The organism is Metabacillus rhizosphaerae, from assembly GCF_037201795.1.
Lineage (GTDB): Bacteria > Bacillota > Bacilli > Bacillales > Bacillaceae > Metabacillus > Metabacillus rhizosphaerae.
This window is the reverse complement of sequence record NZ_CP147403.1, coordinates 4389533-4620218: the sequence shown is the minus strand read 5'-3', so window position 1 is coordinate 4620218 and position 230686 is coordinate 4389533. Positions and strand designations below refer to the sequence as shown.

Genomic DNA, 230686 nt, shown 5'->3' with positions numbered 1-230686 from the left:
CAGAGCCCTATAAGTTTTTTATTGTACTTGCACCGTTATTAATGGCGTTAGAGGTAACGATGGATCTCTTACAACCATTGATTATGCAAAAAATAATAGATAACGGGATAGCAAATGATGATACGACATATGTCGTACAAATGGGACTATTTATGATTGCTGCTGCAATTATTGGGCTAGCTGGTGGGGTAGGATGTACGATTTACAGTACAAAAGCAGCCGTGAATTTTGCAACAGATATAAGACGTGATGTGTTTAAAAAGGTAGAAGATTTTTCAAGTGGAAATCGTGACTCGTTTGGCACTGGAAAATTAATTACGATCGTGACAAGTGATATTTCATTGGTTCAAACAGCGTTAATGATGACATTGCGAGTATTTGTAAGAGGTCCGCTTCTTTTTATTGGTAGCATTATTATTGTCTTTTTTCAGGCTAGAGAGCTGTTTCCGCTTTTATTTTTCCTAATCCCTATTTTGTTATTTTTCATTATTGTTCTGTCAAGAAAAGCCGGTGTATGGTTTAAACGAGTACAAGAAGGAATCGACCAGCTAAATACGAAACTACAGGAAAGCATTGCTGGGATAAGAGTTGTAAAAGCGTTTGTGCGTAAAGATTATGAGATTGGTCTGTTTAAGAAGGTAAATGATTCGTTAACGAAAACGACGATGACAGCTGATCAGATTATTACGATCCTGATGCCGATTTTATTGTTTGTGATTAATTGTGGAATTGTTATTGCACTCATACTTGGAGTGATACGTGTGGAAGAAGGATCAATCCAGGTTGGGGTGATTCTTGCATTTATCAACTATTTAAATATTATATTAATGGCGTTAATGTCGAGCAGTATGGTTCTTATGCAATTAATGCGCGCATTTCCATCAGCCGACAGGATCCAACAGGTATTAGAAACAAAAAATGAGATTGAAAGGTTCGAAGATTTGCGGCAGGTTACTTCTGTTGAGGGAGATATAGAGTTTAAGGATGTATCTTTTTCCTATAGTAAAAGTGGTGAACACGTGCTAAAACACCTCTCATTTACTGTCGCCAAAGGAGAAAAAATTGGCATAATTGGACCAACGGGAAGTGGGAAAACGACGCTAGCAAAGCTTTTGCCAAGATTGTACGATGTTGGCCAAGGAGAAATTCTCATTGATGGCGTTAATCTGAAGAATCTCAATCTAGAATCCCTTCGTTCGTCGATTGGCTATATTACACAAAAGCCGATCTTATTTTCTGGTAGTATCGAAACCAATCTTAAATATGGTAAAACTTCAGCAACTAATGAAGAGCTTAAAAATGCAGCTAAACATGCTTGTGCTACAGAGTTTATCGAGGGGTTTGAGGACAAATATGCCCATCAACTAACCCAAGGAGCGACAAACCTGTCAGGTGGTCAAAAGCAACGATTATCGATTGCGAGAGCCTTTATTAGAAAACCATCAATCCTAATTTTAGATGATGCTACATCAGCAGTTGATGCTCGATCAGAGGCAACCATTCTACAAGCCTTGGAATCTGATTTTCATAACACAACCACATTTGTGATTGCTTCGAAGATTTCATCGATTATTAAAGCAGATAAAATTCTTGTCATGGATGATGGAGAAATTATTGGCAATGGGACACATCAACAACTGCTTGAGAACTGTCCTTTATACCAAGAAATTTACAATACACAAGCTGAGAAAGGAGGGGTAGTTGTTGAGTAATCAAACCAATAGTGTAACCAAAATGCAGCAATTAACAGGTGGGGGAGGTCCAAAAGGAAGAATACCTGGTCCACCGGTTAAAACAAAGGACCCGAAGGGGACTTTGCTTCGAATTTGGAACTATATGGAGAGACAAAAGACTGGTTTGTTGTTATCAACACTATTTGTCATCCTTTCTTCTTTATTAAGTTTACTAGGTCCATATTATATTGGGGTGATCATTGACCACTATATTATTCCCAAGGATGTGTCTGGTACGATCAGAATGGCTGGTCTACTGCTTGGGATTTATTTTTTTACATCCCTTTTTACTTGGCTACAGGCCTATATAATGGTTAATGTTTCATTAAAAACGATAGGTTCCCTTCGTGAGGATTTGTTTACAAAGCTTCAGACACTATCCTTACATTTTTTCGATCGCCATAAGCATGGGGATCTAATGAGTCGATTCACGAATGATATTGAAAGCCTTAATCAAGCGCTAAGTCAAAGCGTCATCCAGATCATTTCATCGATTTTAACTGTTATAGGTGTGACGATTGCTATGTTTTCTTTGAACTGGGTCTTAGCAATTGTATCCTTTATAACAATTCCCCTGATGCTTTTTGTGACGAAAAAAATCGTTAGTATAAGTCGGAAGAACTTTTCAAAACGACAAAAGGATATGGGGGACCTAAATGGATTTATTGAAGAATCAATTAGTGGTGGAGAGGTTATTACGCTGTTCGGTAAGGAGGATGATACGTTTTCTGAATTTCATGTGGTCAATGAACGACTACGTCAATCTGCGATGCGCGCGGACATGTTCTCAGGACTTCTTGGTCCGTCAAATAACTTTCTCAGCAACTTAGGTTTAGGGCTAGTGATTGGTGTGGGAGCGATTATGGCGTTAAAAGGAATGACAACCGTTGGAATCATTGCTTCATTTGTAACGTATTCACGGCAATTTTCAAGACCGATTAACCAGATGTCAACCTTACTTAATGCGATTCAAGCAGCACTAGCTGGAGCTGAACGTGTTTTTGAAACGATGGATGAAGTGCCTGACTTAAAAGATAAAAAAAATGCTATCTCTATAAGCAAGTTTCTAGGGGATATCGAGTTTTCGGATGTTGAATTTAGCTACGACAATGAAAAAAAGATTCTTAAAAATATTGATTTTTCAGCTAGTGCCGGTGAGATGATAGCCTTAGTCGGGCCAACTGGCTCTGGGAAAACAACGATCATTAATTTACTTATGCGTTTTTACGATAACGATTCAGGTGAAATTCTTATAGACGGCAAAAATAGTAGGGATTATAAACTAAGAGATTTACGAAAAAGAATCGGAATTGTGCTACAGGATCCGTATTTATTTTCTGGAACAGTCATGGAAAATATCCGTTATGGCAGACTTGATGCAACCGATGAAGAAATTATTCAAGCTGCCAAAACAGCATCTGCTCATGGGTTTATTAAGCATTTGCCAGCGCAATACCACACAATGATTACTGCTGGTGGATCCAATATAAGTCAAGGGCAAAAACAACTGCTATCAATCGCAAGAGCAATCCTAGCAGATGCCGATATTCTAATTCTAGATGAGGCAACATCTAATATCGATACGCGAACTGAGGTTGAAATTCAAAAGGGACTTCGCAATCTAACAAAAGGAAAAACCAGCTTTGTTATTGCTCATCGATTGAGAACAATCGAGCGTGCGGATCAAATTTTAGTCATTAAAGATGGGGAATTAATTGAGCAAGGAAATCATGCAGATTTATTAAAACAACGTGGATTTTATTATGATCTTTACGCAAATCAGCTTAGTATTTAGATTAATAACAAATATGGATTTACGACCGAAAAATAAGCATATTTACTAACGAACAAGAACTTATTTTGCAAAACAAGTAAATGACAAACCACAATATATTTGAAAGGATGATACAAATGTTTGTAAACACAGCAACCTTTGAAATTGAAAAAGCGTACGAGGAGCGACTTGTAAATAAGCGTAAAAAAGACAAAGCACAGATAGCGGAGGCGAAAGGAATCCTTTCCTTTGAATGCTGGCGTAGAGAAAACAAAGACACAGTTGAATTTGTCTATGTATCAAAATGGGAATCACAAGCTGCCTTCAAAGCATGGATTTCAAGAGATGAACATGTTAACGAGCATAAGGAAATGAACAAGCGAAAAAAGGACAATGAGGAAAAAGAGCAAGTGAAAATGAAAAAGACTTTACGAGCATTTGAGCTTTATGATAGCTCTGATAATTAAATGAAGGTTGTGCTTTACGGTGTTGCTTTTTAGAGCAATGCCGTTTTTTAATTATAGGATAAACATTAAATATTTGTTTTCTTAAAATAGAAAAATTAACTAAAGGGGAAAACTTTAGTAAATTAATGGATTGCCATTTCTTACGTGGTATGGAAAATCAGGAGAGGTAATTTTTAGAAAAAGTTTACTAATGTTTTTTGAAATTATTCTTATAATATTAAATATATTACTATAAACCTTTGTTGTATTACGGTAAATTAATTATAAAAATTATTAAAAAATATGTTGAAAGCGCTTTAATAATTTGATAACCTTTAAATATAAAGTAAATATTTGGTGAAAAAATACATGGCATTGCCTTTAAATAATTCAAATGTAGTGAGGTAGTTCAAAATATGGCAACGATCAAAGATATTGCAGCAAATGCGAATGTCTCGAGTTCAACGGTATCAAGGGTATTAAACAATGATCCTACGATATCAGTAACTCATGAAACAAGGGATCGGATTTTAGAGGTCGCAAAGCAATTAGGTTATAAAACGGTAAGGAAGCGAAAGACTGAACAAAAGCTTACGCAATCAAATAGCCCACGGATTGGAATTTTTTTACCACATACCCTTGAGGAACAAGAAGATGGTGTAGATGATCCTTATTTAACTTCCATTAGGCAAGGTGTTGAGAGTGAGTGTCTCAATAGAGGGATTTTCACCAACAAGGTCATGCGTTTATCTGATGACCATCAAGAGCAGATCATTGACGACATTGATGGATTGATTGTGATTGGTAGTATAGATATTAATGTGATGCACTTAGTAAGAAAATGTTCAGACAATATTGTATTTGTTAATTGTTCTCCTGATGAGGATAAGTTTGATTCGGTTGTCATTGATTTCGAAAAAGCGACTACCAGCGCATTAAAACACTTATTAGACCAAGGATATAAAAAAATTGGTTATATCGGCGGGAAAGAGAGATTTAAGAATCAGGTAATTGAGGATAAGCGTCATACGACTTTTGTGAAAATATTGAAATCAGAAGGGCTTTACAACGAAGATCACGTTTTTATTGGCGAATATACAATGACACATGGATACGAGTTAATGAAAACGATCATTAAAAAGGGAAATCTTCCTGAAGCGTTTTTTATAGGGAGTGATTCTATGTCAATCGGGGCTATGCGTGCTTTGCGTGAGGCAAACTTGAAAGTTCCTGAGGAAATCGCGATTGCAAGCTTTAATGATATTCAAATGGCGAGATTTGCAAGCACGCCATTAACAACAGTTAAGGTTTATACCGAGCAAATGGGGCGTACAAGTATTCAATTGCTATTAGATCGCATCGCTGGTCGTGAATTACCACTTAAAGTAACGGTCCCGACTAAGTTAATCGTTCGTGATAGCTCAGGGTTAAAATAGGAAATTAACATTAGAGCCTTTTTAGGAGGTGATGTTAGGCGTTGAAAAAGTGTCATTTTACTAGTAAGCAATAAGCAAGGGGGATCCTGTCAACAGAAAAAAGAGATCAAGAAGTCATAGAATACGAGAAAATCAATTTTGTAGAATTAACGCGATGGGGGCTGTCCTCCATTTTGATTATTTTTCGTCCTTCTGCTTTATATTTCTGAAATCTTCTTCTTCAGCAACTCTGTGGGGAACGAATTTAAGGTGGTGATGTACATACAAGGAGTAAGCAATGAACAGGTAACGTTTCTGTTTCACACTATAGTTATTTAACATTAGATTGAATCGAATGCTATATTGAATTTAAATTGGGGGGAAATGTATGAAGAAAACGAAACTTGCATTTTTATTTCTTGCTTTATTGCTAGTAATGGTACCAGTTCTACAAGGTTGTAGTGATTCTAGTAGTTCAAGTTCGACAGGTTCCGATTCAAAGGATTCAGGTGAAACAGTTAATTTAACGTTTTCTGCTTGGGGAAATCCAGCTGAAATCAAAGTATATCAAAAAGCTGTTGATGGCTTTATGAAAGAAAACCCAAATATCAAGGTAAAACTTGTACCAATCCCAAGTGATGGTTACATTCAAAAATTACAAACACAACTTCAAGGTAGTCAAGCTCCAGATGTTTTCTACGTCGGTGACGGTGATATTTCAAAAATCATTGAAACTGGTAAACTTGCTCCACTTGGTGAATTCATGAATAGCTCTGAAAGCTATGCAAAACCTGATGAATTTGCTGAAGGTTTATGGGGTGCCGCAAAAAAGGATGACGAAATTTATGGGATTACAGTTGATTGTAATCCAATGTTACTCTACTACAACAAAAAATTACTTTCAGAATTAGGTATTAAATCTCCACAAGAATATTTCGATGCAGGTGAATGGAATTTCGCAGCAATGGAAGAAGTAACAAGTCAGTTACGTGAAGGCGGAAAATATGGATTTATCGCTGATAATGGATGGGCTTCATTATTTAGCTGGATCTGGGCAAATGGTGGAGAAATTTACAATAAGGAAACAGGCGAATTTGTATTAGATCAAAATGAAAAAGGTATGGAAGCAATGGAATTCCTTGCAAAAATGGTAAAAGATAAAAACTTTACGTATACTGGGTCCCTACCAAAAGGACAGGGTGCAGAGGCAATGTTTATGTCTGGACAAGTTGGTATGGTAGCTGCAGGTAGATGGTTTACTCCTTTATTCAATGAAAACAAATCGTTAGAGTGGGATTATATTTCTTGGCCATCAAACACTGAAAATAAAACTGAGCCAGTAGGTATCCCAACTGCTTATCTTGCTGCAAACAATGATTCAAAGCATAAAGAAGAAGCAATGAAGTTCGTAACATACTATACATCTAAAGTTGGCCAAGAAATGCGTCTAGCTGGTGTAGGTAATGCGATTCCATCAATTGGTGGTATTGACGAAGCTGTAACAGATTCGAAGGTTCCTGAACATGTTGACGTAATCATTCAAGCGCGTGAACAAGGTTTTGCAAATGCTATCCAATCGACAATTCCAGGATTAGATAAAGAGGTAAATGACATTATGGACTTAATGTATCTTGGAAAAGATGATGCGCAAACAACAGTGACAAAATTAGCTGAAAAAGCAAACACAATGATTGCTGAGCATAAAGGTGAGTAACTAATTCAGGTAAATAGGTGGAGATCGATGTTTAAATAGGCGCCTTTCTCCACCGCATCTATTACAGAAGAAGGTGAAATCATTGGGAAAACGTCAAAATCTTTGGGGTTATACGTTTTTAGCTCCGCAATTAATTGGTTTACTAGCATTCTCTTTAATTCCAGTTCTTTTTACATTAGCTCTAAGCTTTATGAAATGGGATGGGTTTGGTGCAAAAGAATTCATTGGTCTCGCAAACTATGTTGATCAATTCACAGAACCTGATTTTTGGAAGGCATTAGTAAATACAGCTTATTATACGATTTTAGTTATTCCATTTAGTATTGGGATCTCTTTAGCCGTCGCGATTGCCCTAAACAAAATTAAAGGGAAGGATTTTTATCGCCTGTTCTATTTCATGCCTGTTGTAACAAGCTCAGTATCCATCGGTGTGATTTGGATGTGGATTTTAAACGGTGATTTCGGAATTTTGAACCAAGTTTTAGCTAACATTGGAATCGATGGACCGATGTGGTTAACGGATACAAAATGGGTGATGCCTTCAATTGCCATATTAAGTATATGGTGGGGATTAGGTCATAATATGGTTATTTTCTTAGCTGGTCTTCAAGGAATTTCAAGGTCCTATTACGAAGCGGCAGATATTGATGGTGCAAATAAGTGGCAGCAATTCCGCCATATTACATTACCTTTATTATCACCAACCACTTTCTTTATTACAATCATGGCGATCATTTCTTCGTTCCAGGTGTTTGACCAAGCTTTCGTCATGACAAGTGGTGGACCGGCAAAATCGAGCTACACATTTGTCTATCATATTTATGAAGCTGCATTTGTAGACTTCAAAATGGGTGTAAGCTCTGCAGCTGCGATGATTCTTTTTGTTATTATCTTAATTTTCACATTAATCCAGTTTAAGATGTCGCAAAGGTGGGTTCATTATGAAGATCAGTGATGCTCAAACGAAAACGATCCCAAATCAACAAGTATCGATAAAGCTAGGGAAGAAAATAAAACCAACAAGAATTTTGCTTCATATTGTGTTAATTTTCGGGGCATTTTTGATGGTAGCTCCATTTTTGTGGACAATAAGTAGTTCTCTTAAGGATATGTCACAAATTTTCCTTGTACCACCAAAATGGCTTCCAGATCCAGTAACATTTCAAAATTATCCGAACTCATTAACTGCGATGCCATTTGGAAAAGCATATTTTAATAGCTTTTATATAACAGGATTAGTCGTCTTTCTTAATATTCTAACATGCTCTATGGCTGCATATGCATTTGCAAAAATCCGTTTTTACGGCTCTAATGTTTTGTTCATTTTGTTTCTAGCAACAATGATGATTCCTAAGCAGGTTACAATGGTTCCGCTTTATTTGATCATGGATAAGCTCGGATGGATTGATACTCACTTAGCGATCATCGTTCCTGCTGGTTTATTTAATGCATTTGGAGTGTTTTTATTACGACAATTTATTAGAGGGATTCCAAATGAATTAGAGGAAGCAGCTGTGCTTGATGGAGCAAATCCATTACGGATTTACTGGAGTGTTATATTACCATTAATTCGACCAGCATTAGCAGCATTCGGTATTTTTTCATTCATGGGTATATGGAATGGCTTCTTAGAACCATTAATTTACCTGTCAACACCTGAAAAGTTTACTGTACCTTTATTATTAAACACGTTTAAAGGTCTTTACTTTACAGATTGGTCACTTATGATGGCAGGAACGACAATTTCTATTATTCCAGTAATTGTTGTGTATATCATTGCACAGAAACAAATCATTGAAGGTATCGCTTTAACTGGTTCGAAGGGTTAAAAAGAACAAAAGTGGAACGGGGTGGTTCGTGTGAATAAATTAATGTTATTTTTTGATTGGATCTATCGTTTACTCTACTTAAATGCTTTGTGGGTACTGTTTACTGTTGCAGGTTTGGTTGTTTTTGGACTATTCCCTTCCACTACTTCAATGTTTTATATTGCAAAAGAATGGTTAAACGGAAACAAAGATTTTCCCGTCTTTAAGACATTTTTCACTAAATTCAAAGAAGAATTTGTAAGATCTGAAATAATAGGAGCGATTGTAGTAGGAATAGCCGTTTTACTTTATTTTGATCTTCAATTCTTCTTTCAAAAAGATGGAACAATCTTTTACATTTTAAGATATCTCATGCTAACTGTAGCGTTTTTATATGTAATGATTCTCGCATTTTTGTTTCCACTTTTTGTCCAAATGAAAATACCACTTGGAGAATTTTTTAAGAATGTCTTGTTTATTAGTATCACACGAATCCTACATAGTGTGATAATGGCAGCCGGGTGTTTCACAATATTTGTTGTTTTTGCAAAGTTCGCTGGGTTATTTATCTTCTTCTTTGGAAGCACTATTGCTTTCTGGTTAACATGGAACGCGAAAATTGCATTAAACAAGATACACCAAAAGCGGGAGATTTATCAATAAGAATGTAAAATGAAAAATGGAAGGAAGATGAGCATTGTCAAAAATCACTTTTATCGGCGCAGGTAGCACAGTTTTTGCAAAAAACGTATTAGGAGATTGTATGTTTGTTCCTGCATTAGCAGGCTTTGAATTTGCCCTTTTCGATATCGATGAGCAGCGTTTAAAAGATTCAGAAAATATGTTGAATAATTTAAAGAATAATTACAACAGCAACATCACGATTAAATCCTACTCTGATCGTAAAGAAGCGTTACGAGAAGCGAAATATGTGATCAATGCAATCCAAGTTGGTGGCTATAAACCGAGCACAGTAATCGATTTTGAAATTCCTAAAAAATACGGCTTGCAGCAAACAATTGCTGACACAACGGGTATTGGTGGGATTTTTAGAGCACTTCGTACAATTCCAGTTATGTTGGATTTTGCAAAGGATATCGAAGAGGTTTGCCCAGACGCTTTATTCTTAAATTACACAAATCCAATGGCGGCTCTAACTGGAGCAATGCTACGTTATACAAATGTAAAAACAATTGGCTTATGCCATAGCGTTCAAATCTGCACTGAGCATTTGTTTAGAGATTTAGAAATGGACCATGAAGGAATTGAAGAGAGAATCGCAGGCATTAATCATATGGCGTGGTTATTAGAGGTGAAACGAGACGGGAAGGACCTCTATCCAGAAATCAAACGTCGTGCAAAGGAAAAACAAAAAACAAAGCATGATGATATGGTACGTTACGAATTAATGGATAAGTTCGGCTACTACATCACAGAGTCGTCCGAGCATAATGCAGAATACCACCCATATTTTATTAAGAAAAACTATCCAGAGTTAATTGAAAAATTCAATATTCCGCTTGATGAATACCCACGTCGCTGTGTTTCTCAAATTGAGAGATGGGAATCGATGCGTGAAGAAATGGTTAATAACAGTCAATTAACCCATACTCGTTCACATGAATACGGCTCACGCATCATCGAGGCAATGGAAACAAATGTCCCATTTAAATTTGGCGGAAATCTCCTAAATACAGGTCGTTTAATTAGTAATCTACCAGAAAATGCGGTTGTAGAGGTACCATGTGTCGTTGATCGTAACGGGATTATGCCAACATACATTGGTAATCTACCAGAGCAATTAGCAGCTCTAAATAGAACAAATATCAATACACAGCTATTAACAATCGAAGCAGCTATTACAGGGAAACGAGAGCATGTATACCAAGCAGCAATGTTAGATCCGCACACAAGCGCAGAACTATCCATGGACGACATCATCGCAATGTGTGACGAACTAATTGAAGCACACGGTGAAATGTTACCACAGTTTGTGAATAATAAAGTAGAAGTTTAATTGATTTTGTGATTTTGGGGACAGTCCCTCACCACTTTAAAGCTTTAAAACAGTGGGGGACTGTCCCTATTTTTTTAAAACACTCATTTTCTTCAGCAAATTTCAAGGATTCCTAGTATACTATTAAATAGTAAGATATTGGATGAAGGGATGAAACAATGCGACTACTTAAACATAAGTGTGTTGTCTCACAGAATAATCTTATTGCTTACAAAAAACACTTATTAGGCAGGTCTACATAAAATGAATATTGAAACAGTTCAACAAGTTCGTCCTAAGAGAAAATACATACCCCTTCCTTTTCTAGTAATATTTATTGGTTATTTAGTTTTCGGATTCTCAGAGAATATTAAGGGTCCTGCAATTCCGCGTATACAAACTGATTTTGCAATTGATGAATTACAAATTGGTATGCTTTTAGCCTTTAACTCGCTCGGGTTTTTACTCGCTTGTAGTTTTACTGGGGTATTAACATCAAGGTATGGGATAAAACTATCTAGTCTATTGGCGTTTGGTTCTATGACAGCAGCTGGACTATTTATTTATTATTCAAGTCATTATTTTACGTTTTCACTTTCTTATTTCTTTATGTATATTGGAAATGGCATGCTTGAAATTGCGTTAGCGATCTTAGCGGCGCGTGTTTTTACGAAGAATACAGGATTTATGATGAATCTATCACATTTCTTCTATGGATTAAGCTCCACTGTTGCCCCAATTATGGCAACTGGATTAATGGGGATGCATGTTTTTGGAGGTGAATTAGGGTGGCGTGGGATGTATGTCCTTATGCTTTCCTTATGTCTTATTCCGATGATCCCGACTATTTTTAGTAAATTCCCAGAGAATAATGCAACGGTAGAAGAAAGGATTCCATTAAAAGTGTATATTAAGGATCCTGCTGCTTGGTTCATTATTATCATCCTTTCTTTAGGGGTTATTGCAGAGTTATCAATGGCGGGTTGGCTTGTTAATTTCTTGGAAAAATCCTATCATTGGAGCTCAACTGCATCATCAGCAATGTTATCTGTATTTTTTCTCTGCTTTATGCTAGGGAGACTTTTATTAGGAGTAATTACAGATAAAATTGGGTTTATGACATCACTTATCATTTTTTCTGCGATTGCAGGAATTGCGACGATTCTTGCTACTTTGATTGGATCCTCTGGAGTATGGTTATTTGCTTTGGCGGGTATTGGGATCGCGCCGATCTATCCAACAGTCATGGCGTTATTAGCAAAGCGCTACCCGAATGGAATTGATGCTGCAATTTCATTTACAGTTACCTTAATGGGAATTGCGGTTGTGGTAGGTAATTTTATGATCGGGGCGATAATCGACTTTTTCAAGGAATGGTTCAGAAGCCTCCATGGGGCCGAAATTGGCTTAACACGTGGATTTCAAGCAGGGTTTATTTTTATCGGATTATGTGCGTTGCTTTGTTCGGTAGCGAGTGTTATATTGTATCGTTATTTGCAGAGAAAAAACGAAGTGATTTAAGGTAGGGTGCATACTTATATAAACAGTCTAAAATCTCATCGATTTTAGGCTGTTTTTTATTTGACGCTCAAAAGACTAGTATCAATAAATATTTCAATTAAGTTGCGAGGTAATATTTAGGTACTTATGAGGAATAAGAGAAACTAGTTAAATTGTGAAATAAAGAATGTAATAAAGAATAATTGTATTTTTAGAATAGTAATATTCACTCGCGTTCTTGTAAATGGGTATAAGTGAAAAGTGTTAAATAGTTTGTTTGTTATGAATATTAAGATTAATATTGCTGTTTTAATTGAATTTTACAAATTTTTAATAACTGTTAAAATTTTATTTTAATCATGTAATTATTATGTTAAGATACTTTTGTACATAAGAGGTGGTTAGGTTTTCGGCCTTTTATTTTTTATTCTTTCTGAAAGCGATTACAGAGTAAAGGAGTGTTTGAGTTTGAGAGATCATAATAAACCAATTTTTGACTTGGCAATTCGGACAGCCGATATGCTAGTGAAAATGTATGGTACAAGATGTGAAGTGGCTGTTCACGATTTTAAGGATTTAAAAAAATCACTCATTTATTTAGCTGGTAATGTGACGGGAAGAAAAATTGGATCACCGATTACCGATTTAGTCCTAAAGGAATTAGCGAAACCAGAAGAGGGAATTAAGGATATTCCTAATTATAAAACCCAGACCCCAAAAGGTCAGATTATGAAGTCGTCAACCATCTTTTTACGAGATTACGAGGAAAAGCCGATTGGTGCTCTCTGTATTAATTACGATATTAGCCTTTTTGTCCAGTTCGGTGGTGAAATTGAGGAATTTATTCATTTTGACACGAATGAGACAACAACAGAAAGTTTTTATTCTACTGTTCAAGATGTTATTCATGGCATGGTAGATGAAGTTCTTCTTAGCTTTAAAAAGGCTCCTTCAAGTATGACGATCGAAGAAAAAGTTGAATGTGTCCGGATTCTTGACAAAAAAGGAACGTTCTTGATTAAAGGTGCCACTGAATATGTTGCACACGCCTTAGGTGTTTCAAAGTTTACAGTCTACAATTATCTTCAAAAAATAAGAATGATCAATGACTATCAACTTGGGGAAGCTGAAAAGGCAAAAATTTAAACCTTAAATAAGCGAATTCACTAAAAAATATAGATTGTAAGAATACAATATAGAGGAGAGAGACACATGGAAATTTTAAAAGGTACTGTTTTATTATTACTTGTTTTAGCTTTCTTTACATTATTCAGCTACAAAGCTCCTAAAGGAATGAAAGCGATGGGAGCACTTGCAAATGCAGCGGTAGCAGCCTTTTTAGTTGAAGCATTTCAATTATATGTAGGTGGAGATTTATTAGGCATTGAATTTCTTGGTGAGGTAGGAACTGCTGCTGGAGGTATGGGAGGAGTTGCTGCTGCAGCACTTGTTGCTCTTGCTTTAGGTGTTTCTCCTGTGTATGCTTTATTACTTGGCGTTTCTTGTGCAGGAATGGGTTTATTACCTGGTTTTATTGCAGGCTATCTCGTAGCCTTCCTAGTGAAAATCATTGAGAAGAAATTGCCAGCCGGTTTAGATCTAATTGTAACGATACTTGTTGCAGCACCACTTGTACGTTTAATTGCTAAATATATGAGTCCTGTTGTAGATGCAACCTTGCTTAATATTGGAGGAATTATTTCTGAGACAGCAAATAGTAATCCAATTTTAATGGGGATTATTTTAGGTGGAGTTATCACAGTTGTAGCAACAGCACCTTTAAGCTCAATGGCATTAACTGCGATGCTCGGATTAACAGGCCTACCTATGGCAATTGGGGCGTTGGCAGTATTCGGTTCTTCATTTATGAATTATGTTTTATTTGATCGTTTGAAATTTGGAAATAGAAGAACAACGATCTCTGTTGCGATTGAACCGTTAACACAGGCAAATATCATTTCTGCAAATCCGATCCCGATTTATGTAACAAATTTTATCGGCGGTGCAGCTGCAGGTATTGTTGTTGCGCTGGCAGGATTAATTAACAATGCACCAGGGACGGCAACACCGATTGCTGGGCTTGCGGTTATGTACGGATTTAATGATCCTTTAAAAGTAACCGTAACAGCATTAATTTGTGCGGCAGTTGGTGCGCTTAGCGGATTCCTAGGTTCAATTATTTTCAAAAACTTTAAGATCCGTACATTGGCTGAATTGACTAAAGAGGAATCACAACCTGTACAAGAGGTAGCATAAATTACAAAAGGGTGATAAAGAAATGAAATATAGATCAGCTTTTGATATTATCGGGCCAATTATGATAGGCCCTTCGAGTTCACATACAGCTGGGGCAGCTCGAATTGGTCGTGTCGCAAGAACATTATTCGGAAAAGAACCAAAAAAAGCAGTAATTTCTTTATATGGTTCGTTTGCGAAAACATACAAAGGCCATGGAACAGATGTAGCTATTGTTGGAGGTTTACTGGATTTTGATACTTTTGATGAACGAATTCCACAGGCGATCCAATTGGCTGATCAAGCAGGAATCGAAATTGAGTTTATTGTTGAAAATCTAGTGACTGACCATCCAAATACAGTCAGAATTCATTTGTTTGATGATGAAAAAGAACTCGATGTCGTAGGCATTTCGATCGGTGGTGGAACGATTGAAATAACGGAATTAAATTCCTTTAAGCTTAAATTATCAGGAGAATATCCAGCCATACTCGTCGTTCATCAAGATCGATATGGTGTGATTTCAGGTGTGACAAATATTTTAGCAAAGTATCAATTAAATATTGGACATATGGAAGTATCTCGGAAAGAAAAAGGCAATATGGCAATGATGGTGATCGAAGTTGATCAAAAAATTGAAGATATCGTTATTCAGGAAATTGAGAGTTTACCAAATATTACTCAGACAATCAGAATGGTAGAGTAATTATGGGGAACAGGGAGGTTTAGTATGTTTAGAAACGTAGCAGAGCTTGTCGCGCTTGCAGAAAGCAAACAAGTGAAAATAGCAGAAGTGATGATTCAACAAGAGATAGAGGTTACGGGACTTACACGAGAAGAAATAATAGAAAAAATGGACCGAAATCTAACTGTCATGGAGCAGGCAATTGAACGGGGTCTAAAGGGTGTCCAATCTTTCTCAGGACTTACAGGTGGAGATGCTGTATTATTACAAAAATATATAAAAAGTGGAAAATCTCTAACTGGAACTATTTTGTTAGATGCAGTAAGTAAGGCGGTAGCCACGAACGAGGTTAACGCAGCGATGGGAACGATTTGTGCAACACCTACAGCAGGCTCAGCAGGAGTGGTACCAGGTACATTATTCGCTGTGAAGGAAAAGTTAAACCCAACTCGTATGGAAATGATTGAATTCTTGTTTACATCAGCAGCATTCGGATTTGTCGTAGCAAATAATGCTTCCATCTCAGGTGCAGCTGGTGGCTGTCAGGCAGAAGTGGGTTCGGCTAGTGGAATGGCAGCTGCAGCAATCGTTGAACTTGCTGGTGGAACACCTGCACAATCAGCAGAAGCAATGGCCATTACACTGAAAAATATGCTCGGTTTAGTATGTGATCCTGTTGCTGGTTTAGTTGAGGTGCCATGTGTCAAGCGTAATGCAATGGGTGCTTCAAACGCAATGACTGCAGCCGATATGGCATTAGCGGGGATTAAAAGTAAAATTCCTTGTGATGAAGTCATCAATGCAATGTATTTAATCGGACAATCCATGCCATCTGCACTAAGAGAAACAGCAGAAGGCGGCCTAGCTGCAACACCAACAGGCAAGCGACTCGAAAAAGAAATATTCGGATAAACCCTTTTAATGATGTAGAAGATGAATATAAAATCATAAATAAAAGGATATTTATTATAAAGTATGAGGGGTAGCTGGTTGTTAGGAAACTTTTTCTAGTACATCTGGTATGTGCCATACCACATACAGATAATCGATTTGAACTTGTTGTAATGCCTATTAAACTTATATAATGGAGAATATGAACAATAAGGACTAATCGATTTCTAGGAAAGGGGGTTGAGCGTGTTGGCAGTTACAATAAAAGATGTGGCAAAGGTAGCAAACGTTACCCCTTCAACAGTTTCAAGGGTCATCTCAAACAGCCCAAGAATAAGTGAAAAGACTAAAAGGAAAGTTCGTCAGGCAATGGAAGAGCTTGGATATTTGCCAAACTTTAAAGCAAGAAGTCTAGCAAATAGATCGACTCAAACAATTGGTTTAGTCATGCCTAATTCAACAGATAAGGTATTTCAGAATCCATTTTTTCCTGAAGTTATTCGTGGGATTAGTAAAATTGCACATAGTATGGAATATGCTTTACATATATCTACAGGAGAAACAGAGGAAGAGATTTATGAAGGTCTTGTCCGCATGGTACAAAGTGGTAGGGTAGATGGCGTTATTTTACTTTATTCTCGGATCAATGACAATGTTATGTCTTTTTTAGAGGAAAAGAAATTCCCTTATACAATCATAGGGAAACCGTATCTTAATAGTGATGGGATTTCTCATGTTGATAATGATAATTTTAGTGCAGCAAAGGAAGTAACCAAGTACTTGTTGAAGCTTGGACACAAAAGAATTGGATTTGTTGCTGGTTCTTTGAATTTAATGGTTACTTTAGAACGAAAACGTGGATATGAATCGGCACTATTAGATTCAGATATAACAATTAACAATGATTATATAGTTCATGAAGAGTTTCTAAGAGAAGGTGGGCAAGAGGCTATTTCGGAATTATTATCTCTAAAAGAACCTCCTACTTCATTAGTGGTGGCAGATGATTTAATGGCATTTGGTATGCTTAATACATTGGATGAAATGGGTCTTAGAGTACCTGACGATATTTCAATCATTAGCTTTAATAACCTCTTATTATCAGAGGTATCAAGACCACCTCTAACTTCAGTGGATATAAATATTTATAATTTAGGGTTACAATCCGCAAAATGCTTGATTGAAAAAATTAAACAACCTGATGAACCAGCAAAACGAATTATTATTCCTTATAAGGTGATTGAAAGAAACTCCTGTAAAAAACTGAGTTAAATGATGATTTAGAATTTAAATTAAAAAGACAGATAAGTAGAAACTCTGTCTTTTTGCTGTATAATTAATTTTTCACTAGAATAATTGAGAATCCATAAGGTGTAAGTTCAATTTTAGATGTATCCTTTTGCTTTGAATAGTCCCATAGATTGACAGGTTCTTTATTTGTAAAGTCATATGGAATGTTAACATCAATGTGATCACTTGAGTTATTTATCGTAATAATGATTGTTTCATCAACTGATTGTTTTGAATAAATAACATAGTTTTTATCGGTGTTTGTTTCTAAAAATGTAAATTCTCCCTCATTTCCAAATGCTGTATGTTTATTTCTAAGCGAAATTAATTTTTTTACTATGTTAAAGAGCTCGCTATCCTGTTTACTTTCCTCCCAAATCATGCACTTACGACAACCTGGATCATTTTCCCCTGTTAATCCAATTTCATCTCCGTAATAAATACATGGTGTCCCTATAAAGGAGAGTTGGAACAAGAAAAGTAGCTTTAACTTCTCTTTATTTTCATTACAAATTGTTAAAATTCTTGGAGTGTCATGACTGCCTAATAAATTAAAAGCAGCTTCATTTACATTCCTTGGGTAAGAGGTTAATACCTTTGATAGCTGGTGAGCAAATTCATCTGCATTTATTTTATCTTTTGCAAAATATTCTAATGATGCATTTGTAAACGGATAGTTCATTACAGCATCAAATTGATCCCCTTGAAGCCAAGGCATTGAGTCATGCCATATTTCACCTAGTATATAGACATTAGACTTTATAACTTTTACTGCTCTTCTAAACTCTCTCCAAAACTCGTGATCGACTTCGTTTGCAACATCAAGACGCCAGCCATCGATATCAAATTCTTCTATCCAATATTTTGCTACATGTAAAAGATATTGTTTTACTTCGGGGTGTTCTGTATTTAACTTTGGCATCATGTGGGTAAATGCAAAAGTATCATAATTTGGTTCGGGAAAGGCTTGAACAGGAAATTCTCGTAAATGGAACCATTCCTTGAATTTAGATTTTTCTTGTTTTTCAAGGACATCCTGAAATGCTTCAAAATAAAAACCGCTATGATTAAAAACTGCATCCAACATAACACGAATACCATTTTTATGGCACGTTTCAATTAGCTGTTTAAATGTTTTTTTATCCCCAAATTGCGGATCAATTTCCATATAATCTATCGTGTCATACTTATGATTTGTATTTGCTTTAAAAATGGGTGTTAAGTAAATGCCGGTAATTCCTAGCTTTACTAAATGATTAATATTATTAATGATTCCTTCAAAGTCACCGCCAAAATAAGTGTCGGGTTCAGGGTCAGCACTACCCCAAGGGAGGGTTCCTTTGGGATTTAGTTCTGAATTTCCATTTGCAAATCGTTCAGGGAAAATTTGATACCATACAGTATTTTTTACCCAGCTTGGAGCTTCAAACACATCAACTGAGTTTAAAAATGGAAAACAAAAATAAAATCCAGAATCTCTGGGGTCTTTATCTGAAAAGCCTCTTTCACCATATACAGCTGATTCAGTATTCGAATAAATTTCAAATCCGTAGCGCAAGCGTCTGAATTCTGGCTTTATTTCTGCAAACCAATAATCAAATAAATCATCTGATCCTTCCAGGGTCATTGGTTTAGTAGTGTTAGACCAACCAGCCGCTGTCCATTGGTAAGGATCTCCATGGATTAAAAATACTTTAACCAAATCACCTTTTTTAGAGCGAAGACGAATATGTAACGTCTCTTTGTCATAAGCGTATGCAAAATTATTTTTCGGTCTATGGTATATAGCTTCTTTAAGCAAATTAATTCCCCTTTCGATTTTCCTTTTATAGTGCAAACGTTTGCAACCAAATTGAACTATAACAGGAATACAAAAAAATAAAAAGAGAAAAAATCGACTATTTTTGTAAAATTCCGACTTCCCTCGTGGCCGAAACATCAGTAACGATGATTGTTTTGTGTGAGAATGTAATTTAAGTTAGAGCAAAGTTTATTAAAACTTAGTGTATTTAACGAAAAATAAGAAAAAAGAACTAAATAGTGTGAAAAAGAAAATGAATATTCAAAAAATATTGACAAGGCCAAACTGCCAAAGTAGAATAATGCATAACAAGTGTAAACGTTTGCACATTTTACTTTTCCTAAACACCTTATAAAAGTATATATTTTTAATAGTTATGATGACATTTAAAAGGTTTTGTCGTATTTATTTATGTGATTGAATACAATCGTTTGCACAAAGAATTAAATATTAACAACTTAATAGAATAATAAGATTCATGATATAAAAAATTTTACAAAGTAGTATTCATTTTATTTGTGCAAACGTTTGAATTTTTTGGTTTTCGACAGTTCTATTTTGGTTGTAAGGTGACCAAATGAACGTTGAGATAAATCTACTAATAAAAAAGGGTGGGGAAACATGAAAAAGCTTTTCACTTTATCGATGATTTCTTTATTGATTTTTGTTTTGGCAGCATGTAATAAACCGGGTGCTCCTACAGCTGGAGAAACTTCAAATGAAGCATCTGAAGGAAGTAAAACAAATGAAACTGCTACAGAAGAAATAGTACCTGAAGAAGACGCTAAACTTGTTTTATGGGATAACGGGGATGAAGAAGGTGAATGGGCAAAATATGTTGCCAAGAAATTCACAGAAGAATATGGGGTTCCAGTTAAATATGAAACTGTCTCCCATACTGATGCACCTGGAAAGTTGAAAACAGATGGACCAGCAGGGATAGGTGCAGATGTATTTAATGCAGCACATGATCATGTCGGTGCTATGGTTACCTCAGGACTTATTTATGATAATTATTTTGCAAAAGAATATAAAGAACGCTTTTTGGAAAGTGCGGTTACAGCGGTATCTGCTAAAGATGAAGACGAATTAAAAATGTATGGTTTTCCTTTAAACATCGAAGGAATTGCACTTTATTATAATAAAGATTTATTAGCAGAAATGGGATTTGAGCCAGCAAAAACAATGAATGAATTAATCGAACAATCAAAAGCATTTATGGATAAAAATCCAGGTTCATATGGTTTCATGATCGAACCAGGTAATTTCTACTTAGTTTATGGATTTGTTGGAGGATATAGTGATTTTATTTTTGGTGACAACAACACGGATCCAAGTGAAATTGGATTAAACAACGAAGGATCACTAAAGGCTGCAAGCTTAATGGAACGTATTCGTGATGAAATCTTGCCTATGAAAAAAGAAGATATTACAGGTGATGTTATTACTTCACATTTTAATGAAGGAAAACTATTATATTATTTTTCTGGTCCTTGGGCTGTTAAAGGACACGAAGAAGCTGATGTTAATTTTGGTGTTTCAACATTACCAAAACTCGAAAATGGTGAAGTTCCACAAACCTTCACAGGAACAAAAGGCTATTATGTAAACGCTTATAGTAAATATCCTCAGGCTGCTACTTTATTAGCAAAATTTGCTACAAGTGATGAAATGCTATTAAAACGTTATGAACTTACAGGTCAACTACCTGCATCAAACGGATTAGTCGAGAATGAAACCATTAAGTCAAATGAATTAAATAGTGCATTCTTAGAGCAGGCGAAGTATTCAATTCCAATGCCAAATATTACTGAAATGCAAACTGTCTGGGGTGGAATGGAAGTGGCATATACAGCAATTTGGAATAATGCCGCTGAACCTAAAGCTTCACTTGATAAAGGAGTACAGCAAATAAAAGAAGCAATTGAATCACAAACAAAATAGGAATGCAATGAGAGGGAGACTCGGGTAAACAAGGGTCATATCCATTGAGTCACCCTCTCATTTCCATTAAAAGGAGGGTGAACCATGAGTTCTTTAGCACGTGATCGAAACTATGAACAAAAAATCCGTAAGGAAAGCAATGCTAAAAAAGCAAACAAATCTTTAAAAATACCAACACCACCTAATCGAACTTTTCTAACAAAGCCAAGAATTAGTGCTTTTCTATCTTTAATATTTATGGGGCTTGGCCAGTTGTATAATCGACAAATCGTAAAAGGTTTAATTTATATTGCTTTGGAATTATATCTACTTCTTTTTTGGACTGTTCCTTTTCAATGGGCTATGTGGGGGCTAACAACATTAGGAGAAACTCCACAATCAAGAGATGGATTTAAAATTGTTCAAGGTGATCACTCTATTTTCTTAATGATCGAAGGGATTTTATTTTTAATTTCTTTCTTGCTATTCCTATGGTTCTACTATTTGAACATCCGCGATGCGTATAAGGTTGCGGTAAAGAATGAAAAGGGAATAAAGCCTAACGGAGCAAAAGCGATGTTTAAAAACATATGGGAAAACGGCTTTCCCTATATTTTATTAACTCCGTCTGTCTTGTTTACTTCTTTCTTAACTATTCTTCCCTTGTTATTTGGAATCTTAATTGCTTTTACGAATTACTCAGCACCCAATCATTTACCACCAAAGCATTTAGTTGATTGGGTTGGTTTTGATACATTTATTCAGCTATTTCAAATGAAAACTTGGAGTACAACTTTCTATGGTGTTTTTTCATGGACAGTGGTATGGGCAGTAATATCAACAATTACAACCTTCTTCTTAGGACTAATATTTGCTGTATTACTAAATCAAAAAGGAATAAAATTTAAGAAGTTTTGGCGCAGCATGTTTATCTTACCTTGGGCAATTCCACAATTTGTTTCAATATTAATTATGAGAAATATTTTTAATGGTGAATTTGGTCCATTAAACCGTTATTTAATAGAATTAGGTGTTATTCAAGGAGCAATCCCTTGGCTGTCAGATCCGTTTTTGGCAAAAGTAACGCTAATTGTTGTAAACATGTGGTTTGGCTTTCCCTTCTGGATGGTTTTGATGAGCGGTGTATTAACTAGTATTGATAAAGAAGTATATGAAGCAGCAGAAGTTGACGGTGCGACACAATTTCAAAGGTTTTGGAAAATTACCATGCCATTAATCATGTTTGCTACAGCACCTCTTGCAATCATGTCTTTTGCAGGAAACTTTAACAACTTTAATATTATTTATTTAATGACTGAAGGTGGACCGGTTAACATGGATTATTCGTATGCGGGGTCTACTGATATTTTAATCAGTTGGATTTATAAATTAACACTTGATAATAGTCAATTTGCAGTAGCTTCTGTTGTCTCTATCTTAATCTTTATTGTGATTGCTACTTTCTCAATTATTAACTTTCGAAGAACAAGAGCATTTAAAGAGGAGGATATGATGTCATGATGGATGTTAGTTTAAAAAAGAAACTTAGCCATATAATGATTTATTCAATTTTAACGATTACAACTATCTTAATCCTATATCCTGTTATTTGGATTATTACTGGCTCATTGAACCCAGGTGATTCCTTATTCTCAACACGAATCATACCAGAATCATTATCACTTGCACATTATGAGTATTTATTTAAAGAAACAGATTATTTATTGTGGTATAAAAACACACTTAAAATTGCATTTTGGAATATGGTTTTTTCAACCTTTTTAGTGGTTACTGCAGCATATGCCTTTTCAAGATTTCGTTTTCCAGGTAGAAAGCAAGGGCTAATGACAATGCTTGTTTTGCAAATGTTTCCTGGGTTTATGGGGATGATTGCAATCTACATTCTATTATTGCAAATGAACTTATTAGACAATCATTGGGGGTTAATTCTTGTATATGCAGGTGGATCCATTCCCTTTGGTGCATGGCTTGTTAAGGGGTACTTTGATGGTCTACCCAAAAGTCTTGAGGAAGCAGCAAAAATTGATGGTGCAAGCCATGTGAAGATTTTTTATAAAATCATGATGCCACTTTCAAAACCAGTTTTAGTATTTATTGCAGTAACAAACTTTATCGGACCATGGATGGATTTTATCTTTGCCCAACTAGTCCTAAGATCGAGTGAAAAGAAAACATTGGCTGTTGGCCTATTTGAAATGGTCACAGGACGTGGAAATTCTGAATTTACAAACTTTGCAGCTGGTGCCGTACTAGTTGCTGTACCAATTACAATTTTATTTTTTATCTTCCAAGATCACCTAACTGAAGGACTGAAAGCGGGGGCAAATAAAGGGTAATTGTTTGAGGAGAAATTTTTGGGGACAGTCCCTCAATGCGTTAACGTTGTAACGCAGTGGGGGACTGTCCCCCATTTTTTATTTATCCTTTTTCGTTAAATCTCTAATATCTTCTTCTTCCGCAAATTCCGTACCAAACGCCAGCGTAGGATTCATACCGGTACTTCTTCTTTCAGTCGTTTGTCCAACAGTAATGCGATCCTGTAAAAATAAATGAACAAAAACTTCGGCTACAGTCACGATTGTTGCAGAGATAATACTTCCCCAGCCAATTTGTAGATAATTGTCTAAAAGGATACTCCCGAATATCCACACGCTCAAGTAGGTTAACAAGAAATCTGTAACGGCAGCTGCTCGTTTCCCTAGTTGTGGTAGGATAATTAGCTCACCTAATACATAAGAAGCAATCGTAACAAATAAACTGAAAGTGAGAATATCAACAAACGTCGCGTCAAAGAATAAGTCAAGACCAAGTCCAAAAGCAAGCAAACAGGTCACAAATTTTATAAGTAATATTGTTATTTGTCTCATGATAAAACCTCCCGTTCATAGTTTAGATCAAAATTTGATTGTTCATACATTCCAAGAGACAAATTAGACGAAAGATTAATACGAATCTCTCTCAGTGAGGTAACGAGGAATAATTATTTACACCGATTAGATATATAATCTTTCAAGGTGGAAGCATATTTCCTAATTAAGATACCCTTTAGAATAGCAGGATTTTTGATAATATTGAAATGGCTAAAATGCACCAAGATCACAAATACTATATATACTCTATGGTTAATAAGGAGCTTTATATGAAAATAACAAGTATTATCATTTTATTGTTTTTTTTAAGTGTTGGAACAAATGTTTTTATGGACAAAGGTATCGGTTTGAGTACTTCACAGCTACTAGCCCATCAACTAAGTCCATTTTGGACGATGGGTGTAGGAGAATATTTTATGCTTATATTTCTTTTTGGAATTATAATAGGCCAGCCAATTTATTACAATATTAAAAATAAAGCACGTAATGAAGATGGATCTAATTAAGCTTATTTTTAAATCGATTTCGAACTGTTGCAATGATTAGCAGTATCAATGGGATTATAAAGAAAAATAAGGGATGATAATATCGTAATACATTCCTTGCTTCTTCCATGTATTCTGAAAAATTAGAAGCAATCATCATGGATGAAAAGACGATAATACCACCAATAGGAAATAAAATTTGTTGATGGTTATCCAACTTGAATAGATCAACTACACTAATAACCGTAACATATAAAAATATGGAAGCTTTGAAAAACACCGTTATAAATAGCGTGAAAACAACAATTGCATCAAGCCTTTGAATAAATTCTAAGAGGTTCACCTTGCCAATTGTTGTAAGCGTAGGGAAAGTTGTTCTCTCCATTACGTCTACTCCAAGAACGGCAATATTAATACTTGCTGTCCAACTTAAAACAAGCCCTCCTGCTATCAATGCAGTCAGCCATACTTTTCTTACAGATTCTGGTTTATTTAAATAAGGAAGGATCATGGTAAATACAATTAATTCACCAAATGGAAAAGGGGTTGTATCATGGATAGCTGTTTCGATGATTGGTTTCCAGCCCTCCTCTAGAAAAGGTCGTAAATGAGTTATATTGATACTTCCTGAAACAAGGATGAAAAAGTTTGCTGCAATGCCAAACAAAAGTAAGATGATAATAAATACTTCCGCTGTTCTGCCAAGTACTTCTATACCTAGATAAAGCACATAACAAATCACAAGAACAAATGAAATATGAATAGCTAATAATGGTGTTTCAGTCATTGTCGATGATACGAGCAATTCGCTGAAATCACGAACCTGCCTAGATGTAATGTATAAAAAGTATATGATATACAAAAAACCAACAAACCACCCTATATATTTACCGACTATTTTTTGAGTATATCTAGTAAGTGATAATGTTGGATATTGGAGAAATAACCGATAATAAATAAAGAATATGACAATTCCATTGGACATACCTAAAAGTATGGCTAACCAGGCGTCTTTTTTTGCGCCTATCCCATAACTTACAACTAGGGAAGTACCCATTTCAAACATAAACATCATAGCAAAGAGTTGAATAACACTTAACTTGGCTTTTTCCATATTCCAGAACCCCAATTTCCTAAAAATCTAAGCTTATTTTATATATGATTTTGTGCTCATGCCTGTCCGACGTATGATTGATTGTACAGAAACATTAATTTCTGTTTCAGGAAAGATTTCATCTTCCCATTTGTCTTCTATTTCTTTCCATAGTTGTTTATCTGCAATATTCACGTATTCACTAAAACCAAAAATATCGCTCTTTTCCTCTTGAGCCACTTTTAAAGTTGATATGATTTCTTCCTTTATTTCTTCATTTAACTTCTTTTCAAGCTCTTCAATCGTTTTATTTTTACTTAAATCAATGGAACAAAGATTCTCAGAGACAACTCCTTCAGTTTGAATTGAAACGTTGAGTATTGGTGTTTGGTTTTTTATTCTAACTTTAATGTTTGTTTTTGATGAAATAATCTCAATACCGATTGCTTCTTTTTGCTTCTGACAATTAAGAGTCATAATAGTTCTATTTAATTTATTTTTGATCCAAGTAACACCATGTGCAGCATCTTTTTCAAGCCATTTATCAAGTTTACCTTCTTTCATAATTGCTAAACCACGTGTTTCAATAATTGTTTCAGGAGATATTTGTTGTATATTTGTCCCAGAATTCCCTTTTTCGGCTGAACCATTAATTTGAATGCCTGGAATCGTTAGACTACCATTATTTAATTTTGCAATGACCTCATCAGCGCGTATAGGTAAATACTCTCCCCATATTATTTCAGAGGATTCTAAGCTTGCAACCATTTTTGCAGTTGGAATTGGTATTAATGAAGTCGATATTTTTAAAGCATTTTCCGCTGTATTATCCCTTACAATGACAATTGGAAAAAGTTCACGAAAATAGGCATCACGCTCTATTAGATCCAACAAATCCAAAATTCCTTCTTTCGCTAATTCTTCGCTAATAATCATGATTTGGATGTGAGGGAAAAACAGTTCATTTGGTGCTTTTAATGATACTTTGTGAAATGCTTCTTTCAGAGTACTCCCTGTAGCTGAATATGTTGTAACAGGTGTAGCTTGAACTTTCCCTCCTTGTTGGCCTCCGGCGATCTGAGAAGGATTGATAATTTGAACAGTTGTACGATATCTATCATCGACTGAGTCACTACCTTTATCAATCCCGATCCCCGAAACTATACTAAGATCTTGTAGCTCGGCACTATCCCAGCAGCCTGATAAACAGATAAGTGATAGTGCTAAAACAAACATATAAGGTTTATGTTTCATTAAAATCCCTCTCTGATCCAATGTTTAATTTCTATTTTTTCTCTTTTGACTAATAAGTTGTGGACGCTTGGACATAAAAGGTTTTGGTAAGCGTAAAATCGCATCCTGTTGATCAGTAATAATTAAGGGAGCAAATGGAGCTAAATATGGAATTCCAAATGACCTCAGACTCACTGTATGTGCAACCAATAGTATGACACCTAATCCAATCCCATAAAGTCCAAAGGTACTTGCTAATATCATCATCATAAATCGAAGTAATCGAGTTGCATCTGTTAGTGAATAATGGGGGATTGTAAAGCTGGCAATTGCTGTTGCAGCAACAACAATGACCATCGCACTTGACACAATCCCAGCAGAAACCGCTGCTTCCCCTAATACGAGTGCACCCACAATTGAAACTGCTTGGCCAACAGGTCGAGGCATTCGCACACCAGCTTCACGTAACACTTCAAAAGTAAATTCCATTAGTAGTGCCTCGATAATAATAGGGAAGGGAATAGATTGTCTTTGTGCAGCTATATTAATTAGCAAGGGAGTTGGAATTAATTCAGGGTGAAACGAAACAAATGCAATGAAAAGGGATGGACCAAGTAAAGTGATCAAAAAAGAAACAATTCTAATAAATCTTAAAAACCCAGAAATACTCCAACGTAAATAATAATCTTCTGCTGTTTGAATAAATTGATTCCAGGTTGCTGGAACGATCAAAGGTATCGGTGTTCCATCAACAAAAATAGCCACACGTCCTTCAAGTAAGTTACCTGTAACCACATCAGGACGTTCTGTCACAAAGATTGTAGGCCAGGGAGTGTACACATCATCTGTAATCCATTCTTCAATAGTGTTGGAACCAAGAATTTCATCAACATCAATCTTATCAAGACGTTCTCTTACTTCGTTAAGTAGCTTATCGCTAACAATACCGTTTAAATACATAATGCCAATCTCTGTTTGCGTAATCTTTCCTAGCTTTCTTGTTTCTAGCCATAGATTTGGACTTTTAATTCTCCGACGTACCATGGATGTATTTGTAATAAGAGATTCAGTAAAACTCTCTTTTGGTCCACGAACCGAAGATTCTGCAGTAGGTTCTGATATTGAACGTAACTCTCCACCTTGAGAAGCACAGTTCAAAGCCTCAGATGAACCGTCAACTAGAACAATTGTTTGTCCAGAGAGTAGATTTGAAAGCAAGTTTTTCATATCTGAAACAATTTCAACACTTGTAATTGTAATAATATGATCTTTTATATATGTCCCTAATTTATTTGGTGACAAAGGCTCTTCAAGATTATTGATATTAGTATCATTCATGAGTTTTTCAATAATAAAGTTTCCCATGATTTCCTTATCAATTAATCCGTTTACATAAATAGAAGCAACATTATGTAACAATGGTTTTCCCATACTAAATTCACGAATGATTAAATCACCGCTATTTCCAAAAGCTTGTTTAATGTGTTGAATATTGGTATCAATTGAAGAACTTAGCTCTTCTGGATATTGTGTATTATTTGTATCATCAAAGCTTACCTTTTGTTGCATCTTTTCTTTTTTTTGTATTTTGAATAAACGGTTCCACGCACTTTTCATTTTTTTCAAACACTCCACTTAAAAAACTAATTGAATAATTATCTTATCTTGTCCTTTTTTTGTGTGTTCATACATTTTTTTCCTGTGGGTTATGCTTAATTCTTGAAGAATCCTATATAATGCATAATAGCGTTTTCATCTGCTATAATTAACTAAATTATTTGCATTATTACTAGAAGGAGTTGTCCAAAATGATCAATATAGAAAGCATCCACCATGTTAGTCTTTCAGTGACCGATTTACAGAAGGCAAAACATTTTTATGGTACACTACTAGGTTTCCAAGAATTGGAAAGACCAAATTTTGATTTTCCAGGAGCTTGGTATCAAGTAGGAAACCAACAGCTTCATTTAATTGTTTACAAAGATTCTTCAACGTTACGTACAGAGCAAACGATTAATTCTAAAGATGGACATTTAGCTATACGTGTGAAAGATTATGGTGAAACATTGAACCATTTAAAGGAGTTAGGAATTGAAATAACAGAAAAACCGAATAGTAAAAGTGGCTTTGCGCAAATTTTCTGTATGGATCCCGATTTGAATTTAATTGAGTTTAATGTTGATCAAAAGGATTTTGTCGAAATCTAAAAAACTATAAAGTTGATTATTTCTTAGGGTAAACTTCCTGCTTTTTTCCTTTTACAATTTAGAGTGGAGGTGTTTTACAATGGTACCAATTCATTCTCAATCTCTTTTAGATAAACTCCAACAATGGCTCGGAACAAATATTTATCTTCACATTGAGATAAATCCTGGTGGTTACTTTAGAAATGGAAAAGCTACTTTATCAAATGTACATGTAAAAGGAGATCAATCATTTCGTGTTTTTTTAGAGATGGATCAGCAACAATCAATTATCCATGTTGATGATCTAACCCATATGTCAATATCCGAAGAATTGGTTGTAATCAGTGGTTATGATCATGTTGACCGCCTTGCTCGGACACTTGAAATAAGTTCTAAACCATTTGTAATTTAATCAATAGGCTTCATTAATTTAGGGAAAAGAAGGGGTTTAATGATGGCAACAATCTTGGTAGTGTTTGCTCACCCTGATGATGAGACATTCATATGTGGTGGAACGTTGGCTAAATATGCTTATGATGGTCACCGAGTTGTACTTGTTTGTGCTACAAAAGGGGAAATGGGCAGGAGAATGGGAGTTCCGCCAATTGCAACGAGAGAGAGTATTCCAAAACTACGAGAACAAGAGCTAATTAATGCATGCAAAGCATTACATATCGAGGAGTTACGTTTTTTAGGAATTCGTGATAAATTGCTAGAAATTCATCCATTTGAATCACTCACACAGATAGTTTATGAGCAGATGAATGATGTCAAACCAGATGCTGTGATAACCTTTCATGAAACACTAGGTGGTCACCCTGATCATTGTACAATCGGGCTTGCAACAAAATCAGCATTTGCAAGATATGATAAAATAAATCGGGAAGCAGAACTATACTATGTTTGTTGGTCAAATGTAGCCCAAGATCCAAAAGTCTATGGTTTTTTACCGGATCAAATAACAGAAATCAATGTCAAAAACGAACATTTACATAAGCTGCGTGCATACCGTGCTCATAAGACACAATCTGAAATGGATGCATGGGTGTGGGAGGATGATCAGAAAAGTGTAAGTCACTTTCAATCACATGAATATTTCATCAAAGCGCACGAGCCGTTTATCTTAAACAAGCATTCATTGATTTAGTTAAATAAAAAAGTTGAAAAGGCAAGCGCTTAAAGTGCGCTTGCCTTTTCAACTTCCAACAATGTGAATCAGAGTGTTTTTTAAGAATACTCAACACTTAAGTAATAGATGGAGCTTTAAAAATCCATCTTACCCTATATATTGCTTTACGTAACAAAATTGTTACAGGTAATATCGCAAATGACAAGCTAGGGAATAAGTGAAAAAGTATCATTCTCAAAGTTTCTCCCTCCACATTGCAGTTTTTTGGTGTAATACACCATTTTTAGCTTTTCCTCAACCTATAAATTATGTATCACAACTCAAAACTTATAAACCTATAAGATAACTTAGTGATCTATGTAAAAATAATTATTTTTATGATAATGTATAAAAGCAAGATTCTGAAACTTTTAACTTAGCGTTTTTGAGAGGTTGAACTTATATGAGGTTAAGATTAGGTAAATATAATACATTGCGAAACCAAATTTTATTTGTCTTTTTAAGTGTGATGGTTATTGTCCTTTGTATTGTAGGAATTATGACATATAACATTGTCTCTAGTTTGTTGAAAAATAATGGTGAAAAACAAATTCAACAAACAGCAATCGAAGCAAACGGACGTATGGAGTCACTGTACCAGCAAATTGACATGCTGACAAAGCAAGTTGCAACAAATTCTTATGTTCAACAGCTGCTATTGTCTGAAAAACAAGGTCAATATGCAACTTTTAAAGAGAGACAAGCATTGATGCAAGTAGGAAACACCTTTCAAGTGTATTCAGATGGAATAAATGCATTTGAGCTTTATTCAACAAATTATCGAAAGCTTATTCCATTAGACGAGGATGGATTGTTTCACCGTGTTGATAACAGATGGATTGAAGCAGCAGATCAGGCTGAAGGTAAGTTAGTATGGATTGGAAAGGATCCAAATGAACCTGAATTTTTCCTGGCAATCAGACGTGTTAGTTTAATGGACCGCTGGTTTACAAATGGCGGTTATTTATTAGTGCAAATACACGCAAAATATTTCGAATTCACTGAGACTAGTAAGGATCATGGTGAATATATGATTCTAGTCGATCAAAATAATAAGGCGATTACTTCCAATTATAAAGGTGAAATAGGGCCAATTATCTCTAAAAATGAAACAATGATTTCATTTAATGGAAACGATTACATGTTAGTTAAACAAAAATCTTCGATTACTGGTTGGACGTTACATATTTTAACACCTGTTAGTACCCTAATGGAAGGGATCTCTGTTTTACGTGCAGCCATTATTTTATCAGGCGCATTTGGATTTTTGATTTTTGTAATTTGCTCAGTTTTCCTGTCAACAATGATTGCTAATCCGATCCTAAAATTGACGAAAACAATGAAAAAATCAGAGGGTGGAGAATTAACGTTAAATCCTGAAATCGCCTCAACGATTGAAATTAATGAATTAAATCAAACCTATAATCAATTAGTGGAACATACAAATCATTTAATTCAGGTTGTTTATGAAAAAGAAATCGTCAATAGTCAAGCCGAGTTAAAAGCATTGCAATCACAAATTAATCCACACTTTTTATTTAATACATTAGATGCATTATATTGGTCACTTGATGAAAAGGGCGAAGACGAATTGGCTGATTCGGTTATTGCCATGTCAGAGCTTTTTCGCTACACAATTAGCAGTCATAATCAAGATGAATGGGTTACATTAAAGCAAGAGCTAGAACATGTTGAAATGTATATGCAATTAATGGAAATGAGATTTGGAGAGCGCTTCACTTGGAGTGTTGATATTCCTTCAGACTATGAAAGTGTTAAAATTCCTAAACTAATCATTCAACCAATTGTTGAAAATGCTATTTTACATGGTGTTGGAAATAAACACGGAAAAGGTTTTGTCACGGTAAGTGTAAAACCTTCACCATCTACGAGCAATTTGATCATATTAGTAAAGGATAACGGGCCAGGGATGGACCAGGTAACGATTGATAAGATTATGACAAAAATAGAGGCTGGTAAAGTTACTTCCTTAAAAGGGAATGGGATGGCCATCGCAAACGTTAATAAGCGGTTACAACTATATTATAAAGAGTATGAGATAAGTAGAATTGCTATTAACAGTATAGTTAACGAAGGAACTTGCTTTACATTTGAGGTGCCAATAAATGGGGGTATTTTCTAATGCATAAAAAGACGATTTTAATTGTTGATGATGAACCAAAAACAAGACAAGGGTTGAAAAAGACACTTGAAGGTTGGGCAGATGGGAAATATGAAATTATAAGTTCTGATGGTGCTAGTGCAGCGATAGAAATCCTAAAAGAAAGGAAGATTCATATATTAATAACCGATATTTCTATGCCAGAAATAAGTGGGATTGACATGTTGAAAATCTTAAAAACACAACAACAAAATCCAGTTGTCATTATTATTTCTGCCTATTCGGAATTTAGCTATGCCCAAGAAGCGATCCAATTAGGAGTACTGAATTATCTGCTCAAGCCGTTGAATAAACGTAAATTAATAGAAGCAGTCGAGCAAGCCGTAGAGGTACAGGAAAAGAGAGAAAGAGAAGGTAAGATTCATAAAATCGTAGATGAGCGACTAGTAGATGTGAAGGAAGGCGAACGAAGAGAAGACACACCTATCAAAAGAGCGATGAATTATGTTGATGAATCCTTACATGAACAGCTCTCGTTAAAAGAAGTTGCGAGTTTAGTGCATTTAAATCCAAGTTATTTTAGTGTGTTATTTAAAGAGCAGGCTAAAATGACATTTAGTGAATATGTGACTAGAAGCAGGCTTCAAAAGGCAAAAAATTTATTAATCGTTTCGAACCTATCTGTTACTGATATTGCTGAAGAAGTAGGCTATAGTACCTCAAAATATTTTATTAAGCTTTTTAAAGAGTACGAGGGGCAAACGCCAAGTCAATATCGAAAAACAGCAATCATTAGTGAAACAGAAAACTAAAAAAAGTAGTACTTTCCCCAAACATTGTTACCTTATCGCTAAATTTATCCGATGCTATAATGAGCTTGTAAACGTACAACGAATCAAATCAAAGGGGGATTTTATACATGAGAAAGAAAGCGATTTCAATGTTGTTTGTACTTACAATGATGCTAGGGCTAATATTGTCTGGTTGTTCGAGTTCAAGTGAAACAAGTAATGAAGGTGGATCAGGCTCAGGTGATAAAGTAACTGTAAAGTTAATGCACTTATGGCCAGCTGGGAGTTCTAAGCAGCATAATATGATTGTCAACGATATTGCTGCAGAATATGAGAAGGCTAATCCAGGTGTGAAAATTGAACAAGAAATTTTAAGTAATGAGCAATACAAAGAAAAGTTGAAAATATTATCTGCTTCAAATGAACTGCCTGATGTTGGAATGACTTGGGCTGCTGGTTTCTTAGAACCTTATGTAAAGGGGAATAAATTTGCTCCACTGGATGACATACTAGAAGGTGAGCTTGGGGAATCATTTATTTCAGGTACAACAGAAGCATATGCTTTAGACGGAAAAACATATGGTTTACCACTAGAGTTGAATATTGCACCAGTCTACTATAATAAGAAGATTTTTGAAAAATACAATCTAGAAGTTCCAGAGACATATGAAGAATTCAAAAATATTGTGAAAACACTAGCTGATAATGGAGTAACACCAATTACGTTAGGAAATAAAGATCGTTGGACAGGTTCATTGTGGTATATGTATTTAGCAGATCGCCTTGGTGGTCCTGAAACGCTAACAAATGCGATTAACCGTACAGGTACGTTTGAAGATCCAGCGTTAATTCAAGCTGCTGAAGAGATTCAAAGTTTAGTAGGTATGAATGCTTTTGTAAAGGGTTTCAATGGCTTATCGAATGATGAAGCGAAAGGACCGTTTATGAATGAGCAAGCTGCGATGTATTTAATGGGATCATGGGAATTGCCAAACTATACAACTAACGAAGATGTCCCTCAAGAATTCAGAGACTCAATCGGTTTCTTTAAATTTCCAACTGTTGAAGGTGGAAAAGGTGATATCAACAGCTTTGTTGGCGGGCCTGGTGTTGGTTTATTCGTATCAGAGAAATCTGAAGTAAAAGAAGAAGCAAAAAAATTCGTTGAATTCTTTGTACAAAAATGGGGAGAGAGATCTGTAACTGATGCTGGTGTGATTCCTGCTACTAAGGTTGATACTTCAAAGGTTGATTTACCACAAATGTATATTGATGTATTAGATGAACTGAACAACGCTAGCAATATTACGTTGTATGCAGATGTACAAATGAGTGCATCAGTTGCACAGGAGCATTTAAATATGATCCAAGCATTGTTTGGCGAACAAGCAACACCAGAGGAATTTGCGAAGAAGCATGAGGAAGCTCTTGCTAGTGAAGAGTAACATACAAGACGTTCATGTAAGGTTGTAATGTGGAAAAGGACATATCGATCATTTCAGGATATGTCCTTTTCTGTATCAAAAAGGTCATTATCGACCTTTAGTTTTTCATAGGAAAGGGGAGATCATAATGGATAAAGTAATGTCCAATAAATTAGTGATTACATTATATGTTTTGCCTGCACTTCTATTAATCTTAGTTTTAATCTATGTACCGATTATTTTAACTGGCTACTATGGACTAATGAAGTGGGATGGAATTGGAGAGATGTCATTTATCGGGTTAGAAAATTATACAAAGCTGTTAAAAGATGCTGAGTTTTGGAAAAGTGCCTTTCATTCGTTTTTACTAGCCATTTTTTCCGCGATTAGTTTAATCGGTTATCTTATAATTTCATTAATTCTAGCAGGCAAAATAAAGGGGGCAAACTTTTTAAGGAAGATTTATTTAGTTCCGATGCTGTTATCTTCGGTAGCGATTGCACAGCTTTGGCTAAAAGTCTACCATCCAACGAACGGATTAGTTAATAGTTTGCTAATTTCCTTTGGGATAGACAATCCACCAGCATGGTTAGCAGAACCAAACCTAGTTTTATCTGCACTATTCGTTCCAATTATTTGGCAATATGCTGGCTTTTATATTTTAATCTATTATGCCGCTTTAAAGAACATCCCTGAATCATTAATTGAAGCTGCGAAAATTGACGGGGCTAATGCGTTTCAAATTGCGTACAAAATTAAAGTTCCATTAATTGCAGGTGTTATTAAAGTAACGATTGTCTTAGCAATTGTTGGTTCATTAAAATATTTTGATTTAATTTACGTTATGACAGGCGGAGGACCAAATGGTTCTAGTGAGGTTATGGCATCTTATATGTATCAAAAAGCGTTTGGAACATATGACTTTGGTTACGGAAGTGCAGTAGGCTTCTTCCTATTATTGATTTGCCTAGTTGTGACATGGTTGATTCGTAAATTAACAGCAACTGATGAAGAAATTCAGTATTAAGAAAGGAGTAATGAAGATGAGCGTGGTACAACAACAAAAACAACCAAACGTATCTACTCCATTAATAACTCAAAGACCTGCTAATGGAATTGTAAATCGCCTTGGGTATGGACTGCTATATTTAACATTAGGCATCATTGCAATCTTTCAAGTTTATCCACTGGTTTGGTTGTTCTTTTTCTCATTAAAGGATAATCAAGAAGTTTTTAACAATTCACCGTTTGCATTACCAACAAGTCCGAAGTGGGAAAATTATACGAAGGTTTGGACAGAAGGAAATATTAGTCTTTACTTTTTTAACAGTGTTTGGATCACAACTATATCAGTTTTATTAACTGTGCTTTTGGCAAGCTTTGTAACGTTTGCCATCACAAGAATGAAGTGGAAATTTAGTAAACTAGTCCTTGGCTTATTTATGGTAGGGCTGATGATTCCTGTTCACTCAACACTGATTCCACTATTTAGCTTCTTTTTAAAGGTTAATTTAATTGATCACCCATTATCTGTAGTTTTATCGTATACAGCATTCAACCTTCCAATTACGATCATGATTTTAATGGGGTTTTATTATACGCTACCTCGTGAGGTAGAAGAAGCAGCAATCATAGATGGATGTTCGATACACCGGATTTTCTTTCAAATCACACTACCAATGACAGCACCAGTTTTATCAACTACTGTCATCATCAATATGATTTATAATTGGAATGAATTTGTATTTATTAACACATTTATTAGTTCTGATAAGTATAAAACATTAACAGTTGGAATTCAGAACTTTATTGGGCAGTACATGACCGAGTGGGGTGCAATTGGTGCAACACTTATGATTAGTATTATCCCAATATTAATTGCCTTTTTCTTCTTTAGTAATCGAATTGTAGAAGGAATTGCGGCAGGCTCTGTCAAAGGATAATAAGTAACATACTAATATGGTAGAAGGAAGGGATTCGATGGTTAAAAATCAATACTTTAATGCACATCACTCTCCAATTGGAGCTTTTTCTAGCTTTACACTTGGGTTTCCAGGAAGTGGAGGTGGATTGGATCTAGAACTTGGTCGATCTCCACGGAAAAATGTGTTTATCGGAGTAGAGTCATTAGATCAAGCTGGAATGTATCATGCTTTGCCATTTTTTGATTCTGGTGAGGACGAAAGTAAGCGCTATGATATTGAAAATCCTGATCCTGAACAAGATAAACCAAAAATGATTTACCCTTTTGCAAAAGATGAGGTTGTTCGAGATTTTAAACTAGGAACTGACACATGGAATGCAGGGGATTTAACCTTTAAAATTTATTCTCAAGCACAATCAGTACCAGATCCAGCTTCAGCATCTAATGACGAGCTAAAGCTTACACTTGTCCCTGCTGTCATCGCTGAGGTAACAGTTGATAATACGAAAGGAAGCAAAAGCAGACGGGCATTTTTCGGCTATGAAGGAAATGATTCGTACAGTTCAATGCGTCGTTTAGATGATACGTGTGAAGGAGTTACTGGTGTTGGTCAAGGACGCATTACAGCCATCGCTTCAGCTAATCCTGATGTAAAATCAGCCATGCACTTTAGTATGGAAAATATTCTAACAACGCCGTTCGAAGAGAACTGGACATTTGGTTTAGGACCAATTGCAGCAATGATTATGGACGTTCCAGCGGGAACTAGACGTACATATCAGTTTGCAATTTGTTTCCATCGTTCTGGATATGTTACAGCTGGATTAGATGCTTCTTACTACTATACTCGCTATTTTAAGAATATTGAAGAAGTAGCAGTCTTTTCATTAGAAAACGCTGTGAAAATCGTGGAACGTGCAGAAAAAGCGAATGAATTGGTTGACAATGCGAATCACTTATCAGATGACCAACGATTTATGATGGCCCACTCCATCCGGAGTTATTATGGCTGTACACAGCTACTTGACATTGATGGAGAACCATTCTGGATTGTCAATGAAGGCGAATATCGAATGATGAATACGTTTGATCTAACTGTTGATCAGCTATTCTTTGAAATGAAAATGAATCCATGGACAGTGAAAAATGAATTAGATATGTTCGTGGGGCGCTTCAGCTATGAGGATCAAGTTCGCTTTCCAAACGACGAAACCGTGTACCCTGGAGGGATCAGCTTTACACATGATATGGGTGTAGCCAATACCATATCTCGACCACATTATTCATCCTATGAGTTGTACGGATTAGATGGCTGTTTCTCACATATGACACATGAACAGCTTGTGAACTGGGTTTTATGTGCGGCTGTTTATGTGGAACAAACGAATGATATAAAATGGCTTCAGGATAATATCGATATTTTCATTAGGTGTTTTGAAAGCATGCTTAATCGTGATCATCCAAATCCAGAGGAACGCAATGGAATTATGGCATTAGATTCAACTCGTGTTATGGGAGGAGCTGAAATCACAACTTATGATAGTTTGGATGTTTCGTTAGGCCAGGCAAGAAATAATATTTACATGGCTGGAAAGTGCTGGGCCTCTTATGTTGCGTTAGAAAAATTATTCGCAGGAAATGGTCTAGAAGTACTTGCGAGGCAATCAGGTGTACAAGCAGAAAAATGTGCCGAAAGCATTGTCAGCTTCGTAACAGAGGTTGGGTATATCCCAGCAGTTGTAGGCGAAAATAATGATTCGAAAATTATTCCAGCAATCGAAGGCTTAATTTTCCCGTATTACACAAATTGTGAAGAAGCCCTTGATCCTAATGGCCGTTTCGGTCCTTACATTCAAGCATTGAAAAGGCACCTAGAAACAGTTCTTGTCGATGGTGTCTGCTTATTTGAGGATGGTGGTTGGAAAATCTCATCCACAAGCAACAACTCTTGGCTAAGTAAAATCTATCTAAGTCAATTTATAGCTCGTAAGCTACTAGGCTGGACATGGGATGAAAAGGGTGCGAAAGCAGATGCTGCTCATGTTGAATGGTTAACGCATCCTACACTTTCTGTTTGGAGCTGGAGTGATCAAATTATTTCCGGAGAAATTGCCGGCAGCAAGTACTACCCAAGGGGAGTAACGAGTATATTATGGCTTGAAGAAAAAGAAACATCTCTCGCTGATATTGAAAAGGAGCAAGTTAGTAGTTTATCGTAAGTGGATTTGTTGAAGATGGAAGGGTAAATCTCAGAAATGGGGTTTATCCTTTTTTATATTGGGTTGCTTGCTGATGTAGATTAAGCAGGTTCAATCCTAAGCGGAAGGAGGTTAAAAGTAGAATTTGTTAAGTCTTGTGATGCTTTTGGTAGCTTGTTTTTATTTCACACGATTTCCATAGTCTATTCATAAGAAAAGAGATAGCGTGTTTAAAAAAAACAAAATAAGAGAAATAATATAAGGGTAAAAGTAAGCTAACATTTTCTTTACCAGATGCAAAAATCACAATCCCCTATATGGAATGAAAAGTGAAACTTCTATTGGGGAAAATCAAAAAATGGTGATAATAATGGGATTTTTGGACAAATTATTCAAGGGAAATTCAAGTGATAAGGAGTCAAATCAAATGACAAATGTAAAATTAGCGGTGATTTACTACAGTGCAAGTGGGACAAATTATCAATTAGCACAGTGGGCAGAAGCGGGAGCGAAAGAAATTGGTGCTGAGGTAAAAGTCTTAAAGGTACCAGAAACAGCTCCACAAGCAGCTATTGATTCAAATCCAGCATGGAAAGCACATGTTGAAGCTACGAGTAATGTTCCTGAAGTAACCTTAGATGATTTAGAATGGGCTGACGCAATCATTTTCAGTGTGCCAACTAGATTTGGTAATATGCCTTCACAAATGAAAGCATTCCTAGATACTACAGGTGGCCTATGGTTTAACGGTAAACTTGTGAATAAAGCAGTTAGTGCCATGTCTTCAGCACAAAATCCACATGGTGGTCAAGAGGCTACGATTTTATCCTTGTATACTACAATGTATCATTGGGGAGCAATTGTAGCAGCTCCAGGTTATACTGATCCAGTTATTTTTGGCTCTGGTGGAAACCCATACGGAACAAGTGTAACAGTTGATCAAAATGGAAAAATGATTGAAGATGTCGAAGGAACAGTTAAACATCAGGCAAAACGGACTGTTACAGTTGCAGAATGGATTAAAAAAGCGAATCAATAATCACTTTTTAAAGAGCAGACTCGGATAAATAACCGGTTAGCTCTTTTTTTTTGCCTTTCTTAAAGCTTTGTGGTTTATTGAATATAGGATTAAACGATATAATAAAGCTGTGTAAGAGTAAAAAGAAAAGTGAGGTGGATTGAAATGAATGCGCTTTCTGAAATACTAGAAAATAAAATCATTGCTATCATTCGAGGAGCTAATCCTAATGATGTAATAAAAATCTCTCATGCCCTAAAAGATGGTGGCATAAAATTGATTGAAATTACGATGAATTCTCCAAATGCCTTATCAGTCATTAAGCAGGTATCAAGTGAACTTGGTGACAAAGTGTTAATTGGGGCAGGGACGGTACTAGACGCTGAAACCGCCAGAAGTGCGGTCTTAGCAGGAGCAACGTTTATTTTATCACCTACTGTTGATATTGAAACAATTAAACTAACAAAAAGATATGGTGCAGTTAGTATTCCTGGTGCTTTTACGCCAACTGAAATTCTATCAGCCTATCAGAATGGAGCAGATATTATTAAAGTCTTTCCGGCAACTTTAGGACCTAATTATATAAAGGATATTTTAGGTCCGCTCCCACACATTCCACTTTTACCAACAGGTGGTATAGATCTAAAAAATCTCAATGACTTTATAGAAGCAGGTGCAGTTGGCTGTGGAATCGGTAGTGCATTAGTGAATACAAAACATGAAATAACAGATGAATATTTACAACAACTAACGAAAAAAGCGAGCCAATTTGTATCAGCTATAAATTCTGATTACTAATTAGGAGAGGTTAAAATGAAAATTACAGGATATGAATTATTTCAAGTGCCACCTCGGTGGTTATTTTTAAAGATCGTAACAGATGAAGGAATTGTTGGGTGGGGAGAACCGGTTATAGAAGGAAGAGCGGAAACGGTGGGCACTGCTGTAAAAGAGCTTATGGAAAATTTAATAGGAAAAGATCCTCATAGAATCGAAGATCATTGGAGCATGATGTATCGATCAGGTTTTTATCGTGGCGGTCCAATTTTAATGAGTGCAATAGCGGGAATTGATCAAGCTCTATGGGATATAAAAGGGAAGTATTTTAATGCACCAATCTATGAATTATTAGGTGGTGCATGCAGAGATTCCATTCGTGTTTATTCATGGATTGGTGGCGATCGTCCAATTGATGTAGGCTTGGCTGCACAATCGGCAGTTGAAGCAGGATTTACTGCTGTTAAAATGAATGGAACAGAAGAACTCCAAATAATCGATTCTTACGAGAAAATTGATCAGGCTGTTGAACGGATTGCCGCTGTTCGAGAAGCGGTCGGTCCATATATTGGAATTGGAATTGATTTTCATGGCCGTGTACATAAACCAATGGCGAAAGTATTAGCAAAAGAGTTAGAAGCATTTCGACCGATGTTTATAGAAGAACCGGTTCTTTCTGACAATAATGAAGCACTAAGAGAAATAGCTAAAGCCACAAGTATCCCAATTGCAACAGGTGAAAGAATGTTTTCTAGATGGGAATATAAGAATCTATTAAAAGATGGCTATGTTGATATTATTCAACCAGATCTATCCCACGCAGGTGGAATTACTGAATGCAAAAAAATCATATCAATGGCAGAGGCATTTGATGTTGCAGCAGCTCCTCATTGTCCTTTAGGACCAATTGCATTAGCTGCATGCTTACAAGTTGATGCAACCTGTCATAATGCATTTATACAGGAACAAAGTCTGGGTATTCATTACAATCAGGGAAATGATCTATTAGACTATATTGTTGAGAAAAAAGTGTTTGAATACAAAGATGGCTATGTCAAGATTCCTACAGGACCTGGATTAGGCATTGAAATTGATGAGGATCATGTAAGGAAGCTTGCAAACGTGGGACATAATTGGAGAAATCCAATTTGGAGACATAAAGATGGAAGTATTGCCGAGTGGTGAGTGGTAATTAGAAGACATGGTCTGTCTAACTGTACTTTAACGAATAAATAGTTGTTAAGTTTTCAAATGGTTTGAGGAGTGGCATAGTTTGCTCGAAACCTAATTTGTTTCATAAGAAAGGATGAGTATATTAAAGCTCATCCTTTGTTATATAAACAGTTTAAACGTTTAGGAATTTGACACAAACAGGATCAGGAACCGAAACATCAGATTGTATCAATGTCAGTTTCCCTGTTTCACTATCTCTAGAGAACAACACAAGATTGCTGCTTTCCTGATTTGAAGCAACAATGAAGTTTTCCGATGGATCTAATACAAAGTCACGAGGCCAGTTGCCTTCAGTAGAGGTATATTCAACAAATGCGAGCTCGCCATTATCTTGATTAACACTGAATACAGCAATGCTGTTATGTCCGCGATTTCCTGCATAGACGAAACGACCATCTGAGGAAATATGAATGGCACTTCCTTGACTATTTTCAGTGAAGTCTGCAGGAATTGTAGGTATGTATTGTAATTCCGTGAATATGCCAGTTTCAGCATTATAACTTAGAGTGATAACTTCATTACTAAGCTCTGTCATAACATATGCAAACTTTCCATTGGGATGGAAGGTAATATGTCTTGGACCACTACCAGCCTTTACCAATAAACTGTGAGCTTCTTCTAGTTTTCCACTTTCATTTTTATATGTAATGACTTTATCAATCCCTAAATCAACAGCAATTACATATTTCTCGTCTGGTGTAAATCCTGAGAAATGAGTATGTGGTTTTTCTTGTCTTTCATGTGGACCTTTTCCTGTGTGTTCCATATTTGAAACAGCAGGATTTACTGTGCCATCTTCATCTACTAAGTAAGACTCGATCGTTCCCTTGTGATAGTTTGCAGTTACAACTTGGCGATTTTCACTGTCAACACTCACATGGCATGGTGATGCACCATCGATGACTTGACTATTTACCTTGGAAAGCTCACCAGTTTGGGTATTAATTGTGTAAGAAGCGACACCACCCTCATTATCTTCTTTTAAAACTGCATAGAGAGTTTTGTTGTCGTTGCTTACCGTTACGTATGTAGGGTTGTCCAATTCAGCAACTGCTTTTACATCACCTAGCTTAGAAGCTTCTGTGTCTAATGTAAAACTGTAAACCCCTTTACTCTCACCTTTTGTGTATGTACCGATATATCCAATTAATTTTGTCAAAATATTTTTACTCCTTTCCAGATTTGATACCATACATTATATCGTTTGTTTGCTGGAATCTACAACATTTTGATATATCTATTTCTAATTAATGCTAATATAATATGTTTATATGATGTGAAAAAAAGGAGAAGAAGTAGATGCTAAGGCGTTTTTATTCGTATTACATACCTCATAAAAAGCTTTTTATTATTGATTTTAGTAGTGCTATTATCGTAGCCCTTTTAGAATTAGCATTTCCACTTGCTGTACAATGGTTTATTGATTCCTTGCTACCAAGTGAAGACTGGGGAGCAATTGTTTCAGTAAGTATAGGGTTATTACTACTGTATATTATTAGTACTTTTTTACAATTCATCGTGAATTATTGGGGACATAAGCTTGGCATTAACATTGAAACCGATATGAGAAGACAGTTGTTTCAGCATGTGCAAAAGCAATCATTTAAGTTTTTTGATAATACAAAAACCGGTAATATCATGAGCCGTGTTACAAATGACCTTATGGATATTGGTGAGCTTGCACATCACGGACCTGAGGATTTATTTATTTCAATTATGACATTTTTAGGTGCATTTTGGATCATGTTCACCATTAATGCAAAGCTTGCATTAGTGGCGTTAGTAATATTACCATTCCTTGGCTGGCTTATCGTTGTAAGTAATATGAAAATGAATCGTGCATGGAAGAATATGTATACTAAAATAGCAGATGTGAACTCTCGGGTAGAGGATAGTGTGTCAGGGGTTCGTGTAGTGCAATCATTTACAAACGAACATTTTGAAAATAACCGTTTTCAGGCAAATAACCAAAAGTTTCGTAAAGCAAAGCTTGCTGGATATAAGGTTATGTCCTTTAGCCTGTCTGGTATATATATGATGACGCGATTTGTCACTTTGGCTGTACTGGTAGTTGGGGCGTGGTTAAGCTATACGGGTCAGCTTTCATATGGAGAACTAGTTGGATTTGTTTTATATATAAACGTATTATTTAAACCGATTGATAAAATTAGTGCATTAATGGAGCTTTACCCGAAAGGAATGGCTGGATTCAAACGTTTTACTGAGTTGATGGATATGGACCCAGATGTTGTAGATGTTAAGGATGCTGTAGAAGTTTCCTCACTACTGGGTGACATTAAGTTTGAGGGCGTGTCATTTGGTTATGATGAGCATAAACGAGTGTTAGAAGGGATCGATTTAACGATTTCTTCAGGAGAAACGATTGCTTTTGTTGGACCATCAGGTGCCGGAAAAACAACAATTTGTTCACTTATTCCACGCTTTTACGATGTAGAGGGTGGTTCTATCAAAATTGACGGGATCGATATTCGTAACATGACGAAGCATTCCCTACGCTCACAAATTGGGATTGTTCAACAAGATGTTTTTCTATTTACAGGAACTCTTAGAGAAAATATTGCCTATGGAAAATTACATGCAACACAAGAAGAAATAGAAGTAGCCGCGAAACGAGCTCATTTAGAGAGCTTTATTGAATCACTTCCATTTGGCTATGACACACAAATTGGTGAAAGAGGACTAAAACTTTCAGGAGGTCAAAAGCAACGAATTGCTATTGCGAGAATGTTTTTGAAAAATCCACCAATTTTAATATTAGATGAGGCAACCTCAGCCCTTGATACAGAGACTGAATTAATTATTCAAAAAGCATTAACTGAGCTTTCAAAAAATCGTACAACGCTCGTCATTGCGCATCGATTAGCAACGATTCGCAACGCTGATCGCATTGTTGTCGTTACAGAGAACGGGATTGCTGAAGAAGGAAATCATGATGAATTAATTGAACAAGATGGGATTTTTGCCAATTTACATCGGGTGCAGTATCAGAGGTAGGTAACTCAATTAACAATTAACAATTAACAATTAACAAAAGCAGCAGTGGGTATTATCCCACTGCTGTTATTTTAAGGTGATCAGAAGGTCGTCCACCTGAGCAAATAAACTCAAGAAATAGTTTGACACCATTCTTATTCTTATGTATCTTATTTAAGTATGTTTTTTTAGGAGGAAAGAATGGATATTCAGAATACACAACAAGTAAAAGTAACAACAGCAGATCCATCAGCATTAGGTCTATTTGGTTTAGCAATGGTAACTTTTGTGGCATCTTCGCAAAAGTTAGGGTTAACAGAAGGTCTTTCATTTATCTTACCTTGGGCGTTCTTTTTAGGTGGAATTGCACAATTGTTTGCTTGTGTTCAAGATGCTAAGCATAACAATATTTTTGGAACAACAGCATTTGGGGCTTTTGGGTTATTTTGGTTTGGAGTTGGAATGTCTTGGTTAATTCAGTTAGGTTTTTTTGGTGAAAAACTAGCTGCAGATGCAGACCCGAAGCAACTTGGTGTTGCGTTTATTGGGTATTTAATTTTTAGTATTTATATGACAATCGGTGCGATGGAAACACATAAAGTACTATTTTTTATTTTTGTCTTTATTGATTTTTTATTTATTGGTTTATCATTAAGCACATTTGGAATTATGCACGAAGAGACACATATGCTAGCAGCTGTCTCTGAGTTTATTATTGCTTTACTTTCGTTTTATGGTTCTGCTGCAGTTGTATTAAATACACACTTTGGCCAGGTAGTTTTGCCAGTGGGAAAGCCATTTGGTATTTATAAAAAATAATAATAAGAGAAGAGTCGTTTGATGAGGTGAGATATTTTTTATCAAAGGGAATTTCACTTAGGCATTCGAAAAAGCCCCGTTTCTGAACGATCAGAAATGGGGCTTTTTTATTCGTTACCATCTTCCAAATTTACCCAGGTTTGAGACCATTTTTCAATATCTCTTAAAAGTGGTTCTAAGGATAATCCTTTTTCAGTTAAAGAATATTCAATTCTAACTGGAGTTTCAGGGTAAACTTCTCTACTCACAATTCCTTGATTCTCCAAGTCCTTTAATCGATCTGAAAGAACTCTTCCTGTAATTCCAATAGAAGTTTCGATGGTAGAGAAACGCTGTGGGCCATTAAGTAGTTGGTAAATAACAAGCCCTGTCCATCTTTGGCTTAAAATACCCATTGCTTTTTCAAACCTAGGACAGATTAGAGATTTATTCATATTTCATCACTCCTCTATAAGATATTATACCAAATTATAAAAAATTATGTAGTTATGTATCGTAAATTAGTTACTTGACATAAGTCGTTTACTAAAATATAATCACTTACATAAAGTAACTGATTTGTTAATATAGTAAAGTATATAGGTAAAGGAATTTACAAAAGGTATTTTAGGAATATTGATGACCAAGTAAGTGGTCCGGTAAAAATATCCTTTTAGTAAATCAAGCACCAACAAGTAATTTGGAGGAAAAATCCTATGATAGACAACACAGACATAAAGAAATCAAGATTCGAGATAGGGATTTACACACTTGGCGATATAGGTTCTGATCCGCATACAGGAAAAGTCATTTCTGCACAACAACGATTACAAGAAATAATAGCAGCAGCAAAGCTGGCTGATGAAGCGGGAATAGATGTGTTTGGAGTTGGTGAGCATCATCGTTTAGACTATGCTGTATCTGCAACACCTGTTGTCTTAGCTGCAATAGCCCAAGTCACAAAACAAATTAAGCTTACAAGTGCAACTACTGTTTTAAGTACAGTGGATCCGGTAAGATTGTTTGAAGACTTTGCTACATTGGATTTGCTGTCAAACGGACGTTCAGAAATAATCGCTGGTCGTGGAGCGTTTCTAGAATCCTTTCCACTTTTCGGGTATAACCTTGATGACTATGACGACCTTTTTCTAGAAAATATTGAACTATTTCAAAAGCTCAACCAAAACGATAAGATCTCTTGGACAGGTCATTATCGTTCAACACTACAAAATGCAGATATTGCCCCTCGTCCTTCTCAAGAAACACTTCCAATATGGATTGGGGTTGGTGGTACACCTGAAAGTGCAGAAAGAGCTGGCCGTTTAGGGACAGGAATGGCACTTGCAATTTTAGGAGGGAATCCCTCTCGATTTAAACCACTTGTTGACATCTATCGAAAAGCAGGTATTGAGGCAGGTCATAACTTGAATGAACTTAAAATTGCTGTCACAGGTCATGGTTATATCGCTAAAACAACTCAACAAGCAAAAGATGAGTTCTACCCTTATTATTCAAATTATAAACAATATGTTAGCAGTCAGCTAGGTGGCAGTACGACAAAGATGTCTCGCGCTGATTTTGAAGGAATGTCAAGCTCAGAAACAGCATTATTCGTAGGAAGTCCACAACAAATTATTGAAAAGATTCTCCATCAATACGAATTGTTTGGTCATCATCGCTTTATTGCACAGATTGATATTGGCGCAATACCATTTCATAAAGTTGCAGAAGGGATCGAACTTTTAGCAACAGAGATAGCTCCTGTTGTACGTAGGGAAACGAGTAAGTAATGCTTATTTTTAACATTTCTCCTTAAAAAATGATGATGACTAAGTAGGGACTGCCCGAGCTGAGTCATCATCGTTTATAGATAGTATTCATTCATTGATAAATGGCTTATTCACATAGTAATACATCCATCCCATTAAAATACCACCACCTATTAAGTTTCCTAATGTAACGGGAATGAGATTATGAATCACTCCTGCAATTGTAAAACTATCTGGAGGATTTGAAACAAATGCAATGGCGAAGGTACACATATTTGCAATACTGTGCTCGTAACCAGAAATAAAAAAGCAAAATACAAACAGCATCATTGTAAACAATTTTGGCCCATCACCTTGAAGCCTCATCGGAATAAAAAAAGCAAGACAAACGAGCCAATTACAAAGAATTCCTCTGAAAAATAATTCTGATGTTGAAAGATGAACCTTTTTATCAGCCACACTTAATAAAAAGCTAGTTGATGAATCATCAGCAAACAAACCGGTGGAAAGTATAAATAGAGCAAAGAAGCAAGCTCCTAAAATATTCCCAGCATAACTTGTCAACCAAAGCTTTAACACTTCAAACCAACTAATCTTTTTCCGAAATGCTGTATAGGAAAAATAGAAGGTGTTTCCTGTAAATAGATCTCCTCCACCATATGCGATTAAAATAATCGCTGCACCAAATGTCAACGCTGCTATTGGATAAGCGAACGGGGAATGCTCGATAAAAAAGAAATTACCTGCTTTAAATGCGACGATCACACCAAAACCGATAAACATGCTGGCAAGCATAGATCGTAAAATGAAAATAAATGGACTCTGACGATATATTTTTTGTTTCTTTAATGCTAATTCCTCAACAAGAATTAAAGCTTCATTTTCCAACGTTTCTCACACTCCATGATGTGTTTTATATCTATTATTTTATTTAGAATGTGATAAATTAACCGTGATGAATGTCACTAAATAAGGAGGCTTGAAAAAAATTTTCTATGTAAAAGATGAAAGATGAACTTTTTTGTTCGAATGAAATTATATTTAAAAATTAAAAATCTATCTAATTAAGTATTAATTAAGTATTTATATTTGTTTTTTATATATAAATATAATGGTAATATATTTATAATTGTATACTTGTGTATATTTATACATGGTTGTGTAGAGTTGAATCATCTCCCTATCCTAAGATACAATTGGGGCAACTAGCAAAGGGGGAGTATCTCAGGTGAAAAAACATATTTCAATAATTGGAGTTCCAATGGATTTAGGACAATCAAGACGTGGGGTTGATATGGGACCTAGTGCGATTCGATATGCTGGTGTTGTTGAGCGCTTAGAAAAGCTAGATTACGAGATTCATGATAAAGGTGATATAGAGATTGGTAGACCTGGTAAAGAGGAAGAAGTTTCTGAAGGGAATTTAAAATATTTGAAAGCGGTATCCAAGGCTAGTGAAGAACTTGCCTCTGCGGTTAATAAAGTTATAGAGTCTAATTCATTTCCACTTATTTTTGGAGGCGATCATAGTATTGCGATAGGAACACTTGCTGGAGTATCGAAGCATTACAAAAACCTCGGTGTGATTTGGTATGATGCCCATGGGGATTTAAATACTAGTGAAACATCACCTTCAGGCAATATTCATGGGATGCCACTAGCTGTAAGTATAGGTGTAGGACATTCTGCATTAACTAATATTGCGGATTACACTCCAAAGGTAAAACCAGAAAACATCGTCATAATTGGAGCTCGTTCATTAGACGAGGGAGAAAAAGAGTTGATTCGAGAAAAAGGAATCAAGGTGTATACGATGCATGAAATTGATCGACTTGGTATGACGAAGGTGATGGAGGAATCTGTTGCTTATTTAAAGGATAAAACAGATGGCGTTCATTTATCCCTTGATTTAGATGGGCTTGATCCAGGTGATGCTCCTGGTGTTGGAACTCCTGTATTAGGTGGGATTAGTTATCGAGAAAGCCATTTAGCAATGGAAATCCTTGAGGAGTCAAAACTTATTACTTCCGCTGAATTTGTAGAGGTTAATCCAATTTTGGATGAAAGAAATAAAACAGCAACTGTTGCAGTAGCGTTAATGGGATCACTTTTTGGGGAAAAGTTATTATAGTAAATTGTTAGAGGTTTGTGAATAAGATTAGATAGCCTATTTGATTATGTATATATAACAATAATTAGGAGGTTAATAGATGATTAATGAATCAGCAAAAGTGATTAACCTAACTGAAAAATACGGTGCAAAAAATTATCATCCACTCCCAATTGTGATCTCAAAAGCAGAAGGGATTTGGGTGGAGGATCCAGAAGGAAATAAATATATGGATATGCTAAGTGCTTATTCAGCGGTCAATCAAGGACATCGTCATCCGAAAATTATTCAAGCGCTCAAAAATCAAGCAGATCGAGTAACCCTAACATCACGTGCTTTTCATAATGATCAGTTAGGACCATGGTACGAAAAAATTGCTCGAATTACGAAGAAAGACATGGCATTACCGATGAATACAGGTGCAGAGGCAGTTGAAACGGCAATCAAAGCGGTTAGACGTTGGGGCTACCAAGTAAAAGGAATTCCTGATAATCAAGCGGAAATTATTGCCTGTGTTGGCAACTTTCATGGTCGGACAATGACAGCGGTCTCACTTTCATCTGATGAAGAGTATCGCAAAGGATTCGGTCCTATGCTGCCAGGAATAAAATTAATTCCATATGGTAATATTGAAGCATTAAAATCAGCGATTACACCACACACTGCTGGATTTCTTATTGAACCGATTCAAGGTGAAGCAGGTATATTGATACCGCCTGAAGGGTTCTTGAAAGAAGCGTTTGATTTATGTAAAGCAAATCAAGTTCTTTTCGTTGCTGATGAAATCCAAGCAGGACTTGGTCGGGCGGGAAAAATGTTTGCCTGTGACTGGGAGAATGTCATTCCTGATATGTATATTTTAGGAAAAGCACTTGGTGGCGGTGTGTTCCCGCTTTCATGTGTAGTAGCAAATAGTGATATTCTAGGCGTTTTTAATCCAGGATCACATGGTTCAACTTTTGGCGGAAATCCACTAGCATGCGCCGTATCAATTGCTTCACTTGAAGTAATTGAAGAGGAAAACCTTGTAGAACGTTCACTAAAACTGGGAGAATATTTTGTTGAACGCTTAAAACACATCAAAAATCCAATCATTAAAGATATTAGAGGACGAGGCTTATTTATTGGTGTTGAGCTTACCGAAGCTGCAAGACCTTATTGCGAAAGACTGAAAGAAAACGGATTATTGTGTAAGGAAACACATGACACTGTCATTCGATTTGCCCCACCTCTCGTTATTACGGAAACAGAATTGGACTGGGCAATAGAAAGGATTAAACGCGTTTTATCGTAATTTCTAAACGTGATGAAGGGGAAAAAACGACTCTTTAAAACAATGAAAAAATTCAGTTGAGAGGCCATGCACAATGTGTGTGGCCTTTTTTCATTTATAGGGAAATCGTTTTAACAATTCATAAGACCCATTCCTTAGATCATTTGAACCAATCATTTTAAAACAACGGTTCTTTTTCTTAGGCACTTGTAATTAATTTCACAGAATGTAATTGACTTTGATAATCATTATCAACTATGATGACATTATGAAATTAATTGAAAATCATTATCAATTAAAAATTCAGATGTGATTTTTCAAATGATCATAAAGGAGTGAACAATATGGAAGCAATTATACCGACTCAATCAAAGAATCAAACGTTATTGGCTTTGCAAGAGAGGAGAGAATCTAATGCGAGGTCGTATCCAAGAAGATTGCCTTTAGCCATTGAACGCGCAGAAGGTGTTTATGTTACAGATATGGATGGTAAAAGCTATATTGATTGCCTTGCTGGTGCAGGAACACTGGCTTTAGGGCATAACCATCCCGTTGTTCGTGAAGCAATTGAAGATGTTCTCCATTCATACTTACCGTTGCACACTCTTGATTTAACAACACCAGTGAAGGAGGCCTTTGTGGATGAACTATTCGACTCATTGCCACAAGCTTTTGCCAAAAAAGCAAAAATCCAATTTTGCGGCCCGACCGGTGGTGATGCGATCGAGGCAGCTTTAAAACTAGTAAAAACAGCAACGGGTAATCGGGCTATTTTATCCTTTCAAGGTGGCTATCATGGGTCAACTCATGGGACTTTGAGTATTAGCGGAACAATAGGTCCGAAAAAGAAAATCCATGCACTTGTTCCAGATACACACTTTCTTCCATACCCCTATGAATATCGTTGTCCATTCGGAATTGGAAAGGAAGGACATCAAATAAGTAGTACATATATTGAGAATTTACTAGATGATCCTGAAAGCGGAATTGTATCTCCGGCAGCGATCATAGTTGAAGTTGTTCAAGGTGAAGGTGGATCAATACCTGCTCCAGTTGAGTGGTTAAAAGAGCTTCGCCGGATCACAAAAGAAAGAAAGATTCCGTTAATCATTGATGAAGTGCAAACAGGAATTGGTCGTACAGGCAAAATGTTTGCCTTTGAGCATGCGGGAATTGAACCAGATGTTCTTGTCTTATCAAAAGCTGTTGGAGGCAGTCTTCCACTTTCAGTTATGCTTTATGACCGAAGTCTTGATCATTGGGAACCAGGTGCACATATTGGAACCTTTAGAGGAAATCAAATGGCTATGGCTACTGGTCGTGCAACATTACGTTATGTGAAAGAAAATAAACTACCTAATCATGTAGAAAAAATCGGTTCATACTTAAAGAAACAATTACATTCCTTGCAAAGGGAGATGTCCTCAATAGGTGATATAAGAGGTCGAGGACTAATGCTAGGGATTGAAATAATCAATCCGACTAAACATTCAAATCAACTTGGAAGCTTTCCGGCATATCCGGAGCTTGCGAGCTTGATTCAGCAAGAATGCTTTAAGCGGGGCGTAATTTTAGAGGTTGGTGGTCGATTTAGTACAGTTATTCGCTTACTACCTCCACTCATTATAACGAAAGAGCAAATCGATGATGTCCTGCAACGTTTCAATGAAGCGATTAAAAGCGCAGAAACTCAACTAGGATTGCGATTAAGGTGAAAAGTATGAATGCTAATTTTAACCAATGGTTTTTGCAACCAAATGATCAAAGTGAAAAAACGTTCTTTGAACTAATGAATACAACCTTAACGTTAATTGCAGAGGAAACGAAAAGAACAAACAAACCGTTTTCTGGTGAAACTCGCAAAAACATCAAATCCATCGTGAAAAAGATAACCAACTTCACGTGTATTGGCCAAGAGCTGGATGTTGTTATGAAAGAAATTCAAGAGGTGATCGTAAGAAACTCGTTACAGATTTCTCACCCTTCAGCAATGGCACATCTTCATTGTCCGCCATTGCTGCCATCGGTTGCAGCAGAGATACTAATCAGTGCAAGTAATCAATCGATGGATTCATGGGATCAAAGTCCAGCCGCTACTTATGTTGAGGAAGAGGTCATTAAGTATTTCACAAAAAATATTGGCTATTCATCCGAAGCAGATGGAGTTTTTACAAGCGGTGGGACACAATCCAATTACATGGGGCTTTTGCTTGCACGAAATAAAGCTTGCCAAACATTATTCTCTGTTCAAGTACAAGAAGATGGTCTTCCTGCTGAGGCAAATAAATTGCGAATACTATGCTCAGAACATGCGCATTTTACTGTTCAGCAATCAGTGGCACAACTTGGGCTTGGCATCAATTCTGTTATAAAAGTGAAAACAAATGAATCTCAACAAATGTGTCTCAAGGATGCAAAGTACAAGGTGAATGAACTTCTCAAGCAAGGACTACTTCCCTTTATGATTGTCGCTACAGCTGGAACAACTGACTTTGGGAGTATAGACGATTTAACTGAACTTGCAAACCTAGCAAACGAATATCATTTATGGCTGCATGTAGATGCTGCATATGGAGGAGCCTTATTATTTTCCCATAACTATAGCCATCTGCTTAAAAATATTTGCTTAGCTGATTCGATCACAATTGATTTTCATAAGCTTTATTACCAATCGATTAGCTGTGGAGCATTTTTTGTGAAACGTAAGCAATCTTTTCAACATATTGCTTACCATGCTGATTACTTAAACCCTGAAGAAGATCAGAAGGACGGAATTATCAACCTTGTTGAAAAAAGTGTCCAAACGACAAAACGATTTGATGCACTAAAGCTGTTAATGACCTTTAAATTAGTGGGTACAAATGTTTTTGGAGAAATGGTTGACTATACTATTCAGCTTGCAAAAAAAACAGCACAGCTATTAAACCGTGATACACATTTTGAAGTACTAAACGAACCAACCCTTAACGCTGTCTTGTTCCGTTACCTTCCTTTAAACCAGGTGGAGGATGACAGCTTTGCAGATGAATTAAACCTTGAACTCCAGCGTTATTTTTATCAAAGCGGTGACCTTATTATGGCTAAAACAAAGCAAAATGGGAAAGTGTATTTGAAATTTACGATGCTAAATCCACTAAATTCGATCAGTAACATGGAAGATCATATTATAAAAATCAAACAGATTGGTGAAAAAATAGCGAGTGAGAAAGGAGAGAATAGCTATGAATATTCCGTTCATTTCTAATCATCTTACCATGCAAAATCTACTTAATTGTTACATAAAGGAAACGAGGCAAGGTGTGCTGAAGGACGCTAACGAAATAGACTTTAAATTAGATAATGAGAATTGCAAGGAAGTATATGTCATTACTTTAAAGAGTCAGTCTGTGACATTGTTCGCTCCAGTTCGTTACATATCGATAACAGAGCGGCATATATTTTCATCTTCAATGTACTATCAAGTGAAAAACGAGGAAGTTAAGGCGCTAGATTATTTGACATTAATTACGTATTTGCAAAAGGAGTTAGTCGAAACATTAAATAAATCTGTTCATGCCGAAGAACTTATCCTTAGAACAATCTTAAGCTATCAAACAATTAAAGGAATTCTTTTACACCGTAGTAATGATCTTGATGAATGCTATCAAACGAATAAAACATTTTTGCAATCTGAGCAGTCTTTGTTAATTGGTCATCAAGTTCATCCAACTCCAAAAAGTCGACAAGGAATAGATGAGGATGAAGAGCATATTTTTGCCCCTGAGAGAAAAGGATCATTTCAGCTTCATTATTTTTATGCAAATAATGACATTGTTGAGGAAGATTCGATTCTATCCCAAAGTGCTGCAGCCCTTATAAAAGAAGAAGTTAATAAGGACTCTTCAGTTTCTAAAGATTTTAAAGATACGTATTGTCAAGATGATAGCTATTCCTTGATCCCTGTTCATCCATTACAGGCAAGAAAGCTGCTTGGCAAGGAAAACGTATGCCAGCTTATTCAATCTGGAAAGCTTTCATATCTTGGTCCACAGGGACGAAAATTTTCCCCAACCTCTTCTGTTAGAACGGTCTATAGTCAGGATACAAGGTTTATGTATAAATTCTCGATTCCAGTGAAAATCACCAATTCATTACGGATAAATAAACGGAAAGAGCTTGATCGGGGTGTGGAGGTGAGCCGATTATTAGAATGTGTACAAAATGACAAGCTAAACGTCCATCAGGGCTTTAAAATCATTCAAGACCCTGCCTATATCACATTAAAACTAGATGGAGAAGAATCTGGGTTTGAAGTAGTGATCCGAGAAAATCCGTTCCAACAAGGAGAAGCAGAACGGACAACATTACTAGCAGGTTTGTGTCAGGATCACATAGCAGGCGGTACGTCCCATCTAGCAAACATCATTCATAATCTGGCAAAAATCGAGAAGCTCTCGATTAGACAAGTAAGTGAGGAGTGGTTTCGCCGTTACCTAAAGGTAAGTCTACAACCACTTTACTGGATGTATGCAACATACGGGATCGCGCTCGAAGCACACCAACAAAACTCAATTATTAAATTAGATGAGAAGGGATACCCTCAAACATTTTATTACCGTGATAATCAAGGCTATTATTTTATGGAATCAAAAGCAGAGATTCTAAAACAGATTATCCCAAATTTAAATGAAAAAAGTGACACCATTTGTGCTGATACAGTGGCAGAAGAACGCTTTCGTTATTATTTCTTTTTCAACCATTTATTTGGATTAATAAATTCATTTGGTGTTAACCATCTTATCGATGAGCAGCGATTACTGTTCGTCCTTAAAGATGAATTGAGGCGATTACAGGAACAATATGGTGATTCAACAAATTTATTAAACTCTTTATTAACTGAAGAAACACTCCCTTGTAAGGCCAACCTGCTCACAAGGGTACATGATATGGATGAACTTGTCGGCTCTCTTGAAACACAATCAGTTTACACTCATGTTAGCAATCCTTTGTACAAACTAGTAGGTGAATTACATGGTGTCTAAACTTTTCATAAAGCAGACGTTTCCTTTTCAAATATACGATTCAAATATAAATAAAACGATTTCGTTCCGTGAGGTTGATTTTGACCGCGATGTCAAATTACTTCATTCATGGATGAATGAAAATCATGTTGTCCCATATTGGAAATTAGATCTTTCATTAACTGATTATAGCATTCATTTACGGAATTTTCTGAAATGTGAGCATCAAACACTTTTGATTGGTGAAATAGATGGAGTACCGATTAGTTATTGGGAGTCATATTGGGTAAAAGGCGATATTATTGAAAACTATTATGAATTCAATGAATATGATCAAGGTGTTCACTTGCTTATTGGGGATAAAGACTACCTTGGTAAAGGGTTGATTTATCCGTTACTAATGACGATCTTGTCTCAAAAATTTCAAGTTTCACTAACTGAAAAAGTGATTGCAGAACCAGATGTTCGGAATGAAAAAATGATCCATGTGTTTAAAAAGTGTGGTTTTACACCTATTAAAGAGGTGGAACTCCCTGATAAAACAGGGCTTCTCATGTTTTGTGAACGGAGCACATTTGAAAGGAGGTGGACTGATTGGCAGTAAAACAAATTTTAGATGTCATTGGTGTAGGCATTGGTCCGTTTAATTTAGGATTAGCAGCACTGCTAGAAAAAACGGAGTGTAGCTCTTTATTCTTTGATAAAAAGCCACAATTTGATTGGCACCCTGGAATGCTACTCGAAGGAACGACACTACAAGTCCCGTTTTTGGCTGATGCCGTAACAATGGTTGATCCTACAAGTCGGTTTAGCTACTTAAATTATTTGCATATGCAAAAGCGATTGTATCATTTTTACTTTCTTGAAAAGTTTCAAATTCCACGAAATGAATACAATCACTATTGTAGGTGGATAGCCGAACAGCTTCCACAGCTTCAATTTGGTTTTGAAGTAGAGAATATTGAACGAACGGAACAAGGGTATTACTGTGTAACGGTTTTTTCTGTAGAGACTGGAGAGCGTAAAATTTATGAAACAAAGCATATTGTGCTTGGGATTGGAACAAGGCCATTTCTCCCGGAGAAATTTAATTGTGAAAGTGAACGAATCTTTCATTCATCACAATACAAAAATAAACGAGACGATGCTTTACAAGCTAAATCAGTTACGATCATAGGTTCTGGTCAAAGTGCTGCAGAAATATTCTATGATCTTTTATCAAGGCAGCCAGATCATTCCTATCAATTGTCTTGGTTTACTAGGTCAAAAGGCTTTTATCCGATGGAATATTCAAAGCTAGGATTAGAGCATTTCTCACCAGACTATACGAGGTATTTTTATCAGTTACCAAATGAAAAGAAAAGGACCGCCCTAAAAAATCAGGCCTTACTTTATAAAGGAATTAGCTTTACAACGATTGCCGATATTTATGACTTATTATATGAGCGGTCGGTAGGAAACTGTAAACCAAATGTACATCTCCAAGCATTAACCGAGCTTGTTTCCATAGAAGAATGGAATGATCAATTACGCTTGTCACTCTATCAGCACGAGCAAGAATCAAGTAAGCAGGTAGACAGTGATGTTGTGATTCTTGCTACAGGCTATCATCCGTTTATTCCTGATTGTTTAAAAGGAATTGAAGGCTTAATTGAGTGGGATGAGAATGGGCAGTTAATGATCCAAGAAGATTATAAAGTGAAAACAAAAACGGATAGTGAACACCATCTATTTGTCCAAAATGGTGAACTACATACACATGGGGTTGGTGCCCCTGATTTAGGTCTTGGCGCATTTAGAAGTGCAACAATTATCAACCAGCTAGCAGGAAAAGAAGTGTACAAAATATATGACCAAAATAATGTGTTCCAACAATTTGGAATGTAAGCAAATTACAATTAAAGGGAGTTGGGAAACTTGAAAATATGTGAAACACCACTAACGATGTTAACAGAAGAGAATTGGAAGCTTGCAGATAAACAATTAGTCGCTAAAATGCTTCAAGAATTTATTTATGAAGAAATTTTAGTACCTGAACTGATTACTGAAGCAAATGGAATTTATGAGTATAAATGGACAGATAAGAAAGGAACGGTATACAAATTTCAAGCAAAGAAACGGCTTTTCGATAGTGTTTCAGTTGTTTTTGATCGGATTGAAATTGATACGAAGGACGAAAATAATATGCCATTGTCACTTACTCTATTACAAAGTATCCAAGAAGAAGGGGGGATGTCAGGGTCTACAGCAGGACATTTAGTGAGAGAGTATTTACATACATTGGTGGCAGACACTCATTTAAAAGAACGCTCAAAACGTTCTGAAGAGCTTGTTGTTTTGGATTATGCAGAGCTAGAGGGAGAAATGACAGGACATCCATGGATTACCTATAATAAAGGACGGATTGGTTTCGGGTATGATGATTATGTTCAATTTGCTCCAGAACAAAAGAAAGCAGTAAAGATATCTTGGATAGCTGTTCATAAAAAAATAGCGACCTTTCATGCGATAGAAGGGCTGGATTTTGATCAGGTAATTAAGCAAGAACTTGGTGAGGATACGCGTCAACGTTTTACTAATCGGTTGAAGGCAATGAACTTACCATCTGAGCAGTATTTATTCATGCCAATCCACCTATGGCAATGGAATCATTCGATTGTGACGATGTATGCCGCAGAGATTGCTAGAAAAGAGATCTTTCCGTTGGGAGAAGAAGAGGATCTATACCTTCCACAGCAATCAATCCGTACTTTCGTGAATGTGACCAATAAAGAAAAGTTTCATGTGAAATTACCAATGAGCATATTAAATACACTGGTCTATCGTGGTTTACCTGGTGAGAGAACCGTCATTGCTCCTGAAGTTACAACATTTATGAAGAACATTCTTGAAAATGATTCGTTTTTAAAAGATGAATGTCGTCTTGGATTATTAGGGGAGGTTGCAACGATGAATGTTGACCATCCTACGTTTAAAAATATCACCGGATCACCCTATCAATATCTTGAACTACTTGGTGTCGTTTGGCGAGAAAGCATTTATAAAGAATTACAGAACGAAGAACGTGCAATCACACTAGCAGCTCTCTTGCATGTAGATCATGAAGGGACGCCCTTTGTTACTAAACTGATTGAAAAGTCTGGGCTATCTGTAGAAGATTGGGTAAAGCAACTTGTAAAGGCCATTCTACCACCATTGCTCCATTACTTATATCAATATGGAACAGTCTTTTCACCACATGGGCAAAACACAGTGCTTGTGCTGAAGGATTATGCACCAGAACGTACGATCATGAAGGATTTTGTAGATGATGTAAATATTAGTGATCAGCCATTTCCTGAGCTGTCAGTTCTCTCTGATGATTTAAAGAAAGTGTTAAGAAGTGAGGCTCCTGAGGGATTAACTCAATTTATCTTAACAGGCTTGTTTATTTGTCACTTCAGATATTTAAGTAATATTCTTGAAGAGGAGGAACGATTTTCTGAGTTTTATTTTTGGGAGATTGTTCGTGAAGAAATCATTTCGTATCAATCGAGATTTCCCCAATTAAAAGACCGATTTGAACTATTTGATTTATTACGACCGACATTTACAAAACTAACGTTAAACCGTAATCGAATGTTTGATTATGGATATGGAGATGGTGAAGACCGACCACATGCAAGTGAGTATGGCGTGGTTACCAATGCCCTTCATTCCATTACTGTGGAAAAAGATTATTTAGAAGTTTAAATTGTTTATTGGAGCTTATTAATCCTGGAGGCATTACTTTTATCGTAATGCCTCTTGTTTTTGTCTAAAATTGCTAAGATGATTTTATTATATATGTCAACTTAGTTTAATAATAGGTTGACATATTTTTGTTTTCATAGCTAAAATAGAAAATAAAAATATGTAACCTTTTGGAGGCAAATGATGAAAATCCAGGAAATAACGTACATAGCAATTTTTACTGCGGTTATGGGAGTGCTAGGGTTGGTCCCACCTATCATGTTATCTTTTACACCTGTTCCAATTACTTTACAGACATTGGGTGTATTACTTGCAGGCGGAGTTCTAGGAGCAAGACGAGGCTGCATTAGCCAAGTTGTTTTTTTATTAATCGTTGCTGCAGGAATGCCACTTTTATCTGGAGGCCGAGGTGGAATCGGTGTGTTTGTAGGACCAAGTGCAGGCTACTTAATTGCTTATCCGATAACAGCCTATTGTATTGGCTATTTCTTGTCACGTATACAAACTTTAACATTACGAAAGATCTTACTAATCAACCTTACTGTAGGGATTTTTTTCATTTACTTAATTGGCATACCTGTACAAGCTTTTATGATGAATATTCCACTAATTGAAGCGATAAAATTGAGTGCAGTGTATTTTCCGGGTGATGTGTTGAAGGCGATATTAGCTTCTTATCTAGTTTATCGTTTACGAAGGTCACCTGTAATTGCTCGCGGGTTATCGAAAATAGCCTAGAACTCTTTTAATCTCAGTCTTAACGGAAGTAAAATGCCGCTGAGGTAGACTCACTTAGAGAAAGGAGTAAATTCATGGCAACTATTACAAAAACATATAGTCAACACGTGAGAGATTTCCCTGAAAAAATTGCTATCTATACTAAAAAAGAAAATATTACATATCGTAATTGGTATGAACGGGTTACGAAGACTGCAAATTGGTTGGATTCTTTCGACTGTTCTACTAACACTTTGGGGATTTTACTTCCAAATGGTATCCATTTTCTGCAACTATTTACGGGAGCTTCTACTGCAGGCTGGATTTGTGTACCGCTAGATTTAAGGTGGAAGGAATCAGAGCTTCAAAAAAGACTTGCCCTTTCCAAACCGTCTATTTTGATTACAACGAAAGATAAATACCCTATGATTAAAGAACTCTATCAAAATGTATTAATATGGGAGGATTGTTTAGAGGGAATAAGCAATCAACCAGTTGAACAGGGTAGAATCATAGATACAGATCTTCCGTTTTATATGGGATTTACCTCAGGTTCAACTGGCGAACCGAAGGCATTTATTCGTGGTCAACATTCTTGGATTAACAGCTTTGACTGCAATCGTTTTGATTTTCTCATGAATGATAAAGATCATGTACTAATACCAGGTTCGCTTATTCATTCTCATTTTCTATACGGTGCTATCAGTACATTGTTCCTGGGAGGGACTTTATATCTTTTAGAAAAGTTCTCTTCACTACAAGCATTAACATCTATACAAACACAACCTATTTCGGTGGTCTATGTTGTCCCAACTATGATCGAAGCTGTGCTGAAAGAGAAATGTAAGATAGGAAAAAAATTAAAATTAATTTCGTCAGGCGCGAAGTGGGAAGCACATTCTAAAACAAAGATTAGAGATATGTTTTATCACTCAACCATGTATGAATATTATGGAGCTAGTGAGCTTAGTTTTGTTACGGTTTTATCTGATCGTGAAAACAAGCAAAGGCCTGGATCAGTTGGCAAGCCTTGTTACAGTGTGGAAATTCAGATACGAAATTCAAATCATGAATTAGCAAAGGTAAATGAAGTTGGCAAAATATTTGTAAGAAGTAAAATGATTTTTATGGGCTATGTATGTAATGATACACAAGTGATTCGATCAAATCGGGATAAAGAAGGTTGGATCACGGTTGATGATATGGGATTTGTAGATAATGAGGGATTTCTATATATTGTTGGTCGTGAAAAGAACATGATCTTATACGGGGGAATTAATATTTACGCCGAAGAGGTTGAAGCGGTTTTAACTTCACATCCAGATGTTCATGCAGCAGCGGTTATAGGGACATATGACAAGTATTGGGGACAAATTGTTACTGCTGTTATTGAGGGGAATGCTTCTAAAATGGAATTAAGAAAGCTGTGTAAAATGATATTGGCATCATATAAGATCCCACGTAAATGGCATTTTATGAAAGAAATCCCACTTACGACAAGTGGAAAAATAGCTCGTCCGAAAATACAAGAAATGGTAGAAAGCAAGGTGAATGGTCATTAAAAGAGCGGTGATCGTCCAAGCGAAGCGTTCTCCTATAGGCAGGAAAAATGGGATCCTACAAAGGTTTGGTCCACACGAATTGTTAGCACCTCTACTTCAACAAGCAGCAAGTATGACAGAATATGAGGTTGATGATGTGATAATGGGAAATGTGGTTGGACCTGGAGGGAATGTAGCTCGCTTAGCAGCATTAGAGGCAAATCTTCCCGATACAATTCCTGGCCTCACGCTTGATCGGCAATGCAGCGCTGGTTTAGAAGCGGTACGAATGGCGTGCTATCTTATTCAAGGGGAAGCGGGTAAGTGCTATATAGCCGGTGGGGTAGAAAGTACGAGCACCTCTCCCTTTAAAGCTAGAGCACAATTCTCACCAAAAAGAATTGGAGATCCCGATATGGGTGTAGCAGCCGAATCTGTAGCCAGTAAATACCGAATTACAAGAGAAATGCAGGATGAATATACATTATTAAGCTACGAACGTAGTGTAAATGCCTTTAGAAAAGGGCTGTATGATCAAGAGATCTTTGCTTTAGAGGAAGTTAATCAAGATGAAGAATTTTTTAAAGATCGTTCTATAGATAAGCTTGTAAAACGAGCTAGACCAGCCTTTAAAGAAAATGGAACAGTTACAGCAGCCAATAGCTGTGGCATTAATGATGGAGCCTCTGCAATACTAGTTATGGAAGAAAATACGGCAGTCGAACAAGGTCTTAAACCTGTATTGCGGTTTATTGATAGTGAGTTATGTGGAGTAAACCCTTGGTATCCAGGTATTGCTCCTGTTCCAGCCATTCAACATTTAATAGAAAGAAATAAACTAACAATTGAGGATCTTGGTCTAATTGAAATAAATGAAGCGTTTGCTGCCAAGATTGTTGCTTGTGCGCAACAGCTCAAGATTCCTTATCGTAAATTAAATGTCCAAGGAGGTGCACTAACCATTGGACACCCATACGGAGCATCAGGTGCAATCTTGGTAACTCGCTTATTCCATGAGGTTCAGAGAAGAAAGAAACTCAAATATGTAGTCGCTGCGATTGGAAGTGGCGGAGGAATTGGAGTTGCGCTGTTATTTGAAGTGGTGAATTGATAGAAATACTGCTTAGGAGGTATTCCTAGGCACTTTTTTTGTGCGTGTTTTTCGGGAATTGTTTGTATTGGTTCAATTATTAGAGGAATAGGTTAAATAAATTAAGGAAGATGTTCAATTTATAAGATAAGTGGTTCAATTCAAGAGGTAAATTATTCAATAGATAGAAATGTGGGTCATTTACTTAATGTAACTGTTCAACAGGTATATAAATGAATCAAACCTGAAAAACCCTCATTTATTTAGCTCATCCTTGTAACAAATTCAAATTCAAATTCAAATTCAAAAAAAAGGCTTAGGATTCTCCTAAACCTTTTTTAAAAAATCAGTAAAGTTCTTTTTAATCAAAAATTAACTAGTCACCTAAAAAATAAGATGTGCCATTAAAACTATAATCGGTAGTGATATGATCGTACGTTGTAAAAAGATTACGACTAAATCAATAAAGGAAACTGGTAATTTTGATCCTAGTAGTAAACCACCAACCTCTGACATGTAGATTAGCTGTGAGATTGAAATACAGCCAATGACAAAACGGGTCATGTCACTTTCGATTCCACTTCCGATAATGGCTGGTAGGAACATGTCAGCAAAGCCTACTACCATTGTTTGCGCAGCTTCATTTGCTTCCGGTATTTGCATAAATTCTAAGATTGGAATAAATGGTGCACCTAGTATTTTGAAAACTGGTGTGTATTCCGCGATAATTAATGCGATCGTTCCAATAGCCATTACGATTGGAAGTACGCCCAGCCACATATCGAATACATTCTGCATACCACTTTTTAGCATATTCGCATAGTTATTATTCTTTTTCGCCTGCTTTACTGCATTCGTAAGTCCCCATTTGAAGGCAGAAACATTAGTAGGTACTACCTCATCAATTGCTTCTTTATCACCATAATAGGTATCAGGTTTTCTTGACAGCGGAGGAATTCGTGGGCTAATAAATGCACACGCAAGACCTGATAATACAATTGTTAAATAAAAGGGAGCAAAGTAGTTATCAAGTTTTAAATAACTAATAATAACGATTGTAAATGTGATGGAAACAACTGAAAATGTTGTACCGATAATCGCTGCTTCGCGCTTTGTATAATAGCCATCTTCGTATTGTTTGTTTGTTAATAACACGCCAATTGTTCCGTCGCCAAGCCATGAAGCAAGACAATCAATAGAAGATCGACCAGGAAGTTTAAACAATGGTCTCATTACCTTTGTAAATAAAGCTCCGCATAATTCAAGTAGACCAAAATCAAGTAGTAAAGGTAAAAATAGTCCTGCAAAAAGGAACACTGAAAATAGCACTGGAATTAAGTCATAAAGTAATAATCCAGCTGTGTTTTCAGACCAAATTGTTTCTGGCCCAATTTTAAATAAAGCCAAAATTGAGAAGATCATTCCGAAAATCCGTGCAATTTGCCAAACCCATGTTACGCGAAATAATTTATCAAGAAAAGGAGAGTTAACAATATATTCCGGTTTCACTAATTTGGCCTGTAAAGATAATAAGGCGGTGACAGTCATAATGATTGTCGCGATATAAGGTAAATAACCTGACAAAAGACCTTCTACAAAATTTGCCAAAATCGCAACTGGAATTGTAAACTTCCCATTAATAGAAAGTGGGATAACAAATAGAAAAATTCCGATTAATGAAGGAATCATAAATTGTAAATAGTCTGTTATACTATAAGGCTTTCCTTGTTCTCTTTTCGCAATGTGTTGCTGTGGTTTTTCCATAGTATATACCTCGTCATTTATTAATAAAGTCATGTTTTAAGCATTGAATATGCAATTTAAGTGTATAAGAATGCAAAAAAGACCTGAATTCAAATGATAACATAAAATGCAGTTTACTTTTAAACAAATTTATAACAATTTAGCAAATTGCTTTTATTGGTGATACCCGGATAGACTACGTTCAAACATTAATACCATATTAAGTGTATTATGTCCTTATATTTCCTTAATTCTCTATAAATGCAAAAAATATTCGAAAGGCTACTTACTTAGGAAAGCTTTATAGAGTTAATTAGTTAAAAGGGTGAATTAATTAGGGTGAAGCAGTTACAAGCATAATCCTAAAAAAAGATAGGTTGACACGCTTAGTGTATCAATCTATCTTTTTTAATAAGGGTTTGTATAAAAAGAAAGGTTGGTGGATAGTCCATGCAAAAGCTCTATAGAAGTGGAGAGCCTTTACTAAATGAGGTTTATCAAACACAAGTACCTACAAATGCGGTTGCTTTTTGGAATTTAGGTCAGTCTGGAATACTACTCAAGGGTAAGCTGGATGATGGGTGGATTTGCATAGACCCATATCTGACTTCAAGTATTGAAGAAACTAATCCACAATCAGAGTTTAAGAGAGCATTCTCACCACTGTTAAAACCAGCTATGTTAAAGGATATTGATGGTATTCTAGTAACTCATGAACATGATGATCATCTTGACTTAGCAACAATAAAAGAACTAGCACAGGTGTCAACGGATACGACATTTATTTTGCCGGCACCAAGTGAGCCTTTAATAGGACATGGGTTAAGTAATGCAGAAATTCATTTAGCTAAAGCAAATCAAGCTTTTTCTGTCAAAGGGTTTAACATTAGCCCAGTACCAGCAGCACATACAACTTACGAAGTAGATGAAAAAAACGACCATCTGTATTTAGGTTATTTTATTGAAGTTAATGGCATAAGGATCTATCACAGCGGAGATACGGTGATCACCCCATTACTAATAGAAAAAGTGAAAGCGTTTAAACCGGATGTAGCTTTCCTTCCAATTAATGGTGGTGACTTTTTCCGGACCTCCAGAGGTATAATCGGAAACATGAGCTTCCGAGAAGCTGCTGACTTTTCTGTAGCAGTCGGAGTAGATCTGGTGGTCCCCATCCATTTTGATATGTTTCCTACTAACCGGGAGAACCCAGCTTATTTTGTCGACTATTTGTTTCATCAATATCCAGCACAGAAATTTCATATGATGGTTCCTGGTGAGCGGTTTATTTATCATAAATAATGAGTGATTTATTTTTTAGTAAAATAGGAAGACGATAAGATTTAATAGTTACTTTTTTAGGGTCAAAATGAAATTTACAAGGTATTGACGATCGAAATCACAAGACAATTCAATATAAACAATGAGCTTAGAGTCTTTTTTCCAAGCTCATTTTATTTAGCTCGTTTCTAAAATGTATGATATTCATATCATTGGCAAGCAAAAAGATTACATATGAGTGGTACAATCTTGGACACTGTAAATTCCAGATGCAAGATTGTACGTACAAGAGTATAATAAGTTGAACTTACTAAAATAATAGCTTACTTTATACTGAATTTCACAACTAGAGGTGATTTGCAAGTGAAAAAACTTTTAATTGTTTATGTCTTCTTATTTTCAATCTTTTTCATTTACTTGTATAACTATCACTTAAAGGAGCCTCATTCAAGTCCATTTGGTCAGAATGAAGAGCGATTACAAGGTGAAATTGGAGAAAAATATGTCTTGGTTACATTTCAGGCTGGAATCGATTATTGGAAGAGTGCCATTAAAGGTTTTGAGGATGCGGCTAGTGAACTAAACGTTTCAGTTGAATACCGTGGTGCAACTCAGTATGATTCCCATGAACAAATTACAGTTTTAGAGCAAGTGATCGCTAAGAACCCAGCTGGCATTGCATTATCTGCGATCAATCCATATGAATTAAATACTACGATAAATAAGGCAATTGAAGCAGGTATTCCCGTTGTATTATTTGATTCTGATGCCCCTGCAAGTAAGGCTTACTCATTTTTGGGAACAAACAATTATGAAGCAGGTGTAACAGGTGCACATAAAATGGCAGCTTTACTTGATCATAAAGGAAAAATTGCCGTTGTCACATTGCCTAATCAACTTAACCATAAAGAAAGAACCGATGGCTTTGTTGAAACAATTCGTAATGAATATCCTGACATGGAAGTTGTAGCCATAAAAGATGGGAAAGGTGACCAGCTCCTTTCGGAACAAGCTGCTACAGAAATAATAAAGCTCTATCCAGATTTAAAAGGGGTATTTGCAACAGAAGCAAACGGTGGAGTTGGAATTGCAGATGCAACCCGGTCATTGAAAAAGGAAAAAGCGATCAAAATTATTAGCTTTGATACTGACAAACAAACACTTGATAAGATAAAGGAAGGCGTTATTTCTGCTACATTAGCTCAAGGTAGTTGGAACATGGGGTATTGGTCCTTACAATTCCTGTTTCAGCATAATCAAGAAACATCTACTCAGCAACAGAGTGTCCAATCGGCTATTTTACCAAAGTATGTTGATACAGGAATTTCAATTGTAACTGATGAAAATGTCGAAGATTATTATGCAGACTGAATCTACCCGAGAACGAGAGATGAAATATGATGAAGCAACGAATCTTAAAATTAAATAACTTTCCGATTAGGCATAAAATCATTACTTTATTGCTATTAATAAGTATTTTACCTTCCATTGGTTTAGGCTTACTGACTGGATTTACGGTTGATCGTATTATCGATAAACAAGCAACCCAACATACACTTCAACTAATCGGACAAGTTAATAAAACATTGGAATCCTATGCAAGTAATATGCAGAATATAAGCTATTTACTTTCAATGGATCCAGAAATAGAAAATTTCCTCAGCCAACAAGAGATAGGGAGCAATCAAACAGAGGAAGAGTTATATTCAATCCGCCAATTTATGCAAGGGCTTTCAACGTTGTATCCAGAAGTTGCAGGGATTTTAGTCGTAAATAGCCAAGGAGATTACCTAAGTAATGAACTGTACTCAAGGTCTGAAACAAATCTGACAGAAGAATCCTGGTACAAAGAAGCGGTAAAAAATGAAGGGATATTTAAAATTCTTGGTCATCCTTCTAATCGAAAAATTACAAGTCATGTAAATTATAAAAATAGTGAAGTGGTTACAGTTGTTCGAGCAATCTTAGAGCCTGAAACACAGAAGGTTACGGGTGTAGTTTTAATTGACTTAAAACTACGCGTAATCGCAGAAGCAACAAAAAATGTAACACTAGGCAAGTCTGGGTACTTGATGGTAATCGATGAAAATGGAGAAGAGATCTATGCTCCTGCAAAACCACTAATTAACGAAATCCCAAAGAGAATACTGAAAAGTGGTGATTCAGGTTCATTTTCTGAGAAGGTTGATGGAAACACGCTGCAATTTATCTATCAAAAGCAGCCGTTTACAAATTGGACAACTGTAGGGATCTTTTCAACAAGAGAATCTGTCATTGAAGTAAGAACAATCCATTTATTTGTCATATGCTTTGTCTTTTTTGTCTGTTTATTTGGTGTAACAGCATCCTATTATCTTTCAAATTCAATGTCAAAGCCAATTGTTCAGCTGATGTCATTTATGAAAAAAGTAGAATCTGGCAATCTAACTATCCGCTATAAAGGTGTTCGAAAAGATGAAATAGGGATGCTTGGGCGTAGTTTTAATAAGATGATTGTAAAAATAAATCGTCTTATATCTCTGGCAGAGAGACACGAACGTCAAAAGAGAGAAGCTGAACTCCGAAGTCTTCAAGCACATATAAAACCACATTTTTTATACAATACGTTAGACACTATTAGCTGGATGGCAAGGAAAAGAGGAGCAGACGATGTTGCAGAAGTGGTTGCTTCCTTATCAAGATTGTTTCGTATTGGTTTAAGTAAAGGTAATGATATCATCCTTTTGACTGACGAAATAACACATATACAAAGTTATTTAAGCATCCAAAAAGCTAGGTATCGCGATAAACTAAATTATTCAATTAATATTGAACCAGAGATTCATGATGTAATGATTTTAAAGCTTGTATTACAGCCAATTGTAGAAAACGCAATATACCATGGAATAAAAGAAAGAAAAGGACCAGGCTTTATTTCTATACAAGTAAAAGGTAACCAAGAATTTATAATTATTACCGTAACAGATGATGGCAAAGGAATACCTAGTGATAAACTTGAACTTCTTAGAGAAAAGATGGATACCCTATACAATCTAGATGTAGAAAAAGGAAAACCAGTGGACTTTGGTTATGGGATGATGAATGTTCAGGCAAGAATTAAATTAACATATGGGGACCAATATAGCTTAAGCATTGATAGTCAATTAGGCGAAGGGACAACCGTCACGATTCATCTTCCTATCCAAAGGAATAGTATCAATGCTGATAAGTCTTAAGGGGGGATAATGTGAATAATCCATTTTGGAAAGTGTTAATTGCTGATGATGAGCCAGTGATACGGGAAGGAATCAGAGATTCGGTAAATTGGTCTTCTCTGCAGATGGAAGTAAAAGCTGAAGCTGAAGACGGAGAGGAAGCTTTGGAGCTAGCATTGGAACACTCAATTGATATTTTATTAGCAGACTTAAATATGCCGATAATGGATGGAATTGCTTTAATAAAACAGATTAGAGAAAAACTACCCCAATGTAAAATAGTCATTATTACTGGCCACGATGAATTCACATATGCTCAGGAAGCAGTAAGATTAAATGTGACAGATTACATCTTAAAACCAGCTGATCCTAATCAATTAAAACAAGTATTAGAAAGTGTTCGACTAGAGCTCGAAACGTCTGTCAAGCAGGATCAGTATATAGAAATGGCGTCTAATCAAATTTCTAAAAACCTTTCTATGTTACGAGAGCAATTTTGTCGAGATTGGATAGAGGGACGTTTAGAAATTGCTGATATACAAAAGCAATTACAATTTTTGGAGCTGCCATTAAGAAGTCCCGAACTTTTTGCTGTCCTACAATGCCCAGAATACTTTGCAAATAAACCGTTAATGAAAGAAAAAGAAAAACAGATGTTTATGTTTTCAATTGAAAATATCGTTTCAGAATTACTTGATCCATACAATAAAGTGATTTTTCGCGATGAAACCGGGCTAATTATAATTATTTTATGGAAATATGTACCTGATGAAATGTTTAAAAGAATTGAAAAAGTTATACAAGAGTATTTAAAAATGACAATAAACATGTATGTTGAACTAGTTGAGGGAGAGTTGGAAGAAGTTTCAGTCGTATATAGACAATGCAAGGATTTAATGAAAAATGAGTTAACCATCTCTCCAATTGTCCGACGTGCCAGACAATATATTGAAACACATTTTGCAGAACCGACAATTACGCTTGAATTAGTTGCAAAAACTTTACAAGTATCACCTGTCTATTTAAGTAGGATGATTAAGCAGGAGCTCGGAATGTCTTTCGTTAGTTTAGTAACCAATATGAAAATGAAAAAAGCGATCCAGCTGTTAAACTCTACTGATCTACCAATTGTAGAAATTGCTGAACAGGTTGGATATGATACTCAACATTATTTTAGCACAGCATTTAAAAAGGTGATGGGGGTTTCGCCGATTAAGTATCGGAAAAATTCAGGTGAAATTAAGTGGGACAATAGTTATTAATTGACCTGCAGGTGAATAGAAATTATAATAGTCATAAATTTCATTCCTTTTTCCTTTTAAAGGGGAGTAGCTGTACAGCAAAGTCGTCAATACAGGTTTAACCTCGGCTATGTTGGCAACGGGAGTTGTTTGCGAGACCTTTACCACTATTTGGTGAGGTCTTTTTTTATACTTTCTTTTTAAATTAAACATCTTGTTAACATATAACAATGATAGATTTGAGAAAGGAGATGATTCGATGAATAGTCATGATTATGCACATAGCATTGTATTTGTATTTAAAAAGGGAAGCATACGAGTAAAACAGCATCACACAGACCTTGAACTAATCGGAACAGGTAGAAGTGCCTGTGTATTTAGAATAAAGGGTACGAAAAAAGTTATAAAAATATTTCCACCACAATTTATTCATATTGCCCAAGTAGAATCTGATATTTATAGATTGTTAACACACATCGACTATTTTCCAACCGTATATGAAACAGGTCCAAATTTTCTTACAATGGACTATATTAAAGGAGATACTCTTTTTTCTTGCTTAAATAAAGGTATTCCTATTAATGAGAACCATATTAAAGAAGTTGAACATATATTAGAACTTGTTAGAAAAACAGGGTTAAACCCTTCTGACATTCACTTGCGAAATATCATTATTACCCCAGACAACAAAATAAAAATGATTGATGTTGCCAGATTTAAACAACAAAAGCATTGTACTCAATGGGAAGATCTAAAGAATGCTTATGATCGCTATTATAAGCATCGCTTCTTTCCAAAAAGATTACCTGAATTTCTTTTGAATTTTATTGCAGCATTATATAAAAGAAAATTACTAGTTCTAAATCTAGCTAATAAGAAGAAGGTATCAGGTTGAGATTAGTTTAGAAGTCTGCTTTCATAAAAGCAGGCTTCTTTTATGTTACGAAAAATGAAAGCGGTTTAAATAAAGTTAAATTTTTATAAAAATAGTTGTTTTATTAAAAAGACCGTCCTATTGATAGGTGATATATTTTAAGTATTATCAGAGTTTTCAAAAAGATAGCGTAAGAAAAATAGGGCTCCGCCATCCGAAATTGGCGACCCTACGTTTTTCTAACCAACTATTTAAGAAAATTTGCCACATGAGAATAAAGAAAGGGGGAAGCCCACATGAAAAAGAAATCGCTTACTATAATGTTAGTATTCTTAATTGTATTGACTTTGACTATGACAGGATGTGGAGTCAAAGAAACAAGTGGGGAATCAAAAGGGTTTATTGGGATTTCAATGCCAACAAAGTCGTCTGAAAGATGGGTTAATGATGGAGAAAATATGAAAAAGCAATTTGAAGAGCTTGGCTATGAAACTGATTTGCAATATGCAGAAGATATTATTGAAAATCAAACTGCCCAAATTGAAAATATGATTACTAAGGGTGTTGATGTGCTAGTTATTGCTCCAATTGATGACCGATCTGGGTTAACAAGTGTACTAGAAAGAGCAAACAAACGTGGGATAAAGGTCATCTCATATGATCGTTTGATTCAGCATAGTGAATATGTTGATTACTATGCAACCTTTGATAATTTCAAGGTAGGGGTTTTACAAGGAACATATATTGAAGAAAAATTAGGGTTAAAGGAAGCAAATGGCCCTTTTAATATCGAAATCTTTGCTGGTTCACCAGATGATAATAATGCATACTTCTTCTTTGACGGGGCGATGTCGATCCTAATGCCTTATATTGATTCTGGTAAGTTGGTTGTAAGAAGTAATCAAATGAAGTTTAATCAAGGAGCCACATTAAGATGGGATGGAGCACTTGCTCAATCAAGAATGGATAATTTACTAAGTGCTTATTATTCATCAGAACGGGTTGATGCGGTTCTTTCACCATATGACGGTATAAGTATTGGAATTATTTCTTCCTTAAGAGGGGTTGGATATGGCAGTGGAGATAAACCGATGCCAGTCATCACCGGTCAAGATGCTGAGCTTGCTTCGATAAAATCAATCATTAACGATCGACAAACACAAACCGTGTTTAAGGATACAAGGGAGCTAGCTAAGAAGGCTGTAGAAATGGCTGACGCTCTCATCAATGGAGAAAAAGCTGAGGTAAATGATACAAAGACATATAACAATGGCAAAAAAATTGTCCCGGCGTATTTATTAAATCCAGTGTCTGTTGATAAGACAAACTATGACACTGTATTAGTAGAAAGCGGCTATTACACGAAAGATCAGCTTGGACAATAAATTAGAAAATTCTAGAATTCTAGTGAAAAAGACGAATGTAGGTGTGGTGAAAAATGTCAAATATAATCCTAGAAATGCGGAATATTACGAAAGAATTTCCAGGTGTTAAAGCACTTGAAAACGTAAACTTACAGGTCAAAGAAGGAGAGATTCATGCCTTATGTGGTGAAAATGGGGCAGGTAAATCTACGCTAATGAAGGTGTTAAGTGGTGTATATCCACATGGCTCCTATACAGGTGACATTCTGTTTCAAAAACAGGTTTGTAGCTTTAAAAATATTAAACAAAGTGAAGAATTAGGGATTGTTATTATCCATCAAGAACTAGCCCTTATTCCTGAATTATCAATAGCTGAGAACATTTTTTTAGGCAATGAAATATCTAATAGCGGTGTGATCAATTGGAATATGACGACAATGAAGACGATGGATTTACTTAAAAAGGTAGGTCTTACTGAATCTCCAAATATGAAGGTTGATAATATTGGGGTAGGGAAACAGCAATTAGTCGAAATTGCGAAAGCACTATCAAAGAAAGTGAAGCTTCTTATTTTAGATGAACCAACAGCTTCCTTAAATGAAGATGACAGCGAAAACTTATTAAATCTTCTATTAGAATTTAAAAAACAAGGAATGTCAGCTATTATTATCTCACATAAATTAAATGAAATTGAAAAGGTTGCAGATTCGATTACGATTTTACGAGATGGCCAAACAATTGAAACTTTAAATATGAAAAAAGACAATGTGACAGAGGATCGAATCATTAAGGGTATGGTAGGTCGTGATCTCACAAATCGTTATCCAGCAAGAACTCCCAAAATTGGCCAAACCATTTTTGCGGTGAAAAATTGGAATGTTTACCATCCATTGCATTCAGATCGAAAAGTAATCGATGATGTTAATTTTCATATTCGCAAAGGTGAAATTGTCGGTATCGCCGGTTTAATGGGTGCTGGTCGAACCGAGCTTGCGATGAGTATTTTTGGTAAATCGTACGGGAAGAAAATTAGCGGTCAAATTATGAAGGATGCGATTGAGGTTCAATTTAATGATGTAACCTCTGCAATTGATCAAGGAATAGCCTATGTTTCCGAGGATAGAAAAGGAAACGGTCTCATTTTAATGGAAGATATTAAACAAAATATTACCTTAGCAAGCTTAAATAAAATTTCAAAGCAATCGATTTTAGATAAAAACAAAGAAATCATTGTAGCAGAAGAATATCGCAAAAAGTTAAGGATCAAAACACCAAGTATCTTTCAAAAAGCTGGGAATCTAAGTGGAGGGAACCAGCAGAAGATTGTCTTAAGTAAATGGATATTCTCTGAACCTGATATTTTAATCTTAGATGAACCAACACGTGGGATTGATGTCGGAGCAAAATATGAAATTTACTCGATTATTAACGATTTAGCGATGGATGGAAAAGGAATCTTAATTATATCATCAGAGCTTCCAGAGCTATTAGGAATGTGTGACAGAATCTATTGTCTGAATGAAGGTAGCATCACAGGTGAGGTAACGAAAGCGGAAGCTAACCAAGAAAAACTGATGACATACATGACAAAAAGTAAGGTAAGGAGGTAATTATAATGCAAACACAACTAAAAAATAGTCAATCTAGTCTGAACAAAGAATCTGCATTGAAATCAATGATACGAAACAATATGCGTCAATATAGTATGGTCATTGCACTTATCTTTATTATGGTGCTATTTCAAATATTAACAAATGGTCTATTGTTGCAGCCTTTAAATATCACAAATTTAATTTTGCAAAATAGTTATATATTAGTTTTAGCAATCGGTATGGTGTTAGTCATCATTACCGGACATATTGATCTATCAGTAGGGTCTATAGCAGCATTTGTCGGAGCAATATCAGCGATCTTAATGGTTAATTATGAAATTCCAACCTTTCTTGCGGTTATTATCTCGTTACTAGTAGGTGCAATAATCGGAGCATGGCAGGGATTCTGGGTTGCCTACGTGAAAATCCCAGCTTTTATTGTTACATTAGCAGGAATGCTTCTTTTTAGAGGGTTAACAATGATCGTCCTAGAAGGGAAATCGATTGCACCCTTCCCAGAATCTTTCCAAAAAATTAGTTCTGGTTTCATTCCTGACGTTGCAAGTAGTGGTTCACTCCATTTATTAACAATCATTATTGGTCTTGCCTTATCAGTCATAATTATTTTTACTGAGCTGAAAAATAGACGAACAAAATTAAAGTTCAACTTTGAAGTCCAGTCTGTGGGCATGTTTGTTTTAAAACTAATTGGTATGGTTGCGTTGCTTAATGTATTTACTTATATCCTTGCTACGTATGAAGGAATTCCGAATATATTAATCATTCTTGCAGTATTAATTGTGATCTATACATTTGTCACAAATAAGACGAAAGCAGGACGACATGTTTATGCAATCGGAGGAAATGAGAAAGCAGCACAATTATCTGGTATTAAAACGAAACGAATGACATTTTGGGTATTTGTTAATATGGGCGTTCTATCTGCCTTATCTGGACTTCTCTTCGCAGCACGTTTAAATGCTGCAACACCGAAAGCAGGTAATTTATTTGAGCTTGACGCAATTGCTGCTTGTTTCATTGGTGGAGCTTCAGCGTATGGTGGAATTGGCACAGTTCCAGGTGCGATAATCGGTGGATTAGTTATGGGTATTATGAATAACGGTATGTCTTTACTAGGCTTAGGAATTGACTGGCAGCAAGGAATTAAAGGGTTAGTCTTATTAGCTGCTGTTGCATTTGATATTTATAATAAGAATAAAGCTTCTTAACTTCTTAAAATAAGAGTGGGCTGACTCCAAATGAGTCAGCCCACTGTTCATTTTTTCAATTGTTGCTCAGCCATTTTTACCATTTCACGTACCATGTTTCCACCGAGATTTCCACCGATTTTTCCGGCTTGTCGAGAGGTTAAACTACCATTGTAGCCTTTTTTAAGAGGTACACCTAGCTCTTTTGCTATTTCATATTTGGCTTCCTCAGGTTTTTGTGTATTAGCAACCTTTGCTTTTAATTGGTTTACTCCTTGCTTGGCACTAGGAACAAGCAATTTATTTCTATTGGCCATGATTTATCCCTCCTTTAATCATAGTTTCTTCAAAATTAGCCATTTATATGAAACGGTCAACTCTACGATATTTTTTAAATGGATATGCTATAGTAAAAGCAAATAATGAGTGCAAAGGTGAGTGTAGGTACAATGTCAAAGAGAAAAGTTTATTACCAAGAGCCATACAAACAAACAATAACAACAAAGCTTGTCTTGCAAGCTCAAGATGAAATCGGCCGTTTTTATGTTGTATTAGAAGAAACAATCTTTTACCCAACAGGTGGAGGACAACCACATGATACAGGAACTATTAATGGTGTTCATGTGTATGAAGTAGAGGAAATTGATGGAGAAATTCGTCATTATGTTGAGCAACCTATTGAAATACATAATAAAATCGTTGGAGAAATTGACTGGGATCGTCGTTTTGACCACATGCAGCAACACTCTGGGCAACATATATTATCAGCAGCTTTTGAAGAAGTTTATGGCTATAAAACAGTTAGTTTTCACTTAGGAAAAGAACTGTGTACGATTGACCTTGAAATTAAGAATCTTAATGAGGAAGAGGCGAATCGAACAGAGGCATTGGCAAATAAGATCATTCTTGAAAATCGTTCAATTGAAACGAAGTGGATAACAGAAGCTGAGCTCTCACACTATTCGTTAAGAAAAGTTTTGTCTGTATCCGAAAATATTCGTCTTGTCATCATCCCTAATTTTGATTACAACGGTTGTGGGGGAACGCACCCGAACTCAACCGGACAGGTAAGTGTCATTAAAATTTTAAATTGGGAGAAACATAAGAACTATATTCGACTATATTTTGTTTGTGGTAACAGAGTACTTAAGCAGCTTCATGAAAAACAGAGCGTTATTCAAAGATTGACTTCCATATTAAATTCTCCACAAGGGCAAATGAAGGATGCTGCAAACCGGCTAATACAGCAGTCTAAAGATCTTGAAAAAACAGTTGTAGAATTAAAGACCGAGCTTCTTCAGTATGAGGCTAGGTCTCATATCGCAAATATACAAATCATTCAAGATCAAAAAGTAGTTCAAGCCATTTTTAAAAACCGTCTGATTTCAGAATTGCAACAGTTAGCACGATCAATTACAAGCCTTACTAATGATGTTCTAGTTCTATTAATAAGTGAAAATGAAGACAAACTACAACTTGTCTGCTCTAAAAGTAAAGAGGTAAATGGAAATATGAATCAACTACTAAAAGGTGTGTTGCCTGTTATAAATGGGAGAGGTGGAGGAAATGATTCGTTTGCTCAAGGTGGTGGTGAACGAACGATTTCAGCTGAACAGTTAATGAGAGAGCTAATGGAGAAAAGTATGTAATGTAACTTGTTCGCACAATATTTAGAGTAAGTATTAAATTTTAAGATAAGAGAAAAAAGTAAACTTTTACATAAAATTAGATGTAATATATAGTCTCCAAGGAATTACTAATAAAATATATATCAATATTTTATAAAGAAGCTGAAAGAGCATTTTAAAATTGTATGTTCATAGTGTATAATTAATGTAGTTGTACGAATGAGTTAATTCGGTAGCATACAAGCTGAAAGTGGTGACATAATGGCTCAACAAACGAAAGCCAGCATGGTGAAGCAAAAAATTAAGGCCTGGATTATCGAAGGAAAAGTTTTGCCAGGTGAAAAAATATATTCAGAAAATGAGCTAGTTAAGATGTTTGAGGTTAGTAGGCATACCGTCCGCCAAGCTGTTGGGGACCTTGTTCATGAAGGATGGTTGTATAGAGAGCAGGGAGCAGGTACGTTTGTCTCAAATAAACCCGCTCAAGCTCAAAGTCAGCCCGTTAGTTTAACTGGGAAAAATATAGGAGTTATTACAACCTATATATCTGATTATATCTTCCCGTCCATTATTAAAGGGATAGAATCGTACTTGTCGGCACATGGCTATTCATTAACATTTGCTTGCACGGATAATGATCCTGAAAAAGAAAAGCAATGCTTGGAAGCGATGATAAACCGTAATATAGATGGATTAATCGTAGAACCTACAAGAAGTAGTAGTTATAATCCAAATCTTCACTATTACCTAGAAATGGAACAAAATAATACTCCTTATTTAATGATCAACCAATACTATCCACAATTAAATCCTCCAAATATTATTTTAAATGATGAAAAAGGTGGATTTGTTGCAACTGACCATTTAATTAAGCTAGGTCATCAAAAAGTAATTGGTTTATTCAAAAGCGATGATATTCAAGGATTAAATCGGATGCAAGGATTTATTAGAGCATTTAGAGAAAATAATATTCCGTTTTTTTCAGAGATGATAGTAACCTATACAACGGAAGAAAAAGAGGAAACATTGCCCCATAGATTAAAAGAAATCCTTTTGTCTGAAGAAAATAGACCAACTGGAATCGTTTGTTACAATGATGAAATCGCGATTAATGTATTGAATTTATTAAGGGAGCTTGAAATTAAAGTTCCTGATGACATCTCTATCGTTGGTTATGATGATTCTTATTTAACTGAAGCGTCTGAAACGAAGATTACCTCTGTTACCCACCCGAAAATGGATATGGGAATTGAGGCAGCAAAATGGATTGTTGCAGCTGTAGAAAAAAGAGATAAAGAATCTATTGAAAAATGGCAGAAGATCTATGATCCTGAATTAATTATTAGAAACTCAACAAGTGCTGTTAAAAGGAATCATTCTGAAAACAAACATGTTATTTAAGGACTAACCCCCTCAACAATTAATATAAAATACTTAGTTTGAGGGGGTTGCTGTAGCCTTTTGTCAAAGCAATCTAAGCAAAAAAATAATTATATATAACAGCCTTTTAGTAGTTCTCAGTCGAATAGGGGGAAATAATATGATCGCTTTAAACGAACTTTCGAACCTGTCCAAAGCATGTACGTGTGGTAACCAGCATTATGAGATTACGATTGATAAAATTGTTATTAGCCATGAAGCGTTAAAGCAAGCTGTCTCTTATACAATAGACCAATCGTTTCAAAACATTGCTATTATTGCTGATCAGACAACATTTAAAGTAGCAGGAGAGAGGTTGGCAAACCTGTATAAGGAAGCAAATGTAAACCATGAAGTAGTCATCATTGAAGCAAATGAAATAAATGATGTGATCGCGGATGAAGTTTCTTTAATTGAGGCAATGCTAGGAATCTCTCAGAATACAGATGTTGTCATTGCGGTAGGATCAGGAACAATACATGATATTGCTAGATTTGCAAGCTTTAAAATGGGGAAGCCTTTTATATCAGTCCCAACCGCTCCATCTGTAGATGGTTTTAATTCAATGGGGGCACCTGTTGTGATAAAAGGGGTAAAAACTACATATCAAATGCAATCTCCAATTGCGTTATTTGCTGATATTTCCATTTTACAAGAGGCTCCGAAGGAAATGATAGCTGCAGGCTTTGGTGATATGATCGGCAAATATACATCCCTAGCAGACTGGAAGTTTTCGCATCTTATTGCAGGTGAGTCCTATTGTCCTCTTACTGCACAGCTAACAGAGGAAGCGTTAGAGGAATGTGTAAAGCAAGTTGATAAAATTTCCGAAGCCGACGAAGAAGGAATTAAGATCCTAATCGAAGCACTTATACAATCTGGAATGGCGATGCTTTTAGTAGGTCATTCTTCTCCAGCTTCTGGTGGAGAACATCATTTATCCCATTATTGGGAAATGGAGTTCCTTAAACAGGGAAAAGCACAAGTACTTCATGGAGCAAAGGTTGGCGTTTCAGCACAACTTATTTTAGATTTATATAAAAAAGAGGTCCTTCAGCTAGTATCTTCTACAAAGCGTTTAGAAGAGTTAGATGTTAATACTGAGGATAAACTTGATAATGTCATAGCAAGACAGAAAGAAGTTGTTGAAGTATTAAACTCATTACCTGACGCAAGCATATTAGCAAATTTATTACAAAAATTAGAAGGTATTGTACGTCCAACTGAACTTGGAATTAGTACTGAACTTGTACGAAACAGTTTGCATGAGGCACACCTTCTTAGAAATCGTTATACAATGCTTAAATTTTGGAATGAGCACGTCGGGATTCATCAATATGCATAGCTTAAGAGAAACTGAGGCAGTTTTTTTTGATCTTGACGATACATTATATGATCAATTAACTCCTTTTCAATTGGCATTAGAGCATTGTCGTATCGATTTAGCAAACACTAAAGTAGAGGATGTATTCAAAAAGGTACGATATTTCAGTGATGTTCTTTGGAAAGTACATATAAGGGGAGAAATTAGTCTTGATCTCCTAAGGATCGAGAGGATCAGATGCGCTTTTAACGATTTCGGTCTTTCGTTATCAAATCAACGAGCAAGTGAAGTACAGGAACGCTATGAATTTGAGCAACAGCAAATAAACCCCTTTCCCGATGTGCTTAAAATAATAAAGGATTTACAATCAAGGAAATTAATTGTTGGTGTCTTAACGAATGGCCCTGTTCAGCACCAAATGAATAAAATCAAATCACTTCAAATTGATCAAATCATTCCACCAGAAAGGATTTTTATCTCTGATGGAATCGGTATAGCAAAGCCTGATAAAAGGGTGTTTGAGTACGTTCAAAGACAGATAAACATAGAGTCAAATAAATGCTGTTATATTGGTGACACTTGGGAAAATGATGTTGTGCCACCAATTGAAGCAGGTTGGACTAGTATTTGGTTTAATCATCGAAAAAGGAAACCTCAATCGAACCATATTCCGCTTGAGACCATTATGAGTTATGATAACTTTATGCTTAAGTTACCTTGATCAATTCTTTTAAAGAGCTTTACCGTACAGGGATTATCAGGGGTAATAAATGAGTAATATATGTAAAGGTCAGATTTCCATTGAGAAAACTGGCCTTTTTATTTGCTTAATTTTATTTAACTAAGATAAAACTATAATTCACTCTTACTTTAACTTTACCGGTAACCATTAGAAAATAAGGAAAAATAAAACATAATTTTAATAAATGTACGTACATATAAAATGGTTTCGGATTTAACATGTACTACTTTTCTTAAAAAATGATTGACATGTACGAACAGGTATAATACTATTATCATAGAGAAGCGCTTACATGACAAAACATTAAATAAAGGTAGTTTTGTCGAATAAACAACAATTGTTAAGTAAGTAGCCCTTCTATCAAACAGTTTTGGGGGGATTAAATTGTTTAAAAAGTCAAAAAAGAAACTTAGCAGAATGATGATAATGGCTATGTTGGTTGTAGTTATTATTGGTGCACTAAGTGCATGTAGCAGTGGTAGTTCAGGTGGTAGCGAAGATGGGAAAGTTAATCTTACATTTATGTTTAGTGGACAACCTCAAGAACAAACAGCTTACAAAAATGTTGTGAAAAAGTTTGAAGAGGCACATCCAGATGTGAAAGTAAAAACAGTTGTAACAGCTGGTGATCAATATGATACTAAATTACAGGCAGCAATTGCTGGGAAAAGTGTTCCGGATGTATTCTTCTATAATCCTGGTAATCTAAAAGCGTATGTTAATTCAGGTGTTTTAATGGATATTACTGATTTAGTTGAAAATGCTGAAGGTGCTGACTTAACAAAAATTTGGGAATCAGGTGTTAATAAATACCGATATGACGGCGAAGTTGCTGGACAAGGTGCGATTTACGGTTTACCAAAAGATTTAGGGCCTTTCGCATTTGGTTATAACAAGACTATGTTTGAAGAAGCTGGTATTCCATTACCAGATCCAGACAAGCCTTATACTTTAGAAGAATTTTTAGAAGTAAATAAACAGTTAACGAAGGATAAAGATGGCGACGGCAAACTAGATCAATGGGGAACAGGACTTAATGTTAACTGGTCATTACAACCATTTGTTTGGAGTAATGGTGCAGATTGGTTAGATGAAACACATACAAAAGTTACGGTTGATGATCCAAAATTTATTGAGGCGTTACAATACTTTGCTGATTTGCAAAACGTTCATAAAGTAACTCCTTCCATTGCAGAAGGTCAAACACTTGATACGTACCAAAGATGGATGCAAGGTCAAATTGGTTTCTTCCCAGTTGGTCCTTGGGATATGGGAGCTTACAAAGATTTAAAATTTGAATATGATTTATTACCATGGCCAGTTGGTTCTACAGGTGAAACACAAGCTTGGATTGGTTCATTAGGTATTGGTGTATCTAGTAAAACGAAACATGCGGAACTTGCAGCAGAACTTGCGTTATATTTATCATCTGATGAAGAGGGACAACAAGCATTAGTTGATCAACAAGTTCAATTACCTAATAATACGGATGTTGCAGAAAAATGGGCTGCAGATACATCAATCAAACCAGCAAATAAACAAGAATTCTTAGATATCATTGGTGAACATGGTCGCGATTTACCGACAAACTTTACGTATACTGGCGAGTGGTATGATGAATTCTTTAAAAATATCCAACCAGTTATAGATGGTAAGAAGACTGCTGAGGAATATGTAAAAGAAGCACAACCTAAAATGCAAGAATTATTAGATAAAGCAATTAAGCAAGAAGAGCAAGCAAAGAAATAAGACTAAAATAAATCAGTCAATTCCAAGTGGTGCTAGAGAAATAGGCTAGCACCCTATTAACTTAATAAACTCTCTAATGGTAGATTAAGGTTTATCATGTAACCTTTTAAAGAGAAATGGGGAGAAAAGATGAAAACTACTTCTAAGCTTTATCAAAGCGAAAGACGAAATGCTTACTTATTTGTCGCTGCACCTGTCATAGGATTTTTAATATTTACATTAGCTCCAACGCTATACTCTCTTTATGGGTCATTTACAAACTGGAATGGTTTAGGGCAAATGAATTTTATCGGTATACAAAACTATATCGACTTATTAACAGATGAATCTTTCCATAAAACAATGTATAACACATTGTTTATGATGTTAGGTATTCCGATTGGATTAGTATTGGCACTTTTGCTTGCGCTAGGGTTAAATAGAGCGATCATTGGAACCCAAGTATTTAGAGTCCTTTACTATGTTCCTGTAATCTCATCTTTAGCTGCGATATCGATTCTATGGCAGTGGGCTTACAATGGAGATTATGGATTAGTTAACCAGTTTTTAGGAATCTTTGGTATAGACGGTCCAAGCTGGTTAATGAATAAGGATACAGTAAAACCTGCGTTAATCCTTATGACGGTTTGGAAGGGCTTAGGATATAGCATGCTTTTATATTTAGCAGCTCTGCAAAGTGTACCGAAAACATACTACGAAGCAGCAAGGCTAGATGGAGCAAATGCTTTTCAAGTCTTCAAAAATATTACATTGCCAATGGTTAAACCAGTTACATTTTTCATCGTTGTAACATCGATAATTGGTGGTGCGCAAATCTTTACAGAAATCAATGTCATGACACCAACAGGTGGTCCGGAATATTCATCAGCAACTGTTGTATTTTATATTTGGCAGAAGGCTTTTGGAAACTTTGAAATGGGTTATGGTTCTGCAATGGCAGTCGTACTAGGTCTTTTTATTTTTGCAGTCACTTACATTCAATTTAAAGTGAATGAAAAGTCATCATATGATCTTGATTAATTTTTGTTATGCTCAGCTTAGAAAGGAGTGGAAGTAATGGAGGTTGTTTTAGAAAAAAAAGCAGAGACTAAGGTGAAATATAGATCAGAAAAGCAAAACAAGAAAATAACAAATATCATTATTTTCATCTTATTATCAATCGGGGCTATTTTTATGGTGGCACCACTTTTGTGGATGGTTTCTACATCCTTTAAAGATATTCAAGAAGTGTATGCACTTCCTCCTATATGGATTCCTGAGTCATTTGATTTTATTAAATACAAGGAAATCTGGGAAAAGGGTCCACTATTAAACGGGATTTTTAATAGTTTAATCGTCGCAGTTTCCGTAACAGTTATTGGAACATTTACTTCTGCTTTAGCAGCATTTGCTTTTGGGAAAATGAATTTCCCATATAAAAATCAATTGTTCCTATTATTATTAACGGCAATGATGATTCCATATCCAGTTGTGATGATTCCGCAATTTATGATTTTCTCACAAATTGGTTGGGTTGATACGTTATTACCATTAATTGTTCCTGGCTTGTTTGGAAACATTATCATGATTTTCTTCCTAAGACAATATTTATCGAGTGTTCCAAACTCAATTATTGAAGCAGCGAAAATCGATGGTTGTTCTTACTTTAAAATATTCTATAAAATTATCTTTCCATTAGTTAGACCAGCAGTTGCTGCACAGTTAATTTTATGGTTTATGGCTATTTGGAATGATTATCTTGGGCCGATTTTATACTTGAATTCTCCTGAGAAACAAACATTACAACTTGTTATCGCAAATTTTAACTCAACTTATGCGATTCAAAGTGATTATCCATTAATCATGGCTGCATCTGTAGTATCTTTGCTACCAATGTTAATTGTATTTATTATCTTCCAGAAGCAGATTATCGAATCTGTTGCAATCTCAGGGGTTAAGGGATAAAGGTATAAACAATGTAGTTATACGTACTACTTTCAACTCTGTAAATTTAGAATGAATAGTCGGAATATTAAACAAACTAAAAGTCAGTGGCGGTGTTAACGGGTAAACTAGCTAGCCTAATCTGCTTATAAAGCTAGACTAGATTAGGCTAGCTAGTTTACCAACTCCTGCCACTTTTTCTTTGTTGAAAGTAATCACTGATATGATTTGATTCGCCGGAAGGAACCATAAATAACAAGTAAGAAAAATAAAACTATTTTTTGAGGAGTGTCATTATGACTGAATTTAATGTAAATAATCCACTTATTGAACAACGTGCAGATCCTTGGATTTATAAGCATACTGATGGATATTATTATTTTACTGCTTCTGTTCCTGAATATGATAGAATCGAGCTTCGTCGAGCATCGACTATCCAAGGTTTAACAGATGCTGATGCAAAAACGATTTGGGTGAGGCATGAAACAGGTTTAATGAGTGCAAATATATGGGCACCTGAAATTCATTTTATTGATGGAAAATGGTACGTCTATTTTGCAGCGGCAAGAACATCTGAAACAAAAGACGGATTATTTGATCACCGTATGTTTGTGCTTGAAAATTCATCCGCTAATCCTTTAGAGGGGGACTGGATTGAAAAAGGCAAAGTGAAAACGAAATGGGAATCATTTGCTTTAGATGCAACAACCTTTGAGCATAAAGGGATTAGATATTACGTTTGGGCACAGAAGGATCCGGAAATAGTAGGGAATTCCAACCTGTATATCGCTGAAATGGAAAATCCATGGACACTTAAAGGTGAGCAAGTATGTATTACTACACCTGAATATGAGTGGGAAAAGATCGGCTTTTTAGTAAATGAAGGTGCAGCAGTTCTTAAGCGTAATGGGAGGATATTTATTTCATTCTCAGCAAGTGCAACAGACTACAATTATTGTATGGGATTATTAACAGCTGATGAAAACAGTAATTTATTAGATCCGAGTTCTTGGAAAAAATCCACTGAGCCTGTATTTACAACGAATGAGGAAACAGGTCAATATGGACCAGGGCATAATAGCTTTACTGTATCTGAAGATGGTTCACAAGATATTCTTGTTTATCATGCACGAAATTACAAAGAAATTGAGGGTGATCCATTGTATGATCCTAACCGACATACACGTGTTCAAGCCATTGTATGGAACGAAGATGGAACACCTAATTTTGGCGTACCGGTTCCAGATACGAAACATGTTTTAAATAGTAAATAATCATTTTAAGGCTGATTAGTGATAGTCAGCCTTTTTTTTAACATTAAAAATAGTTTAAGGGTGGGGACTTTGTTAAATAAAAAAATAATGATATCGCTTTCTTCAATTATATTCTTACTTCTTTCAGCTTTTGCAATAATGTTCTTTTTTAACAACGATCAAAAGCCAAAGACACTTCAGGCATCACAATATCCTTCTCCTCCTGCAGAAACACCGATTGAAAAAGTTACTACTGACATCATTCATGATGAATCAAAATGGACAACAAATAATACCCATGATGCTGAAATCATAAAGGTTGATGATTGGTATTACACCTTTTCAACCGATTATAAAGTAGCTGGTACACCTCTGCCAGGTATTCAAATCAGAAAATCCAAGGATATGATTAATTGGAAGTTTGTAGGGCGAGTGTTTGATAACGTTTCAAACGAAGCTAAAGCTTGGACGAATGGAGGCTCTATGTACTGGGCCCCAGATGTAATAGAAATCAATGGTACCTTTTATTTATACTACTCAGTTTCTGAATTAGGTACAAGAAACTCATATATTGGATTGGCAACAAGTACATCGATTGAAGGCCCATGGGATGATCAAGGATCTGTTATTAAGACAAAAGAAGGCGATGAGTTTACTGTAAATGCCATCGATCCAGGCATTATCATTGATGAGGACGGTAGCATTTGGATGGCTTATGGTTCTTATTTCGGTGGGATTTTTATTACCGAACTCGATAAAGCAAGCGGTAAGCTGAAAAATACTGAAGAAGAAGGAAAACTCATCGCACAACGGCAAAATAATGACTATGCGATTGAAGGTCCAGCAATTATGTATAATCCAGATACCGACATGTATTATTTAACTGTTTCTTATGGTTGGCTTGAAGATACATATAATGTTAGAGTAGCAAGATCTGAAAGTATCCAAGGGCCATATTTAGATTATAACGATAAAAATATGATTGATATCTCAGATGAATCTTTTGACACTGGAACAAAACTCGTAAGTTCCTATTCATTTAACAATGACAGTGGCTGGTTAGGAACAGGGCATAACGGATTGCTGCAAGATGGTGATACCTACTATCTAACACATAATGCTAGAGTTGGAGATGATCTATATTGGTCACACCTTCACGTAAGAGAAATTATCTGGACTTTGGATGGTTGGCCTGTTGTCTCACCTGAGCGTTATGCTGGAAAACCGAAAAAACCTGTTGAATCATTAAAAACGGAGAATATTATAGGGCAATGGGAGCAAATTGTCTTAAGTAGGTTAGATGATAGCATGACTACTTCTACGACTCTTCATCTATATAAGAATGGAAAAATTGACGATGAAAATGGAGAAGATTATTGGGAGTTAAAAGGTGATTCTTTAAAGCTTTATTGGTATGCACCAGATGATGCACCAAACGATTATTGGATTGACACAGTAACTGTTTTACCACAATGGGATTGGGAAAATTGGCAACCAACTCTTGTATTTACTGGATTAAGTCAAGATGGGACCGCGGTATGGGGTAAACAACTACCTTTAGAGGATAAAGAGTAATTTTGTCATGCTTTAAAGCATATGATTCTATGCTTATTTATCAGTCCTTTAAAAATAAATGAAGTACAAATGTACTAGTAAAAAGAGACTCTTGAATTGTATATGCATTATAAAAAACCTCAAGTCCGATTGAGGTTTTTTATATGGCATTAAGGTTAGCTGAATGCGTTAATTATATAATACACGGGTTTGAGCTTGAAAGTCCCAGTCTGTTAACATATACTGATAAGTTGATTTCATTTATCAGAAAAATAAAAAAATAATTATTGAAAAAAGCAAAGTAATTATTTACAATAAACTTATACGGATGAATTGAGGCGGATGTTACCTTTTTTAATATACATTCGTACAACATCTGATACGAGTTAAAAAATAGTATATTATCTATTAGTTTAGTAGCAAGACTAACTACTTAATACAAACTATATTAATAAATAGCTAGTTTGTAAGCGTTAACAAGAGTGGAGTATGCTAATGTTAATTTTTTAAGTTGTTAGTACAATATATTGATTAACTATTTTGAAGGAGGGGAGCATAATAAGCTGGTTATTACATTACTTTTAATGCTGTTCATGAATTAAATAGAACATCAACAGCAAATGAACTTCCAAAAAGCAATATCGATTTAATCATCTCGTCAACGATTTGATTCACTTATTCTTTAAGTCTTCTTTAAAACCTACATCTATCAAATTTCACCATGGACTCAACAAAAATAAAAAATATGATGAACGATCACAGGTAATTTTTTGTCTGAAGCTATATTTGAAAAAGTAAAGTAGGGGGAAATTACAATGAAAAAGAAAAAGTTATTATCATTGTTATTAACAACTTGTCTAGCTACAACTACATTGGTGGCATGTAGCGATAAGACAAGTAAGGAACCAGAGAAAACAGAAGATGGAAGAGTAGTATTAACTGGACTTATTACTAAACACCCGCTAACAAAAGATGTTAACAAAATGGAATGGTTAGAAGAAGCAGAGAAACGTGCAGGTGTAGACATAAAATGGGAAGAGGTATCTGCAGACTGGGATCAGAAAAAAGGTGCAATGCTTGCTGGTGGTGATATTCCAGATATAATCGTTGGACCTAACGCTATTACAGATGCAGACTTTTCGAAATTCAAAGGATTGTTTGAAGATTTAACACCATTAATCGAGGAGCATGCACCAAATGTTCAGAAAATGTTTGATGAAAAGTCTGAATTAAAAGTCATTTCAACACAGTTGAATGGCGAAATTTACGGTTTACCTAAATATCAAAGGTATTGGCCTAATACTGGAACAAGACAATTTATCAATCAACAATGGTTAGACAATTTAGGTTTAAAACAACCAACAAATTGGGATGAATTATACGAAGTTTTGAAAGCGTTTAAAGAAGAGGATGCAAATGGTAATGGTGATCCAAATGATGAGATTCCAATGGACTTTGCTCCTATAGGCACAGGAGGATTTGGTTTCTTCCAACCAACTGTTCTACTTGGTAGTACAGGTATGACGATCGTTGGTGGCGGTGGCCAAGGCTATTTCGCTGAAGATGGCGAAGTGAAAAACTTCTTTGTAGATGATCGTTATAAACAAGTTGTTACATTTTTGAACAAGCTTTATAAAGAGAAATTAATAAGTACTGAGGCATTTACTCAGGATTATACGAAATATCAATCAGTTGCCCGTGGTCAAGGAGAAACTGCAACAGTTGGATATACGTATGGTTGGGAACTTACAGATAGATTTGGTAATGAATTAGCACCACAATATGCCTCAATTGCTCCATTAAAAGTAGATGCAAGCTCAACAGTACAGCCATCATGGACCTACGATTATAATGTATTAAACTATGGAGTTAATATGGTTCAAATGTCATCAAAAACGAAAAACAAAGATGCAGCAATGAAGTTTATTAATGAATTGTATGATCCAAAGGTAAGTATGCAGGTACTATTTGGTTCACTAGGAACGAATATCAAAGATAATGGAGACGATACATACACTGTACTTCCTCCAGAAGATGAAAAAATGGATCCAGGTACATGGAAATGGACATCTACATGGGCAGATAATGGTCCGTTGTATATTTCAGATTCATTAAAATTAACATTAGGTACTGATATGCAATCAGTTGGTAAGCAAACAGAGGCCCTTCAGAGTGCACTTGATGCGGTTGATACTGTAAATGATGTATTACCTGATACATTTTTAAAGTATACGGAAGAAGATAATAATGCAATGAGTCTAGTCAATACAGAATTAATGAATCTAGCAATGGCGAACTTCTCTAAATGGGTTACAAAAGGTGGAATTGATAAAGAGTGGGATGCCTACGTTGAAAAAATGAATCAAATTGGACTTACAGGAAACTTAGAAATCACTCAAAAATACTATGATGATTACAAATCTAAGATGGAATAAACTGTAATAATAGGTTGATGGAATCAACATAATGTTTAATAAAAATTTGGAAGATGCTATACCGTATTTTTATCTGGTATAGCATCTTCTAAAAATAAAGGAGAATTTTTTATGCCCTTTATAAACACTCAAACCAATAAAGCGGAAAACATTCCAACCATTCCTTTGCAAAAAAAGAAGACAATTTTTAATACATTTAAACGAGATTATCAATTATGGTTATTAATTCTTCCTGCAATTGTTTGTGTAATTATATTTAATTACATTCCGATGTACGGAATTCAATTAGCCTTTCGTGAATATGACTTTACTGCTGGACTTACTGGTGGAGAATGGGTAGGGCTAAAATACTTCGAACAATTTATTAATAGTCATATGTTTATAGACCTATTGAAAAACACTGTTGTGCTAAGTTTAACAACGATTCTTATTGGTTTTCCAGCTCCAATAATACTGGCTTTGTTAATTAACCAAATTAGATGGAAGAGAGGAAAAAAAATCCTCCAAACAACAGTCTATTTACCACACTTTATTTCAATCGTGGTATTGGTTGGGTTGTTAAATGTCCTTTTATCACCAAATACTGGTATTCTCGGTCTCTTAGTCAATAAATTAGGTTTTGAGGATTTAAATTTATTAGCGTCTACAAAATCATTTGTACCGGTTTACGTGTTATCTGATGTATGGCAGCATGTTGGATGGAATAGTATTATTTATTTGGCGGCGCTCTCTAGCGTTGATCCTCAATTATATGACGCTGCTAAAATTGATGGGGCGAATAGGTGGCAAATTATTCGCAATGTAGAAATACCAGCGATTATTCCTACAATTATTATCCTTCTCATTCTCAATATGGGTCATATCATCAGTACAGGATTCGAAAAGATATTTTTAATGCAAAATTCATTAAACCTTCCAGTTTCAGAAGTAATTGAAACGTATGTTTATAAAATCGGTATTATTTCGAATCAGTTTAGCTATGCGGCAGCTATTGGTTTATTTAATACACTAATTAATTTCACTTTATTGCTATTAATGAATTATATTGCAAAAAGAACTTCAAAAATTAGTCTTTGGTAATCGGATATCGGTTACTAAATGCTGTTATTATGAGATGTTCATTATACTTTGCAAGGAGGGAAGGTCATGGGCTTTTTAAAAACGAAAAATAAGTCAGAATTGATTTTCGATATTATTATCTACACAGTATGTGCTTTGGTATTCTTAGTCATTGCCTATCCTTTGTATTTTGTCATTATTGCATCTGTTAGTGATTCAACTCTTGTTTCCACAGGGAAAGTGTTATTATTCCCAAAAGGTTTTAGTCTCTTTGGATATCAAGAGATTTTTCAGGATTCAAGAATATGGATCGGATATAGAAATACAATGATCTACGCATTAGGTGGTACGTTTGTAAATCTATTATTCACATTACCAGCAGCATATGCACTATCAAGACAAGAGTTTAGAGCAAGACGTCCTTTAATGTTTTTCTTTGTATTCACCATGTTTTTTAATGGTGGTTTAATACCTACGTATTTATTAATGAAAGATTTATCGATGATCGATACAATGTGGGTCTTTATCTTTAACCCAGTTACAGTAAATGTCTTTAACCTTATTATTACAAGAACGTTTTTTGAAAGTACGATTCCAAATGAAATGTATGAAGCTGCCATTATGGATGGCTGTAATCACTTTAAATTTTTCACAAAAATAGTTTTGCCTTTGTCTAAAGCGGTAATATCAGTAATTGGACTTTATTACTTAGTTTGGCATTGGAACGATTTCTTTACTGGTTTGATTTATATTAGAGATTATAGTTTACAACCATTACAAATCGTGTTGAGAGATATCCTTATTTCAAATCAAGTATTCGCTGAAGGTGCAGGTAGTACCGGAAGTGGTTATGCACAAAGATATGCAGATCAAATCAAATATGGGGTTATCATTGTTTCCACATTACCGATTTTAGTCGTGTACCCATTTTTACAGAAATATTTTGAGAAGGGCGTTATGATCGGATCTGTTAAGGGATAAAGAAATAGAATGATGTAGTTTTCAATTGTATTGTTATCTTCTAACAAAGCAGGATCAAATAGCCATCAATCGTTAAATTGATGGCTATTTGATGTTTTCACTTTTTAATAGTATAAAAGCTATTTAATTTGCCTTTAAAAGATTAATAATACTTCTAAAAAGAAAAACGCAATTGGAATCTGATAGTAAATTCCAATTGCGTTTTCTATGTTAATTATCAAGCAAAACGACACATCTTTATTAAACGATAAATTATTTTAATCACGATTGAGGCTAGGGGAAGCTGCGTTAATTTCTGGGAAAGAGCCAGATGATACTTTCATAATAATGAGACTGGTTAAACTTACCCCGAAAACAGGGATCAATCCAGGTACTTGAATTAATAGCACGATCATAATACCTAATATTATGATCATAAGTAAGGATTGTAATGGTCTACCTATCGATAAGATAAAGGCATATTTGATATAATCTCTAGTTTTAAGATTGAAATGAACAAAAATAGGAAATACATGTAACAAAGTTAATAGATAAAGTAGTCCTATAATATAAGTAATAATAGTTATGAGTAAGTTGAAAAAGTTGGTATCTAATTGCTGTAATACTCTTAAATCGATATACAAAAGAACTCCTACAATTAAAAATATATACCCAATAATATTTGCTTTGATAAACTCGACTTTAAATGTTTTCCAGAATAATTTAAGTATAGATACGTTTTCTGTTGACATTATTAACTTTCTCATTACAGCAAATAAAGCTACCGTGGCCGGAAAAATTCCAAGTACAAAAAGCCCTAATAAAGAAAAGAAAAGCCATAAAATATTTAATAAAAATAAATTAAAGGCCCATTCCCCAATACGAATATACCAACTTGTTACACTTTTCATATCTACTAGTCCTCCGATATTTTTTTGTAAACGCTATTAAATTGAATATTATTAGTAAAAAATTAAAGTGATTTCATCGAGTTACTTCAAAATGAAGTATAAGGCAAGAATACACAAATTTTTTGAATTCGTAAATGAATTTCCTTCATAAATATAAATACTTGTCATTATAACTTTTCTATTAATTCATTAGTAGAGACGTATAAATATATGTTAAGTTTGAATTTCTAGATACAATCTTGACAAACAAAAAGAATTTCCTTAATCTAAATGTACGTACAAATAGTATTAGTGCAAAACATATTTGTTCAACTGATTGGAATCAAGGTTCCACATTGAATAACACACAATTTTGAAAGCGTTTTATCTTTTTAGACAGCGATTAGATTGGAAGATTTAAACTTTAAGTATAGTCTTTCATGGAAAGAACCTATCAAACTAAATGAAAGCTTTTTACAACCTATTTAACTGAAGGGAAGGGAAAAACATGAAACATCATCAATATGCTTTAACGCCTCCAATGGGGTGGAATAGTTGGGATTGCTATGGAGCAACAGTAAGAGAAGATGAAGTAAAAGGCAACGCAGATTATATGGCAACAAATTTGAAAAAATATGGTTGGGAATATGTTGTTGTTGATATTCAATGGTCAGAACCAGGGGCAATTTCTTCGGCATACCGTCCCTTTGTTCCATTGGAGATGGATGAATACTCAAGATTAATTCCGGCTGTAAATCGGTTTCCTTCAGCAAAGGATGGAAAAGGTTTTAAACCATTAGCTGATTATATACATGGGCTTGGCTTAAAATTTGGAATTCATATTATGAGAGGAGTTCCTCGTCAAGCAGTCCATCAAAATACAAAAATACTCGGAACAGAAGTAACAGCAAGGGACATTGCTAAACCTAATTCGATATGTCCATGGAATACAGATATGTATGGTGTAGATTGTTCGAAAAAAGGCGCTCAAGAATACTATGATTCTATATTCAAACTTTATGCAGAGTGGGAAGTGGATTTTGTTAAGGTTGATGATATAGCAGATTCAAAGCTTTACGGCGCACATACAGATGAAATAAAAATGATTCGGAAAGCCATTGATTGTTGTGGTCGCCCAATGGTGTTAAGCCTTTCACCAGGACCTGCACCACTAGAACAAGCAAGTTTATTAGAAGAAAATGCAAATATGTGGCGAATGACCGATGATTTTTGGGATCTTTGGGAATTGCTTTATAACATGTTTGATCGTTGTTATAAATGGAGTAAAAATATAGGACCGGGTTATTGGCCAGATGCAGACATGCTGCCATTAGGGCATATAGGAATTCGATCGGTTGATGGAGGAGCAAGTGATCGTTACACAAGATTTACGAGGGATGAGCAGGTAACGATGATGACGTTATGGTCAATCTTTCGTTCACCATTGATGTTTGGTGGTGAACTAAGAGATAACGATGAGTGGACATTATCGCTATTAACAAATGAAGAAGTACTAGATATGCATAAAAATAGCCATAGTGCTCGCCAAGTGTATAGGCAAGATGACAAAGTTGTATGGACAGCAAAAGGAGATGAAGAAAACCTCTACGTTGCATTATTTAATATTGGAAATGAAAAACAGAAGGTTACTGTTAATTTGAATCAATTAGACTTGCCTTCATCAAAGCAAGTGCATTTAAGGGATTTATGGAAGTGTGAGCATCTAGGTTCGGTAAGTAATGAAATAAGCTATGAGCTATCACCACACTCTGCTAAACTTCTAAAAATATCTCTTTAGATTTGTAATAATGTAGTCAATTTTCTTGACTATTTGGATCTGTAAAAGCACGGCACTATGTTGATTGGATCGAAAGTATGCAGCGGAAATCAACAATCAAATTTAAAAGAACCAATTATTTAGTTAGCACTACTAATTTTTCTCTACTAATTTTCTACTATTTCATGAGTCGATAAGTGATTAAGCTTGTCGACTTATTGAATTAGTAATAACCGAATGCGATCGATCCGAATATTACCTTTGACGAAGAGGGGACACCTTGGATGGTTTACGGTTCTTTTTTTGGAGGGATTTATCTTTCTAAAATTGACCCAACAACGGGAAAGTTAGTTGAACCAGACGAGGGGGAATTAATTGCTAGGCGACCACATAGTGTTGAAGCAGCAGTAGAAGGTCCATATATCGTCTTCCATCCAGAGTTGAAAAAATACTATTTATTTGTTTCTTATGATTCACTTTTTAGAGACTATAATATTCGCGTCGCACGGGCTGATCGAATTGAGGGTCCATATCTCGATTTTAACGGGAATGTGATGACAAATCTAGAAAACCATCCAAATGAATCAGGTATAAAAGTACTTGGTGGTTATAAGTTTGGTCAAACAGAAGGATGGATCGGACCAGGCCATAATTCTGTATTGAAAGATGGAGAGCAATATTTCATATGCCATCATGCAAGAGGTGAGAGAACGGAAAAACATCACGCTTTACATATAAGAAAAATTGTTTGGACGGAAGACGGGTGGCCGCTTGTATCACCTGAGCGTTATGCAGGAGAACAAGAGCGGGCTATCGATCAGGAGGCTGTTGCAGGAAAGTGGGAAGTTATTTTATTAGATAAGCATGAAAATAATCAAGTCTCGTCCAGTTCCTTTGAATTACTTGCAAATGGAAAAATTGCTAATGATGAAAAAGGATATTGGAGGCATCTAAACAATAATCTATACGAGTTTTTTATTAGTCATTATAAACTCAAAAGAGACGTTATTATTTTACCGGCATGGGATTGGAGCAACTGGAATCCAACTCTTGTTTTTACAGGTAAGGATGAAAGCGGACAAGTAATGATCGGTAAAAGGATAGATAAGTAAATAAAAATATTAATAGTAAAGCTTTTTGTTAACTTGTAAGGATGAGTTTGTGTGTAAAATCATAATAAAAGTACAAATTTGGGGAAAATATAAAAGAATTGTTAAATTTGTATTGAAATTATTTAGATAAGTGCTAAAATTAGTTTAAGGTTATACGTATAAGTTGAGTTTTTAGAGGAAAGTTTAGTATATGTAAGCGTAATTATAATAAAAAATATACGTTTTTTGTCAAAACTTGTACGTATGATGTAAACGTGAATTTGTTAATCTTATAATTTTAAAATTAATTGTTTAATAGAAAGAGGCTGGGGGGATACAAATGGCTAAATATTCGATTGGTGTTGATTATGGTACACAATCCGGAAGAGCAGTACTGGTTGAAATAGGTACTGGTAAAGAAATTGCAACTGCGGTGAAACCGTATACACATGGAGTAATGGATGAATTTTTACCGAATGGCAAAACAAAGCTTGAAAACGACTGGGCCCTGCAACATCCAACTGATTATATAGAAGTGTTGGAGACAACAATTCCAGATGTTCTAAATCAAGCAAAGATTTCTGCTGATGATGTGATTGGAATTGGAATTGATTTTACAGCATGTACAGTTTTACCAATTAACACGTATGGAACACCTTTATGTTTGACAGAAGAATTTAAGGATCACCCACATAGTTTTGTAAAGCTGTGGAAACATCATGCAGCACAAGATGAAGCAAATCGTTTAAATGAAATCGCTGAAGCAAGAGGCGAAAAATTCCTGCAAAGATATGGTGGGAAAATTTCCTCTGAGTGGTTAGTACCAAAGCTTTGGCAGATTTTAAATGAAGCACCTGAAATATATGCAGCAACAGATCAATTCGTTGAGGCTACTGATTGGGTTATTTATCAATTAACTGGTGATTTGAAAAGAAATAGCTGTACAGCTGGATATAAAGCAATCTGGCATAAGCAAGACGGATATCCATCTCAAGAATTCTTTAAAGCACTTGATGATCGTTTAGAAAATGTAATTGAAGAAAAATTAGCTAGTGAGATTGTTCCGATTGGATCGAAAGCAGGAGAGCTTACAGAACAAGCGGCAAAATTAATCGGTCTTAATCCAGGAACAGCAGTTGCCATTGCAAACGTTGATGCACATGTTGCTGTACCAGCTGTTGGGATCACTGAGCCTGGTAAACTATTAATGATTATGGGAACAAGTACATGTCATATTTTACTAGGTGATGAGGAGAAGGTTGTCCCGGGTATGTGTGGAGTTGTTGAAGATGGCGTAATTCCTGGGTTAATGGGCTATGAAGCAGGTCAGTCCTGTGTAGGGGATCACTTTGAATGGTTTACTGAAAATTGTGTTCCTGCAAGCTATTATGAGGAAGCCGAAGCAAAGGGCGTTAACATTCACGTGTTATTAACGGAAAAAGCAGCTCAGCTTCAAGTAGGTGAAAGCGGTTTAATTGCATTAGACTGGTGGAATGGTAACCGTTCAACACTGGTTGATGCCGATTTAACAGGTGTTTTATTAGGGGCAACCTTGCTTACAAAGCCTGAAGAAATCTATCGCGCTCTTATCGAAGCTACTGCATATGGAACACGTACAATTGTTGAAGCCTTTAGAAATAGCGGTGTTCCAATAAATGAAGTATATGCATGTGGTGGTATTGCTGAGAAAAATGCACTAATGATGCAAATTTACTCTGATGTATTAAAAATGGACATTAAAATATCTGCATCATCTCAAACACCAGCATTGGGATCAGCAATGTTTGGAGCTGTTGCTGCTGGGAAAGAGCGCGGTGGATATGATGATATAAAAGACGCTGCAAAAGAAATGGCTAGATTAAAAGACGATATTTATCAACCAAAACAACAAAATGCGCAAATTTATGATCAGTTGTTTACGGAATACGCACGTCTGTACGATTACTTTGGCCGTGGTGAAAACAACGTAATGAAGAACTTGAAAAAAATCAAGAAAGCAAGCGTATCTCAAGCTAAAACTGAAATTGCACAATAATCAAAAAATAAATCAAACCAATTTGTGGTGGACTAGTTTACCCAACTGCTCCACCCTTCTAAAAAGAGGGGAGAGATTAAGATGCTTGAAGCTTTAAAACAACAAGTACTTGAAGCAAATTTACTTTTACCTAAGTATCAAATGGTAACGTTTACGTGGGGAAATGTAAGTGGCATTGATCGTGAAAAAGGTCTTGTCGTCATAAAACCGAGTGGTATTCCTTACGATGAGCTTAAAGTAGAAGATTTGGTAGTTGTGAATCAAGAAGGAGAAATTGTCGATGGTGACATGCGTCCCTCTTCAGATACTGCAACACATCTAGCACTCTATAAAGCATTTCCTACAATTGGTGGAGTTGTTCATACACATTCACCTTGGGCAACAAGTTGGGCACAGGCAGGCCGCTCCATTCCAGCGTTAGGAACAACACATGCAGATTATTATTATGGAGAAATCCCTTGTACAAGAACATTAACAAAGGATGAAATTACACGTGCATATGAGCTAGAAACAGGAAATGTCATTATTGAAACTTTTGAAACAGGTGGAATTGACCCAGTAGCGATGCCGGGTGTATTAGTTTCAGGACATGCACCATTTTGTTGGGGAAAAGATGCTATGCAAGCGGTGCACAATGCTGTTGTGTTAGAGGAAGTAGCAAAAATGGCCTTACACACATATCAATTGAATCCTGGAATTGATCCAATTGATCAATTCTTACTAGATAAGCATTATCTACGCAAGCATGGTGCAAATGCGTATTATGGTCAAAAAGATTCAAAAGTAAATCAATAATCCAATCGACTAGGGGGAAATGAACATGTTAACAGTTAAACCATATGAATTCTGGTTTGTAACAGGAAGTCAAGACTTATACGGAGAGGAAACTATCAGAGAAGTAGAGGCAAATTCAAGAGTTATTACAGAGGCGCTTGATCGTGACCCTTCGGTTACATATAAACTTGTATTTAAATCAGTATTAAAAGAAGCAGATTCAATCCGTAGATTATGTTTACAAGCAAATACAGATGAGAATTGTGCTGGCATTATCACATGGATGCATACATTCTCTCCTGCAAAAATGTGGATCGCTGGACTTACAGCTCTTCAAAAACCAATGCTACATCTTCATACTCAATTTAATCGTGATATCCCTTGGGATAGCATTGATATGGATTTCATGAACACAAATCAATCAGCACATGGTGACCGTGAATTTGGTTTTATGGGCAGCAGACTGAATGTTAAAAGAAAAGTTGTTGTTGGTCATTGGGAAAACAGTGATGTAAGAAGTAAAATCGGTAGCTGGATGCGCACTTCTGTTGCATTTTCTGAAGGTCAACACCTAAAAGTTGCACGCTTCGGGGATAACATGCGCAATGTGGCTGTAACTGAAGGCGATAAAGTTGAAGCACAAATTAAACTTGGCTGGACAGTTGATGGCTTTGGGATCGGTGATCTAGTTCAACGAATGAATGATGTAACTGAACAAGAAGTAGATCAGCTAATGGAAGATTATGAAAGAGAATACGACATTGTACCTGAAGGATTGGTTGAAGGATCTGCTGTTCGTGAATCCATTCGTTACCAAGCAAGAATTGAGTTAGGAATGAAAGCATTTTTAGAGGAAGGAAATTATACTGCTTTCACAACAACCTTTGAAGACTTGCACGGAATGAAGCAATTACCAGGACTTGCTGTTCAACGCTTAATGGCACAAGGATATGGATTTGCCGGAGAAGGCGACTGGAAAACAGCTGCATTGCTTCGTACATTGAAAATCGTTGCAGATAATGAAGACACGTCATTCATGGAAGATTACACATATCATTTTGAGCCAGGCAATGAGCTTGTATTAGGTTCACATATGCTTGAAGTTTGTCCAACCATTTCAGCTACAAAACCGAAAATTGCTGTATATCCATTAGGAATTGGTGGGAAAGAAGACCCAGCTCGCATGATCTTTGATGGGAAAACTGGTGCAGCATTAAATGCATCAATTATTGATTTAGGACATCGTTTCCGTCTAGTTGTCAATGAAGTTGATGCTGTGCAACCTGAAATTGAATTGCCAAACCTACCAGTTGCAAGAGTCCTTTGGTCTCCACAACCATCACTAAGTGAAGGTACTGAGAATTGGATTATCGCTGGTGGTGCACACCATACTGTATTCTCTTATAAAGTAACAACGGAACAATTAAGAGATTGGGCTGAACTTGTTGGAATTGAATGTGTACTAATAAATAATGATACAAATAATCATGCATTTAAAAATGAATTACGCTGGAACGATGTTATTTTTAAATAATTAGAACAGAAAAAGTGTAACGAGATTGACTTTCATTCTTCAATTAATTATCCAATCTCGTTGCTTTCTTTACTTTCATAACATTATAAAAGAAAGATGAGGTCTAATAGATGAAAAATTCAATCGTTATTAATGCAGATGTAGAAAAAGGAACGATAAACCGTAATATATATGGTCATTTTGCAGAACATTTAGGTCGTTGTATTTATGAAGGGATTTGGGTTGGAGAAGATTCACCGATTCCAAATACTAAAGGAATACGAAATGATGTTTTGGAAGCACTAAAACAAATTAACATTCCAGTGCTTCGTTGGCCTGGTGGCTGTTTTGCCGATGAATATCACTGGAAGGATGGAATCGGTCCTAGAAGTGAACGTAAACGTATGGTTAACACTCACTGGGGTGGTGTGGTTGAAAATAACCATTTTGGAACACATGAATTCATGCTGTTATGTGAATTGCTAGATTGTGAACCATATATTTGTGGAAACGTAGGTAGTGGTACTGTTCAAGAAATGTCTGAATGGGTAGAGTATATGACATTCGATGGTGAATCTCCAATGGCAAACTGGCGTGGAGAAAATGGTAGACAAGAGCCTTGGAATGTAAAATATTTTGGTGTAGGTAATGAGAACTGGGGTTGTGGTGGGAATATGCGCCCTGAGTATTACGCTGACCTTTACCGCCGTTATCAAACATATGTAAGAAACTATGGTGATAATAAAATCTATAAAATTGCTGGTGGAGCAAATGTAGATGATTATAATTGGACAGAGGTATTAATGCGTGAAGCTGGTCGTCTAATGGATGGCTTAAGCCTGCACTATTATACAATTCCAGGTGAATTCTGGACAGGAAAGGGCTCCGCAACTAACTTCCCTGAAGATGAATGGTTCATTACGATGCAAAAAGCACTTCATATGGACGAATTAATTACGAAACACGGTACAATCATGGATAAATATGATCCAGAAAAACGTGTTGGGATGATTATCGATGAATGGGGAACATGGTTTGATGTTGAACAAGGAACAAATCCAGGATTCCTTTATCAGCAAAATACCATTCGTGATGCATTAGTGGCTGCAGTTCACTTCCATATCTTCCAAAAGCATAGTGATCGCGTCCAAATGACAAATATTGCGCAAACTGTAAACGTTCTACAAGCAATGGTGTTAACTGAAGGGGATAAAATGATTCTGACACCGACCTATCATGTGTTCGATATGTACAAGGTTCATCAGGATGCAACACTTCTATCAGTTGACGCTACAGTTGGTAGCTATAAATACAATGACCAGGAAGTGCCACAAGTAACGGTTTCAGCATCTAAAGACAAAGATGGAAAAGTAAATATTAGCTTATGTAATATCGATCACAAGGAATCTGCATCATTATCAATTCAGCTTCGTGGAATTGCTGAGCAAATTTCAAGCCTAACAGGTACAATCCTTACAGCTGATACGATTGATGCTCACAATACTTTCGAGCAACCAGAAGTGGTTATACCAACTGAGTTTACTCAAGCTTCAATTGAAAATGAGCAATTAGATGTTACTTTACCGCCAATGTCAGTAGTTTTGTTAACAATTGGGTAATCAATAAAGGAAGAGTTGATCTGATGGCTACCAATGTTTGTAAAAGTTGTACAAGAAACGTCATCATAAAAAAACAAGAAATTGATCAAATCCTTTCAAAAAGCAAGGTACATGAAAGCCAAATGGTTTCAAATGAATTGTTTGAACAAAGAATGACTTTATGTAAGTCTTGTCCATCTTTAATTTATGGTACAACATGCACGCATAGTGGATGCCTTGTAGAATACAGAGCAAAGTTTTCAATTAAGAGATGTCCAAATCCAAGTGGATCTAGATGGTAAAAAGGCAAATTAGCTATTTGATAAAAATACTCTTGCATTCATCTAGCAAATCTAGTATTATAACAATACAAGCTGCGCTGTTCGCATTTTTTATAAAGTTTTAACCTTTAAGCTGATATAGGGAGTTTTATATTGAAGTCGGAATATCAAGCCTTCATTGCGTAGAGGAAGATATGAAACCTTCTGCAAACACCCACTTTTAGGAGTGGTGGTTTAAAACTCTATAATGTTGATGCGGCAATCGCGGCACCTTATTTTACCAATCAATCCGGTTTCCTTTTGGGAGCCGGATTTTTGATTTTTATCCTCAATAATTTGAGGAGTTATACGACTTTGCAATGAAATGCTACCATAAGGATTAATTAACAAAATCCAATCTCTTTTCTAAAAGATTGTTGTTTTTTTAATAGTTTCCTGAAGAAAAAACGTTTTAGGTTGATTGGCGCGGAAAGCGAGCATCCTGGAGCAGAAATCAACCTTCACCAATACTTGTTATATAGCAACAAAGTTTGCGAAAACAGCCAAAAATAAAAAGCTGGCTTGTACGATACAAACCAGCAATAAAAATTAATATTCTTTTAATTCTCGATTAATAAAGCTCTCAGCAGTAAATGCAGCTACCCCTAAAGCAGCTGAATGGGTTGAATGCTCTGAGAAATTTATTTGTAAGTCCTTTTGTTGAAAGGAAAGAGCATGAGAATACACGATATCTAATAGCGGTTGCTCAATCCATTCTTTTGCCTTTGCTAGGCGATTTCCGATGATGATTTGTTCAGGATTAAAGGTATTGATGATATTGTTAATACCATAACCTAAATATTGTCCGATTTCTTTGAATAACTCAATTGCATTTACATCATTTTTTGTGGCTAATTCTATCAATAATTCAAGGGTAGCATCCTTTTCTACTCCGGCTTTGTTAAGAAGCGCATGTTCAGATGCATATGCTTCCCAACAACCTTTGCTGCCACAGCTGCAAGGTGCACCATTCATTTGAATGACCATATGGCCCATCTCACCAGAAAACCCACTTAAACCTTGGTACAAATTATTATTTAAAATTAATCCTACACCAATTCCGATACCTGCGCTTACATAAATTATATCGTTGGACTTTTTGCCAACACCAAATTGTTTTTCACCGTATGCACCAGCGTTTGCTTCATTTTCTATGATAACTGGAAGCTCGAATTCTTTTTCAATAAGCTGTTTAATATCACAGTTTTTCCAGCCTAAATTTGGGGCTAGTAATACTTTTCCTTGCTTATCAACAATACCTGGTATTCCTATGCCAATTCCAACAACTCCGTAAGGACTATTTGGGAGATCCTTCATTAAAGTTTGAATTGTAGCTTTTACTTGTTCCATAACAAATTCGAAAGAAGAATTTTTCATATTTACATGATGTTCAGCTATGATTTTTCCTTTTAGATCTGTTACAACCCCTAAAATGTAATTTACACCCACATCAATCCCGATTGAATAGCCAGCAGCATGATTGTAATGTAAGAGGACAGGACGGCGACCACCACTAGATTCCCCTGGACCAGATTCATATACAAGTTGTTTATCTAGCAATTCATTGACTAGGGAGGAAACGGTTGCTTTATTTAAACCTGATGCTTGTGCAATATCAGCTCTTGAAATCGGTTCTTGTTGAGTAACAGTACGAAAGACAAGAGATGTATTGTTTTTCTTGACTACTTGTTGATTCCAAGTAATTGTTTTCAAATAGCTCACCTAATTTCAGCATTCTTTTCTATACTATGTTTATTCTTATATTATAAACTTAGTTTATCCAATAGACAAACATTTTTCGAGGTGATATAATTTTGGTAGTGAAATAATGTAATTTAATTATACATATAAGTTTTTTTACCACCCTTTATGAAAGAAAGAATGCTAGATTATCATTTTGTAAGGGTTTTCTTAAGGGGTGTTAATATATATCATACCCATCATTTTAATATAAGGAGTTTTTACTATGAAGTATGTTATCGGGATTGATTTAGGCACAAGTGCTGTTAAAATTTTATTAATGGACCAAGAGGGAAATGTTGCTCAGGAAGTTTCAAAATCCTATCCATTGATCCATGAGAAGTCTGGGTATAGTGAACAAGAGCCAGAACAATGGGTTGAAAAGACACGTGAAGGGCTTTCTGAGCTTGTGACTGAATTTAAAGGTAATGTGGAAGATATCGAAGGGATAAGCTTCTCAGGGCAAATGCACGGACTTGTACTTTTAGATGAATCAAATAATGTATTACGAAATGCAATTCTTTGGAATGATGTAAGAACAACACCACAATGTAAACAAATTTATGATGTTGTTGGTCAGGAACGCTTACTTGCTATTACAAAAAATCCTGCATTAGAGGGATTTACGCTTCCTAAGATTTTATGGGTGAAAGAACATGAACCAGAAATCTTCGAAAAATCTGCTGTGTTCATGCTTCCAAAGGATTACTTACGCTTCAGGATGACGGGACAAATCCATAGTGAATACTCTGATGCAGCTGGAACATTATTATTAAATGTTGGGGAAAAGCAATGGAGCACTGAAATATGTGATCAATTCAATATTAAGCATGAGCTTTGTCCACCACTTGTTGAATCACATGAATGTGTAGGGACAATCACAGAAGAATATGCTAGTCTAACAGGACTTTCTCCAGCTACCAAGGTTTTTGCTGGTGGAGCTGATAATGCGTGTGGTGCAATCGGTTCAGGAATTTTATCTGAAGGAAATACGCTTTGCAGTGTTGGAACTTCTGGTGTTGTACTATCGTATGAAGAGAGAAATGATCGTGATTTTGAGGGGAAGGTTCATTACTTTAACCACGGTAAACAAGATGCATTTTACACAATGGGTGTTACGCTTGCAGCTGGATACAGCTTAAGCTGGTTTAAAGATGTGTTTGCTGAAAATGACTCTTTCGAAGCATTATTAGACGGTATTGAACACATTCCAGTTGGGGCAAACGGGTTATTATTCACACCATATTTAGTTGGTGAAAGAACGCCGCATGCTGATCCAAAAATCCGTGCGAGCTTCATAGGTATGGAAGGCTCACATACAAAGAAGGATTTTGTTCGTGCAGTGTTAGAAGGAATTACGTTCTCTTTACATGAATCAATTGAGATTTTCCGTGCGAGTGGAAAAACAATTGACACGATTACTTCAATTGGAGGCGGAGCTAAAAATGATACATGGCTGCAAATTCAGGCAGATATTTTCGATGCAAAAATCATTAAATTAAAAAGTGAACAAGGTCCTGGTATTGGTGCTGCCATTCTTGCAGCATTTGGTGCTGGATGGTCAAACTCACTTCAAGAAATTGCAGATCTCTTTATTCAACCAGCTACAACCTATGAGCCAATTCCAGAAAATGTTGAAAAATATCAAAAGCTTTTTACTTTATATAAAGGTGTTTATCAACAAACGAAAGAATTAAATGAAGGATTAGCGGCGTTTAGAAAATAATAAATTTAAATTTGAATCATATATGCTTGTCATTGAAGTAGCTCGAGAAATAGGATTGTCCAAATAAAAAGGTAGCTCTGGCGATTTTTGTCAGAGCTATTATGTAGTATCAGAATTTATAATTTTTTCTTACTTAGATTTGGTGTCTAGCTCCAGCGACTAGACCCAATTAGGTCTACGGCCACTCAGGAATTGAAGACAAAGAACGTCTTCTATTTCTGAGCGGTCTTATGCCTGTCTTAGTCTGATCAAGGAACTTGCGCTTATCTTAGAAGTTATCACCACTAGTATGTATCTCTTTTGGTAACTCATGTGGTGCACTTGGAACTTCTCTTTTATAATGTTCAAACGTATCGGAGGAAAGAATCACAATAATTAATTGGCCGCCAACTACTTTAGAACGAATGAGGAGAGGTTGGGTGTGGCGATTTTGAAAAGTGAAATCCGGTCCGTACCAGCTTACTGTTGCATCTCGATTTGGAGGAACATAAGGAACCCTCCTACTATGGGAATAGCGTTCAATGATTTTTACTCCTGCTTTGTCTACAGCATTAAAAAGGGTGGAGGAAACTTGGCAAATACCTCCTCCGACTCCTTCAGCTAGTTCGCCCTTTACAATAATCGGTGCAGATAAATATCCTTTCTCAATGGTTCGTTTACCGACAACATTATTGAATGAAAATGTTTCTCCTGGAAAAACAACAAAGTTATTTATTGCTTCTGATGCTAAAAAAATATTATGTGTGCGTTCTTTATTTCTACTATTAAAATAGGTAATATATAGGCTTATTCGTTTCGTACTAATGCTTGCTAGCAACTCACTATCAACCTTTGGATAAAGGGTTTTGATTGGAATTTCCATTGAAGTAGCACCATTTTTATAAAACTTTGTATAAAACACTTCTCTAAATTTTTCTCGGTTAAGCGCATATCCCATTTGTTCACTAATTAAGGATCCGTTTTTGTCAAAAGATGCATTAATGGGTTCTTTATAAATTTCTGTTTCAAGTGATTCAATAAGCTGGTTATATTTCTTCTGATTAATCATTGATTTATCAAAGGGAGGTAGAGCATATTCTGAGCGATTTATGACGTTCACTTTTTCACCTTGAAAAGTTAATGATATGTCATCAGTTTGATTGCTCGGATATATGGATAGAAAAAGTAACATTAACATTATTTTCATCGATAACTCCACCTTTGATAGTCTCTATTTTAATTTACTTAACGGATGATAAGAAAGGATCAATATTTACTTTCCAAGGGGAAATTGGAGATGCTCTCACCAACGTAAAGGTAAGGTTGGTTTTAACAGGTCCTCTATCTTTAATAAACAATTTAACCTCAACAGGGATTTCTTTTACTAATGATGAGGATGAATCTGTTTCCTTTGTTTGGAGTATGGACCATTGCATGGCTTCAATTTTCTCTATTTTATTTAGCTCCCTTTTTATATTCCTGTGTTTACTTATAGAAATTTTTTTAGCTAAGCCTTGATCACCATTTTTAATTGTAACTAGAAAAACATTGAGCAGTTGGGATGATGGAAGATTGTTCATATATTCATCAATTCTTCCTGCAGCTTTTAGAATCATAACATGATGTGATATGTCTGATTTACCTGTTCGATGTGTCGTGCTTCCTGCAAAATGAATGCAAAAATGACCAGGAAATCCGTTCTGAAGAGCACCTGCACCATGTGGCATTCCATGCATAGAAGCAGGAATTAAGCTGCTGTCATGTGCTAAAATTAAAACGGCTCTACGGTGCCAACTCCATGTTCCATTATAAATAGCCTTCATTATCTTTGTGTCTTTTTTAGTTAAAGGCTGAACATCAGCATGACCACTTCCTGCTCTCCTTTGAACATCAAAGCTCATACCGCTTTCCACATCGATCACAGTAAATGTCGATTTTCTTGGAAGTGACTCGTCTATAGAATCCCAATTTTGCATGTCAATTTGAAAGCTTATTGGAGATGGAGGATATTCGACTGTTGATGCATATGTATGTTGATGATCAAGTGAAAACAGTAGCAAGTATAAAATGAAAGTTAATAAAGTATATTTCACAGCTAGATGTCAACTCCGATATTTTGTAGATACATCTATTTTGTGTATTTTTTGTAATAAAATAGCCTCAAAAAAATGGAAAATTTAGTATCAACTTTTCTGACCCATAGAAGAGGAATAGGAGCAGAGTAGTTTTAATGGAGGATCACGAAAGTGTACCTGTAGTTTTCATTAGTTTTAAAGAATGTGCATCTTTCAATACAATTAATCACTTGTTCCTTCTAAAATTTGTTACAATTGCATATACATAGGTTTCATCATTAGAATAGGAGAATGCATCATGCTTCAAACCGTAAATCGGCAGCTTGAAAGGTCTATGCCATTCATTACGCCAGTGAGTGTTATTCTCGGTGTTTTATTTGCCGATCATTTACTAATTTTCTCATTTTTAATTCCCTGGATTTTTGCATTCATTACGTTTTCAGGAAGTCTCAATTCTAATTTTGCTTCACTAAAAGGAGTTATTAAAAGTCCACTTCCATTACTCATTATTCTATTACTATTGCACATCGTGATGCCAGTGATCGCTTGGTTTGCAGGGCATTTTCTCTTTGCAAATGATCACTTTACTGTTACTGGATTGGTGTTAGCTTCTGTAATTCCAACTGGGATTACTAGTTTTATTTGGGTCACAATATATAAGGGGAACATTGCCTTAGCCTTATCAATAATCTTATTTGATACAATACTTTCCCCATTCCTAGTGCCGCATACACTTTCATTTCTTGTTGGGCAGAAGGTAGAGATCGATACTTTTTCAATCATGAACGGGTTGATATATATGGTGGTTCTTCCTTCCATAATAGGTATGTTCATAAACCAATTATCAAAAGGGAAAAGTGTAAATGTCGGCAAAACATTAGCACCGTTTTCTAAATTAGGGCTAGCTTCTGTAGTCATGATTAATGGTGCAGTTGTTGCCCCTTATTTAAAAGTGATTACAAGTAAGTTAGTTGTTATTGCGATAACTGTTTTTATTCTCGCTTTTATAGGGTATCTTCTAGCTTGGTTAGTGGGGAATTGGTTAAACAGAGATCGAGAAACGAAAGTAGCATTGATCTTTACTGGTGGAATGCGCAATATTAGCGCCGGTGCTGTTATCGCAGTTCAATATTTTCCACCTGCAGTTGCGGTTCCTGTTATAGTTGGAATGTTGTTTCAACAAATTTTAGCTTCTATTTTTGGTTTTTTATTTAAGAAGATTGAAGATCGACAAGTCCATACTAGAAAACAGCTTGCTGACAATGTAAGTGCTTCATAGTATTGATTTAAGGTCATGTTATGTATGAAAATCAAGCAGATAAATGAATTCTGTTGCTAAATATAACATATTGTGTTAAAAATAATGTAATCAATCTAATCGTTATTTGATAATTTAATAGATTCACCACTAGGGGGGCTTTATGAAGCTGAGAGAGACCAATGTCTTGACCCTTATTACCTGATCTAGATAATACTAGCGTAGGGAAGAGGTGTTTGAAAATAAGCGCGAAAATGAAAGAGTTATTTTTTACAAGCGTTTGTACATATATTGTTCATTCAAACCACTTCTTACCAAGAGAAGTGGTTTTTTTATGTTCAAATTATGGTTTCACCTACATGATTAGGCAATTTGCCTGATTTTGCACTACTTAAAAAGGAGGCATAACATGACAAAGGAAATTGATCTGCTTGTAGAGCAAATTGATGTAAGAAAAGATGAACTTATTGAATTACTTAAAAGGCTGATTGAATATAAAACACCTGCACCCCCTGCAAGAAACACAATGGAAGCACAGCAGTTTGTTGCTAACTTTTTAAGAGAAAATGGCTTCTCCATCGATATGTGGGATGTTTACCCAAATGATCCGAATGTTGTAGGTTTTCTAGAAGGTAAGCAAGCTGATACTTTTAATAGCTTGATCATTAACGGACATATTGATGTTGCTGAGGTTAATGAGGATGAGAAGTGGGAAGCTAATCCGTTTATTCCTATTGTAAAAGACGGCGCAATCATCGGTCGTGGTGCATCAGATATGAAGGGTGGTTTAGCTGGTGCTCTGTTTGCTATTAAGCTTTTACATGAAGCAGGAATTGATCTGCCAGGTAGCTTAACTTTTCAGTCTGTTATTGGTGAAGAGGTTGGTGAAGCAGGAACACTTGAATGCTGTAAGAGAGGGTATACGGCAGATTTCGCTGTTGTCGTGGATACAAGTGATTTACATATACAAGGCCAAGGTGGTGTGATTACTGGCTGGATTACGGTTAAGAGTTCACAAACCTTCCATGATGCAACAAGAAGACAAATGCTTCATGCTGGTGGAAAGCTATTTGGCTCAAGTGCTATAGAAAAAATGATGAAAATAATCCATGGACTGCAGGAGTTAGAACGCCATTGGGCAGTGATGAAAGGCTATCCAGGATTTATTCCGGGAACAAATACAATTAATCCGGCAGTTATCGAAGGTGGTAGACATGCTGCATTTATTGCAGATGAATGTCGACTTTGGATTACTGTGCATTATTATCCAAATGAATCTCATGAACAAATCATAAAGGAAATTGAGGAGCATCTACTTCATGTAGCTAAAGCTGATCCATGGCTTCGGGAAAATCCGCCGACATTTGTATGGGGTGGGAAGTCAATGATCGTTGATCGTGGTGAAATCTTCCCTTCATTAGAGGTTGATCCTACCCACCCTGGTGTGAAACAACTAGCGTCTGCTCACCAAGGAATTATAAATAGTAAGGCAGTTGTTGATGTTTCTCCAACAGTAACAGATGGTGGTTGGCTTGGTGCTGCTGGAATTCCAACAGCAATTTATGGACCAGGAAACTTACAAAATGCACATTCGGTAAATGAGCAGGTTTCAATTGAACAGCTTATCGAATATACGAAAGTTATTTTAACGTTTATATATGAATGGTGCCATACGAAACGCACTTGAAAATAGGGGATGAAGTGACACTACCAATAGTGTAAAAGTATCTTCTATCCATGTACGACTACCCTAGGCAAAATCAAGGTGTTTTAGGCTTATCTAATAGGAGGTAATTTAATGAAGTTCAGTCAAAGACTTTATGCAAAGGTTCTACCGATATGGAATCGGAATCATACCCATCCATTTGTCCTTCAAATGGGGGATGGAACATTAGAAAAGGAAAAGTTTCGCTTTTACATGATTCAGGATTATATATATTTAATTGAATATGCAAAGGTTTTTGCATTAGGTGCAGTGAAGGCAACAGACCTTGAAACAATGGGGAAATTTGCTGCATTACTTCATTCTACACTGAATGAAGAAATGGAACTTCATCGTCAATATGCAAAACGATTCGATATTTCTGTTGAAGAGCTTGAGACAGCAAAACCGTCACCAACAACATTGGCTTATACACATTACATGCTCCATGTTAGTCAAAATGGAACACTTGCTGAGCTTGTTTCCGCACTACTTCCATGCATGTGGAGCTATTGGGAGATTGGTAAAGAGTTAAATCAACGAAAAGGTGCAAGTGACAATGAGTTTTATGGTGAGTGGATAAGTATGTATGCTTCAGATGAGTTTGGTCAGCTTGCTACATGGTGTATTGACTTAATTGATCAATTAGCTGAAGGAAAGCCAGAATCAGAGCTTGAGAAACTGGAGGACATTTTTCTTAATACAACTCGTTTTGAATATATGTTTTGGGATATGGCCTACCAAGAAGCGATGTGGCCGACAGATGAATAAGTCAGCCTTAACGTTTCAAAATGTTAGCTTTCACTATGAAGAAGGAAATAACCCGATCCTCCAAGACTTTGATATACATATTAGCAAAGGTGAGTTCGTGAGTATAATTGGACCAAGCGGTTGTGGGAAAAGTACATTATTTAAGTTAGTCACAGGGTTAGAACAACCCACAGAGGGTGAGATTTTTCTAAGGGATCAGTTGGCTACTAATCGTCTTGGGCAGGTTGGCTACATGCCACAGCAAGATTTGCTTTTACCTTGGCGGACAATTATCGAAAACGCTTCCCTTCCATTAGAAATAAAAGGAATTAAAAAGCGTGAAGCACATCAGCGGGTTCTTGAATTATTTGAGGCATTTGGCATAAAAGGTATTGAAGACTGTTACCCGAGTGATTTATCAGGAGGGATGAGGCAAAGAGTTTCGTTTTTACGTACTATTTTAACTGGTTCTCAAGTCTTACTGTTAGATGAGCCTTTTAGCTCCCTTGATGCGATCACGCGAATTTCTTTGCAGGAATGGTTAATAGCTCAATGGCAAAAGCGGAAGGAAACAATTCTTTTTATTACACATGACGTAAACGAGGCGCTGTTTTTATCGGATAGAATCTTCGTTTTTACGGAAACGCCATCTAGTAAACTAGAAGAAGTTAAGGTTCCTCTCGAACGTCCGCGAAACTTAAAGGATTTGAATAAGCCTGCATTACTGGAGATGAAGGATTACTTGATTGACCAGCTTCGAAAGAGGGTGAAGCTATGAGTTTTTTGAAAAAATATGCAGCAGCAAGCCTTCTTGTTAGTTGCTTTTTATTAATCTGGGAGGTTGGGGCAGGGCTGATAGATTTAGTGTTTATTCTACCAGCGCCAACTGATATAGTTCGTAAACTATGGGAATTAAAAGGTCCATTGTTTGTTAATCATTTACCTTCAACATTGTTAATTATCATTATCGGTTTATTCCTATCAATTGTTTTTGGAGTCGGCTTAGCGGTGTGGATGAGTGTAAGTAAAATGGTTGAAAGAACGTTTTATCCGATTATCATCGCGTCTCAAACGATACCGATTATAGCTCTTGCACCAATATTTGTTCTTTGGTTCGGTTACTCGATCTGGAGCAAGGTTGTCGTGACAGTTCTTATTACGTTTTTTCCGATAACAGTAAACACATATGATGGTCTTCGCTCAACGAGTAAGGAATACAGGGATCTATTATTAACAATGGGGGCAAGTAAAAAGGATCTTTTCTTTAAACTACAAGTACCCGCAAGCGCCCCGCATTTCTTCTCTGGCTTGAAGGTTGCAGTTACACTTAGCGTGATTGGCGCAGCGATTGGTGAATGGATTGGCGCTCAAGCTGGTTTAGGCTATTTTAGTAGACGAATGATGACACAGTTCGATGGGGCAGGAGTTTTTGCTCCGATTGTCTTGCTATCTGCAGTAGGAATTATCTTATTTATTTTCGTTGTTTACTTAGAAAAAAGAACATTAAAATGGAGGAAAACAAAATGAAAAAGTTTTTATTACTAATTTTATGCTTTATGCTCGGAATACTGACAGCATGCTCAGGTGGTGAAAGTACTTCTACAGAACAGGCAGGAGAAGGAAAGGAAGAAACAGAAGAACTAAAGAATGTTAGTATTATGCTGGATTGGTATCCAAATGCGGTTCATAGCTATTTATATGTTGCCCAAGAAAAAGGATATTTTAAAGAGGAAGGACTAAATGTAGACATTCAATTCCCAGCAAATCCAACTGATCCGATAAATTTAGCAGCTGCAGGTCAAATTACACTAGGAATTTCTTATCAACCTGATGTGATTATTGCTCGTGCTAATCAAGATGTAAAGATTAAATCTGTAGGTGCAATTGTACGCTCACCATTAAATCGAGTAGTTTTTCTTGAGGATAGTGAGATTCAGTCTCCAAAGGATTTAGAAGGAAAAACTGTTGGTTATCCAGGGATACCGCTAAATGAATCCCTTATTAAATCTATGGTAAAAGCAGATGGTGGGAATCCTGATAATGTTGAAATGGTTGATGTTGGCTTTGAATTAGGGTCATCCATTGTTAGTGAAAAAGTCGATGCAGTGATCGGAGCATATATCAATCATGAGGTACCTGTATTGAAGCATGAAGGCTATGAAACTCGTAATCTTAACCCTACCGAATATAGTATTCCAAGCTACAATGAGTTAATAGCAGTAACAAGTGATAAAACATGGGAAGAAGAACAAGATAGCATTAAAGCATTTTGGCGTGCTGCTACAAAGGGTTATGAATTTACAGCCGAAAATCCTGAGGAAGCATTAAACATACTATTAAGTAATCAGGATGAAGCCAACTTTCCACTAGTCGAAGAGGTGGAAGTACAAAGCTTAGACATACTATTACCACTTATGGAATCAGATGAAGGCTTTGGAAGCCAAAGTAAGGAACAATGGGAAGATACAATTAACTGGATGAAAGAGGCTGGCTTAATTGAAAAAGACCCAGCTGTGGAAGATATATTTGTGAATATTTCTGAGTGATTGAACGTAGGCTTCAAATGAAGAAAAAAATAGAAATTAAAACAAGGGTATAAGTTTACAGTTATCCATCTCTGCTTTGTAATTATAAACTGTTGGTAATCTTTTGAAAAAGTGCTTGTCCATCAAGAGAATTTTGTAATACTATATATATGTTAGAGAAATTTCATAATTAGAGGAGAGAAGAGACGAGATGAGTAGAGTTGAGCTGAGTAATAAGTTAGATTTAAACCGAATTGTGTTTATTGGTAGGACGTATGAAGAATATGTTCAAATGTTTTCATTAAAAGAAAATGAGCTTAAGGGAAAAAGGATTTTAGATTGTCCTTCAGGAGCGTGCTCCTTTACTGCAGTTGTAAAGGAAAAAGGGTTTGATGTAACAGCCTGTGATATTGCATACTCAGTTCCAGTAGAAAGCTTATTAAAAAAGGGTTTAAATGATATTGCTCATGCCATGGAGAGTATGGAAAAGATAAAACATGGATATAAATGGGATTTTTTTAGTAATATAGAAGAGTTGAAATATCAACGAATCAGAGCATTAAAAGATTGCACAGCTAGTATGAAGAAATTTCCTAGGCAATATGTAACAGCGACATTACCTCATTTGCCTTTTCAAAATAATGAATTTGATCTCACTTTATCTGCACATTTTCTATTTATGTATGGAGATAGACTAGATTATTCTTTCCACCTAAAAACACTGAAAGAGCTGTTAAGGGTTACAAAAGAAGAGCTCCGTATTTTTCCGTTGGTCGATTTAGAGGGGAAAAGATATGTACGTTTAGATGAATTGCTAAGTGAACTTGGTAGTGGAATTAGGTTTAAAGAGGAAAGGGTTTCATATGAATTTCAGGCAAATGCCCATACTATGTTAAAAATATATAAGAAATAAAGAACAAAAGCTTAGGGAGACAGCTTATTGACTTTAGAACTGGGAGTCAAAGTGTGATTTACAAAACAAGAATTTTATAATTATTTCAGATAAAAAATGCTGTGTGACATTCACACAGCATTTTTTATTCTAGGATTATAATTTCAACTCTATTTTAGCGTCTTTTCGAAGTTCTTCTACTTTAGCACCAAGTTTTTCTTGCGTTTTTTGTTGCTCAAGCTGAACTTTTAACGTTTCTTTAACATCTTCGTATTTCGGTGTTTCTTGACCTTCTGCAACTGAACTAACCATAGAGTCATAATACTCTTTCAACTCTTCTTCTTTAACCTCTTCAACTTTTAAGTCTTTTTCTACATATTGGCTATATCGAACTTTATCAGCAATTTGACTTTTAAGTTCTTCAAGTGATAGGTTAGTATCTTTTAAAGCTTTTTCAAATGCTTCGTCATTCTCATATTGAGCTTTGATCGTATCTAAATCTTTATTAATAGCCTCTTCAGTCGCTTTATATCCTTTTTTATCAATTTCTTGCATGAGCAAAGTCTGTCCTACAAGGCTTTCAAGTGTATAGTCTTTTAATTGTTTTGCTGTTTCATCTGTCGTTGGGTCTTGTCCCATTTGTTGAAATTGAGTTTGCGAAATACTTAATGCTTCATTGTATTCAGAACCCTTAATCTCTTGACTATTAACAATAGCAACTACACTTTCATCCTTAACTTTTTGAGCATCAAGTTTCTTTTGCATTTCTTTTGCATCAGCTGCAGTTTGTTTTTCGTCAGCCTTTTCCTCTGTTGATTCTTTAGATGTTGCTGTTTCCTTCTCTTTGTCTTCATCATCATTACATGCAGCAAGTGAGAATGCTAATAGCCCCATTAATAATGTAAGTAGTAATTTTTTCATCATCTGTCGTTCTCCTTTCGCTATTAAGGGAAGAAAATCTCCTTAACTAGACGTACATAATTGGAATTGTATAACAATTAGGAGGAAAATGAAAGCTTCTTTACTAGGAAAGTAAGAAATAATTCAATATTCCTAAAAAAAGCATTCGGTATTTATTAAGCGTTTTCCTTTTAAGACTTGTTAGAAGGAAGCTAAATAAAGTAGTAGAGCTTAACGTTTTGAATAACTGCAACTGTTTACTCCTTAGGTGAATATCATAAAAATTTTGAATTTTTGATTATCATCATTCTTGAAAATAAGGGATGAGAAGCGATAAAGCTTCCTGAGACGCTTTTAAGAAGATATAACTCCTAATGGTAACGCTTACACTAACTAATTGAAAGAAATGCTTACAACATATCCTTAAGACCTTGAATATGAAATTCAGCGTGTTAGTATTAAACCGTTAGCAAAAATACGAACAAAAATACGAACGATATTGGAGAGATGAGATGTTATACAATAAAACAATTGCATTTTTGGGTGCGGGGTCAATGGCGGAAGCAATGATCTCTGGTTTAGTAAAATCAGGGGAAATCCCAGCGGAACAAATCGTTGCGACAAATCGTTCCAATCAAGAACGATTAACTGCTTTAGAAAGCAATTATGGAATTAAAGGGGTTAAACGAGAAAATCTCCAGTTTGATCAAATAGATATTTTTATCTTAGCTATGAAACCTAAAGATGTTGATAATGCATTGAACGACATAAAGAGTCATATCAAGCCAAATCAGCTCATATTATCTGTTTTAGCGGGAATTACAACATCATACCTTGAACAAAATCTCCATAAAGGCCAGCAAGTAGTTAGAGTTATGCCGAATACGTCCAGTACAATCGGAGAATCAGCTACTGCAATTTCCCCAGGTCATGAAACAGCCGATGAAAATGTGAAATTAACGAAAATCTTACTTGAATGTATTGGTGAAGTATACAAGATTGAAGAAAAAGATATGGATATCTTTACAGGACTTGCAGGAAGTGGTCCAGCCTATTTCTATTATTTAATGGAACATATGGAACAACAAGGCGTTCTAGCTGGACTTAATATTGAAACAACAAGACAAATTATTGCACAAACTATTGTAGGTGCTGCAAAGATGATTCAAAAGCAGGATAAAACACCAACTGTTTTACGGGAAAATGTTACGTCTCCAAATGGTACAACAGCTGCTGGACTTGATGCGCTTGATGAAAATGGTGGAGGAATCGCAATTTCTAAGGCTGTTGAACATGCTGCGAAACGCTCGAAAGAGATTAGCGAGCAGATACAAGAAAGTCTGTTAGTTGGTTCTTTGAAATAATAAATAGATAGTAACCTCACTTGCTTAAAAAGGTGAAGTGTTCATTAGACTAAAATATCGTACTAAATTTTTTTGTCTTGCGTAAGCGCCTAGCACTCGATCATAAGCCATCCATAAATGAATTCAATGAAAAGTCATATAAGATGGATAGTCCGTATGATTCAAGGTGCTAGCGCTTCGGACTAAAAACTGACTCAGGAGTGATAGAATGGCGACCCTAGACAATGAGAAAAAACGGGTTGTAATAAAAGTAGGAAGCAGTTCCTTAACTAGTCGACATGGAGAAATTAGTCGACGTAAACTAGAAAAATTAGCAGATGAAATAGCTTTACTTAAGGATGAGGGGCATGAAATTGTATTTGTTTCATCTGGAGCTGTCGCTGCAGGCTATCGAAAGCTAGGCTGTATTGATCGACCAACATCATTACCAGAAAAACAAGCCGCAGCTTCTATTGGCCAAGGCTTATTAATTGAAGCCTATTCAGAAATATTTTTATCACACGGTTATGTAGCTTCACAGATATTAATCACGCGTAGCGATTTTTCTGATGAATCTCGTTATAACAATGTTCGAAACACGTTAAATGTCCTATTAGAGCGTGGGATTATTCCGATTGTCAATGAAAATGACACGGTTACAGTTGATCGCTTAAAATTTGGTGATAATGATACGTTATCTGCTAAAGTTGCAGGTTTAATAGAAGCAGATCAATTGATTATCCTTTCTGATATAGATGGTTTATATGATTCAGACCCTCGCAAAAATGATGAAGCGAAACTGCTTGAAAAAGTATACGAAATTACACCTGAAATAGAAGAAGGTGCCGGTGAATCAGGAAGTGAAGTTGGCACAGGTGGAATGAAATCAAAAATCGATGCAGTAAAAATTGCGATGGCTTCAGGAATTTCGACTTTTCTAGGTAAAGCAAGCATACCGAATATTTTAGGTGATGCAGTAAATGGAGAGGCACGAGGAACGTATTTTGAAGTGACAAATGAGACAATAAACTTAAATCAGAAAAAGCAATGGATTGCGTTTCATTCTGGTCCTGAGGGTGAACTTGTTATTAATCAAAATATTAGAATGTCAATTGCTGATCATAAACATAGTATTTATTCATCAGATATCGAGGAAGTAAAAGGACAATTCGAAAAGGGTGCTGTAATTCGAATTATTGATCATCTAGGTGAAAGGATCGGCTTAGGAGTTGTAAATTACTCAAATGAAGATTTGGAAAAATTAAGTGAAATAACAGGTGAAGAGGTAGAAAAACTCGAGGTTGTTCATTTTGATGACCTAGTATGCGAGCTTGAATTGTCCTTACCTGTTGGAGTTTAAAAGGAGGAATTGCATGAATGTAACAAAAGAACAAACAAACGTTGAAGCACAAGCGATAGCAGCAAAGAAAGCAGCGAAAAAAGTTAGTTTATTATCAAATGAAGAAAAAAACGAAGCATTACACATTTTAGCTGATACATTGGAAAAAAATATTCAAGTCATTTTAAATGCAAATGAAAAAGACTTACAAGCAGGTCGTGAAAAAGGCTATGAAGAGGCGTATTTGGATCGTCTCGCCCTTTCGAAGGAACGCATCACAGATTTTGCAGAAGGTCTACGCCAAGTTGCAGAATTAGAAGATCCTACAGGGAAAATACTTTCGAACTGGACACTGGATAATGGATTACTAGTAGAAAAAGTATCCATTCCTTTAGGTGTCATCGGAATGATTTATGAAGCTCGTCCTAATGTAACTGTCGATGCAACAGGTCTTGCGCTTAAATCAGGAAATGCCATTATACTAAAAGGCGGATCATCTGCTTTATCATCAAACAAAGCCATCGTGGAGGTCATGCATGAGGCATTAATTGAAACGAAAATCCCGCAGGAAGCTGTTCAATTTATAGCAACTACAGATCGTGTGGCAACACAGCAGCTCTTTACAATGAAGGAACACATTGATGTGTTAATACCTAGGGGTGGAGGTTCATTAATAAATGCAGTTGTAAATAACGCAACAGTTCCAGTTCTTGAAACAGGTGTCGGTAACTGCCATTTATATATTGATGTTGAAGCAGATGTTGAAAAAGCATTAAACATTCTTGTGAATGCAAAAACAGACCGTCCAGCTGTATGTAATGCACTAGAAACAGCTATTATTCACAAGGAATGGCTTGATAAAAACAGTGAAGCACTCAATACTACCTTCAAAAAACATAATATTACGGTTCATGGAGATGAAACGGCACTTAGGTATTTCCCTAATGGAGTATTAGCAACTGAAGAAGATTGGGCTAATGAATATTTATCTTTAGACATTGCTGTAAAAACTGTAGCCAATATTGAAGAAGCAATTGATCATATTGAAACATATGGAACGAAGCACTCTGAAGCAATCATTACCGAAAACAAAGATACAGCAAAGGCGTTTATGAGTTTAGTAGATGCTTCAGCGCTTTATCATAATGCTTCCACTCGCTTTACAGACGGTGGGGCACTAGGTTTTGGTGCGGAAATTGGAATTTCAACCCAAAAGCTTCATGCTCGTGGACCAATGGGATTACCTGCATTAACAACTGTTAAATTTTTAATGTCTGGTAATGGACAGATAAGATAAGCTAATAATAGCTAAACGAAAAAGATGATTGACATATTGATGTCAATCATCTTTTTTGTCGTTAAAACATTTGGCAAAAAATCTAGTTTTCTACTTTATAGTTTTCTAAAAATTTTAATAGCTTAAACTGTTGACTCTGATTCAATTAATGTTATAATTTTTAACATAATAATGTTAGGAAACCTAACAATGAAAAGGTGAGGAGCATGAAAAAGATTGAAGCAATCATCAGACCTCAGAAGATTACCGAGACTATTAAAAGTTTAAAAAATATAGGAATAACAGGTTTTACAGTTTCACAAGTGGTAGGAAGAGGGAAGCAAAAGGATACGCAGGGTGTATATCGTGGAAAGAATTATAATGTGACATTACATCCGAAGATTAAGCTTGAAATCGTCCTATCCGATTACATGGTTGATCAAACGATCAAAACAATCATTGCTAATGCTCAAACAGGTGAAGATGGGGATGGGAAAATTTATGTATATCCAATCATAGAAGCCTATAACATTCGTACAGGTGAATCTGATGAAACGATCGATGACCTTACAGTAAAGGAGGGGATGTAATATGGAGCTAATTCATTTAAATACAGTTTGGATTGTGATTGCAGCAGCGATGGTTTTATTTATGGAAGGCGGCTTTAGTTTATTAGAAGCGGGTTTAGTCCGCACGAAGAATGCTGTTAACGTTACAATGAAAATTTTCGTTGACTTAACCATAGGTGCCTTAGCATTTTGGCTTTTTGGCTTTGGGATAATGTATGGGCAAGATGCTTTTGGCTTTATCGGGACAAGTTTATTTGGAAGTCCGGAAAAAATTTCTCTTAGTATTGAGCTGCCAAGTGAAGCATTTGTGCTTTTTCAAATGGGTTTTGCAATAGCCTGTGTTTCGATTATTTCAGGTGCAGTTGCTGAGCGAATGAATTTTAAAGCGTATATTATTACGGCCGCTTTGATAACACTTATTATCTATCCATTATCAGGTCATTGGATATGGAATAGTGAAGGTTGGTTGGCAAAGCTTGGTATGAAGGATTTTGCTGGTTCAGCTGCCATACACGCAGTTGGAGGTTTTGCAGCATTGGCAATGGCTAAACTATTAGGTGCAAGAAAAGGGAGATTTAATTCAGATGGTACGGTGAATGTTTTTGCACCTAGTAATATACCATTAGCATCAAGTGGTGCATTTATTTTATGGTTTGGTTGGTTTGCATTTAATAGTGGAAGTACACTAGATGCCACAAATACTTCCTTAGCATCAATTGCAATTAATACAATGCTTGCAGGGGCAAGTGGTGGAACTGTCACTTTATTATTGACAATGAAAAAGTTCGGAAAAGCAGATCCAAGTATGACGATAAATGGTGTTCTTTCAGGTTTAGTTGCGATCACAGCTGGTTGTGCTTTTGTTGATCAGTGGAGTGCGATTATCATTGGTGGAATTAGTGGAATCATTGTTATTTATGCAACACTTTTAATCGATAACATAAAAATTGATGATCCTGTTGGAGCGGTAGCGGTTCACGGCTTTAATGGAGTATTTGGAACTATTGCTGTTGGTTTATTTGATACATCAGCAGGATTATTTACAACAGGTCAGGTTTCCTTATTAGGTGTTCAGCTTCTAGGTGCAGCTGTCGTAGCGGTGTGGGGGTTAATTGGTGGAGCTGTTATAGCAAAAGTAGCTGAGGTAACTGTTGGCTTACGTGCTACAGAAGAAGAGGAAGAAGAAGGGCTTGATATGTCCTATCACGGTATTCCTGCATACAATGAACTTGAGCGTTTTACAGACTTACCTACAAGTCTTTATGATTTTGAAGAATCTACTGGGATTACTATTGCTAGGACTGAACAAAAACAGGTAGTAGGAAAGGCCGTTGCGGATTAGATTTGGATTGAAAAATTAGATTCGAGAAACATGTTTAATCTTAAAAGCTAATAAATACTAAGTAAAAAGAAGCTAATCTCCTAAAATAAGGTGATTAGCTTCTTTTATGTCTTTATGGCGTGGTATTACTCAATATTAAGAGGCATTACTTTGCCTGCCGCCTTATACTTAAGTACTTTCCTTTTTATCCTACAACTATCGACATCATCAATCCAAGGTAAGTGGCGATCATAAAAATGACGCCAAACACTAATGCAAGCCAAGGTGATACCCTTCTGTAAAAGCTTATAACGATCATGGATAAAAACATGATAGCAATAACAAGGAAGAGAATTGCTTGGAATCCTACAGAGAATTGGACTGTAAACGGAGCAACAACCTCATGCCCAAGCAATAACTCTACCCAGACGGCGCCTCCTTCTTGTATGACAGTGGCATTAACTTGATGGGGAGGTGGTAAAGTACCTAAAACACCAGTTATGAAAAAAACAATCATCAGAATAACAGTCTCAGTTTGAACCCACTTTTTTACATCAAATTCTGAATCTTTTTTTGTTTTTCTTGAAAGGAAGCCATTTATAAATGCAAATGCTAAAACAGGGATAATGCTAATATGCTTTACTAAAAGCATTTGACCATACGGCAATACCCAAGCATTCGCATAATCTCTCGGTTCAATTACAAAGAGCATAAGGGAAATCCCACTAATTGTTGTAATCAAAAATAAAACGATTGAGAGTGGTGTAAACCAACGTAAAAAGGAATGCCAATTTTCAATACTGTGAGCTAACCAGCCTACATGAATAAGAACTCCAACCCAAATGGTAATGGTTAAGAAATGAATTGAATGCGAGAAAAGGCCTGGCAATAAATCAAGTGTTGAAGCATGGCTTGCATAGCCTACAGAAACAATCATCAATAGTAAAAATAGTGCCTGTAAGTATTTGGAGCCTTCTACATAAATAATCATCCATAAAAACACAGCGAAAAAACTTCCATATAGCCAGGCAATTCCTACTTGAAACTCAGTTAAAATGGCATATGCACTAAAACTTAATAGTCCTTCAGTTGCAAAAAATGAAATGACCTGAAGGACTGGAAGAAACGTTAAAATGATAATACCTAAAACAGATAATAATAAACTTTGTTTTGAAGCTATTATGATTGGCTTTTTTGAAGCAGGTACAAATTGAAGCACAACATAGCCAACCAAATAAGAAAATAGCATGTACGTGACATATTCAGTCAATGGGATAAGTTGATTCATAAATTACCTCTTTTTACGTAAAAGAATCCAAATACCGAACGCTAAAAGGATGACTAATATGATAACAGATATAGTAGAAATCAGGGAACTGTTATCCTTAACAGTCTCGGGTGCAGCTTCTATTTCAGCTTTTTCTTCTACGACTGCATCATTCTTTTCCATATTCTCTTTAGTTTTGTCTACTTGTTCAGTTTCTTCTTGAACTTCTTCTTCAATTTCTGCATCAGGAATGTCCACTGTAAATGGAATATCCCCTGTTAGTACATGCCCGTCAGTTGAAGCAACTTTCCAAGTTAATAGATAGTTACCATTTTCGAGTGGTGCTGTTAATGAACCGATAATTTGTTGATCGATGACTGATATGGAATCAATTTTTATTGCTTCTTGTTCCTTAACTAATGTCAATGTGCTTTGATTTTCAATAGCCTCAGCGAATTCAACTTTAAGCTCACGTATCTCCTCTGTGATGGTTTCTCCCTCATTTGGATTTGAGGACGACACAGTAGTATGTGCTGAGGCATAAATTGGACATACCAAAATCAAGCATATAATAAATAAAAACTTCTTCATAAACTCACCCTTATTTTTTAATCTTCCTTACCTAGTTTCATTTTAACATTAATTGCTTTCTTCATTTTTAATACATTTCTTACAATTTAGCAAACAAGCCCTATAGGATAAGGTCTGTCTAATTTAAAATACCTAGAATTTTCATTTTTCTGCTTAGTTGAATTATTGGATGGATTTATACGATAAATAAGAGAAGAAATGAAATATACCTAGAAAACTGTGCGAATGCCCAACCGTACAAGTCCCTATTTTCATATTGTAGTAGTACAACGAAAGGGAGGTGTTGTTTATGAGTGGTGCAACTCCAGGTTGTGGTTACGGTAGTGGCTTTGCTTTAATCGTTGTTTTGTTCATTCTATTAATTATTGTAGGTTCGGCTTTCGTTGGCTATTAAGAAGAATTGGAATTTCTTTTAGATAAATCACTTAAAGGAGGATTTATAATGGGTTACGGTTATGGATTCGGTGGCTACGGCGGCGGCTGTGGTGGCGGTTATGGTTACGGCGGTGGCGGATATGGCTATGGTAGAGGTTTCGCGCTAATTGTTGTATTGTTCATTCTTTTAATTATTGTTGGCGCAGCTTGGTTTTAATAAAACCTAGTAAAAGAGGTCTGACGAATTCGTCAGACCTCTTTTACTTATCTTGATAAAGCTGGCAATGGAGATGATTTCTTAATGATAAACCAATTAATGATCAATAGAATAAAGCTAAAAATGATTAAGAATACAAAATTGATATTCATATCTTCATTCAAAAACCCTTGAAAGAAATGGCTGATTGCGTCCTGTACAAATGGTAAGAAATTAAAAAGTAGAACACAAGCTAATGTGATGAATCCACCAATTTGACCAAATCGATAGACAATCGAACCTAATAAATATCCAATCGTTAGTACAACAAAAATGATAAAACTGTCAAACAAGATTGAAAATCCAAAGCTTGGAGTATTCACAAGTAGTTTTGCAGGTTCAAAAATCAAGATTCCATCAACTAGTAAAAGATCTTGAGTATAATTTACGATAGATGTAACGATTTCATTTACAATTGCTAATCCGATGGACAATAGTAAGAGAAAAATACTTGCTGAAAGATGGAAAGAATTACGTGTTGCACCAAACTTTATACAAAATGGTAAGTTCTTTTTTGTGACTAAAAATCCAACAAACCCACAAAATACATAGGTAGCTATACTTGTAGAAATAACAACATTTCGAAAAGCGAAATCTGCCAGTACGAAAAGAACAACTATGGAAGAGAGAAGAATTGACCAGAAAATCATAAGTGAGAATTTCATTTCAGTGAACATATAATATAAAATTGCTTTTAACTCTTCCTTCAAATCGAAACACTTCCTTTAGAAGATGATGTGAGATAAACCATTAAATCTTGGATATGAACAGGTTCAACGGTTAAGTCTTGATTATATAGATCAGATTGATGAAAGGATTCTCCATATAACACAGCTGTTTGCTGTCCAACAAATTCTTTAACATGCAACACATTTTTCCCTTTGCAAAAATCTTGAACAATGTCCTTTTTACCTGTTACTGAAATGCTTTTTTCGATTAACACTTCAGCCTGCTCCTGGAGAACTAGCTTTCCTTCTTGTAAAATAATAACTTCCTCAAATAGGTTACTAACTTCATCAATTAAATGTGTAGAAAGAATAAACGTTCTTGGTTCATTTTCATATTCTTCTAGGAGCAATTCATAAAAGCGGGCACGTAATGCTGCATCAAGTCCGATATATGGTTCATCAAAAATCGTGACAGCTGATCGACATGCCAGACCAATCAGGATACCTAAAGCAGATTCCATCCCTTTGGATAAAGACTTTATACGAAGATTACGGTCTAAGTTAAATTCAATTAGTAGATTCTCTGCAATTTCTTTATTCCAATTTGGATAAAAAAGGGAAGAGATTTTTAAGACATCCTTGATTTTAAGTGATTGATTAAAATTACCACTTTCGTTAATTAAGCAAATATTCTTCAATACGTTTCGGTTGTTAAAGGGATTTAGTCCATTCAATGTTACACTACCATCAGAAGGGGAAATATGTCCTGCAATCAAATGCATAAGGGTTGTTTTTCCAGCTCCATTTCGACCTAATAAACCGTAAATTTTATTCTCCTCTAATTCAAAGGAGATATTGTTCAAACTTATTTTTTTACCGTACGTCTTTGTGATGTTCTCGATTTTTATTTTCATGATCTTGCCTCCTTTTCGATCAGTTCAATTAGCTCATCCTTTGTAATATTTAAGTTTTGAGCTTCTTGTTTCAATGGAATAATAAAGCTGTCATAAAATTCTTGTTTTCTTCTATTAACTAAAAGATCTCGTGCACCTGTTGATACAAACATACCTATCCCTCGCTTTTTATATAGAATCTCTTGTTCTACTAATTGATTAATCCCTTTTGCTGCTGTAGCTGGGTTTATTTGATAAAAAGAGGCAATTTCATTTGTTGATGGTGCTTTGTCTCCTTCTGTTAAAGATCCATTCAAAATGCTTTCCTCAATTTTTTCTGCGATTTGTTGAAAAATAGGTCGTTCTTGATTTAGAGAACGATTCATGAAATACCTCCTTACTCATTTGGTTAATTACTCATGTAACTAACTATATAACCAATTGGAAAATAATGCAATAGTTTTTTGGGGAAAGGAAAATGAAACCAATTTGAATGTTGAAACGTAAGTAAGATATAAGAATTAAAGGGAGATGGAATACATGAGTAGTAAAGGTTGCATAAAATGCGGAAGTCAAGATGCAGGGAAAAAAGAAGTAGCGATGACAGGAACGGGATTGTCTAAAATGTTTGATGTGCAAAACAATCAATTTATTGTTGTATATTGTAACAATTGTGGTTACTCTGAGTTTTACAATAAAAAAGCCTCAACTGCTTCAAATGTTTTTGACTTCTTTTTCGGGGGATAATAGGGAAATGGATCACAATCATTAGAGTGTTGAATGGCCTCTTTTTGAAATATAAAAGTAGATACAAAAGAATCTGATTGCTACTATATTGTTAATTCACTGAGTAAGATTAAGATGCTCATTAATTCATGAGCATCTTATTTGTCCAATAGGTTCAAGTTTCTAAAATGGGGAAAATTCACAGTTGAGATTTAATTACATATCCCAAAACGGTTAAGACGTTTTTTTCTCATTCTCTCCAATATGGATTAACGAATTTCTTTTAATCCAGTATTGGAAGCTATCTAAAGGAAATATTCCTCTCCGTTTAGAATTGTTCATTTGTATCACTACACTACCTTCTGTAACTTCTAAAATCTTTAATTTGTTCGAGTTGCTAATATTAGGAATAAAACTACCTTTCAGTTCAAATTCCATATTGTTGTATAAATCCATACTTAAAAACCTCCAATAAAAATTAATATTTATCATTAAATTTCCCTGAATTTCATTAATTATCCATTTAATTATTGAGTTTGTTTTCCTATTCTTATCATGCGGAAATAACCCCATCTAAAGAAGCTAAAGAAGGGAATAAGGTCGGTGCTAATCCCTTCCAATACGTTTTGTTTTTTTGTCAAAAGGAATATAAAAACATTTAGAGAATATGTAGATAGTCTCACATAAGAAAAGTGTGACGATTTTATTCAACTTCTAAATCTAAAAAAAGGTGGGATAGCATGGAAAAAATGATGGAAATGAAAAAAGTAAATATGGAGAAAAACTCCACTTAGTATCAACAAACAAACTGTTGCTTGAAAGGATAAGTAATCATGAAAATAGAAACAAAGAAGGATTATACCTTTGAAAAATTATATAATTTCCGTGATATTGGAGGGGTACAAATAGACGATGGGCGATGGATGAAAGCCGGAGTACTGTATCGCTCAGATGACATTTCTCGTTTGTCAAAAACTGATTTAGTCTTACTTCAGGAAATAGGATTAAAGCTAATCTGCGACCTTCGAACTGTGAATGAAAGGAAATCAAAAATGTATCAAATCCCCCAAAATTGGGGAACGGGATTTAAGCATATTCCGATTTTTCATGATAGTCAGGATTTATCACATCGAGAGTTTTTTCGTCTTTTAATTGGTAAATCAAAAGAATTAAATTTTGAAGAAATGATTCACGAATTTTATCAGTGTATGGTCAATGAAAGGAAGGCAGAGATAAAAGAAGTGATCACATCTATTGCAAACAATGAGAATGTTCCAGCGCTCATCCATTGTACAGGTGGTAAGGATAGGACAGGGTTTCTTTCTGCACTTATCCAGATGTATTTAGGGGTACCATATGAGACGGTCATTGATCAATATTTACGATCCAATGTATTAGTTGGCCCACGGATGAAAAAGGTAGAGCGATTTATTCGAGTTATGAGTATGTATCGAATCTCCTCTGATAGGATTAAACCATTGTTAATAGTGAATATAGATTATTTAGATAATGCTGTAAAAAGCATATTAAATCAATACAATTCTGTTGAGACCTATTTAATCAAGGGTTGTGGAATTGACGAAAGCTCCTTGCTTAATCTGAAAAAAATGATGATTGAATAATTGTAAATAATGCTGTTACATTCGAAGTGCCGGTTTTTATTTGATAAAATGTCAATATTGAATCACTCACTATGAAAGGAGTACAACTATGACAGCTAATAATGAGACAATCCAGCTAATCAAACAACTCGTGGAAACACCGAGTCCATCAGGTAATACGAATCAAGTTATTACATTCGTGGAGAACTATTTGAAAGATTTTCATGTTGAAATGAAGTGGAATAAAAAGGGGGGCTTAGTTGTAACGATTCCTGGTAGCAATAAAGAGCAGCATCGAATGCTTACTGCCCATGTTGATACATTAGGAGCAGTAGTCAAAGAAATAAAATCAAGCGGACGTTTAATGATTGATTTAATTGGTGGTTTTAACTACAACTCTATTGAAGGTGAATATTGTCAAATAGAGACAGTAAGTGGAAAAATTTATACAGGTACAATCCTTATGCATCAAACCTCAGTACATGTTTATAAGGAAGCAGGAAAATTAGAGCGGAATCAAAAAAATATTGAAGTAAGAATTGATGAAAAAGTACATAATGCAGAGGATACACGTCTACTAGGTATAGAGGTTGGCGATTTCATATCGTTCAATCCAAGAGTTGAAATCACAGAAAGTGGTTTTATTAAGTCACGTCATTTAGATGATAAGGCAAGTGTGGCATTATTGCTCCAGCTTATAAAGCGAATTTCAGATGAAAAAATCAACCTTCCATATACAACTCATTTTCTAATTTCAAACAATGAAGAAATTGGATATGGTGGGAACTCAAATATTCCAGCTGAAACAGTTGAGTATTTAGCTGTTGATATGGGTGCAATTGGTGATGGTCAAGCAACAGATGAATATACTGTTTCAATTTGTGCGAAGGATTCAAGTGGTCCTTATCATTATGGATTTAGGAAAAAATTAGTAGAGATCGCAAAGCAAAACAACATCGAATATAAAGTAGATATTTATCCATACTACGGTTCAGATGCATCTGCAGCCATTCGTGCAGGACATGATATTGTTCACGGATTAATCGGTCCTGGAATTGATGCCTCACACGCATTTGAGCGAACACATTTATCTTCATTAGAAAATACTGCAAGACTGCTGTATTATTATGTGCAGTCGGAAATGACATTTTAATGTTATAACGAAAAAAGGCTGGCTCAATTTTGGCCAGCCTCTAATTATGATCGGTTAATTAGCTTATATGTAAGTAATGTACCTCCAAGAAGGAGAGCGGATAGTAGTAAAACAAAACCAAGACCTATATCATCAGCAATTGTTAGTAAATAGATGATAAGGGCTATATCTGTAATAATTGATGCGATGAAAAGTACTTTAGGTGAGCGCATAATGTTCTCCTTTTTAAAATAATCATGACTATTTTTACTTGCTAAATAATAATAAAAACGAGGGTTAAGCCCCTCGTTTCATTCTACATAAGCGATTACACCTTCATCTTCATCAAGAACAAGCTCAAGAGCAGCTGAAAAAGGATCTATTTTCAATTCGGTTTCAAGCCAGAAGCGAATTGCCTCAATGATATTCGCTGTAATTAATATTTGTTTGCGGTTATTTACATAAGCTTCAGCTGAAAATCCATAATCATCATCATATAATAATTCGATATCTACATCATGAGGTGTAATTTGTCTTTTGTGCGCAATGTGTAGACATAAAGCATTAACGATATCTTGTTCAGAAACCTTTATTTTCCCCATACAGTGTCATCCTCAGATTTACGTTTCTTTTTGAATAAAGTAAATAATTTGCGAATAATAAAGATAACAGCAATGATAGCTAATACATTGATAAATAACCCAATGATTGATCCTAAAACGCCTAAAGAACTAAGTAATCCTCCTAGTAATAAACCAGCTAGTCCACCTAAAAATAATCCCTTCATAATTCCGCCCATTTTTGGTTTTGCTGTAGTGCTGTTTTTTGTCGTTGTAGACGACTTCTGCTGAGTGTCTTCTTTTTTAAACAGAGACGGGCTATTATTATTTGTATTAGAGTTAAAGGACTTTTTACCAGATTTATAACCTTTCGCACTAACTGTTGTCAATTGATCGCCAAGCATAAAGCCACCAATTGGTGTAAAAATAATTGTTAGAACAAGCATTGCAGAAAATAGTTTTTTGAACATTGTGTAATTTCCTCCTACAGTTTAATGTCATGCATAGAGTATGAATCTATCTCCATCCATGACAGATAGTAATACGTATTAGAAAAGAAAAAGTTCCATAATATTTTCTTTTCTTAATTGTAATTGATTAATGGAAATTACACAAAAAATAAATCGTTTTGAATCAGTTTAAGTTTTGAACTGATTCAAAATGATCTATTTACTATTCGTTACATACCCATTTTATTTCACCAGATTTGTCCTCATAATCAATTTCAACCTGGAAATCATGTTTTTCGTAGAAATGAATGAGGCGATCAACATGATCCCAATCTCTTTCAGCAATGTCACCGGTTATTTCAGGGATGTTTTGTTCGACTGCCAGATCTTTTAAATAATCCATACAAATGGAGCCGTAGCCTCTATTTGCTGGGCCCTTTATATCTCCTATATGGATGTTTTGTTCGTTAGCATATGTTGCCTGAATGGAGAAATCCCATTTTCCGTTATAGGAGGTTTCACAATCACATAACATGATTTTACACGATTGACTGTCCTCTGGTGTGTAAACAATAACGAGTTTATCCTCTTTTGCTTGGTCAACACCAAGTACCTTACTTCTTTTAGCAATTTCCTTTAGATTATCCTGCATGCGAAAGACCTGGAATTCTAAATCCTCTAACTCTTCCTTTAATTCCTCAGGGTCATTTGTACGAGTGTCTTCATCAAGCAATTTACTAAACATGTTGTACTCCTACTCCTTTTCTAATTCTTATCCATCTATTAATTATAGATTCTTGTATTCTTACACTAGATTCGTAAATGAAAGAAATGTTTTTACTACAAACAGTCTAATATTATAGAGGTTTTCTGAAGGTTTTTCAATAGATTAATTGATAAACTATTGTGCACTTTGAGGTTTCTTGCATTATCCCAATGGTTTACAATCTGTAAAATCGGGAAATAAAACGATAACAAAGTGATAAATAAAGGAGGAATATTCATGGGACAAGCAATAGTAAAGGAAAAACAACAGAATAATAAATTAATAAAAGGTATGATCATTGGTGGTGTGATAGGTGGTTTTCTCACTCTATTTGATCGAAATACAAGAAGTGCTGTAGCGACAAAGGCCGTTGATATAAAGGATTCTTCCAAAAATGTTATCATGCATGTGAAAGAGAATCCTGGTGAAGTAAAGGAGCAACTCCTAGAACAGGTAAATCAAGCAACAGATACTTTAAAACAAACAATTCAAGAAGCAAAGAATTTGGCTGAACGAATCAATCGTGATGTTATAAAGGAAGCAAAGGAAATCTCACATGAAGCAGTTTCTTTCGCAGAGGATACAAAAGAGGAATACTTAGACATCCAATCAAATGTGAAGGATACTAGCTCCAAACTAACAGAATCTACAAAAAAAACGCTGTCACAAGCTGAGCTAAATGCAAACTTATATTCTTATTAATTAGCATAAAAAGGAGGAATAAGCATGGATCTTCAAAATGAAGTAAAGCATTCAGCCCACATTAATAAGGTTGAAAGAGCGGTGAATGGTATAGGTCAAGAAAAAAAGGAAGTAATCCTAGCTAATTTTGAATCATTTAAAGAATTCCTAGGTAACAAGGTAGCACTGGGCAAAAAGATGGGATTAACTGAAGAACAGTTGGCACTAGCAACACAAAAAGTAGCGAATTTCTTAGCTGAACACGAATACCCACGAAACAGAGAGGAAAAGCTTCTTCAAGAGCTTTGGAGAGCAGGCTCTGATGACGAACGACATATGCTTTCACATATGTTAATTAAACTAGTGAGATATTGAGTACTCAAAAAAATATAAAAAAGATATAAGAACAGAGGCTGACTTTTAGATGTTAGCCTCTTTTCAATAGAGACGGAGGAAAAATGAAAGCTATATTAAAAAGAAAGAGTACTTGGATAATTCTCTTTTTTGTCATGTTATTATCAAGTGTAAGTCTCTACCATAGCAAAAAACCATTACCAGAGGGTATTTCATACGAAAGTCAAACATATATGGTCGATAATGTGAATTTTTTATATGATTTAAGCTATAAGGATACTCGAAATAATACGATTTATGAACAGGAAATTTTTCAGGAATTTTATCAATTGATTGAGGTAGCAGAGGAATTTATCGTACTGGATATGTTTCTTTTTAACGGATATGCAGATGGAGAGCGAAAATATCCAGCTATTAGTGAAACATTAACAACTAAGATCCTCGAGCAAATAAAAAAGAATCCGAATTTACAAGTGTATTTGCTTACAGACGAAATAAATACAACTTATAATTCACATAAATCAGGGCATATTGAATCATTAAAAGAGCATGGTGTACAGGTAATATTTACAGATTTAAATAAATTAAGAGATCCAAATCCAATATATTCAGGACTTTGGAGAGTAGCTTTCAAATGGTTTGGACAAGAAGGAGCTGGTTGGCTCCCTAATCCGATAGCAAAGTCAGCCCCAGAAGTTACGTTAAGATCATATTTGAAACTTTTGAATATAAAGGCAAATCATCGAAAGGTCATTGCCACTGAAGATGCAGCAATTATTTCGTCTGCAAATGCTCATGATGCTAGTGGTTATCATTCTAACATTGCTTTTAAGGTAAACGGCAATATAATTGGTGATGTGCTTAATACAGAACAAGCAGTAGCAAATTTTTCTGGTGGGGGCATACTTCCTCAATGGAATAAAGAAGATCATCGTAAAGGAAAGATTAGACTTCAGTTAGTAACAGAAGGGAAAATCGAAGAGAATATCATTGATGAGATCAAATCGACAGAAAAGGGTGATATAATTTGGCTAGCAATGTTCTATTTAGCTGACACAGATGTTTTAAAAGAATTAAAAAATGCTGCATCCAAACGAGATGTAAAAATCAAAATGATCCTTGATCCAAATCAAAATGCGTTTGGATCTGAAAAAATGGGCTTACCAAATTTACCTGTAGCTGCTGAGCTAACCCAATTAGCTGAAAAGAACATTGAAATTCGTTGGTATCATACTGGGGAAGAACAGTTCCATACTAAATTATTGTATATAGAAAAACAAAAGGAAGCAGTAGTTATTGGTGGATCTGCAAATTTTACTGAGAGAAATTTAAATAACTATAATCTTGAGACAGATGTAAAGATAACGGCCTCAGATCAAGAAGAAGTTATTCAAGAAATAGATTCCTATTTTCATCGTTTATGGAAAAATGAAAATGGAGAATATACAATCGATTATAAGCATTATCAAGATCAATTGCCTGTAGTTAAATATATTCTATATCTGATTCAGAAGCTTTTTCATTTCACAACCTATTAAATAAAAAAACTATTATTACTAGTGACTTTATACCTATGAGGTTTTTGGATTTTGGTCCTTAGGACCTTTTTTTTATGTCTTCGAATATAATATGCTTTATTTAAGAGAATTGTATGATATTGTCGTTTTTTTCATTAGTGTAAATATTAAATCAGTATTATGAAAATTATGGATTTTCCTTGACTTTAATTGTTCTTTTTGCAATGTTTTAATTGAGTCATATTTTTATGGTGCTGTTTACTAGATGTCTTTTAGGAAAATAGGACAAGTGATCTTTGCTTAAAAGTGATCGTTAATTTGGAGGGTACGGAATGATTGAAGAACACACGAGGTATTCACGTCTCGCACAGACTACGAAGCTGATTAATACGAAATTAGAGTTACGTGAAGTGTTAGAGCACGTTGTTACTGCCATATCTGATGAAATATTTCGATGTGATTCCGTAGGGATTTATTTACCACAGAATGATGGGACATACAGAGGTTATGTAGGAAAACCAGAATTTTTAAATAGTATGACCCTTGATATGTTAGTAATTAATCCTGAAACCGATTTGTTAGCTAAAGAGGTACTTGAAAAGAAAGAAAGTATTTACATACCAGACACCTCTAAGGATTCTAGGCCAGATCCTGGACCGATAAAGGCATTCAAAATGAATTCCTTATTATCTTTACCAATTAATTATGAAGATGAGGTATATGGCCTTGTTTTTTTATTTAATCATGGTGAACATATGAATTTAACAGAGGCTGAAATACAGGCAGTAGAAGCATATGTTAATATGGCAGCGGTTGCGATTCGAAACGCGAATCATTTATCGAGGAAAGAAAATCTAATCTTGGAAAAGCAATTACTATTAGATGTTACAAGAGAACTTTCTCTATGTTCAACCATGAATGAGGTTCTTGATAAATGCTTCTATTATGTTGGTAGAGTATTAAAAAATACAAACATTGGTGCACATTTGTTAGATCCAATAGCCGGAAATCTCTTTAAACCAGCAAGTTTGAGTAAGGAAAGTGACTGGACAGAAGAGGCGTGGAAGAAGACCCATAGCATAATAAAAATTGATCAAAGTACTGATCGTCTATTTCAAGAAGTAATCCATACAAAAAAAGCTTTATTCATTCCAGATGTATTTTCGGATCCTAGGCCAAATCATAAAGCCTGTCGTACGTTTGGAATAAAAGGAGTTCTAATGCTACCTATTGTAACAATGGGGGAGATTCTTGGATTATTAGCAATTGTGAATCTAGAAGGGAAGGATAGGCAATATCCACAAGCAGATATTCAACTTGCGCAATCGATCGTTGAAGCGACTGCATCAGTCCTTTCACATTTGATATATATGGAAAAACAGGAACTCATTATTAAGGAACGAACGATAGCGCTTATTGAAAAGAACCAAGAGCTAGAGGATGTAGTTGGCGAGCTACAAAGGTTAAGTCGAGAGAAGGAATTGATTCTTAATTCTGCTGGTGATGGAATTGTAGGTCTAGATATCAAAGGGAATATTACATTTTGCAATCCTGCAGCAGAAACCATTTTAGGATACATAGAAAAGGAATTAATCGGAAGATCGTATGAGTCATTCTTTTTAAAAGCATCGACGAGTAAAGATACTTCTTATTTAAAATGTTCCAAGAAAGTAACGATTTATACCGATGAAACCTTTATTCGGAAGGACGGTTCTAAATTTCCTGCTGAATTTGCCATCACATCTATTAAAGAAGAGCAAATGGTAATTGGCTATGTTGTCACATTTAAAGATATAACCCTTAGGAAACAGATGGAAGAAAAAATAAATTATCATGCTTATTATGATAGCTTAACTAACTTACCGAATCGTCTTTTATTACAGGATCGATTAAATCAAGGATTAAATTATGCTCAACTCCATAAAGAACAGCTTGCTGTATTATTCCTAGATTTAGATCGCTTTAAAACTATTAATGATACATTAGGTCATAGCTATGGAGACTTATTACTTCAAAAGGTTGCTGAGCGTTTAAGTCATTGTGCGTATAGGGGGTGTACTGTTTCTCGTCAAGGTGGAGATGAATTTACAATCATTTTACCGATTGTCCACTGTGAAAAAGAGGTAAAAGTCTTCTCAGAAAGCATAATAGCAGCATTTGAAGAACCTTTTGATTTAAAAGGAAATGAGATCTTTGTAAAAACAAGCATTGGAATCAGCTTGTATCCACAAGATGGTGTAGATGCAGAAGATTTAATAAAAAAGGCTGACACTGCTATGTATAAGTCAAAAGAGTTAGCTGGAAATGAATATCAATTTTATACATCAGCAATGGATAATCATACGCTCGAAAATGTGAAGTTAGAGAATTCATTATACAAGGCACTTGAATTCGATGAATTAAGGATATACTATCAGCCACAGTATGATAATAAGAATAAGCAAATCTTCGGTGTTGAGGCACTGCTTCGCTGGGAGCACCGAACAAAAGGAATGATTTCCCCTGGAGAATTTATTCCACTTGCAGAGGAAACTGGCTTGATTGTTCCGATTGGTGAATGGGTACTAAGAAATGCATGTAAGCAACTAAAAGAGTGGCAAATGAAAGGTTATCCTGAAATTACTGTATCTGTGAATGTTTCTGCCCAGCAGTTTAATAAACCGAATTTTGTAAGCATGGTAAAAGAAATCATCGAAGAAACCCAGTTATTACCTCGTTTTTTAGAACTTGAGCTAACAGAAAATCTAATTATTCAAAATACAGAGGAAACCTTACATAAAATGTCTAGATTAAAAGGTCTAGGGATTAAGATATCAATTGACGATTTTGGGACAGGCTACTCTTCTTTAGGTTATTTGAAGAATTTTCCGATCAATACCTTGAAAATAGACCGATCTTTTATCAAGGATGTTTGTCATGATCCTAAAAATGCTGCGATTACCAATACAATCATTACATTAGCTCATAATTTAAACCTACACGTTATTGCTGAAGGGGTAGAGTCATTAGAACAAATTGAATTCTTATCTTTAAATGATTGTTATCGTATACAGGGTTATTATTATTCCCGTCCTATTAAGCCTTATGATTTGGTTCAAACCTATTTTTAATTACATAATATATCATCATTTTGTTCTTTCATTCTACAACCAAACAGGAGGCGTTAAAGGTGAAAGCAATACGTGGAGTTCTTAATTATTTAAGTAATGGTGGAGTGAAATATGTCTTTGGAATACCTGCAGGCTCTGTAAATGCCTTTTTTGATGAACTATATGACATCCCAGAAATGACACCGATTGTTACAAAGCATGAAGGTGCGGCTTCTTATATGGCGGCAGCTTATGCAAAATACTCTGAGTCTTTAAGCGTTTGTATTGGTTGTAGTGGCCCCGGAGGAACAAACTTAGTCACAGGTGCTGCAAATGCAATGCGGGAGCATTTACCTTTATTATTTTTGACAGGTGCTGTTCCAGTTCATACAAATGGACTTAATGCATCACAGGAATTAAATGCGCAGCCGATATATGAGTCAGTGACAAAATATAGTGTAACAGTTAAGAATTCAAGTGAGCTTTTGCCTACGATTGTAAAGGCAGTTGAAATTGCTTTAACAGGAATACCTGGTCCGGTTCATGTAGCAGTTCCTATAGATGTACAGCTTGACTTAATAGATGATCCTGATATTCCAGCTTTTCCAAATGTGAAGGTTCAAGAGCCTGATTTAGAAATTATTAACAAAGTAGTAGAGAAAATTTCCGAGCATCAAGATGGAATTATTTTTGTCGGTCAAGGGGCGAGAGGTGCAGTAAACCAAGTCATTGAATTAGCCGAATTGTTGAATATGTCGATCCTAACTACTCCTCAAGCGAAGGGTTTAATTAGGGATGATCATCCATTATTTAAAGGAGTATTCGGCTTTGCAGGTCATGAGGAAGCGTCAATCTTAGTGAATGAAGGAAGCGGAGATACTCTTCTTGTTATTGGATCAAGTCTAGGGGAAACAGCAACTAATAACTGGAATCCTAATTTAACAAAAAATCGTCATGTTATTCAAGTAGATATTGATGAGTCAGTGTTTAATAGAAAGTACTATGTTGATCTACCTGTAGTTGGGGATACAAAACTGAGCCTACAAGCGCTCATAACTGAAGTGAAAAAAAGAATAACAGATAAGCATATTTATTCTTATAGAGAACAACCATTTGAAGATAATCAAGATATTAAAGAGTTCAATAGCCAGAATGTATTAGTCGCTTTGCAAAAGTTGTTACCAGACACGACACGATATACAATTGATATTGGTGAGTTTATGTCTTATGTGATCCATTATATGCATGTTAAAGCTCCACACACGTTTGATATTAATGTGCATTTTGGTGCTATGGGTACAGGCATTGGTTCTGCAATAGGAAGTAAGCTAGCTGAACCAGAAAGAGACGTAGTTTGTATAACAGGGGATGGCTGCTTTTTCATGCACGGAATGGAAATTTTGACGGCAAAGGAATACCAGCTTCCAATCGTATTTGTTGTTATGAACAATGCGCGTTTAGGAATGGTTTACCATGGTCATAACTTACAATATCAACGTTCACATTCCCGATTTGAACAGCAACCGGTTAGTATCTCTGCAATGGCAGATTCCTTAGGGGTTCGAAGTGCTCGTGTTCAGCGATTAGACGATATAACTCTTGAACTAATCCATTTTCTTCGATTAGAAAATGGACCGGTTGTTTTAGAGGTTGAATTAGTTGACCACAACACTCCACCGATGGGAGATCGTGTGAAATTTCTTTCTTCATTTGGGAAATAATTGATTAATCTTACCTAATAGAAAATGCTGACATGAATGTGATTTACCACACTCATGTCAGCATTTTTTATTTCAACAGTTAAGAAAGTATAAATTTTTTGGTGTCTAGCTACAGCGCCTAGCCCCTCTTGGGTCTAAGTCACAAATGAATTGAAGACAAAGAACGTCTTCTATTCATTTGCGTCTTATTGCCCGAGGCTGATCAAGGCGCTTGCGCTTTTCTTAATTCCATCTTTGGTTTCAAAAGGAGTTCAGCTTCAATGATATATCTCTGTGGTGCTGGACCTATAAAGGTAAAGGGATAGCAAGTTATTAAAGTTAATGTGTGTCTTGGTTTAGGTACAATGACAGTACTATCATCCTTTTCAACAATTCGAATTTTTTTAATCTTATACATGTAATATGTATTAGACCTCTCGACAATAAGCTTATCACCTACTACCAATTGTTCGAGATACCGAAAAAAGGTATCTCGATGACCTGCAAGAACAGAGTTGCTTGCTTCCCCAGGTAAAGCCGTACCTCTAATGTGACCAATTCCCTTTTTTAAAATCGTCTCACTATCTCCATGAAAGATCGGAAAGCTTTGCTTTAGCTTAGGGATCGATAGAGAACCTAGTTTTTCACCATTCTGAGGTGTAGAAGTAACGACAGGTAGCAAGTGTGCACTATTTTTTTGTTTTGTAATGACTATTTGTTCATCTATGTTTTCATCTGTATCTAGGCCAACCCAAGTCCAGTATGCATGATAACTAAATACACTTAAACCAATTAAAATTAGAACAATGGAAAGGGTAGGTAAAGTACGCTTAATCATTTAGTTCCTGTTGTAGTCTCTTTGAATAAAGATAGCCAATTAAGCCAAATCCAACTATTACCAAACCTACTATCATATTTACCCATAATGATGAAGCGGTATCTGGTAAACGATTATGGAATAAAGAAGTGAGTTCGCCTGCTAAATCACCAACCTGTGCAAATTCTATACCAGATTGAATAAGGAATTCCGAACTAAGCATTTCCTCTGATAGCTGCATATCTAATAGTAATTCACCGTATGTGCTATAAAACTGGATCAATAACTCATTCCCATATAATTCTTCCATTCCCATTAATTCCTTAAAGGATGCAGCTGTCTCTACCCCATTTTTATCGACTAAAAAAAAGCGAGGTTCAAGCTGTAAAATAGTCATCATATCTTTTAACACAGCGACCAGTTCATCTTGTTGTACTACTGTAAGCTCAGTTGTGTTTTCGAGCATAAGAAAAGGATTTAATCTAGTAATAATGTCTTCCATTTGTTGTTCAAGTAATGTCTCGTCAAGTTCCATAAAGTGAGTAAACAAGGAATCTACTTCTGCATCTGTTAAGCCAATTAAAGCCATGAATTCCTCTAGTTCTGCCATCTCTTCGTCATGGCCTAAATAAAAAATAAGAGCAATATCGAGGTCTTCAATAAATAAATAATCTTCTACGGATTCATCAAACTCTGCTAATAAAATATCTAGCTCAGACCTTGTAATTTCATGTTGAATTAATAAATCTGCTAAATTTTCATCAGTTATAGGTGTTCCGAGCATGCTTTTTAGATCTTCAATTGTTTCAAAGTCATCAATAGATAGCTCGTAATAATCAAGATATTCAGTTAGATCATGATTAGTCCATCCTAATTCTGATAGTATTTGATCTACTTGATCTTGTGGCAGTGCTGCAAAAGCTGTTTGTTGGACAATAAATATGAATAAAAAGCTTAAGATTAATCCTTTTTTCATGCTTCACGTTCCTCCGAATTGTTGGTTTATGCTGGTATTATTTGTGATTTTTTTTTTATTATTCTACTGGTAATAGAAAATAATAGTATGAAATAGGAGGAGGAAAGTAAGTTTAGCGGAAGATAATTAATAAATAAGTAAGTTACTAATGAGTCTAAAAAAGAAAAAAGACATGTTTGGTTTTATTTTGAGACATAAGGAAAAGTGTTAGAATAGTTTGATGAAAAATAGAGTTATATTGTATTTGACATAGATACTTATGTCATTGACATGAAAGATAGGGATGTAAGACAACTTTCCAATTACTTTCATCTCACATAAAAAGATTTAAAAGGTTATTTGGGGGATGTTTATGAGTTTTATAATTGGCGCAAAAAAGCCTCACCATGCCCATCGCTTTTTTGCAAAAACAACTGATACCAAAGCCCATTATCATACAATTGAAGGCTATACAAGATCAGTAAATGGTAATAGCTTTGATCGACATATTCATATGTATCGTGGGGTTACCTCCTTTGAAAACAAGCATTATCATCGTTTTTATGGGAAAACAGGTCCTGCGATCCCTTTAGCAGATGGTAGTCATTATCATGAATTTGAAATGAGAACGTACTATAATTACGATGAACCACTTGAGGTAAAATTCGGCGGAGTAAAATATGGTGATCCGAATCGGCCTAAGCACGATCATTGGTTTAAAGGGAAAACACTGGATATTGTCGGAGAAGATCCTTATTTTTAACCTCATTAGGTTAGATGATTTTCTATATTATTTGCCTCAGGTCACAGAAATTTCACAATGGTAATTGATAGAGAAATGTGCTTGAAAATTTATTAGAAAAGAGGGCAGTAGTAAGCCCTCTTTTCGGATTTCTGGATTATCGATAAATAGCAGATCCACCCTCGATAAATTCCTTGGATTTTTCATCCATTCCTTTAGTGAGAATTTCTTGTTCGGATAGTGTGCCTTCATTTGCCATTTGTCTAATATCTTGTGAGATTCTCATTGAACAGAACTTAGGTCCACACATTGAACAGAAGTGGGCTGTTTTAGCTCCTTCAGCCGGTAATGTTTCATCATGATATTCCAGTGCTCTTTCAGGATCTAATGAAAGATTAAATTGGTCATGCCATCTGAATTCAAAGCGTGCTTTTGACAGGGCGTCATCACGATTTTGTGCACCAGGATGCCCTTTGGCCAGGTCTGCAGCATGTGCAGCAATTTTATAAGCGATGACCCCTTCGCGAACATCTTCTTTGTTTGGTAAGCCAAGATGTTCTTTTGGGGTTACATAGCAAAGCATCGCTGTTCCAAACCAGCCGATCATCGCTGCACCGATGGCTGATGTAATATGGTCATATCCTGGGGCAATATCAGTTGTTAATGGCCCTAATGTATAAAACGGAGCCTCTTTACAGATTTCCTGCTGTTTTTCTACGTTTTCTTTAATTAAATGCATTGGGACGTGTCCAGGTCCTTCAATCATAACTTGGACATCATACTTCCATGCAATCTCAGTTAATTCACCTAATGTTTCGAGCTCAGCAAATTGTGCCTCATCGTTTGCATCTGCAATTGAACCAGGTCTTAAGCCGTCACCAAGTGAAACTGAAATATCATACTTTGTTAAAATTTCGCAAATCTCATGAAAATGAGTATATAGGAAATTTTCTTGGTGATGGGCTAAACACCATTGGGCCAAAATAGAGCCACCTCTTGAAACAATTCCAGTTGTACGTTTTGCTGTTAAGGGAATGTATCTAAGGAGGACACCAGCATGAATTGTAAAATAATCAACACCTTGTTCAGCCTGTTCAATGAGCGTGTCCCGATATACTTCCCACGTTAAATCTTCAGCTATACCGTTTACTTTCTCTAATGCTTGGTAAATAGGGACAGTCCCCACTGGAACAGGGGAGTTACGGATAATCCACTCTCTAGTTGTATGAATATCTTTACCAGTCGATAGGTCCATAATATTATCAGCACCCCAACGTGTTGCCCACGTCATTTTTTCCACTTCTTCTTCAATAGATGAAGAAACAGCAGAATTTCCAATATTTGCGTTGATCTTCACGTGAAAATTCTTGCCAATAATCATCGGCTCACTTTCTGGATGATTGATATTAGAAGGAATAATTGCACGTCCTGCAGCTACTTCTTGGCGAACAAATTCAGGTTCCATTTGCTCTCTTATTGCAATGAACTCCATTTCAGGAGTGATAATGCCTTTGCGAGCATAGTGTAGCTGTGTGACGCTTTTTCCTTTTTTTGCTACTAACGGCATTATGTTATGTGATGGAAATAGTTCTAAATTTGATTGCTTACTAGCTGTTTTATAGCCATTATCTTGAGGCGTTACCATGCGTCCCTCATATCGTTCAACATCATTACGATCCAGAATCCATTTCTCTTTAATCCGTGGCAAACCTTTTCGAATATCGATTTCAGCAGTTGCATCTGTATAAGGACCACTCGTATCATACACTTGAACAGGTGGATTAGCTTCTTCACCATATGTATTTTGTGTTGTTCCTTGAAAAATTTCTCTTACTGGTACTTGAATGTCTGGTGTACTTCCTTGTACAAAAACCTTTTTACTTCCTGGAAATGGCTGTTTGATATTAATTTTCATGATTCTCCTCCTTAAAAGTGAATGAACATGAATTCTTTCAGAAACAGCAGAAGGCAAATAAAAAACGGGTTCTGAAATTCAGAACCCGATCGGTGTAAGTAATAATTGTAAGGAGAAAGATACGCTAGTAGCCCCTTATCAACTCTTACTACTTCCCTACGCTGGTATCATCCAGATCAGGTTCGAAGGGTCAAAGAACTTCAATCGCGTTCCTCTCTCAGTCCAGGCTATTGGACTCCCCTAGTAGAAAATGGTAATACTATTAAAATCATTTTTAACTATATCATAAATAAGTGACTAGTCAACGTAATATTTTGAAAAAGGATGATATTGATCCTATTAGACTAGTAGACTCTTCTAAATGAAGAAGGAAGCTTTTTAATTAATTCCAGCTAAGAAAAGTATAAAATTTTGTACTTAGTTTTGGTGTCTGGCTCCAGCGACTAGACCCTATTGGGTATAAGCCACAAATGAATTGAAGACAAAGAACGTCTTCTATTCATTGCGTCTTATTGGCCCGAGGCTGATCAAGGGACTTGCGCTTTTTTAAGCTTTCAATTGATCATAAAGCTTTATCATCCGATTTTTCCATTCAGAAGATAGTTCATCAAGTGAAAGTATGTATTCGATTTGCGAAAGATCTTTTTTATTATGAAAATATGTATTGTGAATGGTTGCAATGGAGATCTGTTTAGTATGTTTTTCAAGAATTTTGATATCCGAATGAGATGTTATGATTCCTTCTTTTAATACACGAAAGAAATATCCGGTGTAGCCTTTTTCAACTATCTTATTTAACAATGTATTGATGTTTGTATGTTTATTAATCGTTGAGCATGGAAATCTACCTTGTGAGATCTGTAAAACAGCATCTCCAATCTGAAAAATATCACCAATACAAACTTCGGTTTCCTGCATATTTGTTAAAGTCAGATTTTCACCAAAAGCTGCTTTTGGTAATGTTGTACCATATGTTTTTTTCCAAAATGCGTAGTGTTCATATGGATATACACATATGACTCTTTCAGATCCACCATGAAATTTATGGTTTTCAACATCATCACCGGTAATACGTTCAAAAGTTACCTCTAAACTTTCAACCGGATCTTTAGAAATTCCAGAACGGTATTCGATGCCTTTATGTGATAAAGTTTTTGGTGTTCCTTTGCTTAGCCAAATAATTTGTGATGTCATCCTAGTTCACATCCTTATAATTGTGGTGTTATTAATTTGATTTTACAAAAAAATACATCAATAAGTTACTTATTGATGTAATAAAAAATTATTTAATCTTTTTTTTGTAAGTCTAGGTTTTGGCTTGCAATTAATGTTAGATGCGAGTCTATCCCATTTTCTTTTGCGGTAATTAACATTTTTTTTTCGGTATTCTTCGATTACAGAATCAATCGAAATCATAATGACCACCTCGCACTTAGCTTTACTAGGTGGAAAAGTCCTAGTAATTCTATTATCGGATATTTTATCCTATTGTAAAGTGTTTGGTGTATATTTTTTCTGATTTTTTTAAAATCAATAAAGAAATATTATAAATTGGAATAGTGGTAAAAGATTCGTTTATATTTAGTGTTAATAGGATTTCCGAACATGAAAAAATATAGAAGGGGAGTGTTCTTTTTAAAAGGTTGTTTTCGCAAACTTTGTTGCTTTTAAAATAGTATTGGGTTGGTTGATTGCAGCGAGAGGATGCTCGCTTTCCGTGGGGCGGGCGATGAGCGTCCTCACCGCGAAGCGCCTGCGGGGTCTCATCTGTCCCGCTACTCCCACAGGAGTCTCGCATATCCGTTCCAATCAACCTAATCAGTTTTGTTCAAAAACAACAATCTTTTAGAAAAGAGCCTATTAAAAATATTGAGGTGACTTTCCCAGGTTAATTAGTACTACAAATAAGATTAAAGAGGGTTGTCTTTATAGAAGATTAATAGGGAGTGAAAAAAAAAAATAAGAGATAGAAGTCAACACTGCAGCAAAATATTTGGGATGCTGCAGTGCGTCTTGAGCTTAATTTCTACCACGACCATATCTAAATTGTGCATTTAACTGACCTTGAAGCATTTTTTTCTTAACTTCAGCTTCACTTTCACGTTGTTTTTCTTTTAATCTCATTTCTTTTAATATCTCAGTTGTTTGAACACCGTCCTCTCGTTTATCTGCAATGTCCATTAATGTCTCAATATCATTGAATGAATATTTTCTTGTGCCTCTATCATTCCGATATGGAGCAATTAATTTTCTTTCTTCGTAATATCGAATTTGTCTTAAGGTTAATCCGGTTAATTCACTTACTGTCCCAATCGAGATTACCTTCTTATCCTTGTATGAGCGGTCTTGCTGATTCATTCCTCCACCCCTCGTAAGAGATACTTCTTTTTACAAGTATAACCTTTGATGTAAGATATGACATTTATATTGTTAGAAAATCTAACAAAGAAATATATCGTGTGAAAAGCATGTAAGGTTTCGTCACAGTGAAAATTTAACTTATAAAGGGATAAATTTCAATAAAGAAAGTAATCATCCCTTGCTTAGGTTTTGTTTTTAGTAAGAAGGAAGATGGAGAAAGGAGAAAAAAATGTGTTTGTGCGTTAATGAACTATAATGCTTTTGCTTGATTGTAATATATAAGCTGGTTTAAAAGTTGCTGGGAAAGGTTATTTAAAAAAGAAGGCTGGAAAAGTGCAGTAACTTCTTCGAATTGGTTTGATTTTACGTTGTAAATTGTTAAAGTAACAATTTCTGACCCATTGATTATTGCCATGTATAACTGTTGGGACTTAGGTTCCGCAGAATTTAAATAAAAAACCTTCGTTTTATTTTCGTAATCCTCTTTGGCTACTACTCGTAAAGTCAATAGTTTCAACTCCTTCATAAGTTGAAACTATTCTCGACATGATTTCTACACTTTAAACAAATTTATACAAATTTAATAACTCTAAAGAAAATCTTAACATTATGTTAATCGTCCTATAACAATTTTAAGGTAAGTTAAAAGTAGCAAAATTATTATATGGAGATGAGCGTCATGAGTAAAATGCTTCAAAATGCACTTGAGGAACAAAGAAATTATTATTCTCAAAAATTACTCGCCATTGGAGTATACAATACACAAGTCCTGAGGAAGATGACCCTTACTGAATTAAAGAATGAGTACAATTATTTTTATCATAATGATCCACAAGTAAAAAGAAATCGGACGATGTAAGTATTGTTGAAAGTGACATTAAGAAGAGGTTAACACTTACAGTGTTTATTTATGGTGCTTCTTAATATTTGATTTAAGAGTTACCTTTTTTTACAATCTCTAAAAAAAAATCATTTAATGTGTTTATTGGCATCAGGTTAACTTTTTGGACATTTTTAATCCTTTCTTCAATAACCGAGAATGTTTCTTCAAAATATTTATTTAGATGCATAGACTCAAAATATTCTTGACCATTTTGTTTTGATTGTAGTAATAGGTCAATTTGTTGATCTAGTTTTGGATCATTCATATACTGGTGAGAGAGTAAAGTAATATCATTTTTTGGCATTTCTTGATTGTCTAAAATCCATAAACATGACAGTAATGGTCTTAAAATATTTAAATATCTTTTTGTTGTAGTTCTCTTTTCCTTTGGTAAAGATTGATAATTTTTCCTCGCCATATTTAAATAATGATGAATGGTTGGTATTGACGAAAAAGCTAATTGTGATAGTGTTTTAAGTTTAGCTGTGAAGGCTGATTCGTATAAATAGATAATTGGTGAATGGATCCATTCAAGTAATGTTGGATTTGACTTTTGCAAAAGTTTTAGTGCTTTTTTTAGATCCCAACCAACCATCTCTACTTTATCATTTGGTGAAATTTCGATTACATCACGACCTTCAAATAGTTGTAAGTACCAATCTACCTCTTGGATATAGATAAAACGCACATCATAATCACTACTAGCAGAATCGGTGCCCCAAGCACGACTACCTGATTCACAAGCAAAAAGAATCGTAATATTTTCTTGCTTTTCAAGCGTATTTAACAACTCCTTAATGGCAATCTCCATGTAAAACCTCCAAATACTAGAACAATACTTTATAGTATTTATTTATTTTCAAGTTATTATTGGTAAAAACCTTCAAATATTATTAAAATCATAGTAAAATTAAGATTCCACTATATAATTTTTATGTTTTTAATGAAGGAAAAGCTTATTTATGGTTAATTTTGAATATAAGAGGGCGATGGGATGAGATCATACACGGAAGAAGAGTTACAGAGTGCATTAGATTTGTTTCGAATTTTTGCAAGGGCTTTCAAAAGTGTTTCAGAGCATTCAATTCGTGATAGCAAGGAACACGGATTTAACCCAACGGAATTCGCTGTATTGGAATTGCTTTTTACAAGGGGACCACAAAAGTTACAGCAGATTGGGTCGAGATTATTATTAGTTAGTGGAAATGTAACGTATGTCATTGATAAGCTTGAAAAGAATGAATTTATTTACCGGGAGCAAGATCCTAAGGATAAACGCTCTGTTTATGCGAAATTAACAGATAAAGGACAGAAATACTTGGATGAAATATATCCAATACATGCTATTCGCATAGCCCGTGCATTTTCTGGTCTCTCTGCAGAAGAGCAGGAAGAATTGAAAGCGCTATTAAAAAAAGCAGGCGTACATAGTCAGCATTTGCTATTTAGATAGAATAGCATTAGAAAAGATTAAAATTTTTATTAGGTGACTCATATTGGGTCACTCTTTTTTTCGTTGTAATAATGTGACGGGTAGGACGAAAGTTTGAGAAATAGTCCACAAAATGAAAAAAAAGTGTTGAAAAGGTTTTCTTTGAATGATAATATATCAACGTAAACGTTTTCCTAAGTTAGAAAGTAGGTAACTCATGACTTTTACTATTAAGGATGTTGCAAAGCTAGCAAATGTATCTATTGCAACGGTATCAAGAATTATTAATAACCAAACTGGTTATTCAGAAAAAACGAAAAAGAAAGTCCTCGAAGCTATTGAGGAATTGGGCTATGAGCCAAATGCTGTAGCAAGAGGCTTAATCAATAAACGGACACATACAATTGGGGTGCTGTTTCCAAAGTTATCAAGTACGTTAGTAACAGACCTGTTAAGTGGAATAGAAAAAGCTACACATGATGCAGGGTCAAGTGTCATTGTTTGCCATACAGAATCAAATGGTGAGAAAACAATGAAGTACCTCCAGTTGTTAAATGAAAAACGTATTGATGGCATTATTTTCACTAGTGCACCATTACTAGAAGAATATTATCAATATATTAAGAAAATGAATGTCCCGATGGTCCTATTATCAACAGAAACTTATGCGCATCCCGTTCCGTATGTAAAGGTTAATGACAGACATGCAGCCTATACAGCTACACAATTTTTAATAAATAAAGGCCACGAAAAAATAGGAATGATTAGTGGGAATAAAGATGATATTATTTCAGGAAAACCAAGGATAGATGGTTATATAAGTGCACTTCAAGATCATAACCTACCAATAGATGAAAAGAAAATCATATATAATAGAGGATTTAGCTTTTACGATGGAATGGATAGTTTAAAGACCTTATTGAAACAGGCTCCTGATCTAACGGCTGTTTTTGCTGCTAGTGATGAATTAGCAATTGGAGCAATTTCTTCAGCATATCAACTAGGAATAAAGGTACCAGACGAATTATCGATAATTGGTTATGATAATTTAAGTATTGCTGAAATGTCAGTACCCCCTTTAACAACTGTTGCACAGCCACTCACAGAAATGGGAGAAATGGCTGCTAATATGCTATTTGAGATGTTGAATTCTGATAAATTAATCGAAAGTAGAATAATGCCACATAAAATTGTTGAGAGGAAAAGTGTAAGAGATAAGGAGGTATAATTTTTTTTGAACGATTACGTAAACGTTTACTGATATATTATAAAAAACTAAGAATGAATGTAAGTAAGAATTTTTTTAATACAATGAGTAAACGTTTACCTTAATGCTTTAAAATATTTATAAAATGATTAAAACCGTAAATGTTTACGCAACATAACTAACAAATAATTAAATACCAATTTTAGGGGGAATCAAAATGTTGAAAAAAGTAACAGCAAGTATCCTTAGCCTTGCATTAGGAACTACCATTCTAGCCGGATGTGGTGGTAATGAAGGTGGCGGTGCTGAAGATGGAAAAGTAACATTAGAACTTTTCTCAAACAAAGCCGAAAGTATTGATACCTACAAGGGAATTATTGCAGAATTTGAGGAACAAAACCCTGATATTAAAATTAAACTTGATGCACCTCCAGAGGCAGAAACAGTATTGAAGACTCGCTTAACGAAAAACGACCTGCCAGACATCATGTCAATTGGTGGTAATGCCACATATGGCGAATTAGGTCGTGCTGGAGTATTGCATGACTTTACAGACTCAGAATTACTAAAATCAATTCAACCTTCGTATGTTGATATGATTGGCCGCTTAGTTGGTACTGAAGAAGAAGGTGTATTCGGACTTCCATATGCAACTAATGCCAATACAGTTATTTACAACAAGCAAAAGTTTGAAGAATTAGGTTTGGAGGTTCCTAAGACTTGGGACGAGTTTATTGCAATATTAGACAAAGCTAAAGCAGCTGGAGAGATTCCAATTTACTTTACCTTAAAAGATGCTTGGACTGGAATGATTTCTTGGAATTCACTTGGTGCAAATATTGCCGGTGAAGATTTTGCTGAAAAGAAAACTGCTGGTGATACAACGTTTGTTAAAAGCTATGACGAAGTAGCTGACAAAATGCTAACCCTTACAGAATACGGTCATAAAGACAATATGGGTGTAGCATATGGGGATGGTAATAATGCATTTGCTAGTGGAAAGGGTGTTATGTATATCCAAGGAAACTGGGCAATTCCTGAAATTGTTAAAGCTAATCCAGATATTGAACTTGGAACTTTCGCTATGCCTGTAACGAATGATCCTGCTCAAAATAAACTTGTTTCTGGTGTAGATGTATTACTAACTATGAGTGAAGAAACAGATCATAAAGAGGAAGCAATGAAATTTATTGAATTTATGATGAATAAAGACACGTCAAAACGTTATATTGACGAACAAAAAGCATTCTCAGCTATTGAAGAAGTATTCCAAGAAGATCCTGTATTTGAAGGTATTAAAACAAACTTTGAAACCGGAGCTATTACAAGCTTCCCAGATCATTACTATCCAGCAGGTATGGGTGCTGAAAATCTTGTTCAAGAATTCTTAATTGAAAAGAAAAAAGAACCATTCTTGAAAAAGCTTGATAGTGAATGGGAAAAAGTACAAAATCGTTAAAAATAGTTGATGGAAAGGGCATCTACTGTGGTGCCCCTTCCTAATTAAAGTCTTAGTAATCACAATATAGCCTAGTTCTTTGATGTATAAGCCACTCCTTAATTAAAGGTTTAAACGGTAAAAGAATTACCTTTTATTAAGAAGCGTCTTATGCATAACAGAGCATTAAAAGGGCAATAGATGTGATTTACATGCTCAAAAGGAGAGGTAAAAAATGAAAAAGAAAAATTCCGTATATATGCTTATAGCAATACCTGCGTTTATCCTTTTCTTCATCTTCCATACGTATCCCACTCTCCAAGGGATTTTCTACAGTTTTACAGATTGGAAAGGATATGGGGATTGGAGTTTTGTTGGTATAAAAAATTATTTAAATGTTTTTAAGGATGAGCGGGCTTTAGATGCATATGGATTTACCTTTAAATTCGCAATTATTTCTACAATTTTGGTTAATATTTTCAGCCTACTTGTAGCTATGGGTCTAAATGGAAAGATTAAATTTCAAAAGACACTTCGTGCAATTTATTTTCTTCCATATATATTAAGTATTTTAATCGTCGGATTTATTTTCAACTTTATTTTTACTCATTTTCTTCCTGGAATTGGAGAGAGTCTTGGAATAGAATTCCTATCAAAAAATATATTAGGAGACCCAAAGCTTGCATGGCTTGGTATCGTCCTTGTAGCAGTTTGGCAATCGGTAGCCTTTAATACTATTCTCTATTTAGCAGGACTTGTCACAATCTCTGAAGACATTTATGAAGCTGCAAGTATAGATGGGGCTGGAGTTTGGACAAAGTTCTGGAAGATCACGTTCCCACTAATTGCCCCTTTCTTCACTATTAACATGGTATTAGCGATGAAAGGCTTTTTAATGGTATTTGACCAAATCGTTGCTCTTACTGGAGGAGGACCTGGTAAATCAACAGAATCAATCTCACTATTAATTTATCGTGGCGGTTTTGAAGGTGGAGAGTTTGCTTATCAGTCTGCAAATGCAGTTATTTACTTCATCGTGATTGTTGTCATTTCAATTATTCAACTTAAATTCTTAGAAAAACGAGAGGTGGAAAACTAATGATCAACAAAAAAACAAACTGGCCTGTTACCACTCTCTTAATTGTCGGGACTTTACTAATTTTAATACCTTTGTATTTAACGATTACTATTGCTTTTAAAACACCACAAGAGATGGCAGGGAATTTACTAGCCCTTCCGAAATCATGGTCATTTGATAACTTTACACAAGCAATTGAAATGACAAATTTCTTTAGTGCTCTTGGAAACACAGTATTTGTTACTGTCTTTGTTGTCATTTTTACAGTACTTACAAATTCATTAGTGGCATATGCAATTGCTCGTAATATGCATAAAAAGGCATATAAATTCTTATTTTATTATTTTGTAAGTGCTATGTTTATTCCTTTCCCAATCATCATGTTACCAATTGTAAAACAAACGGCAGCTTGGGGAATGGATAATCTTGTTGGTCTAATTATTCTATATGTAGTGTTCAATCTATCATTTAATACATTTATTTATGTAGGGTATATTCGCTCTATTCCTAAAGAGTTAGAAGAAGCAGCTGTTATTGATGGTGCAAGCACATGGGGGGTATTCTGGAGAGTCATTTTCCCATTATTAGCACCTATGAATGCAACTGTCGCAATTATTACATGTTTAGGTGCTTGGAATGACTTTATGCTTCCACTCGTCATGCTGAGTGATCGAGACATGGCCACATTGCCATTAGTTCAATACATTTTCCAATCACAATTTAGTACAGACTATAACCTAGCCTTTGCTTCATATTTAATGGCCTTAGCACCAATGATTATCGTATACATCTTTGCACAAAAATGGATTATTAGTGGTGTTATGAAGGGCTCGATAAAATAAATGGGGACAGTCCCCAAAAGTCTTAGAATTAACGAGAAATGCATATTAATCCATTTTAAATTAAGAGAATAAATCAAATGGGGACAGTCCCCAAAAAGGTACCTTAAGTCAAAGTGAGATGACTAAAGTGTAAATTAGGGACTGTCCCCCAAAGGAGTGTACAGTTATGAACAAAACATGGTGGAAAGAAAGTGTTATTTATCAAATTTATCCTAGAAGCTTTAATGATAGTAATGGTGATGGGATTGGTGATTTAAAGGGGATTACAGAAAAGCTTGATTACTTAAAGGATCTTGGAATTAATGTAATCTGGCTTTCTCCTGTTTATCAATCCCCAAATGATGATAATGGCTATGATATCAGTGACTATCAGGATATTATGGATGAGTTCGGTACAATGAAGGATTGGGAAGAACTATTACAGGAAGTTCATAACCGCGGAATGAAGCTTATTATGGATTTAGTTGTTAATCATTCTTCTGATGAGCACGCATGGTTTGTTGAATCAAGAAAATCTAAAGATAATCAATACCGTGACTACTATATTTGGCGCCCTGGTATAGACGGTCGTGAACCAAATAACTGGGAATCGGCATTTAGTGGTTCTACATGGCAATATGATGAAGCAACAGATGAGTATTTTTTACATATTTTTAGCAAAAAGCAACCTGATCTAAACTGGGAGAACCCAAAGCTTCGCGATGAAGTATACAAAATGATGACATGGTGGCTAGATAAAGGAATTGATGGCTTCCGAATGGATGTTATCAACTTCATTTCAAAGGTACCAGGGTTACCCGATGCACCTAACCCAGAAGGGAAGAAATATGCATCAGGAGGAGAATACTTTATGAATGGACCGCGTATTCATGAATTCTTGCATGAAATGAATAAGGAAGTTCTTTCAAAATATGACATCATCACAGTTGGTGAAATGCCAGGGGCCTCTGTTGAAGACGCAAAGCTTTATACTGGTCATGAACGCGAAGAATTAAACATGGTATTCACTTTTGAACATATGGACCTTGATTCAGGACCGAAGGGAAAATGGGATTTAAAGAAACTTAATTTACTTGATCTAAAGGAAAATATCTCAAAATGGCAAACCGGATTAAATGGAGTGGGCTGGAACAGCTTATACTTAAATAATCATGATCAGCCGCGAATGGTTTCACGCTTTGGGGATGATAAAGAATACCGTGTTGAATCAGCAAAAATGCTTGTTACGTTCCTTCATATGCTACAAGGTACTCCATATGTGTACCAAGGTGAAGAAATTGGAATGACGAATGTTCGCTTTGATTCGATTGATGATTATAAAGATATTGAAATTATTAATATGTATAAAGAAAAAGTTATTGAAGGCAAAGAAGATCCGGCAAAAGTAATGGAATCGATATATGTAAAAGGTCGAGATAATGCAAGAACACCATTCCAATGGGATGATAGTGAAAATGCAGGATTTACGAGTGGTGAGCCTTGGATTAAGGTAAATCCAAATTACAAAGAAATAAATGCAAAACAGGCTGTTGCGGATCAAAATTCTATCTTTAACTACTACAAGAACATCATTCAGCTAAGAAAAAATCACCCAATTATCGTTTATGGTGATTACGAGCTTATTTTACCAGAACATGAATCAATTTTTGCCTATACACGTTCATACGAAAATGAAAAGTTGTTGGTGATTACGAACTTTAGCGGTGATGCAACTCCATTTAGCCTACCTGGTAATGTGACAATCTCTGCTCCAGAACTTTTGATTAGCAATTATGATGTTCCTCAAAATGAAGACATCCTTTCATTTAAATTACGTCCGTATGAAGCAAGGATTTATAAAAGCAAATAATTTTTATCAATGCAGATCATTCTTATGATCTGCATTATTATTAACAAATACTTTAGTAAGGATGGTTTAAAAAATGATTAAAAAAACATGGTGGAAAGAAGCGGTTGTCTATCAAGTATATTGGCGTAGCTTTTATGATTCTGATGGTGATGGGTATGGTGATTTACAAGGGGTTCTTGAAAAGTTAGATTATATTAAGAAGCTAGGAATTGATGTCATTTGGTTAAATCCATTTTATGAATCTCCAGATCGTGATAATGGTTATGATATTTCAAATTATTATGAAATTATGGATAAAGCTGGTGATATGGAGATTTTTAAAAAATTAGTAAGTGAGATCCATAGTCGTGGAATGAAGGTAATAATGGATTTAGTTGTAAACCATACTTCTGATCAACATCCTTGGTTTATCGAATCTAAATCTTCGAAAGATAATCCGAAGCGTAATTGGTATATTTGGCAAGATCCAAGGAACGGGAAAGAACCAAATAATTGGCGTTCTTACTTCGCACCATCAGCATGGGAATATGATGAAAAAACTAAACAATATTATTTTCATTCTTTTGCAGTAGAGCAGCCTGATTTAAATTGGCAAAATCCTGAGCTTCGTCAAGAAATCTATACGATGATGCGTTTTTGGCTAGATATGGGAATTGACGGATTTCGAATGGACGTCATTAATTTGTTAGCTAAGCAACAGGCCTTCCCTGATGCAGAAGACCCGACTAATATTAGCTATCTTGCAAATAATCCTGGTATTCATGAATATCTTCAAGAAATGAACAGAGAGGTTTTACAGCATTATGATGGTATGACAGTTGGGGAAATTCCATTTGTTACGCCAGAGGAAGGCCTTTTATATGTTGGCGAAGATCGAAATGAGCTTAACACTTTGTTTCATTTCCAAGTAGCCGATGAAATGACAACATGGGATATGCTCAGATTTAAAGAAATTCAAAACCTTTGGTATCAAGGTTTAAAGGGTAAAGGTTGGAACTCTCAGTTTTTAAATAACCACGATCATACGAGACAAGTGACTCGATATGGAAATGACTCAGCATACCGAATTGAATCAGCAAAACTATTAGCGACAATGATTCATACACTTCCGGGAACTCCGTATATTTACCAAGGTGAGGAGATTGGGATGACAGGTGTGCGCTTTGACTCAATAGATGATTATAATGATATTGCAATGAAAAATAAATACAAAGAAGAAGTGGGGAAAGGGAGAGATCCTAAAGAGGTGTTTGATAGTCTTCTCCTATTAAGCCGTGACAATTCAAGAACACCTATGCAGTGGAGTAATCAAGATCAGGCTGGTTTTACAAATGGAACTCCATGGATTAAAGTAAACCCTAATTATATAGATATAAATGTAGAAGAAGCTTTAAAGGATCCAAACTCAGTTTTCTATTACTATCAAAAGCTTATTACTTTAAGGAAGAAGCATGATGTAATGGTCTATGGAGATTTCACAGATTTAACAGCAGGAGATGAACACCTGTATGTTTATACTCGGACCTTAAATGAAACGACCTGGCTTATCGTATTGAACCACTCAAATGAACCACGAGAGTACTTTTTACAAAAAGAACATCAAGCTACAACAAAAGAATTAATCATAGCTAACTATGATATTGATGAACTGGAGTTAGGTGCTTCATTCATTATGCAGCCTCATGAAGCACGTATTTATAAAATAAAGCGATAGATACTAAGGGTCTAAAACCAACTAATTAAGTTGGAGTTAGACCCTTTACTAATGTTTGCAATGTTTCATCTTGGGGGGAAGAAAAGTATTCGTGAAATGGACATCCAATTGTATTAGCTCGCTTTAGTACATTTTCGATCGTAAATTGATCTACAGAAAGGCTGTCGTTTACTTCTGACCAATCTAATGGAGCGGCAATGTAGGCTCCTTCCTTTTTGCCACGTAGGGAATAGGGTGCAATAATTGTTTTCCCCTCTGCGTGTTGAATATAATCGACATACAACCGATTACCTCGATTTTTTTTCATGCGTTCAATTGTAAAATCATCTGGAAAGCTTGTCACTAAAAACTCGGCAATGAAGGCAGTAAAGACTCTCGTTTCATCATAACTTAGCGAATTTTTTGATAGCGGGATATGAATTTGTAATCCTTTGTTACCTGAAAGCTTAGGAAATGTTTTTAACCCAAATTGATCAAATATCTTTTTCATTTCTGTTGCTGCTTTAATGGCAAGCGAAAAATACTCCTTTGAAGGTGGGTCTAGATCAAATACAATTTCTGTTGGATATTCTGTGTCAATTGTTTGAAAGGGGATATGATATTCAAATGCCAATTGATTGCCTAACCACATTAATGTAGATAAATCATTGCAAATAATATATTCAATATCCTCATGCTTTTTTGTTTTGATAAAGCTTGGCGTATAATCTGGTCGATTTTTTTGATAAAAAGCTTCACCAAACATCCCGTGTGGAAAGCGGATAACGGTTAACAGACGGTTTTTTAAAAAAGGAAGCATAAGCGGTGATATTTGATAAAGATAACTTAAAAATTGTTCTTTTTTTATGTCCATTGTTTCCCAAAGTGGTTTATCAGGGTGTGTAAATATAACTTCCTCATGAATAGGTGCAGTTGATAATAGAAGCTGATCCCATGTGCACTCTCCTGGGTGTTTATCAAATCGAAATGAACTAAATGATGGCTCACGCAACTGTTCCTTATAAAGAGATAAAAATTGTAATTCAACAACAATAGCCGGATCAATCTCTACAAAGCTTGGTGTTTCAGAGCGTTTGTTTTCCTTCACAATCTTAATTAGTGCTTCACGTTCTTCGCTAGAGATTCCGTGAGAAAAAACTCCAACCTGAATAATTTCTTCACTTTTTAAAACAGCCACATGAAAATACCCATTTTGCTTATCATAACCAGAAATAAAAAGACTGGCATGTTTATAATTTTTTACCTTTAGCCATTGTTTTGTGCGGACACCACTTTCCCACTTGCTTTTTAACTGTTTTGCAATTAATCCTTCACCATCATCAAGCCTCATTTCTTTCCATAAATCAGTATATTGCGGTGTATATGGAACATACTGTAAAAGATTGGAGAGTGAGGGATCCACGATCGGTTTGAGGTTCACTGCCTTGAAAAGCTTTTGAAGCTGCTCCTTTCTTGTTACTAACGGTTCATTTTGTATAGATTTACCGTTAAATTCAAGTAGGTCAAAAGCTAAATATCTACAAGGAAATTGGGTCGCAGCCTCACTTATTTTCTCTTTGTTTTTTAACCTCCCTCTAATCTGCAATTGTTCAAAATCAGAAAAATGTTTTGAAGTCAGATAAACAATTTCACCATCAAGCGTAAGTGGTAAAAAAGGTTCTAACTTTTGATGAAGTTGTTGGATTTCTGCTAAGATTTCTGGAAATGTATGATTTAAAGGCTTTTCGTTCCTGCTTATTATGTCAAAAGTTTGATTAGTGATGGTAAGAATGGCACGGAATCCATCGTATTTTGTCTCATATACCCAATCAGCACCTTTAGGGATTTCACTATGTAAAGTTGGTAGCATTGGTTTCACTATCAAATCTCCCTTCATCAAATGTCTTACTTATAATATGGGCAGTTAATTAAGAATCATGAAAGGATGTTTAGAATTTTGAATAGAGCTGTTTTTCTTGATCGCGATGGTGTAATAAATGAAGTGCTAAGTAAAAGAGTTAAATTTGTTAATAAACCAGAGCAAATGTTTTTGCTTGAAGGTGTTGGAGAGGGGATTAAATTATTAAATGATGCTGGATTTTTAGTTTTTGTAGTGACTAATCAAGGTGGTATTGGTCTAGGGTTTATGAAGGAAGTGATGCTTGTTAAAGTACATGAAAAAATGAAAAATGATATCGCAGAGTACGGAGGGATAATTGACGATATTATTTATTGTCCACACAAGCCACATGCTGGTTGTGCCTGTCGTAAACCAGAACCTGAAATGCTACATAGACTTGCAAAAAAGCATCAAGTTTCTCTAAAGGAGAGTTTCATGGTTGGTGATCGTGACGTTGACATATTAGCAGGAAGACAGGCTGGAACAAAAACGATATTAATTGGAGATAATGAAGGATTAGCGGATTTTCAATTTCCATCATTGTATGAGGCTGCAAAATGGTTAACGAATGAAAAGTAGGGCTAATAGTCTCAAAATCCGTATATTGTACCATTGCGATAAATTTGTGAAAGTGATATTCTAAAAATGAATTTAGTGGAAACGCTTACATAAATTAATTTATAAGATTTCTATATACAGAAATCTTGTTTATTTAACTTATTGTGCAAACGATTTCCTAAAATACTATAGTCAATGGGGAGGTTATGTGGATTGAGAAAGTTAAAAATGAAGGCGTTATCTAATTTGGTTATTATTACATTGGTTTTACAGGTTTTTTCGAGCTTTCTTTCTGCAAGCACTACAGCGATCGATTCGAATTCTGTTAGTAATGAGAATGATACACATAAAATCACTAGCCCAGTCATAAATGAAGATGGAAGTGTAACATTTAACTATGAAAGTAATGGGGAAAAAGCATTATATCTCATTGGTAATTTTGTAGATTGGGAGCTTACGAAAGCGATTGAAATGATAGAGAAGGAGGGCTTTTTTTCTGTGACGGTCCCTCACTTAGAAGCTGGAGAATACCAATATAAATTCGTACAAAACAATCGTTCTTGGGATGAATCGACTATAGATCCTGCAAATCCTAATACAGTAGATGGAAACTCAGTTTTTACAATTGAATCTCCTGAACCAGTGAAAGTTCAATCTGCATTAATGGATTCATTAACTGAAATTTTAGTGACAACAAATAAAGCAGTAACTGATAAAACATTCAAAGTAATTGAGAAAGAGACTAATAAAATAGTAAAAACAACAACAACGGCTATTAGTGATAAAAAAGTAAAACTATCCTTAGCTGATGAGGAAAAAGTAGACGTTAGGAAGATCTATGAAGTAAAGATAGGAGACTCAGAACCAACAAAAGTCATAATGCGAGAGATTTTAAATGATGAAAGCTATTATTATGCAGGAGATGATTTGGGTTTTTCATATTCGCCAAAAAAAACGACATTTAAGCTATGGGCACCTACAGCCACAAAAGTTAGTCTAGCAATCTATGAAAATGCTGGAAAGTATGAAGGTGCATTTGTAATCGATCATACTGATGGTAAAGAAACAGATATGACGAGAGCTAGTAATGGTGTATGGTCATTACATGTAAAGGGAAATCTTAAAAACAAATATTATATGTATAAAGTAGAATTTGCAGATGGAAAAGTAAACTATGCAGTTGATCCATATGCACGTGCGACTTCTGCTAATGGTCAAAGAGCAGTGATCGTTGATTTAGACAAAACAGATCCAGCAGGGTTTGATCCATTAGAAAAACCACCAGTTACTTCACCAAATGATGCGATACTTTATGAATTACATGTAAGAGATTTTTCAATTGACGAACAATCTGGAATGAAAAATAAAGGGAAGTATTTGGCCTTTACTGAAAAGAGAACAACTGGACCTAACGGTGTAAAAACAGGTGTAGATTCCTTAAAAGAATTGGGAGTAAATTATGTTCACTTACTACCAACATATGACTTCGGCTCTGTAAATGAATTAACAGTTAATAACCCTAACTCACCAGATGCAAAATTTAATTGGGGGTATGACCCTGTTCACTTCAATGTACCAGAAGGCTCGTACTCAACCGATCCACAGGATCCAACTAGTAGAATTAAAGAGTATAAGAAAATGGTGCAATCTCTACATGATCAAGGGATTCGTGTTGTGATGGATGTTGTGTACAACCATACATACATGAATGAATCGACACAGCTGAAAGGTAGTTCACCATTTGATTCTATTGTCCCTGGCTACTATTATCGTACAGATGAGAATGGGAAAATCACGAATGGTTCAGGTACAGGAAATGAAGTTGCGTCTGAGAGACCAATGGTTCGTAAATACATTAAGGATTCTGTTCATTATTGGGCAACTGAATATGGGATTGATGGATACAGATTTGATTTGATGGGGTTAATCGATAAGCAAACGATGCAAGAAATTACAAAAGAACTAAAAAATCAAATTGATCCAAACTTTTTAATTTATGGAGAGCCTTGGACTGGCGGTACTTCAAGCTTGCCCCAAGCATTACAAAACGTGAAAGGCTCCCAAAAGGATCAAGGCTACGCGGTATTTAATGATCACATTAGAGGGGCCATTAAAGGGGATAGCGACGGGGATGGAACTGGTTTTGCCACTGGTGCAATTAATAAAGAAACTGAACTAGTTAAAGGTCTTCAAGGCTCGATCTATGACTTTACAAATCGTTCTTCTGAAAGCATTAATTATGTAACCGCACACGATAACTTAAATCTATGGGATAAGCTCATGCGGGTCGCAGGTATGGATGGAAATCATGATGATAAAAATTATGATCCACATGCTGTGATTACAGAAGAAAATGCATTAAAAAATGAATGGGTAAAGCGAAGTCTTTTAGCAAATGGTATTGTCTTTACGTCTCAAGGGATTCCTTTTTTACATGCAGGGGAGGAAATACTCAGAAGTAAGTACGGTGAACATAATAGCTATAAGAGCCCCGATCGAATTAATCAAATTCGTTGGGCATTAAAAGATGAGTATCAATCTGTTTTTAATTATTACCAAGGATTAATTACGTTAAGAAAAACACACCCTGCTTTTAAAATAGATTCAAAAGCTGCGATTGAAAAAAATCTAGACGTTTTTAAACAGAATGAACAAATTGTTGCCTATCAGTTGAAGGATAATGCAAACAATGATCCATGGAAGAACATTGTAGTCATCTACAATGCCAATAAAACAGCGAAAGAAGTGTCACTACCTTCGAATCGTGAATGGAATATCGTTGTAGATCATACAGCAGCAGGAGTTGAAACGATTCGAACAGTAAATAGCAATAAAGTTTCAGTTGAAGGACTTTCGATGATGGTGCTATATGATCAAGCTGAAGCAGCATATAAGCCAGTTGCAACAAGTATTGAAGTCACTCCTCAGTCATTTGCAATAAACCCAGATGAATCAAAGTATTTGGCCGCTTATGTCAAAGATCAGAGGGGGAGAGTAATGCTAGGAGAAAAAATCAAATGGTCTTCTTCAAATAAAAAAGTTGTGACGGTTACAAATGGGAAAGTAACTGGTATTACAAAAGGTAAATCGACCATTACTGCAAAAGTAGGTAAAATAACCGAAGAAATAGAAGTAATAGTTGATAATTTAGCACCCGAACATATAACAATTTCAGGGAATAATTCCGTTTTTGAAACCTATTCTGCACAACTGTCTGCATTAGTAAAAGACCAATATCAACAAGACATGCTAGGGACAAAGGTAACATGGACATCATCGGATAAGACGATCGCAACGGTTGATAATACAGGAAAAGTCTCAGGGATAAAACCAGGGATTGTTACAATAACGGCACAATCTGAAAATGCAATTGCTATATTAGAGATGACAATTAAAAAAAATGTAAAACGTTATGTACGGATTAAATATATAAGGCCTAATGGAGATTTCACTGGTGATTTTGGGGCATGGAATCTCTGGGTTTGGAACACAGGAGTAAAGAATGATCAAATAGATTTTGAATCAATCAAAGGTGACACAGCGATAGCAAATGTGGAAATCGCTCCTGAGACAGAATCAATAGGTTTTTTAGTACGAAAAGGAACGGATTGGAATACAGCAAAGATATCACCAGACAGTGATGATCATAATGTGCAAATTAATCGTGATGATATACTTACAAAAGTAACTGTTGTAACAGGTGTTACAGGTCAAACAGTGGTACCGACTGTTACAGGTCCAGTTTTAGAGGGTGGTAATGTCACATTCTACTACAGAGATGAAGAGCTCTTCCAAGGGGAGAGCATGCATACAATTGATCAAGTTAAAATTAAAATTGATGGTAAAGAGTTCACAATGCAATACAGTGAACAGGATGAATTCTTCTCTTATAAGCTTGAAGACATAGCAGAAGGAACACATGAGTATAGCTTCTTAGTCACAAAGGATGGTAATACAACTGAGGTTACCGACCCGAAAAACACTAAAAATGAAAAGTCAACCATCACTTATAATCGCCCTGATCTAACAGTTGAAGCAAGTGTTTTGCCAAATGAATTTTCATCTGATGAAAATGCGGTACTTACCGTTAAAGCTTCATCAAATGAAAATGTAAACATTAAGGAAATGTTTGTAAACCTAGAACCACTAGGTGGTCGGGAAAAGGTTGAAATTGACCCTGAAGTAGGCGCTGTATCAATTGCTGTCAACGAAACAATATCAGCAGGTGAGAAGGAAGTCGACGTTACAGTAGTTGATGAGTATGGAAACAACCATACAAAATCAATTAAGGTAGCTATTATTCCAGAGAATACTGTTGGTGATGAATTAGATTTTGATTGGGATGAAGCACGAATTTATTTCATGCTAACAGACCGCTTTAAGGATGGAGATCCTTCTAACAATGGCGCAAACGAATATGATCGAAACCATGCTGAAGCATATCATGGTGGTGATTTTCAAGGGATTATTGACAAGTTAGACTATATCGATAACCTAGGAATCAATACAATTTGGATAACACCTATTGTGGATAATATTGACTTTAACAAAGGTCTCGATTTCACAACTGCAGAAGGTCTAGAAGCAAAACAATATGGCTATCACGGCTATTGGGCAAAGGACTTTACAACATTAGATGAGCACTTAGGTGATATTGAAACATTTCAAGAGTTAATTGAAAAGGCTCATGACCGCGGCATGAAAATTATGTTAGATGTGGTTGTAAATCATGCGGGTTATGGTGTGAATGGAAAAATGAATGAAGCGTGGAAAGCTGATGCAGACAATCTTCCTACTGATGAGGAAGTCGCTAAATTGCAAGGTATGTTCAGAACGGTCGATGAAGATCCAACAGTCAGAGGTGAACTTGATCATCTTCCAGATTTTAAAACGGAAAATACTGAGGTCCGTGCGAAAATAATCGACTGGCAAACAGCATGGCTTGAAAAAGTAAGAACAGATCGCGGCGACACAATTGATTTTTTCCGAATTGACACGGTTAAGCATGTTGAAGATGCAACCTGGCAAGCATTGAAAAATGATTTAACTGCCATCGATCCTGATTTCAAAATGATTGGAGAATATTGGGGGGCAAGTGTTGCTAATGATGGCGGATATTTAGGAACTGGTCAAATGGATTCTCTTCTTGACTTTGATTTCAAAGAAAAAGCAAAAGCATTTGTAGATGGAAGCATCGATAGTGTCGAAACATATTTACAAGAACGCAACAACCAACTTAATAACACAGCAACATTAGGTCAATTTTTAAGCAGTCATGACCAAAATGGTTTTCTATCTGAATACGTGAATGGAGATGTAGGTAAATTAAAGGTTGCTTCAGCATTACAAATTACCTCGAAGGGTCAACCAGTTATTTACTATGGAGAAGAATTAGGTAGATCCGGTAAATCAGACTGGGAAAAAGAAGGTGAAACAGTATTACAATTTGGGCAAAATCGTGATGATATGCCATGGGGGCTACTTGAAACTGAAGATCCAAACGCAATGGCATTACACAAGCATTATTCAACATTACTAAACATTCGTGCTGAGTATTCCAAAGTTTTCTCAAAAGGTACTCGTGAAAAAGTAGCAGGTGGAGATGCTGAAGACTATTTAGTATTTAAAAGAAAATATGAAGAAGAGCAGGTTTTAGTTGGATTAAATGTAACAGATAGTGCAAAACAAGCTACTTTTGTAGTAGACTTCCCCGCTAATACTAAGCTTAGAGATTTATACAATGAAAAAGAATATGTAGTAAACAGCAATAAGGAAGTAACAATTAATATACCAGCTGATGATAATGGTGGTACAGTTGTGCTTGCTACAATGAAGTGACGAAGATGAGCTAAGATTGAATGGGATTTAGAATTTATAATAGACCGACCTGGGAACTTTTCCAGTAACAGGACTAGTTATAAATGTTCTAAATTAATTCGGTCTTCAACCCGCTGGTACTAGTTTTAAATTAGTTAGTAGCTTGAGGAAATAGCTAATACGAGTGAAATATAATTTGTAGAGTAAACACGCTTAGAGACAGGAAATGCTGTATTCTAAGCGTGTTTTAAGTGGATAACTTATGCCTTTTTACGGACTGTTTTCGTCTTCTTAGCAATTGTTTGACTTGGTGCTAGTGGCTGACCACCTTCATCACCAGCAGCTTTAGCTTGTGTTGCCTTTGGCTTTGCTGGTTTAGCAGGGTTTGCTTTTCCTTGTGGTTTTTTTGTTTTTTCAATACTTGCCTGTAGTGCGCTCATCAAGTCAACTACATTTTGTCTTGGTGCTGCTTCTGTAGGTGTTTTGCCTTCATCCTGATTTACTTTTCTTTCAATTAATTCTTGAAGTGCAAGTCGATAGTCATCCTTATATTTTTCAGGGTCAAAAGTTGTTGTAAGTTGATCAATTAACATGATGGCGGTTTCTAGCTCTTTACTGCCAACTTCGACCTGCTCAGGTACACTTGGAACTTCTTTCACATTTCTAACTTCATCTGGATAATGGACTGTTTCCATAACAATGCAATTCTCGTAAACACGAACCATTGCTAGTTGTTGTTTGGAGCGGATTGTTATTTGTGCCACACCGATTTTACCGGATTGATTTAATGCTTCACGTAATAATCCATATGCTTTTCCACCGTTTTCACCTGGTCCGATGAAATAAGAACGACTAAAGTAGATGGGATCAATCTCTTCCATTTTTACAAAATCAATGATTTCGACAGTTTTATCCTCATGCTCGTCCTTTAGTTCTTTAAGTTCTTCATCCGAAAGAACAACATATTTCCCTTTTACATATTCGTAACCCTTGACAATTTCTTCAGTCGAAATTTCTTCATCACAGTTAGGGCATTTTTTTTCATACTGAATCGGTGTATGGCATTTTTTATGAAGGGTTCTAAGTTTGATATCTTTATCTTCAGTTGCTGCATAAAGCTTTATTGGTATGTTTACCAGGCCGAAACTGATTGATCCTTTCCACATCGTATGCATAAAATTCCCTGCTTTCCATCGTATATTTTAAAATGCTGATTAGCTTGCACTGTTCAATCCACTATATTAGGAATGCTTTGCTAACATGGTAGTTAATACATTGATTTGGCTTGAATACGACATACCCATTTTGTAAATAGCATAAGTAACTTTTTACCTTTTCATGTCTAGTAATACATACCAATAAAAAAAGTCAAAAGCTAAATGCTTTTGACTTTAAAAAATAGCTATTTTTTGCAAAAGAATAATGAATCCACCAAGTACCCATACATAAATCGCAAAAATTCTTAGGGACTGTCGCTTAACAAAAGAAATCATAAATTTAACTGCAATATATCCAAAAAAAGCAGAAGAAATGGTTGCAACAAGCATTGATAACAGGCTAATTTGTGGAACGTTCCCTGACATTACATCCTTCAGCTGAAAAATGACTCCACCAAAAATGGCGGGGATTGAAAGTAAAAAGGAAAAATAAGCAGCAGCTTCTTTGTCCATTTTTCTTATAAGCGCACCAACAATCGTCATACCAGACCTGGATATAGCTGGGAAAATTGCAAATGCTTGAAAGCTCCCAATAAAAAAAGAGTCAAAAAGAGAGAGGTCGTCTATCTTTTTTGCACCATTTTTAATTGAGTCAGCAAACCATAAAAATATTCCAGTTACGAGAAATTCCCAACCAATTGTTACACCTGTTTTTGAGATTTCATCAAAAAAGTCACTGAACAATACACCAGCAAATACAGCTGGAATTGTACCAACTACTAATAATGCTGTTATTCGACTAAATGGTTTTTTAATCAGCTTAATTATAATGTCCTTATAAAAAACAAGTAAGGCAATGAGTGTACCAATGTGAAGCATTGTATCTAAGTATATGCCTGCTTCCTCTAAACCAAAAAGCTTTCGTCCAATATAAAGGTGTCCTGTACTGCTAATTGGTATAAACTCCGTTAATCCCTGAATGATTCCTAAAATAATTGCTTGGAGCCAATCCATATTAATTCCTCCTAACAAAATGAATATGAAGTATGAAAGAAGTTCCCATCTAGGGAATTTTAAAAATGCCAGACCTAGTGCAGTTTTAACCTCGTTCCTTCATAAAAATGGTTGTCTGTATAAATGAATATGTGTATTATATAGGACGGTAGAACTTATTGAATGAAAATAGGTGATTATTTATGGAAGAGTTCATTTTATCAATCATAGAAAATTTTAAAGAGTTATCATATTTAGGAATTATGCTTGCATTAACGATTGAATTTGTGCCAGCAGAGCTTGTTTTACCTCTTGCAGGGTTTTGGGTATTTGAAGGAGATATGACCTTATGGGGGACTGTTTTAGCAGGAACAATCGGGGGCACTTTTGGTCCATTAACTCTATATGCAGTTGGAAGATTTGGAGGAAGACCATTTTTATTGAAATTTGGTAAGTTTGTTTTCATTAATGAAGAAAAACTAGCTAATGCTGATACATTTTTTGAACGAAATGGAGCGATGGTTGCTTTTACCGCAAGATTTCTTCCAGGTGTAAGAACATTAATTTCGATTCCTTGTGGTATGGCTAAAATGAATGTTTGGGTGTTTTCAATCTATACCTTTTTAGCGATGTTTCCGATAACATTTATTTATGTTTACTTAGGTTTTAAGCTTGGAGAAAGATGGAAAGATGTTGCAGAATTAGCTAATTCCTATATACTACCGATTGGAGTTGGAGTTTTAGTCATTTTTCTACTATATAAATTCCTTTCAATAAGAAGGAAAAAATTAATTAACAAGAACATTGCTAATTAATAAAGGCACTTATCTAATGGTTTGTGCACTTCAACTTAGGCTAAGTAAGGCTTTTATCAAAACATCCTTAAATAAACTAAAGAAAAATCTGTTGACAAAGGTATCAACTTCAACATATTATAATAGTAACTTAATATTCTTCTTTCAAAGGGGAGTAGCGTTCAGGGTAATACCTGAAAACAAAGTCGTCATTTCATGGATTTTCTTCCATCGGCTTTGTTGGCATGAACGGATTTGTAATACATGCTCAGCAAGACCTTTGCCTACGTTGGCAAAGGTCTTTTTTTGTTGTCCTTTTGCTAACACAGGGTATAAGAAAAATAGCCTAAAGCATAGGAGGAGAAAAAATGGATGTAACATTATTGTTTGAGTATGGCTGGGTATTACTAGTTCTTGTCGCTCTTGAGGGCATATTAGCAGCTGATAATGCACTTGTTATGGCAGTGATGGTTAAGCATTTACCAGATGAAAAAAGGAAAAAAGCATTGTTTTATGGGCTTGCAGGTGCGTTTATTTTACGATTTGGTGCATTATTTTTAATTTCGTTTTTAGTAAACGTATGGCAGGTTCAGGCAATTGGTGCCGTTTATCTACTTTATATTTCGATCAATCATATAATAAAGAAATTTGTACTGAAAAAGCATGAGCATCAAAAAAAGGTAAAAAAAGAGTCTGGCTTCTGGGGAACAGTATTGAAAGTAGAATTAGCTGATTTGGCATTTGCTGTCGATTCTATTTTGGCGGCGGTTGCTTTAGCTGTAACATTACCAGCTACTAATCTTCCTGTCATTGGTGGGTTAGATGGTGGTCAATTCCTGATAATCCTAGCAGGAGGAATTATTGGAATTATCATTATGAGATTTGCTGCTACGTACTTTGTAAAACTTCTAAAGAAAAAACCAAATCTTGAAACAGCAGCTTTTGTCATTGTAGGTTGGGTTGGAGTTAAGCTAGCGTTGTATACGTTAGCACACCCAGAAATTGATCTAGTGTCTAAACATTTTATTGAATCAGCAACATGGAAACTGATTTTCTGGATTGTTCTTGCTGGAATTGCTATTGGCGGTTGGTTCTTATCGAAGGATGTAAACGTTGAAGATGAGACAGATCAACAATTAATGAAAAGGGTTGAAAACCAATAACGTGATTTAAAGACGTTTGATAGTAAATTATCAGACGTCTTTTTTTGTAAGAAAGTATTAAAAATTAGATTTTATGGAATATTCATACCTAAAAATTATAAAAAATGGGGGTTTAATATAAGTAAATACTTGAAAGTGACAACTTTTTATGTCAAATATGTAACAAAACATAGGATTAATTACTTATATTAATTTTTTTCGGAAAATATTTTTTTGTGCACCCTTAATACGGAAAGTTGTATCGAAATAATGTAGTGAAAGAAGAAATAAGTCATCAAGATTAAAGGAGGGTTAGAGGTTTACAAATGGCTTAAATAAGGAGAAAATAAGGTTTTCTTGTCGAAAAAGTTAACGAATATAATGAACATATATTGATCATTTTTTTCGTCAATCATTATATTTGATTTTCAATTTATGTCGTGTACGTGAAAATCGTCCTCATGTTTTTCGTGGGTATAAAGTACTGTTATTTGTAACAATTGTCTTTAATCTGTAGAAAACAAAAAGATAGTTTCATATTTCTTCCTTTGCGATCCCTATGTAATTTAGCTATTATAGACAAAGTAATATAGGGGAAACAGAGGTGAACCTCCAATGCTTAGCCTTTTATTTAAACTAAGTAAGAAAAAACGTACATTAGAAGATACCGTTCTTTTAATTCAACAAGGTGACAGAGATTTACAAAACCAATTGATTGAACAATATAAACCATTTATTGCGAAAACTGTATCTTCTGTTTGTAAACGATATATAAACGAAAATGATGATGAATTTAGTATAGGATTAATTGCATTTAATGATGCAATAGAAAAATATTCAACAGATAAAGGAAGTTCATTGTTTGCTTTTGCTGAATTAGTGATTAAGCGTAAAGTAATTGATTATATTCGTAAGGAAGTACGTAATCCTTATACGATTAATCTAGACCTTCATGAGCATGAAGAGGGAGAATTCTCTCAAAGTAAAATTGAATCTGATTTATCAATTGATGAATATACAAAAATGATTGAGCAAGAGCACCGAAAGGAAGAAATTGCCTATTTTCAGCATTGCCTAAAAGATTTTAAATTAACATTTGCTGAAATAGTTGAACAATCTCCAAAGCATTATGATGCAAGGCAAAATGCAATTGTGGTCGCAACGAAATTAGTAGAGGATGACGAATTGAGGGAATTTCTTTTCCAAAAAAAACAACTTCCTGTAAAACAGCTTGAGGCAAAAGTTGCAGTAAGTCGAAAGACAATCGAAAGAAATAGAAAATATATTATTGCAATGGCCATCATTCTGTCAGGGGACTTCCTCTATTTAAAAGATTATATTAAAGGGGTGCTACATTCATGAAGAGAGGGGTCGTCGTCGAGTATAATGATGACTTTGTAACACTGCTCACCCCAGATGGGCAATTCTTAAAAACTAATAGTAAATTGGGCAGCTATGAAATAGGGGAAGAAATTACTTTTTTTCCTTTAATGGATGAACGTGAAGAGGCTGCTACAAGAACCTCTAAAATAAAACAAAGAAGTTTAATTGACCTATTTAATTCTCGAAAAGTTAGGGTAGGCGCTTTATCTGTGTTAGCAATTATGATTTTTATGATAAGTTTTTTACCGTCTTTTAATAATGATAAAGTGTATGCGTATATGTCGATTGATATTAATCCTAGCTTTGAAGTTGGGATTGATAATCAATTAAACGTTATTTCCCTAGTGCCTCTAAATGAAGAAGCAGAAAAGCTTATTGATAAGCTTCCTGATTGGGAAAAAAAACCCTTTGATAAAATTGTTGATGCTATTGTAGCTGAATCTAAAGTAGAGGGCTACGTTTATCCAGGTAAGGAAATTTTGATAACAACAGTAATTAATGAAGAAGATAAAGCTATTCAAACCAAGTTGGAAGCAGGGATTGATGATATTAGTACCTCTTATGAAGATGAGGAAATGGTTGTCAATACGATTGAGTCTGATAATGAAACGAGAGAAAAGGCTCAGAATCAAGGGATTTCTACTGGGAAGTATATAGAGCTTAAAGAGAAAGCCAATGCCCCTAAAGAAAGGGTAGAAGAGCCTGCAAAAAAACAAGAACAATCAGATAATAGCTCATTAAATAATAAAGCAGACAACGAAACTTTAACGGAAGATACAAATGGTAATAACCAAGCGGTAAAGGAAAAGTTAGAATCAGAAACAAAAGTTAAGCTTGAAGATGCAAAAAAGAAGTTAAAAGAGAACTCAAACTCAAGTATTAGTAACAGCAATGATAAAAATGAAAAAAAACTAAGTGACATTAATAAAAATGTACACAAGCAGGAAAAAGATGCACTGAAAAATGCAGAAAAAAAACGTGAAAACCAAAAGATGAACAATAAAGAAAATAGACACGATCGAAACAATTGGGATTATTATGAAGATAGAGATGATTGGGACAACTGGGATGAAAAAGACAATCGAAACTCTAAAGAAAATAGAGGAAAAAGTGATAAAGAAAAAGAAAATCTAAACAAATGGAATAAAGATAATAGAAACAAAAATGACGATGACGATGATTGATTTTCTTACCAATAGTAAGAGGTCATTATTAATAAAATAGTAAAAAGGCTGATCAAAATGTCAGCCTTTTTGCCATTTAATTATTCAGTTTTTTGACCGTTTAATTGTGCTTGAGCTTGTGCAACTAAACGTTTTGTAATTTCTCCACCAACGGATCCGTTTGAGCGAGAAACTGTATCTGATCCTAAATGAACACCAAATTCTTGAGCAATTTCATATTTTATTTGATCCAGAGCTTGTTCAATGCCTGGGACAAGTAACTTATTACTACTTCTAGACATACTCTTTACCCCCCTTTTAATAATCTTAATAAAGCTGGCATAGATTAAATCCTAAATACTTAATATTAAGGATAACTTAGGTCAGCCTTATTCATAATTTTTCATAAAAGGCCATTTTCTATACTGGTAATGTTTAGCCTGAAGAGAAATCAAGATTTTTCATTTAAATAAACTTGTGCTCTCGTTTGCAAATGGGATGCTAAAACAGACAAGACAGTAATAACTAAAACATTTCTAATTGCCTCCCATTGCTGGGCTGGAAGTTCTGAAAACTTCTTTGGAATCGTGTTGATTTTATGAACAATATTTTTCTCTAATGTTTTATCATTTAGTGATAACGAGGGTAAAGCTTCAAGAGAGTCAAGAACTGTTGCATAAATTTCATAAAAGATGATTGGACTAATTAAATCGTCACTTCGATCTGATAAGGTATTAAATACAATTGTTAAAAGGTTTCGTATTTTTTCAAAATCAAAAACTGTTTTTAAATCTCTTACAATTAATAGCATTGCGGCTTGTTCAATTGAATATTTTTTACCAAGCTCTGGTGTACCGATCAATTCTTTGATATCACGCTTAATCCAGTTTTGAATTGAAGTTGACTTAAGAGATGTAAGCTCACATAAATTTGCAAGAGATACAATTTCATTTGTTGATAAGCCATATACTTGATTGTGACTGCGTCGTTTATTCGTTTTTAACAGAAAGGTTGGGACTTGCATTTCTTTACTAAGAGAAACTCCTATTGCGTGTTCTAATATTAATGAAGGAGATTGGTTTGACTCTCCCTTTAAGGAATATAATAAATTTGTCATTTGTTTACGAGTTAATTGAATTGGCATCATGACACCTCAGTCTTGTATCTTAAATACTAATTATAGAACATACTATAGTGATTTTTCCATTATGAGCAAGAAATGGATGTTAATAATATAAATAATAAAGTTTTTGTAAAGGAAGTATTCAATCTTGCAATTCCACGAATATGTTTCTATAATTTAATTATAATATAAGTTCAAATGAACTTGAAACCTGGAGGTTAAAATGGCTAGACGAATCTTTCTCTTTCTTTTATCAAATATTCTTGTTTTAACGACAATAGGTATTGTTTTATCCTTATTAAACGTATCACCCTATCAAACGTTGAACGGTAATCTTGATTTAGTTAACTTACTAATTTTTAGTGCAGTAATTGGATTTACAGGTTCGTTTATGTCATTAGCAATGTCTCGATGGATGGCAAAAATGATGATGAGGGTCCAAGTTATAGATCCTTCAGCATCTCTTTCATCAATTGAGCGTGACTTAGTAGATAGAGTTCATCGTTTGTCTAGAGCAGCAGGGTTAACCAAAATGCCTCAAGTAGGTATTTATCAGTCACCAGAAGTAAATGCATTTGCTACAGGTCCTTCTAAACGTCGTTCACTTGTCGCTGTTTCAACTGGATTATTACATGAGATGGATGATGCTGCAATTGAGGGTGTTATTGCTCATGAGGTGGCACATATCGCTAATGGAGATATGGTGACAATGACTTTATTACAAGGGATCGTCAATACATTTGTTGTCTTTTTTGCTCGGATTGCAGCTTGGCTAGTCACTCGTTTTGTAAGAGAAGATATTGCGCCAATTGTTCATTTTATTGCAGTAATTATATTTCAGTTGGTATTTTCAGTGTTAGGAAGCCTTGTTGTTTTTGCCTTTTCAAGATATCGTGAATTTCATGCAGATAGAGGTGGAGCAGACTTAGCTGGTAAGGACAAAATGATTCATGCTCTTCGTTCATTAAAACACTATACTGGGCGTGTAAGAGATGACCAAGCTTCACTATCAACATTGAAAATTAATAGCAAAAAGGGATTGTCATTATTTTCAACACATCCGGATTTGGATGATCGAATCAGTCGTCTTGAAGCAAAATAATCGTTTAGGGGTGATTTATAAGTGGTAGTTACTTATAAGTCATCTTTTTTTATTTTTTATAGGAAATAAAATAAAGTAATAGACTCGAGTAATTCAATTTGTGAAAAGAACTTTCCATAATCTATGCAATTTTCTAAAATTAAAGTATTATTGAAAAGCACTTTAATTTTGTTCGTTTTTTCTTTATGATAGAGGGCATACATATTTTATGGTGTCGTTATGACGTCAAAGCAGTTTTTATGATAGGAATGAATGAAAATGAACAAATGGAAGCTACGTTTGCAATCATTAACACCCGTACAATTAATCGTGTCTTATTATTTTATAGCTGTTACAGTTTCAGTTATTTTATTAAGCTTGCCTATAGCGCATAAGCCTGGGGTGGAATGGACTTTTATCGATGGCTTGTTTACGGCTGTAAGTGCAGTTAGTGTAACAGGTCTTACTTCTATTTCAACGGCTGATACTTTAAGTGTACCTGGAATTTTCATATTGATTTTTGTTCTACAATTTGGGGGCATAGGTGTTATGTCTCTCGGTACCTTTGTCTGGCTAATCATGGGGAAGAAGATTGGCCTAAAAGAACGACAATTGATCATGACAGACCAAAACCAGACGAATTTATCTGGGATAGTGAATTTGATTAGACAAATCATCGGTTTAATTCTTTTAATTGAATTAACAGGTGGGATCATTTTAGGAGTCTATTTTCTGAACTATTATGAAACATGGCAGGAAGCGTTTTTACATGGTATTTTCACATCGGTTAGTGCGACGACGAACGGCGGCTTCGATATTACAGGACAATCAATGATTCCATTTGCAGACGATTATTTTATCCAATTTATCGTTATCATTTTAATTATTCTTGGAGCAATTGGGTTTCCAGTATTAATCGAGGTAAAGAACTTCTTATTTAATAAAAATAAAAAATATCGATTTTCCTTATTTACGAAGATTACATCAATCACTTTTTTCTCATTAGTTATAGGTGGAACAATTGCTATTGCATGCTTAGAATATTCTTATTTTTATAAAGGGATGGTATGGCACGAAACATTGTTTTATTCGTTGTTTCAATCTACAGCTACTAGAAGTGCTGGGTTAGCTACAATGGATGTTAGTATGTTTACTGAACCAACTTTACTTGTGATTTGTGCATTAATGTTTATTGGAGCCTCGCCAAGCTCAGTAGGTGGTGGGATACGGACAACAACTTTTGCTTTAAACCTTTTATTTCTTTTTCATTTTGCAAGAGGAAATAAATCAATTAAGATCTTTAAACGTGAGTTACACGAAGAAGATTTAATGAAGTCAGTTGTGGTGACAATGATGGCGATGTTAATATGTTTTTTCGCTGTTGTCATATTAACAATCACAGAACCATTTTCATTGACTGAAATTTTATTTGAGGTATGTTCAGCGTTTGGAACAACTGGACTTTCTATGGGAATTACAACTGATTTAAGTACAGTAGGAAAAGTAGTGATTATGATATTAATGTTCATTGGTAGAATTGGGATTTTATCATTTTTATATTTATTAGGCACAAAAGAAAGAAAAGATAATTACCATTTTCCAAAGGAAAGAGTTATTATTGGATAAAACTTATGAAGGTTGACGTACTCGTCAATCCTTTTTTTATGAAGACAATTAGGCAGAATCTCTGTTAATTTAAAATCACTATGATATACTTTCTTGGTACAATATGTAAAGTGGAGGGTGGATGATGAAAAAATATTGGATTGGTTTATTATTATTATTTTCGATGATGGCACTAAGTGCTTGTTCAGAAACTCCGACAGCAGGTGACCGTTTTTCTAAATACATAGAACTATGGAATGATCAAAAGTTTTCTGAGATGTATGACATGCTGGCAACGAGCACGAAGGGAACGATAACAAAGGAAGAATTCACCAGTCGCTACAAAGATATTTATGATGGTGTTTCAGCATCTAATCTAAAAGTAACTTTTAAGCAGCCAAAAGAGGAAGAAAAACCAGGTGATCTTGAAGAGGTTGAGTATCCATTCTCTCTACAGATGGAAACACTAGCAGGAGAAGTTTCTTTTGAGCAAGATGTTAAATTAAAGAAAGAAAAAGTGGAAGACGGTGAAAACTGGTTTATTACTTGGTCACCATCGATGATTTTTCCCCAGCTAGAAGAAGGAGAAGAAGTAAGAGTTTCGAGTTCACCAGCTGCAAGGGGACAAATTTTCGATCAGAATGATAAAGGACTTGCAGTTAACGGTGTAGCAAATGAAATCGGCATTGTTCCAGGAAAGTTACCTGAAAACAAACCTGAAGTCCTTGCAAACATTGCTAAATTAATAGAATTAGATGTATCAGAGATTGAAGAAAAATTAAATCAATCATGGGTCAATCCGGAATTATTTGTTCCTATTAAAAAGATCGACGCTACTAATGAAATACTTTTGAACCAATTAATTGCTTTACCATCAGTGCAAAATAAAAATGTCGCTTCAAGGGTTTATCCACTTGGAGAAGCAGCTGCACATTTAACTGGATACATTGGAAGCATTACAGCTGAACAGCTTGAAGAGTTAAAAGGTAAAGGTTATAGCAGTACCTCTAGTGTCGGAAAAGCAGGTCTGGAGCAAGTATATGAGGATCGCCTCAAGGGTGAAACAGGTTATAAAATCTATGTTGATGGAACAGATAAGGTTATTGCTGAGAAAGCGCCAGTGAACGGGGAAGATATAAAGCTTACGATTAATAATGATCTTCAAAAGGCAATTTATGCACAATTAAATGGTGAACCAGGAACAGCAGTTGCCATTCACCCAATTACTGGTGAGACATTAGCAATGGTTAGCAGTCCATCATATAACCCAAATGAGTTTATTTACGGCATGTCAAATGAAGAATATGACGCCCTATCAACTAATCCACTTAATCCATTAATGGCTCGATTTAACAAAACCTATTCTCCAGGATCTTCAATTAAACCGCTAACAGCAGCTATTGGCTTGGAATCTGGAAAACTTCAACCGGAAAATACAAAGGTGATTAAAGGTCTAACTTGGCGAAAAGATAGTAGCTGGGGAAACTATTATGTGACGCGTGTATCTAGTAAAGTAGAAACCGTTAACTTAGAAAATGCTATGATTTATTCAGATAATATTTTCTTTGCCCAATTAGCATTAGATATTGGTGCAGAGGGACTATCAACCGGATTAAAGAAATTTGGCTTTGAGGAAGAGATTGATTTTCCGTTCCCAATTAGTAAATCAACGATTGCAAGTGATGGGCTTACAAATGAACAGCTTTTAGCTGATTCAGGTTACGGTCAAGGGCAAATTCAGATGAGTCCGTTTCATATTGCGACAGCATATACAACATTTATAAATAATGGAAACATGATTAAACCATACTTAGAAAAACAATCTGATGCAAAAACAACAGTGTGGAAAGAGAAAATTGTTACCCCAGAACATACAGATCTTTTGTTTAATGATTTAGAACAAGTGGTACAAAACCCCAATGGTACGGGCTATAGACCACATATAGAAGGACAGAAATTAGCTGGAAAAACAGGTACAGCTGAGCTTAAACAGTCAAAAGAGGATCTAGATGGTCAGGAGAATGGCTGGTTTGTTGCAGTTAATTCTGAGAATCCACAGCTTTTAATTACGATGATGATTGAGGATGTAAAAGCAAAAGGTGGTAGCCATTATGTTGTTCCGAAAGTAAAGGAAGTATTTAAGGCATTTGCCCCAAATTAAAGTTCAAAAAGGCTGGACAAATTTTTGTCAGCCTTTTTTTGAGTGCGCCCAGCATGGGTGCAGTCTATAGGGTGAAAGTCCCGAACTGTGAAGGCAGAAGTAGCAGTAGCTTAACGCAAGGGTGTCTGTGGTGACGCAGAATCTGAAGGAAGCGAGCGGCAAACCTCCGGTCTGAGGAATACGAACTTCATATAAGGCTAGATACCATTGGATGAGTTTGCTTAACAAAACAAAGTCCTTTCTGCCGAAGGTGGTATAGAGTAAATGAAGCAGATAGATGGAGTGAAAGACTGTACTCTTACCTGGGGAGGTCTGACTGATAAGCCAAGCACTCTTGGCAACCTATCTAGTGATAGATAGCTGAACAGTCAGAAGTCAGCAGAGGTCATAGTACCTTTCAAACTCGAGAATGAAAGGGAAGGACTGAACAAGTTAGGAAGGATGAGAACTAGGCGTTCATAAGTAGTGTAGAAACAGACAATCTCTTACGAGACTTACTTGAAGGAAGAAGTGGTGAATACACAGGGGACTTCAAGAGGGTGGAGCTACTAATGGCACAAATAGAACATCTCATTCACGTAGAGAGGATATATCTTAATGTTAATGGAACGAATTCTATCACGAGAAAACTTACTGAACGCTCTTAAACGAGTGGAACGTAACGGAGGTAGTCACGGTGTAGACAAGATGTCGACCCAAAACCTGCGTTCGTATATTGTCGAGCACTGGGACGAATTGAGAAAGTCTCTCCAACAGGGAACCTATGAACCTCAACCCGTTCGTCGTGTCGAAATCCCGAAACCAAACGGCGGAGTTAGATTACTAGGAATCCCAACCGTGATAGACCGTTTCATTCAACAAGCGATTACTCAAACATTAACCCCAATTTATGACCCAACATTTTCTGAAAACAGTTATGGGTTTCGTCCACAAAGACGAGGGCATGACGCTGTACGGAAAGCGAAAGGATACATCGAAGATGGTTATAGGTGGGTAGTCGACATAGACTTAGAGAAATTCTTCGATAAAGTGAACCATGACAAACTCATGGGGCTACTGTCAAAGCGTATTGACGATAAAGTTCTACTAAATCTTGTTCGAAAATATCTCAATGTCGGGATTATGATGGGTGGCGTGGTCTCACAAAATACAGAGGGAACTCCACAAGGAGGTCCGCTAAGTCCACTACTTTCAAATATCATCCTAGATTTGTTAGATAAAGTATTAGAGAATAGAGGGCATAAATTCGTGAGGTATGCGGATGATTGTAATATTTACGTGAAATCTAAGAAAGCTGGCTTACGAACAATGGCGGGTGTAACGTCTTTCATTGAAAAGAAGCTTAGTTTAAAGGTAAATCGTGAGAAATCAGCCGTAGAACGACCATGGAACCGAAAATTCTTAGGCTTTAGTTTTACTAACAGAAAAGAGCCGAAAATACGTATATCCAAACAAAGCATCAAGAGATTTAAACAGAAGGTTAGGGAAATAACGTCAAGAAAATCACCGATACCAATGGATGTAAGAATAAAGAAATTAAATCAGTATTTAGTGGGTTGGTGTGGGTATTACGCATTGGCAGATACTCCAAGTATCTTTAAAGGTTTGGAAAGTTGGATTCGAAGAAGACTGAGATTGTGTTACTGGAAACAGTGGAAACTTCCTAAAACAAGGATAAGGAAACTTATAGGACTAGGAATTGATAAACACAAAGCATATGAATGGGGAAATAGCAGAAAGGGCTACTGGCGAATAACCAGTAGTCCAATCCTTCACCGTGCCCTCAATAACTCTTTCTGGAGAAAAGAGGGTCTCAAAAGTCTATCTGAACGATACGAAACTTTACGTCACACTTAATTTGAACCGCCGTATACCGAACGGTACGTACGGTGGTGTGAGAGGTCGGGGGTTAGTCACCCCCTCCTACTCGATTGCTTATATTTTATGAAATAATAAACTCAAAAAAAGAAGGATGAAATAAAAGAAACAGATCTTTCAACCAACTTTTTCATTCTTTTCTAATCACTATTATAGCTTACATCTTTATCAGGATGTGTAAAAGGAACACCAAGTGGTTTCCTCTTTGATTCAATTAATTCACGATTTTCAGGTGTATTCCACCCAATATCATTTGTTGGATGTATCCATTGTTCCCCTGACATAATGGCTGGATCAATCTCATCGCTCCATTGATTTAATGGAGATACTTCAGAATCATAGAAGCTATCACCAATCATTACACCATATTCATTAACAAAAGGCTCTTTCATCTCAATCCCTGTTTCCTTCCAGGAAGGCGAATTAATTTGATGTGGTAATGTATCTTCGATTGAAATTTTTGTTTTTTTACCTTTAGACACTAAGCTCACCTCTGTCTTATTATTCCCGTACATAATTTAGATATGAAATTGAAAAAGTAAATAAGGATAGAGGTGAGGTGAGAAAATGGACAATCAGAGAGAGTTTCCTGTTGCGAATTTAACGGAGTCACAAATTCAATCTATACTTCAAATGGAATCTAAGCTACGAGAAGAAACAGGAGAAGATATTGTACTCATCGCTTATGAGCATAATGAAAATTGAATTTCCCTTTTACTACCTATGATATAAAAAAGCAATTTAGGTAAAAGTATATATGTAGCATCTTAAATAAATGAATTTGAGGTGATTTTAATGAAAAGAAAAGCTTTTAGAAACCAGGCAACGAAACATAATTTTACACCTACTGAAAGCCTTCCTGATACAGAATTTGCTGAAATTAATGATGATAAAGACCCGATGAAGGGTGCAAATCGTAATTCAAAAAAAGGAAAGCAAGGGAAGTAATATTACTATGACAAAAAAACATATGAAAAGCAAAGATATGGAAAATCATAAAAAACCAACATCTAAGGATCTCCTACAAGAAGAGTTTGGACATGAGCTTGGGGATATTAATGCTTCACAAATATATGGTGTAATTGAAGGGAATAAAAACAAGGGAAAAAAAGAAGGAAAAAAACGTAAAGAAAAATAGAGAAAGTGAGAGGGATAAAACCTCTCACTTTTTAGCTAACTTTTAAATCAAGTTCAGTTAATGCAGTTGAATATACAGTAGTTTTAGAGTGGAATGGGTCATAATGAACGAGAATTAATGAATCTTGCTCAATCATTTTTCCTGTTTTTAAATAATGGTTCACATTAAATGGAAGTGTTTCAAGTACTGTATGTTTAAATAGATCTTTTTCAGATAGTTGTTTACTAGCAAATTCTTCACCTAAAATAAGCGGATTATCTAAGATCGCATGATAGATTGTACTTCTCTCATGCTTTTCTAACGCATCATTCCACCAAGGCTTACGTGGTTTATATTTTTGATTTCGCAAATAATCATATTTCATAAATCCACTAACAATGTGTAACTCATCTTTTTTTGCATTCTCAAGGAAGTCATAAAGGTGCTTATATAAGTCTTCTAACTGATGACCAATTCTTGTCCAGCCTTTTTCATCCCAGAACGTTCCGAAGCCTTGAAAGAAGTCAAATGGAGAAGCAAAAACAGTTGAAACTAAATATTCAATTGTCTCATCCATACGATGGTCATTCCAATACTTTTCTAATACATCCTCGACCTGTTTGATTTTTATCATATCTTCAAAGGAGAGGACATTATTCTTTAATATTTCATATGGTGAATGGTCCATAAATACGTAGCCATGGTCAGCAGCTCGCAATCGGAGCCCGGTACCTCTTAACATTTTTAAGAAGCCTAATTGAAGCTCTTCAGGTCGTAGCTCAAATACATCATTAAAGGTTTTTTTGAATGAATTGTAATCCTCTTCAGGTAATCCAGCAATTAAATCTAAATGTTGATCGATTTTTTGGCCTTCTTTTACCATTGTTACGGTTCTTGTTAGTTTATTAAAATTTTGTTTTCTCATTACAAGCTCGTTTGTTTCATCGTTTGTTGATTGCACACCGATTTCAAAACGGAATAAACCTTTTGGAGCATTGTCATTTAAAAATTGAATAACTTCAGGTCTCATAATGTCAGCAGTTATTTCAAATTGAAATACGGTTCCAGGCTTGTGTTCATCAATTAAAAATTGGAACATTTCCATTGCATAGCTACGGCTTATATTAAAGGTTCGGTCGACGAATTTAATTGTTTTTGCTCCATGTTCCATTAAAAAGCGAATATCAGCTTTTACTTTCTCGCGGTCAAAGTATCTAACACCAACCTCGATTGAAGATAAACAGAACTGACAGCTAAATGGACAACCTCGACTCGTTTCAATATATGTCACACGTTTTGCAAGATGTGGAAGATCTTCATCAAATCGATATGGAGATGGAAGCTCTTTTAAATCAACTTTATTTCGTTGTGGCTTAATTTGAATAGAATCCTTTTCACGGTATGCAATGCCACTTACGTTAGCAAAGTTTTGTTCTCCATGTAATTCATCTAATAGCTGTTTAAACGACTGTTCGCCCTCACCAATCATAATAAAATCAACCTCTGGAATTGTTTCCATCCATTCTCTTGTATCATAGGTTACTTCAGGACCGCCAAGGACAATAATTAACGAGGGATTAATTTTCTTCAGCATCTTAATAACTTTAATTGTTTCTTCTATGTTCCAAATATAACAACTGAAACCAAGTATTTCGGGTTTTCTTGAATGAAGATCTGTGACAATATTCATTGAAGGATCTTTAATTGTATACTCGGCTAGTTCTATATTATACTCAGGAGCTGCATAGGCTTTTAAGTAACGAATAGAAAGACTTGTATGAATGTATTTTGCATTTAATGTTGATAAAACAGTTTTCATTTAATGTAACACCACTTCTACCTATATTTTTGTCAATCTTTATTATCACGGAATTAAAATCTTATTGTATCATAATTGCTCAAAAAATCGTACTTGTGTTACTGGTTTTATAGCCATAGTATGGAAGAAAATAAGTGGGTTTAATCAGTCATATATAAAAAGAAGAGCAGGGTATGCTCTTCTTAATCAGATTTTGTATTTAATGTTGTAAAGTTCTTTAAATAATAGTTGAATGTAGATGCACGTAATTCTATAAAAGGCTGGGTGAGAGCTTTTACGATTTTGGTTGATAGTGTTGATGTTAAAAGGATAGATAAAATAATAATAAAGCTAAGGCTTTGATAATCTTTCATCCAATCCAACAACTCACTATTCCTCATATATTGAATAATAAACCCGTGTAATAAATAGACGTAAAATGTTCGTGTTCCCCATTCCGTGTAAAAGGCATGGGATTTCGGAATTAACGCCAAAAAGCTAATCGATGTAATAAGTGTTAAGCAATAAAATCCTAGGCGAATAACAGCACTCAAGACAGACGGCTCGCCAAAATGTGAGTACGATTTTGATCCGAAAAGCCATTCATAATCAAAGTTGAGATTAAAATACATTATAAATGTTATCGTTAATAAAGTGATGGATATCCCTCTTACAGGTACTTTGGTAATAAACGTAAAGTGCTCGCGTTTTAAGTAAAAGCCGACTAAAAACAATGGGAAGAAGACAAATGTTCTCGATAAGCTTAAATAATTACTTATGATCTCAAAATAACCAACTGCTAACCCAGCTGAAAATGCTAAAACCAATGCCCATTTAGTTGGAAGTTTTGTAACTACAAAAAGAAGTACATTCCAAAAGAATAGACTGATCAAGAACCATAACGACCAATGTGGATCTAATGGATCAAGAACGATTGAACCTTGTTTCTCAATAAAAAAGTAATAAACTGAGTAGATTCCTTGAAAAATAAGATAAGGAAGTATGAGTTTTTTCGTTATTTTTGACACATAGCCTTTTTTTCTAAACCCTTTCGCGAAATATCCAGAAATTAGGATAAAAGCTGGCATGTGAAAGGTATAAACAAACTTGTATATATTCATAATCATTGGACTGTCATCAATAAATGAGCGAATGATATGTCCAAAAACAACTAAAAGTATTAAAAAGAATTTAGCATTATCGAAGTAACTATCTCGATTTTTCATGTTTTCACCTTTTCTTCTGAAGTTATAAAATGAGACTTAATGGACTTTTGCTGCAAGTTAATGCGAGAGAAATACTATGTCCTTCATTTTATTCCCTAGCTCAATGCCTTACTAAACTATTATTCGTAAAATGACATATATTTTATTGGGGATGTAACGAAAGTGTAACCTTAATGTAAGAATGGTTATGAAATCAATTGAATCTCAAATATGCCAACATCTATCATAATTAATTTCGAAAAAAAGCAAACCTATTTTTCTTACAATTATATTCAAATAAGATTGTGCTATAAAAACTATGACTTTCACCATAGCGCTTGGCGAAGAGTCAAGTTTTTCTTACCTTTTTGTAGATAAGTGAAGGACAATGACACTCCTTGTAGAATATTTGATAGTGAAGATTGTGGTAATTAGGGGTGAAAAGATTGAAGCAGACGATGGAGGAAAACGAAATCGTTACTATGAAAGAACAATTAGCTGAATTAAAGGCTGAAAATGAATTGCTTAAAACGAAGGTTCTTCAGCACGAAAATATATTAGAAGGTGCACTTGATGCTGTTGCAATATTTGATGAACAGATGAGATTTATTGATGTAAACTCTTCAGCATGTCATATGTTTCAGTTAACAAAGATAGAGCTTTGTAAACGAAACCTTTATGATTTTCTTACACTTATTCCCAAGAATGAAATAAAGCAACTAGTTGATGAACTATATAAGAAAGACTCATTCGGGAAGGAGGTAGTTGTAAAATTAGAAAACGGACAAGTAAGGTTTTTAGAGATTTCGTTGCGCAGACGGGCGTTTAATGGATATGATCTTGCTATGCTTAAGGACGTATCGTTTAAGAAAATGCTTGAACGTGAAAGAACAATTAATGAGCAGCTTTTTAAAGATTTGTTTCATCGTGCTGTAGATGGCATTGTTATCTTTGATCAGCACGGCTCTTTTATTGATGCAAATGGCTCTTTTTGTACAAGTTTTGAAATAAACAAAGTACAATTAAATTCATATGCACTTAATGATTTTATCGATAAACAAGATAATGATAAGCTGGATAAATTATGGGGTGTATTAAAGGAAAACGGGAGTGCTAAAGGCGAACTACCAGTTGTCCTGAAAAATGGTGATAAGAAAATTTTTGAATTCACTACAACCTCAAATATTATTAATGGTTTTTATATGGCTATTATGAGAGATATTACTGAAAAGCGCTCGATGGAATTGAAGCTTTATAAGAGTGAGGAACGCTTTAGAGAGATTTTTGAAAATGCGATTGATGCCATAATGATTTGGCGAAAAGATGGTCAAATTTTAAGGGTAAATCAAGCCGCAAGCCGGACATTTGAATTGGCAGAAGAGGAGCTTGTCACTAGAAATATTCTTGATTTTATCGATCAAACGACACTAGCTTTTGCAAAAGTAAAAAAGGAATACTTTCAAATGGGAGCAATTAGAGAGGAACTCCTGTTTCATATGCCTAATGGGCAAAATAAGGAGCTCGAATTTACGTCAAAAATGGATATAGCTGAAGGACACCACTTAACGATTTTTCGCAATGTAAGTGAAAGAAAACGTATGGTAAAGATTCTTAAAGAAAGTGAGCAAAAGTTCCGTAAAATATTTGATGGGGCGATGGATGGAATTGTTTTATTTAACAATGACTTTGAAATCATTGAAGCAAACCCTTCTGCAATGCGTATTTTAAATGGTTCTTCTGAGGATATTATCTCATTTAACCTATATGAATTACTATTCTCTGATTTAAAACAAGATCGAGTTCATACAGAGTTCGCCTCAACATATTGGGAAGAATCATTACAAGAAATTACCTATAAATTTGAAAATGGAGAAGAAAAAATCTTAGAATTCACCTTAAAAAGTAATATCAATGAAAATATGAATTTAGCAGTTTTTCGTGATGTGACGGAAAAAAGGGAGCTTGAGGAGCAGTTGAGAAAATCTGATACGTTAAATGTCGTAGGTGAATTAGCAGCGGGAATCGCTCATGAAATACGTAATCCTATGACAGCATTAAAGGGTTTCATTCAGCTTCTTGAAGGAAGTGTGAAGGATGACTTTTCAATGTATTTTAATGTGATAACATCAGAATTAAGTAGAATAGAATCAATCATTACTGAATTTTTAATTTTAGCAAGACCTCAAGCAATTAAATATTTAAAGATAGAAATAGGCAAGATTATGAAGGAAACAATTGAATGAAGCTTAAACGCGCAAGCGATTCTTGTAAATGTGCAAATGAAGCTTTCATTAGAAAAAGACCTGCCTTTAATTTATTGTGAACCTAATCAATTAAAGCAAGTTTTTATTAATGTTTTAAAAAATGCGATTGAGGTTATGACAAAGGGTGGACAGATAGATGTCCAAATTAAACGAAAAGATGAAAGGCATATAGTAGTATCAATTATAGATAGAGGTACAGGTATTTCTGAAGATAAAATAAAAAGACTTGGGCAACCATTTTATACAACGAAAGAACGTGGTACAGGTCTTGGTTTAATGGTGAGCTATAAAATTATTGAGGAGCATAGAGGGATCGTGGATGTCGAAAGTGAAGAAGGGAAAGGAACTACCTTTCATATTACTCTACCAATAAATCAATAATCATCCAGATTGAAATAAAAAAGTGTTATAAACAGGTTGAATATCTATAGAAATAAAATATTGATTTGACAAGATTCACAAGCCCTAACTTGTCACCATTTTAGCTACGTAACATATTATTTGAGTAAGGGAAAAAAGTTGCGTATGGTAAAGAAAGGGGCAAGCAAGATGTGGATTCATAAACGTCCAAAAAAGGTTTATTTCTATGCATCGTTATTTTCAAAGCTTCATATCATTTCAGAAGCTGAAAAAAAAGGGTTGTTAGAAAAAATGGAAGCATCAGGGAGCAAGTATGAGTCAAAGTATCAAAAAAAATTCTAAAAGTAAAAACCTTAGCCCGTTAAAAATGGAGGACTAAGGTTTTTGCTTTGTCAATTTAGAGAGTAAATAATTCTGAAATTAATACTTGATAATCACCAGAAAGAATCCCTTTTTCTGTAATGATTCCTGTTATTAGCTCGGAAGGTGTGACGTCAAATGCAGGGTTAAATACTTTTACACCCTCTGGAGCAATGCGTACACCATTAACCTCAGTTACTTCTTCCGGATTACGCTCCTCAATTGGAATTTTATTACCATCTGAAATAGAAGGATCAAATGTAGATAGAGGTGCTGCTACATAAAATGGAATGTTAAAAGATTTTGCCAATAGTGCTAAATTGAATGTACCGATTTTGTTTGCCGTATCACCATTAGCTGCAATACGGTCAGCACCCACAATAATAGCTGAGATTTTTTTTGACTTAATTGTATGTGCCGCCATGTTGTCAGTAATTAATGTAACATCAACATCAGCCTGCATAAGTTCCCATGTTGTTAATCGTGCACCTTGGAAAACCGGACGGGTTTCACAAGCAAAGACACTTAATGCTTTGTTTTTTTCCTTTGCTAAATAAAATGGAGCTAAAGCTGTTCCATATTTTGCCGTTGCGATTGACCCAGCATTACAAATTGTCATAATGCGATCACCATCGTTAAAAACTGAGAGTGCGTGTTCTCCAATTAATCGACAAACCTCTTCGTCTTCTACCTGAATTTGAATTGCTTCATGTACGAGCTTTGTTTTAGCCTCATTGATGGATTTCGTTTCAACTAAACTAGTAACCAATCTGTCTAAAGCCCATACTAAATTCACAGCAGTTGGTCTTGAGCTAGCTAAATAATCTCGGTTTTGTTTGAGATTAAGCTGAAAAGCCTCAAGTGAATTAGATTGATCTTGTAAGGCTGATAATGCTAGGCCATATGCTGCAGTAATCCCAATAGCAGGAGCACCTCTTACTTTTAAGGTTTGAATTGCCTCCCAGACAGCTTCTATCGTTGTTAATTCAAGATATTCTGTTACATGCGGAATTTTTTGCTGATTTAATAGGGAGATTGATTCATCCTTCCAAATAACTGAACGAGGAATCGTAAATTTTGTTGTTGCCATGCTCAATAACTCCTTTATTTTTGCTAATTCTTTTAAAAGCTGATTGCGATGCTTGTTAATTTTAGATAATTCATACTATCAAGCCTAATTTGCTTATTTACTTAGTTTTAAACTCTTTAAATTGCTTTAAGGATCCAAAAGGGACAAACTATTTAGAAATTGACTTATTGATTTACAGTTTGTTTCACATAGTCTTTAAATTGAGTTGGACCTTTAATTGTTTTTTGATTTTTTATAAGTTCACTACCTATTGTAAGAGCAAGTTGTTTTATTGAAATTCTTTTTTCATATGGCTGAATTGAATCAAGGTCAGCTACATGTGCTAGACCAATTGTACGGCGGATGATTTCACAACCAGCAAAACCAACTGCTTCTTCGAAAATTTCAGATAATACATGTTCTAAATATCCGTCAACTTTCGTGAAGATCTCAAGACCATCATTTTTCCAAGCTTTCGAAAACTCTTCTACAAAAACATTCCAAGTTGTTTCGATATGTGTGAAAAGCACTCCCTGGTTTTCAACATCTCGTGAAATTGCATTTAACAGGAAATTTCCGAATACCTGGCCTACATCAAAACCGATCGGTCCGAAGTAAGCAAATTCAGGATCAATCACTTTCGTTTCCTTATCATCAGCAAAAATGCTTCCAGTATGTAAGTCACCATGGACAAGTGCTTCAGCTTTTGTAAGAAATTTCTGTTTAAGCTTAGCAACTTCTAACTTGAGAGCTTGATCTTGCCATATTTGTTCAACATCTTGCCCGAGCTCTGGTTCAAAATCATTTGTGTCGTGGTCGAAGAATGGATCTGTGAAAACAAGATCTTCAGTTATTTTGCAAAGATCAGGATTGATAAACTGTTTGACTAATGATTTTTTATAATGTTGATTAACAGCATAGTCGGATGTGTAAAATAAAGTTTTAGCTAAAAATTCTCCGATATGTTTTGAAAGCAGGAGTAAATCTTTACCTTCAATGAGTGCAGCTCGAGATATTTGAAGGCGTGATAAGTCCTCCATTATCGTAATGGCAAGCTTTTCATCGGAGTAAAAAACCTTTGGTACATACTGAGGAACAAATTCCGCTTGTTTTAATAATGCATGTGTTTCGATACGGGCACGATCTAATGTTAATGGCCAGCTTTCACCTACTACCTTTGCATATGGAAGTGCCTGTTTAATGATGATACTTTCTTCTGTTTTACTATCTTTAACTTTGAAAACGAGATTTAAGTTTCCATCTCCAATTTCATTGCAAAGTAGATTACTATTTTCTTCGAATAGTTGTAATCGTTTAGCTAGAGCGATTGCACCACTTTCAGTTAATGGTTCATAAACAGATGACTTTTTAGTAGACATAATAATACCTCCAAATATTAGTAGTTTGATTGATGGAGGCTTTTCTTTAGAAAATAAGAAAAGCCCCTTTCAGTATGAAAGAGGCTTGAAGGCGTCGCTTCGCACCTCTCATCTGTCAGAAAGATCGCCTTTCTGATGGAATTAGCACCGTGCCCTATTGGAATATTCCAAGGTGAATAGAATCACCCCATTTTGCAATGGTAGTATGGTCGGTTGCTGCGGCGTCATAGGGCCAAGTCCCTCTGCCAACTCTTGATAAGAGATCAATATGGATAAACATTAAAAAATTAATGTTTACTAAATTACGTTATTTTTAGAACATTTTCGCTATTAAGAAAATGTAATGCTTGATTAGCATGTTACCAATGATTATTTGGATTTGTCAACAGTTAATATGAAAATCACTTATAATAGTCAGGAAGTCGGTCTTCAAATACAGGAATTTGCCCTCTTACTTGTTTGACTGTTTCAACATCGATTTCTGCTGAAATGAAACCAGTGTTTTCGTCAGCCTCTGCGATAATCGTACCCCAAGGATCGATTATCATGGAATGACCAGCAAATTCGTTTTTAGGATCAGAGCCTGATCGATTACAAGCTACAACATAACATTGGTTTTCGATTGCACGACTTAAAAGCAATGTTCTCCAATGATTTAGTCGAGGTAAAGGCCATTCAGCTACTACAAATAGAATCTCTGCTCCTTTTGTTGTATGAGCACGAATCCATTCCGGAAAACGAATATCATAGCAAATTACACCAGCACTTTTTATTCCATTGATTTCGAATAATCCTTTTGCAGTTCCTGCAGTTAAGTAATGATGTTCATCCATTAATTTGAATAAGTGGAGTTTACTATATTCATGAACAAACTCACCTTGGTTGTTCATGATGTACATCGTGTTGGTGACATTGTCCTGCATCTTTTTAGCAACAGACCCACCGATGATGTTAACATGGTATTTTTTTGCGAGTCGGGAAAGAAATTGTTTCGTTTTTTCCCCTTTTTCATCGGCTATCACATCTAAGCGAGTAAGGTTATAGCCTGTTGTCCAAAGCTCAGGTAAAACGATGATCGCTGGATTTTCCTTTTCTACTGCAACAGCTACTTTTTCCTCTACTTGCTGATAGTTGAATGCGGGATCACCGAATTTAATATCAAGTTGTATACAAGTAATGACAGGTTTCAATCAAAATCACACCTTCATTTTTAAAATTTTACTTTACAAGTTGATTCTAACAATATATTATTTGTGACTAGAATTTCAAGAATTTTTTGAGAAGGTGTTAAAAATGAAAACCTTTAAACAATCACAATTATTAGAAACATTACCGAAGCAATTCTTTGCAAGTCTAGTTGAAAAGGTAAATAAGATTATTGCACAGGGTCATGATGTTATTAATCTAGGTCAAGGAAATCCAGATCAGCCTACACCTGATCATATTGTTAAAGCCATGCAAAATGCAGTGGAAAAACCACAATTCCATAAGTACTCTCCATTTCGTGGTCATACTTTCTTGAAGGAAGCGATCGCAACTTTTTATAAAAGGGAATATGGAGTTGAAATTGATCCATCGACTGAAGTAGCGATTCTATTCGGTGGAAAGGCAGGACTTGTTGAGGTTCCTCAATGCTTGTTGAATCCAGGGGATGTTGTACTTGTTCCAGACCCTGGTTATCCGGATTATTGGTCAGGTGTTGAGCTTGCACGTGCCAAAATGGAAGTAATGCCACTAATCAGAGAAAAACATTTTTTACCTGACTATAATAGTTTGACTAAAGAAGCGGTAGAAAAAGCAAAACTTATGATTTTAAACTATCCAAATAATCCAACAGGCGCAACTGCAACAGAGGAATTCTTCGAAGAAACCGTAGGATTTGCTAGAGGAAATGACATTTGTGTAGTGCATGATTTTGCTTATGGGGCTATTGGCTTTGATGGAAAACGTCCAATAAGCTTTTTACAAACTAAAGGGGCAAAAGAGGTCGGGATTGAAATCTATACTTTTTCAAAGTCATATAACATGGCTGGGTGGCGAATTGGGTTTGCCGTTGGTAACCCATCTGTGATTGAAGCCCTAAATCTTTTGCAAGATCATATGTATGTAAGTGTATTTAGTGCAATTCAAGAAGCGGCAGCACATGCCTTATTAAGTCCACAAACATGTGTAGCAGAGTTAAATGCACTTTATGAATCTCGTAGAAATACTTTGATTCAAGCTGTTCGTGAAATTGGCTGGGATGTGACAGCTCCATCTGGATCATTTTTTGCCTGGTTGCCTGTACCTAATCAGTTTGAATCATCTCAGGATTTTTCAGATTACTTATTAGAAAATGCCCATGTCGTGGTTGCAGCTGGAATTGGCTTCGGGGAATACGGTGAAGGGTATGTAAGGGTAGGTCTTCTCACTTCAGAAGAAAGATTAGTAGAAGCTGCTAACCGAATAAAAGCATTGAATTTGTTTTAAAAATCATAGTTGACAGTTCAAAAGTGATCTGTCATAATCCATATTAATTTACTCAACATTATGAACGTTTCGTTCTTATCAAGAGCAGGTGGAGGGACTAGCCCTATGAAGCCCGGCAACCGACTTAAACATGTGTTTGAGCACGGTGCTAATTCTTGCAGCATTCGCTGATAGATAAGGAGATATGCTTGTTATTTATGCATATAAAAGCCCCTTCGATCTATTAGTGTCGAAGGGGCTTATTATATTTTTCGAGCATCATAATACTATAGACTAATACCATCTCTGCCATATGTACAAATGATAATCAATGTTTAAGAAAAAGTAATAGGTATTATCCAATTAAAAATGATAAAATTAGTAAGATAAATAAAAAGATTCAGAATATCAGATACGCTTTAATAGAAAGTAGGGTTTAAAGTGAGTGAAGTAATTGCTACATATCTCGTACATGATGCTAAGGGAGATTTAAGTAAAAAGGCTGAGGGAATTGCTTTAGGTTTAACAGTTGGTTCTTGGACCGATCTCCCATTGCTTGAACAAGAGCAATTAAAGGCACATAAAGGGCGAGTATTAGAAGTCAGTCAACTAGAAAATAGTGAAAAAACGAATCAATACTTAGGGAAGAAAGTTACAAAAGGTAAAATAAAAATTGCTTATCCAAGCATAAATTATAGTCATGATCTACCTGCCATCCTAACAACTATATTTGGAAAGCTGTCACTTGATGGAGAAGTGAAATTAGTCGATTTAGAGCTTTCGGAGGATGTGAAATCTTCATTCCCTGGACCAGCATTTGGTGTTTCTGGAATTCGTGAAGCGTTAGGTATTTATAATCGACCTTTATTAATGAGCATTTTTAAAGGTGTGATTGGAAGAGACCTTACATATCTTAAGGATCAATTAAGACAGCAGGTTTTAGGTGGAGTGGACCTAGTAAAAGACGACGAAATCCTTTTTGATAATCCATTAACACCATTTGAAGATCGGATTATAGCTGGTAAAGAAGTTTTAAAAAATGTCTATGAAGAAACTGGCCATAAAGCATTTTATGCTGTTAATTTGTCTGGAAAAACGTTTGAATTAAAGGACAAAGCGAAGCGAGCTGCAGAGCTCGGTGCAAATGTATTACTTTTCAATGTGTTTGCATATGGACTTGATGTTCTTCAAAGCTTAGCAGAAGATCCAGAGATTTCTGTTCCAATCATGGCTCATCCGGCTGTTAGCGGAGCGTCAACTGCTTCAAGCTTATACGGGTTTTCTAGCTCGTTATTACTAGGGAAGCTTTTACGAATCTCTGGAGCGGATTTCTCTTTATTTCCATCACCATATGGTAGTGTTGCGTTAGATCGCAACGAGGCACTTGGTATTGCGGAAAACTGCTTAAAGGAAGATGTGTTTAAAAAGTCATTCCCAGTACCGTCTGCTGGCATTCATCCTGGTCTTGTACCATTGCTTATCCAAGACTTTGGTAATGACTCTGTGATTAATGCAGGTGGAGGAGTTCACGGACATCCAAATGGAGCCATTGGCGGTGGTCGTGCATTTCGAGCTGCAATCGATGCAACACTTAAGGGTATCACTTTAAAGCAAGCATCGACCTCTGATGAAGATCTAAAACTTGCAATTGATCTTTGGGGTGCAAAAGAGGTGTGCAAATGAACAATAAAGCAATAATCTGTGATTTTGATGGGACGATCACAGAGACAGATAACATCATTGCGATTATGAGGCAGTTTGCACCACCTGAATGGGATGGCCTTAAAAAAGATGTACTATCTCAAGAAATTTCTGTTCGAGAAGGTGTTGGAAACATGTTTCAACTTCTACCTTCTTCTATAAAAAAAGACATTGTTCAATTTATATTAGATCATGCTGAAATTCGCCCTGGTTTTAAAGAATTTGTCCAATATACGAAAGAAAAAAATATTCCGCTTTATATTGTTAGTGGGGGCATTGATTTTTTCGTTTATCCAATCCTTGAAGGTTTGATTGATGAAGGACAAATTTATTGCAATAAAGCTGATTTTTCGAATGAAATGATTACTATTGAATGGCCTCATAGCTGTGACCATACATGTGATAATGATTGTGGCTGCTGTAAACCTTCACTAATTAAAAATTTAACAAGCAAGGATCAACTCAAAATAGTTATTGGAGACTCGATTACAGATTTACAAGCAGCAAAACTGGCTGATTTTGTGATCGCAAGAGATTTTCTCTTAGAAAAATGTGAAGAATTACATTTGCCACATAAACCATTTACAACCTTTTATGATGTAATTGAGATAATTGAGGGGGTGTCAGTATGAGTCTAATGGCTAAAAGATGGGAAGAGCTTGCTGATATTAAAAGAGTACTAGCAAGACGTGATTGGTTTCCAGGTACGAGTGGAAACTTGGCGATAAAGATTGATGACGAGCCTATTAGTTTTCTCGTTACTGCAAGTGGGAAAGATAAAACAAAGGAAACAAACGAGGACTTTTTACTAGTTGACAGTAAAGGTCAGCCAGTTGGAGAAACTCACTTAAAGCCTTCTGCAGAGACACTTCTCCATGTTGAAATTTTCAACAAGACGAATGCTGGCTGCAGTCTACATGTTCATACAGTTGACAATAATGTGATTTCTGAATTATATGGTGATAAAGGAAGCATTACATTTAAAGGTCAAGAAATTATAAAAGCATATGGATTATGGGATGAAGATGCTGAGTTTACTATTCCGATTATCTACAATCATGCACATATCCCAACATTAGCAGCTGATTTCGCTAAGTTTGTGAAAGCAGATGCTGGTGCTATCTTAATAAGAAACCATGGGATTACGGCTTGGGGAAGAGACGCCCTAGAAGCAAAAAAATATTTAGAAGCTAGTGAATTTCTTTTTTCTTATCATTTGAAATTATTATCTTTCAAACATGTAATGGTGTAATACCCTAGATAAAATAACGATAAATTAGAAAATGGAGGAGTTGTCAAAATGGCAGTTATTAAAATTAGAAATACAAATGAAGTAATTGAAGGTCATGAAAATGTTTCAAGCTTTTTGGAAAAACAAGGAGTTCTTTATGAACATTGGGAAATGCGTAAACTTCCTGAAACTTTGAAAGAAAAGTTCGTATTAAGTGATCAAGACAAAGAAGAGATTTTATCAACATACAAAGAAGAGATTGAAGATTTGGCAGAAAGAAGAGGTTACAAAACCTGGGATATAGTTGCTTTATCAGATGCAACACCAAACTTAGAGGATTTACTTAAGAAATTTGAAAACGTGCATACTCACACAGAAGATGAGGTTAGAGCGATTACGGCTGGACATGGTATTTTTATCATCAAAGGCGATGACCAAACTGGCTATTTCGATGTTGAACTAGAAGCTGGTGATGTCATTTCTGTACCAGAAGGAAATCCACATTTTTTTACATTGATGGAAGATCGTCAAGTTGTAGCAGTTAGATTATTTATCGAAACAGAGGGATGGGTTGCACATCCTTTCGAAGAAAAAGAAGAAGTAAATAAGTGAAAAAAAGCGGATGACAAAAAGTGTACTTATCCTTTTTGTCATCCGCTTTTCATATTTCTATTTGCAAATTCCCCATTTTGCTAACGGGAGGCATAGTACTGTACGAGCACATATCAATTGCCAAGTCTGTTCATCAAGTCTTGTTTGTTTTTTGTCAACGATAAAAAGGATGCATCTAATTCCTTATATTTTTCTGATTCTGGTGATAGCAAGCTCAATTCCCCAAGTACGGCAGATATCTCTGTATTTACGCGTAATAGTTCTTCCTCTAATAGTTGTTTATCTGGAGTAATTTGTTGCTTCTTTTTCAACTCGTATTGCTCTAAATTCATCTCTAAACGCTTTATTTTTCTGTCCTCGATGACGAGGAGTTTATTACATAGTTTATTAATAAAATAATAATCATGTGAAACAATGAGAATTGTTCCTGGAAACTTGCTTATGGTTTCTTCCAATTGCTCACGACTAGCTAAATCTAAATGATTAGTGGGTTCATCTAAGATTAATAAGTCATTTTCACAAAGTAACATATTAGTCAATTTGATACGAGTGCGTTCACCTAAGCTTAATGTTCCGATCGGTTGTGTTAATTTATCGGCTTTCATGCCCATGTTTGCAAGTGTAGTTCTTGCTTGGAAAAGTTTATCCTTTTCAGAAAGATTTAAAGCTTCAATTGCTGTTTGTGAAATTGGCATATCTGCTATATCTTGGCTTAAATAGGCAATGTTGAGGGAAGCACTGATCGACAATTCTCCAGACGTTATTGTTTCATTCCCTAATAACATATTTAATAGAGTTGTTTTACCTGATCCATTTGGACCGATGATTCCGATTCTTTCACCATGATTGACATAAAAATGACTTTCTTTAAAAAGCATTCTGTTTGAGAATGTTTTTGAGAGACTTTTCGCTTCAACAATTCTTTTTCCGCGCTTTTTACTAGCTTCAAATTGAAAGCGAACCTTTTTCTCTTCAATTGGTTTGTCTACTTTGTTTTTTTCGAGCTCTTGATTCAACCGCTTCATTTTAGAATTGATTGCGTTATCAAGCTTTTTAGCCTTAACTCCATGATACTCTTTAAAGCCTTCCTGATCTCTCATCGTTCGGTGAGCTTTTCCAGCCCATTGTTGTAATTGTGCCATTTGTCCTTCTACGCGGGCTTTATATTTTTGTTGAACGTCATATTGATGTAATTGATCCTCATATCGTTTTTGCTTTTCAATACGGTAAGTTGAATAATTCCCATTGTAAATCGTTAGTTTTCCAAGATCTAATTCAAACACCTTTGTGATCGTTTTGTCTAGAAAATAACGATCGTGAGAGATCAAGATGACTGTCCCGTTAAATTCTTGTAATTGATTCATTAACCAATTCACACCCTGAAAATCTAGACGGTTTGTCGGTTCATCTAATATGAGAATATCTGGGTTAGTTGCCCATATTTGCGCTAAAGCAATTTTTAGCTTTTCACCACCACTGAGATGTTCAAACCGTTCTTCCTGCCATGAATGAACTTTTTTTAACCCTAATTCACTTGCGCGTTCAAGAAATTCGGCAGACAATTGGTTATCATCATTCACCGTGTAATCGACTGATTGAAGTAAATAGCCTATCCTCATTTGTGGATTTCTATTAATTGTACCTTGATCAGGTTCAATGTCTCCATAAATCAAATTTGCTAATGTTGTTTTCCCAGCTCCGTTAGCACCGACAAGGCCGATCCGGTCATTTTTATTTAGATCAAATGTGAGATCCTCTAAAACTGGTTTCTCACCAAAATGCTTCTTAAGATTCCGTGCTTGTAATATGAACATAAAAAAACCTCCCTATAACCTAGAGAGGTGTCGCTTGCCACTTTATACATAATCGTAAAAACAAATAAAGGTTCTCAAATAGAATAAGAATCCACAGATATTTGTTATAAGGATGTATAAGTTGAAGAATAGGCAGACTAATCCAATTTCTCTAGGTTTGATTATGATTCAATTTGGTTGAATATAATGTCCTGAAAAAATCAGATTAGAACTTCATTGCTTCAACATTCACCCTTTCCACATTTATTAATAATAAGTATATGAGGTTTTATTTGAAAATGCAACTATTACATAAAAAATTGTAGTAGTATAATTTTGATTAGAACTCCTTACATGAATATGTTTATTTTTTCATATGATAAGGAGACTATATAATACTATTTTTAATATCTAAGTCGACTTTTTTAACAACAAAATTAGTTAGGGGGGTAAAAGGTGAAGGTTCGCTACCATTATGTAACAAAAGAAGATGTAAAGTATTGCGATCTTAATTCAACCGTAAAACAAGCATATGATTTTTTGAAAGCAACAGGTTTTCGTTCGATTCCAGTCTTGAAAAACAATGGGAAAACATTTGTTGGTTTTATTTATAAAGTCCATCTACTTGAACATTATGTTGAACATGAGGGAAAAGATAATGACCCTATTGAGTCTCTACTTAAAAATCAAGATGCGTACATATTTGAAGAGGATTCTTTCTTTAAAACATTTTTAACAATTCGTAGATTGCCATTCCTAGCTGTTTTAAACGAACAAAATGAATTTTCAGGTATTATTACCCATTCAAACATTATGGATGTACTAGAGGATTCCTTTGGGATGCAAACAGGAGGTTATCTCTTAACTGTAGGAACGAAGGAACATAAGGGGGCAATTAAGGATCTTGTAACAATAGTTAAAAATGTAAATATTGAGGGATTACTAACCCTTGATAATGGTGATAAGTATCTTCGAAGAATTATCTTAAATTTATCTGGTGACCTAACAGATAAGGAATTGAAAAAAATAATAGAAAAATTAGAGGGTAAGGATTTCCGCGTTGCCTCTGTTGATCGAATAGAAAATAAGAACTAACAACAGGAGTGCTGTCACGAAAAGACAGCACTCCTATTGTTGTATATCAGTAACATCCTCTGGTTCAAAAAATAATTCTGATAGTGTGACAGTTTCCGCTTTTTTCTCTACTAGTGGCACATATTGTTTTAAAACTGAGGCGGTTTTTTCACCAGCTATTCCAACATGTCCAATAGCAATGATTTCATTGTCTACATCAATTTTATTCATTAGAAGATTTGCCTGTTTTATAATGTGACTTGTAGTGTATTGCTCGTCAAAGAATAGCTCATTTTCTAAATATGGTACCCCTAATTCCTTAGCAAGAGTGGCGACAACGCTTTTTCCAGTCGTTTTACTGTCTAAGTAATATAATCCTCTCTCTTGGCACACTTCTAAAATGATTCTCATAACTCTTTTATCGGCAGATACTTTTGATCCCATATGATTGTTCATTCCCACAGCATGTGGAATTGCATCTATTGCTTTATTAACTCGCTTTCTCACTTCTTCATCTGTTAAATCTGTCGTGATGGCTCCTGGTCCTAGCCAGCTTTTTTTACCATGTAACGGTTCCATAGGAAGGTGAACAATGACTTCATGACCTTTTTCATAAGCAAGCTTAGCGTCTTTTTCTGTTGTTGAAAGGAATGGCATGACAGCAACAGTAAGTCGAATTGGTAATGATAAGATTTCCTCTGTTCCTTTCATCCCATTTCCAAAATCATCAATTACAATCGCCACATGTTTTTGTTCGTTACTTTGTTGTGTTCTTGTTTCAGGAGCTATTGAAGGTAACAGTGTTGTTGATAGGAATCCAAGTAATAAAAGCATTTTCATAAATATGTTCTCCTTTTAATATAAAGCATACTTAATGATGTATAGTCTAACCAAAAAGGGAGAAATCATGTGTTAACATCATTAGGTAAGGAGAAACGATAATTTTAAAGAGGTAGTTTATATAAATCATTTATTGGGAATGTATAAAGCAAGTCACTTAATCGAAAATTTTAAAAATTGTCAAATTTAGTACTGAGAAGATTGTCTAAAATTGCGAATGTATTTACAAACATAGCAAAATCTGTAATACTTCACAGGTAAGTTATTTCTTTGAATAAGTTACCGTATAAGTTACAGAAAAACTAGGAGGGGCTCTCGATGAATCGTGATCGATTAAAAGCAAAGCTTCTTGAAACAATTAATAATAAAAGAAATGAAATGATCAATACTGCAAATAGAAAAGGTTATACAAGTGATGATGTAGTAAAGTGTAGTCAAGAATTGGACATGCTTCTAAATAAATATCAACAAATTGTCCTAGAAGAAAAGGAAAGAACAACAGGGCCATTTCATGAATTTGTTCACACTATGAAAAAGTGGACACTAACAGACAGATACTCATTACAATTGGTTGAAAAATAATTATTGGGTTAAACGTCTGAACGAAGAGGCTGACTCATTAGGCACTGACCTATCCAAAATTAACTTATATATAGTGTCTCATTGATCCTAAATGAGTAAGCTATATATATTGTTGGAGAGGGTCTGTACCTTGTGAGTCAGCCTTTTTTAGATAAATGAAATCAAATGGTTAAAAACTATTAATTAAAATAACCATAAAGAGAATTCCGATAATAAAGGAGTATGTTGCATTACGTTCATTACCATCTCCATGACTTTCTGGTATTAGCTCTTTATATATAATAAATAGCATTGCACCAGCAGCAAAGGATAGTCCATAAGGCACCAGAAATCCTATGAAACTTGTAAGATAAAAACCAAGTAACGATGCAACGATTTCTACTGCTCCTGTGGCAGTAGAAATTAAAAATGCTTTCCCTTTACTAATACTCTGGTTTATTAAAAATAGTGCAACTAAAAAACCTTCAGGTGCATTCTGTAAGCCAATTGCAAAAGCAATTAAGTTACCAGTATCACTTACATTTGAAGCATAGCTTACCCCTACTGATAAACCTTCAGGGATGTTATGCAAGGTTATTGCAGCGATAATTAGCATTGCTTTTTCATCAAATTTAATTCCACTTTTTGAATGCTCTAAATCAATATGTGGAATGACTTTTTCAAGAGTTGTTAAGATGAGAACACCGAGAAATAGCCCAATTGATACTTCAATGACTCCACCATATTTTAATGATTCAGGTATGAGCCCCAACATCGCTGCAGTCATCATAATCCCAGCTGTGAAGGCTAATAAAATATCACGCCAGCGATGAGTGATAGATCCTTGTAGGAACAAAATAGGAAGAGCTCCTACTCCTGTTGATAAAGCTGATAAAATACTACCTAATAAAACCCCTGACATATGAGTTTGCTCCTTTGATTGGTTATAACCCTTAGCAAAAAAAATCATTGATATACGAATATTATAGCGGAAATATTCGAAATTGAAAGAATGTATAAAAAACCTATGCAATTATCTCTTTAAAAATGATTGTTTATGAAAAGGGCTTCCTTAATAATTCATTACTTAAAAGGTTATAAAAACCTGTGAACGGTCTCATACATCATTAGTATATGGATGGATGGGCAAAAAGGATACTTTTTAATCATAGCTATGATTTAAAAATGTTTGTTTTTATTGTAGCCTTATGATTAGTTGTGTAAGATAATTTTAATGGAGCTACAAGAGGCGGTGAGGTATGGGGACAGTAAAGATTACGATTTTACAAACTAGTGATATACATGGAAATGTTTTTCCACTTGTTTATAGCTCAAATAAAGAAAAATCCCTAGGGTTGGGAAAAATTTCTACAATTATCAAAAATGAGCGGAAGAAAAATAAAAATTTGCTGCTAATTGACAATGGCGACCTAATCCAAGGTACACCTTTAACATTTCATCATGTAAAAAAGAATCAATTAAAAATTAACCCAATGATTACTCTGTTAAATGAATTAAAATACGATGCTGCAGTTATTGGAAACCATGAATTCAATTATGGAATGTCTGTATTGGAACATGCAGTTTCCCAATCAACCTTTCCTTGGCTATCCGCAAATATTCTTCATAAAAATACAATGGATCCGATTTTTGGTAAACCCTATATTATTAAGGTCGTAGAAGGAATAAAGATCGCTGTTTTAGGAGTGACAACACACTATATCCCCAATTGGGAAAATCCATGTCATATAGCTGATCTGACATTTGAAGATGCATTTGAGACTGCAAAGAAATGGGTTAATTTCATTAAAAAAAATGAAGACCCAGATATTATGATTGTTTCATATCACGGTGGATTTGAACGGGATATCTATACAGGTGAAAGATTGGAAGAAATCACAGGTGAAAATCAAGGATATCGAATGTGTCAGCAAATAAATGGTATAGATGTACTGTTAACTGGACATCAGCATAGAACAATCACAGAAACAATTAATAATGTAGTTGTTGTTCAACCAAGTTTTAACGGACAAGCAATTGGTAAGGTTGAATTTTTATTTGATAAAAGCCAAGGGATGAAAATAGTCGATAAGACGGTAACCATGATCAAGGCTGAGAACACAAACACTGATGAAAAACTGCTAGCTATGGTAAAGGAAAATGAACAAAAAACGCAGGAATGGCTTGATCAACCTATAGGCAAAGTAGTCGGGGACATGATGATTAAGGATGGGTTCAGCTTGCGTTTAAAAGAACATCCAATCATAGAGTTTATAAACAAGGTTCAAATGGATGCAGCTGATGTATCAATATCAGCTACAGCTTTATTTTATAATGAGTCACCAGGGATACCGAATCAAATTACAATGAGAGATATTGTTGCAAATTATATTTATCCAAATACACTTAAGGTTATTCGCGTAAGTGGAAAGGATATCAAGGATGCTTTAGAACGCTCAGCTGCTTATTTTCTTCTAAAAGATGGGATAATAGATGTCAATCCAGAGTTTACACATCCAAAGCCTCAGCACTATAACTACGATATGTGGGAAGGGATCGAGTATACGTTTGACCTTACAAAGCCAATTGAAACTCGGGTTGTAAAGCTAGCAAAGGACGGTAAATCGATTCGGATGGATGAGACCTTTGATGTTGTCATGAACAACTATAGAGCCGGTGGTGGAGGGAATTATCCAATGTTTAAAGGGAAACCTGTTATTAAAGATATTCCCATTGATATGTCAGAATTAATGGCTGAATATATATTGAAGCGAAAAATAATACATGCGGAAGCCAATCATAATTGGAACATCATTTGGTCATGAAATTATAACTAAAAATATTGACTTAACGATTTTCATGATCTATTATAGGTTTAATAAAATTGTTTTGAATTCAAGATATATATTAAAGGATTGAGTGGAATGGAAAAAACAAAGCAAATTGAAGAATCACTAAAGCTATTTATCGTACTTTCCCGTGCGCATCGGGCATTTAACGATGTTGTAAATAAGCATATTTCTACATTTAAATTAAACCCAACCGAGTTTGCTGTTTTAGAGCTACTTTACCATAAAGGGGATCAACCATTGCAGCAAATAGGTGGTAAAATTTTATTAGCAAGTGGGAGTATTACGTACGTAGTAGATAAGTTAGAGCAAAAGGGATTACTTGCGAGAAGAGCTTGTCCAAAGGATCGCAGAGTAACTCATGCTCAAATTACAGATAAAGGCAAAAAATTAATTGAAGAAATATTCCCTCCACATGAGGAACGAATCAATGAAATTGTAAGTGTTCTGACAGATGAGGAAAAAAGTATGGTTACTGAGCTTCTTAAAAAGGTTGGTTATCATGCGCACGACCTTTTAAATAAAGAATAATCAAAAAATGAGGGTGACTCTCTAAGTCACCCTCATTTTTCATTTTTATATCAGAATTTATAACTCAGTTTTGGTGTCTAGATCCAGCGCCTGTCGGGTCTGATCAAGGCGCCCTGAGCTTTTTCTCATTGCTCGTACGGTAAAATCAGCACTTCAACACGTCTGTTCTTCTGTCTGCCTTCTTTTGTATCATTAGATGCAACCGGATTATATTCTCCAAAACCTTTTGCACTAAAGACCTTAGGATCTAAATTTTCGTTATCGATTAAAATTTTCATGAAGTTAACAGCGCGCATAACACTTAGATGCCAGTTTGAATCATAGTCTGAGTTGTTAATCGGAATATTATCAGTATGACCACTTACAATGATATTCCTTGGTGGGTTCATGACAAGTAGCTCTGAGATTTCCATTGCTAGCTGTTTATCTTTGTTTCGAATGTCTGCTTTACCGGAATCAAAAAAGATATCATTTAAAATGGTTATGAGTAAACCCTCATCTGTTAGTGTTGTTTTTAATTTTGTTTCAAGTTTATTATTTTTAATATACGTATTAATTTTATCTTGTATTTCTTTAAGCTTTTGTTGCTCTATTTGTTTTTGAGCCTCTTTTGCATCCTCTTGGGGTGTTTGATCTTTTTGTACATCAAGTTGTTCCATCTCACCATCAGGAGTAGGGCTTGGATATTCGAGTACGCCTGTTCCTCCTGTAAATGTAGAGTTAAATGCTCTTGCCACCTGTTGAAATTTCTGAGCATCAACTGAACTCATTGCAAATAAAACAATGAATAGTGCTAGAACAAGTGTTAGTAAATCAGCGTAAGGAACAAGCCAAGATTCATCCATATGCTCATCTTCATGTTTATGCTTCTTTTTTCTAGCCATTTACGCTCTCTCCCTCAGTGATCGTAGCGTTTAAATTATTTCGTTCATTAACAGGTAAATAAGTAGCAAGTTTTTGTTCAATTGCTTTAGGTGCTTGTCCTTCTAAAACAGAAAGAACACCTTCGATCATTACTTCCTTTACTTTCACTTCTTGCTTAGATTTACGTTTTAATTTATTTGCAAAGGGATGCCAAAGTACATATCCAGTGAAAATGCCCATCATTGTTGCAACAAAGGCTGCTCCAATTGCTTTTCCTAGTTCTTCAGTATTATCCATATGGGAAAGGGCTGCAATTAACCCAACAACAGCACCGAGTACTCCAAGTGTTGGTGCATAAGTTCCTGCTTGAGTAAATATGGTTGCAGAAGCTTGGTGGCGCTCCTCCATTGCAGCAATTTCCTCACTCATTACATCTCGAATGAATTCTGCATTTTGGCCATCTACAGCCATTAGTAAGCCATTTTTCAAAAAGGGATCATCAATTTCAGATAGCTTTACTTCAAGAGCTAGTAAACCCTCTTTACGAGCAACTTGAGCCCAATCAGAGAATAATGGAATCAACTCTTGAATTGTAGGTATTTTTTCTTCTTTAAAAATGATTCCGAATAGCTTAGGAACCTTTTTTATTTCACTTGTTGGGAACGCAATAGTAACAGCTGCAATTGTACCTAAAATAATAATTAATAATGCTGCTGGGTTAAGTAAAACAGAGGGACTAACACCCTTCATAAACATCCCGACACCAACTGCAATGATTGCAAGTATTAATCCAATTATTGACGTTTTATCCATCGTAAATCACCATATTTCCTATTTATTTTCTTATTTATTATATCGGTGGATTTTTGAAAACTTTAAGAGTTCTAGTAGAAGTTCTTTTTGAGGAATATAAAAATTTCATTTTATGACAAAAAGAGGTTGATTAAAAAACAATGGGTCTGATCCCAAAAACGCAATATATAGGCTCTCGATGAGAGTTGCTATACAAGTTACGTTATGGTTATCAGACCCTTTTTTAGCTATGACGTATTAATGAATAGTCAATAATAGTCTCGAAATCCCCCAATAATAGATAGGGAAAAATGTGACAACAAGATGACCATAAAAGAAGAGATTAGAATAATAAGATGATTTCTTTTCAAGAGCAATGGATGCACATAATGCTCCCAGTAAACTTGTACCACAAAATAAAATGATTCCGAATAAATCACCAAGACGTTCTTGATAGAAAATAAATCCTAGAGCAGAACCATTAATTACAAGAAAAATGAAGGATATGAAAAGGAAGAAGATTGAGTATTTTAGCATTGTCAACACCTCATAGCATGTATATGTGCCAAAAAGGAAAACAATGATAAAAGAGGCTCATCTTTTGTCCTGTCTGTAGAATATGCTCTATAGCAAAAATTAAGAAACAATCTGTTGGTAGGTTGTATGATTGCAAATAATAAAGAGTTGCGCATTTTCTGGAATAGAATGATCTAGGTGATTAATAATAGATAAATCATTTCCATTTGCAATAAGAAGTGCGCCTTTAGAAGAAAGGGCTTGACTAGCATCTGCATAGGTTTGCCATTCCTTTTCTTTAGGAATTGAATAAAGATCATAACCTTGTTGACTTGTTAGCTGTCTAATAATTTCACTTGAGCCATTAAAAAGAATGGAACGTGCTGCAAGATTTGCGGCAGTGTCATTTGCTGTAATAAATTCTTCAACATTCGCGTGAACAAATGCGTTAATATGATTTGAATCTGATACCTCGCAAATGGTGTAAATATTGCGGTTATACTCTTTACCTATACCTTCGATCATTGAGGCAATTAATAAAGTATGACCATCTGATTGGGATGCAGTCATCAAACCATCTGGTGAAAACACCATGACCGATTTGCATTTAAGCAGATTCGCCTGATTGAGAACATTATTATTAGCTGGATTCCCATTAACAAATTCGACTTGTTCATGAAGGATAGGTGTTTTAGGTAAACTTTCATCAATAATAACGATACGGATATTTTGGAACGTTTTTAATAGCTCCTCTAATGTAATTTCAGCTTTTTTCGTCCAGTTAATTAAAATAATGTGATTCTCCGTTGTGACCTTCAATTTCCCTTCCTCCTTCAAACGTTTACGAATACTAAAGAAATCAATCACTTTCCCGATGAAAATTGTCATGAGTCCAATACCGACAACATATAAAATCATCGCAAATATTTTCCCATTAACAGTTGTAGGTGACACATCTCCATATCCAACTGTCGCAACGGTTGTCATCGTCCACCAAAGCCCTTCAAAGGGACTTGCAAACGTATCTGGTTCTAAAAAATAAATGAAGTAACTGCTGGAAAATACCAAGGCTAGGGTTGCAAATACGAGAATCCAATTATTCATTTGTACAACTTTTAGGAAAAATCGTCTAAAAAAAATCATATGTACTCCTTTCTTTGAACTCTTATTCAATTTAAAACTTGTTGAAAATAGACTCATATCAATATGTATTCTAAATAGTATATGAAAATTTTAACATAATTGTTTTAGGTTGTAATGAGTATCTAGGTGAAAACAAATAGGAGGAGGATGACTTAAAAGTCCTCCTCCTCATGTTTATTGTGATATTACAATTTCATCATTTTTTACATCAATAGTTACACTTGTTATTTGACCTTCATCTAAAAGAAGATCTGTTATCTTATCTTCTACATGTTCTTGAATCACACGACGAAGTGGTCTAGCTCCAAAAGCGGGATGATAGCCTAAAAATGCAAGCTTTTCTTTTGCTTGATCTGTAGCGGATAAGAAGACCTCTTGTTCAGCTAGTGTATTTGATAATTCATCTAGCATTAATGTAACAATTTTGAATAGATCCTCCTTTTCAAGAGAAGAAAATTCAATAATGTTATCAAATCGATTTAAGAATTCCGGCTTAAAGAAAGAGCCTAATGAATGTAAAAGCTGGCTTTCTTGCATTGCTTCGTTTGTTGGTGTTTCGAAGCCTACTTTGATTCGCTTTTCTCCAACGCCTGCATTACTTGTCATAATAATAACAGTGTCTTTGAAGCTAACCGTACGACCTTGGCTATCTGTAAGTCTTCCGTCTTCTAAGATTTGCAAGAAGATATGCTGAACATCAGGATGAGCTTTTTCGATTTCATCTAATAAGATAATACTGTATGGGTTTCGGCGAACCTTTTCCGTTAGTTGTCCTGCCTCATCATGACCAACATAGCCAGGAGGGGAGCCAATAATTTTTGAAATGGCATGTTTTTCCATATATTCACTCATGTCTAGACGGATCATCGCATCTTTTGAACCAAATAACTCTTCTGCCAATGTTTTTGTTAATTCAGTTTTACCAACTCCAGTAGGTCCAACAAAGAGGAAGGAACCAATTGGTCTTGTTTTTGATTTTAAGCCTGCGCGGCTTCTTCTAATTGCCTTTGTTACCTTTTTAACCGCTTCTGCTTGGCCAATCACCTTTTCTAAAAGGTTTTGTTCTAGATGTTTCATTTTTGATTGCTCGTTTTCATGAAGCTTGCCAACTGGGATACCCGTTTTCTTCTCGATGATCGCTTGAATATCATCTACATCTACGAGCAGTTTTTCAGGATTCCCCTGTTGGTTTAATTGAGCTTCTAAACGAACCTCTTCATCTCTTAATTTAGCAGCTAATTCATAGTTTTCGTTTTCTGTTGCGTCTTGTTTTTGTTTAGATAATTGAACTAAGCGAACCTTAACCTGTTCATCATTTACGTTAGATAACGCTAAGTTTTTTTTAGATCCTGCTTCGTCAAGAAGATCAATAGCTTTATCAGGTAGGAATCTGTCCTGAATGTAACGATGTGATAATGTTACACAGGCATTAATCGCTTCATCCGTGTATGTGACGTGATGAAAGTTTTCATATTTCGCTTGGATTCCCTTTAGAATGCTTACTGCTTTATCGATTGAAGGTTCTTGTACAATAATAGGCTGAAAGCGTCGTTCTAAGGCAGCGTCTTTTTCAATAGTACGATATTCTTTTAGAGTTGTTGCACCAACAACTTGAAGCTCTCCGCGGGCCAATGCTGGTTTTAATATGTTTCCAGCATCCATAGAACCTTCTGCAGAACCAGCTCCTACAAGCTGATGAATTTCATCGATGAATAAAATAATATTTTTACGGTTTTGTAGTTCATCTATGATTTTTTTCATCCGTTCTTCAAATTGACCCCTAATCCCGGTGCTTGCCACAAGTGAAGCAACATCTAAAAGGTACACTTCTTTGTTTCTTAATTTAGATGGAACAGTCCCATTCGCAATTTGTAGCGCAAGACCCTCGACAACAGCTGTTTTACCAACACCAGGTTCCCCGATTAATACAGGATTGTTTTTATTGCGTCGATTTAAAATCTCGATTACTCGCTCTACTTCTTCATCACGGCCAATCACTGGATCAATTAGACCGGCACGAGCAGCATGTGTTAAATTTCGACCAAGTTGATCAAGGAATCCACTACCATGTTGAGGCTGAGTTTGTGGTTGTGCCCCTTGTGATTGTTGACTTGAATGAAATCCTTTTAAAAATAAATCAAATGGATATGAAGAAAATCCATTTATGCCACCAGTAGGAATCGTTTGTTTATAAGCGGAGAAGCAGTCCTGACACAATGTGATTTGTTTTTGTTGTTTATTTATTTGAAAGTTTACATGTACAGTAGCGTGGTTTTTTTGACAATTTTCACACATCATAAATGAAAACCCCTTTTCAATTTTGAATTTTATTGTTTTATAAGAAACTTTGATCTTATCTGACTAATAAGTGAAAAAAAAAAGATCTTTGATTTGACCTTCCTTGACCATAGTATACTTTGACCTTTTTTGACTTTCAAGTATTTAGACTCTAAAAATTCATTTGTAAGTATTACCAAAATTCATAGTTTTGAAGAGGGAAGAATCATCTAGGGTTTTCTTCATATAATGATACAAGCATTGTTTAACTTGAGTGAGGTGTGTTAGATGCGAAGATCTTGGGTTTCTTCCCTTCAGGTTGCAGCTGTTTACGTTGGTACTGTAGTTGGTGCTGGGTTTGCGACAGGTAGGGAAATCGTTGAATTTTTCACGAAGTACGGTGTTTTTGGACTAGCAGGAATTCTTTTAGCCGGTTTTCTTTTTATATCAATTGGAACGAAAATGCTCATCTTATCAAAAAGAATTAAGGCAACATCCTATCAAGATTTAATGACTTTTTTATTTGGCGCTAAGATTGGCGGCTTTGTGAATGTTTTTATGTTGATCGTTCTCTTGGGCTTAACATCTATTATGCTATCAGGTGCAGGTGCAATCTTTAAGGAACAGCTTGACCTTTCTATAAGGTTAGGAGTAATCATTACGATTTTGCTAACTATTGCTGTGATGGCTTTTGGTATTAAGGGATTATTCAGCGTAAACATCATTGTGGTTCCAATGTTAATTTTATTTAGTGTGATGCTAGCATTTCAATCTTTTTCCCTTGACCCATTATATTTAATACCTTCTGAAACATCCGATCAATTCAAATGGATTTTATCTGCATTTTCTTATGCTGCTTTTAATTTGACAATGGCTTCAGCAGTACTAGTTCCGCTAGCTAGTGAGATTAATGATGAGAAAGTTTTAAAAAGAGGTGGAATGCTAGGTGGATTTTTTTTAACAGTTATATTAATTAGTAGTCATATCGCTCTTTCAACTTTGCCAAGTTTAACGCAGTTTGATATCCCGATGGCAGAAGTAATGAAAACAGCGTTTTATGCATTTTACTTCATATATATAGCTGTCATTTATGGTGAGGTCTTTACATCAGTTATTGGCAATCTTTTTGGACTTGAAAAACAAGTGGCAACCTATTTGAAAATTCCGCGCATGATAATCGTATGTGCAATTTTGTGTATCGCTGCATTTATTAGTAAGATCGGGTACAGCTCATTGATTTCATCATTATACCCAATTTTTGGCTATGTTTGTTTAGGAACGCTAGCTTTATTAATTGTAAAAAAAGCACCAAGAAAGTAGTTACTGTATGATAATATTAAGAGGTCGAATCGTTTAATTATTTGATTTGGAGGGGTATTTTGGAACGTATTGCGATAATATCTGATATACATGGCAACATCCCTGCTCTTGATGCAGTTTTAAAGGATATTCATTCCAGGCAAATCCAACGCATTTTTTGTTTAGGTGATTTAGTAGGAAAAGGGCCCGATTCAAGCGCCGCTATTGATAGGATACGAGAGGTTTGTGAGGTTGTTGTTAAAGGAAATTGGGACGACTTTATTACAAAGGAAACAGAATTTGAAACATTAAAATGGCACCAAAACCAACTTAGAAATGAACAATGTATTTATTTAGAAACTCTTCCATTTTCGTTTGATTTTTATATGAGTGGTAGGTCCATTCGATTATTCCATGCATCACCATTTAGCTTATATACACGTATTCAACCTTGGGACTCTGTTGAAAAAAGGTTAAGTATGTTTGAGAATTCCGTTCATACAGGTGTGAAAAATAAACAGCCAGATATTGTTGGTTATGGTGATGTTCACAACGCCTTTATTCAGCATATTCAAGGTAAAACGTTATTTAATACTGGTAGTGTGGGTAATCCTCTTGATGTAACACAAGCTTCTTATGTTATTTTAGAGGGACAATATGGTTTTTCTGAGAAAAGTTCTAGCTTCTCAATTCAATTTGTACGAGTGCCATATGATATAGAATTTGCAATCCAATTAGCTAGGCTTGCAAAAATGCCAGATCTTGAGCCGTATATTATTGAGCTAACTACTGCTCGTTATCGTGGAATTAAAAAATAGATTTTTTACAATGAAAGGAAGACAATGTTGAACATCTTATGGGACTTCGATGGAACATTATTTGATACTTACAAAGCATTTACAAATGTTTTGCACGAAGTATTAAAGGGGAGTGTTCCACCTGATGAAATTTTTTTAGAACTTAAGAAATCTTTTACACATGCAACAGCTTTCTTTCAACTATCAGAAGATCAAATAGCTGAATTTAAACTGAAGGAACGAGCAATATCGCCAGAAAAAAAACGACCATTTCCATTTGTTGAAGACGTATTAAAACAATCAAATCTAAATGTCATTATGACACATAAGCCGAGAGAAGAAGTTCAAACAATTCTTGATTATTTTGGTTGGAATCATTACTTTCAAGAAATTGTAGCTGGAGACGATGGTTTTCCAAGAAAACCTGATCCTACTGCATATCGTTACTTACATGATAAGTATAAATTAGATTTAGCTGTAGGAGATCGTGTCCTCGATATAGTCCCAGCAAAAGAAATTGGCCTGCATACATGTTTGTTTCAGAATGAAGCAGAAGGGGCTGACTTCTATTTAGATACATATGAAGATTTTTATAAAACAATAAAAATTTAATACTTTAAATTTTTGGCTGTTTTCGCAAACTTTGTTGCTTTTAAAATAGTATTGGGTTGGTTGATTGCAGCGAGAGGATGCTCGCTTTCCGTGGGGCGGGCGATGAGCCTCCTCAGCGCGAAGCGCCTGCGGGGTCTCATCTGTCCCGCTTCTCCCACAGGAGTCTCGCATATCCGTTCCAATCACCCTAATCAGTTTTGTTCAAAAACAACAATCTTTTAGAAAAGAGCCAAATTTTTAAAAAAACTGAGATCCCAACCTGTTCAAATAGAGTGATCAATAATTGATTGGTTACTCTATTTTTGTTTTTACTTAGGAACCCATAATTAAGTATTGGTTTACCAGTGGAAATTCAGCAATATTTCACTGGAAAAGAGTAAAAGTTTAACAATTTTAGCTGTATCACTCATTTAAGGTCATAATACGTGATTTTTCATTGGAAAAGGTATTTTTAAACGGTTTATCACATATTTATTTAAGAAATCGACTAAGTGTTATGTTTGACTGTTTACTTTATTTCGTATTATGATTATTCTAATAAAAACTGTGGGGTGATAATATGGGGCAGAGTTAAAATTAAATAGACTAATAGCATCCCTTATTGTACTCCAAGCGGACGCTCTGTTTTATAATTAGTATTTGTGTCTAGCTCCAGCGCCTAGCCCCTCTTGGGTCTAAGCCACTCATGAATTGAAGGTAAAGAACACCTTCTATTCATGAGCGTCTTATTTGCCTAAGGCTGAGCAAGGCGTTTGCGCTTTTAAATTAAGATTTAACTCTCAGGAGGTGACTCCTTTTCCGTTCTTAGGACGGAGTAAGGAAGCTTATTTGGACATAGTAAATTTGTTGCTTGTTGCAATTTTGATCGCTCTTACGGGTTTTTTCGTTGCTTCTGAATTTGCGATAATTAAAATTAGGAGCTCTCGTATTGACCAATTAATTGCAGAAGGAAACAAACAGGCAAGTGCGGCAAGACAAGTCATTGATAATCTTGATGAATATTTGTCAGCTTGTCAGTTAGGAATAACCATTACAGCATTAGGATTAGGGTGGCTTGGAGAACCGACGATTGAACATTTGTTAACACCATTATTTGAACGTTTTGAGCTGCCAAATTCTGTGGCTACTGTTTTATCATTTGTCATCGCGTTTTCTACCATTACCTTTTTACATGTTGTAGTTGGTGAGTTAGCACCAAAAACGGTTGCTATTCAAAAGGCTGAAGCAATTAGCATATGGTTCGCTCGACCATTAATGGCCTTCTATCGTATAATGTACCCGTTTATTTGGGCTTTAAACGGATCTGCTCGATTTGTTACAGGAATATTTGGTTTTAAGCCTGTTTCAGAACACGAACTTGCTCATAGTGAGGAAGAGCTTAGGATCATTTTATCTGAAAGCTATAAAAGCGGAGAAATTAATCAGTCTGAATTTAAGTATGTAAATAAAATCTTTGAATTTGATAATCGAATTGCAAAAGAAATTATGGTGCCTCGTACAGAAATTATTTCCTTATCAATCGATGCACCAATCAAGGAACAGTTAGAGATAATTAAAGATGAAAAATATACTCGTTATCCTATTGTAGATGGCGACAAAGACCATATTATTGGAATTGTAAATATTAAAGAAATTTTTACAGATCTTATTCATCTAAAAGAACAGCATTCTTTTTCCATTGATACGTATATTCGCCCGATTATTCAAGTGCCTGAGTCAATTCCGATTCAGGAATTATTATTGAAAATGCAAAAAGAGAGAATTCATATGTCAATTTTAATTGACGAATATGGTGGTACCGCTGGTCTTGTTACCGTAGAAGATATTTTAGAAGAAATCGTTGGTGAAATTCGTGATGAATTTGATGCGGATGAGGTACCGCTTATCCAAAAGGTCAACGATTCGAAATATATTATTGACGGTAAAGTACTTGTTAGCGAAATAAACGACTTATTTGGTATAGAGATTGATGACTCTGACGTTGATACAATTGGTGGTTGGGTTTTAACAGAACAATATGATATTAAAACGGGTGGATTTGTGGAATTTGGCTCACATACCTTTAAGGTAACTGAAATGGAAAACCATCATATCCGATATCTCGAAATCACTAAAAAACAACAAGAAGTACTATCAAATCCAGCTTTACTTGAAAAAAAAATAGCCACTTCATAAGGAACTTACATTTGTAAGTTCTTTTTTCTTTTAACTGAAGTTTTGAAACTTATTGTCCCATTAAACGTCTTAATTAACGGAATAATATTTGTACCAAATGTGTATGGGAAAATAAGAATATGACATAAGGTTGTTCTACTATGTTCTTATGCTTTCATATAGTTATGGTGCTAATACTACATTTTTAAAAGGGGATTATATATTGAAAAATGGTAAGGGTATTTATGGATTTTGTTTAGTAGCTTTAGGTGTTTTATTTTCTTTGCAATCATTAGGATTAGCTATGGTTGTTTGGCGGTCGTAATTTTGGTCTTTTAATCCCGATTTTCATATTATCTTGTTTGGGGACTGTGTTTATTCTACAAAATTTACTTCCATTTAATGTTTTATCATTTTGGCCAGTTTTATTAATTATCATAGGTCTTTACCTTCTCTTCGCTAAAAGCAATGATTCCTCAAAAGATCTATAAGAATGAAAATACAGCTACAGGAGAATATAAAAAGAAGCTTCTTTTACGAGGCCTTCCTGCCAATTTATTCGAAAAATCGATATAAAGGAGTTTGGTGACAATGACACAATCAAAATCTCAACAGGAACGTCAATGGGCTGTCCGTAAACAATCTCAAAATCCTCATGGTAAAGTAAAATCGTTTGACGAACTTGCTGGTGAAGCGGGAAAAAAGGAAAATAAATAGTGCGCTAATACAAAAACGGGTGATGCTTTTTCACCTGTTTTTTTGTATGTGAATTCAAAATGATTGATTTGCTAATTACCTTAACATCAACTCCTTCTCACGTTTTTGTTTATCACACACATTAGCAAGCATTTTTAATTGGATATTTAAAAATTCCCTATCTTTTGACAACCAGTTAACTTCTCTTAAACCTTCGACGATATAAAGAGAAAACTCCCATATCACACCTTTAATGAATGGTGAGTTCCCTTGAGCGATAAAGGATAATCCCTTTAATAGCGCAGCCATTACTGAAACATCCTCTTTTGCATAATGACGAATTTGATAAAAGCACTCATATAAATAATCAGAGAACGAAGGTTTTTCAAAAATAACACGTAGCTGTTGGTGTTGATCATAATGGAAAGGTATTTCTAAATGTTTCTGTCCTAATAATGACAAAATTTTAGTTAAATGGTTCATACTATTGATTGCAGTATAAGGATCATTAATCGCTGGTGAAACAGCTCTGAGGGCAATTTCAACCAATTTTTGAAGACCGAATTTAATGTCCTGTACAGGCTCTTGGTCATTAGAGATGGTAATAAGTGATAAATATCGATGACTTTTACTAGGATCATCAAGGTTCCAAATCGAAAAAAGCGGAGTAGTTTGATCAACGTAATTTCCTAAGTCCTGTTCGATTTTAACAATACAATTATCTTGAGTGGCTTGAGAAATAATTTTCTCTATTTACTAATTAGTAAATATAGCCAGACTTTTTACTAATTAGTAAATAAGGTTTAACAGTTGTTAATTCTTCATATTCCCAATTCTTCCATGGTGATTCAGCTTGAAATTCATTTTCGCCTACATAATGATTATGTATAGAGTTCATCGTTTTCATTGTAATATGAAAGATTAAATTACTTACCTTAATCCAGGTAGTAACATGATGAATAAAGAATACAAACATACCTAAACAAATAATGGACACAAAAATCGCAAAAGTAGGTACGATAAATAATGTACTTGTATCATTTTCTCTTACTAGTAACAATAAAATAATCGTATAAATAAACCCGCCAATGAAAATCCCTAATACTCGCTGTGTATGATGATCGGTTATAAAGTTCTGAAGCGCTCTCGGAGAAAATTGGGATAAATACGTTGTTAAAACAACAAGAATTGATGAGAAAGTGATCGTTGTCATTGTTAGTAATGAAGTAGATAATGAACTTAAGATCGTTTGAGCAAGATCCATATCTGATAAGAATACGTTTGGAATACTTGAATAAAATGATTGACGTGCTAAAAAACGATCGAATAGCATGCTTATGATAGCAATAATAAATGCTAAGACCCCATAAACAGTTGGCAAATACCAAAAGCTAGTCCTAACACGAATGATGAGTTGTCTAATTGACATCTTATACACCCCACTAACAATATCATTGCAAAAAAAATTCATTCGTGATATATTTTCTAAGTTGAAAATTTAAGAACAAATCCGATTCTTAGAGATCGGGAGAGGTTCTAGCCCAACCCTCTATAAAAAACTACCATATCTTTGATATAGTTTTATTATAGAATGAACAATGCGCTAGACACCTCGAAACTACTTCGAAGGTGTTTTTTTTTATTGTGAAAAAATAATAGGTTCTTACAGTATGTGTAATGAACGATTGATTATACATCAAAAGAAGGGAACGGTTTTTGATGAAAAATGAAAAGGCAGTTGTTGTATTCAGTGGTGGTCAAGATAGTACAACTTGTCTATTTTGGGCATTAAAGCAATTTAAAGAAGTTGTCGCGGTAACATTCAATTATAATCAACGCCATAGCTTAGAAATCGATGTGGCGAAATCAATAACAGAAGAACTTGGAATAATGCATCATGTTTTAGATATGTCTTTGTTAAATCAACTCGCACCAAATGCTTTAACAAGAGAAGACATTGGAATCGAACATAAGGATGGCGAGCTGCCGTCAACTTTTGTTCCAGGTAGAAATCTACTATTTTTATCATTTGCTACCATTTTAGCGAATCAAATTGGAGCTAAACACATCGTTACTGGTGTGTGTGAAACTGACTTTAGTGGATATCCTGACTGTCGAGATGCATTTGTTAAATCCTGTAATGTAACGCTGAATTTAGCTTTAGATAAACCATTTGCCATTCATACACCATTAATGTGGATTAATAAAGCAGAAACATGGAAGCTTGCAGATGATCTTGGTGTACTTGACTTTATCCGTAAGAAGACATTAACCTGCTATAACGGCATTATTGCTGAAGGCTGTGGAGAATGCCCTGCATGTAGATTAAGAAAAAATGGTCTTGATGAATTTTTACTTGAAAAAGGTGTGGTTGAAAAATGATTCAACAAATATACCCTCAAGTACAACACAATTATCAATTTGAGCTAAATAAGGATATGCATATTGCAGCAGCACATTATATCCCACATGAAGATGCTGGAAAATGCCAAAAAGTTCATGGTCATACGTATTTTGTGAATATAACCATTGCAGGTGATGACCTTGATGATTCTGGCTTTTTAGTGAATTTCTCAGGTATCAAAAAACTAATTCATGATCGTTTTGACCACACTATTTTAAATGATCATACAGAGTTATTTTCTGATAAGGACCCGAGTTTTTTTCCAACAACTGAAGGGATGGCGCGAGCGGTTTGGGAAGTGATTCAAAGGGAGCTTGATACAAAAGTAAATAAACCGAAATGTGTCCAAGTATTTGTAAGGGAAACACCAACAAGCTATGTCGTGTTCCGTCCGAAACAAAAGGAGGAACAGCAGTGAAGAAGATTCCTGTATTAGAAATATTCGGTCCGACCATCCAAGGTGAAGGGATGGTGATTGGACAAAAGACAATGTTTGTTCGAACTGCCGGATGTGATTATTCATGCAGCTGGTGTGATTCTGCTTTTACATGGGATGGCTCAGCGAAAAATGATATTAGACAGATGACAGCTGAGGAAATTTGGTCAGAGCTTACTGAATTAGGTGGTAATCGTTTTTCACATGTGACGATCTCTGGTGGGAATCCTGCTCTATTAGCAAATTTGGATGATTTTGTTCATCTGCTGAAGGAGAAAGGGAAAAAAATCGCGATTGAAACACAGGGCAGTAAATATCAAGAATGGCTGAAAAGTATCGATGATCTAACAATTTCTCCAAAACCACCTAGTTCTGGAATGAAAACTGATTTTTCGAAGCTTGATGAAATAATCAATACACTAACTAATTCAAATAAGCATAATTCGTTAAGCCTAAAGGTTGTTGTATTTCATACAGAAGACTTGAGTTTTGCAAAATGTGTTCATCTCCGTTATCCTGAGATTCCATTTTATCTTCAAGTAGGTAATGAAAATGTTCACACAGCAGAAACGGATCGTCTTGTTCAAACTTTATTAGAAAAATATGAATGGTTAATTGATCAAGTAATTGAAGATTCACAACTTAATAATGTCCGTGTATTACCTCAACTTCATACATTAGTCTGGGGAAATAAGCGCGGAGTTTAATAAATATAGAAAAGAGGAATGGGAAATTGGCTGGTAGAAAAAATGAAGAATTGAAAGATGTTACACTCCTTGGTAATCAAGGTGTAAATTACTTATTTGAGTATTCACCACAAATTTTAGAATCATTTGATAATAAACATCCTAATCGAGATTATTTTGTAAAATTCAATTGTCCTGAATTTACATCTTTATGTCCGATAACAAATCAACCAGATTTTGCAACAATTTACATTAGCTATATCCCAGATCAAAAAATGGTTGAAAGCAAATCATTAAAATTATATTTATTTAGCTTTAGAAACCACGGGGATTTCCATGAAGACTGCATGAATATCATCATGAATGACCTTATTGAGTTAATGGATCCTCGTTATATTGAGGTATGGGGGAAATTCACGCCAAGAGGTGGGATTTCAATTGATCCTTATACAAACTATGGGAAGCCAGGAACAAAATATGAAGAAATGGCGAGCTATCGCTTAATGAATCATGACTTGTATCCTGAAACGGTTGATAATAGATAAATGATGTTTTTACAAAAGCAAAACGCGAAGAATGAAATATTCTTCGCGTTTTGCTTTATATTATGAGAATGAGTCTTTAACAATTTTATAGTTTTTGTGATTTACAACTGTACGTCTATCAAGATCTAAATCTCTGAAGTTTTCCATATAGGTTAAGTCAACAATTACAGAATTTTCATTAACCTTTTCAACAACACCTGTTAATCCTTCTCTAAATTCAATGATACTTCCAACTTTAGCGATTTTCATTGCCTCGCTCCTTTACATATTCTTCGACGATCAGGATCTCTATTTGTCTTACTCTAATCAATCTAAGTATTTGCTGGCGCCTTGAGCCTTAGGCACTAATTTATAAACTGTAAAACACTTTATTAGCATTATTTAACACTATTTTTTCTAGTAAGTAAAGCCTTTCATTCTATTTAGTGAAAAAAACTTTACAGATGATGGATATTCATCATTAACCAACAATTAATGACAATAATCAACACGTTTTATAAGAGGGAAATGATTATGTATGATATATTTAAATAACTATTGATTCAAGGGAGCGTTTATTATGACAGGGGCAGGTTTAGTATTAGAAGGTGGAGGGATGAGAGGAATTTATACTGCTGGTGTCTTAGAGTATTTTATGGAACAAGAGCTATATTTTCCTTATGTTATTGGGGTATCAGCAGGTGCTTGCTTTGGAGCATCATATCTTTCAAGACAAAAAGGTAGAAATCGTAAAGTGAATATTGATTATATTAAACATCCTAACTATCTATCATTTCGAAATTTTTTAAAGCACCGTCAACTATTTGGAATGGATTTTCTTTTTGACGAAATGCCAAAAAGAATCGTTCCATTTGACTTTGATATGTTTTATCGTGGATCTGAGGAGTTTGTAGTAGCTACAACAGATTGTCATACAGGGTTACCGCATTATTTTAACAGAGCGGACTATGGAAAGGATCTATTAACCATTATTCGAGCATCTAGTTCATTACCCTTTATAGCACCAATTGTTGAATACAATGGTAAAGCGTTATTAGATGGTGGCATAGTAGATTCTATTCCTATAAAGAAAGCAGAAAGTGATGGTAACAAAAAGAATGTGGTAATTTTAACGAAAGAGGGATCTTACATAAAGAAAAAGTCAAATATTCGATGGCTTCTTAATCGTTCCTATCGCGAGTATCCAAAGCTCATTGAAGCGGTTTTAACGAGGTATGAGATGTATAATGAAACAGTTGCTTATATTGAAAAGCAGGAGAAGAATGGATCTGTTTTTGTGATTAGACCTAGTAATAATCTTAAAGTAGGTAGAATCGAACGGAATCCCAAAAAGCTTGAACATTTATATTCACTAGGCATGCAGGATGCAAGAAGAGAATTTGCTCGATTAAAAAGCTGGTTACAAGACTGATAATACGGTGGTACCAATTGAATGGCACAATTTAAGACGAAGTCAGCTAATTGAATTGTTGTACAAGTGTTTACTTGAGGAATGGTAAAATAAAATATAAGATAATTTCGATTGATTATAGGAGGGTATGGCTATGGATGAACGAACGATTCATGAGATATTAGATAAGCTTAAAAGTGGTGAATTACATGAATACCATGTTGGGAAGGATCTGTTTCTAAGTTTTCGAAATATATTAATTAATCGAACAGATTTTAAGCATTTTCGCGGAATCGCACAACAAGGTGGGAGTATCATCTATCGATATTTAAAAGAGCCAAGAAGTTAAGGAATTAACTTCTTGGCTCTTTGCGTATTAAGCATTCTTTTTAAGCATTAAAATTTTAAAAGGAAGAAGATTGTTTAAATTGAATCATTTGAGAAAAAAGATATATATTGACTGAATATAGAAGGGGCAAGGGATTAATGTTTTATGTCCGTGACAAAATCATAAAGTTTTGGAATACCTACCATAAATTGAGGGATGTCCTGTAAGGTTAAACCTGTTAGTCTTGTTCATGTAGCCAAGAGAACGATAGCTTAATAAAATTAGAAACTTGTACCTTAGGAGGTTACGAAAATATGAAAAAGACAATCTTAAAACTTGTTGCTGTTTCAACATTAGCTTTATCGCTCATTGCGATGTCAGCTCCACAATCAAAAGCTAGTGCTGCAACAACACACCAAGTTCAATCAGGTGATACGTTCTGGTTAATTGGTAAGAAGCATGGAGTGTCTGTCAAATCGTTAATGTCGACAAATAAAAAATCAACACCATTACTATTGGTAGGAGAAAAATTAGTTATACCTCAAACAATTACAGCAGCAGAAAAAGATTTATTAGCAAGACTTGTACATGCAGAAGCTAAAGGAGAATCATATGCAGGTAAGGTCGCTGTTGCATCTGTTGTATTGAATCGTGTTGATAGTGAATTATTCCCAAATGATATTAAGAGTGTTATTTATCAAAAAGATCAAGGTTATTATGCATTTTCACCGGTACAAGATGGTGCGATTAATGAACCAGCAGATGCTAAATCAAAGGAAGCTGTTCAGGAAGCACTAGCATTCCGTGGCATGGGTAACAATTCATTGTACTTCTATAACCCTAAAACAGCAAAAAGTACGTGGATTACATCACGTGAAGTAACAGTTAAAATTGGTAACCATGTATTTGCGAAGTAATTTTTGAAAATAAAGATTATTACTAAAGAGGTTGATCTTATAAGGTCATCCTCTTTTTGTTGTAATTATAAGGATAATGCTAGTTCGCTAAGCAAGGCTTTCTATTATTGGTGCATAATTCCATACATAGTTGGCATGCTATTAAGAATAAAGATAATCGGTCGTACATGTTGAATAAACGGGCAATTTGTTAAGAATAAAGAAGCGTGTGGTGTGACAAATGGATAAAATGAAATATGAAAGTGGCAAAGATAAGCCTTCATTAGCAACGGTATTTGCACGATTTAGAATGTCATCTGATTTTCTTCAATATCAAGATGGTACAAATCATGTGAAATATTGGGTTTCATATATAAGAACATTAGTTGATGTACAAACACTTCAACAAACAATCATGCCTTTCTTGAAAAGTGATCAATGGAAAACATTAGAGGAGTTAAAAAAAGGGATCCCTATTGAAAATATCATACTTACAATTGATACAGATGTGATTAAGGAAAAGCTTCTTGAGGGGTATATAGTAGTATGTTTGTCTGAATATGGTCTACCTTGTGCTCTTGTTAAGGCAACAATAAATAAGGCTCGTGATGTATCACTTCCAGAAGTAGAATTTAGTGTTGTTGGTCCAAAAGAGGCATTCGTTGAATCGATTGAGTCAAATATTAACTTGATTAGGAAACGGGTAACTAGTGATAAATTGCGAATTTTTGAAATGAAGGTTGGGGATTTATCTAATACGAAGCTTGCGATTTTATATGTTGAGGATATATGTGATGAACAGAATGTACATACAGTAATACAACGAATAAAAGATATACAATTTGATCAAATCAGTGATAGCTCTTTTATTTCACAGATGATCTCGGATAATCACAATTCACCTTTCCCGCAGCTTTTGGATACAGAACGACCTGACAGGGTCTCATCTATACTTGCTGAAGGAAAGATTGGGATTATTGTAGATGGTTCTCCTCATGTATTAATTGGACCAACTACATTAGTTGAATTTTTTTCAGCTTTTGATGACTATTTTTATAATTGGCTTAGTGCCTCATTTTTTCGTTTAATTCGTCTATTTGCAGTTGCATTCTCGATATTGGTAACACCTGTTTATGTAGCGGCTTTAACTTATCATTATGAATTAATCCCAAGTGATTTATTAAACACTCTTATCTCATCTCGTAGGGATGTTCCGTTGCCACCTATATTAGAAGCATTATTTTTGGAATTAACAATTGAATTATTAAGAGAGGCAGGAGCGAGATTGCCAACGAAGGTTGGTCAGACAATTGGTATCGTTGGAGGGATTGTTATCGGAACAGCTTCAGTTGAGGCTGGTTTAACGAGTAACATTTTGCTTATTATTGTAGCTCTATCTGCACTAGCTTCATTTACAACACCAATTTATGCTATGGGTAATACGATCCGGATGCTTAGATTTCCATTTTTACTCTTTGCACAATGGTTTGGTTTGCTTGGCATAGTTATATGCTTTAGTTTTTTGACAGCACATTTGTTAAGGTTAACATCTTTAGGAAGACCTTTTTTAGAGCCAATTTACCCACCCAGAACAATTGATATGAAGGATGCCCTTATCAGGCTCCCATTTTCATTAATGTCAAAACGACCACAGCAATTACGTACTAACAAACCAAAGCGTTTTTCATCTGAAAATGCTAAAAAGAACAAAGACATCGATGAGTAAGTGAGGTGAAAGGTCTATGATTAAAATTGCAGAGCGCTTTCAAGTATCGCATTTTTTGGTGTTTTATTTAATCCATTCACTGCAATTCGGAGTAGGTGTATTAGGGTTTCAACGAATAATTGCAGAAAACTCTGGAAGAGATGCTTGGATTGCTGTTATTTTGTCAGGCCTACTCGTACATGCTTCATTATGGATGATTTACCGAATTTTACAGAATTCTAACGGTAATATTGTGACAGTTCATAAGGAGATATTTGGAAAATGGATTGGTGGATTTTTTAGCATTCTTTTATCGTTATATTTTAGTCTTATGGCGATCACTGTACTTAGAACCTATGTTGAAATTCTTGAGGTATGGATGTTTCCTGACATTAATATCTGGGTGTTTTCATTTATCTTTTTTTTGTTAGTCTATTACATCATTAGTGGTGGTTTTCGAGTTGTAACAGGAATAAGTTTTTTTGGAGTAGTGTTGCCTTTTTATCTACTTTTTACATTCTTATTCCCACTCCAATTTGCGGATATAAAGAATTTATTTCCGATTTTTGATCATTCAGTAAAAGATATAGCCATATCAACTAAAAAGATGTCATTAACGATAATTGGCTTTGAAGCACTGCTTGTTTATTATCCATTTATAAAAAATATTCAAAAATCAAAAAAATGGGCGCATCTAGCAGTTGCCTTTAGTACGTTTGTATATACCTTTATTTGTATCATTACACTCATTTATTTTAGTGAGGAACAGCTTGGGAAAAATGTCTGGGCTACTTTAACGATATGGAAAATTATTGAATTACCGTTTGTTGAGAGATTTGAATACATAGGAATTGCTAATTGGAGTATTATTATCCTACCAAATATTTGTTTATCTTTCTGGGCTGCAAGTCGTTGTTTAAAAGATGCATTTGCATTTAATCAAAAATATTCCCTCCTTTTCGTGCTTATGATTGCATATTTTTGTGTGAATTTCTATCAAACACGAGCAGAAATTAGTTTAATAAATGATATCATTGGTCAAATAGGTTTTTATATTATGTTTGTCTATATTCCAATCATATTTTTTCTAACTTTCATCATTCGAAAAGTTCGCAAAGGAAAGGAGAAAATTTAATGAAAAAATTCTTCCTTTTAGTTATTATTCTTCTATTAACAGGTTGCGTGGAGAAGGAAATAATTGATGATGTAAATCTGATTACTGTTACTGGTTTTGATAAATCCGAGGATAATCGTATTGAAGGAACTGCTATTATCAACACCTATTTGAAGGATCAGCCAGTACAAGATTATAAATTAGAGGGAAAGTCTGAAATGAGTAGAGACATTATTTCAGATATGCAAAAAAAGTCCCCAGATCCACTAGTGCTAGGTAAGTTACAAATTGTCTTATTTGGTGAAGAGTTATCAAAGTCAGGAGTAACGGATCTTGTTGATACACTACAACGTGATGCTTCAATCAGTGAAAGGCTTTTATTAGCTGTTACGAGAGGGGATTCTAAAAATATTTTAGGAGCAGACTTTGGAACTCAAGGTGCTTCAAGATTTTTATCAGACTTAATCATGCAAAATAAACTATATCGTGATTTACCAAGAACAAATTTACATTTGTTTTTGTTTCAATATTATTCCAAAGGGCAGGATCCTTACTTGCCGATTCTTAAAAATAATAATAATGGCATTGAAATTGATGGTTTAGCATTATTTGATAATGTAAAGCTAGTTGGTGAGATATCAAATGATAAATTACTTTTCTTTAAGGTATTAGCTGATCAATACTCGAAAGGTTCATATACCTTAAACCTTTCAGAATCAGGGGAAAAAGCAGGAATTAAGAGTATTTCAACTTCAAGAAAGTTAAATTTAGTCTCAACTGAGCCACTTAAGGTAGAAATTTCTGTGCATATAGAAGGTTTTATAAATGAATATACAGGAAAGAAGATCACTCCAAAGGTTGTTAAAGACGTTACAAAATCTTTTAAGGATGAAGTAGAAAAGGAATCTTTAGTACTTATTGAGAAATTCAAAGAATTAAAAATTGATCCGCTTGGAATAGGCGATGATATTCGCTCACAATCACGGAGCTTTAACATTGATGAATGGCGTGATAGGATTCAAGAATTGACCGTAGATGTCAAAGCTGACGTTGTTATTTCAGAAACAGGTGTAATCGATTAGTCTAAGCAACATCTATTTTAGATCAACTCTCCTAAATGCTTATGCATTCCAATAATATTTTGATGTCTTGTCTCATATGTTTTAATTATGGACTAGTTTATTATGAGAGGACGACATCATGAATTCATTTGTTAAAGGTACATTATTACTTGTGATAGCTGCTTTTTTTGGAGAATGTCTAGAGTTTTTCGTTAATATGATTTTGGCCAGAGAGTTAGGGGAGGAAGGAATGGGCTTATATATGACAATTCTTCCAATGATCTTTTTTGTTGTCATTATTGCCAGTTTAGAGCTTCCAATTTCAATTTCGAAATTTATTGCTGAGAAACAACGTGAAACACATTACCATATGCTAAAGCATACGCTTTTTTTAACCTTATTATTTACAATTGCCTTTGTTATAGCTACTACACTGCTTATCCCATATATACCAGTTTTTCAAGGATATCATCCTTACATAAAGTGGTTGGTTGTGCTACTCATTCCAATTGTTTCGTTCTCTTCTATTGCAAGAGGTTATTTTATGGGAGTACAGCATATGGGGAAGATAGCATTCTCCAATTTTATTAAAAAGGTTGCCCAACTTTTACTCTTAAATTGGGTATATCAAACCTTCCAATTTGATTTACAGATGGCATTACTAATTGCCTTAGCTACTTTAATTGCAAGTGAACTTCTTGTATGCACCTATTTAGTTGCTGCATACTTTCTTCAATATCAAATGTTAAGAAAAGAACCTAAGCAATTTATAAAAGGAAAAAAGGTGAGAAAAGCACTGTTTGCAGTTTCATTTCCAACAACTGGATTAAGGCTGTTCCATTCTTTTACACATGCTGTCCAGCCGTTTTTAGTAAAAGCAGCATTAATTGGTGCTGGGTTTTCAAGTGTAATGGCGAATGAGCATTATGGAATGCTCGCGGGAGTGGCGATGTCGATTGGATTTTTCCCTGCATTTATCGGCCATTCTTTAATGATCATGCTTATACCGAATGTCTCTGAAGCATATGCAAATAATGATTCAAGCAAGCTAATTCGTTTATTAAAGCAGGCCATGATGATTACGATGGTGTACGGGACTATTGCTGTTGTTGCTATGTATATGTTTGCAGAGCCTTTAACACATTTGTTTTTTAAATCAACCTCTGCATCATTTTACTTAAAACTACTTTGGCCATATTTTCTCTTTCATTTCTTTATTATTCCAATGCAAGCTTATTTAATTGGATTAGGTCTAGTAAAGGATGCGCTCTTTCATACGATATGGTCCCATGTGATATCATTTGGGATGATGTATGTATTGGGATCATTAGAGTTTCTTCATATGAAAGGAATCATTTTAGGTATGAACATGGGTGCTGTGCTCATGATGTTAATGCATTATGTTACAATCTGTAGAAAATTAGGAATAAGTGTTTATTTCATGAAAAGAAAATTTACATATTAATTTTAGATAGACGGTGAGCGTTAGTGCGAACCGTCTTTTTGGTTTATTAAAAAGGCTCTTTTTCTAAGCGATTGTTCATTTTATAACAAATTATAATTGGTTGATTGGAACGGATTGCGTATAGTTCAATTAGAATTGTATGTTCCGTTCAATTTAGCAGAAACTACTAATAAGATGTTTTAAAAACTTTTGTCAAAAGGGTGATTGAGCTGAATAAAAAATTGTTAGTCAGCATGATCTTGGGCTTCCTTATAAGTAATTTGTTTATCTCAGAAATCGTAGATGCAGCTGAAAATAGGATAATGATCGAAGGAGAAAAGGCAGTCGATTTCACCTTAAAAACGGTTGAGGGGAAAGCATTCAATTTATCTGATTATACTGGAAAAATTGTAGTTGTGAATTTTTGGACTACCTGGTGTACATATTGCCAAGAAGAAATGGAAGAGCTCATTAAATTTCGGGAAGAGGCTAAGTCATTAAACGTTGAGCTTTTAGGTGTGAATGTTACATCATCAGAACAAAGTGAAAATGTAGTTATTCAATTTGTGAAGGACCTTGAACTTCCATTTCAAGTTGGACTAGATGTGCATGGGGAAGTTTCAAAGACGTATCAAATTATCGGGATACCGACAACCTTTATTATTGATAAAAAGGGGATTGTTAAAAAAAAGCTGTTAGGACCGGTTACCTCAGATATGCTCAAGGAATTGATTTCACAGTAATAATGTAAAGGGCAAATTTAAGAGCTAGAAGATCAGAGTGAACAATTTCGATCTTCTAGCTTTTTTATTTCCGGAATTTAGAAAAATTCCGAGGTATGGATATTCTAGAGATCCAACTGCTAAGTCTACATAGATCTCCACGTGCTCTTGTTTAAGTTTTTATCACATATTAAGTACTCCTTGCGCTTTGGATTTATCGAACTTTTCCAAGCTTCATTTATTATACTAAAGGGTATGGATCAGAGAACCACTCCAATTAATGACAAAGAATAAAAAAATCATAAAAACAACTGAGAAAAGTTATCATTAATTTATAATAATTATTATTTAGTAATTATAATAATTATTACTTGAAAATGTAAATTTGTTTGTTATAATTGATAATATATTAAATAATTCAATGGATTTACTCAATTTCTGTGTTTTATATCAAAAAATTGAAATAATGATTATGAATTTTATTCTCAATTAGAGGGAGTGGTTTGAATGGAACTAAATAGTGTTGGTCAAATAACTAATTCAGTTCGGTCAAATAAAGACAGTGGGATTTTTGTGAAATGGAGCGAACAGATCGAACTTATAAATGCAATTATTTCTGGGATTCTTATAGGATTCGGATGGTTCTTTGAAAGCCAAGGAAATGACACAGTTTCAATACCGTTGTTTATTCTAGCATTTGTGATTGGTGGTTATGCAAAAGCGAAGGAAGGTATTGTAGAAACCATTGCAGAAAAAAACTTAAATGTTGAACTGTTAATGATTTTTGCAGCAGTTGGCTCTGCTATGATTGGATATTGGACTGAAGGTGCCATCTTAATATTTATCTTTGCGTTAAGTGGCGCACTTGAGACGTATACGATGAATAAAAGTCAGCGAGAGATTTCTGCATTAATGAGCCTTCAGCCTGAAGAGGCCCTTTTGATTGAAAATGGAAATGAAAGTCGAGTCCATGTATCTTCTTTACATATTGGAGATACAATCCTAGTAAAACCTGGAGAAAGAATTCCTACAGATGGAATAATAGTTACGGGAAAAACAAATATTGATCAATCAGCGATAACTGGTGAATCAATGCCTGTTGAAAGAGAGAGTAACGATGAAGTATTTGCAGGAACTGTGAATGGGAACGGTTCGATCACAGTTACAGTAACGAAAAAAAGTACAGAAACAATGTTTCAAAAGATACTAGATCTTGTACAATCTGCGCAATCGGAAAAATCACCATCACAACAATTTATTGAAAAATTTGAAGGAACATATGTAAAAACAGTATTAGCACTTGTTGCGATTATGATGGTGCTTCCACATTTCGCGCTGGGGTGGAGCTGGAACGAAACGATTTATCGTGCACTTGTTTTAATGGTAGTAGCTTCACCTTGTGCGTTAGTTGCCTCGATTATGCCGGCTACTTTATCGGCAATATCTAATGGAGCTAGAAATGGCCTCTTATTTAAGGGAGGAGTTCATTTAGAACAATTAAGTAAAACAAAAGTTGTTGTGTTCGATAAAACAGGTACCTTAACAAAGGGTGAACCTACAGTAACAGATATTATCGTGTCGGACACAGTGGATGCTGACTCATTTTATGAGGCTGTCCTATCAATTGAGAACCAATCAAACCATCCATTAGCAAAGGCGATTGTTGCAAAAATACAAAGGGATTATCCAAAGCGTATTGCGAATATGACTTCAGTAGATGAAAAATCAGGTTTTGGAGTTAGTGCTGTTTTGAATGACATCAATTGGAAAATTGGAAAAGCAGACTTTGTAGGTCGTCGCGAAGCATTAGTTTATGAAAATAAAGTAAGTGAGAAGCTTGCAAAGGAAGGGAAAACAATAGTTTATGTTGTTCGTGAAGAACAAATAGTTGGACTTTTAGCACTGAAAGATGTTGTTAGAGAAGAAGCGAAATCAGCTATATATACATTACGACAAAATGGGATTAAAACGATTATGCTTACAGGTGATAGCAAATCAACGGCAGAGGCAATTGCAACAGAATTGCAGGTTGACCACTTTATTGGTGAATGCTTACCAGAAGATAAAGTAAATGAAATTAAGGCGTTAAAAGAAAAATATGGTAATGTTACAATGATTGGGGATGGAATCAATGATGCTCCAGCTCTTGCTATATCAGATGTAGGAATTGCGATGGGAGAAGGGACAGATGTTGCTCTTGAAACAGCGGATATTATTTTAATGAAAAATGAACTATCTAAGCTTACAAAGGCTGTTAAGCTTTCGAAAAAGATGAATCGTATAGTAAAGCAGAATATAGTTTTTTCAATGGCTGTTATTGCACTACTTATTTGCTCGAATTTTATCCAAGTGTTAGATCTTCCATTGGGTGTAATTGGTCATGAAGGAAGTACAATTCTTGTTATCTTAAATGGCCTACGTTTACTAAGAGGAAATTAAAAAGCTAAAGCACAAAAAGGACTGAGATCAAGGTAAGTCCTTTTGTGCTTTACTAGTTTTATTTAACTCTTTCAAATTAGGCAGTTAAATCCCCGCTGATTGAAGACTCGTTTAATTTAAGATTCAGTAGCGGAGGGTGTGGAAGTTGTTTCTTCTTCATCATCAGGTCTTTTGCTGACAATAATATAAGAAATAACAAAACAGCAAAAACCAAAGATCCAGCCGAACACTGTACTATAATAAAAAGTATCAATTAATGACATACCGATAATCGGTGAAAAAACTCCTATAATACAAAGAATTGGAACTAAGTAACGTTTTACCCATTGAAGCACGAACAACAACTCCTTAGTAGGAAGAAAGATATATAGAGTTTGTTCAAAAAGTCCGAGAAATAACAATGAAGCCTCTAAAGATAGTCTTCTGTTTCGCTACTTATGTACTGAGAATAGTGGTCTTTCTTCCTGAAAGTATTCTTTTCTATTTTCAGGACTTCAAGGGCCTCCATCAAATAGAAGTAGCTAAACAAAGCTACACATTCTTGAGCTCCTCGGCTCTTTTTTCCTCCCTTTATAAAACACGAATGTATAGTAGATATTATACAAGAAAAAAATTATTTCGAGTACATAAGAAATATTAAAAACATGTTACAAATGTACTGTTTTAATTAAAAATAGGTAAAATTGAACTTTCTTTACAAAAGAGTGAGAAAGTCGCTTGGTCTTTTGTTGCTTACCCAATTCCCTTGTTGTATTTAAGATCCTGTTCCAAGATTAAATCCGCTGTTAGTTGTCCAGATAATGTAACCAAGGGAATTCCACCACCAGGATGTGTTGATCCACCAACAAAGTATAAATTTTTTAACAGCGGACTTCTGCTAGGGATTTTAAATCCGCCATTCTTTTTTCGGTCTGATACAACTCCATATAAGGAGCCACCGTTTGCACCATAATCTTGTTGGAAATCGTTTGGGGTTAATGTATATTCATATTCTATATTTTCTTTTAACCCTTCTATTCCCATACGTTCTAGCTTATTTAGAATGATTTGGCGGTATTCGTCTTTCTTTTCTTCCCATGTTTCGTCCTTTTTTAGTGAAGGCACATGAGTCAATACGTAAAGATTTTCTTTTCCAATAGGTGCTAGGTTTGGATCTGTTTTAGCTGAAATACCAACATAAATAGTTGGATCTGTAGCCGGTATTCCTTCTGTGAAGATTTGTTGGAACTCCTTCTTAGGAGATTCAGAAAAGAAAAAATTATGATGTGCTAAATGCGAATATGTCTTGTTTACACCTAATAGTAATAAGAGTCCTGAAACCGTAGGTGGATATTTTTCTAACCCATTGTGTTCCTCAGGAGTTATTGGTTGGTTGTTTAATAGTGTGTCGTAAGTGGGAACAGCTTCCAAATTGGATACAACAATATCTGCTTCAAATAAACATCCGTTTTCTAGCTCAATCGCATGTGCGTAAGAATTTTGTGTAACAATTCGTTTTACTTTGGAATTAAGATGGACATTAACTTGCAGTTCATGAAGTATTTTTGAGAGTGCTTCAGCAATTTTAAAAATCCCACCTTCGACATAATAACTACCTAAACCAAGATGAATATGTGCAAGATTTGATAAGTTAGCAGGTGCTTGATAAGGTGATGAGCCACTCTGCATAATTAGATAATTAAAAAGCTGCTGAATTTTTTTATTCTTAAAGAATTTCTTTGTACTCTGGTTCGTAGTTTTCATTGGTTCCATTGAAAACAAATCTTTTACACTTAGCATTGTACGTAAGTCTTGAATACCTGATATACTTTTTTTAAATGTGCTTTTTACATGAAAGTCATACATTTTGTTGCAGTAATGCAAAAAATTGAAAAATTCACTAGCATCTTCCTTACACAAAGACTGAAGCTGTTTAATCATCTCTGGCAAATCACTTGTTAAATTAATTAATGTTCCATCTTCAAAAAAAGCTTTCCATTGTGGTTCAATTCTTTTTATGTTTATGTAATCTGATAGCTTTCGATTAGCATTTAGGAAGAGATGATCTAGTACCCAAGGCATCGTAAGAATAGATGGACCTGTATCAAAAGTAAACCCCTGTTCACAGTGTGAATTGAGTTTTCCGCCAAGTCGCTTACCTTTTTCAAGGATGGTGACATCATAATTATCGACAGCAAGGCGTATTGCAGCTGACATACCACCTAAACCACCACCAATGATAATAACTTTCTTTTTAATTTTAAAAACCTCCTATCATTTGATATGGGATGATTGACAAGACAAGGTAATAGTAAAGTATAGGTATAGTTAGAAAACCAACATAAATGAGAACTGGAAGTAAAATATCATTTTATGAAAGAGTAATCTGCTTTCAACTTTCTATTTTGTCCATCATTTTGTGAAACATAACAAGAAAAATGACCTATATTTCATAAATCCTTTAATATATTGAGTTATAAGCTATATGTGGATTTTGTTAAATGTACTTTGTGATGAATCAGTTTTTTCTAAAAGTTTAGATATGGTATCATTATAGTAATATAGTTTGAAAGGTAGTGGGAAAGTGCAAAAGCGTCTTACGAAACTAACAAATTGGTTACAAGAAAGTAAAATTGATATGTGTTTTATCCAATCAAAGGAAAATGTCTTTTATTTAACGAACTTTTATACAGATCCACATGAACGATTAATGGGGTTATTTTTGTTCAAAAATACTGAGCCGTTCTTCGTTTGTCCGCAAATGGAAGCCAGACAAGCGAAAGAGGCAGGCTGGAATTATGAGATTGTAGGGTATGGTGATCATGAAAATCCATGGGAATTAATCCACCAATTCCTTATCAAACAGAAACTAACTATTCAAACACTAGCGATTGAAAAAGAAGTAACATCGTATAGTAGAGTTGAAAGCTTGCTACAAATTGTCAAACCTAGTCAAGTTGTACCTGTTGAAAATATTTTAAATGAATTTCGTGTTATTAAAGATGAAAAAGAAGTTTCCATCTTAAAACAAGCTGCAGAACTTGCAGACTATGGGGTTCAAGTTGGGATTAATGCGCTTAAAGACGGTGTAACCGAAATGGAAGTTCTTGCTACAATTGAGTACGAACTAAAGAAAAAGGGTATCCGCGAAATGTCCTTTTCAACTATGGTGTTATTTGGAGAAAAATCAGGTCAGCCTCATGGGAATCCAGGAGGAAAGAAGTTAAGTGAAGGGGACTTTGTTTTATTTGATCTAGGTGTTATCCTTGATGGCTATTGTTCTGATATTACGCGGACATTTGTTTATAAAACATATAATGAACAACAAAAGCGAATCTATGATACCGTGTTAAAAGCGCAATTAGCTGCATTACAATCAAGTAAACCAGGAATCCGCATTGGTGACCTTGATTCAACTGCAAGAGCAATTATTACTGATTCAGGGTATGGAGATTATTTCCCTCATCGTCTAGGACATGGTTTAGGGATAAATGTTCATGAATATCCATCAATGAGTCATACAAATGACGAGCTACTAAAGGAAGGTATGGTATATACAATCGAACCTGGAATCTACATACCGAATATTGGCGGAGTTAGAATTGAAGATGATGTGCTCATTACGAATAATGGATTTGAAACATTAACGAAATTTCCAAAGGAGTTTACGATTATTAAATAATCGTAATTAGTGTTTTGAAGGGGAAAAGAAAATTGAAAAAATGGATAGTTGTAGTCATTATCTTATTACTTACATCTGGTTGTTCACTTCACCAAAATGATTCTCGTTTTATTGCAGCTGAAGTAATAAGAGTTGTAGATGGTGATACAATAAATGTACAAATAAATGGGGAAAAGGAGACAGTGAGACTTTTATTAATTGATACAC

General features: G+C 35.2%; 203 protein-coding genes, 1 other RNA gene, 3 pseudogenes and 5 riboswitches (2 of these 212 cut by a window edge). Of the genes and pseudogenes, 151 read left to right on the top strand and 56 right to left on the bottom strand.

Features of this window, described 5'->3' with window-relative positions; translation table 11 throughout:
- From WCV66_RS22335 to WCV66_RS22265, 15 genes are all read left to right on the top strand, one after another.
- A protein-coding gene (locus WCV66_RS22335; protein WP_338786894.1) for an ABC transporter ATP-binding protein crosses the window boundary here: on the top strand, positions 1–1712 show its 3' portion. It extends 31 nt beyond the left edge of the window; the window shows 1712 of its 1743 coding nt (coding positions 32–1743); its start codon lies beyond the left edge, outside the window; it ends in the stop codon at positions 1710–1712.
- Positions 1713–1734: 22 nt separating this feature from the next.
- A complete protein-coding gene (locus WCV66_RS22330) occupies positions 1735–3528 on the top strand; it encodes an ABC transporter ATP-binding protein (protein WP_338789528.1) in 1794 nt (597 codons plus the stop codon).
- A 116-nt stretch (positions 3529–3644) separates the two neighbouring features.
- Positions 3645–3974 carry an antibiotic biosynthesis monooxygenase gene (locus tag WCV66_RS22325; protein ID WP_338786893.1) on the top strand — a complete coding sequence of 110 codons (330 nt, stop codon included), beginning with the start codon at positions 3645–3647 and terminating at the stop codon, positions 3972–3974.
- Between the two features lie 395 nt (positions 3975–4369).
- The gene (locus WCV66_RS22320; protein ID WP_338786892.1) at positions 4370–5389 is read left to right on the top strand and encodes a LacI family DNA-binding transcriptional regulator; all 1020 of its coding nucleotides are present in this window, start codon (positions 4370–4372) and stop codon (positions 5387–5389) included.
- Between the two features lie 367 nt (positions 5390–5756).
- On the top strand, positions 5757–7082 hold the full coding sequence (locus WCV66_RS22315) for an ABC transporter substrate-binding protein (RefSeq protein ID WP_083964600.1): 1326 nt from the start codon (positions 5757–5759) through the stop codon (positions 7080–7082).
- An 82-nt stretch (positions 7083–7164) separates the two neighbouring features.
- Positions 7165–8037 carry a sugar ABC transporter permease gene (locus WCV66_RS22310; protein ID WP_338786891.1) on the top strand — a complete coding sequence of 291 codons (873 nt, stop codon included), beginning with the start codon at positions 7165–7167 and terminating at the stop codon, positions 8035–8037.
- Positions 8024–8911: a carbohydrate ABC transporter permease gene (locus tag WCV66_RS22305; RefSeq protein ID WP_083964599.1), complete on the top strand. Its 888-nt coding sequence runs from the start codon at positions 8024–8026 to the stop codon at positions 8909–8911. Before WCV66_RS22310 ends, WCV66_RS22305 begins: the two co-directional genes overlap by 14 nt.
- A 30-nt stretch (positions 8912–8941) precedes the next feature.
- Positions 8942–9553 (top strand): YesL family protein, encoded by a 612-nt coding sequence (locus WCV66_RS22300; RefSeq protein WP_066331495.1) that lies wholly within the window; start codon positions 8942–8944, stop codon positions 9551–9553.
- Positions 9554–9587: 34 nt separating this feature from the next.
- Complete coding sequence (locus WCV66_RS22295; RefSeq protein WP_338786890.1) at positions 9588–10907, top strand: alpha-glucosidase/alpha-galactosidase; 1320 nt, start codon at positions 9588–9590, stop codon at positions 10905–10907.
- A gap of 243 nt (positions 10908–11150) precedes the next feature.
- Positions 11151–12407, top strand: coding sequence for an MFS transporter (locus WCV66_RS22290; protein ID WP_338786889.1), 1257 nt, complete (start codon positions 11151–11153; stop codon positions 12405–12407).
- Between the two features lie 447 nt (positions 12408–12854).
- Entirely contained in the window at positions 12855–13532 is a 678-nt protein-coding gene (locus tag WCV66_RS22285) for a transcriptional regulator (protein ID WP_338786888.1), read from the top strand.
- 66 nt (positions 13533–13598) lie between these two features.
- The gene (locus tag WCV66_RS22280) at positions 13599–14642 is read left to right on the top strand and encodes a PTS sugar transporter subunit IIC (protein ID WP_338786887.1); all 1044 of its coding nucleotides are present in this window, start codon (positions 13599–13601) and stop codon (positions 14640–14642) included.
- Between the two features lie 22 nt (positions 14643–14664).
- A complete protein-coding gene (gene sdaAB, locus WCV66_RS22275; protein ID WP_066331482.1) occupies positions 14665–15327 on the top strand; it encodes an L-serine ammonia-lyase, iron-sulfur-dependent subunit beta in 663 nt (220 codons plus the stop codon).
- Positions 15328–15351: 24 nt separating this feature from the next.
- Complete coding sequence (gene sdaAA, locus WCV66_RS22270) at positions 15352–16218, top strand: L-serine ammonia-lyase, iron-sulfur-dependent, subunit alpha (RefSeq protein WP_338786885.1); 867 nt, start codon at positions 15352–15354, stop codon at positions 16216–16218.
- A 228-nt stretch (positions 16219–16446) separates the two neighbouring features.
- Positions 16447–17469 carry a LacI family DNA-binding transcriptional regulator gene (locus tag WCV66_RS22265; protein WP_338786884.1) on the top strand — a complete coding sequence of 341 codons (1023 nt, stop codon included), beginning with the start codon at positions 16447–16449 and terminating at the stop codon, positions 17467–17469.
- Positions 17470–17533: 64 nt separating this feature from the next.
- Here the strand turns inward: WCV66_RS22265 and WCV66_RS22260 are convergent, their stop codons facing one another.
- Positions 17534–19288, bottom strand: a complete 1755-nt coding sequence (locus tag WCV66_RS22260) for an alpha-glycosidase (RefSeq protein ID WP_338786883.1) — start codon at positions 19286–19288, stop codon at positions 17534–17536.
- Between the two features lie 621 nt (positions 19289–19909).
- Here WCV66_RS22260 and WCV66_RS22255 point away from each other — a divergent pair.
- From WCV66_RS22255 to WCV66_RS22245, 4 genes and pseudogenes are all read left to right on the top strand, one after another.
- Positions 19910–21232: a maltose ABC transporter substrate-binding protein gene (locus tag WCV66_RS22255; RefSeq protein ID WP_338786882.1), complete on the top strand. Its 1323-nt coding sequence runs from the start codon at positions 19910–19912 to the stop codon at positions 21230–21232.
- Between the two features lie 496 nt (positions 21233–21728).
- Positions 21729–21767, top strand: a pseudogene (locus WCV66_RS26910) (hypothetical protein).
- Positions 21768–21787: 20 nt separating this feature from the next.
- Positions 21788–22732, top strand: a complete 945-nt coding sequence (locus WCV66_RS22250) for a carbohydrate ABC transporter permease (protein ID WP_413789686.1) — start codon at positions 21788–21790, stop codon at positions 22730–22732.
- Positions 22732–23568: a sugar ABC transporter permease gene (locus tag WCV66_RS22245; protein ID WP_066331699.1), complete on the top strand. Its 837-nt coding sequence runs from the start codon at positions 22732–22734 to the stop codon at positions 23566–23568. The genes WCV66_RS22250 and WCV66_RS22245 overlap by 1 nt, the downstream gene beginning before the upstream one ends.
- A gap of 78 nt (positions 23569–23646) precedes the next feature.
- Here the strand turns inward: WCV66_RS22245 and WCV66_RS22240 are convergent, their stop codons facing one another.
- Complete coding sequence (locus WCV66_RS22240) at positions 23647–24099, bottom strand: YndM family protein (RefSeq protein WP_066331465.1); 453 nt, start codon at positions 24097–24099, stop codon at positions 23647–23649.
- A gap of 272 nt (positions 24100–24371) precedes the next feature.
- Between WCV66_RS22240 and WCV66_RS22235 the strand changes: the two genes are divergently transcribed.
- Positions 24372–24608 carry a hypothetical protein gene (locus WCV66_RS22235; RefSeq protein WP_338786880.1) on the top strand — a complete coding sequence of 79 codons (237 nt, stop codon included), beginning with the start codon at positions 24372–24374 and terminating at the stop codon, positions 24606–24608.
- Here WCV66_RS22235 and WCV66_RS22230 read toward each other — a convergent pair.
- Genes WCV66_RS22230 through WCV66_RS22220 form a run of 3 tightly spaced genes read right to left on the bottom strand, consistent with a single transcriptional unit; the run spans position 24601 to position 28530 of the window.
- On the bottom strand, positions 24601–25701 hold the full coding sequence (locus WCV66_RS22230; RefSeq protein ID WP_338786879.1) for an endospore germination permease: 1101 nt from the start codon (positions 25699–25701) through the stop codon (positions 24601–24603). The genes WCV66_RS22235 and WCV66_RS22230 overlap by 8 nt on opposite strands.
- A gap of 33 nt (positions 25702–25734) precedes the next feature.
- Positions 25735–26934 carry a Ger(x)C family spore germination protein gene (locus WCV66_RS22225; protein WP_338786878.1) on the bottom strand — a complete coding sequence of 400 codons (1200 nt, stop codon included), beginning with the start codon at positions 26932–26934 and terminating at the stop codon, positions 25735–25737.
- Between the two features lie 24 nt (positions 26935–26958).
- Complete coding sequence (locus WCV66_RS22220) at positions 26959–28530, bottom strand: spore germination protein (RefSeq protein WP_338786877.1); 1572 nt, start codon at positions 28528–28530, stop codon at positions 26959–26961.
- Between the two features lie 191 nt (positions 28531–28721).
- Here WCV66_RS22220 and WCV66_RS22215 point away from each other — a divergent pair, with 191 nt between their 5' ends.
- From WCV66_RS22215 to dgoD, 12 genes are all read left to right on the top strand, one after another.
- Entirely contained in the window at positions 28722–29120 is a 399-nt protein-coding gene (locus WCV66_RS22215) for a VOC family protein (RefSeq protein WP_338786876.1), read from the top strand.
- A 79-nt stretch (positions 29121–29199) separates the two neighbouring features.
- On the top strand, positions 29200–29511 hold the full coding sequence (locus tag WCV66_RS22210) for a DUF1806 family protein (RefSeq protein WP_338786875.1): 312 nt from the start codon (positions 29200–29202) through the stop codon (positions 29509–29511).
- Positions 29512–29553: 42 nt separating this feature from the next.
- Positions 29554–30246, top strand: coding sequence for a PIG-L family deacetylase (locus tag WCV66_RS22205; RefSeq protein ID WP_338786874.1), 693 nt, complete (start codon positions 29554–29556; stop codon positions 30244–30246).
- Between the two features lie 424 nt (positions 30247–30670).
- Positions 30671–32410 carry a sensor histidine kinase gene (locus WCV66_RS22200; protein ID WP_338786873.1) on the top strand — a complete coding sequence of 580 codons (1740 nt, stop codon included), beginning with the start codon at positions 30671–30673 and terminating at the stop codon, positions 32408–32410.
- Positions 32410–33201 carry a response regulator transcription factor gene (locus WCV66_RS22195; RefSeq protein ID WP_338786872.1) on the top strand — a complete coding sequence of 264 codons (792 nt, stop codon included), beginning with the start codon at positions 32410–32412 and terminating at the stop codon, positions 33199–33201. Before WCV66_RS22200 ends, WCV66_RS22195 begins: the two co-directional genes overlap by 1 nt.
- A 107-nt stretch (positions 33202–33308) precedes the next feature.
- A complete protein-coding gene (locus tag WCV66_RS22190; protein ID WP_338786871.1) occupies positions 33309–34625 on the top strand; it encodes an extracellular solute-binding protein in 1317 nt (438 codons plus the stop codon).
- Between the two features lie 127 nt (positions 34626–34752).
- Complete coding sequence (locus tag WCV66_RS22185; protein WP_066331435.1) at positions 34753–35631, top strand: carbohydrate ABC transporter permease; 879 nt, start codon at positions 34753–34755, stop codon at positions 35629–35631.
- Positions 35632–35641: 10 nt separating this feature from the next.
- On the top strand, positions 35642–36547 hold the full coding sequence (locus tag WCV66_RS22180; RefSeq protein WP_413789605.1) for a carbohydrate ABC transporter permease: 906 nt from the start codon (positions 35642–35644) through the stop codon (positions 36545–36547).
- Between the two features lie 37 nt (positions 36548–36584).
- The gene (locus tag WCV66_RS22175) at positions 36585–38747 is read left to right on the top strand and encodes a glycoside hydrolase family 52 protein (protein WP_338786869.1); all 2163 of its coding nucleotides are present in this window, start codon (positions 36585–36587) and stop codon (positions 38745–38747) included.
- Between the two features lie 349 nt (positions 38748–39096).
- Positions 39097–39765, top strand: a complete 669-nt coding sequence (gene wrbA / locus WCV66_RS22170) for an NAD(P)H:quinone oxidoreductase (protein ID WP_066331692.1) — start codon at positions 39097–39099, stop codon at positions 39763–39765.
- A 144-nt stretch (positions 39766–39909) separates the two neighbouring features.
- Positions 39910–40542: a bifunctional 4-hydroxy-2-oxoglutarate aldolase/2-dehydro-3-deoxy-phosphogluconate aldolase gene (locus WCV66_RS22165; protein ID WP_338786868.1), complete on the top strand. Its 633-nt coding sequence runs from the start codon at positions 39910–39912 to the stop codon at positions 40540–40542.
- A 15-nt stretch (positions 40543–40557) separates the two neighbouring features.
- Positions 40558–41706, top strand: coding sequence for a galactonate dehydratase (gene dgoD / locus WCV66_RS22160; RefSeq protein ID WP_066331432.1), 1149 nt, complete (start codon positions 40558–40560; stop codon positions 41704–41706).
- Positions 41707–41866: 160 nt separating this feature from the next.
- Here the strand turns inward: dgoD and WCV66_RS22155 are convergent, their stop codons facing one another.
- On the bottom strand, positions 41867–42913 hold the full coding sequence (locus WCV66_RS22155) for a lactonase family protein (RefSeq protein ID WP_338786866.1): 1047 nt from the start codon (positions 42911–42913) through the stop codon (positions 41867–41869).
- 140 nt (positions 42914–43053) lie between these two features.
- On the opposite strand from WCV66_RS22155, the gene WCV66_RS22150 reads away from it, so the two are divergent.
- Together WCV66_RS22150 and WCV66_RS22145 are read left to right on the top strand one after the other, a co-directional pair.
- Entirely contained in the window at positions 43054–44769 is a 1716-nt protein-coding gene (locus WCV66_RS22150; RefSeq protein ID WP_338786865.1) for an ABC transporter ATP-binding protein, read from the top strand.
- Between the two features lie 180 nt (positions 44770–44949).
- Entirely contained in the window at positions 44950–45567 is a 618-nt protein-coding gene (locus tag WCV66_RS22145) for an acetate uptake transporter (RefSeq protein WP_066331417.1), read from the top strand.
- 107 nt (positions 45568–45674) lie between these two features.
- On the opposite strand, the gene WCV66_RS22140 is transcribed toward WCV66_RS22145, so the two are convergent.
- The gene (locus WCV66_RS22140; protein ID WP_066331416.1) at positions 45675–46001 is read right to left on the bottom strand and encodes a winged helix-turn-helix transcriptional regulator; all 327 of its coding nucleotides are present in this window, start codon (positions 45999–46001) and stop codon (positions 45675–45677) included.
- Positions 46002–46262: 261 nt separating this feature from the next.
- On the opposite strand from WCV66_RS22140, the gene WCV66_RS22135 reads away from it, so the two are divergent.
- Entirely contained in the window at positions 46263–47336 is a 1074-nt protein-coding gene (locus WCV66_RS22135; RefSeq protein ID WP_338786864.1) for an LLM class flavin-dependent oxidoreductase, read from the top strand.
- Positions 47337–47423: 87 nt separating this feature from the next.
- Here WCV66_RS22135 and WCV66_RS22130 read toward each other — a convergent pair whose 3' ends face one another.
- Positions 47424–48203: a formate/nitrite transporter family protein gene (locus WCV66_RS22130; RefSeq protein WP_338786862.1), complete on the bottom strand. Its 780-nt coding sequence runs from the start codon at positions 48201–48203 to the stop codon at positions 47424–47426.
- Between the two features lie 373 nt (positions 48204–48576).
- On the opposite strand from WCV66_RS22130, the gene rocF reads away from it, so the two are divergent.
- From rocF to WCV66_RS22075, 11 genes are all read left to right on the top strand, one after another.
- A complete protein-coding gene (gene rocF / locus WCV66_RS22125; protein ID WP_066331689.1) occupies positions 48577–49446 on the top strand; it encodes an arginase in 870 nt (289 codons plus the stop codon).
- A gap of 79 nt (positions 49447–49525) precedes the next feature.
- Complete coding sequence (locus WCV66_RS22120; RefSeq protein WP_338786861.1) at positions 49526–50719, top strand: ornithine--oxo-acid transaminase; 1194 nt, start codon at positions 49526–49528, stop codon at positions 50717–50719.
- A gap of 323 nt (positions 50720–51042) precedes the next feature.
- Positions 51043–52413, top strand: coding sequence for an aspartate aminotransferase family protein (locus WCV66_RS22115; protein ID WP_338786860.1), 1371 nt, complete (start codon positions 51043–51045; stop codon positions 52411–52413).
- A 5-nt stretch (positions 52414–52418) separates the two neighbouring features.
- Positions 52419–53942 (top strand): aspartate aminotransferase family protein, encoded by a 1524-nt coding sequence (locus tag WCV66_RS22110; RefSeq protein ID WP_338786859.1) that lies wholly within the window; start codon positions 52419–52421, stop codon positions 53940–53942.
- Positions 53920–55719, top strand: coding sequence for an IucA/IucC family siderophore biosynthesis protein (locus tag WCV66_RS22105; protein ID WP_338786857.1), 1800 nt, complete (start codon positions 53920–53922; stop codon positions 55717–55719). The genes WCV66_RS22110 and WCV66_RS22105 overlap by 23 nt, the downstream gene beginning before the upstream one ends.
- The gene (locus tag WCV66_RS22100) at positions 55709–56302 is read left to right on the top strand and encodes a GNAT family N-acetyltransferase (RefSeq protein ID WP_338786856.1); all 594 of its coding nucleotides are present in this window, start codon (positions 55709–55711) and stop codon (positions 56300–56302) included. The genes WCV66_RS22105 and WCV66_RS22100 overlap by 11 nt, the downstream gene beginning before the upstream one ends.
- Positions 56293–57585 carry a lysine N(6)-hydroxylase/L-ornithine N(5)-oxygenase family protein gene (locus WCV66_RS22095; protein ID WP_338786855.1) on the top strand — a complete coding sequence of 431 codons (1293 nt, stop codon included), beginning with the start codon at positions 56293–56295 and terminating at the stop codon, positions 57583–57585. Before WCV66_RS22100 ends, WCV66_RS22095 begins: the two co-directional genes overlap by 10 nt.
- 30 nt (positions 57586–57615) lie before the next feature.
- Complete coding sequence (locus WCV66_RS22090; RefSeq protein WP_338786854.1) at positions 57616–59430, top strand: IucA/IucC family siderophore biosynthesis protein; 1815 nt, start codon at positions 57616–57618, stop codon at positions 59428–59430.
- Between the two features lie 183 nt (positions 59431–59613).
- Entirely contained in the window at positions 59614–60168 is a 555-nt protein-coding gene (locus WCV66_RS22085; protein ID WP_066331392.1) for a biotin transporter BioY, read from the top strand.
- A gap of 74 nt (positions 60169–60242) precedes the next feature.
- Positions 60243–61709, top strand: a complete 1467-nt coding sequence (locus WCV66_RS22080; RefSeq protein ID WP_338786853.1) for an AMP-binding protein — start codon at positions 60243–60245, stop codon at positions 61707–61709.
- Complete coding sequence (locus WCV66_RS22075) at positions 61705–62799, top strand: acetyl-CoA C-acyltransferase (RefSeq protein ID WP_338789526.1); 1095 nt, start codon at positions 61705–61707, stop codon at positions 62797–62799. Before WCV66_RS22080 ends, WCV66_RS22075 begins: the two co-directional genes overlap by 5 nt.
- Positions 62800–63162: 363 nt before the next feature.
- Here the strand turns inward: WCV66_RS22075 and WCV66_RS22070 are convergent, their stop codons facing one another.
- On the bottom strand, positions 63163–64542 hold the full coding sequence (locus tag WCV66_RS22070) for a YjiH family protein (protein WP_066331371.1): 1380 nt from the start codon (positions 64540–64542) through the stop codon (positions 63163–63165).
- Positions 64543–64971: 429 nt separating this feature from the next.
- Here WCV66_RS22070 and WCV66_RS22065 point away from each other — a divergent pair, with 429 nt between their 5' ends.
- The 8 genes from WCV66_RS22065 to mmsB all read left to right on the top strand — a co-directional run bounded on the left by WCV66_RS22065 (position 64972) and on the right by mmsB (position 75296).
- Positions 64972–65823, top strand: a complete 852-nt coding sequence (locus WCV66_RS22065) for an MBL fold metallo-hydrolase (RefSeq protein WP_338786852.1) — start codon at positions 64972–64974, stop codon at positions 65821–65823.
- 342 nt (positions 65824–66165) lie between these two features.
- Entirely contained in the window at positions 66166–67173 is a 1008-nt protein-coding gene (locus WCV66_RS22060) for a substrate-binding domain-containing protein (protein WP_338786851.1), read from the top strand.
- Between the two features lie 26 nt (positions 67174–67199).
- Positions 67200–69017, top strand: coding sequence for a sensor histidine kinase (locus WCV66_RS22055; RefSeq protein WP_338786849.1), 1818 nt, complete (start codon positions 67200–67202; stop codon positions 69015–69017).
- 11 nt (positions 69018–69028) lie between these two features.
- Entirely contained in the window at positions 69029–70258 is a 1230-nt protein-coding gene (locus WCV66_RS22050; protein WP_338786848.1) for a response regulator, read from the top strand.
- 238 nt (positions 70259–70496) lie between these two features.
- Positions 70497–71132 (top strand): AarF/UbiB family protein, encoded by a 636-nt coding sequence (locus tag WCV66_RS22045; protein WP_066331356.1) that lies wholly within the window; start codon positions 70497–70499, stop codon positions 71130–71132.
- 275 nt (positions 71133–71407) lie between these two features.
- Complete coding sequence (chvE, locus tag WCV66_RS22040; RefSeq protein WP_338786847.1) at positions 71408–72496, top strand: multiple monosaccharide ABC transporter substrate-binding protein; 1089 nt, start codon at positions 71408–71410, stop codon at positions 72494–72496.
- A gap of 53 nt (positions 72497–72549) precedes the next feature.
- Positions 72550–74085, top strand: coding sequence for a multiple monosaccharide ABC transporter ATP-binding protein (mmsA, locus tag WCV66_RS22035; protein WP_066331350.1), 1536 nt, complete (start codon positions 72550–72552; stop codon positions 74083–74085).
- Positions 74086–74150: 65 nt separating this feature from the next.
- On the top strand, positions 74151–75296 hold the full coding sequence (gene mmsB / locus WCV66_RS22030) for a multiple monosaccharide ABC transporter permease (RefSeq protein ID WP_338789525.1): 1146 nt from the start codon (positions 74151–74153) through the stop codon (positions 75294–75296).
- Positions 75297–75343: 47 nt separating this feature from the next.
- Here mmsB and WCV66_RS22025 read toward each other — a convergent pair whose 3' ends face one another.
- The gene (locus tag WCV66_RS22025) at positions 75344–75592 is read right to left on the bottom strand and encodes an alpha/beta-type small acid-soluble spore protein (protein ID WP_066331344.1); all 249 of its coding nucleotides are present in this window, start codon (positions 75590–75592) and stop codon (positions 75344–75346) included.
- 132 nt (positions 75593–75724) lie between these two features.
- On the opposite strand from WCV66_RS22025, the gene WCV66_RS22020 reads away from it, so the two are divergent.
- The 12 genes from WCV66_RS22020 to WCV66_RS21965 all read left to right on the top strand — a co-directional run bounded on the left by WCV66_RS22020 (position 75725) and on the right by WCV66_RS21965 (position 91342).
- Positions 75725–76924 (top strand): alanyl-tRNA editing protein, encoded by a 1200-nt coding sequence (locus WCV66_RS22020; RefSeq protein WP_338786846.1) that lies wholly within the window; start codon positions 75725–75727, stop codon positions 76922–76924.
- 240 nt (positions 76925–77164) lie between these two features.
- Complete coding sequence (locus WCV66_RS22015; RefSeq protein ID WP_066331338.1) at positions 77165–78304, top strand: GntR family transcriptional regulator; 1140 nt, start codon at positions 77165–77167, stop codon at positions 78302–78304.
- A 139-nt stretch (positions 78305–78443) separates the two neighbouring features.
- Positions 78444–79667 carry a sn-glycerol-1-phosphate dehydrogenase gene (locus tag WCV66_RS22010; protein WP_338786844.1) on the top strand — a complete coding sequence of 408 codons (1224 nt, stop codon included), beginning with the start codon at positions 78444–78446 and terminating at the stop codon, positions 79665–79667.
- Positions 79660–80367, top strand: a complete 708-nt coding sequence (locus WCV66_RS22005) for an HAD family hydrolase (RefSeq protein ID WP_338786843.1) — start codon at positions 79660–79662, stop codon at positions 80365–80367. The genes WCV66_RS22010 and WCV66_RS22005 overlap by 8 nt, the downstream gene beginning before the upstream one ends.
- A 438-nt stretch (positions 80368–80805) precedes the next feature.
- Entirely contained in the window at positions 80806–82137 is a 1332-nt protein-coding gene (locus WCV66_RS22000) for a sugar ABC transporter substrate-binding protein (protein WP_338789523.1), read from the top strand.
- A 129-nt stretch (positions 82138–82266) separates the two neighbouring features.
- Positions 82267–83157: a carbohydrate ABC transporter permease gene (locus WCV66_RS21995; protein ID WP_066331326.1), complete on the top strand. Its 891-nt coding sequence runs from the start codon at positions 82267–82269 to the stop codon at positions 83155–83157.
- Between the two features lie 36 nt (positions 83158–83193).
- Entirely contained in the window at positions 83194–84081 is an 888-nt protein-coding gene (locus tag WCV66_RS21990) for a carbohydrate ABC transporter permease (protein WP_066331323.1), read from the top strand.
- Between the two features lie 275 nt (positions 84082–84356).
- Positions 84357–85334 carry a family 43 glycosylhydrolase gene (locus WCV66_RS21985; protein WP_338786841.1) on the top strand — a complete coding sequence of 326 codons (978 nt, stop codon included), beginning with the start codon at positions 84357–84359 and terminating at the stop codon, positions 85332–85334.
- A gap of 69 nt (positions 85335–85403) precedes the next feature.
- Entirely contained in the window at positions 85404–86888 is a 1485-nt protein-coding gene (locus WCV66_RS21980; protein ID WP_338786840.1) for an arabinan endo-1,5-alpha-L-arabinosidase, read from the top strand.
- 794 nt (positions 86889–87682) lie between these two features.
- Positions 87683–89302: an extracellular solute-binding protein gene (locus WCV66_RS21975; protein ID WP_338786839.1), complete on the top strand. Its 1620-nt coding sequence runs from the start codon at positions 87683–87685 to the stop codon at positions 89300–89302.
- Positions 89303–89413: 111 nt separating this feature from the next.
- On the top strand, positions 89414–90382 hold the full coding sequence (locus WCV66_RS21970) for an ABC transporter permease (RefSeq protein ID WP_338786838.1): 969 nt from the start codon (positions 89414–89416) through the stop codon (positions 90380–90382).
- Between the two features lie 66 nt (positions 90383–90448).
- Positions 90449–91342 carry a carbohydrate ABC transporter permease gene (locus tag WCV66_RS21965; protein ID WP_066331317.1) on the top strand — a complete coding sequence of 298 codons (894 nt, stop codon included), beginning with the start codon at positions 90449–90451 and terminating at the stop codon, positions 91340–91342.
- Positions 91343–91599: 257 nt separating this feature from the next.
- On the opposite strand, the gene WCV66_RS21960 is transcribed toward WCV66_RS21965, so the two are convergent.
- Positions 91600–92232, bottom strand: a complete 633-nt coding sequence (locus WCV66_RS21960) for a YesL family protein (protein ID WP_066331315.1) — start codon at positions 92230–92232, stop codon at positions 91600–91602.
- A gap of 487 nt (positions 92233–92719) precedes the next feature.
- Between WCV66_RS21960 and WCV66_RS21955 the strand changes: the two genes are divergently transcribed.
- The 8 genes from WCV66_RS21955 to ssrS all read left to right on the top strand — a co-directional run bounded on the left by WCV66_RS21955 (position 92720) and on the right by ssrS (position 101555).
- The gene (locus tag WCV66_RS21955) at positions 92720–94009 is read left to right on the top strand and encodes a glycoside hydrolase family 27 protein (RefSeq protein ID WP_338786837.1); all 1290 of its coding nucleotides are present in this window, start codon (positions 92720–92722) and stop codon (positions 94007–94009) included.
- A gap of 263 nt (positions 94010–94272) precedes the next feature.
- Positions 94273–95100, top strand: coding sequence for a glycoside hydrolase family 43 protein (locus tag WCV66_RS21950; protein ID WP_413789604.1), 828 nt, complete (start codon positions 94273–94275; stop codon positions 95098–95100).
- Between the two features lie 319 nt (positions 95101–95419).
- Positions 95420–97114 carry a ribulokinase gene (gene araB, locus WCV66_RS21945; RefSeq protein WP_338786836.1) on the top strand — a complete coding sequence of 565 codons (1695 nt, stop codon included), beginning with the start codon at positions 95420–95422 and terminating at the stop codon, positions 97112–97114.
- 81 nt (positions 97115–97195) lie between these two features.
- Positions 97196–97909, top strand: coding sequence for an L-ribulose-5-phosphate 4-epimerase (araD, locus tag WCV66_RS21940; protein ID WP_185653077.1), 714 nt, complete (start codon positions 97196–97198; stop codon positions 97907–97909).
- A 25-nt stretch (positions 97910–97934) separates the two neighbouring features.
- Positions 97935–99422 carry an L-arabinose isomerase gene (gene araA, locus WCV66_RS21935; RefSeq protein ID WP_338786835.1) on the top strand — a complete coding sequence of 496 codons (1488 nt, stop codon included), beginning with the start codon at positions 97935–97937 and terminating at the stop codon, positions 99420–99422.
- Between the two features lie 110 nt (positions 99423–99532).
- Positions 99533–101020: an alpha-N-arabinofuranosidase gene (locus WCV66_RS21930; protein WP_338786834.1), complete on the top strand. Its 1488-nt coding sequence runs from the start codon at positions 99533–99535 to the stop codon at positions 101018–101020.
- Positions 101021–101043: 23 nt separating this feature from the next.
- Positions 101044–101301, top strand: a complete 258-nt coding sequence (locus WCV66_RS21925) for a DUF6171 family protein (protein ID WP_066331300.1) — start codon at positions 101044–101046, stop codon at positions 101299–101301.
- Between the two features lie 66 nt (positions 101302–101367).
- Positions 101368–101555: non-coding RNA, 6S RNA (ssrS, locus tag WCV66_RS21920), on the top strand.
- Between the two features lie 313 nt (positions 101556–101868).
- Here the strand turns inward: ssrS and WCV66_RS21915 are convergent.
- Complete coding sequence (locus WCV66_RS21915; RefSeq protein ID WP_338786833.1) at positions 101869–103032, bottom strand: ROK family transcriptional regulator; 1164 nt, start codon at positions 103030–103032, stop codon at positions 101869–101871.
- A gap of 253 nt (positions 103033–103285) precedes the next feature.
- Between WCV66_RS21915 and xylB the strand changes: the two genes are divergently transcribed.
- Positions 103286–104785, top strand: a complete 1500-nt coding sequence (gene xylB, locus WCV66_RS21910; protein WP_338786832.1) for a xylulokinase — start codon at positions 103286–103288, stop codon at positions 104783–104785.
- A gap of 268 nt (positions 104786–105053) precedes the next feature.
- Here xylB and WCV66_RS21905 read toward each other — a convergent pair whose 3' ends face one another.
- Complete coding sequence (locus tag WCV66_RS21905) at positions 105054–105971, bottom strand: VanW family protein (protein ID WP_338786831.1); 918 nt, start codon at positions 105969–105971, stop codon at positions 105054–105056.
- Positions 105972–106005: 34 nt separating this feature from the next.
- Positions 106006–106857, bottom strand: a complete 852-nt coding sequence (locus tag WCV66_RS21900) for a hypothetical protein (protein WP_338786830.1) — start codon at positions 106855–106857, stop codon at positions 106006–106008.
- Between the two features lie 280 nt (positions 106858–107137).
- Here WCV66_RS21900 and WCV66_RS21895 point away from each other — a divergent pair, with 280 nt between their 5' ends.
- The 7 genes from WCV66_RS21895 (at position 107138) to WCV66_RS21865 (ending at position 113987) form a co-directional block, all read left to right on the top strand.
- Complete coding sequence (locus WCV66_RS21895; protein ID WP_185653078.1) at positions 107138–108118, top strand: bile acid:sodium symporter family protein; 981 nt, start codon at positions 107138–107140, stop codon at positions 108116–108118.
- A 121-nt stretch (positions 108119–108239) separates the two neighbouring features.
- A riboswitch (TPP riboswitch) is annotated at positions 108240–108342 on the top strand.
- Between the two features lie 164 nt (positions 108343–108506).
- Positions 108507–109784, top strand: a complete 1278-nt coding sequence (locus WCV66_RS21890; protein ID WP_338786829.1) for an acetylornithine deacetylase — start codon at positions 108507–108509, stop codon at positions 109782–109784.
- 111 nt (positions 109785–109895) lie between these two features.
- The gene (gene tenA, locus WCV66_RS21885; protein ID WP_338786828.1) at positions 109896–110570 is read left to right on the top strand and encodes a thiaminase II; all 675 of its coding nucleotides are present in this window, start codon (positions 109896–109898) and stop codon (positions 110568–110570) included.
- Positions 110563–111327, top strand: a complete 765-nt coding sequence (locus WCV66_RS21880; protein WP_338786827.1) for an ABC transporter ATP-binding protein — start codon at positions 110563–110565, stop codon at positions 111325–111327. The genes tenA and WCV66_RS21880 overlap by 8 nt, the downstream gene beginning before the upstream one ends.
- The gene (locus WCV66_RS21875; protein ID WP_338786826.1) at positions 111324–112076 is read left to right on the top strand and encodes an ABC transporter permease; all 753 of its coding nucleotides are present in this window, start codon (positions 111324–111326) and stop codon (positions 112074–112076) included. The genes WCV66_RS21880 and WCV66_RS21875 overlap by 4 nt, the downstream gene beginning before the upstream one ends.
- Positions 112073–113095: an ABC transporter substrate-binding protein gene (locus WCV66_RS21870; RefSeq protein ID WP_066331274.1), complete on the top strand. Its 1023-nt coding sequence runs from the start codon at positions 112073–112075 to the stop codon at positions 113093–113095. Before WCV66_RS21875 ends, WCV66_RS21870 begins: the two co-directional genes overlap by 4 nt.
- Positions 113096–113285: 190 nt before the next feature.
- Complete coding sequence (locus tag WCV66_RS21865) at positions 113286–113987, top strand: SAM-dependent methyltransferase (RefSeq protein WP_338786825.1); 702 nt, start codon at positions 113286–113288, stop codon at positions 113985–113987.
- Positions 113988–114122: 135 nt separating this feature from the next.
- Here the strand turns inward: WCV66_RS21865 and WCV66_RS21860 are convergent, their stop codons facing one another.
- Positions 114123–114890 (bottom strand): SurA N-terminal domain-containing protein, encoded by a 768-nt coding sequence (locus WCV66_RS21860; RefSeq protein WP_338786824.1) that lies wholly within the window; start codon positions 114888–114890, stop codon positions 114123–114125.
- Between the two features lie 488 nt (positions 114891–115378).
- On the opposite strand from WCV66_RS21860, the gene proC reads away from it, so the two are divergent.
- The 5 genes from proC (at position 115379) to WCV66_RS21835 (ending at position 120735) form a co-directional block, all read left to right on the top strand.
- On the top strand, positions 115379–116230 hold the full coding sequence (proC, locus tag WCV66_RS21855; RefSeq protein WP_338786823.1) for a pyrroline-5-carboxylate reductase: 852 nt from the start codon (positions 115379–115381) through the stop codon (positions 116228–116230).
- A gap of 208 nt (positions 116231–116438) precedes the next feature.
- Entirely contained in the window at positions 116439–117569 is a 1131-nt protein-coding gene (proB, locus tag WCV66_RS21850; protein WP_066331263.1) for a glutamate 5-kinase, read from the top strand.
- 13 nt (positions 117570–117582) lie between these two features.
- Positions 117583–118845: a glutamate-5-semialdehyde dehydrogenase gene (locus WCV66_RS21845; RefSeq protein ID WP_338786822.1), complete on the top strand. Its 1263-nt coding sequence runs from the start codon at positions 117583–117585 to the stop codon at positions 118843–118845.
- A 206-nt stretch (positions 118846–119051) separates the two neighbouring features.
- On the top strand, positions 119052–119414 hold the full coding sequence (locus WCV66_RS21840) for a P-II family nitrogen regulator (RefSeq protein ID WP_338786821.1): 363 nt from the start codon (positions 119052–119054) through the stop codon (positions 119412–119414).
- 1 nt (position 119415) lies between these two features.
- Positions 119416–120735, top strand: coding sequence for an ammonium transporter (locus WCV66_RS21835; RefSeq protein ID WP_066331254.1), 1320 nt, complete (start codon positions 119416–119418; stop codon positions 120733–120735).
- Between the two features lie 184 nt (positions 120736–120919).
- On the opposite strand, the gene WCV66_RS21830 is transcribed toward WCV66_RS21835, so the two are convergent.
- Complete coding sequence (locus WCV66_RS21830; RefSeq protein ID WP_338786820.1) at positions 120920–122002, bottom strand: copper resistance D family protein; 1083 nt, start codon at positions 122000–122002, stop codon at positions 120920–120922.
- A gap of 3 nt (positions 122003–122005) precedes the next feature.
- Complete coding sequence (locus WCV66_RS21825; RefSeq protein WP_338786819.1) at positions 122006–122572, bottom strand: copper resistance protein CopC; 567 nt, start codon at positions 122570–122572, stop codon at positions 122006–122008.
- Between the two features lie 289 nt (positions 122573–122861).
- On the opposite strand from WCV66_RS21825, the gene WCV66_RS21820 reads away from it, so the two are divergent.
- Both WCV66_RS21820 and WCV66_RS21815 read left to right on the top strand, forming a co-directional pair.
- Positions 122862–122966: a YjcZ family sporulation protein gene (locus WCV66_RS21820; protein ID WP_083964590.1), complete on the top strand. Its 105-nt coding sequence runs from the start codon at positions 122862–122864 to the stop codon at positions 122964–122966.
- A gap of 123 nt (positions 122967–123089) precedes the next feature.
- Positions 123090–123164 (top strand): annotated as a pseudogene (locus tag WCV66_RS21815) (YjcZ family sporulation protein); the annotation flags it as partial.
- Between the two features lie 47 nt (positions 123165–123211).
- Here WCV66_RS21815 and WCV66_RS21810 read toward each other — a convergent pair.
- From WCV66_RS21810 to WCV66_RS21800, 3 genes are read right to left on the bottom strand one after another with little or no spacing between them, the layout of a single operon-like run.
- Positions 123212–123913, bottom strand: a complete 702-nt coding sequence (locus WCV66_RS21810; RefSeq protein WP_338786818.1) for a hypothetical protein — start codon at positions 123911–123913, stop codon at positions 123212–123214.
- Positions 123910–124785, bottom strand: coding sequence for an ABC transporter ATP-binding protein (locus WCV66_RS21805; protein ID WP_338786817.1), 876 nt, complete (start codon positions 124783–124785; stop codon positions 123910–123912). Before WCV66_RS21805 ends, WCV66_RS21810 begins: the two co-directional genes overlap by 4 nt.
- A complete protein-coding gene (locus WCV66_RS21800; RefSeq protein WP_338786816.1) occupies positions 124782–125150 on the bottom strand; it encodes a GntR family transcriptional regulator in 369 nt (122 codons plus the stop codon). The genes WCV66_RS21805 and WCV66_RS21800 overlap by 4 nt, the downstream gene beginning before the upstream one ends.
- Positions 125151–125304: 154 nt before the next feature.
- Here WCV66_RS21800 and WCV66_RS21795 point away from each other — a divergent pair, with 154 nt between their 5' ends.
- On the top strand, positions 125305–125511 hold the full coding sequence (locus tag WCV66_RS21795; protein ID WP_066331228.1) for a zinc ribbon domain-containing protein: 207 nt from the start codon (positions 125305–125307) through the stop codon (positions 125509–125511).
- Between the two features lie 213 nt (positions 125512–125724).
- Here WCV66_RS21795 and WCV66_RS21790 read toward each other — a convergent pair whose 3' ends face one another.
- Positions 125725–125946 carry a hypothetical protein gene (locus WCV66_RS21790; RefSeq protein ID WP_066331219.1) on the bottom strand — a complete coding sequence of 74 codons (222 nt, stop codon included), beginning with the start codon at positions 125944–125946 and terminating at the stop codon, positions 125725–125727.
- Between the two features lie 377 nt (positions 125947–126323).
- On the opposite strand from WCV66_RS21790, the gene WCV66_RS21785 reads away from it, so the two are divergent.
- Positions 126324–127112, top strand: coding sequence for a tyrosine-protein phosphatase (locus tag WCV66_RS21785; RefSeq protein ID WP_338786815.1), 789 nt, complete (start codon positions 126324–126326; stop codon positions 127110–127112).
- Between the two features lie 88 nt (positions 127113–127200).
- Positions 127201–128244 carry a M42 family metallopeptidase gene (locus WCV66_RS21780; RefSeq protein WP_338786814.1) on the top strand — a complete coding sequence of 348 codons (1044 nt, stop codon included), beginning with the start codon at positions 127201–127203 and terminating at the stop codon, positions 128242–128244.
- Between the two features lie 44 nt (positions 128245–128288).
- On the opposite strand, the gene WCV66_RS21775 is transcribed toward WCV66_RS21780, so the two are convergent.
- The 4 genes from WCV66_RS21775 to WCV66_RS21760 all read right to left on the bottom strand — a co-directional run bounded on the left by WCV66_RS21775 (position 128289) and on the right by WCV66_RS21760 (position 129977).
- Positions 128289–128456 carry a hypothetical protein gene (locus WCV66_RS21775; RefSeq protein ID WP_338786813.1) on the bottom strand — a complete coding sequence of 56 codons (168 nt, stop codon included), beginning with the start codon at positions 128454–128456 and terminating at the stop codon, positions 128289–128291.
- Positions 128457–128534: 78 nt separating this feature from the next.
- Positions 128535–128825: a YxcD family protein gene (locus WCV66_RS21770; protein ID WP_066331214.1), complete on the bottom strand. Its 291-nt coding sequence runs from the start codon at positions 128823–128825 to the stop codon at positions 128535–128537.
- Positions 128813–129253, bottom strand: coding sequence for a hypothetical protein (locus WCV66_RS21765; protein ID WP_338786812.1), 441 nt, complete (start codon positions 129251–129253; stop codon positions 128813–128815). Before WCV66_RS21765 ends, WCV66_RS21770 begins: the two co-directional genes overlap by 13 nt.
- Positions 129254–129455: 202 nt before the next feature.
- Entirely contained in the window at positions 129456–129977 is a 522-nt protein-coding gene (locus WCV66_RS21760; RefSeq protein WP_066331209.1) for a GNAT family N-acetyltransferase, read from the bottom strand.
- A 258-nt stretch (positions 129978–130235) separates the two neighbouring features.
- Between WCV66_RS21760 and WCV66_RS21755 the strand changes: the two genes are divergently transcribed.
- The 5 genes from WCV66_RS21755 (at position 130236) to WCV66_RS21735 (ending at position 137360) form a co-directional block, all read left to right on the top strand.
- On the top strand, positions 130236–130700 hold the full coding sequence (locus WCV66_RS21755) for a hypothetical protein (protein WP_338786811.1): 465 nt from the start codon (positions 130236–130238) through the stop codon (positions 130698–130700).
- Between the two features lie 24 nt (positions 130701–130724).
- Entirely contained in the window at positions 130725–131054 is a 330-nt protein-coding gene (locus WCV66_RS21750) for a DUF3243 domain-containing protein (protein ID WP_066331201.1), read from the top strand.
- Positions 131055–131137: 83 nt separating this feature from the next.
- The gene (locus tag WCV66_RS21745; protein ID WP_338786810.1) at positions 131138–132571 is read left to right on the top strand and encodes a phospholipase D family protein; all 1434 of its coding nucleotides are present in this window, start codon (positions 131138–131140) and stop codon (positions 132569–132571) included.
- A gap of 311 nt (positions 132572–132882) precedes the next feature.
- Positions 132883–135660 carry an EAL domain-containing protein gene (locus WCV66_RS21740; RefSeq protein WP_066331195.1) on the top strand — a complete coding sequence of 926 codons (2778 nt, stop codon included), beginning with the start codon at positions 132883–132885 and terminating at the stop codon, positions 135658–135660.
- A 59-nt stretch (positions 135661–135719) separates the two neighbouring features.
- Entirely contained in the window at positions 135720–137360 is a 1641-nt protein-coding gene (locus WCV66_RS21735) for a thiamine pyrophosphate-binding protein (protein ID WP_338786809.1), read from the top strand.
- 202 nt (positions 137361–137562) lie between these two features.
- On the opposite strand, the gene WCV66_RS21730 is transcribed toward WCV66_RS21735, so the two are convergent.
- Together WCV66_RS21730 and WCV66_RS21725 are read right to left on the bottom strand one after the other, a co-directional pair.
- Positions 137563–138177: a class D sortase gene (locus WCV66_RS21730; RefSeq protein WP_338786808.1), complete on the bottom strand. Its 615-nt coding sequence runs from the start codon at positions 138175–138177 to the stop codon at positions 137563–137565.
- Positions 138170–139132: a processed acidic surface protein gene (locus WCV66_RS21725; protein WP_338786807.1), complete on the bottom strand. Its 963-nt coding sequence runs from the start codon at positions 139130–139132 to the stop codon at positions 138170–138172. The genes WCV66_RS21730 and WCV66_RS21725 overlap by 8 nt, the downstream gene beginning before the upstream one ends.
- A 352-nt stretch (positions 139133–139484) precedes the next feature.
- Between WCV66_RS21725 and WCV66_RS21720 the strand changes: the two genes are divergently transcribed.
- A complete protein-coding gene (locus WCV66_RS21720) occupies positions 139485–139874 on the top strand; it encodes a YmaF family protein (protein WP_232329016.1) in 390 nt (129 codons plus the stop codon).
- A gap of 136 nt (positions 139875–140010) precedes the next feature.
- Here WCV66_RS21720 and thiC read toward each other — a convergent pair whose 3' ends face one another.
- The 4 genes from thiC to WCV66_RS21700 form a co-directional block, all read right to left on the bottom strand.
- Entirely contained in the window at positions 140011–141768 is a 1758-nt protein-coding gene (gene thiC / locus WCV66_RS21715) for a phosphomethylpyrimidine synthase ThiC (RefSeq protein WP_338786806.1), read from the bottom strand.
- Between the two features lie 136 nt (positions 141769–141904).
- Positions 141905–142020, bottom strand: a riboswitch (TPP riboswitch).
- A 294-nt stretch (positions 142021–142314) separates the two neighbouring features.
- Positions 142315–142962 carry an MOSC domain-containing protein gene (locus WCV66_RS21710; RefSeq protein WP_338786805.1) on the bottom strand — a complete coding sequence of 216 codons (648 nt, stop codon included), beginning with the start codon at positions 142960–142962 and terminating at the stop codon, positions 142315–142317.
- Between the two features lie 825 nt (positions 142963–143787).
- The gene (locus WCV66_RS21705) at positions 143788–144126 is read right to left on the bottom strand and encodes a MerR family transcriptional regulator (RefSeq protein ID WP_066331172.1); all 339 of its coding nucleotides are present in this window, start codon (positions 144124–144126) and stop codon (positions 143788–143790) included.
- A gap of 253 nt (positions 144127–144379) precedes the next feature.
- Positions 144380–144637 (bottom strand): hypothetical protein, encoded by a 258-nt coding sequence (locus WCV66_RS21700; RefSeq protein WP_066331170.1) that lies wholly within the window; start codon positions 144635–144637, stop codon positions 144380–144382.
- Positions 144638–144808: 171 nt separating this feature from the next.
- Between WCV66_RS21700 and fbpA the strand changes: the two genes are divergently transcribed.
- Entirely contained in the window at positions 144809–144988 is a 180-nt protein-coding gene (gene fbpA, locus WCV66_RS21695; RefSeq protein WP_338786804.1) for a Fur-regulated basic protein FbpA, read from the top strand.
- A gap of 73 nt (positions 144989–145061) precedes the next feature.
- Here the strand turns inward: fbpA and WCV66_RS21690 are convergent, their stop codons facing one another.
- Entirely contained in the window at positions 145062–145823 is a 762-nt protein-coding gene (locus WCV66_RS21690; RefSeq protein ID WP_338786803.1) for a DNA polymerase beta superfamily protein, read from the bottom strand.
- A gap of 183 nt (positions 145824–146006) precedes the next feature.
- Here WCV66_RS21690 and WCV66_RS21685 point away from each other — a divergent pair, with 183 nt between their 5' ends.
- The 7 genes from WCV66_RS21685 to WCV66_RS21655 all read left to right on the top strand — a co-directional run bounded on the left by WCV66_RS21685 (position 146007) and on the right by WCV66_RS21655 (position 154572).
- The gene (locus WCV66_RS21685) at positions 146007–146465 is read left to right on the top strand and encodes a MarR family winged helix-turn-helix transcriptional regulator (RefSeq protein ID WP_066331163.1); all 459 of its coding nucleotides are present in this window, start codon (positions 146007–146009) and stop codon (positions 146463–146465) included.
- Between the two features lie 196 nt (positions 146466–146661).
- The gene (locus WCV66_RS21680) at positions 146662–147672 is read left to right on the top strand and encodes a LacI family DNA-binding transcriptional regulator (RefSeq protein ID WP_066331160.1); all 1011 of its coding nucleotides are present in this window, start codon (positions 146662–146664) and stop codon (positions 147670–147672) included.
- A 196-nt stretch (positions 147673–147868) separates the two neighbouring features.
- A complete protein-coding gene (locus WCV66_RS21675) occupies positions 147869–149110 on the top strand; it encodes an ABC transporter substrate-binding protein (RefSeq protein WP_338786802.1) in 1242 nt (413 codons plus the stop codon).
- Positions 149111–149324: 214 nt separating this feature from the next.
- The gene (locus WCV66_RS21670) at positions 149325–150188 is read left to right on the top strand and encodes a carbohydrate ABC transporter permease (protein ID WP_066331148.1); all 864 of its coding nucleotides are present in this window, start codon (positions 149325–149327) and stop codon (positions 150186–150188) included.
- A gap of 2 nt (positions 150189–150190) precedes the next feature.
- Positions 150191–151009, top strand: a complete 819-nt coding sequence (locus tag WCV66_RS21665) for a carbohydrate ABC transporter permease (RefSeq protein ID WP_066331654.1) — start codon at positions 150191–150193, stop codon at positions 151007–151009.
- Between the two features lie 166 nt (positions 151010–151175).
- Positions 151176–152858, top strand: a complete 1683-nt coding sequence (locus tag WCV66_RS21660; RefSeq protein WP_185653083.1) for a glycoside hydrolase family 13 protein — start codon at positions 151176–151178, stop codon at positions 152856–152858.
- Between the two features lie 76 nt (positions 152859–152934).
- Positions 152935–154572 carry an alpha-glucosidase gene (locus WCV66_RS21655; protein WP_338789521.1) on the top strand — a complete coding sequence of 546 codons (1638 nt, stop codon included), beginning with the start codon at positions 152935–152937 and terminating at the stop codon, positions 154570–154572.
- Positions 154573–154597: 25 nt separating this feature from the next.
- Here WCV66_RS21655 and WCV66_RS21650 read toward each other — a convergent pair whose 3' ends face one another.
- Complete coding sequence (locus WCV66_RS21650; RefSeq protein ID WP_338789520.1) at positions 154598–156421, bottom strand: DNA ligase D; 1824 nt, start codon at positions 156419–156421, stop codon at positions 154598–154600.
- 87 nt (positions 156422–156508) lie between these two features.
- On the opposite strand from WCV66_RS21650, the gene WCV66_RS21645 reads away from it, so the two are divergent.
- Positions 156509–157030 (top strand): HAD family hydrolase, encoded by a 522-nt coding sequence (locus WCV66_RS21645; RefSeq protein ID WP_338786801.1) that lies wholly within the window; start codon positions 156509–156511, stop codon positions 157028–157030.
- A gap of 192 nt (positions 157031–157222) precedes the next feature.
- The gene (pulA, locus tag WCV66_RS21640; protein WP_338786800.1) at positions 157223–162847 is read left to right on the top strand and encodes a type I pullulanase; all 5625 of its coding nucleotides are present in this window, start codon (positions 157223–157225) and stop codon (positions 162845–162847) included.
- Positions 162848–163086: 239 nt separating this feature from the next.
- On the opposite strand, the gene WCV66_RS21635 is transcribed toward pulA, so the two are convergent.
- Both WCV66_RS21635 and WCV66_RS21630 read right to left on the bottom strand, forming a co-directional pair.
- Positions 163087–164001: a Ku protein gene (locus WCV66_RS21635; protein ID WP_066331129.1), complete on the bottom strand. Its 915-nt coding sequence runs from the start codon at positions 163999–164001 to the stop codon at positions 163087–163089.
- Positions 164002–164217: 216 nt separating this feature from the next.
- Complete coding sequence (locus WCV66_RS21630; RefSeq protein ID WP_185653084.1) at positions 164218–164997, bottom strand: undecaprenyl-diphosphate phosphatase; 780 nt, start codon at positions 164995–164997, stop codon at positions 164218–164220.
- Between the two features lie 182 nt (positions 164998–165179).
- On the opposite strand from WCV66_RS21630, the gene WCV66_RS21625 reads away from it, so the two are divergent.
- The 4 genes from WCV66_RS21625 (at position 165180) to WCV66_RS21610 (ending at position 169479) form a co-directional block, all read left to right on the top strand.
- Complete coding sequence (locus WCV66_RS21625; RefSeq protein WP_338786799.1) at positions 165180–165791, top strand: DedA family protein; 612 nt, start codon at positions 165180–165182, stop codon at positions 165789–165791.
- A 137-nt stretch (positions 165792–165928) separates the two neighbouring features.
- Positions 165929–166039: riboswitch (yybP-ykoY riboswitch) on the top strand.
- Between the two features lie 99 nt (positions 166040–166138).
- Complete coding sequence (locus tag WCV66_RS21620) at positions 166139–166933, top strand: TerC family protein (protein WP_066331120.1); 795 nt, start codon at positions 166139–166141, stop codon at positions 166931–166933.
- A gap of 594 nt (positions 166934–167527) precedes the next feature.
- Positions 167528–168274, top strand: coding sequence for an RNA polymerase sigma factor SigI (gene sigI / locus WCV66_RS21615; protein WP_185653085.1), 747 nt, complete (start codon positions 167528–167530; stop codon positions 168272–168274).
- Positions 168271–169479, top strand: coding sequence for an anti-sigma factor domain-containing protein (locus WCV66_RS21610; RefSeq protein WP_338786798.1), 1209 nt, complete (start codon positions 168271–168273; stop codon positions 169477–169479). The genes sigI and WCV66_RS21610 overlap by 4 nt, the downstream gene beginning before the upstream one ends.
- 80 nt (positions 169480–169559) lie before the next feature.
- Here the strand turns inward: WCV66_RS21610 and WCV66_RS21605 are convergent, their stop codons facing one another.
- Positions 169560–169760 (bottom strand): alpha/beta-type small acid-soluble spore protein, encoded by a 201-nt coding sequence (locus tag WCV66_RS21605; protein ID WP_066331113.1) that lies wholly within the window; start codon positions 169758–169760, stop codon positions 169560–169562.
- Between the two features lie 149 nt (positions 169761–169909).
- Positions 169910–170605, bottom strand: coding sequence for a DUF1836 domain-containing protein (locus tag WCV66_RS21600; RefSeq protein WP_066331111.1), 696 nt, complete (start codon positions 170603–170605; stop codon positions 169910–169912).
- A gap of 199 nt (positions 170606–170804) precedes the next feature.
- On the opposite strand from WCV66_RS21600, the gene htpX reads away from it, so the two are divergent.
- From htpX to ltrA, 4 genes are all read left to right on the top strand, one after another.
- On the top strand, positions 170805–171683 hold the full coding sequence (htpX, locus tag WCV66_RS21595; protein ID WP_066331106.1) for a protease HtpX: 879 nt from the start codon (positions 170805–170807) through the stop codon (positions 171681–171683).
- Positions 171684–171935: 252 nt separating this feature from the next.
- Positions 171936–173288, top strand: a complete 1353-nt coding sequence (locus WCV66_RS21590; protein WP_338786797.1) for a TrkH family potassium uptake protein — start codon at positions 171936–171938, stop codon at positions 173286–173288.
- Positions 173289–173412: 124 nt separating this feature from the next.
- Positions 173413–175428: a penicillin-binding transpeptidase domain-containing protein gene (locus tag WCV66_RS21585; RefSeq protein WP_338786796.1), complete on the top strand. Its 2016-nt coding sequence runs from the start codon at positions 173413–173415 to the stop codon at positions 175426–175428.
- A 597-nt stretch (positions 175429–176025) separates the two neighbouring features.
- Entirely contained in the window at positions 176026–177285 is a 1260-nt protein-coding gene (ltrA, locus tag WCV66_RS21580; RefSeq protein ID WP_338786043.1) for a group II intron reverse transcriptase/maturase, read from the top strand.
- Between the two features lie 161 nt (positions 177286–177446).
- On the opposite strand, the gene WCV66_RS21575 is transcribed toward ltrA, so the two are convergent.
- Complete coding sequence (locus WCV66_RS21575; RefSeq protein ID WP_232329014.1) at positions 177447–177788, bottom strand: DUF3905 domain-containing protein; 342 nt, start codon at positions 177786–177788, stop codon at positions 177447–177449.
- Positions 177789–177873: 85 nt separating this feature from the next.
- Here WCV66_RS21575 and WCV66_RS21570 point away from each other — a divergent pair, with 85 nt between their 5' ends.
- The 3 genes from WCV66_RS21570 (at position 177874) to WCV66_RS21560 (ending at position 178444) form a co-directional block, all read left to right on the top strand.
- The gene (locus WCV66_RS21570; protein ID WP_185653086.1) at positions 177874–178011 is read left to right on the top strand and encodes a hypothetical protein; all 138 of its coding nucleotides are present in this window, start codon (positions 177874–177876) and stop codon (positions 178009–178011) included.
- A 90-nt stretch (positions 178012–178101) separates the two neighbouring features.
- Entirely contained in the window at positions 178102–178254 is a 153-nt protein-coding gene (locus WCV66_RS21565) for a hypothetical protein (RefSeq protein WP_185653087.1), read from the top strand.
- A gap of 7 nt (positions 178255–178261) precedes the next feature.
- Positions 178262–178444: a hypothetical protein gene (locus tag WCV66_RS21560; RefSeq protein ID WP_066331095.1), complete on the top strand. Its 183-nt coding sequence runs from the start codon at positions 178262–178264 to the stop codon at positions 178442–178444.
- A 31-nt stretch (positions 178445–178475) separates the two neighbouring features.
- On the opposite strand, the gene WCV66_RS21555 is transcribed toward WCV66_RS21560, so the two are convergent.
- A complete protein-coding gene (locus tag WCV66_RS21555) occupies positions 178476–180242 on the bottom strand; it encodes a B12-binding domain-containing radical SAM protein (RefSeq protein ID WP_338786795.1) in 1767 nt (588 codons plus the stop codon).
- 182 nt (positions 180243–180424) lie between these two features.
- Positions 180425–181447 (bottom strand): acyltransferase family protein, encoded by a 1023-nt coding sequence (locus WCV66_RS21550; RefSeq protein WP_066331091.1) that lies wholly within the window; start codon positions 181445–181447, stop codon positions 180425–180427.
- Positions 181448–181872: 425 nt separating this feature from the next.
- On the opposite strand from WCV66_RS21550, the pseudogene WCV66_RS21545 reads away from it, so the two are divergent.
- Both WCV66_RS21545 and WCV66_RS21540 read left to right on the top strand, forming a co-directional pair.
- Positions 181873–184071 (top strand): annotated as a pseudogene (locus WCV66_RS21545) (PAS domain S-box protein).
- A gap of 168 nt (positions 184072–184239) precedes the next feature.
- Complete coding sequence (locus tag WCV66_RS21540; RefSeq protein ID WP_157094369.1) at positions 184240–184392, top strand: hypothetical protein; 153 nt, start codon at positions 184240–184242, stop codon at positions 184390–184392.
- 55 nt (positions 184393–184447) lie between these two features.
- Here WCV66_RS21540 and mtnA read toward each other — a convergent pair whose 3' ends face one another.
- The 3 genes from mtnA to WCV66_RS21525 all read right to left on the bottom strand — a co-directional run bounded on the left by mtnA (position 184448) and on the right by WCV66_RS21525 (position 188048).
- Positions 184448–185500 carry an S-methyl-5-thioribose-1-phosphate isomerase gene (gene mtnA, locus WCV66_RS21535; protein ID WP_066331087.1) on the bottom strand — a complete coding sequence of 351 codons (1053 nt, stop codon included), beginning with the start codon at positions 185498–185500 and terminating at the stop codon, positions 184448–184450.
- A gap of 164 nt (positions 185501–185664) precedes the next feature.
- On the bottom strand, positions 185665–186858 hold the full coding sequence (gene mtnK / locus WCV66_RS21530) for an S-methyl-5-thioribose kinase (protein ID WP_338786794.1): 1194 nt from the start codon (positions 186856–186858) through the stop codon (positions 185665–185667).
- A 105-nt stretch (positions 186859–186963) separates the two neighbouring features.
- Positions 186964–187120, bottom strand: a riboswitch (SAM riboswitch).
- A 139-nt stretch (positions 187121–187259) separates the two neighbouring features.
- Positions 187260–188048, bottom strand: coding sequence for a carbon-nitrogen family hydrolase (locus WCV66_RS21525; RefSeq protein ID WP_338786793.1), 789 nt, complete (start codon positions 188046–188048; stop codon positions 187260–187262).
- Positions 188049–188151: 103 nt separating this feature from the next.
- On the opposite strand from WCV66_RS21525, the gene WCV66_RS21520 reads away from it, so the two are divergent.
- From WCV66_RS21520 to WCV66_RS21500, 5 genes are all read left to right on the top strand, one after another.
- On the top strand, positions 188152–189327 hold the full coding sequence (locus WCV66_RS21520; protein WP_338786792.1) for a pyridoxal phosphate-dependent aminotransferase: 1176 nt from the start codon (positions 188152–188154) through the stop codon (positions 189325–189327).
- A gap of 72 nt (positions 189328–189399) precedes the next feature.
- Positions 189400–189508: riboswitch (SAM riboswitch) on the top strand.
- A 239-nt stretch (positions 189509–189747) separates the two neighbouring features.
- On the top strand, positions 189748–190989 hold the full coding sequence (gene mtnW / locus WCV66_RS21515) for a 2,3-diketo-5-methylthiopentyl-1-phosphate enolase (protein WP_185653088.1): 1242 nt from the start codon (positions 189748–189750) through the stop codon (positions 190987–190989).
- Positions 190986–191639 carry a 2-hydroxy-3-keto-5-methylthiopentenyl-1-phosphate phosphatase gene (mtnX, locus tag WCV66_RS21510; protein ID WP_338786791.1) on the top strand — a complete coding sequence of 218 codons (654 nt, stop codon included), beginning with the start codon at positions 190986–190988 and terminating at the stop codon, positions 191637–191639. Before mtnW ends, mtnX begins: the two co-directional genes overlap by 4 nt.
- Positions 191636–192259, top strand: coding sequence for a methylthioribulose 1-phosphate dehydratase (locus WCV66_RS21505; RefSeq protein WP_066331064.1), 624 nt, complete (start codon positions 191636–191638; stop codon positions 192257–192259). The genes mtnX and WCV66_RS21505 overlap by 4 nt, the downstream gene beginning before the upstream one ends.
- A 48-nt stretch (positions 192260–192307) precedes the next feature.
- Complete coding sequence (locus WCV66_RS21500; RefSeq protein WP_066331060.1) at positions 192308–192850, top strand: 1,2-dihydroxy-3-keto-5-methylthiopentene dioxygenase; 543 nt, start codon at positions 192308–192310, stop codon at positions 192848–192850.
- Between the two features lie 113 nt (positions 192851–192963).
- On the opposite strand, the gene abc-f is transcribed toward WCV66_RS21500, so the two are convergent.
- Positions 192964–194664 carry a ribosomal protection-like ABC-F family protein gene (gene abc-f / locus WCV66_RS21495; protein WP_338786790.1) on the bottom strand — a complete coding sequence of 567 codons (1701 nt, stop codon included), beginning with the start codon at positions 194662–194664 and terminating at the stop codon, positions 192964–192966.
- Positions 194665–195099: 435 nt separating this feature from the next.
- Between abc-f and cbpA the strand changes: the two genes are divergently transcribed.
- Entirely contained in the window at positions 195100–195738 is a 639-nt protein-coding gene (gene cbpA / locus WCV66_RS21490; RefSeq protein WP_338786789.1) for a cyclic di-AMP binding protein CbpA, read from the top strand.
- Between the two features lie 33 nt (positions 195739–195771).
- On the opposite strand, the gene WCV66_RS21485 is transcribed toward cbpA, so the two are convergent.
- The gene (locus tag WCV66_RS21485) at positions 195772–196557 is read right to left on the bottom strand and encodes a divergent polysaccharide deacetylase family protein (protein WP_338786788.1); all 786 of its coding nucleotides are present in this window, start codon (positions 196555–196557) and stop codon (positions 195772–195774) included.
- A 318-nt stretch (positions 196558–196875) separates the two neighbouring features.
- On the opposite strand from WCV66_RS21485, the gene WCV66_RS21480 reads away from it, so the two are divergent.
- Entirely contained in the window at positions 196876–197139 is a 264-nt protein-coding gene (locus WCV66_RS21480) for an aspartyl-phosphate phosphatase Spo0E family protein (RefSeq protein WP_338786787.1), read from the top strand.
- 169 nt (positions 197140–197308) lie between these two features.
- Here the strand turns inward: WCV66_RS21480 and WCV66_RS21475 are convergent, their stop codons facing one another.
- Positions 197309–198040 (bottom strand): ZIP family metal transporter, encoded by a 732-nt coding sequence (locus WCV66_RS21475; protein WP_185653091.1) that lies wholly within the window; start codon positions 198038–198040, stop codon positions 197309–197311.
- A 337-nt stretch (positions 198041–198377) separates the two neighbouring features.
- Here WCV66_RS21475 and WCV66_RS21470 point away from each other — a divergent pair, with 337 nt between their 5' ends.
- Both WCV66_RS21470 and WCV66_RS21465 read left to right on the top strand, forming a co-directional pair.
- Complete coding sequence (locus WCV66_RS21470) at positions 198378–199943, top strand: bifunctional UDP-sugar hydrolase/5'-nucleotidase (RefSeq protein WP_338786786.1); 1566 nt, start codon at positions 198378–198380, stop codon at positions 199941–199943.
- Positions 199944–200042: 99 nt separating this feature from the next.
- Positions 200043–200498, top strand: a complete 456-nt coding sequence (locus WCV66_RS21465) for a MarR family winged helix-turn-helix transcriptional regulator (protein ID WP_066331032.1) — start codon at positions 200043–200045, stop codon at positions 200496–200498.
- Positions 200499–200623: 125 nt separating this feature from the next.
- Here WCV66_RS21465 and motB read toward each other — a convergent pair whose 3' ends face one another.
- The 5 genes from motB to WCV66_RS21440 form a co-directional block, all read right to left on the bottom strand.
- The gene (motB, locus tag WCV66_RS21460; RefSeq protein ID WP_066331030.1) at positions 200624–201382 is read right to left on the bottom strand and encodes a flagellar motor protein MotB; all 759 of its coding nucleotides are present in this window, start codon (positions 201380–201382) and stop codon (positions 200624–200626) included.
- Positions 201375–202175 carry a flagellar motor stator protein MotA gene (gene motA, locus WCV66_RS21455; protein WP_066331023.1) on the bottom strand — a complete coding sequence of 267 codons (801 nt, stop codon included), beginning with the start codon at positions 202173–202175 and terminating at the stop codon, positions 201375–201377. The genes motB and motA overlap by 8 nt, the downstream gene beginning before the upstream one ends.
- Before the next feature lie 237 nt (positions 202176–202412).
- The gene (locus WCV66_RS21450) at positions 202413–202691 is read right to left on the bottom strand and encodes a hypothetical protein (RefSeq protein WP_338786785.1); all 279 of its coding nucleotides are present in this window, start codon (positions 202689–202691) and stop codon (positions 202413–202415) included.
- A gap of 99 nt (positions 202692–202790) precedes the next feature.
- Positions 202791–203813 carry a potassium channel family protein gene (locus tag WCV66_RS21445; RefSeq protein WP_066331018.1) on the bottom strand — a complete coding sequence of 341 codons (1023 nt, stop codon included), beginning with the start codon at positions 203811–203813 and terminating at the stop codon, positions 202791–202793.
- Positions 203814–203987: 174 nt separating this feature from the next.
- Positions 203988–206111: an ATP-dependent Clp protease ATP-binding subunit gene (locus WCV66_RS21440; RefSeq protein WP_338786784.1), complete on the bottom strand. Its 2124-nt coding sequence runs from the start codon at positions 206109–206111 to the stop codon at positions 203988–203990.
- A 267-nt stretch (positions 206112–206378) separates the two neighbouring features.
- On the opposite strand from WCV66_RS21440, the gene WCV66_RS21435 reads away from it, so the two are divergent.
- The 6 genes from WCV66_RS21435 (at position 206379) to WCV66_RS21415 (ending at position 211669) form a co-directional block, all read left to right on the top strand.
- Entirely contained in the window at positions 206379–207410 is a 1032-nt protein-coding gene (locus tag WCV66_RS21435; protein ID WP_338786783.1) for a hypothetical protein, read from the top strand.
- Between the two features lie 59 nt (positions 207411–207469).
- The gene (locus tag WCV66_RS21430) at positions 207470–208207 is read left to right on the top strand and encodes a metallophosphoesterase family protein (RefSeq protein WP_338786782.1); all 738 of its coding nucleotides are present in this window, start codon (positions 207470–207472) and stop codon (positions 208205–208207) included.
- A 24-nt stretch (positions 208208–208231) separates the two neighbouring features.
- The gene (locus WCV66_RS21425; protein ID WP_413789603.1) at positions 208232–208798 is read left to right on the top strand and encodes an HAD-IA family hydrolase; all 567 of its coding nucleotides are present in this window, start codon (positions 208232–208234) and stop codon (positions 208796–208798) included.
- 828 nt (positions 208799–209626) lie between these two features.
- Positions 209627–210973, top strand: coding sequence for a hemolysin family protein (locus tag WCV66_RS21420; protein WP_338786780.1), 1347 nt, complete (start codon positions 209627–209629; stop codon positions 210971–210973).
- Positions 210974–211323: 350 nt separating this feature from the next.
- A complete protein-coding gene (locus WCV66_RS26905) occupies positions 211324–211443 on the top strand; it encodes a hypothetical protein (protein ID WP_413789685.1) in 120 nt (39 codons plus the stop codon).
- 100 nt (positions 211444–211543) lie between these two features.
- Entirely contained in the window at positions 211544–211669 is a 126-nt protein-coding gene (locus WCV66_RS21415) for a DUF6254 family protein (RefSeq protein WP_221629139.1), read from the top strand.
- A gap of 75 nt (positions 211670–211744) precedes the next feature.
- On the opposite strand, the gene WCV66_RS21410 is transcribed toward WCV66_RS21415, so the two are convergent.
- A complete protein-coding gene (locus WCV66_RS21410; RefSeq protein ID WP_338789519.1) occupies positions 211745–212353 on the bottom strand; it encodes a DUF2254 family protein in 609 nt (202 codons plus the stop codon).
- 55 nt (positions 212354–212408) lie between these two features.
- Complete coding sequence (locus WCV66_RS21405) at positions 212409–213077, bottom strand: DUF2254 family protein (RefSeq protein WP_338786779.1); 669 nt, start codon at positions 213075–213077, stop codon at positions 212409–212411.
- Between the two features lie 290 nt (positions 213078–213367).
- Between WCV66_RS21405 and queC the strand changes: the two genes are divergently transcribed.
- Genes queC through queF form a run of 4 tightly spaced genes read left to right on the top strand, consistent with a single transcriptional unit; the run spans position 213368 to position 215719 of the window.
- A complete protein-coding gene (queC, locus tag WCV66_RS21400) occupies positions 213368–214030 on the top strand; it encodes a 7-cyano-7-deazaguanine synthase QueC (protein ID WP_338789518.1) in 663 nt (220 codons plus the stop codon).
- Entirely contained in the window at positions 214027–214470 is a 444-nt protein-coding gene (gene queD / locus WCV66_RS21395) for a 6-carboxytetrahydropterin synthase QueD (protein WP_338786778.1), read from the top strand. Before queC ends, queD begins: the two co-directional genes overlap by 4 nt.
- Positions 214471–214520: 50 nt before the next feature.
- Positions 214521–215195, top strand: a complete 675-nt coding sequence (gene queE, locus WCV66_RS21390; protein ID WP_413789684.1) for a 7-carboxy-7-deazaguanine synthase QueE — start codon at positions 214521–214523, stop codon at positions 215193–215195.
- Positions 215196–215221: 26 nt separating this feature from the next.
- The gene (gene queF, locus WCV66_RS21385) at positions 215222–215719 is read left to right on the top strand and encodes a preQ(1) synthase (RefSeq protein WP_066330982.1); all 498 of its coding nucleotides are present in this window, start codon (positions 215222–215224) and stop codon (positions 215717–215719) included.
- A gap of 60 nt (positions 215720–215779) precedes the next feature.
- On the opposite strand, the gene WCV66_RS21380 is transcribed toward queF, so the two are convergent.
- On the bottom strand, positions 215780–215968 hold the full coding sequence (locus WCV66_RS21380) for a YkvS family protein (protein ID WP_066330978.1): 189 nt from the start codon (positions 215966–215968) through the stop codon (positions 215780–215782).
- Positions 215969–216275: 307 nt separating this feature from the next.
- Between WCV66_RS21380 and WCV66_RS21375 the strand changes: the two genes are divergently transcribed.
- From WCV66_RS21375 to WCV66_RS21335, 9 genes are all read left to right on the top strand, one after another.
- Positions 216276–217130: a patatin family protein gene (locus tag WCV66_RS21375; protein ID WP_338789517.1), complete on the top strand. Its 855-nt coding sequence runs from the start codon at positions 216276–216278 to the stop codon at positions 217128–217130.
- 133 nt (positions 217131–217263) lie between these two features.
- Positions 217264–217458 carry a hypothetical protein gene (locus tag WCV66_RS21370; RefSeq protein WP_066330973.1) on the top strand — a complete coding sequence of 65 codons (195 nt, stop codon included), beginning with the start codon at positions 217264–217266 and terminating at the stop codon, positions 217456–217458.
- Between the two features lie 353 nt (positions 217459–217811).
- A complete protein-coding gene (locus tag WCV66_RS21365) occupies positions 217812–218354 on the top strand; it encodes a cell wall hydrolase (RefSeq protein ID WP_338789516.1) in 543 nt (180 codons plus the stop codon).
- 220 nt (positions 218355–218574) lie between these two features.
- Positions 218575–220059 (top strand): spore germination protein, encoded by a 1485-nt coding sequence (locus tag WCV66_RS21360; protein ID WP_396652546.1) that lies wholly within the window; start codon positions 218575–218577, stop codon positions 220057–220059.
- A gap of 16 nt (positions 220060–220075) precedes the next feature.
- Entirely contained in the window at positions 220076–221173 is a 1098-nt protein-coding gene (locus WCV66_RS21355) for a GerAB/ArcD/ProY family transporter (RefSeq protein ID WP_338786776.1), read from the top strand.
- Entirely contained in the window at positions 221173–222234 is a 1062-nt protein-coding gene (locus tag WCV66_RS21350; protein WP_066330960.1) for a Ger(x)C family spore germination protein, read from the top strand. Before WCV66_RS21355 ends, WCV66_RS21350 begins: the two co-directional genes overlap by 1 nt.
- 118 nt (positions 222235–222352) lie before the next feature.
- Positions 222353–223678: a polysaccharide biosynthesis protein gene (locus WCV66_RS21345; protein ID WP_338786775.1), complete on the top strand. Its 1326-nt coding sequence runs from the start codon at positions 222353–222355 to the stop codon at positions 223676–223678.
- Positions 223679–223899: 221 nt separating this feature from the next.
- Positions 223900–224400: a TlpA disulfide reductase family protein gene (locus WCV66_RS21340; RefSeq protein ID WP_338786774.1), complete on the top strand. Its 501-nt coding sequence runs from the start codon at positions 223900–223902 to the stop codon at positions 224398–224400.
- Positions 224401–224886: 486 nt separating this feature from the next.
- A complete protein-coding gene (locus WCV66_RS21335; RefSeq protein ID WP_338786773.1) occupies positions 224887–226818 on the top strand; it encodes a heavy metal translocating P-type ATPase in 1932 nt (643 codons plus the stop codon).
- A 116-nt stretch (positions 226819–226934) separates the two neighbouring features.
- Here the strand turns inward: WCV66_RS21335 and WCV66_RS21330 are convergent, their stop codons facing one another.
- Together WCV66_RS21330 and WCV66_RS21325 are read right to left on the bottom strand one after the other, a co-directional pair.
- Positions 226935–227153: a hypothetical protein gene (locus WCV66_RS21330; protein ID WP_338786772.1), complete on the bottom strand. Its 219-nt coding sequence runs from the start codon at positions 227151–227153 to the stop codon at positions 226935–226937.
- A gap of 397 nt (positions 227154–227550) precedes the next feature.
- Positions 227551–229014 (bottom strand): phytoene desaturase family protein, encoded by a 1464-nt coding sequence (locus WCV66_RS21325; protein WP_413789602.1) that lies wholly within the window; start codon positions 229012–229014, stop codon positions 227551–227553.
- Between the two features lie 421 nt (positions 229015–229435).
- Here WCV66_RS21325 and WCV66_RS21320 point away from each other — a divergent pair, with 421 nt between their 5' ends.
- Entirely contained in the window at positions 229436–230479 is a 1044-nt protein-coding gene (locus WCV66_RS21320) for a M24 family metallopeptidase (RefSeq protein ID WP_413789683.1), read from the top strand.
- 32 nt (positions 230480–230511) lie between these two features.
- Positions 230512–230686, top strand: the beginning of a protein-coding gene (locus WCV66_RS21315; protein ID WP_338786770.1) for a thermonuclease family protein. It continues 527 nt past the right edge of the window; only the first 175 of its 702 coding nucleotides appear in the window; it begins with the start codon at positions 230512–230514; its stop codon lies beyond the right edge, outside the window.

Coding starts and splice junctions, on each gene's coding strand:
- WCV66_RS22330 (WP_338789528.1), top strand. CDS start 1,735: ATGCAGCAATTAACAGGTGGGGGAGGTCCAAAAGGAAGAATACCTGGT.
- WCV66_RS22325 (WP_338786893.1), top strand. CDS start 3,645: ATGTTTGTAAACACAGCAACCTTTGAAATTGAAAAAGCGTACGAGGAG.
- WCV66_RS22320 (WP_338786892.1), top strand. CDS start 4,370: ATGGCAACGATCAAAGATATTGCAGCAAATGCGAATGTCTCGAGTTCA.
- WCV66_RS22315 (WP_083964600.1), top strand. CDS start 5,757: ATGAAGAAAACGAAACTTGCATTTTTATTTCTTGCTTTATTGCTAGTA.
- WCV66_RS22305 (WP_083964599.1), top strand. CDS start 8,024: ATGAAGATCAGTGATGCTCAAACGAAAACGATCCCAAATCAACAAGTA.
- WCV66_RS22290 (WP_338786889.1), top strand. CDS start 11,151: ATGAATATTGAAACAGTTCAACAAGTTCGTCCTAAGAGAAAATACATA.
- WCV66_RS22280 (WP_338786887.1), top strand. CDS start 13,599: ATGGAAATTTTAAAAGGTACTGTTTTATTATTACTTGTTTTAGCTTTC.
- sdaAB (WP_066331482.1), top strand. CDS start 14,665: ATGAAATATAGATCAGCTTTTGATATTATCGGGCCAATTATGATAGGC.
- sdaAA (WP_338786885.1), top strand. CDS start 15,352: ATGTTTAGAAACGTAGCAGAGCTTGTCGCGCTTGCAGAAAGCAAACAA.
- WCV66_RS22255 (WP_338786882.1), top strand. CDS start 19,910: ATGAAAAAGCTTTTCACTTTATCGATGATTTCTTTATTGATTTTTGTT.
- WCV66_RS22250 (WP_413789686.1), top strand. CDS start 21,788: ATGTTTAAAAACATATGGGAAAACGGCTTTCCCTATATTTTATTAACT.
- WCV66_RS22245 (WP_066331699.1), top strand. CDS start 22,732: ATGGATGTTAGTTTAAAAAAGAAACTTAGCCATATAATGATTTATTCA.
- WCV66_RS22240 (WP_066331465.1), bottom strand. CDS start 24,099: ATGAGACAAATAACAATATTACTTATAAAATTTGTGACCTGTTTGCTT.
- WCV66_RS22235 (WP_338786880.1), top strand. CDS start 24,372: ATGAAAATAACAAGTATTATCATTTTATTGTTTTTTTTAAGTGTTGGA.
- WCV66_RS22230 (WP_338786879.1), bottom strand. CDS start 25,701: ATGGAAAAAGCCAAGTTAAGTGTTATTCAACTCTTTGCTATGATGTTT.
- WCV66_RS22225 (WP_338786878.1), bottom strand. CDS start 26,934: ATGAAACATAAACCTTATATGTTTGTTTTAGCACTATCACTTATCTGT.
- WCV66_RS22220 (WP_338786877.1), bottom strand. CDS start 28,530: ATGAAAAGTGCGTGGAACCGTTTATTCAAAATACAAAAAAAAGAAAAG.
- WCV66_RS22215 (WP_338786876.1), top strand. CDS start 28,722: ATGATCAATATAGAAAGCATCCACCATGTTAGTCTTTCAGTGACCGAT.
- WCV66_RS22210 (WP_338786875.1), top strand. CDS start 29,200: ATGGTACCAATTCATTCTCAATCTCTTTTAGATAAACTCCAACAATGG.
- WCV66_RS22205 (WP_338786874.1), top strand. CDS start 29,554: ATGGCAACAATCTTGGTAGTGTTTGCTCACCCTGATGATGAGACATTC.
- WCV66_RS22200 (WP_338786873.1), top strand. CDS start 30,671: ATGAGGTTAAGATTAGGTAAATATAATACATTGCGAAACCAAATTTTA.
- WCV66_RS22195 (WP_338786872.1), top strand. CDS start 32,410: ATGCATAAAAAGACGATTTTAATTGTTGATGATGAACCAAAAACAAGA.
- WCV66_RS22190 (WP_338786871.1), top strand. CDS start 33,309: ATGAGAAAGAAAGCGATTTCAATGTTGTTTGTACTTACAATGATGCTA.
- WCV66_RS22185 (WP_066331435.1), top strand. CDS start 34,753: ATGGATAAAGTAATGTCCAATAAATTAGTGATTACATTATATGTTTTG.
- WCV66_RS22180 (WP_413789605.1), top strand. CDS start 35,642: ATGAAGATGAGCGTGGTACAACAACAAAAACAACCAAACGTATCTACT.
- WCV66_RS22175 (WP_338786869.1), top strand. CDS start 36,585: ATGGTTAAAAATCAATACTTTAATGCACATCACTCTCCAATTGGAGCT.
- wrbA (WP_066331692.1), top strand. CDS start 39,097: ATGGGATTTTTGGACAAATTATTCAAGGGAAATTCAAGTGATAAGGAG.
- WCV66_RS22165 (WP_338786868.1), top strand. CDS start 39,910: ATGAATGCGCTTTCTGAAATACTAGAAAATAAAATCATTGCTATCATT.
- dgoD (WP_066331432.1), top strand. CDS start 40,558: ATGAAAATTACAGGATATGAATTATTTCAAGTGCCACCTCGGTGGTTA.
- WCV66_RS22150 (WP_338786865.1), top strand. CDS start 43,054: ATGCTAAGGCGTTTTTATTCGTATTACATACCTCATAAAAAGCTTTTT.
- WCV66_RS22145 (WP_066331417.1), top strand. CDS start 44,950: ATGGATATTCAGAATACACAACAAGTAAAAGTAACAACAGCAGATCCA.
- WCV66_RS22140 (WP_066331416.1), bottom strand. CDS start 46,001: ATGAATAAATCTCTAATCTGTCCTAGGTTTGAAAAAGCAATGGGTATT.
- WCV66_RS22135 (WP_338786864.1), top strand. CDS start 46,263: ATGATAGACAACACAGACATAAAGAAATCAAGATTCGAGATAGGGATT.
- rocF (WP_066331689.1), top strand. CDS start 48,577: ATGGATTTAGGACAATCAAGACGTGGGGTTGATATGGGACCTAGTGCG.
- WCV66_RS22120 (WP_338786861.1), top strand. CDS start 49,526: ATGATTAATGAATCAGCAAAAGTGATTAACCTAACTGAAAAATACGGT.
- WCV66_RS22115 (WP_338786860.1), top strand. CDS start 51,043: ATGGAAGCAATTATACCGACTCAATCAAAGAATCAAACGTTATTGGCT.
- WCV66_RS22110 (WP_338786859.1), top strand. CDS start 52,419: ATGAATGCTAATTTTAACCAATGGTTTTTGCAACCAAATGATCAAAGT.
- WCV66_RS22105 (WP_338786857.1), top strand. CDS start 53,920: ATGAATATTCCGTTCATTTCTAATCATCTTACCATGCAAAATCTACTT.
- WCV66_RS22100 (WP_338786856.1), top strand. CDS start 55,709: ATGGTGTCTAAACTTTTCATAAAGCAGACGTTTCCTTTTCAAATATAC.
- WCV66_RS22085 (WP_066331392.1), top strand. CDS start 59,614: ATGAAAATCCAGGAAATAACGTACATAGCAATTTTTACTGCGGTTATG.
- WCV66_RS22080 (WP_338786853.1), top strand. CDS start 60,243: ATGGCAACTATTACAAAAACATATAGTCAACACGTGAGAGATTTCCCT.
- WCV66_RS22070 (WP_066331371.1), bottom strand. CDS start 64,542: ATGGAAAAACCACAGCAACACATTGCGAAAAGAGAACAAGGAAAGCCT.
- WCV66_RS22065 (WP_338786852.1), top strand. CDS start 64,972: ATGCAAAAGCTCTATAGAAGTGGAGAGCCTTTACTAAATGAGGTTTAT.
- WCV66_RS22055 (WP_338786849.1), top strand. CDS start 67,200: ATGATGAAGCAACGAATCTTAAAATTAAATAACTTTCCGATTAGGCAT.
- WCV66_RS22045 (WP_066331356.1), top strand. CDS start 70,497: ATGAATAGTCATGATTATGCACATAGCATTGTATTTGTATTTAAAAAG.
- chvE (WP_338786847.1), top strand. CDS start 71,408: ATGAAAAAGAAATCGCTTACTATAATGTTAGTATTCTTAATTGTATTG.
- mmsA (WP_066331350.1), top strand. CDS start 72,550: ATGTCAAATATAATCCTAGAAATGCGGAATATTACGAAAGAATTTCCA.
- mmsB (WP_338789525.1), top strand. CDS start 74,151: ATGATACGAAACAATATGCGTCAATATAGTATGGTCATTGCACTTATC.
- WCV66_RS22025 (WP_066331344.1), bottom strand. CDS start 75,592: ATGGCCAATAGAAATAAATTGCTTGTTCCTAGTGCCAAGCAAGGAGTA.
- WCV66_RS22020 (WP_338786846.1), top strand. CDS start 75,725: ATGTCAAAGAGAAAAGTTTATTACCAAGAGCCATACAAACAAACAATA.
- WCV66_RS22015 (WP_066331338.1), top strand. CDS start 77,165: ATGGCTCAACAAACGAAAGCCAGCATGGTGAAGCAAAAAATTAAGGCC.
- WCV66_RS22010 (WP_338786844.1), top strand. CDS start 78,444: ATGATCGCTTTAAACGAACTTTCGAACCTGTCCAAAGCATGTACGTGT.
- WCV66_RS22005 (WP_338786843.1), top strand. CDS start 79,660: ATGCATAGCTTAAGAGAAACTGAGGCAGTTTTTTTTGATCTTGACGAT.
- WCV66_RS22000 (WP_338789523.1), top strand. CDS start 80,806: ATGATGATAATGGCTATGTTGGTTGTAGTTATTATTGGTGCACTAAGT.
- WCV66_RS21995 (WP_066331326.1), top strand. CDS start 82,267: ATGAAAACTACTTCTAAGCTTTATCAAAGCGAAAGACGAAATGCTTAC.
- WCV66_RS21990 (WP_066331323.1), top strand. CDS start 83,194: ATGGAGGTTGTTTTAGAAAAAAAAGCAGAGACTAAGGTGAAATATAGA.
- WCV66_RS21985 (WP_338786841.1), top strand. CDS start 84,357: ATGACTGAATTTAATGTAAATAATCCACTTATTGAACAACGTGCAGAT.
- WCV66_RS21975 (WP_338786839.1), top strand. CDS start 87,683: ATGAAAAAGAAAAAGTTATTATCATTGTTATTAACAACTTGTCTAGCT.
- WCV66_RS21970 (WP_338786838.1), top strand. CDS start 89,414: ATGCCCTTTATAAACACTCAAACCAATAAAGCGGAAAACATTCCAACC.
- WCV66_RS21965 (WP_066331317.1), top strand. CDS start 90,449: ATGGGCTTTTTAAAAACGAAAAATAAGTCAGAATTGATTTTCGATATT.
- WCV66_RS21960 (WP_066331315.1), bottom strand. CDS start 92,232: ATGAAAAGTGTAACAAGTTGGTATATTCGTATTGGGGAATGGGCCTTT.
- WCV66_RS21955 (WP_338786837.1), top strand. CDS start 92,720: ATGAAACATCATCAATATGCTTTAACGCCTCCAATGGGGTGGAATAGT.
- WCV66_RS21950 (WP_413789604.1), top strand. CDS start 94,273: ATGGTTTACGGTTCTTTTTTTGGAGGGATTTATCTTTCTAAAATTGAC.
- araB (WP_338786836.1), top strand. CDS start 95,420: ATGGCTAAATATTCGATTGGTGTTGATTATGGTACACAATCCGGAAGA.
- araD (WP_185653077.1), top strand. CDS start 97,196: ATGCTTGAAGCTTTAAAACAACAAGTACTTGAAGCAAATTTACTTTTA.
- araA (WP_338786835.1), top strand. CDS start 97,935: ATGTTAACAGTTAAACCATATGAATTCTGGTTTGTAACAGGAAGTCAA.
- WCV66_RS21930 (WP_338786834.1), top strand. CDS start 99,533: ATGAAAAATTCAATCGTTATTAATGCAGATGTAGAAAAAGGAACGATA.
- WCV66_RS21925 (WP_066331300.1), top strand. CDS start 101,044: ATGGCTACCAATGTTTGTAAAAGTTGTACAAGAAACGTCATCATAAAA.
- xylB (WP_338786832.1), top strand. CDS start 103,286: ATGAAGTATGTTATCGGGATTGATTTAGGCACAAGTGCTGTTAAAATT.
- WCV66_RS21905 (WP_338786831.1), bottom strand. CDS start 105,971: ATGAAAATAATGTTAATGTTACTTTTTCTATCCATATATCCGAGCAAT.
- WCV66_RS21895 (WP_185653078.1), top strand. CDS start 107,138: ATGCTTCAAACCGTAAATCGGCAGCTTGAAAGGTCTATGCCATTCATT.
- WCV66_RS21890 (WP_338786829.1), top strand. CDS start 108,507: ATGACAAAGGAAATTGATCTGCTTGTAGAGCAAATTGATGTAAGAAAA.
- tenA (WP_338786828.1), top strand. CDS start 109,896: ATGAAGTTCAGTCAAAGACTTTATGCAAAGGTTCTACCGATATGGAAT.
- WCV66_RS21880 (WP_338786827.1), top strand. CDS start 110,563: ATGAATAAGTCAGCCTTAACGTTTCAAAATGTTAGCTTTCACTATGAA.
- WCV66_RS21875 (WP_338786826.1), top strand. CDS start 111,324: ATGAGTTTTTTGAAAAAATATGCAGCAGCAAGCCTTCTTGTTAGTTGC.
- WCV66_RS21870 (WP_066331274.1), top strand. CDS start 112,073: ATGAAAAAGTTTTTATTACTAATTTTATGCTTTATGCTCGGAATACTG.
- WCV66_RS21865 (WP_338786825.1), top strand. CDS start 113,286: ATGAGTAGAGTTGAGCTGAGTAATAAGTTAGATTTAAACCGAATTGTG.
- WCV66_RS21860 (WP_338786824.1), bottom strand. CDS start 114,890: ATGATGAAAAAATTACTACTTACATTATTAATGGGGCTATTAGCATTC.
- proC (WP_338786823.1), top strand. CDS start 115,379: ATGTTATACAATAAAACAATTGCATTTTTGGGTGCGGGGTCAATGGCG.
- proB (WP_066331263.1), top strand. CDS start 116,439: ATGGCGACCCTAGACAATGAGAAAAAACGGGTTGTAATAAAAGTAGGA.
- WCV66_RS21845 (WP_338786822.1), top strand. CDS start 117,583: ATGAATGTAACAAAAGAACAAACAAACGTTGAAGCACAAGCGATAGCA.
- WCV66_RS21840 (WP_338786821.1), top strand. CDS start 119,052: ATGAAAAAGATTGAAGCAATCATCAGACCTCAGAAGATTACCGAGACT.
- WCV66_RS21835 (WP_066331254.1), top strand. CDS start 119,416: ATGGAGCTAATTCATTTAAATACAGTTTGGATTGTGATTGCAGCAGCG.
- WCV66_RS21830 (WP_338786820.1), bottom strand. CDS start 122,002: ATGAATCAACTTATCCCATTGACTGAATATGTCACGTACATGCTATTT.
- WCV66_RS21825 (WP_338786819.1), bottom strand. CDS start 122,572: ATGAAGAAGTTTTTATTTATTATATGCTTGATTTTGGTATGTCCAATT.
- WCV66_RS21820 (WP_083964590.1), top strand. CDS start 122,862: ATGAGTGGTGCAACTCCAGGTTGTGGTTACGGTAGTGGCTTTGCTTTA.
- WCV66_RS21805 (WP_338786817.1), bottom strand. CDS start 124,785: ATGAAAATAAAAATCGAGAACATCACAAAGACGTACGGTAAAAAAATA.
- WCV66_RS21800 (WP_338786816.1), bottom strand. CDS start 125,150: ATGAATCGTTCTCTAAATCAAGAACGACCTATTTTTCAACAAATCGCA.
- WCV66_RS21795 (WP_066331228.1), top strand. CDS start 125,305: ATGAGTAGTAAAGGTTGCATAAAATGCGGAAGTCAAGATGCAGGGAAA.
- WCV66_RS21790 (WP_066331219.1), bottom strand. CDS start 125,946: ATGGATTTATACAACAATATGGAATTTGAACTGAAAGGTAGTTTTATT.
- WCV66_RS21785 (WP_338786815.1), top strand. CDS start 126,324: ATGAAAATAGAAACAAAGAAGGATTATACCTTTGAAAAATTATATAAT.
- WCV66_RS21780 (WP_338786814.1), top strand. CDS start 127,201: ATGACAGCTAATAATGAGACAATCCAGCTAATCAAACAACTCGTGGAA.
- WCV66_RS21775 (WP_338786813.1), bottom strand. CDS start 128,456: ATGCGCTCACCTAAAGTACTTTTCATCGCATCAATTATTACAGATATA.
- WCV66_RS21770 (WP_066331214.1), bottom strand. CDS start 128,825: ATGGGGAAAATAAAGGTTTCTGAACAAGATATCGTTAATGCTTTATGT.
- WCV66_RS21765 (WP_338786812.1), bottom strand. CDS start 129,253: ATGTTCAAAAAACTATTTTCTGCAATGCTTGTTCTAACAATTATTTTT.
- WCV66_RS21760 (WP_066331209.1), bottom strand. CDS start 129,977: ATGTTTAGTAAATTGCTTGATGAAGACACTCGTACAAATGACCCTGAG.
- WCV66_RS21755 (WP_338786811.1), top strand. CDS start 130,236: ATGGGACAAGCAATAGTAAAGGAAAAACAACAGAATAATAAATTAATA.
- WCV66_RS21750 (WP_066331201.1), top strand. CDS start 130,725: ATGGATCTTCAAAATGAAGTAAAGCATTCAGCCCACATTAATAAGGTT.
- WCV66_RS21745 (WP_338786810.1), top strand. CDS start 131,138: ATGAAAGCTATATTAAAAAGAAAGAGTACTTGGATAATTCTCTTTTTT.
- WCV66_RS21740 (WP_066331195.1), top strand. CDS start 132,883: ATGATTGAAGAACACACGAGGTATTCACGTCTCGCACAGACTACGAAG.
- WCV66_RS21730 (WP_338786808.1), bottom strand. CDS start 138,177: ATGATTAAGCGTACTTTACCTACCCTTTCCATTGTTCTAATTTTAATT.
- WCV66_RS21725 (WP_338786807.1), bottom strand. CDS start 139,132: ATGAAAAAAGGATTAATCTTAAGCTTTTTATTCATATTTATTGTCCAA.
- WCV66_RS21720 (WP_232329016.1), top strand. CDS start 139,485: ATGAGTTTTATAATTGGCGCAAAAAAGCCTCACCATGCCCATCGCTTT.
- thiC (WP_338786806.1), bottom strand. CDS start 141,768: ATGAAAATTAATATCAAACAGCCATTTCCAGGAAGTAAAAAGGTTTTT.
- WCV66_RS21710 (WP_338786805.1), bottom strand. CDS start 142,962: ATGACATCACAAATTATTTGGCTAAGCAAAGGAACACCAAAAACTTTA.
- WCV66_RS21705 (WP_066331172.1), bottom strand. CDS start 144,126: ATGAATCAGCAAGACCGCTCATACAAGGATAAGAAGGTAATCTCGATT.
- fbpA (WP_338786804.1), top strand. CDS start 144,809: ATGAGTAAAATGCTTCAAAATGCACTTGAGGAACAAAGAAATTATTAT.
- WCV66_RS21690 (WP_338786803.1), bottom strand. CDS start 145,823: ATGGAGATTGCCATTAAGGAGTTGTTAAATACGCTTGAAAAGCAAGAA.
- WCV66_RS21685 (WP_066331163.1), top strand. CDS start 146,007: ATGAGATCATACACGGAAGAAGAGTTACAGAGTGCATTAGATTTGTTT.
- WCV66_RS21680 (WP_066331160.1), top strand. CDS start 146,662: ATGACTTTTACTATTAAGGATGTTGCAAAGCTAGCAAATGTATCTATT.
- WCV66_RS21675 (WP_338786802.1), top strand. CDS start 147,869: ATGTTGAAAAAAGTAACAGCAAGTATCCTTAGCCTTGCATTAGGAACT.
- WCV66_RS21670 (WP_066331148.1), top strand. CDS start 149,325: ATGAAAAAGAAAAATTCCGTATATATGCTTATAGCAATACCTGCGTTT.
- WCV66_RS21660 (WP_185653083.1), top strand. CDS start 151,176: ATGAACAAAACATGGTGGAAAGAAAGTGTTATTTATCAAATTTATCCT.
- WCV66_RS21650 (WP_338789520.1), bottom strand. CDS start 156,421: ATGCTACCAACTTTACATAGTGAAATCCCTAAAGGTGCTGATTGGGTA.
- WCV66_RS21635 (WP_066331129.1), bottom strand. CDS start 164,001: ATGCATACGATGTGGAAAGGATCAATCAGTTTCGGCCTGGTAAACATA.
- WCV66_RS21630 (WP_185653084.1), bottom strand. CDS start 164,997: ATGGATTGGCTCCAAGCAATTATTTTAGGAATCATTCAGGGATTAACG.
- WCV66_RS21625 (WP_338786799.1), top strand. CDS start 165,180: ATGGAAGAGTTCATTTTATCAATCATAGAAAATTTTAAAGAGTTATCA.
- WCV66_RS21620 (WP_066331120.1), top strand. CDS start 166,139: ATGGATGTAACATTATTGTTTGAGTATGGCTGGGTATTACTAGTTCTT.
- sigI (WP_185653085.1), top strand. CDS start 167,528: ATGCTTAGCCTTTTATTTAAACTAAGTAAGAAAAAACGTACATTAGAA.
- WCV66_RS21610 (WP_338786798.1), top strand. CDS start 168,271: ATGAAGAGAGGGGTCGTCGTCGAGTATAATGATGACTTTGTAACACTG.
- WCV66_RS21605 (WP_066331113.1), bottom strand. CDS start 169,760: ATGTCTAGAAGTAGTAATAAGTTACTTGTCCCAGGCATTGAACAAGCT.
- WCV66_RS21600 (WP_066331111.1), bottom strand. CDS start 170,605: ATGATGCCAATTCAATTAACTCGTAAACAAATGACAAATTTATTATAT.
- htpX (WP_066331106.1), top strand. CDS start 170,805: ATGGCTAGACGAATCTTTCTCTTTCTTTTATCAAATATTCTTGTTTTA.
- WCV66_RS21590 (WP_338786797.1), top strand. CDS start 171,936: ATGAAAATGAACAAATGGAAGCTACGTTTGCAATCATTAACACCCGTA.
- WCV66_RS21585 (WP_338786796.1), top strand. CDS start 173,413: ATGAAAAAATATTGGATTGGTTTATTATTATTATTTTCGATGATGGCA.
- ltrA (WP_338786043.1), top strand. CDS start 176,026: ATGTTAATGGAACGAATTCTATCACGAGAAAACTTACTGAACGCTCTT.
- WCV66_RS21570 (WP_185653086.1), top strand. CDS start 177,874: ATGGACAATCAGAGAGAGTTTCCTGTTGCGAATTTAACGGAGTCACAA.
- WCV66_RS21565 (WP_185653087.1), top strand. CDS start 178,102: ATGAAAAGAAAAGCTTTTAGAAACCAGGCAACGAAACATAATTTTACA.
- WCV66_RS21560 (WP_066331095.1), top strand. CDS start 178,262: ATGACAAAAAAACATATGAAAAGCAAAGATATGGAAAATCATAAAAAA.
- WCV66_RS21555 (WP_338786795.1), bottom strand. CDS start 180,242: ATGAAAACTGTTTTATCAACATTAAATGCAAAATACATTCATACAAGT.
- WCV66_RS21550 (WP_066331091.1), bottom strand. CDS start 181,447: ATGAAAAATCGAGATAGTTACTTCGATAATGCTAAATTCTTTTTAATA.
- WCV66_RS21540 (WP_157094369.1), top strand. CDS start 184,240: ATGTGGATTCATAAACGTCCAAAAAAGGTTTATTTCTATGCATCGTTA.
- mtnA (WP_066331087.1), bottom strand. CDS start 185,500: ATGGCAACAACAAAATTTACGATTCCTCGTTCAGTTATTTGGAAGGAT.
- mtnK (WP_338786794.1), bottom strand. CDS start 186,858: ATGTCTACTAAAAAGTCATCTGTTTATGAACCATTAACTGAAAGTGGT.
- WCV66_RS21520 (WP_338786792.1), top strand. CDS start 188,152: ATGAAAACCTTTAAACAATCACAATTATTAGAAACATTACCGAAGCAA.
- mtnX (WP_338786791.1), top strand. CDS start 190,986: ATGAACAATAAAGCAATAATCTGTGATTTTGATGGGACGATCACAGAG.
- WCV66_RS21505 (WP_066331064.1), top strand. CDS start 191,636: ATGAGTCTAATGGCTAAAAGATGGGAAGAGCTTGCTGATATTAAAAGA.
- WCV66_RS21500 (WP_066331060.1), top strand. CDS start 192,308: ATGGCAGTTATTAAAATTAGAAATACAAATGAAGTAATTGAAGGTCAT.
- abc-f (WP_338786790.1), bottom strand. CDS start 194,664: ATGTTCATATTACAAGCACGGAATCTTAAGAAGCATTTTGGTGAGAAA.
- WCV66_RS21485 (WP_338786788.1), bottom strand. CDS start 196,557: ATGAAAATGCTTTTATTACTTGGATTCCTATCAACAACACTGTTACCT.
- WCV66_RS21480 (WP_338786787.1), top strand. CDS start 196,876: ATGAATCGTGATCGATTAAAAGCAAAGCTTCTTGAAACAATTAATAAT.
- WCV66_RS21475 (WP_185653091.1), bottom strand. CDS start 198,040: ATGTCAGGGGTTTTATTAGGTAGTATTTTATCAGCTTTATCAACAGGA.
- WCV66_RS21470 (WP_338786786.1), top strand. CDS start 198,378: ATGGGGACAGTAAAGATTACGATTTTACAAACTAGTGATATACATGGA.
- WCV66_RS21465 (WP_066331032.1), top strand. CDS start 200,043: ATGGAAAAAACAAAGCAAATTGAAGAATCACTAAAGCTATTTATCGTA.
- motB (WP_066331030.1), bottom strand. CDS start 201,382: ATGGCTAGAAAAAAGAAGCATAAACATGAAGATGAGCATATGGATGAA.
- motA (WP_066331023.1), bottom strand. CDS start 202,175: ATGGATAAAACGTCAATAATTGGATTAATACTTGCAATCATTGCAGTT.
- WCV66_RS21450 (WP_338786785.1), bottom strand. CDS start 202,691: ATGCTAAAATACTCAATCTTCTTCCTTTTCATATCCTTCATTTTTCTT.
- WCV66_RS21445 (WP_066331018.1), bottom strand. CDS start 203,813: ATGATTTTTTTTAGACGATTTTTCCTAAAAGTTGTACAAATGAATAAT.
- WCV66_RS21440 (WP_338786784.1), bottom strand. CDS start 206,111: ATGATGTGTGAAAATTGTCAAAAAAACCACGCTACTGTACATGTAAAC.
- WCV66_RS21435 (WP_338786783.1), top strand. CDS start 206,379: ATGCGAAGATCTTGGGTTTCTTCCCTTCAGGTTGCAGCTGTTTACGTT.
- WCV66_RS21425 (WP_413789603.1), top strand. CDS start 208,232: ATGTTGAACATCTTATGGGACTTCGATGGAACATTATTTGATACTTAC.
- WCV66_RS21415 (WP_221629139.1), top strand. CDS start 211,544: ATGACACAATCAAAATCTCAACAGGAACGTCAATGGGCTGTCCGTAAA.
- WCV66_RS21405 (WP_338786779.1), bottom strand. CDS start 213,077: ATGTCAATTAGACAACTCATCATTCGTGTTAGGACTAGCTTTTGGTAT.
- queC (WP_338789518.1), top strand. CDS start 213,368: ATGAAAAATGAAAAGGCAGTTGTTGTATTCAGTGGTGGTCAAGATAGT.
- queD (WP_338786778.1), top strand. CDS start 214,027: ATGATTCAACAAATATACCCTCAAGTACAACACAATTATCAATTTGAG.
- queE (WP_413789684.1), top strand. CDS start 214,521: ATGGTGATTGGACAAAAGACAATGTTTGTTCGAACTGCCGGATGTGAT.
- WCV66_RS21380 (WP_066330978.1), bottom strand. CDS start 215,968: ATGAAAATCGCTAAAGTTGGAAGTATCATTGAATTTAGAGAAGGATTA.
- WCV66_RS21370 (WP_066330973.1), top strand. CDS start 217,264: ATGGATGAACGAACGATTCATGAGATATTAGATAAGCTTAAAAGTGGT.
- WCV66_RS21365 (WP_338789516.1), top strand. CDS start 217,812: ATGTCAGCTCCACAATCAAAAGCTAGTGCTGCAACAACACACCAAGTT.
- WCV66_RS21360 (WP_396652546.1), top strand. CDS start 218,575: ATGGATAAAATGAAATATGAAAGTGGCAAAGATAAGCCTTCATTAGCA.
- WCV66_RS21355 (WP_338786776.1), top strand. CDS start 220,076: ATGATTAAAATTGCAGAGCGCTTTCAAGTATCGCATTTTTTGGTGTTT.
- WCV66_RS21350 (WP_066330960.1), top strand. CDS start 221,173: ATGAAAAAATTCTTCCTTTTAGTTATTATTCTTCTATTAACAGGTTGC.
- WCV66_RS21345 (WP_338786775.1), top strand. CDS start 222,353: ATGAATTCATTTGTTAAAGGTACATTATTACTTGTGATAGCTGCTTTT.
- WCV66_RS21335 (WP_338786773.1), top strand. CDS start 224,887: ATGGAACTAAATAGTGTTGGTCAAATAACTAATTCAGTTCGGTCAAAT.
- WCV66_RS21325 (WP_413789602.1), bottom strand. CDS start 229,014: ATGTCAGCTGCAATACGCCTTGCTGTCGATAATTATGATGTCACCATC.
- WCV66_RS21320 (WP_413789683.1), top strand. CDS start 229,436: ATGTGTTTTATCCAATCAAAGGAAAATGTCTTTTATTTAACGAACTTT.